The sequence below is a fragment of the Blastococcus sp. SYSU DS0828 genome (assembly GCF_054050975.1).
On the sequence record NZ_JBJHAK010000006.1, the window covers coordinates 1 to 211,486 of the forward strand.

General features: G+C 73.9%; 196 protein-coding genes, 5 tRNA genes, 8 pseudogenes and 1 riboswitch. Of the genes and pseudogenes, 88 read left to right on the forward strand and 121 right to left on the reverse strand.

Going from position 1 to position 211,486, the window contains the following annotated elements:
• Positions 1-182 precede the first annotated feature (182 nt).
• Positions 183-1,361, reverse strand: a complete 1,179-nt coding sequence (locus tag ACI79Q_RS06380; protein WP_456591228.1) for an ABC transporter substrate-binding protein — start codon at positions 1,359-1,361, stop codon at positions 183-185.
• Positions 1,362-1,693: 332 nt separating this feature from the next.
• Here ACI79Q_RS06380 and ACI79Q_RS06385 point away from each other — a divergent pair, with 332 nt between their 5' ends.
• The 3 genes from ACI79Q_RS06385 (at position 1,694) to ACI79Q_RS06395 (ending at position 5,012) form a co-directional block, all read left to right on the forward strand.
• A complete protein-coding gene (locus tag ACI79Q_RS06385; protein WP_456591229.1) occupies positions 1,694-2,653 on the forward strand; it encodes a putative selenate ABC transporter substrate-binding protein in 960 nt (319 codons plus the stop codon).
• A gap of 62 nt (positions 2,654-2,715) precedes the next feature.
• Positions 2,716-3,396 carry a phosphonate ABC transporter ATP-binding protein gene (locus ACI79Q_RS06390; RefSeq protein ID WP_456599124.1) on the forward strand — a complete coding sequence of 227 codons (681 nt, stop codon included), beginning with the start codon at positions 2,716-2,718 and terminating at the stop codon, positions 3,394-3,396.
• The gene (locus ACI79Q_RS06395; protein ID WP_456614404.1) at positions 3,393-5,012 is read left to right on the forward strand and encodes a PhnE/PtxC family ABC transporter permease; all 1,620 of its coding nucleotides are present in this window, start codon (positions 3,393-3,395) and stop codon (positions 5,010-5,012) included. Before ACI79Q_RS06390 ends, ACI79Q_RS06395 begins: the two co-directional genes overlap by 4 nt.
• Positions 5,013-5,128: 116 nt before the next feature.
• On the opposite strand, the gene ACI79Q_RS06400 is transcribed toward ACI79Q_RS06395, so the two are convergent.
• Genes ACI79Q_RS06400 through hrcA form a run of 3 tightly spaced genes read right to left on the reverse strand, consistent with a single transcriptional unit; the run spans position 5,129 to position 8,053 of the window.
• A complete protein-coding gene (locus ACI79Q_RS06400; protein WP_456612719.1) occupies positions 5,129-5,881 on the reverse strand; it encodes a 16S rRNA (uracil(1498)-N(3))-methyltransferase in 753 nt (250 codons plus the stop codon).
• Positions 5,882-5,884: 3 nt separating this feature from the next.
• Positions 5,885-7,015, reverse strand: a complete 1,131-nt coding sequence (gene dnaJ, locus ACI79Q_RS06405; RefSeq protein ID WP_456591233.1) for a molecular chaperone DnaJ — start codon at positions 7,013-7,015, stop codon at positions 5,885-5,887.
• 15 nt (positions 7,016-7,030) lie between these two features.
• Positions 7,031-8,053 (reverse strand): heat-inducible transcriptional repressor HrcA, encoded by a 1,023-nt coding sequence (gene hrcA, locus ACI79Q_RS06410; protein ID WP_456591234.1) that lies wholly within the window; start codon positions 8,051-8,053, stop codon positions 7,031-7,033.
• 266 nt (positions 8,054-8,319) lie between these two features.
• Between hrcA and ACI79Q_RS06415 the strand changes: the two genes are divergently transcribed.
• On the forward strand, positions 8,320-8,694 hold the full coding sequence (locus ACI79Q_RS06415) for a type II toxin-antitoxin system VapB family antitoxin (protein WP_456598217.1): 375 nt from the start codon (positions 8,320-8,322) through the stop codon (positions 8,692-8,694).
• A 1-nt stretch (position 8,695) separates the two neighbouring features.
• On the opposite strand, the gene ACI79Q_RS06420 is transcribed toward ACI79Q_RS06415, so the two are convergent.
• The 7 genes from ACI79Q_RS06420 to hemW form a co-directional block, all read right to left on the reverse strand.
• Positions 8,696-9,301 (reverse strand): response regulator, encoded by a 606-nt coding sequence (locus ACI79Q_RS06420; protein WP_456591235.1) that lies wholly within the window; start codon positions 9,299-9,301, stop codon positions 8,696-8,698.
• The gene (locus ACI79Q_RS06425) at positions 9,298-10,410 is read right to left on the reverse strand and encodes a sensor histidine kinase (protein ID WP_456614405.1); all 1,113 of its coding nucleotides are present in this window, start codon (positions 10,408-10,410) and stop codon (positions 9,298-9,300) included. Before ACI79Q_RS06425 ends, ACI79Q_RS06420 begins: the two co-directional genes overlap by 4 nt.
• Positions 10,411-10,432: 22 nt before the next feature.
• Complete coding sequence (locus ACI79Q_RS06430) at positions 10,433-11,179, reverse strand: ABC transporter permease (protein WP_456591237.1); 747 nt, start codon at positions 11,177-11,179, stop codon at positions 10,433-10,435.
• The gene (locus tag ACI79Q_RS06435) at positions 11,176-12,084 is read right to left on the reverse strand and encodes an ATP-binding cassette domain-containing protein (RefSeq protein ID WP_456614406.1); all 909 of its coding nucleotides are present in this window, start codon (positions 12,082-12,084) and stop codon (positions 11,176-11,178) included. The genes ACI79Q_RS06430 and ACI79Q_RS06435 overlap by 4 nt, the downstream gene beginning before the upstream one ends.
• Before the next feature lie 92 nt (positions 12,085-12,176).
• The gene (locus ACI79Q_RS06440; protein ID WP_456614407.1) at positions 12,177-12,491 is read right to left on the reverse strand and encodes a TraR/DksA family transcriptional regulator; all 315 of its coding nucleotides are present in this window, start codon (positions 12,489-12,491) and stop codon (positions 12,177-12,179) included.
• Between the two features lie 88 nt (positions 12,492-12,579).
• Positions 12,580-12,735 (reverse strand): hypothetical protein, encoded by a 156-nt coding sequence (locus ACI79Q_RS06445; RefSeq protein ID WP_456591240.1) that lies wholly within the window; start codon positions 12,733-12,735, stop codon positions 12,580-12,582.
• Positions 12,736-12,893: 158 nt separating this feature from the next.
• Positions 12,894-14,132: a radical SAM family heme chaperone HemW gene (hemW, locus tag ACI79Q_RS06450; protein ID WP_456614408.1), complete on the reverse strand. Its 1,239-nt coding sequence runs from the start codon at positions 14,130-14,132 to the stop codon at positions 12,894-12,896.
• Positions 14,133-14,172: 40 nt separating this feature from the next.
• Here hemW and ACI79Q_RS06455 point away from each other — a divergent pair, with 40 nt between their 5' ends.
• Complete coding sequence (locus tag ACI79Q_RS06455; RefSeq protein WP_456614409.1) at positions 14,173-14,952, forward strand: enoyl-CoA hydratase-related protein; 780 nt, start codon at positions 14,173-14,175, stop codon at positions 14,950-14,952.
• A gap of 72 nt (positions 14,953-15,024) precedes the next feature.
• On the opposite strand, the gene ACI79Q_RS06460 is transcribed toward ACI79Q_RS06455, so the two are convergent.
• From ACI79Q_RS06460 to ACI79Q_RS06475, 4 genes are all read right to left on the reverse strand, one after another.
• The gene (locus ACI79Q_RS06460; RefSeq protein WP_456591243.1) at positions 15,025-15,399 is read right to left on the reverse strand and encodes a PH domain-containing protein; all 375 of its coding nucleotides are present in this window, start codon (positions 15,397-15,399) and stop codon (positions 15,025-15,027) included.
• A gap of 64 nt (positions 15,400-15,463) precedes the next feature.
• Positions 15,464-17,209, reverse strand: a complete 1,746-nt coding sequence (selB, locus tag ACI79Q_RS06465; protein ID WP_456614410.1) for a selenocysteine-specific translation elongation factor — start codon at positions 17,207-17,209, stop codon at positions 15,464-15,466.
• Complete coding sequence (gene selA, locus ACI79Q_RS06470; protein WP_456599117.1) at positions 17,200-18,516, reverse strand: L-seryl-tRNA(Sec) selenium transferase; 1,317 nt, start codon at positions 18,514-18,516, stop codon at positions 17,200-17,202. The genes selB and selA overlap by 10 nt, the downstream gene beginning before the upstream one ends.
• A gap of 30 nt (positions 18,517-18,546) precedes the next feature.
• Positions 18,547-18,642 (reverse strand) — tRNA-OTHER (locus ACI79Q_RS06475).
• Positions 18,643-18,692: 50 nt separating this feature from the next.
• On the opposite strand from ACI79Q_RS06475, the gene ACI79Q_RS06480 reads away from it, so the two are divergent.
• From ACI79Q_RS06480 to ACI79Q_RS06490, 3 genes are all read left to right on the forward strand, one after another.
• Entirely contained in the window at positions 18,693-19,268 is a 576-nt protein-coding gene (locus ACI79Q_RS06480) for a helix-turn-helix transcriptional regulator (protein ID WP_456614411.1), read from the forward strand.
• A 10-nt stretch (positions 19,269-19,278) separates the two neighbouring features.
• Entirely contained in the window at positions 19,279-20,286 is a 1,008-nt protein-coding gene (gene selD / locus ACI79Q_RS06485; RefSeq protein ID WP_456599115.1) for a selenide, water dikinase SelD, read from the forward strand.
• A 325-nt stretch (positions 20,287-20,611) separates the two neighbouring features.
• Positions 20,612-21,199, forward strand: a complete 588-nt coding sequence (locus ACI79Q_RS06490) for a hypothetical protein (RefSeq protein ID WP_456587568.1) — start codon at positions 20,612-20,614, stop codon at positions 21,197-21,199.
• A gap of 61 nt (positions 21,200-21,260) precedes the next feature.
• On the opposite strand, the gene ACI79Q_RS06495 is transcribed toward ACI79Q_RS06490, so the two are convergent.
• The gene (locus ACI79Q_RS06495) at positions 21,261-22,250 is read right to left on the reverse strand and encodes a DMT family transporter (RefSeq protein WP_456614412.1); all 990 of its coding nucleotides are present in this window, start codon (positions 22,248-22,250) and stop codon (positions 21,261-21,263) included.
• Between the two features lie 61 nt (positions 22,251-22,311).
• Between ACI79Q_RS06495 and ACI79Q_RS06500 the strand changes: the two genes are divergently transcribed.
• From ACI79Q_RS06500 to ACI79Q_RS06510, 3 genes are read left to right on the forward strand one after another with little or no spacing between them, the layout of a single operon-like run.
• Positions 22,312-22,884 carry a TetR/AcrR family transcriptional regulator gene (locus ACI79Q_RS06500; protein WP_456599113.1) on the forward strand — a complete coding sequence of 191 codons (573 nt, stop codon included), beginning with the start codon at positions 22,312-22,314 and terminating at the stop codon, positions 22,882-22,884.
• 10 nt (positions 22,885-22,894) lie between these two features.
• The gene (locus tag ACI79Q_RS06505; protein ID WP_456598401.1) at positions 22,895-23,860 is read left to right on the forward strand and encodes a zinc-binding dehydrogenase; all 966 of its coding nucleotides are present in this window, start codon (positions 22,895-22,897) and stop codon (positions 23,858-23,860) included.
• 11 nt (positions 23,861-23,871) lie between these two features.
• A complete protein-coding gene (locus ACI79Q_RS06510) occupies positions 23,872-24,180 on the forward strand; it encodes a hypothetical protein (protein ID WP_456612711.1) in 309 nt (102 codons plus the stop codon).
• A 6-nt stretch (positions 24,181-24,186) separates the two neighbouring features.
• Here ACI79Q_RS06510 and ACI79Q_RS06515 read toward each other — a convergent pair whose 3' ends face one another.
• Entirely contained in the window at positions 24,187-24,501 is a 315-nt protein-coding gene (locus tag ACI79Q_RS06515) for a DMT family transporter (protein WP_456612710.1), read from the reverse strand.
• 11 nt (positions 24,502-24,512) lie between these two features.
• Positions 24,513-24,577, reverse strand: a riboswitch (guanidine-III (ykkC-III) riboswitch).
• 63 nt (positions 24,578-24,640) lie between these two features.
• Between ACI79Q_RS06515 and ACI79Q_RS06520 the strand changes: the two genes are divergently transcribed.
• Both ACI79Q_RS06520 and ACI79Q_RS06525 read left to right on the forward strand, forming a co-directional pair.
• The gene (locus ACI79Q_RS06520; protein ID WP_456598403.1) at positions 24,641-24,874 is read left to right on the forward strand and encodes a helix-turn-helix transcriptional regulator; all 234 of its coding nucleotides are present in this window, start codon (positions 24,641-24,643) and stop codon (positions 24,872-24,874) included.
• Between the two features lie 2 nt (positions 24,875-24,876).
• On the forward strand, positions 24,877-25,413 hold the full coding sequence (locus ACI79Q_RS06525) for a Clp protease N-terminal domain-containing protein (RefSeq protein WP_456612709.1): 537 nt from the start codon (positions 24,877-24,879) through the stop codon (positions 25,411-25,413).
• Here the strand turns inward: ACI79Q_RS06525 and ACI79Q_RS06530 are convergent.
• The 4 genes from ACI79Q_RS06530 to lepA all read right to left on the reverse strand — a co-directional run bounded on the left by ACI79Q_RS06530 (position 25,391) and on the right by lepA (position 30,385).
• Complete coding sequence (locus tag ACI79Q_RS06530) at positions 25,391-27,049, reverse strand: MFS transporter (RefSeq protein ID WP_456614413.1); 1,659 nt, start codon at positions 27,047-27,049, stop codon at positions 25,391-25,393. The genes ACI79Q_RS06525 and ACI79Q_RS06530 overlap by 23 nt on opposite strands.
• Before the next feature lie 64 nt (positions 27,050-27,113).
• Positions 27,114-27,818, reverse strand: a complete 705-nt coding sequence (locus ACI79Q_RS06535; protein ID WP_456614414.1) for an LppX_LprAFG lipoprotein — start codon at positions 27,816-27,818, stop codon at positions 27,114-27,116.
• Between the two features lie 63 nt (positions 27,819-27,881).
• Positions 27,882-28,511, reverse strand: a complete 630-nt coding sequence (locus ACI79Q_RS06540) for an MOSC domain-containing protein (protein WP_456612706.1) — start codon at positions 28,509-28,511, stop codon at positions 27,882-27,884.
• A gap of 23 nt (positions 28,512-28,534) precedes the next feature.
• Complete coding sequence (lepA, locus tag ACI79Q_RS06545) at positions 28,535-30,385, reverse strand: translation elongation factor 4 (RefSeq protein WP_456587579.1); 1,851 nt, start codon at positions 30,383-30,385, stop codon at positions 28,535-28,537.
• Between the two features lie 214 nt (positions 30,386-30,599).
• On the opposite strand from lepA, the gene rpsT reads away from it, so the two are divergent.
• Complete coding sequence (gene rpsT / locus ACI79Q_RS06550; protein ID WP_236826314.1) at positions 30,600-30,860, forward strand: 30S ribosomal protein S20; 261 nt, start codon at positions 30,600-30,602, stop codon at positions 30,858-30,860.
• 119 nt (positions 30,861-30,979) lie between these two features.
• A complete protein-coding gene (locus ACI79Q_RS06555; protein ID WP_456612705.1) occupies positions 30,980-31,744 on the forward strand; it encodes an RBBP9/YdeN family alpha/beta hydrolase in 765 nt (254 codons plus the stop codon).
• Here the strand turns inward: ACI79Q_RS06555 and ACI79Q_RS06560 are convergent.
• The 4 genes and pseudogenes from ACI79Q_RS06560 to ACI79Q_RS06575 form a co-directional block, all read right to left on the reverse strand.
• Positions 31,631-32,218: an RDD family protein gene (locus ACI79Q_RS06560; protein ID WP_456612704.1), complete on the reverse strand. Its 588-nt coding sequence runs from the start codon at positions 32,216-32,218 to the stop codon at positions 31,631-31,633. The genes ACI79Q_RS06555 and ACI79Q_RS06560 overlap by 114 nt on opposite strands.
• 62 nt (positions 32,219-32,280) lie before the next feature.
• The gene (gene holA, locus ACI79Q_RS06565) at positions 32,281-33,681 is read right to left on the reverse strand and encodes a DNA polymerase III subunit delta (protein ID WP_456614484.1); all 1,401 of its coding nucleotides are present in this window, start codon (positions 33,679-33,681) and stop codon (positions 32,281-32,283) included.
• A pseudogene (locus ACI79Q_RS06570) lies at positions 33,662-35,644 on the reverse strand (ComEC/Rec2 family competence protein); the annotation flags it as partial. The gene holA and the pseudogene ACI79Q_RS06570, both read right to left, overlap by 20 nt.
• A gap of 65 nt (positions 35,645-35,709) precedes the next feature.
• The gene (locus ACI79Q_RS06575) at positions 35,710-36,147 is read right to left on the reverse strand and encodes a helix-hairpin-helix domain-containing protein (RefSeq protein ID WP_456614415.1); all 438 of its coding nucleotides are present in this window, start codon (positions 36,145-36,147) and stop codon (positions 35,710-35,712) included.
• A gap of 886 nt (positions 36,148-37,033) precedes the next feature.
• Between ACI79Q_RS06575 and ACI79Q_RS06580 the strand changes: the two genes are divergently transcribed.
• Positions 37,034-37,360 carry a GNAT family N-acetyltransferase gene (locus ACI79Q_RS06580; protein ID WP_456587584.1) on the forward strand — a complete coding sequence of 109 codons (327 nt, stop codon included), beginning with the start codon at positions 37,034-37,036 and terminating at the stop codon, positions 37,358-37,360.
• 145 nt (positions 37,361-37,505) lie between these two features.
• Here ACI79Q_RS06580 and ACI79Q_RS06585 read toward each other — a convergent pair whose 3' ends face one another.
• From ACI79Q_RS06585 to ACI79Q_RS06615, 7 genes are all read right to left on the reverse strand, one after another.
• Entirely contained in the window at positions 37,506-38,390 is an 885-nt protein-coding gene (locus ACI79Q_RS06585) for a DegV family protein (protein ID WP_456599111.1), read from the reverse strand.
• A gap of 54 nt (positions 38,391-38,444) precedes the next feature.
• Positions 38,445-39,206, reverse strand: a complete 762-nt coding sequence (locus ACI79Q_RS06590; protein WP_456587586.1) for a histidine phosphatase family protein — start codon at positions 39,204-39,206, stop codon at positions 38,445-38,447.
• Entirely contained in the window at positions 39,203-39,634 is a 432-nt protein-coding gene (gene rsfS, locus ACI79Q_RS06595) for a ribosome silencing factor (RefSeq protein WP_456587587.1), read from the reverse strand. The genes ACI79Q_RS06590 and rsfS overlap by 4 nt, the downstream gene beginning before the upstream one ends.
• On the reverse strand, positions 39,631-40,437 hold the full coding sequence (gene nadD / locus ACI79Q_RS06600) for a nicotinate-nucleotide adenylyltransferase (protein WP_456614416.1): 807 nt from the start codon (positions 40,435-40,437) through the stop codon (positions 39,631-39,633). The genes rsfS and nadD overlap by 4 nt, the downstream gene beginning before the upstream one ends.
• Before the next feature lie 181 nt (positions 40,438-40,618).
• Positions 40,619-42,043 carry a vWA domain-containing protein gene (locus tag ACI79Q_RS06605; RefSeq protein WP_456614417.1) on the reverse strand — a complete coding sequence of 475 codons (1,425 nt, stop codon included), beginning with the start codon at positions 42,041-42,043 and terminating at the stop codon, positions 40,619-40,621.
• Positions 42,043-42,930 (reverse strand): AAA family ATPase, encoded by an 888-nt coding sequence (locus ACI79Q_RS06610; protein WP_456587590.1) that lies wholly within the window; start codon positions 42,928-42,930, stop codon positions 42,043-42,045. The genes ACI79Q_RS06605 and ACI79Q_RS06610 overlap by 1 nt, the downstream gene beginning before the upstream one ends.
• 24 nt (positions 42,931-42,954) lie before the next feature.
• Positions 42,955-44,208, reverse strand: a complete 1,254-nt coding sequence (locus ACI79Q_RS06615; protein WP_456587591.1) for a glutamate-5-semialdehyde dehydrogenase — start codon at positions 44,206-44,208, stop codon at positions 42,955-42,957.
• 89 nt (positions 44,209-44,297) lie between these two features.
• Between ACI79Q_RS06615 and ACI79Q_RS06620 the strand changes: the two genes are divergently transcribed.
• The 4 genes from ACI79Q_RS06620 to ACI79Q_RS06635 are packed head-to-tail and all read left to right on the forward strand — an operon-like array spanning position 44,298 to position 47,545.
• A complete protein-coding gene (locus ACI79Q_RS06620; protein ID WP_456614418.1) occupies positions 44,298-45,302 on the forward strand; it encodes a metal ABC transporter substrate-binding protein in 1,005 nt (334 codons plus the stop codon).
• The gene (locus tag ACI79Q_RS06625; protein WP_456599513.1) at positions 45,299-46,102 is read left to right on the forward strand and encodes a metal ABC transporter ATP-binding protein; all 804 of its coding nucleotides are present in this window, start codon (positions 45,299-45,301) and stop codon (positions 46,100-46,102) included. The genes ACI79Q_RS06620 and ACI79Q_RS06625 overlap by 4 nt, the downstream gene beginning before the upstream one ends.
• 1 nt (position 46,103) lies before the next feature.
• Positions 46,104-47,129: an iron chelate uptake ABC transporter family permease subunit gene (locus ACI79Q_RS06630; RefSeq protein WP_456612696.1), complete on the forward strand. Its 1,026-nt coding sequence runs from the start codon at positions 46,104-46,106 to the stop codon at positions 47,127-47,129.
• Positions 47,126-47,545 carry a Fur family transcriptional regulator gene (locus ACI79Q_RS06635; RefSeq protein WP_456587595.1) on the forward strand — a complete coding sequence of 140 codons (420 nt, stop codon included), beginning with the start codon at positions 47,126-47,128 and terminating at the stop codon, positions 47,543-47,545. Before ACI79Q_RS06630 ends, ACI79Q_RS06635 begins: the two co-directional genes overlap by 4 nt.
• A 34-nt stretch (positions 47,546-47,579) precedes the next feature.
• Here the strand turns inward: ACI79Q_RS06635 and ACI79Q_RS06640 are convergent, their stop codons facing one another.
• The 8 genes from ACI79Q_RS06640 to ACI79Q_RS06675 form a co-directional block, all read right to left on the reverse strand.
• Positions 47,580-48,062 (reverse strand): peptide deformylase, encoded by a 483-nt coding sequence (locus tag ACI79Q_RS06640; protein WP_456587596.1) that lies wholly within the window; start codon positions 48,060-48,062, stop codon positions 47,580-47,582.
• Positions 48,063-48,092: 30 nt separating this feature from the next.
• Complete coding sequence (gene proB, locus ACI79Q_RS06645) at positions 48,093-49,229, reverse strand: glutamate 5-kinase (protein ID WP_456587597.1); 1,137 nt, start codon at positions 49,227-49,229, stop codon at positions 48,093-48,095.
• Positions 49,226-50,737 (reverse strand): GTPase ObgE, encoded by a 1,512-nt coding sequence (obgE, locus tag ACI79Q_RS06650; protein ID WP_456587598.1) that lies wholly within the window; start codon positions 50,735-50,737, stop codon positions 49,226-49,228. Before obgE ends, proB begins: the two co-directional genes overlap by 4 nt.
• 136 nt (positions 50,738-50,873) lie before the next feature.
• On the reverse strand, positions 50,874-51,131 hold the full coding sequence (gene rpmA, locus ACI79Q_RS06655; protein WP_014375373.1) for a 50S ribosomal protein L27: 258 nt from the start codon (positions 51,129-51,131) through the stop codon (positions 50,874-50,876).
• Between the two features lie 7 nt (positions 51,132-51,138).
• On the reverse strand, positions 51,139-51,450 hold the full coding sequence (rplU, locus tag ACI79Q_RS06660; protein WP_092195728.1) for a 50S ribosomal protein L21: 312 nt from the start codon (positions 51,448-51,450) through the stop codon (positions 51,139-51,141).
• Between the two features lie 262 nt (positions 51,451-51,712).
• Entirely contained in the window at positions 51,713-54,886 is a 3,174-nt protein-coding gene (locus ACI79Q_RS06665) for an Rne/Rng family ribonuclease (RefSeq protein ID WP_456614419.1), read from the reverse strand.
• A gap of 317 nt (positions 54,887-55,203) precedes the next feature.
• Positions 55,204-55,971, reverse strand: coding sequence for a TIGR03936 family radical SAM-associated protein (locus ACI79Q_RS06670; protein WP_456587600.1), 768 nt, complete (start codon positions 55,969-55,971; stop codon positions 55,204-55,206).
• 14 nt (positions 55,972-55,985) lie between these two features.
• Positions 55,986-57,929, reverse strand: coding sequence for a TIGR03960 family B12-binding radical SAM protein (locus ACI79Q_RS06675; protein ID WP_456587601.1), 1,944 nt, complete (start codon positions 57,927-57,929; stop codon positions 55,986-55,988).
• 162 nt (positions 57,930-58,091) lie between these two features.
• On the opposite strand from ACI79Q_RS06675, the gene ACI79Q_RS06680 reads away from it, so the two are divergent.
• Entirely contained in the window at positions 58,092-58,358 is a 267-nt protein-coding gene (locus ACI79Q_RS06680; protein ID WP_456587602.1) for a helix-turn-helix transcriptional regulator, read from the forward strand.
• Positions 58,355-58,861, forward strand: coding sequence for a hypothetical protein (locus ACI79Q_RS06685; RefSeq protein WP_456599506.1), 507 nt, complete (start codon positions 58,355-58,357; stop codon positions 58,859-58,861). Before ACI79Q_RS06680 ends, ACI79Q_RS06685 begins: the two co-directional genes overlap by 4 nt.
• A 92-nt stretch (positions 58,862-58,953) precedes the next feature.
• Here the strand turns inward: ACI79Q_RS06685 and ndk are convergent, their stop codons facing one another.
• Genes ndk through ACI79Q_RS06700 form a run of 3 tightly spaced genes read right to left on the reverse strand, consistent with a single transcriptional unit; the run spans position 58,954 to position 61,135 of the window.
• Positions 58,954-59,364, reverse strand: a complete 411-nt coding sequence (gene ndk / locus ACI79Q_RS06690; RefSeq protein WP_456599505.1) for a nucleoside-diphosphate kinase — start codon at positions 59,362-59,364, stop codon at positions 58,954-58,956.
• An 11-nt stretch (positions 59,365-59,375) separates the two neighbouring features.
• Entirely contained in the window at positions 59,376-59,783 is a 408-nt protein-coding gene (locus tag ACI79Q_RS06695; protein ID WP_456587605.1) for a DUF4233 domain-containing protein, read from the reverse strand.
• Complete coding sequence (locus tag ACI79Q_RS06700) at positions 59,780-61,135, reverse strand: bifunctional folylpolyglutamate synthase/dihydrofolate synthase (protein ID WP_456614420.1); 1,356 nt, start codon at positions 61,133-61,135, stop codon at positions 59,780-59,782. The genes ACI79Q_RS06695 and ACI79Q_RS06700 overlap by 4 nt, the downstream gene beginning before the upstream one ends.
• Positions 61,136-61,177: 42 nt before the next feature.
• On the opposite strand from ACI79Q_RS06700, the gene valS reads away from it, so the two are divergent.
• A complete protein-coding gene (valS, locus tag ACI79Q_RS06705) occupies positions 61,178-63,763 on the forward strand; it encodes a valine--tRNA ligase (protein ID WP_456587607.1) in 2,586 nt (861 codons plus the stop codon).
• 82 nt (positions 63,764-63,845) lie between these two features.
• On the opposite strand, the gene ACI79Q_RS06710 is transcribed toward valS, so the two are convergent.
• On the reverse strand, positions 63,846-64,376 hold the full coding sequence (locus ACI79Q_RS06710) for a DUF1697 domain-containing protein (protein WP_456587608.1): 531 nt from the start codon (positions 64,374-64,376) through the stop codon (positions 63,846-63,848).
• Positions 64,377-64,575: 199 nt separating this feature from the next.
• On the opposite strand from ACI79Q_RS06710, the gene ACI79Q_RS06715 reads away from it, so the two are divergent.
• Complete coding sequence (locus ACI79Q_RS06715; protein WP_456596082.1) at positions 64,576-65,487, forward strand: DUF559 domain-containing protein; 912 nt, start codon at positions 64,576-64,578, stop codon at positions 65,485-65,487.
• Between the two features lie 208 nt (positions 65,488-65,695).
• On the opposite strand, the gene clpX is transcribed toward ACI79Q_RS06715, so the two are convergent.
• The 6 genes from clpX to ACI79Q_RS06745 form a co-directional block, all read right to left on the reverse strand.
• A complete protein-coding gene (clpX, locus tag ACI79Q_RS06720) occupies positions 65,696-66,970 on the reverse strand; it encodes an ATP-dependent Clp protease ATP-binding subunit ClpX (protein WP_456587610.1) in 1,275 nt (424 codons plus the stop codon).
• 295 nt (positions 66,971-67,265) lie between these two features.
• Positions 67,266-67,895: an ATP-dependent Clp protease proteolytic subunit gene (locus ACI79Q_RS06725; RefSeq protein WP_456587611.1), complete on the reverse strand. Its 630-nt coding sequence runs from the start codon at positions 67,893-67,895 to the stop codon at positions 67,266-67,268.
• Between the two features lie 19 nt (positions 67,896-67,914).
• Positions 67,915-68,553, reverse strand: a complete 639-nt coding sequence (locus ACI79Q_RS06730; protein ID WP_456587612.1) for an ATP-dependent Clp protease proteolytic subunit — start codon at positions 68,551-68,553, stop codon at positions 67,915-67,917.
• 299 nt (positions 68,554-68,852) lie between these two features.
• Positions 68,853-70,307 carry a trigger factor gene (tig, locus tag ACI79Q_RS06735; protein WP_456587613.1) on the reverse strand — a complete coding sequence of 485 codons (1,455 nt, stop codon included), beginning with the start codon at positions 70,305-70,307 and terminating at the stop codon, positions 68,853-68,855.
• 132 nt (positions 70,308-70,439) lie between these two features.
• Positions 70,440-70,513, reverse strand: a tRNA-Pro gene (locus tag ACI79Q_RS06740).
• Positions 70,514-70,562: 49 nt separating this feature from the next.
• Complete coding sequence (locus ACI79Q_RS06745) at positions 70,563-72,017, reverse strand: amidase (protein WP_456614421.1); 1,455 nt, start codon at positions 72,015-72,017, stop codon at positions 70,563-70,565.
• Positions 72,018-72,163: 146 nt separating this feature from the next.
• On the opposite strand from ACI79Q_RS06745, the gene ACI79Q_RS06750 reads away from it, so the two are divergent.
• The 3 genes from ACI79Q_RS06750 to ACI79Q_RS06760 all read left to right on the forward strand — a co-directional run bounded on the left by ACI79Q_RS06750 (position 72,164) and on the right by ACI79Q_RS06760 (position 75,264).
• Complete coding sequence (locus tag ACI79Q_RS06750; RefSeq protein ID WP_456614422.1) at positions 72,164-74,098, forward strand: alpha/beta hydrolase; 1,935 nt, start codon at positions 72,164-72,166, stop codon at positions 74,096-74,098.
• 336 nt (positions 74,099-74,434) lie between these two features.
• Positions 74,435-74,722 carry a helix-turn-helix transcriptional regulator gene (locus ACI79Q_RS06755; protein ID WP_456587616.1) on the forward strand — a complete coding sequence of 96 codons (288 nt, stop codon included), beginning with the start codon at positions 74,435-74,437 and terminating at the stop codon, positions 74,720-74,722.
• A complete protein-coding gene (locus tag ACI79Q_RS06760; RefSeq protein WP_456599499.1) occupies positions 74,719-75,264 on the forward strand; it encodes a hypothetical protein in 546 nt (181 codons plus the stop codon). The genes ACI79Q_RS06755 and ACI79Q_RS06760 overlap by 4 nt, the downstream gene beginning before the upstream one ends.
• A gap of 111 nt (positions 75,265-75,375) precedes the next feature.
• Here the strand turns inward: ACI79Q_RS06760 and ACI79Q_RS06765 are convergent, their stop codons facing one another.
• On the reverse strand, positions 75,376-75,525 hold the full coding sequence (locus ACI79Q_RS06765; protein ID WP_456587813.1) for a hypothetical protein: 150 nt from the start codon (positions 75,523-75,525) through the stop codon (positions 75,376-75,378).
• A gap of 106 nt (positions 75,526-75,631) precedes the next feature.
• Between ACI79Q_RS06765 and ACI79Q_RS06770 the strand changes: the two genes are divergently transcribed.
• Positions 75,632-76,018, forward strand: coding sequence for a hypothetical protein (locus ACI79Q_RS06770; RefSeq protein WP_456587618.1), 387 nt, complete (start codon positions 75,632-75,634; stop codon positions 76,016-76,018).
• Positions 76,019-76,027: 9 nt separating this feature from the next.
• On the opposite strand, the gene ACI79Q_RS06775 is transcribed toward ACI79Q_RS06770, so the two are convergent.
• Positions 76,028-76,723 carry a DUF2306 domain-containing protein gene (locus ACI79Q_RS06775; RefSeq protein ID WP_456599498.1) on the reverse strand — a complete coding sequence of 232 codons (696 nt, stop codon included), beginning with the start codon at positions 76,721-76,723 and terminating at the stop codon, positions 76,028-76,030.
• A 329-nt stretch (positions 76,724-77,052) separates the two neighbouring features.
• On the opposite strand from ACI79Q_RS06775, the gene ACI79Q_RS06780 reads away from it, so the two are divergent.
• Positions 77,053-77,922 (forward strand): alpha/beta fold hydrolase, encoded by an 870-nt coding sequence (locus tag ACI79Q_RS06780; protein ID WP_456599497.1) that lies wholly within the window; start codon positions 77,053-77,055, stop codon positions 77,920-77,922.
• 236 nt (positions 77,923-78,158) lie between these two features.
• Here ACI79Q_RS06780 and ACI79Q_RS06785 read toward each other — a convergent pair whose 3' ends face one another.
• Both ACI79Q_RS06785 and ACI79Q_RS06790 read right to left on the reverse strand, forming a co-directional pair.
• On the reverse strand, positions 78,159-78,818 hold the full coding sequence (locus ACI79Q_RS06785; RefSeq protein ID WP_456587621.1) for a response regulator: 660 nt from the start codon (positions 78,816-78,818) through the stop codon (positions 78,159-78,161).
• The gene (locus ACI79Q_RS06790; RefSeq protein ID WP_456614423.1) at positions 78,815-79,936 is read right to left on the reverse strand and encodes a sensor histidine kinase; all 1,122 of its coding nucleotides are present in this window, start codon (positions 79,934-79,936) and stop codon (positions 78,815-78,817) included. The genes ACI79Q_RS06785 and ACI79Q_RS06790 overlap by 4 nt, the downstream gene beginning before the upstream one ends.
• An 82-nt stretch (positions 79,937-80,018) precedes the next feature.
• Between ACI79Q_RS06790 and ACI79Q_RS06795 the strand changes: the two genes are divergently transcribed.
• The gene (locus tag ACI79Q_RS06795) at positions 80,019-80,999 is read left to right on the forward strand and encodes a patatin-like phospholipase family protein (protein ID WP_456614424.1); all 981 of its coding nucleotides are present in this window, start codon (positions 80,019-80,021) and stop codon (positions 80,997-80,999) included.
• Here the strand turns inward: ACI79Q_RS06795 and ACI79Q_RS06800 are convergent.
• Genes ACI79Q_RS06800 through ACI79Q_RS06810 form a run of 3 tightly spaced genes read right to left on the reverse strand, consistent with a single transcriptional unit; the run spans position 80,976 to position 83,931 of the window.
• Entirely contained in the window at positions 80,976-81,704 is a 729-nt protein-coding gene (locus tag ACI79Q_RS06800; RefSeq protein ID WP_456587624.1) for a GDSL-type esterase/lipase family protein, read from the reverse strand. The two genes, ACI79Q_RS06795 and ACI79Q_RS06800, sit on opposite strands and share 24 nt — an antisense overlap.
• The gene (locus ACI79Q_RS06805) at positions 81,701-82,807 is read right to left on the reverse strand and encodes a glycosyltransferase (RefSeq protein WP_456614425.1); all 1,107 of its coding nucleotides are present in this window, start codon (positions 82,805-82,807) and stop codon (positions 81,701-81,703) included. The genes ACI79Q_RS06800 and ACI79Q_RS06805 overlap by 4 nt, the downstream gene beginning before the upstream one ends.
• A complete protein-coding gene (locus ACI79Q_RS06810; protein WP_456614426.1) occupies positions 82,804-83,931 on the reverse strand; it encodes a glycosyltransferase family 4 protein in 1,128 nt (375 codons plus the stop codon). Before ACI79Q_RS06810 ends, ACI79Q_RS06805 begins: the two co-directional genes overlap by 4 nt.
• Positions 83,932-84,097: 166 nt before the next feature.
• Between ACI79Q_RS06810 and ACI79Q_RS06815 the strand changes: the two genes are divergently transcribed.
• Together ACI79Q_RS06815 and ACI79Q_RS06820 are read left to right on the forward strand one after the other, a co-directional pair.
• Positions 84,098-84,171, forward strand: a tRNA-Gly gene (locus ACI79Q_RS06815).
• Positions 84,172-84,463: 292 nt separating this feature from the next.
• Positions 84,464-84,796, forward strand: a pseudogene (locus tag ACI79Q_RS06820) (transposase); the annotation flags it as partial.
• A gap of 275 nt (positions 84,797-85,071) precedes the next feature.
• Here ACI79Q_RS06820 and ACI79Q_RS06825 read toward each other — a convergent pair.
• The 11 genes from ACI79Q_RS06825 to ACI79Q_RS06875 all read right to left on the reverse strand — a co-directional run bounded on the left by ACI79Q_RS06825 (position 85,072) and on the right by ACI79Q_RS06875 (position 97,518).
• Positions 85,072-85,491, reverse strand: a complete 420-nt coding sequence (locus ACI79Q_RS06825; RefSeq protein WP_456614427.1) for a UBP-type zinc finger domain-containing protein — start codon at positions 85,489-85,491, stop codon at positions 85,072-85,074.
• Entirely contained in the window at positions 85,409-86,827 is a 1,419-nt protein-coding gene (locus ACI79Q_RS06830; RefSeq protein ID WP_456612677.1) for an ATP-binding protein, read from the reverse strand. Before ACI79Q_RS06830 ends, ACI79Q_RS06825 begins: the two co-directional genes overlap by 83 nt.
• Positions 86,824-88,536, reverse strand: a complete 1,713-nt coding sequence (locus tag ACI79Q_RS06835) for an FAD-dependent oxidoreductase (RefSeq protein ID WP_456614428.1) — start codon at positions 88,534-88,536, stop codon at positions 86,824-86,826. Before ACI79Q_RS06835 ends, ACI79Q_RS06830 begins: the two co-directional genes overlap by 4 nt.
• On the reverse strand, positions 88,533-88,862 hold the full coding sequence (locus ACI79Q_RS06840; RefSeq protein WP_456587643.1) for a hypothetical protein: 330 nt from the start codon (positions 88,860-88,862) through the stop codon (positions 88,533-88,535). Before ACI79Q_RS06840 ends, ACI79Q_RS06835 begins: the two co-directional genes overlap by 4 nt.
• 367 nt (positions 88,863-89,229) lie before the next feature.
• A complete protein-coding gene (locus tag ACI79Q_RS06845) occupies positions 89,230-90,021 on the reverse strand; it encodes an SDR family oxidoreductase (RefSeq protein ID WP_456587644.1) in 792 nt (263 codons plus the stop codon).
• A gap of 567 nt (positions 90,022-90,588) precedes the next feature.
• Positions 90,589-91,272 carry an amidohydrolase family protein gene (locus ACI79Q_RS06850; protein WP_456587645.1) on the reverse strand — a complete coding sequence of 228 codons (684 nt, stop codon included), beginning with the start codon at positions 91,270-91,272 and terminating at the stop codon, positions 90,589-90,591.
• 171 nt (positions 91,273-91,443) lie between these two features.
• The gene (locus tag ACI79Q_RS06855) at positions 91,444-92,346 is read right to left on the reverse strand and encodes a helix-turn-helix domain-containing protein (RefSeq protein ID WP_456587646.1); all 903 of its coding nucleotides are present in this window, start codon (positions 92,344-92,346) and stop codon (positions 91,444-91,446) included.
• Between the two features lie 79 nt (positions 92,347-92,425).
• The gene (locus ACI79Q_RS06860) at positions 92,426-92,629 is read right to left on the reverse strand and encodes a hypothetical protein (RefSeq protein WP_456587647.1); all 204 of its coding nucleotides are present in this window, start codon (positions 92,627-92,629) and stop codon (positions 92,426-92,428) included.
• Positions 92,626-92,820, reverse strand: a complete 195-nt coding sequence (locus tag ACI79Q_RS06865; RefSeq protein WP_456614429.1) for a hypothetical protein — start codon at positions 92,818-92,820, stop codon at positions 92,626-92,628. Before ACI79Q_RS06865 ends, ACI79Q_RS06860 begins: the two co-directional genes overlap by 4 nt.
• A gap of 1,225 nt (positions 92,821-94,045) precedes the next feature.
• Positions 94,046-96,820, reverse strand: a complete 2,775-nt coding sequence (locus ACI79Q_RS06870) for an ATP-binding protein (protein WP_456614430.1) — start codon at positions 96,818-96,820, stop codon at positions 94,046-94,048.
• Between the two features lie 407 nt (positions 96,821-97,227).
• The gene (locus tag ACI79Q_RS06875; RefSeq protein ID WP_456587650.1) at positions 97,228-97,518 is read right to left on the reverse strand and encodes a hypothetical protein; all 291 of its coding nucleotides are present in this window, start codon (positions 97,516-97,518) and stop codon (positions 97,228-97,230) included.
• 432 nt (positions 97,519-97,950) lie between these two features.
• Between ACI79Q_RS06875 and ACI79Q_RS06880 the strand changes: the two genes are divergently transcribed.
• Both ACI79Q_RS06880 and ACI79Q_RS06885 read left to right on the forward strand, forming a co-directional pair.
• Entirely contained in the window at positions 97,951-98,730 is a 780-nt protein-coding gene (locus tag ACI79Q_RS06880; protein WP_456587651.1) for an ABC transporter ATP-binding protein, read from the forward strand.
• 10 nt (positions 98,731-98,740) lie between these two features.
• The gene (locus tag ACI79Q_RS06885; protein WP_456587652.1) at positions 98,741-100,639 is read left to right on the forward strand and encodes an ABC transporter permease; all 1,899 of its coding nucleotides are present in this window, start codon (positions 98,741-98,743) and stop codon (positions 100,637-100,639) included.
• Positions 100,640-100,768: 129 nt separating this feature from the next.
• Here ACI79Q_RS06885 and ACI79Q_RS06890 read toward each other — a convergent pair.
• Positions 100,769-100,969: pseudogene (locus ACI79Q_RS06890) on the reverse strand (GNAT family N-acetyltransferase); the annotation flags it as partial.
• 160 nt (positions 100,970-101,129) lie between these two features.
• On the opposite strand from ACI79Q_RS06890, the gene ACI79Q_RS06895 reads away from it, so the two are divergent.
• Positions 101,130-101,993, forward strand: a complete 864-nt coding sequence (locus ACI79Q_RS06895) for a helix-turn-helix transcriptional regulator (protein WP_456612667.1) — start codon at positions 101,130-101,132, stop codon at positions 101,991-101,993.
• Between the two features lie 51 nt (positions 101,994-102,044).
• Here ACI79Q_RS06895 and ACI79Q_RS06900 read toward each other — a convergent pair whose 3' ends face one another.
• The 5 genes from ACI79Q_RS06900 to ACI79Q_RS06920 form a co-directional block, all read right to left on the reverse strand.
• Entirely contained in the window at positions 102,045-102,815 is a 771-nt protein-coding gene (locus tag ACI79Q_RS06900; RefSeq protein WP_456614431.1) for an SDR family oxidoreductase, read from the reverse strand.
• Entirely contained in the window at positions 102,812-104,815 is a 2,004-nt protein-coding gene (nhaA, locus tag ACI79Q_RS06905) for a Na+/H+ antiporter NhaA (RefSeq protein ID WP_456587656.1), read from the reverse strand. Before nhaA ends, ACI79Q_RS06900 begins: the two co-directional genes overlap by 4 nt.
• Complete coding sequence (locus tag ACI79Q_RS06910; RefSeq protein ID WP_456587657.1) at positions 104,812-105,618, reverse strand: SDR family oxidoreductase; 807 nt, start codon at positions 105,616-105,618, stop codon at positions 104,812-104,814. Before ACI79Q_RS06910 ends, nhaA begins: the two co-directional genes overlap by 4 nt.
• Positions 105,619-105,683: 65 nt before the next feature.
• Positions 105,684-105,959, reverse strand: a complete 276-nt coding sequence (locus tag ACI79Q_RS06915; protein ID WP_456614432.1) for a sigma factor — start codon at positions 105,957-105,959, stop codon at positions 105,684-105,686.
• A gap of 120 nt (positions 105,960-106,079) precedes the next feature.
• The gene (locus ACI79Q_RS06920; protein ID WP_456614433.1) at positions 106,080-106,424 is read right to left on the reverse strand and encodes a hypothetical protein; all 345 of its coding nucleotides are present in this window, start codon (positions 106,422-106,424) and stop codon (positions 106,080-106,082) included.
• Positions 106,425-107,202: 778 nt separating this feature from the next.
• Here ACI79Q_RS06920 and ACI79Q_RS06925 point away from each other — a divergent pair.
• Positions 107,203-108,075: an NADP-dependent oxidoreductase gene (locus ACI79Q_RS06925; protein ID WP_456599474.1), complete on the forward strand. Its 873-nt coding sequence runs from the start codon at positions 107,203-107,205 to the stop codon at positions 108,073-108,075.
• A gap of 163 nt (positions 108,076-108,238) precedes the next feature.
• Here the strand turns inward: ACI79Q_RS06925 and ACI79Q_RS06930 are convergent, their stop codons facing one another.
• Complete coding sequence (locus ACI79Q_RS06930) at positions 108,239-108,841, reverse strand: ATP-dependent Clp protease proteolytic subunit (protein ID WP_456599473.1); 603 nt, start codon at positions 108,839-108,841, stop codon at positions 108,239-108,241.
• Positions 108,842-109,413: 572 nt separating this feature from the next.
• A complete protein-coding gene (locus tag ACI79Q_RS06935) occupies positions 109,414-110,382 on the reverse strand; it encodes a quinone oxidoreductase family protein (protein ID WP_456614434.1) in 969 nt (322 codons plus the stop codon).
• 44 nt (positions 110,383-110,426) lie between these two features.
• On the opposite strand from ACI79Q_RS06935, the pseudogene ACI79Q_RS06940 reads away from it, so the two are divergent.
• Both ACI79Q_RS06940 and ACI79Q_RS06945 read left to right on the forward strand, forming a co-directional pair.
• A pseudogene (locus ACI79Q_RS06940) lies at positions 110,427-110,492 on the forward strand (MerR family DNA-binding transcriptional regulator); the annotation flags it as partial.
• A gap of 4 nt (positions 110,493-110,496) precedes the next feature.
• Positions 110,497-110,919 (forward strand): annotated as a pseudogene (locus tag ACI79Q_RS06945) (MerR family transcriptional regulator); the annotation flags it as partial.
• Positions 110,920-111,056: 137 nt separating this feature from the next.
• On the opposite strand, the gene ACI79Q_RS06950 reads toward ACI79Q_RS06945, so the two are convergent.
• Positions 111,057-111,875: an aminotransferase class IV family protein gene (locus tag ACI79Q_RS06950; RefSeq protein ID WP_456599470.1), complete on the reverse strand. Its 819-nt coding sequence runs from the start codon at positions 111,873-111,875 to the stop codon at positions 111,057-111,059.
• Between the two features lie 113 nt (positions 111,876-111,988).
• On the opposite strand from ACI79Q_RS06950, the gene ACI79Q_RS06955 reads away from it, so the two are divergent.
• The 3 genes from ACI79Q_RS06955 (at position 111,989) to ACI79Q_RS06965 (ending at position 114,971) form a co-directional block, all read left to right on the forward strand.
• On the forward strand, positions 111,989-112,351 hold the full coding sequence (locus ACI79Q_RS06955; protein WP_456599469.1) for a MerR family transcriptional regulator: 363 nt from the start codon (positions 111,989-111,991) through the stop codon (positions 112,349-112,351).
• Positions 112,352-112,599: 248 nt separating this feature from the next.
• Positions 112,600-113,703 carry an SgcJ/EcaC family oxidoreductase gene (locus ACI79Q_RS06960; protein ID WP_456614485.1) on the forward strand — a complete coding sequence of 368 codons (1,104 nt, stop codon included), beginning with the start codon at positions 112,600-112,602 and terminating at the stop codon, positions 113,701-113,703.
• A gap of 626 nt (positions 113,704-114,329) precedes the next feature.
• A complete protein-coding gene (locus ACI79Q_RS06965; protein ID WP_456614435.1) occupies positions 114,330-114,971 on the forward strand; it encodes a LysE family translocator in 642 nt (213 codons plus the stop codon).
• Positions 114,972-115,669: 698 nt separating this feature from the next.
• Here the strand turns inward: ACI79Q_RS06965 and ACI79Q_RS06970 are convergent.
• Positions 115,670-117,058 carry an MFS transporter gene (locus tag ACI79Q_RS06970; RefSeq protein WP_456614436.1) on the reverse strand — a complete coding sequence of 463 codons (1,389 nt, stop codon included), beginning with the start codon at positions 117,056-117,058 and terminating at the stop codon, positions 115,670-115,672.
• 11 nt (positions 117,059-117,069) lie between these two features.
• Between ACI79Q_RS06970 and ACI79Q_RS06975 the strand changes: the two genes are divergently transcribed.
• Positions 117,070-117,510, forward strand: coding sequence for a MerR family transcriptional regulator (locus ACI79Q_RS06975; RefSeq protein WP_456599466.1), 441 nt, complete (start codon positions 117,070-117,072; stop codon positions 117,508-117,510).
• A gap of 3 nt (positions 117,511-117,513) precedes the next feature.
• On the opposite strand, the gene ACI79Q_RS06980 is transcribed toward ACI79Q_RS06975, so the two are convergent.
• From ACI79Q_RS06980 to ACI79Q_RS06990, 3 genes and pseudogenes are all read right to left on the reverse strand, one after another.
• Positions 117,514-117,915, reverse strand: a complete 402-nt coding sequence (locus ACI79Q_RS06980) for a hypothetical protein (RefSeq protein ID WP_456599465.1) — start codon at positions 117,913-117,915, stop codon at positions 117,514-117,516.
• A 62-nt stretch (positions 117,916-117,977) separates the two neighbouring features.
• Positions 117,978-118,217, reverse strand: a pseudogene (locus ACI79Q_RS06985) (winged helix-turn-helix transcriptional regulator); the annotation flags it as partial.
• Entirely contained in the window at positions 118,106-118,624 is a 519-nt protein-coding gene (locus ACI79Q_RS06990; RefSeq protein WP_456599464.1) for a hemerythrin domain-containing protein, read from the reverse strand. The pseudogene ACI79Q_RS06985 and the gene ACI79Q_RS06990, both read right to left, overlap by 112 nt.
• 206 nt (positions 118,625-118,830) lie before the next feature.
• Here ACI79Q_RS06990 and ACI79Q_RS06995 point away from each other — a divergent pair, with 206 nt between their 5' ends.
• Positions 118,831-119,727, forward strand: a complete 897-nt coding sequence (locus ACI79Q_RS06995; RefSeq protein ID WP_456599463.1) for a DUF4349 domain-containing protein — start codon at positions 118,831-118,833, stop codon at positions 119,725-119,727.
• 16 nt (positions 119,728-119,743) lie between these two features.
• On the opposite strand, the gene ACI79Q_RS07000 is transcribed toward ACI79Q_RS06995, so the two are convergent.
• Positions 119,744-121,789, reverse strand: coding sequence for a cation:proton antiporter domain-containing protein (locus tag ACI79Q_RS07000; RefSeq protein ID WP_456614437.1), 2,046 nt, complete (start codon positions 121,787-121,789; stop codon positions 119,744-119,746).
• Positions 121,790-121,908: 119 nt separating this feature from the next.
• Between ACI79Q_RS07000 and ACI79Q_RS07005 the strand changes: the two genes are divergently transcribed.
• The 3 genes from ACI79Q_RS07005 to ACI79Q_RS07015 all read left to right on the forward strand — a co-directional run bounded on the left by ACI79Q_RS07005 (position 121,909) and on the right by ACI79Q_RS07015 (position 126,648).
• On the forward strand, positions 121,909-123,384 hold the full coding sequence (locus ACI79Q_RS07005; protein ID WP_456614438.1) for an MFS transporter: 1,476 nt from the start codon (positions 121,909-121,911) through the stop codon (positions 123,382-123,384).
• A gap of 90 nt (positions 123,385-123,474) precedes the next feature.
• On the forward strand, positions 123,475-125,142 hold the full coding sequence (locus ACI79Q_RS07010) for a LuxR C-terminal-related transcriptional regulator (RefSeq protein WP_456614439.1): 1,668 nt from the start codon (positions 123,475-123,477) through the stop codon (positions 125,140-125,142).
• A gap of 123 nt (positions 125,143-125,265) precedes the next feature.
• Positions 125,266-126,648 (forward strand): FAD-dependent oxidoreductase, encoded by a 1,383-nt coding sequence (locus ACI79Q_RS07015; protein WP_456614440.1) that lies wholly within the window; start codon positions 125,266-125,268, stop codon positions 126,646-126,648.
• Between the two features lie 121 nt (positions 126,649-126,769).
• Here the strand turns inward: ACI79Q_RS07015 and ACI79Q_RS07020 are convergent, their stop codons facing one another.
• From ACI79Q_RS07020 to ACI79Q_RS07035, 4 genes are all read right to left on the reverse strand, one after another.
• Positions 126,770-127,114: a hypothetical protein gene (locus ACI79Q_RS07020; protein ID WP_456614441.1), complete on the reverse strand. Its 345-nt coding sequence runs from the start codon at positions 127,112-127,114 to the stop codon at positions 126,770-126,772.
• Between the two features lie 96 nt (positions 127,115-127,210).
• Positions 127,211-128,191, reverse strand: a complete 981-nt coding sequence (locus ACI79Q_RS07025; RefSeq protein ID WP_456614442.1) for a sigma-70 family RNA polymerase sigma factor — start codon at positions 128,189-128,191, stop codon at positions 127,211-127,213.
• Between the two features lie 136 nt (positions 128,192-128,327).
• Positions 128,328-130,112 (reverse strand): bifunctional metallophosphatase/5'-nucleotidase, encoded by a 1,785-nt coding sequence (locus ACI79Q_RS07030; RefSeq protein WP_456614443.1) that lies wholly within the window; start codon positions 130,110-130,112, stop codon positions 128,328-128,330.
• 101 nt (positions 130,113-130,213) lie between these two features.
• Positions 130,214-131,881: a hypothetical protein gene (locus ACI79Q_RS07035; protein WP_456587667.1), complete on the reverse strand. Its 1,668-nt coding sequence runs from the start codon at positions 131,879-131,881 to the stop codon at positions 130,214-130,216.
• Positions 131,882-132,112: 231 nt separating this feature from the next.
• Between ACI79Q_RS07035 and ACI79Q_RS07040 the strand changes: the two genes are divergently transcribed.
• The 3 genes from ACI79Q_RS07040 to ACI79Q_RS07050 are packed head-to-tail and all read left to right on the forward strand — an operon-like array spanning position 132,113 to position 135,348.
• Positions 132,113-133,423, forward strand: coding sequence for a sensor histidine kinase (locus ACI79Q_RS07040; RefSeq protein ID WP_456614444.1), 1,311 nt, complete (start codon positions 132,113-132,115; stop codon positions 133,421-133,423).
• Positions 133,414-134,058, forward strand: coding sequence for a response regulator (locus ACI79Q_RS07045; protein WP_456587669.1), 645 nt, complete (start codon positions 133,414-133,416; stop codon positions 134,056-134,058). The genes ACI79Q_RS07040 and ACI79Q_RS07045 overlap by 10 nt, the downstream gene beginning before the upstream one ends.
• A 48-nt stretch (positions 134,059-134,106) precedes the next feature.
• Entirely contained in the window at positions 134,107-135,348 is a 1,242-nt protein-coding gene (locus ACI79Q_RS07050) for a GNAT family N-acetyltransferase (protein ID WP_456614445.1), read from the forward strand.
• 148 nt (positions 135,349-135,496) lie between these two features.
• Here ACI79Q_RS07050 and argG read toward each other — a convergent pair whose 3' ends face one another.
• The gene (gene argG, locus ACI79Q_RS07055; RefSeq protein ID WP_456587671.1) at positions 135,497-136,948 is read right to left on the reverse strand and encodes an argininosuccinate synthase; all 1,452 of its coding nucleotides are present in this window, start codon (positions 136,946-136,948) and stop codon (positions 135,497-135,499) included.
• A gap of 92 nt (positions 136,949-137,040) precedes the next feature.
• Positions 137,041-137,532, reverse strand: a complete 492-nt coding sequence (locus ACI79Q_RS07060; protein WP_456587672.1) for a ribose-5-phosphate isomerase — start codon at positions 137,530-137,532, stop codon at positions 137,041-137,043.
• A 27-nt stretch (positions 137,533-137,559) separates the two neighbouring features.
• Between ACI79Q_RS07060 and ACI79Q_RS07065 the strand changes: the two genes are divergently transcribed.
• Positions 137,560-138,225 carry a DUF429 domain-containing protein gene (locus ACI79Q_RS07065; RefSeq protein ID WP_456614446.1) on the forward strand — a complete coding sequence of 222 codons (666 nt, stop codon included), beginning with the start codon at positions 137,560-137,562 and terminating at the stop codon, positions 138,223-138,225.
• Positions 138,226-138,228: 3 nt separating this feature from the next.
• On the opposite strand, the gene ACI79Q_RS07070 is transcribed toward ACI79Q_RS07065, so the two are convergent.
• Both ACI79Q_RS07070 and ACI79Q_RS07075 read right to left on the reverse strand, forming a co-directional pair.
• Positions 138,229-138,990 (reverse strand): SDR family oxidoreductase, encoded by a 762-nt coding sequence (locus ACI79Q_RS07070; protein ID WP_456587674.1) that lies wholly within the window; start codon positions 138,988-138,990, stop codon positions 138,229-138,231.
• 96 nt (positions 138,991-139,086) lie between these two features.
• On the reverse strand, positions 139,087-139,746 hold the full coding sequence (locus ACI79Q_RS07075) for a mycothiol-dependent nitroreductase Rv2466c family protein (protein WP_456614447.1): 660 nt from the start codon (positions 139,744-139,746) through the stop codon (positions 139,087-139,089).
• Between the two features lie 157 nt (positions 139,747-139,903).
• Here ACI79Q_RS07075 and pepN point away from each other — a divergent pair, with 157 nt between their 5' ends.
• Entirely contained in the window at positions 139,904-142,456 is a 2,553-nt protein-coding gene (gene pepN / locus ACI79Q_RS07080; protein WP_456614448.1) for an aminopeptidase N, read from the forward strand.
• 220 nt (positions 142,457-142,676) lie between these two features.
• On the opposite strand, the gene ACI79Q_RS07085 is transcribed toward pepN, so the two are convergent.
• The 5 genes from ACI79Q_RS07085 to ACI79Q_RS07105 are packed head-to-tail and all read right to left on the reverse strand — an operon-like array spanning position 142,677 to position 146,526.
• Positions 142,677-143,135 carry a DUF5130 family protein gene (locus ACI79Q_RS07085; protein ID WP_456587677.1) on the reverse strand — a complete coding sequence of 153 codons (459 nt, stop codon included), beginning with the start codon at positions 143,133-143,135 and terminating at the stop codon, positions 142,677-142,679.
• A 54-nt stretch (positions 143,136-143,189) separates the two neighbouring features.
• On the reverse strand, positions 143,190-143,591 hold the full coding sequence (gene ctaJ / locus ACI79Q_RS07090; protein ID WP_456614449.1) for an aa3-type cytochrome oxidase subunit CtaJ: 402 nt from the start codon (positions 143,589-143,591) through the stop codon (positions 143,190-143,192).
• 30 nt (positions 143,592-143,621) lie between these two features.
• Positions 143,622-145,055, reverse strand: coding sequence for an amidase (locus tag ACI79Q_RS07095; protein WP_456614450.1), 1,434 nt, complete (start codon positions 145,053-145,055; stop codon positions 143,622-143,624).
• 11 nt (positions 145,056-145,066) lie between these two features.
• Positions 145,067-145,924 (reverse strand): SCO6745 family protein, encoded by an 858-nt coding sequence (locus ACI79Q_RS07100; RefSeq protein ID WP_456614451.1) that lies wholly within the window; start codon positions 145,922-145,924, stop codon positions 145,067-145,069.
• Positions 145,921-146,526: an HNH endonuclease gene (locus ACI79Q_RS07105; RefSeq protein ID WP_456587681.1), complete on the reverse strand. Its 606-nt coding sequence runs from the start codon at positions 146,524-146,526 to the stop codon at positions 145,921-145,923. Before ACI79Q_RS07105 ends, ACI79Q_RS07100 begins: the two co-directional genes overlap by 4 nt.
• Before the next feature lie 141 nt (positions 146,527-146,667).
• On the opposite strand from ACI79Q_RS07105, the gene ACI79Q_RS07110 reads away from it, so the two are divergent.
• From ACI79Q_RS07110 to ACI79Q_RS07145, 8 genes are all read left to right on the forward strand, one after another.
• Positions 146,668-148,767 carry a prolyl oligopeptidase family serine peptidase gene (locus ACI79Q_RS07110; protein WP_456614452.1) on the forward strand — a complete coding sequence of 700 codons (2,100 nt, stop codon included), beginning with the start codon at positions 146,668-146,670 and terminating at the stop codon, positions 148,765-148,767.
• Positions 148,768-148,895: 128 nt separating this feature from the next.
• Entirely contained in the window at positions 148,896-150,230 is a 1,335-nt protein-coding gene (locus ACI79Q_RS07115; RefSeq protein WP_456612651.1) for an MFS transporter, read from the forward strand.
• Positions 150,227-150,646: a globin gene (locus ACI79Q_RS07120; RefSeq protein ID WP_456614453.1), complete on the forward strand. Its 420-nt coding sequence runs from the start codon at positions 150,227-150,229 to the stop codon at positions 150,644-150,646. Before ACI79Q_RS07115 ends, ACI79Q_RS07120 begins: the two co-directional genes overlap by 4 nt.
• Positions 150,647-150,722: 76 nt before the next feature.
• Positions 150,723-152,363, forward strand: a complete 1,641-nt coding sequence (locus tag ACI79Q_RS07125; protein WP_456614454.1) for a glycoside hydrolase family 13 protein — start codon at positions 150,723-150,725, stop codon at positions 152,361-152,363.
• A 102-nt stretch (positions 152,364-152,465) separates the two neighbouring features.
• Positions 152,466-153,029: a biotin transporter BioY gene (locus ACI79Q_RS07130; protein ID WP_456599451.1), complete on the forward strand. Its 564-nt coding sequence runs from the start codon at positions 152,466-152,468 to the stop codon at positions 153,027-153,029.
• A complete protein-coding gene (locus tag ACI79Q_RS07135; protein WP_456587687.1) occupies positions 153,026-153,760 on the forward strand; it encodes an energy-coupling factor ABC transporter ATP-binding protein in 735 nt (244 codons plus the stop codon). Before ACI79Q_RS07130 ends, ACI79Q_RS07135 begins: the two co-directional genes overlap by 4 nt.
• Entirely contained in the window at positions 153,757-154,413 is a 657-nt protein-coding gene (locus tag ACI79Q_RS07140; RefSeq protein WP_456614455.1) for an energy-coupling factor transporter transmembrane component T family protein, read from the forward strand. The genes ACI79Q_RS07135 and ACI79Q_RS07140 overlap by 4 nt, the downstream gene beginning before the upstream one ends.
• A gap of 16 nt (positions 154,414-154,429) precedes the next feature.
• Entirely contained in the window at positions 154,430-154,966 is a 537-nt protein-coding gene (locus ACI79Q_RS07145) for an MOSC domain-containing protein (protein ID WP_456614456.1), read from the forward strand.
• A gap of 111 nt (positions 154,967-155,077) precedes the next feature.
• Here ACI79Q_RS07145 and ACI79Q_RS07150 read toward each other — a convergent pair whose 3' ends face one another.
• Positions 155,078-155,494, reverse strand: coding sequence for an acyl-CoA thioesterase (locus tag ACI79Q_RS07150; protein ID WP_456587690.1), 417 nt, complete (start codon positions 155,492-155,494; stop codon positions 155,078-155,080).
• A gap of 163 nt (positions 155,495-155,657) precedes the next feature.
• Between ACI79Q_RS07150 and ACI79Q_RS07155 the strand changes: the two genes are divergently transcribed.
• Entirely contained in the window at positions 155,658-155,996 is a 339-nt protein-coding gene (locus ACI79Q_RS07155) for a protein-tyrosine phosphatase family protein (RefSeq protein ID WP_456612648.1), read from the forward strand.
• Between the two features lie 31 nt (positions 155,997-156,027).
• On the opposite strand, the gene ACI79Q_RS07160 is transcribed toward ACI79Q_RS07155, so the two are convergent.
• The 3 genes from ACI79Q_RS07160 to ACI79Q_RS07170 form a co-directional block, all read right to left on the reverse strand.
• The gene (locus ACI79Q_RS07160) at positions 156,028-156,651 is read right to left on the reverse strand and encodes a maleylpyruvate isomerase family mycothiol-dependent enzyme (RefSeq protein WP_456614457.1); all 624 of its coding nucleotides are present in this window, start codon (positions 156,649-156,651) and stop codon (positions 156,028-156,030) included.
• Positions 156,652-156,939: 288 nt separating this feature from the next.
• A complete protein-coding gene (ettA, locus tag ACI79Q_RS07165) occupies positions 156,940-158,610 on the reverse strand; it encodes an energy-dependent translational throttle protein EttA (protein ID WP_456587693.1) in 1,671 nt (556 codons plus the stop codon).
• A 100-nt stretch (positions 158,611-158,710) separates the two neighbouring features.
• The gene (locus ACI79Q_RS07170) at positions 158,711-159,256 is read right to left on the reverse strand and encodes a single-stranded DNA-binding protein (RefSeq protein ID WP_456599446.1); all 546 of its coding nucleotides are present in this window, start codon (positions 159,254-159,256) and stop codon (positions 158,711-158,713) included.
• Between the two features lie 188 nt (positions 159,257-159,444).
• Between ACI79Q_RS07170 and ACI79Q_RS07175 the strand changes: the two genes are divergently transcribed.
• A tRNA-Arg gene (locus ACI79Q_RS07175) sits at positions 159,445-159,517 on the forward strand.
• A gap of 67 nt (positions 159,518-159,584) precedes the next feature.
• On the opposite strand, the gene ACI79Q_RS07180 is transcribed toward ACI79Q_RS07175, so the two are convergent.
• The 3 genes from ACI79Q_RS07180 to ACI79Q_RS07190 form a co-directional block, all read right to left on the reverse strand.
• A complete protein-coding gene (locus tag ACI79Q_RS07180) occupies positions 159,585-160,568 on the reverse strand; it encodes a tyrosine-type recombinase/integrase (protein ID WP_456614458.1) in 984 nt (327 codons plus the stop codon).
• Positions 160,569-160,939: 371 nt separating this feature from the next.
• Entirely contained in the window at positions 160,940-161,191 is a 252-nt protein-coding gene (locus ACI79Q_RS07185) for a hypothetical protein (protein WP_456614459.1), read from the reverse strand.
• Positions 161,192-161,428: 237 nt separating this feature from the next.
• Entirely contained in the window at positions 161,429-161,620 is a 192-nt protein-coding gene (locus ACI79Q_RS07190; RefSeq protein ID WP_456614460.1) for a hypothetical protein, read from the reverse strand.
• A gap of 865 nt (positions 161,621-162,485) precedes the next feature.
• Here ACI79Q_RS07190 and ACI79Q_RS07195 point away from each other — a divergent pair.
• From ACI79Q_RS07195 to ACI79Q_RS07215, 5 genes and pseudogenes are all read left to right on the forward strand, one after another.
• Positions 162,486-164,078 (forward strand): DGQHR domain-containing protein, encoded by a 1,593-nt coding sequence (locus ACI79Q_RS07195; RefSeq protein WP_456614461.1) that lies wholly within the window; start codon positions 162,486-162,488, stop codon positions 164,076-164,078.
• Positions 164,075-165,028, forward strand: coding sequence for a hypothetical protein (locus ACI79Q_RS07200; RefSeq protein WP_456614462.1), 954 nt, complete (start codon positions 164,075-164,077; stop codon positions 165,026-165,028). Before ACI79Q_RS07195 ends, ACI79Q_RS07200 begins: the two co-directional genes overlap by 4 nt.
• Positions 165,029-165,258: 230 nt before the next feature.
• Positions 165,259-165,531, forward strand: a pseudogene (locus ACI79Q_RS07205) (YDG/SRA domain-containing protein); the annotation flags it as partial.
• Positions 165,532-165,550: 19 nt separating this feature from the next.
• Positions 165,551-165,733: a YDG/SRA domain-containing protein gene (locus ACI79Q_RS07210; RefSeq protein WP_456614463.1), complete on the forward strand. Its 183-nt coding sequence runs from the start codon at positions 165,551-165,553 to the stop codon at positions 165,731-165,733.
• Positions 165,734-165,923: 190 nt separating this feature from the next.
• Positions 165,924-166,289, forward strand: a pseudogene (locus ACI79Q_RS07215) (HNH endonuclease); the annotation flags it as partial.
• A gap of 225 nt (positions 166,290-166,514) precedes the next feature.
• Here the strand turns inward: ACI79Q_RS07215 and ACI79Q_RS07220 are convergent.
• The 4 genes from ACI79Q_RS07220 to ACI79Q_RS07235 all read right to left on the reverse strand — a co-directional run bounded on the left by ACI79Q_RS07220 (position 166,515) and on the right by ACI79Q_RS07235 (position 171,488).
• Positions 166,515-168,035, reverse strand: a complete 1,521-nt coding sequence (locus ACI79Q_RS07220) for a PIN-like domain-containing protein (RefSeq protein ID WP_456614464.1) — start codon at positions 168,033-168,035, stop codon at positions 166,515-166,517.
• Positions 168,036-168,533: 498 nt separating this feature from the next.
• On the reverse strand, positions 168,534-169,601 hold the full coding sequence (locus ACI79Q_RS07225) for a hypothetical protein (RefSeq protein WP_456614465.1): 1,068 nt from the start codon (positions 169,599-169,601) through the stop codon (positions 168,534-168,536).
• A 287-nt stretch (positions 169,602-169,888) separates the two neighbouring features.
• Positions 169,889-170,899 carry an AAA family ATPase gene (locus ACI79Q_RS07230; RefSeq protein ID WP_456614466.1) on the reverse strand — a complete coding sequence of 337 codons (1,011 nt, stop codon included), beginning with the start codon at positions 170,897-170,899 and terminating at the stop codon, positions 169,889-169,891.
• Between the two features lie 394 nt (positions 170,900-171,293).
• Positions 171,294-171,488, reverse strand: coding sequence for a helix-turn-helix transcriptional regulator (locus ACI79Q_RS07235; RefSeq protein ID WP_456614467.1), 195 nt, complete (start codon positions 171,486-171,488; stop codon positions 171,294-171,296).
• Positions 171,489-172,147: 659 nt separating this feature from the next.
• On the opposite strand from ACI79Q_RS07235, the gene ACI79Q_RS07240 reads away from it, so the two are divergent.
• Both ACI79Q_RS07240 and ACI79Q_RS07245 read left to right on the forward strand, forming a co-directional pair.
• The gene (locus tag ACI79Q_RS07240; RefSeq protein ID WP_456614468.1) at positions 172,148-172,696 is read left to right on the forward strand and encodes a DinB family protein; all 549 of its coding nucleotides are present in this window, start codon (positions 172,148-172,150) and stop codon (positions 172,694-172,696) included.
• 80 nt (positions 172,697-172,776) lie between these two features.
• A complete protein-coding gene (locus ACI79Q_RS07245; RefSeq protein WP_456596134.1) occupies positions 172,777-173,019 on the forward strand; it encodes a hypothetical protein in 243 nt (80 codons plus the stop codon).
• 9 nt (positions 173,020-173,028) lie between these two features.
• Here ACI79Q_RS07245 and ACI79Q_RS07250 read toward each other — a convergent pair whose 3' ends face one another.
• A complete protein-coding gene (locus ACI79Q_RS07250; protein WP_456614469.1) occupies positions 173,029-173,742 on the reverse strand; it encodes an NUDIX hydrolase in 714 nt (237 codons plus the stop codon).
• Between the two features lie 64 nt (positions 173,743-173,806).
• On the opposite strand from ACI79Q_RS07250, the gene nadA reads away from it, so the two are divergent.
• The 3 genes from nadA to nadC are packed head-to-tail and all read left to right on the forward strand — an operon-like array spanning position 173,807 to position 177,419.
• Entirely contained in the window at positions 173,807-174,820 is a 1,014-nt protein-coding gene (gene nadA, locus ACI79Q_RS07255) for a quinolinate synthase NadA (RefSeq protein WP_456614470.1), read from the forward strand.
• Positions 174,817-176,523 (forward strand): L-aspartate oxidase, encoded by a 1,707-nt coding sequence (locus ACI79Q_RS07260; RefSeq protein ID WP_456614471.1) that lies wholly within the window; start codon positions 174,817-174,819, stop codon positions 176,521-176,523. Before nadA ends, ACI79Q_RS07260 begins: the two co-directional genes overlap by 4 nt.
• Complete coding sequence (gene nadC / locus ACI79Q_RS07265; RefSeq protein ID WP_456614472.1) at positions 176,520-177,419, forward strand: carboxylating nicotinate-nucleotide diphosphorylase; 900 nt, start codon at positions 176,520-176,522, stop codon at positions 177,417-177,419. The genes ACI79Q_RS07260 and nadC overlap by 4 nt, the downstream gene beginning before the upstream one ends.
• A gap of 81 nt (positions 177,420-177,500) precedes the next feature.
• Here nadC and ACI79Q_RS07270 read toward each other — a convergent pair whose 3' ends face one another.
• Positions 177,501-178,133: a hypothetical protein gene (locus ACI79Q_RS07270; RefSeq protein ID WP_456599440.1), complete on the reverse strand. Its 633-nt coding sequence runs from the start codon at positions 178,131-178,133 to the stop codon at positions 177,501-177,503.
• A gap of 162 nt (positions 178,134-178,295) precedes the next feature.
• On the reverse strand, positions 178,296-179,330 hold the full coding sequence (locus ACI79Q_RS07275; RefSeq protein ID WP_456614473.1) for an LLM class flavin-dependent oxidoreductase: 1,035 nt from the start codon (positions 179,328-179,330) through the stop codon (positions 178,296-178,298).
• Positions 179,331-179,527: 197 nt separating this feature from the next.
• Here ACI79Q_RS07275 and ACI79Q_RS07280 point away from each other — a divergent pair, with 197 nt between their 5' ends.
• Positions 179,528-181,459, forward strand: a complete 1,932-nt coding sequence (locus ACI79Q_RS07280; RefSeq protein WP_456614474.1) for a putative bifunctional diguanylate cyclase/phosphodiesterase — start codon at positions 179,528-179,530, stop codon at positions 181,457-181,459.
• A gap of 4 nt (positions 181,460-181,463) precedes the next feature.
• Here the strand turns inward: ACI79Q_RS07280 and ACI79Q_RS07285 are convergent, their stop codons facing one another.
• From ACI79Q_RS07285 to ACI79Q_RS07300, 4 genes are all read right to left on the reverse strand, one after another.
• The gene (locus tag ACI79Q_RS07285) at positions 181,464-181,853 is read right to left on the reverse strand and encodes a VOC family protein (RefSeq protein WP_456614486.1); all 390 of its coding nucleotides are present in this window, start codon (positions 181,851-181,853) and stop codon (positions 181,464-181,466) included.
• Positions 181,853-182,149, reverse strand: a complete 297-nt coding sequence (locus ACI79Q_RS07290; protein ID WP_456614475.1) for an ArsR/SmtB family transcription factor — start codon at positions 182,147-182,149, stop codon at positions 181,853-181,855. Before ACI79Q_RS07290 ends, ACI79Q_RS07285 begins: the two co-directional genes overlap by 1 nt.
• Positions 182,150-182,216: 67 nt before the next feature.
• Positions 182,217-183,023, reverse strand: a complete 807-nt coding sequence (locus tag ACI79Q_RS07295) for an SGNH/GDSL hydrolase family protein (RefSeq protein WP_456599436.1) — start codon at positions 183,021-183,023, stop codon at positions 182,217-182,219.
• 136 nt (positions 183,024-183,159) lie between these two features.
• A complete protein-coding gene (locus tag ACI79Q_RS07300) occupies positions 183,160-184,584 on the reverse strand; it encodes a dihydrolipoyl dehydrogenase family protein (protein WP_456587712.1) in 1,425 nt (474 codons plus the stop codon).
• A 34-nt stretch (positions 184,585-184,618) separates the two neighbouring features.
• On the opposite strand from ACI79Q_RS07300, the gene ACI79Q_RS07305 reads away from it, so the two are divergent.
• The 6 genes from ACI79Q_RS07305 to ACI79Q_RS07330 all read left to right on the forward strand — a co-directional run bounded on the left by ACI79Q_RS07305 (position 184,619) and on the right by ACI79Q_RS07330 (position 191,470).
• Complete coding sequence (locus ACI79Q_RS07305; RefSeq protein WP_456614476.1) at positions 184,619-185,131, forward strand: flavin reductase family protein; 513 nt, start codon at positions 184,619-184,621, stop codon at positions 185,129-185,131.
• A gap of 151 nt (positions 185,132-185,282) precedes the next feature.
• On the forward strand, positions 185,283-185,804 hold the full coding sequence (locus ACI79Q_RS07310; protein ID WP_456599433.1) for a sigma-70 family RNA polymerase sigma factor: 522 nt from the start codon (positions 185,283-185,285) through the stop codon (positions 185,802-185,804).
• The gene (locus tag ACI79Q_RS07315) at positions 185,788-186,885 is read left to right on the forward strand and encodes a hypothetical protein (protein WP_456612637.1); all 1,098 of its coding nucleotides are present in this window, start codon (positions 185,788-185,790) and stop codon (positions 186,883-186,885) included. The genes ACI79Q_RS07310 and ACI79Q_RS07315 overlap by 17 nt, the downstream gene beginning before the upstream one ends.
• Before the next feature lie 19 nt (positions 186,886-186,904).
• Positions 186,905-187,879 (forward strand): ABC transporter ATP-binding protein, encoded by a 975-nt coding sequence (locus ACI79Q_RS07320; protein WP_456587716.1) that lies wholly within the window; start codon positions 186,905-186,907, stop codon positions 187,877-187,879.
• Entirely contained in the window at positions 187,876-188,721 is an 846-nt protein-coding gene (locus ACI79Q_RS07325) for an ABC transporter permease (RefSeq protein WP_456587717.1), read from the forward strand. Before ACI79Q_RS07320 ends, ACI79Q_RS07325 begins: the two co-directional genes overlap by 4 nt.
• A gap of 145 nt (positions 188,722-188,866) precedes the next feature.
• Entirely contained in the window at positions 188,867-191,470 is a 2,604-nt protein-coding gene (locus ACI79Q_RS07330; protein ID WP_456614477.1) for a bifunctional FO biosynthesis protein CofGH, read from the forward strand.
• Positions 191,471-191,512: 42 nt separating this feature from the next.
• On the opposite strand, the gene ACI79Q_RS07335 is transcribed toward ACI79Q_RS07330, so the two are convergent.
• Positions 191,513-192,160 carry a DUF981 family protein gene (locus ACI79Q_RS07335; RefSeq protein WP_456614478.1) on the reverse strand — a complete coding sequence of 216 codons (648 nt, stop codon included), beginning with the start codon at positions 192,158-192,160 and terminating at the stop codon, positions 191,513-191,515.
• A 188-nt stretch (positions 192,161-192,348) separates the two neighbouring features.
• Between ACI79Q_RS07335 and ACI79Q_RS07340 the strand changes: the two genes are divergently transcribed.
• Positions 192,349-193,086 carry a metallophosphoesterase family protein gene (locus ACI79Q_RS07340; RefSeq protein WP_456614479.1) on the forward strand — a complete coding sequence of 246 codons (738 nt, stop codon included), beginning with the start codon at positions 192,349-192,351 and terminating at the stop codon, positions 193,084-193,086.
• 126 nt (positions 193,087-193,212) lie between these two features.
• A complete protein-coding gene (locus ACI79Q_RS07345; protein ID WP_456599427.1) occupies positions 193,213-193,719 on the forward strand; it encodes a hypothetical protein in 507 nt (168 codons plus the stop codon).
• Between the two features lie 34 nt (positions 193,720-193,753).
• Here the strand turns inward: ACI79Q_RS07345 and ACI79Q_RS07350 are convergent, their stop codons facing one another.
• Positions 193,754-194,545 carry an SRPBCC family protein gene (locus ACI79Q_RS07350; RefSeq protein WP_456599426.1) on the reverse strand — a complete coding sequence of 264 codons (792 nt, stop codon included), beginning with the start codon at positions 194,543-194,545 and terminating at the stop codon, positions 193,754-193,756.
• Between the two features lie 115 nt (positions 194,546-194,660).
• On the opposite strand from ACI79Q_RS07350, the gene ACI79Q_RS07355 reads away from it, so the two are divergent.
• The 3 genes from ACI79Q_RS07355 to ACI79Q_RS07365 all read left to right on the forward strand — a co-directional run bounded on the left by ACI79Q_RS07355 (position 194,661) and on the right by ACI79Q_RS07365 (position 197,888).
• The gene (locus tag ACI79Q_RS07355; protein ID WP_456587723.1) at positions 194,661-195,077 is read left to right on the forward strand and encodes a hypothetical protein; all 417 of its coding nucleotides are present in this window, start codon (positions 194,661-194,663) and stop codon (positions 195,075-195,077) included.
• A gap of 64 nt (positions 195,078-195,141) precedes the next feature.
• On the forward strand, positions 195,142-196,155 hold the full coding sequence (locus ACI79Q_RS07360; RefSeq protein ID WP_456612632.1) for an NADPH:quinone reductase: 1,014 nt from the start codon (positions 195,142-195,144) through the stop codon (positions 196,153-196,155).
• A 44-nt stretch (positions 196,156-196,199) separates the two neighbouring features.
• A complete protein-coding gene (locus tag ACI79Q_RS07365) occupies positions 196,200-197,888 on the forward strand; it encodes a DUF885 domain-containing protein (RefSeq protein ID WP_456587725.1) in 1,689 nt (562 codons plus the stop codon).
• Between the two features lie 94 nt (positions 197,889-197,982).
• Here the strand turns inward: ACI79Q_RS07365 and ACI79Q_RS07370 are convergent, their stop codons facing one another.
• From ACI79Q_RS07370 to ACI79Q_RS07380, 3 genes are all read right to left on the reverse strand, one after another.
• Positions 197,983-199,137 carry an acyl-CoA dehydrogenase family protein gene (locus ACI79Q_RS07370; RefSeq protein ID WP_456587726.1) on the reverse strand — a complete coding sequence of 385 codons (1,155 nt, stop codon included), beginning with the start codon at positions 199,135-199,137 and terminating at the stop codon, positions 197,983-197,985.
• Positions 199,137-201,134: an ATP-binding protein gene (locus ACI79Q_RS07375; protein WP_456614480.1), complete on the reverse strand. Its 1,998-nt coding sequence runs from the start codon at positions 201,132-201,134 to the stop codon at positions 199,137-199,139. Before ACI79Q_RS07375 ends, ACI79Q_RS07370 begins: the two co-directional genes overlap by 1 nt.
• Positions 201,135-201,240: 106 nt before the next feature.
• Positions 201,241-202,854 carry a carboxyl transferase domain-containing protein gene (locus ACI79Q_RS07380; RefSeq protein ID WP_456614481.1) on the reverse strand — a complete coding sequence of 538 codons (1,614 nt, stop codon included), beginning with the start codon at positions 202,852-202,854 and terminating at the stop codon, positions 201,241-201,243.
• Positions 202,855-202,943: 89 nt separating this feature from the next.
• Between ACI79Q_RS07380 and ACI79Q_RS07385 the strand changes: the two genes are divergently transcribed.
• Positions 202,944-203,570, forward strand: a complete 627-nt coding sequence (locus ACI79Q_RS07385; protein ID WP_456587729.1) for an SACE_7040 family transcriptional regulator — start codon at positions 202,944-202,946, stop codon at positions 203,568-203,570.
• Between the two features lie 22 nt (positions 203,571-203,592).
• On the opposite strand, the gene ACI79Q_RS07390 is transcribed toward ACI79Q_RS07385, so the two are convergent.
• Positions 203,593-205,464 (reverse strand): hypothetical protein, encoded by a 1,872-nt coding sequence (locus ACI79Q_RS07390; RefSeq protein ID WP_456614482.1) that lies wholly within the window; start codon positions 205,462-205,464, stop codon positions 203,593-203,595.
• An 84-nt stretch (positions 205,465-205,548) separates the two neighbouring features.
• The gene (locus ACI79Q_RS07395) at positions 205,549-206,697 is read right to left on the reverse strand and encodes a hypothetical protein (protein ID WP_456587731.1); all 1,149 of its coding nucleotides are present in this window, start codon (positions 206,695-206,697) and stop codon (positions 205,549-205,551) included.
• A gap of 187 nt (positions 206,698-206,884) precedes the next feature.
• Here ACI79Q_RS07395 and orn point away from each other — a divergent pair, with 187 nt between their 5' ends.
• The gene (gene orn / locus ACI79Q_RS07400; protein WP_456587732.1) at positions 206,885-207,532 is read left to right on the forward strand and encodes an oligoribonuclease; all 648 of its coding nucleotides are present in this window, start codon (positions 206,885-206,887) and stop codon (positions 207,530-207,532) included.
• A gap of 87 nt (positions 207,533-207,619) precedes the next feature.
• Positions 207,620-207,695 (forward strand) — tRNA-His (locus ACI79Q_RS07405).
• Between the two features lie 139 nt (positions 207,696-207,834).
• On the opposite strand, the gene ACI79Q_RS07410 is transcribed toward ACI79Q_RS07405, so the two are convergent.
• Entirely contained in the window at positions 207,835-208,557 is a 723-nt protein-coding gene (locus ACI79Q_RS07410) for a Crp/Fnr family transcriptional regulator (protein ID WP_456614483.1), read from the reverse strand.
• Between the two features lie 393 nt (positions 208,558-208,950).
• Between ACI79Q_RS07410 and ACI79Q_RS07415 the strand changes: the two genes are divergently transcribed.
• Together ACI79Q_RS07415 and ACI79Q_RS07420 are read left to right on the forward strand one after the other, a co-directional pair.
• Positions 208,951-209,751 carry an ANTAR domain-containing protein gene (locus tag ACI79Q_RS07415; protein ID WP_456587562.1) on the forward strand — a complete coding sequence of 267 codons (801 nt, stop codon included), beginning with the start codon at positions 208,951-208,953 and terminating at the stop codon, positions 209,749-209,751.
• 302 nt (positions 209,752-210,053) lie between these two features.
• On the forward strand, positions 210,054-211,400 hold the full coding sequence (locus ACI79Q_RS07420) for an MFS transporter (RefSeq protein WP_456587561.1): 1,347 nt from the start codon (positions 210,054-210,056) through the stop codon (positions 211,398-211,400).
• Positions 211,401-211,486 lie beyond the last annotated feature (86 nt).

Below are 211,486 nucleotides of genomic sequence, written 5' to 3' on the forward strand. Positions count from 1 at the left end.
TTTATTTTTTAATGTTATATTTTTTAGATTTTACGCGTGCGCGGCCTGGCGGGGCGCGCCCCCCCGCCCCCCCCCCCCCCCCCCCCCCCCCCCCCCCCCCCCCCCCCCCCCCCCCCCCCCCCCCCCCCGCCGGGGTCGCAGCGCGGTGCCGGCCGATCAGGGGGCCGGCGCCGCGGAGCAGATCACTCCAGGACGGCGAACTGGCCGTTCTCGACGACCTGCACGACGGCCGGGTGGTCGGCGTCCCGGTTCTCGTCGATGGAGAACTCGCCGAGGACGGTGGGCACGTCCTCGATCTCGCCGAGCGCTTCCTGGATGCTGTCGCGCTCGCCGGAGCAGTTGGCGCGCACGGCCTGGTCGACCAGCTTCAGCCCGGCGTAGGCCTGCGCCGCGAACTGGTCGGGCTGGGCGTCGTACTCGGCCTCGTAGGCCTCGAGGAACGCCTGGTTCTCCGGGTTGTCGGACGAGGAGTTCCAGGCGGCGCCGACGACGACGCCCTCGGCCGCCTCGCCCGCGTCGGCCATGAGCCGCGGGTTGTTGAACCCGTTGCCGCCGATGATCGGCACGTCGATGCCGAGCTCACGGGCCTGGGTCACCAGCGGCACCGCTGCCTCGATCAGGGCGGAGACGACCAGCGCGTCGGGGTCGTTCTCCCGGGCCTGGGTGAGCAGGGCGCGGAAATCGGTGTCGGACTTGGAGAAGGTGATCGTCTCGCTGATGTTCACGCCCTCCTCCTCCAGCGCGGCGGCGAACGCCTCGTAGCCGGACTCGGTGAAGGCGTCGTCGTTGCTGTACATGACCACGACGTCCTGGAGCCCGAACTGCTCGGTCGCCTGGGCGATCGTCTGCGGGATCACCGCCTGCTCGGTGAGCGAGGCGCGGAAGATGTAGTCGCCGATCTCGGTGACGCCCTCGGCGGTGTTGGAGATCCCCAGCACGGGGACGCCTGCGTCCTGGGCGATCGGGTCGGCCTGGACGGCGGCGTTCGACAGCGTGGGGCCGATGATCAGGCTCACGCCGTCGGAGACGAACTCGTCGAACAGCGTGATGGCCTGGCGCGGATCGGTCTGGTCGTCCTCGATCGTGAGGTCGTAAGTGACGCCGCCCTGCTCGGCGAGCTCCGCGGCGGCCAGTTGCAGGCCGCGCTGCTGCGACTCGCCGTAGCTGGCCGCGGCGCCGGTGAGGCTGAGCACCGCGCCGAGGGGCACCTCGCCCTCGATGGTGCAGGATTCGCCGCTGCCCTCGCCGGTCAGCTCTCCGGAGGCAGCGGTTCCCCCGCCGTCGGACTCACCGGAGCCGCAGGAGGCGAGGAGGAGGGCCGCGGCGCCGGCCGCGGCGACGGTGTGGAGCTTGGTGCGCATGTCTCTCCCTTGTCGAGCACGACGACCGCGCACCGCCGAGGCGGCCGCGCGTTCCCCGGGTCGGACGGGCACTGCCCGTGTCACCCCGGCATCGTGGGCCGACCGAGGTCGGTCGGCCGGGTTACGGCCGTCACAGTAGGCAGCCGCGGCCGGGCTTCCCCTAGGGGCGTGGCAAGCGTGACCAGTACGTGACCGACCCGGTCCCCGGGGACGCGCGTCGGAGGCGCGGCGCGCCGCTCCCGGCACGCGGGGTAGAGGATGGGACGCCCCCCACCACCGACCACGGAGGTTCCCGTGCCCGTGCCCGTGCCCGTTCCCCGGGCGAGGACGTAGTGCGTCCCGCTCGCGCCGCCCGGTCGGGTGGCCCCGTCCCCGGTCCCGCTCTCCTCCCCCACCTCTCCCGCCGCGCCCTGCTGGCCGGCACCGGCGCCGCCCTCGCCGCCGCGCTCGCCGGCTGCGGCCGCACCTCGGACCCCGCACCGTCCTCCCCGGGGCCGCTGCGCATCGGCGCCATCCCCGACCAGGACCCCGAGGTCCTGCAGCGGCTCCACGGCACCGTGGCCGACTCCATGGCCCGGGCGCTCGACGTCGACGTCGAGTACCGGCCCGTCACCGACTACGCCGCCGCCGTCTCGCTGTTCCGCACCGGCGACCTGGACCTGGTCTGGTTCGGCGGTCTCACCGGCGTCCAGGCGCGGCTGCAGACCCCCGGCGCCGTCCCGATCGCGCAGCGCGACATCGACGAGGAGTTCCACTCCGTCTTCGTGGTGAACGCGAGCACCGGCCTGTCCCCGTCCGAGGACCTCACCCCGCTCGGCGACCTGCGCTTCACCTACGGCAGCGAGACCTCGACCTCGGGCCGGCTCATGCCCGCCTACTTCCTGCGCGAGGCCGGCGTCGACCCGGAGGGCTTCCCGGGCGGCCCGGGGTTCTCCGGCTCGCACGACGCGACGCTGTCCCTCGTCGCCTCCGGCAGCTACCAGGCCGGCGTGCTGAACGAGCAGGTCTACGAGTCCCGCGCGGCCGCCGGGGAGATCGACCCGGCGGTCGTCCGCTACGCACGGACCCCCGCCTACCACGACTACCACTGGCTGCTCGGCCCCGGCGCCGTCGAACGGTTCGGCGACGACCTGCCCGACCGGCTGACCGGGTACTTCACCGGCCTGTCCGCGCAGGATCCGCAGGACGCCGAGGTGCTCGGGCTGTTCGGCGCGGGGGCGTTCCTCCCCACCGAGGCGGCGAACTACGACCAGATCGAGCAGATCGGCCGGGACCTGGGGCTGGTCAACTGACCGAGATCGCGCGGCTCACCGGTATCGAGGTCCGCTTCGGCGGCACGCCTGCCCTCGCCGGGGTGGACCTCGCGGTGGCCGCCGGCGAGCGGGTCGCCGTCGTCGGCGCCTCGGGAGCGGGCAAGTCGACGCTGCTGAACGTGCTCAACGGCGCGGTGACCCCGACCGCGGGGCAGGTGCGGGTCCTCGGCGAGGACCCGACGGCGCTGCGCGGCCGGGACCTGCGCCGGCTGCGGGCCCGCACCGGCACCGTCCACCAGCACCTGGAGCTGACCGGCGCGCTGCGGGTGGTGCACAACGTCAACGCCGGGCGGCTGGGTCGGTGGCCGGCCGGCCGGGCGGCGTGGTCGCTGCTCCGCCCGCAGGACCCGTCGACGGTGCGGCAGGCCCTGGAGCGGGTGGGCCTCGCCGACCGGATGTACGAGCGCACCGACCGGCTGTCGGGAGGGCAGCGGCAACGGGTGGCGCTGGCCCGCCTGCTCGTGCAGCAGCCGGAGCTCGTGCTCGCCGACGAGCCGGCGTCGGCCCTCGACCCGGCGCTGGCCGACCTCGCCCTCGGCCTGCTCGGCGACCTCGCGACCGAGCGGGGTGGCGCGCTGCTGGCCTGCCTGCACGACCCGGCCCTGGCGCTGCGCCACTGCGACCGGGTCGTCGGCCTTGCCGCCGGCCGGATCGTCCTGGACGCCCCCGCCCGCGGCCTGACGGTGGCGGAGCTGGAGCGGTTCTACGGGGTCACCCGGTGACGACCGTCCTCGACCGGGCGGCACCTCCCGAGCTCCGGCTGCGCCGGGACCGGCGGCGGTGGGTCTGGGGGCTGGCCGGGCTCAGCCTGCTCGGCTGGGCGCTGGCCGGCAGCGGGCTGTTCTCCGGGCCGGTGCTCAACCCGGCCGGCACCGCCCAGGTCGGCCGCTTCCTCTCCGCCGCGCTGCGCCCGGAGCTGGGCGGCGAGTTCCTCCGCGTCGTCGCGGGCTCCACCCTGGTCACCGTCGCCTACGCCGTGCTCGGCGCCGGGCTGGCCGTGCTGCTCGGCGCGCTGGCCGCGGTCCCGGTCTCCCGGACCGCCTGGGGAGGACGGCGCACCGGCTGGCTGCTGACCCGCGGGGTGCTGGCGCTGCCCCGGGGGCTGCACGAGGCGGTGTGGGGCCTGCTGCTGGTCAACGTGCTCGGGCTCGACCCGTGGGTGGGCGTGCTGGCGATCGCCGTCCCGTACGGCGCGATCACCGCCAAGGTCTTCGCCGACCTGCTGGACGAGGTGCCCCGGGGCAGCTACGACGCCCTCCTCGCGGCAGGCGCCGGGCGGGGGACGGCGGCGCTGTACGGGCTGCTGCCCGCGGCCGCCGGCGGGCTGCTCTCGTACTCCTTCTACCGGCTGGAGTGCGCGGTCCGGGCAGCCGTCGTCCTGGGGCTGATCGGGGCCGGCGGGCTCGGTTACCAGCTGGCGCTCTCCTTCACCTCGCTGCGCTGGGCGCAGGTGTGGACGACGGTCTACGCGCTCGCGCTGCTGTGCCTGCTGGCCGACGTCGGCGGCCGGGCCGTGCGCCGCCGGGTCGCGGCACCCCGGCGCACGGGCACGGGGTCCCGGCGTGATCCGCTGCTGACCGGCGCGGTGCTCGCCGTCGTCGCCGCGGTCGCGTGGGCGGCCTGGTACCTGGCGCTCTCCCCCGCCGCGCTGGTCTCCGCACGCACCCGCGAGCAACTGGCCTACGTCGCCTCGGCCGCGTGGCCACCTGCCCTGGACGGCGATCTGCTCGGCGACGTCTGGTCCACCGCTCTGGAGGCCCTGCGCATGTCGGTCCTGGCGATCGCGTTCGCCGCCGCCGGCGTGGTGGCGCTGGCCGCCCTCGCCGCGCGCCCGCCCGGCCCGGCCGGGCCGGTGCGACGCACCGCCGGGGTGCTCACCCGGCTGGCCCTGCTCCTGCTGCGCGCCGTCCCGCCACCGGTGTGGGCGCTGGTCGCGTTGTTCGTCCTGCTGCCCGGCGTCCTGCCCGGAGCGCTGGCCCTCGGGGTCTACACCCTGGGCGTGCTCGGCCGGCTGGTCGGCGAGGCGGTCGAGGAAACCGACCGGCGCCCGGCCGAGGCGCTGCGCGCCATGGGGGCCTCTCCGGTCGGCCGGTGGCTCTACGGCTCCGCCCCGGCGCTCGCCGGCCCGGTGCTCGCGCTGTCGCTCTACCGCTGGGAGGTGGCGATCCGCGACACCGTCCTCGTCGGCCTGCTCGGCGCCGGCGGGATCGGGGTGCTGCTGTCGGCACGGATGTCGGCCTTCGACTGGGCAGGCGTCACCACCGTGCTGGCGGCGATCGTGCTGCTGACCTTCCTCGTCGACCTGGTCAGCGACCGCGCCCGCGCCGCAGTTCGATGAGGCGATGACACTGCGACCCTCCGGGCCGCACCACGGCCAGGTGCCGTTCCCCGGCTGCGACGAGTGCGTCCGCGTTCCCTGCCGGGAGCCCTCCGGGCCCCGCGGCGGGGAACGCCCTACCTCCAGCGTGCGGTGACGGACAGCGCCGCCAGGGCGGCGGCGCCCGCGGTGGAGGTGCGCAGCACCTCCGGGCCCAGCCGCACCGGTTCGGCCCCGGCCGCGTGGAACGCGACGACCTCGCCGTCGGAGAGCCCGCCCTCCGGGCCGACGACGATCACCACGGTGCCCGAGGTGGGCACGGCCAGCTCGGCCAGCGGCCGGCGGGCCTGCTCGTGCAGGATGACGGCGAGGTCGGCGTCGGCGAGCACCCCGGCGACCTCCCGGGTGCTCATCGGCGCGGTCACCTCGGGCAGCCGCGGCCGCCGGGACTGCTTGCTCGCCGCCCGGGCCGCGGCCCGCCACTTGGCCAGGCCCTTCTCCACCCGGTCGTCGCGCCAGCGGGTCACGCAGCGCGCGGCCTGCCACGGCACGATCCGGTCGACGCCGAGCTCGGTGGCCAGGTCGACGGCCAGCGGGCCCCGGTCCCCCTTGGGCAGGGCCTGCACCAGCACGAACTCCGGGTCCGGCGCGGGTACCTCGAACCGGTTCCGCACGGCGACGCGCAGACCCTCGCGGCCGGCGGCGACGACCTCGCCCTCGGCGACGGTGCCCGCGCCGTCACCCACGTGCACCCGCTCGCCCGGTTGCAGGCGCAGCACGTCGACGGCGTGCCGCCCCTCCTGCCCGGCGACGAGCAGCTCCGGGACCTCGGGCAGCTCCTCGACCAGGAACAGCGGGACGCCGTCGAGCTCGGGGGCCTCGGTGCTCATCGATCAGCGCCCGTGGAAGGCGTCGCGGACCCGGGAGAACAGGCCGCCCTGGGCCTCCCGGTTGGCACCGGGCTGGTCCTCCCCCCGGAGGGCGGCCAGCTCGCGCAGCAGCTTCTCCTGCTCGGCGTCGAGCTTCGTCGGCGTCTGCACCTCGACGTGCACCAGCAGGTCACCGCGCCCGGTGGCACGCAGCCGCGGTGCCCCGTGCGCGCGGAGGGTGAGCACGCTGCCCGACTGGGTGCCCGGGCGGATGTCGAGCTCCTCCTCGCCGTCGAGCGTCTTGAGGGTCAGCGTGGTGCCCAGCGCTGCGGAGGTCATCGGCAGCGTGACCCGGCAGTGCAGGTCCTCGCCATCGCGGGTGAACACCTCGTGCGGCCGCTCGTGCACCTCCACGTACAGGTCGCCGGCCGGCCCGCCGCCGGGGCCGACCTCGCCCTGGCCGGTGAGCCGGATGCGCATCCCGTCCTCCACGCCCGGCGGCACCTTCACCGACAGGGTGCGGCGGGCCCGCACCCGGCCGTCGCCCGCGCACTTCGGGCACGGCTGCGGGATGACCTGGCCGGTGCCCGAGCAGGTCGGGCAGATGCGGCTGGAGACGACCTGCCCGAGGAAACCGCGCTGCACGCTCTGCACCTCGCCGCGGCCCGAGCACGTGCCGCAGGTGGCCGGGTGGGTGCCGGGGGCGGTCCCGGCGCCGGCGCAGGTGTCGCAGAGCACGGCGGTGTCGACGGTGAGGTCCTTCGTGGTGCCGAAGACGGTCTCGTCCAGCTCCAGCTCCACCGGGATCAGCGCGTCCCGCCCGGCCCGCGTGCGGCTGCGCGGGCCACGGGTGGCCGCGCCGCCGAAGAAGGCGTCCATGATGTCGCCCAGGCCGCCGAACCCGGCACCGGCGAACCCACCGGCACCCCCGGCGCCGCTGTCGAAGGGGTCACCGCCCAGGTCCACGATCCGGCGCTTCTCCGGATCGGTCAGCGCCTCGTAGGCGCGGGTGACCTCCTGGAAGCGCTCCTTGGCCTCCGGATCGGGGTTGACGTCCGGGTGCAGGTCGCGCGCGAGCCGCCGGTAGGCGCGCTTGATGTCCTGATCGGTCGCTCCCTGGGCCAGGCCCAGCACGCCGTAGTAGTCGGTCGCCATCGAAAAGTCTCGTCCTCAGCTCTCGGCCAGCAGGTGGCCGACGTAGCGGGCCACGGCTCGCACCGCGGCCATGTTTCCTGGGTAGTCCATGCGGGTCGGTCCCACGACCCCGAGGCCGCCGAGCGCCCGGTCACCCGAGCCGTACCCGACGGTGACCAGCGAGGCCCCGGACAACGCCTCGTGGGCGTTCTCCTCACCGATGCGCACCAGCACGGTGCCGGCGTCGACCTCGCTCATCAGGCGCAGCACGACGACCTGTTCCTCGAGGGCCTCCAGCAGGGGCCGGAGCGTGCCGGGGAAGTCGGTGGCGGTGCCCCGTGCGAGGTTGGCCGTCCCACCGATGACCAGCCGGTCCTCGCTGGGCTCGACGAGGGTCTCCACCAGCGTGGCGCTGACCGCGGCGACCAGCCCCCGCAGGTGCGGCGGCGCGGTCTCCAGCAGCCCGGGCACCTTGTCCCCGGCCTCGCCCAGCTTCACCCCGGCGAAGGCGGAGTTGAGCAGGGCACGCAGCTCGGGCACCGCAGTCGGGTCGACGTCGGCCGGGCAGTCGACGACGCGCTGCTCGACCCGGCCGGTGTCGGTGATGAGCACCAGCAGCAGCCGGCCCACCGCCACCTGCACCACCTCGAGGTGCCGGACGGCGCTGCGCGACAGCGTCGGGTACTGGACGACCGCCACCTGGCGGGTCAGCTGCGCGAGCAGCCGCACCGTCCGGCCGAGGACGTCGTGCAGGTCGACGGCGCCGTCGAGGAAGCGCTCGATCGCCCGGCGCTCGGCGGCCGACAGCGGCTTCACCGCCGAGAGCCGGTCGACGAACAACCGGTAGCCCTTGTCGGTGGGTACCCGGCCGGCGCTGGTGTGCGGCTGGGTGATGTACCCCTGCTCCTCCAGCACCGCCATGTCGTTGCGGATGGTCGCCGGGGAGACGCCCAGGTCGTGCCGCTCGGCGAGGGCCTTGCTGCCCACCGGGTCGTTGGTGGAGACGAAGTCCTGGACGATGGCCCGGAGCACCTCCAGGCGCCGTTCGTCGTGCGCCACGGTGACACCTCCCCGTACCGGTCGACGCGCCGTGCCGCGCCCCGGGGGCGGGACCGACGCCGGCCCCGGTTCGCCCCGGCTGGCACTCGCACGGACAGAGTGCCAGGCCAGCATACGCGAAGCAGCCCGTCCTCCTCCCCCGCTCGCAGGCTCGCGGCGAGCCCCCGGACGGGGCCGCACGGGCGGGGGTACGGCGCCGTTCCGACGGCTAGGCTGGTAACGGTCGGTGCCCCGGGCGGGGGCGGAGAGCGGAGGTCGGTCCCCTGATCTTCAAAGGCGTGCGCAACGGGCGCCCCTATCCCGACCACGGCTTGTCCACCCGCGACTGGGCGATGATCCCGCCCCGCCAGGTCCGGCTGGACACGCTGACGACCACCAAGCGCGAGCTGGCCCTCGACGCGCTGCTCGCCGACGACTCCACCTTCTACGGCGACCTCTTCCCGCACGCGGTGCAGTGGCACGGGGAGCTGTACCTGGAGGACGGGCTGCACCGGGCGCTGCGCGCGGCGCTGCAGCAGCGCACGGTCATCCACGTGCGGGTGCTCGACCTCGACGCGCTCACCCCTGTGCAGACGCCGGACGGCCCGAGCACGGCATCGCTCCCGGCGCAGCCACCGGTGCCCGGGCCGCGGGACGGCTGACCTAGAGCCAGCCCTTCTCCTCCGCGACGCGGGCCGCCTCCACCCGGGTGCGGGCGCCGGTCTTCCCGATCGCCGACGACAGGTAGTTGCGCACGGTCCCCTCCGACAGGAAGAGCCGGCCGGCGATGTCCGCGACGGTCGCCCCGTCGGCCGCGGCGCGCAGCACGTCGGCCTCCCGGGTCGACAGCGGCGTGGCCCCGATGGCCAGGGCGGCGGCCGCCAGGTCGCGGTCGATGACCCGCTCGCCGGCCATCACCGCCCGGATGCCCTGCGCCAGCTCGCTCACGGGCGCGTCCTTGACCAGGAAGCCCGCGGCGCCGACCTCCATGGCGCGGCGCAGGAACCCCGGCCGGCCGAACGTCGTCAGGATGACCGCGCGGCACCCGGGCAGCGCCGTCGCCAGCTCCCGGGCGGCCGCGAGCCCGTCGGCGCCGGGCATCTCGATGTCCAGCAGGGCGACGTCGGGTCGGTGCTCCACGGCGGCCGCCGCCACGGCGTCGCCCCGGCCCACCTCCGCCACCACCTCGATGTCGTCCTCGAGCTCCAGCAGCGCGCGCAGCGCCCCGCGGACCATCGTCTGGTCCTCGGCGATGAGCACCCGGATCACGACGCCGCCACGGGCGAGGCGCGGACCGCGCTGCTGAGCGGCACCGAGGCGGTGAGCCGGAACCCGCGGCCGTCGACCGGCCCGTGCGTCAGCCGGCCCCCCACCGCGGCCACCCGCTCGGCCAGCCCGCACAGGCCGGCGCCGGCGGGCGCGTCCCCGCCCCGGCCGTCGTCGGTCACGCTCAGCTCCACGTCCTCGTCCGTCTCCGCGAGGCTCACCGTGACCGACCGGGCGGCGCTGTGCCGGAGCACGTTCGTGGTGGCCTCCCGCACCACCCAGCCGAGCACCGCGTCGACCGGCGCCGGCAGCGATCGGCCCGGAGCCGGTGCCCGCAGCGCGATGCCCGCGGCCGAGAGCGCCGAGCGGGCCTCGGCCAGCGCCTGGGCCAGGCTCACCTGGCGGTAGCCGCTGACCGCGTCGCGGACCTCGGCGAGCGCCCGGCGCGCGGCGGCCTCGACGTCGGCCATCTCCTGGCGGGCGCGCACCGGGTCGCGCTCGGCCAGCCGGCCGGCGAGCTCGCTCTTGAGCGCGATCAGCGACAGGCTGTGCCCGAGCAGGTCGTGCAGGTCGCGGGCGAACCGCAGCCGCTCCTCGGTGACGGCGTTGCGGGCCAGCTCCTCGCGCGCCTCCACCAGCTCGGCGTTGACGCTCATCAGCTGCCGCATCCCCCGCAGGGCGAACGCGGTGAGCAGGCAGATCACCGGCAGGATGAAGACGTCGCCGAGGACGCCGTGGGCGGTCAGCACCCCGGCGCACACCGCGGCCGCGCCGACGACCGCCGGCCACACCCACCGCGCGGGCAGGGCCACCGACGCCGCCGCCGAGACGTAGATCATCAACCCGGCCCACGCGGGGCCCAGCCAGACGGCCAGCCCGACCCCCAGGACGGCGACGACCACGAGCTGCACGCGGGGCCAGTCCCGGCGGCTCCCGAAGACCTCGCCGAAGACGCCGAGGTAGACGACGGTGAAGGCGACGAGGGCGACGGCCGCCACCACCTGCACCCCCACGGGCCGCGGCGTGCTGACCAGGTCCGCGATCGGGAAGGCCTGGAACAGCAGCCACGGCACGGCCCAGCCCAGGCGCTGCCAGCGGCTCGGGGCGTCCACGACGGGCACGGTAGCGGTCGGCTCAGCCCGCGACCGCGTGCAGCGGCCGGGCGCGGGCGACGGACACCGCGAGGGCTCCGAAGGCGGCGGTGTACCCGGCCATCGCCAGCACTGCGACCGCCGACGGCCACCCACCGGCGACCACGTCGCGGCCGAGCTCGGCGTACCAGTACGAGGGCAGGCTGTACGCCAGGCCGCGCATCGCCTCGGGCAGCATCTCCACCGGCCACCACAGCCCGCCCAGCGCCGCCAGCACCACACCCAGGATGCCGATGGCGCCACCGGCCGCCTTCTCGTCCAGCGACAGCCCGACCAGGATGCCGAGGGCCACGAACGCCGCCGACCCCGCCCACAGCACGGCGAGGAGCGCCAGCCACGTGCCGGCCGGCAGCTGCACCCCGTTGACGAACCGCCCGACCAGCGCGACGACCAGCAGGCTCGGCAGGGTCAGCAGCACCCCGACGGCGACGTCGACGGCGAACACCTGGGTCTGCGGCACGGGGGTCACCCGGAGCTGGCGGAGCCAGCCCGAGGCGCGGTCGAACGAGATGCGGATGGTCGCGCCCAGGGACGCCCCGATGGCCCCGTAGGCCATCATCGAGACCATGATCGCGGCGGCGGCCTCCTGCTGCGCCGCCGCACCGGTCATCTGCCCCCCGATGATCCTGGTCAGGAAGATCGTGAACAGCGCGGGCAGCAGCACGGTGAAGAAGAGGAACTGCTTGTTGCGCCCCACGCGGCGCAGCTGGAAGGCGAACAGCGGGCTCATCGGGCGGCTCCGATCGTGCTCGGCCGGCGGGTGGGGATCAGCGAGAGGACGGCGTCCTCGAGGGACGCGCCGCGCACCTCGAGGTCGGGCAGGCCGCCGTCGGCCAGCAGCGCCCGCAGGGTGGCGTCGACGTCGGTCGTCGCCAGCCGCACCGTGCTCCCCTGCCAGGTCACCGCGGTGACCCCCGGAACGGCGTCGAACCGCCGCTCCGGAGCGGCCGTGAAGGAGACGGTGCGCCCGCCGACCCCGGCCTTGACCTCCGCGGCGGTGCCGTCGGCGACCACCCGCCCGCCGGCGACCACGACCACCCGGTCGGCGACCGCGTCGGCCTCGTCGAGGTGGTGGGTGGCGAAGACGACGGTGTGCCCGCGGCCGGCCAGGCCGCGCATCGTCGTCCAGAACGCACGGCGCGCCTCGACGTCCATGGCGGAGGTGGGCTCGTCGAGCAGCAGCAGTGGCGGTGCGCCGGCGAGGGCCAGGGCCAGCAGGACGCGCTGGCGCTGACCACCGGAGAGCGCCTCCACCGGCCGGTCGAGCAGCCCGTCGATGCCCGCGGTGACCACGAGGTCGTCCAGCGGCCACGCCGTCGGGAAACTGCGGCGCACCAGGTGGAGCACCTCGCCGACCCGGGCCTCGCTGGGCAGCCCGCCGTGCTGCAGCATCGCGCCGACGCTGCCGGCCCGGACGGCGTCGCCCGGGCTGCAGCCGAGCACGCGCATCTCCCCGGCCGTCGGGGTCAGCAGGCCCAGCACGGCGTTGACGACGGTCGATTTGCCGGCGCCGTTGGGCCCGAGCAGGGCGACGGTCTGGCCGCACGGGATGGTGAGGTCGAGGTCGTCGACGGCGACCGCGTCGCCGTAGCGGACGGTCAGCCCGCGGATGTCGAGAGCGGGTGCGGGAGGCATGCGCCGAGCCTGCTCCCGCGGCGCCGGAGCGCACTAGTGCCGGACGTCGCCGGTCGCGCCTGACATCCGTCAGACGCGACCGGCGCACCAGGTCAGGCGGCGGGCGTGCAGGCCACGCAGGTGCGGGCGAACGGGCGCAGCTCGAGCCGCTCCTCGGGGATGGCGGTACCGCAGCCGGTGCAGCGGCCGTAGCTGCCGTCGACGAGGCGGGCGAGCGCGGCGTCGATCTCCTCGATGGTGCGCTGCAGGTCGGCGCTGCGGCGCTGGGCGACCGGGTCGGGCACCGAGGTCGCGCACTCGGCGAGCGCCTCCTCGCGCTGCTGCGCGCAGTCGGCGCGCTGCTCCTCCAGGAGGGTGCGGAAGCGGTTCGCCGAGGCGGCGGTCGTGCTGTCGATGCTGGCAGACATGCGGGGATCTCCTTCTCGGGGCAACGCGGGAAGACGCGGTCACCGGTCGGTGGCGCGTCGGGATTGGTGCGGGGACTCCGGGACGGAGTCAGGAGCGACGCGGCGGGGCCCGGTCCTGGCTGCGGCGGAGGACGTCGAGGCCACGCAGCCCGCGGGCACGGCGGTTCATCGCGAGGGCGAGCCGGGCACCGCCGGACAGGGCGAACGGTGGGGCCGCCGCTGGGCGCACTCCTGGCACGGTCACGACCGACCACCCCCTCCGAACACCCGGCCCCGTTGCCGGAACGGGGACCATAGCCCACGACGGCCGGACCAATCTCGCCCTTTCGGATGAACCGAGCCACCCTCGGTCGTGTTCCGAAGCTCGTCCCGAGCGTGTGAGGGACGGGGACGGGTCCTCCGTCAGTCGGTGAGGTCGCGGACCACCGCGTCGGCGAGCAGGCGGCCCCTGTCGGTGAGGACGGCCCGCCCGTTCGCGTGCGCCAGCGGGTCCAGGAGACCGCTTGCGACCGCCTCGGCCGCCCGCGCACGCCCGGTGCCGGTGAGCGCGGTCAGCGGCAGTCCGGCGCGCAGCCGCAACCCGAGCATCACCGCCTCCAGTGCGCGGTCGTCGTCGTCGAGCAGCTCGGCGTCCTGCGCCGGGCTCTCGCCGCGGGCCAGCCGGTCGGCGTAGGCCGCGGGGTGCTTCACGTTCCACCAGCGGACGCCGCCGACGTGGCTGTGCGCGCCCGGCCCGATCCCCCACCAGTTCGCATTGGCCCAGTACAGCTCGTTGTGCCGGCAGCGGGCGGCGTCGGCGGTGGCCCAGTTCGACACCTCGTACCACTCGAAGCCTGCCGTGCGCAGCGTCGCGTCGGCCTGCTCGTAGCGGTCGGCGAGGACGTCGTCGTCGGGCATGGGCAGCTCGCCCCGCTTGACCCGCCGGGCCAGCTTGGTGCCCTCCTCGACGATCAGCGCGTAGGCGCTGACGTGGTCGACCGGCGAGGCGAGGACCGCGTCGAGGGAGGCGGCCCAGTCGGCGTCGGTCTCCCCGGGCGTGCCGTAGATCAGGTCCAGGTTGACGTGCTCGAACCCCGCCGCGCGGGCCTCGTGCGCCGCCTCGACGGCGCGGCCGGGGGTGTGCCGGCGGTCCAGCGCGGCGAGCACGTGCGGCGCCGCCGACTGCATGCCGAGGCTGACCCGCGTGAAGCCGGCCTCGCGCAGCCGGGCCAGCGAGGCGGGCGAGACGGTCTCGGGGTTGGCCTCCGTGGTCACCTCGACGTCGTCGGCGAACGGGAAGAGCCCGCGGGCGGCCTCGAGCACGGCGGCGAGGTCGTCGGCCGGCAGCAGCGTCGGCGTGCCGCCGCCGACGAAGACCGTGGAGACGGTCGGCAGGTCCGGGCCCAGGGTCCGGACGGCGCGCTCCAGCTCGGCGATCGCGGTGCCCGCGTACTCGCTGCGGGTGGCGCCGGGGCCGAGCTCGTCGGAGGTGTAGGTGTTGAAGTCGCAGTAGCCGCAGCGGGTCGCGCAGAACGGGACGTGCACGTACAGGCCGAATGGCGTCGTCGTGAGCCCCTCGCGGGCGGTGCCGGGGAGCCGGTCGGGGCCGGGGGACCCGGGCGGCAGGCCGGCGTCGTCGATCAGCGGCAGGACGGTGTTCATCTGCTCCCAGTGTGCCGCGCCGGGCCACCGGGGCGGCAGGATGCCGGACGTGACCTCCGACCGAGTGCTGCAGGTGTCCGTCGCGCGCGGCGTCGCCACCCTGACGCTGGACTCCCCCACCAACCGCAACGCGCTGTCGCGGGCGATGCGGGCCGAGCTGCGCGCGGCGCTGGCCGATGCCCTGGCCGACGACGCGGTGCGGGTGGTCGTGCTCGACCACACCGGCCGGGTGTTCTGCTCGGGGATGGACCTCTCCGAGGCGGCCGGCGGTTCGTCGGAGAGCCAGGGCGTGCGCGAGTTCCCGGAGCTGTTGGAGCTGGTCTGGTCCTCGCCCAAGCCCGTGGTGGCGGTGGTGCGCGGTCCGGCCCGCGCCGGAGGGGTCGGGCTGCTGGCGGCCTGCGACGTCGTCGTCGCGGCGGAGTCGGCGACGTTCGCCTTCTCCGAGGTGCGCCTGGGCCTGGTGCCGGCGGTGATCTCCGCCGTCGTCCTCCCCCGGATGAGCACCCACGTGGCCCACCGGCTCATGCTCAGCGGCGAGGTCTTCGACGCCGCGACCGCCGCCGACGGAGGGCTGGTCGACCTGGTGGCCGGTGACGACGAGGTCGACGCCGTCCTCGCCGGGCAGCTCACCGCGCTGGCCGCCGGTGCGCCGGCCGCCCTGGCCGAGACCAAGCGACTGCTGCGGGCACGCCAGCCACGGCTCGAGTTCGAGCCCCTGCTCGACCTGTCGGCGCGCTTCTTCGCCGGCGAGGAGGGCCAGGAGGGCATCGCGGCGTTCCGGGAGAAGCGCCCCGCCCGCTGGGTCCCAGCCACGGACTGACCTGTTCCCGCCGCATGCTCGTGCCCTGCCCACAGGGGTGGGCAGGGCACGAGCGAGCGGGGACCAGGCTCGTCAGAGGACGTAGGTGGCGATCATCTGCCCGAGCTGACGGATGTCCGCGTTGCCCTTGAACTCCAGCCGGACCTTCCCGAGCCCGCTGAACCAGAGGTCCAACTCCGCGTCGAGGTCGAACGTCCCGGCGGTCTCGATCGAGAACGCCTGCACCTTGCTGTAGGGAAGGGACGTGAAGTCCCGCTTCTTGCCCGTCATGCCCTGCACGTTCACGGCGATGAGCCGCTTGTTCGTGAAGACGACGAAGTCACGCACCGCTTTGAAGCAGGCGACGATCTGCTCCCCCTGGATGAGCAGCGGCGCCACGGCGGGACCGATGTCCTGGGGATTCGCGGGGTTGAGCTTGAAGACGGAACCGTTGGAGAAGTCGATCACCCCCGCACGCTAGGTGCCGGAGCACGGGAGTCGTCCTCGACGCGCGGAGCCCGGGACAGGCTGCCTACCGCAGCCGGCGGGTGGTGTCGGGCAGCCGCTCGGTGACGCCCCGGGCGTCCAGCCACTCCATGAGGGGCACCGCGACCCGGCGGCTGGTCCCCCACGCCTGCCGTGCCTGGCTGAGGGTGAACGGCTGCGGGATCCGCGCGAGCCGCTCCCGGGCCACCGTGTCGACGCCGGGAGCCAGGTAGACGCCCTCCCCGACGCGCACGAGCTGCCCGCTGCGGACGGCCGCCGCGAGCTCCCGGGTGCCCAGCCCCGCGTCGGCGAGCTCGGGCGCCTCCGGAGCGGCGAACGGATCGGCCGCCAGCCGGGCACGAACGGCGTCGACCGCCCGCTGGACCTCCGGCGGCAGGTCCGCCGCGCCGTCGACGACGCGGCCCTCGCGCAGCACCAGCGGCTCGCGGACCAGCGCCGGCACCAGCTCGGCGTCGGGCAGCTCGAGCGCCCGGCGCACCACCTCCGCCGGCGGCCCCGGCTCCAGCGGCCGCAACCGCCGGTAGCGGGCGACGATCTCGGGCACCCGCGCGGCGAGCTCGTCGGCCAGCCCGTCGGCCAGCAGCCAGGGGCCGAGCCGGGTCGCCCCGGCAGGTACCGGCCAGCCCATCGCGGCGAAGTCGGCGGAGCGCACGATCCGGCGGCGGGCGAGGTCGGCCGAGGCGCCGTCGGAGCCGGCGGGCTGCGCCACGAGCTCGGCGGCCCGCTGCCGGGCGGCGCCGCGGCGGCGCAGCTCGGGCGGGTCGACGTCGCGCACGGCGGCGCCGAGCACCCGCCGGGCGCCGGGGTCGCGCAGCAGCAGCCGGTCACCGATCCGCAGCGGCAGCGGGAAGGCGAGGCGCAGCCGCACCGCCCGGCCGTCCAGCGGCCGCAGCCGCGCACCCACCGTCGCGGAGCCGACGTGCACCACCGGCTCGGCCGGCAGCCGCTCCTCCGGCGCCCCGGCCAGCGTCGCGTCGACGACGTCGGTCAGCCGGAACGCGCCCGGGGTGAGCAGCGCGTCACCGCGCGAGAGGTCCTCGACCGCGACACCGCGCAGGTTGAGCGCCACGCGCGCGGTGGCCGCGGCCCGCTCGACCGGCTCGCCGAGCGACTGCACGCCGCGCACCGTGACCTCGCGGTCCCCCAGCAGGAACCGGTCGCCGGGCGCGACCGCTCCGGCGGCGAGCGTCCCGGTGACCACCGTGCCGGCCCCCTTGATGCTGAAGGCCCGGTCGATCCAGAGGCGCACCGGCGCGTCGGGGTCCGGGGCCGGGAGCGCGCCGAGGAGCTCCTCCAGCCGAGCGGTCAGCTCGGCCAGCCCCTGCCCGGTGATCGAGCTGACCGCGACGCCGGGGACCTCGCCCATCGACGTCGCGGCCAGCCGCTCGCGCACGTCGGCGAGCACCGGCGCGGGGTCGGCGAGGTCGGCCTTGGTGACGGCGAGCAGGGCGTGCCGCACCCCGAGGGCGTCCAGGACGGCGACGTGCTCGGCGGTCTGCGCCGACCAGCCGTCGTCGGCCGCGACCACGACCAGCGCGGCCGGCACCGAGCCGACGCCGGCGAGCATGTTGCCCACGAACCGTTCGTGTCCGGGCACGTCCACGACGGCCAGCCGGCGCCCCGAGGGCAGGGTGGTCCAGGCGAAGCCGAGGTCGATGGTCAGCCCGCGGCGGCGCTCCTCGGCCCACCGGTCGGGCTCCATGCCGGTGAGCGCGCGCACGAGGGCCGACTTGCCGTGGTCCACGTGACCCGCGGTCGCGATCACGTCCACCGGCGGACCACCTCCAGGACGGCCGCGGCGAGGGCGCCGTCGTCGGAGGGATCGACGCTGCGCAGGTTGAGCAGCGTGCGACCGTCCTCGACGTAGCCGACCACCGGGGTGGCGCCCAGGCGCAGCGGCTCGGCGAACCGCTCGGGCAGCGCGACCGCGGCCCCGGGCAGCGGGTGCTCGGGCGCCCCTCCCCCGCCGACGCGGGAGTCGGCGTCCACCGCGAGCGCGTCCACGCCCCCGGCCGCCAGGCGCTCCGCCAGCGCCCGGGCCCGTGCCCGCAGCTCCTCGACGTCGGCGGCGAGCATCCGCTGCACGGGCGGCAGCGGGCCGCGCAGCGTCGCCTCCAGCGCGGCCAGCGTGGTCTTGTCGACCCGGAACGCCCGGTAGAGCGGGTGCCGGCGCAGGCGCTGCACCAGCTCCGCGCGGCCGAGGACGAGGCCGGCCTGGGGGCCGCCGAGCAGCTTGTCACCGCTGGCGAGCACGAGGTCCGCACCGGCGGCGAGCGCCGTCTGCAGGTCGGGTTCGTCGGGGAGCACCGGATGCGGCCGGAGCAGCCCCGAGCCGACGTCGACGACCAGCGGGACCCCGGTGCCCTCGAGCGCCGCCGCGAGCTCGTGCACCTCGACCGCCCGGGTGAAGCCGCGCACCACGAAGTTGGACGGGTGCACCTTCAGCACCGCGCCGGTGTCCGGGCCGAGCGCCCCGCGGTAGTCGGCCAGGGCGACGCGGTTGGTGGCGCCGACCTCGCGCAGCCGGGCGCCGGTGCTCTCCAGCAGCTCGGGGATGCGGAAGCCGTCGCCGATCTCGACCAGCTCGCCGCGGGCGAGCACCAGCTCCCGGCCCTGCCCCAGCGCGGTGGCCACCAGCGCCAGCGCGGACGCGCAGTTGTTCACCACGAGCGCGGCCTCCGCGGCCGGGACCGCCGCCAGCAGCGCCGCGATGGCCGCCTCCCCCCGCGGGCCCCGGCGACCGGTGCGCAGGTCGAGCTCGACGTCGGTGGTGCCGCTCGCCGCGGCCACCGCCGCGACGGCGGCCTCCGACAGGGGCGCGCGGCCGAGGTTGGTGTGCACGACGACGCCGGTGGCGTTGAGCACCGGGCGCAGGCTGCCGGCTGTGGGCGGGAGGTCGGCGAGGACGGCGTCGACGGCGGCGTCCGGCGCCACCTCGCCGGCCCGGATGCGCTGCTGCACGCGCTGGACGGCGCCCTTCACCAGGACGCGCCCCAGCCGCTCGCCGGCGCCGGCGAGGCGGGGGTCGGCGAGCAGCGTGTCCGTGCGGGGCACCTGGCGGCGCGGGTCGGTCGTCATCGCCCCGCAGCGTAGGTGCGGGGCGGGAGCTGGCGGAGGCGGACGGGAATCGAACCCGCCTGGCCGAGATGCTCGGCCACGTCGGCTTTAGAGGCCGCGGGGGCCACCAGACACCCTGACGCCTCCGCCCGGCAGCCTACGTGGAACTGTCGGTGGTCGCTGCCAGCATCGGCAGCGTGAACCGCACCGAGCCCCGCACCCCGGCCACGCTGCCGCCGGTCACCCTCACGCCCGAGGAGGCCGCCGCCGTCGCCGCCGCGCTGGCCGCCCCGGCCGCGGGGCCCTATGCCGAGGCGGGGCAGACGGCGCTGGAGAAGGTGTTGACGGCGCTGGAGCCCGATCCGGCCCAGCGGGCGCGGCTGCTGGCGAGCAGCCGCTGGCTGGCCGCCGAGGCCGCACGGGACGCCGAGGTGCGGCGGCGTCTGGAGCGTGGGCTGGCCGAGCGGCGCGTCGTGGTGCTGCACTACTGCGACGGCCAGAACCGCTGGTCGGAGCGGGCCGTGGAGCCGCAGCTGCTGGTCCACACCGGGGCGCACCGATTCCTGGTGGCCTGGTGCCGCGAGCGCCAGGCGCTGCGCTGGTTCCGGGAGGACCGCATCGGCGGCGCCGAGGTCACCGACGAGGCGGCACCACGTCGTGAACTGGCCGGGATCGGGGGGCCACCGTCCGCCGGGCACCCGGCCGGGCGGAAGCTCCCCCGCACCCCGCCCGAGCCACCCCGGCTGCGGGTACTGCCCGGCGGGCGGGCCTAGATTCGGGGGTGTGACCACCGCACCCGCGCGCATCCGGCTCACCCAGTACGCCCACGGCGGGGGGTGCGCCTGCAAGATCCCGCCCGGGGAGCTCGAGGCCGTCGTCGCCGGGCTCACCGCGCAGGGGCCGGTCGACCCGGCGGCCGAGCTCGTCGTCGGCCTGGACGACGGCGACGACGCGGCCGTCGTGCGCCTCGCCGGCGGGCAAGGGCTGGTGCTGACCACCGACTTCTTCACCCCCGTCGTGGACGACGCGTACACCTTCGGCCGGATCGCCGCCGCGAACGCGCTCTCCGACGTCTACGCCATGGGTGGCACGCCCGTCGTGGCGGTCAACCTGCTCGGCTGGCCGCGCGACGTGCTGCCCGCCGAGCTGGCGACGGAGGTGCTGCGGGGCGGGCTGGAGGTGGCGCAGGAGGCGGGCTGCCACGTCGGCGGCGGCCACTCCATCGACGACCCGGAGCCGAAATACGGGATGGCGGTCACCGGCGTGGTCGACGTCGACCGGATCATCACCAACGCCGGCGCGGTCGCCGGCACACCGCTGAGCCTCACCAAGCCGCTCGGCGTGGGCGTGCTCAACAGCCGGATGAAGGCCACGGGCGAGGTGTCGGAGGAGGCGGTCGCCTCGATGACCGCGCTCAACCGCGACGCCGGCCGGGCCGCAGTGGCCGCCGGCATCCGCGCGGGCACCGACGTCACCGGGTTCGGCCTGCTCGGGCACCTCTACAAGATGGCGCGGGCCAGCGGGGTCACCGCCGTCGTCGACGCCGCCGCCGTCCCCTACCTGGCCGGCGCGCGTGAGGCGCTGGCGGCGGGGTTCGTCTCCGGCGGCACCCGGCGCAACCTGGACTGGGTGCGCCCGCACGCCGACCTCTCCGCGGTCGGCGAGGACGAGGCGCTGCTGCTCGCCGACGCCCAGACCTCCGGCGGGCTCCTGCTCGGCGGCGAGGTCGCCGGCTCCCCGGTGATCGGCGAGTTCGTGCCGCGCCAGGAGCACGTGGTCATCGTCCGCTGACAGCCCCAGGAGCATCGCAGCGAGGAACGAGCGAGGAGCGGACTGGGGCGCGCAAGCGGACCAGAGCCATCGTCCGCTGACAGCCCCAGGAGCATCGCAGCGAGGAACGAGCGAGGAGCGGACTGGGGCGCGCAAGCGGACCAGAGCCATCGTCCGCTGACAGCCCCGGGAGCGGCCGTCCGCCGCCGGCCCGGCATGTTGCCGGGGACACGCCGGTCACCCGCTCCCCACGCGTGGGATGCCCTGGCCCACCGGCGCACGCCGCTGCCACGCTGCCGCCGCGACGGACCCGGAGGTCCCGTGGTCCGGCACCGAGGAGGTCGCGATGAGGACGAGGACGGTCCGGCGGGCTCTCGCCGTCGTGCTGCTGGCGCTCGTGTCCGGGGGGACGGCGACCGGGGCGGCCGCGGCCACCGAGGAGCGGATCGGGTTCGCCACCACGGGGCTCGACGGCGTGGACGCGCGGACCGGGTGGACGCTGCACAGCGCCCCCCAGGTGTTCGACCCGCCGGACGAGGAGCCGTTCGGCGTGACCGACTTCTTCGTCGCCGGCCCGTTGCCCGGCGGCGGGGAGGGCGTCCTCTACGAGTGCACCACCGAGGACCGGGTGCGGGCACGGCTGGACGGGGTGCGCTCCGCGGTCGCCAGCGGCGTCCTCCAGGTCGACTGCTCCTCCCCCGTCGGACTGCCGGACCGGCAGGGCTACGCCGTCGTGGACGTGGCCTGGCGCGGGACCGGGCCGGTGGAGCAGCACGTCTTCCAGCGTGGGGAGTGCACCGAGTACCTCGACGTCCGCGCCGCCCGGGTCGCCGGGGGCGCCCGACTGGTCGTGCGCGACGTGGCCGTGGGCCGGTTGGTCAACCTCGACCCCGCCGAGAACGACCTGCGCCAGCAGCGGATCGTCTGCGGCTGAGTCCTCGGGGCAGCTGGTCGAACGCCCGGACCGGTCTGCCGAGGCATCCGGGACGTCGGCCCTACTGCGGGTCGACGCCCGGATCCCCCGGGGTCCGCTGCCGGGCGGGGAGGCGCCCGCGGCCCGCCGGTCGGACGAGTGCGCCTCGCGTGGGGAGCTCGTCGTCCGGTCGCTCGCGGGGAACCGCCCGGGCGCTGCGCAGCACGAGCGCCACACCGACCGCGCAGACGAGGATGCCGGGCAGCGCCGTCGGGCCGGGGGGCTGCCCGAACATCGCCCACGCCCACAGCGCGGTCGCCGGCGGCGTCAGGTACAGCAGCGTGCTGGCAGTCGTGGCGCCCGACCGGCGCACCACGAACAGGTAGCTGCCGTAACCCCCCACGGTGGAGAGCAGGACCAGCCAGGCCATCGCCACCCAGAACGCCGGCTCGGCCGGCGGGGAGAGCTCCCCTCGCGCGCCGGCCACCGCACCGAAGACCAGCGCCGCCACGGCGGACTGCAGGGCGAGCGCGACGGCCAGCGACTCCGCCGGTGCCCACCGCCGCTCCAGCAGCGTGCCGGCGGAGAGACCGGCCAGGGCCACGACCGGGAGCAGGAAGGCCACGGGCGAGGCGCCGCCCGCACCGAGATCGCCCACGACCACGAGCGCGACGCCGCCCGCACCGACGAGCAGCCCCACCCGCTGGCGCGCCGTTGTCCGCTCCCCCAGCAAGGGTGCCGCGACGACGGCGACGACCAGCGGCTGGAGCGCCGTGACCAGCGCCGACGTGCCGGCCGGGACGCCCGCGCCCGCGGCGGCGAAGACGCCACCCAGGTAGACCGCCTGCACGAGGAGGCCGAGGCAGGCCTGGCGCAGCAGGGAGCCGGGCCGCAGGCGCTCGCCCTGCAGCAGCACCCAGCCGCCGAGGAGAGCCGCCGCGAGCCCGGTGCGCCAGGCGAGCACCGTCGCGACCGGAGCGTCCCGGGTGGCGAACTCCGCGCCGACGAAGCCGGACGACCAGCACACGACGAGGACGCCCGCGGCCACGGCGTCGGTACGGCGATCCCTCACCCGGCCGAGGTAACCACACCGGTCGGTATACTCGCAGTGCACCGATCGAGAGGAGCGGGACATGTCCGACGTGATCGCAGCACCGACCAGCCTGACCCCAGCCGCAGAGCGGCTGCTCGACGCCGCCTCGCGACTCTTCTACGCCCACGGCATCCGGGCCGTCGGGGTCGACGCCATCGCGGAGGCTGCGGGCACCACCAAGAAGACCCTCTACGACCGGTTCGGCTCGAAGGACGCGCTGGTCGCCCTGTACCTGGAGCGCCGGGCCTGGACGTGGCAGCAACTCCTCGAGGCCGAGATCGCGGCACGCGCCCCGGGCAGCGACCGGGTCCTCGCCGTCTTCGACGCGGCGCGCCGGTGGCGGGAGGAGCAGCAGCGGGGCTGCGCGTTCGTGAACGCCTACGCCGAGATCGGCGGCACGGACCACCCCGCGCTCCCGGTAATCCGCGCCGAGAAGGAGTGGATGCGGCGACGGTTCACCCAACTCGCCACCGAGGCCGGGATCGCGCACCCGGAGGCGATCGCGGCGACGCTCCACCTGCTCTACGAGGGCGCGCTCGTCGCCTCCACCGCGGGCGACGACCCCGAGGCGCTGACGACGGCACGTGAGGCAGCCGCGCGCCTGGTCGGTTAGGTTCGCGGCCATGCTGGCTGCCTTCGTCTCCACCCCGAACCCGAAGGACCCGCTCTCCGTGCTGGAGATCGGCGAGCGCCCCGAGCCGGAGGCTCCCGACGGCTGGACGACCATCCAGGTCAAGGCGGTCTCGCTGAACCACCACGACCTGTTCAGCCTCCAGGGCATCGGCCTGCCCGCCGAGCGGATGCCGATGATCCTCGGCACCGACGCCGCCGGCATCGACGCCGACGGCAACGAGGTCGTCGTCCACGGGGTCATCTCCACCCCTGACTGGATGGGCGACGAGACCCTCGACCCGAAGCGCTCGCTGCTGTCGGAGGTGCACCAGGGCTCGATGGCGGAGAAGGTCGCCGTCCCGAAGCGGAACCTGCTGCCCAAGCCCGCTGAGCTCTCCTTCGCCGAGGCCGCCTGCCTGCCCACCGCATGGCTGACCGCCTACCGGATGCTGTTCGTGAAGTCCGGCCTGCGCCCGGGGCAGACGGTGCTCGTGCAGGGCGCCAGCGGCGGCGTGGCGACGGCGCTCATCGTGCTCGGCCGCGCCGCCGGCTACCGGATCTGGGTGACCGGCCGCAGTGAGGAGAAGCGGGCCGCAGCCCTCGCGCTCGGCGCCGAGCAGGCGTTCGAGAGCGGCGCCCGGCTGCCCGAGCGGGTCGACGGCGTCATGGAGACCGTCGGCGAGGCCACCTGGAGCCACAGCATCAAGTCGCTGAAGCCCGGCGGCGTGCTCGTCACCTCCGGCGCGACCACCGGGTTCAACCCCGGCGCCGAGCTGAACCGGGTCTTCTTCACCCAGCTGTCGGTCATCGGCTCGACCATGGGCACGAAGGCCGAGCTGGAGGCGCTCATCCAGATGTGCGCCGTCACCGGCATCCGGCCGCAGATCGACGTCGAGCTGCCCCTGGCACAGGCCCGGGACGGCTTCGCCCGGATGCTCGAGGGGCGCACCAACGGGAAGATCGTCTTCACGCTCTGAAGGGGCCACCGGTGATCGCTCGCATGTGGCGCGGTCGGGTCCGCACCGCGGACCGCGACGCCTACGTCGACTACATCGAGGGCACCGGCATGGCCGAGTACCGGCAGACCCCGGGGAACCGGGGCGCGCACATGCTCACCCGCGATCTGGGCGACGGTCACACCGAGGTGGTCACGCTCAGCTTCTGGACCGACCGGGACGTCATCCGCGGCTTCGCCGGCGAAGACATCGAGCGGGCCGTCTTCTATCCCGAGGACGACCGCTACCTGGTGGAGCGCGAGGAGACGGTCACGCACTTCGAGGTCACCCCCGGCGGCTGACCGGGGTCAGTGCACGACCTTGAGCCCGATCACGCAGCCGACAATGCCCGCCAGCAGCAGGATCCGCACCAGTGACACCGGCTCGACGCCGGTCACCATCGCGTAGGCGACCGTGAGGACGGCGCCGATGCCCACCCACACCGCGTAGGCCGTGCCCAGCGGGAGCTCGCGCATGGCGTAGGCCAGCCCACCCATGCTCGCGACCAGGGCGACGCCGAACACCACCGAGGGCACCAGTCGGGTGAAGCCGTGCGAGCGGTCGAGCGCCGCCGCCCAGACGGCTTCCAGCATCCCGGACACGACCAGCACCACCCACGACATCGCGGCCTCCTCTGGCGCCGTCTTGTCGCACACCGGGTACGGCACCGCTCGTCCGGGAGCCGGGGAGCGGCTCCCCTCCAGCCTCGCACGTGTCAACGACAGTTGACACGGCGGCGGTACGCAACTTAAGTTGACAGCCATGGCGGACACGGCACAGGTGGCTTCGGCAGCCAGCAGCAAGGACCCGGCGGTGGGGCTCACGGCGGTCCGGTCGCTGCGCGTCCTCGTCGAACGGCTGGAGGCGCTCCAGGTCGACAACGCCCGCGACCAGGGCTGGACCTGGGAGCAGATCGCCCAGCAGCTCGGCGTCAGCCGGCAGGCGGTGCACAAGAAGTACTCACGCGGCCGCGGGCCGCTCCGACGGAGGGACTGAGGATGTTCGAGAGGTTCACGCAGGACGCCCGGGACGTCGTCACCGGCGCCCAGCACCACGCCCGCACCCTCCGCTCACCGCGGATCGGCACCGAGCACCTGCTGCTGGCCCTGCTGGCCCAGCGGACGCCGACGGCCGCGGTCCTCGCCCGTCATGGCCTCTCCACCGAGGTGGTCACCGCGGACGTCGTCCGGCTCACCGGCGGGGACGAGCTCGACGCCGACGCTCTCACGAGCGTGGGCATCGACCTGGACGCCGTTCGGAGCAGCGTGGAGGCGACCTTCGGCCCCGGCGCCCTGGACGACCCGGGACGCAAGCCGCCGAAGGCCGGGCACATCCCCTTCACGCCCCGGGCGAAGAAGGTGCTCGAACTGTCCCTGCGGGAGGCGCTGGCCATGAGGTCGCGCAGCATCACCGACGGGCACATCGCGCTCGGCCTGGTCCGGGAGGGCGAGGGGCTGGCGATGAAGGTGCTGCACGACCGCGGCGTCGACCTCCCGGCCCTCCGCGACGACCTCAGGCTCGGGCTGGACTCCTGACCGGCCCTCCGCGGAGCAGGACCAGCGCCGCCACCGCGGCCAGCGCGGACGCGATCGCCGCGCCGGCGAAGACCGTGTGCAGCTGCGTGAGCACCGCCGCCTCCGTGGCGGCGTCGTAGGCGGCACAGTCGGCGGGGGTGGCAGGGCACAGCTCCATGGGGGTGCCGATCGCCGCCACTTCGGCGGTGAAGCGGCGCAGGGCGACGGCGGTGAGCAGCGACAGCCCGGCCAGCATGCCGACGGTGCGCGCGACGACCGCCAGCGAGCTCGCGCTGCCGTGCACCCGGGGCGGGGTGACCGCCAGCAGGACCGCGTTCACCGGCGCGATGGCGAGGCCGAACCCGAGGCCCGCGGCGACCAGCACGACGGTGGAGCCGACACCGTCCAGCGACCGCTCGTCCCACCCGATCATCGCGGCGAACGCCGCCGCGGTCAGCGCCATCCCGGCACCGGCGACGGCACGCGGCGGCACCACCCGGCACAGCCAGCCCCCGGCCACCGCCCCCACCGGCACGGCGACCAGCAGCCGCAGCAACACCAGCGCCGCCGCCAGCTGGTTCCCGGGCGCGGTCGTGGCCCGGGCGAACAGCGGGACGTCGACGAGCGCGGCGACCAGCGCGGCGCCCACGAAGACGTTGACCACCAGCGCGCCCCAGGCACCGACCGGGCGCAGCGCGGCCAACGGCAGCACCGGCTCGGGCGCCCGCCGCTCGTGCAGCACGAACAGCAGGCCGGCGACCGCGGCCACCGGCAGCAGCAGCCGGCCGTGCGCCACGACCTCGCGGGCCGGGTCGGCGGCGGCGAAGGCCCAGACCAGTGCGCCCAGCGACACCACGGCCAGCGCCGAGCCGACGACGTCGACCTCCCGGGCCAGCCGGCCCAGCCCGCGCAGCGGCAGCACCGCACCGGCGGGCCGGGCGATACCGCGCGCCACCAGGGCGCCGGTGGCCAGCACGGTGAGCAGCAGCAGCGGCGCCGTCCACCCCCACCCGTCGGCCAGGGGGACGTAGAGCAGCCCGAGGGTGATGTCCTCGGCGAGCGCGGAGGGCTCGGCGAGCAGCAGCCCCAGGGCGGTGGCGGCGACGACGGCCAGCGCCACCCCGATCGGATCCGGTCGCCGCACCCGGCCGGTCACGACGACGCCGGCGGCCAGACCCACACCCAGGAGCAGGTTGAGCCAGAAGATCGCCCGCCAGTCGGCGACGGCCAGCACGGCGGCCCCCGCCAACGGCCCCAGGACGGCGCCCGCCTCCTGGACCGCGCCCACGATGCCGAGCGGGACCGCCCGGCGCTCGGGCGGCCACCGGTCGGCGACCAGCGCGAGCGTGGCCGGCACCAGGCCGCCGGCCCCGATGCCCTGCAGGCCGCGACCGGCCACGGCCGGGCCCAGCGTCTCCGCCGTCGCCGTCAGCAGCGAGCCCAGCGCGAACAGCAGCAGGCAGCCGATGAGCACGGGCGCCCGCCCGCGGAGGTCCGCCAGCCGGCCGAGCAGCGGCAGCGTGGCGGTGTAGCCGAGCAGGAAGCCCCCGACGATGGGGGTCGCCCGCTGCAGCTCGTCCAGCCCGACCCCGACCCCGGTGAGGATGTCGGGCAGCGCCAGGACGACGACGTAGGTGTCGGCGGCCGTGACCAGCACGGCGAGGGTGGCGAGGGCGATCGCGGCCGGCCCCGGGACCGGCCGGGACGGGGCGACCGCAGCCTCAGCCGGTGGCCGGCGCGGTGATCTCGACATCGGCCCCGAAGTCGCTGAGCTCGAGGAGGTAGGTGGCGTCGGTGCCGGCTTCGAAGAAGGGGCCGGTCAGCTCCGCCCGGCGCAGCTCACCGCTGTCGGTGGCGATCGAGAACCGGGCCTGCACCGGCTGGGACGGGTCCTCGCTGGCGAGCACCTGCTCCACCAGGTCGCCGGGCAGCTCGGCGGTCACCTCGCGGACGACCTCGCCGTCCACCCGCCGCTCCTCCCCCAGCTCGGCCGCCCCCGCCTGGACCAGCAACTGGGAGATGCCGGTCTCGGGGTCGAGCAGCGCGCCGGGGTCGCCGAAACCGAACTGGGCGGGGTCGATCACGCTGAACCCGCTGGTGAACGGCAGCTGCGCGTACACGGTCCCGTCGACGGAGACCACCTGCAGGTCCAGCGTGGAGCCCAGCGCCAGCACCTGGAGCGTGCCGTCGAAGGAGGCCGGGCGGGCGATGTCGCCCTCGCCGCCGACCAGCACCGTCCCGGTGGTCGGGGCACCCTCGCTGGCCAGGTCGAAGTGCGCGCTCTCCGCCTCGTCCAGCGTCTGCTTGGCCCGCTCGAGCAGGCCGTCCGCCGACACCTCGGGCTCGTCGGACCCGCAGGCGGCGAGCACCGGGCCGACGACGATCACCAGCGCGAGCAGCGGCACGCCGGATCGGCGCAGCAGCATGACGTCCTCCCGTCGCGGCAGGGCTCCCCCGCCGTCGCGGCGGACACTAGCGCGCCGTCACGACTAGAGGATGGGCGTGACCCGCCTGGCGACCTTGCCAGCAACCTTCGCGCGGACCCTGTCGGGCAGATGGGGCAGCGCCGGCTCCAGCTCGGCGATCCGGTACTTCTGGGTCGTCAACGCCCGGAAGGCCAGTCCGACGGTCACCTCGTGGTCGGGTCGGAACACGAGCTCGACGGCGTCGCCGGCACCGACGTCCCCGGTCTCGAGCACCCGCAAATAGGCGCCCGGCGCCCCGTGCGCGGTGAACCGCTTGACCAGCTGCGGCTCGTCCCAGAAGCGGGCGAAGTTGGCGCACGGGATCCGGGGCGCGGTCACCTCGAGCAGCGTCGTCCCGACCCGCCAGCGCTCGCCGAGGACGGCGTCGGTGAGGGCGAGCCCCGTCGTCCGCAGGTTCTCGCCGAACATGCCCGGCGGCAGCTCGCGGGCGAGTTCCGCGGTCCAGAAGTCGGCGTCCTCCTGGGCGTAGGCGTAGAGCTGCTGGCCGTCCCCACCGTGGTACTTCCGGTTGACCTGGACGTCGCCGTCCAGCCCCCGCTCCCCGACGGCCACCCGACCGAGCACCGGCCGCTTGGCGATCCCGCTGCGGTCGGGCCGACGACCGGGCAGCGGGAGGAGGTCGGTCCCGGACACGCAGACGGCGTCGACCCGCCCGGTCACTTGGGCTTGGCGGAGGCGGTCGACTCGTTGGTGGAGAGCGCGGCGACGAACGCCTCCTGGGGGACCTCGACGCGGCCGACCATCTTCATCCGCTTCTTGCCCTCCTTCTGCTTCTCCAGCAGCTTCCGCTTGCGGGTGATGTCACCGCCGTAGCACTTGGCGAGGACGTCCTTGCGGATGGCGCGGACCGTCTCGCGGGCGATCACCCGGGAGCCGACCGCGGCCTGGATCGGCACCTCGAACTGCTGCCGCGGGATGAGCTCGCGCAGCTTGCCGGCCATCATCACGCCGTAGCTGTAGGCCTTGTCCTTGTGCACGATCGCGCTGAACGCGTCGACCGCCTCGCCCTGCAGCAGGATGTCCACCTTCACCAGCGCGGACTCCTGCTCGCCGGCCTCCTGGTAGTCGAGCGAGGCGTAGCCGCGGGTGCGGGACTTCAGCGCGTCGAAGAAGTCGAAGATGATCTCCCCCAGCGGCAGGGTGTACCGCAGCTCGACGCGGGACTCGCTGAGGTAGTCCATGCCGCCGAGCTGGCCGCGCCGACCCTGGCAGAGCTCCATGATCGCGCCGGTGTAGTCGCTGGGCGCGATGACCGTGGCGTTGACGATCGGCTCGTAGACGCGGTCGATCTTGCCCTCGGGCCAGTCGCTGGGGTTGGTCACCGTGTGCTCGGTGCCGTCCTCCATGATCACCCGGTAGACGACGTTCGGGGCGGTGGAGATCAGGCTGATGCCGGCCTCGCGCTCCAGCCGCTCGCGGACGATCTCCAGGTGCAGCAGCCCCAGGAAACCGACGCGGAAGCCGAACCCGAGCGCCGCCGACGTCTCCGGCTCGTAGACCAGCGCCGCGTCGTTGAGCAGCAGCTTGTCCAGCGCCTCGCGCAGCAGCGGGTACTCGCTGCCGTCGATCGGGTAGAGGCCGGAGTAGACCATCGGGCGCGGGTCGCGGTACCCGCCGATGGACTCCGCCGCCGGCTTGTTCGCCAGCGTCACGGTGTCGCCGACGCGGGACTGGCGGACGTCCTTCACGCCGGTGATGAAGTAGCCGACCTCGCCGACGCCGAGGGAGTCCACGGGCTTGGGCTCGGGCGAGATGACGCCGATCTCGAGCAGCTCGTGGGTCGCGCCGGTCGACATCATCTTGATCTTCTCGCGGGCGGAGATGCGCCCGTCGACCACGCGCACGTAGGTGATGACGCCGCGGTAGATGTCGTAGACCGAGTCGAAGATCATCGCCCGCGCCGGCCCCTCGGCGACGCCGGTGGGCGCGGGGATCTCCTCGACGATGCGGTCGAGCAGCTCGGGCACGCCCTCGCCGGTCTTGCCGCTGACGCGGAGGACGTCGTCGGGGTCGCAGCCGATGATGTGCGCGATCTCCGCGGCGTACTTCTCCGGCTGGGCGGCCGGCAGGTCGATCTTGTTGAGCACCGGGATGATCGTGAGGTCGTTCTCCAGCGCCAGGTAGAGGTTCGCCAGCGTCTGCGCCTCGATCCCCTGCGCCGCGTCCACCAGCAGCACCGCGCCTTCGCAGGCGGCCAGCGACCGGGACACCTCGTAGGTGAAGTCGACGTGCCCGGGGGTGTCGATCATGTCGAGGACGAACTCACCGCCGGCGTGCTCACCGGAGCGCTGGGTCCACGGCAGGCGGACGTTCTGCGCCTTGATGGTGATGCCGCGCTCGCGCTCGATGTCCATGCGGTCGAGGTACTGGGCGCGCATCTGCCGGGCCTCGATGATCCCGGTGACCTCGAGCATCCGGTCGGCCAGCGTCGACTTGCCGTGGTCGATGTGGGCGATGATGCAGAAGTTCCGGATGCGGGCCGGATCGGTGGCAGCAGGAGTCGTCACAGTGCCGCCATCGTCCCACGTCCCGGCCCGAGGCCCTAGCCCGGCGCGGCGAGGGGCTCGCGCGGGGTGTGCGGGAGGTCGCCGGACGGCGGGTTGGGGTGGCCGGCCGGACGCTGGTATCTTTGCAGGCCGGTCCTGTGGCGCATGCCCGGACGCAGATCTTCAGCACCATTGTCAGAAGTACTCCCTCCTGTCGAGACACCGAGGCTCACGCGTGGCGAACATCAAGTCCCAGATGAAGCGGATCAAGACCAACGAGAAGGCGCGTCAGCGCAACGTTGCCGTCAAGTCCGCCCTGAAGACGGCCGTCCGGCGGGTGCGCACCGCCGCCGAGTCCGGGGACGCCGCGGCCGCGACCGCCGCCTACCAGGCCGCTGCCAAGCAGCTGGACAAGGCCGCCAGCAAGGGCGTCATCCACAAGAACCAGGCCGCCAACCGCAAGTCGGGTCTGGCGAAGCTCACCGCCGGTCTCTGATCGGCCCGCGTCCACCCGGACGCGCACGCTCGACGACGAGCCCCCTCCCCTCGCGGGGACGGGGGCTCGTCGCGTTCCCTGCTGCCGCAGCACCCTCCTACCGCCCTCAAGGACTGCCCGTGACCTCCCCCGGACGCCGCTTCCTCGTCCTGCACGGGTGGCAGAACCGCCGGCCCGCGCACCACTGGCAGTGGCAGCTCGTGGAGTCGCTGCGCGCCGCCGGCGAGCAGGTCCTCTATCCCCAGTTCCCGGACCCGGACCGGCCGGTGGTCGGCACCTGGACCGAGCTGCTGCGCGCCGAGCTGGCCCAGCTGGGCGCCGGCGAACGCGTCGTCGTGGCGCACTCCCTCGCCGTGCCGCTGTGGCAGCACGCGGCGTCCCTGCTGACGCCGGCGGAGCGCGTGGACCGGGTGCTGCTGGTCGCCCCGCCGGCGCCCGAGGTGCTGGCCGGGTACCCGGAGGTGGCCGCCTTCGCCGCCTTCGGCCCTGATGCGCACCAGCTGAGCCGTGGGGCCGGCTCGGTGCGCCTGGTGGCGAGCGACGACGACCCGTACTGGCCCGGCGGCGGTGCGGTGCCCGTGTACCGAGCGCTCGGTGTCGACGTCGACCTGCTGCCGGGTCAGGGGCACCTCGACCCGGAGGCCGGGTACGGCCGCTGGCCCGCCGTCGAGGCGTGGTGCCGCGACCCGTCGACCCGCCTGGCCCGCGCTGATCCGCCGCGTCGGGCCGGTCACGGCCCGCCCCGGCCGGGAGGTGGAGGTCGCGCGGCCTCAGATGCGCGGCACGAGAGCTGCCGGGACGACGACCGTGCGGGCGAGGCGGTCGTGCAGCGCCCGCCTCCGCGGATCGCGCCAGGCCATGCCGAGGCTGAGCAGCGGCAATAGCAGCGACAAGGCGTAGCTGACGCCCATGACCACCCACTCGTCGCTGCCGAGGATGGCTCGTGCGACGGCGAGGTGCGCCAGCTGCCAGGGCAGCCACTTCACCGCATTCCGCCAGGCCGCTCGCCCGATGCCGGGGCCGACCGGTTCCGCGGGCAGGTCGGCCTGCGGCGTCGTGTCGTCGACCGCCACCCGCAGGCCGGCGCGCTCCTTGCCCGGACCGGCATGCCGGGCACCGGCTTCGCGGAGCGTGAAGTACAGCCACACGGGCAGCACGGTGGCCGCGAAGACGCCCAGGTCGGCGATCACCAGGTCGACCGGGTCGCGCTGACCTCCCTCCGGGACGAGACCCGACAGTCGCGCCCCCGCCGCCACCGCCGCGAGCACGGCGAGCCACCCGAGGATGACGACGTAGTCCCACCCGGCCGCCCTCCAGCGCGCGACAGCCGACCACGTTCCGGGACCGTCGGGTTCCATGGGCGACAAGCTAGCGGTTCGTCCTCCGGAGCGGTCTCGACGCGCCCGCCTCGGCGCTGGGCTCAGCGGCCGGTGCGGGCCGGTCGGCCCCGACCCGTCTCCGCCCGGATGGTGACGATGCGGCGGATGGCCCGCTCGAGGGCGTAGTCCGCGCTGGCCGCGACACCCTTGACGTCGGCGTTGAGGTCGGCGGCCACGCCGAGGGCCAGCTGGAGGCCCTCGATGCTCCAGCCGCGCGCCTGCGCCTGCGCCTTCTTGACCTTCCAGGGCGGCATCTTCAGCGTGCGGGCGAGGTCGCCGGGGTTGCTGGAGCTCAGCGAGGCCACCCGGGCCGCGGTGCGCACGCCGTCGGCGATGGCGTCGGCGATCAGCACGTGGGCGACCCCGCGCTCGAGCGCCCAGCGCAGCATCTCGATCGAGCCCGCCCGGTCACCGGTCAGCACGCGCTCGGCCACGGTGAACCCGGTGACCTCGGCCTGCCCGCGGTGGAACCGGGCGACGTCGTCGGCATCGATGCTGCCGCCGAAGTCGGAGACCAGCTGACCGGCGGCCGCCGAGAGCGCGCGCAGGTCGGCGCCCACGGCGTCGACCAGTGCGGTGACCGCATCGGGGGTGATCCGGCCGCCGAGCCGGCGCACCTCGTTGCGCGCGAACGCGATGCGGTCGCCGACGGAGGAGACCTTGGGGCACTCGTCGACCGCCGCACCGGCGGCCTTGAACGCCTTGACCAGGGCCTCGTTCCGCTTGCCACCGGAGTGCACGATCACCAGCGTCAGGTCCGGGTCCGGTTCCTTCGCGTAGCCGGCCAGGGCATCGGCCAGCGCGCCGGCCGACTCCTGCACCCCGGTGACGACGACGAGCCGGTGCCCGCCGAACAGCGACGGCGCCAGCACGTCGGCCAGCTCCCCCACCGGCAGCCCCATGGCCGCCAGTTCGTGCACCTCGGCGTCGGGGTGGCGGGCGAGGATCGCCCGGCGCACGGCCCCGACGGCGCGGGAGCGCAGCAGCTCCTCCTCGCCGATCACCACGCGCAGGTGCGACGTGGGCTCGACGGGGGCGGCAGGCACCTCCGCATGGTGCCACGCGGGACCGACGCTCCGCGGTGGCCGCCCGGGAGCCCGGGACCGGGGCGTCGATGGCTCCGGGTCCGCCTGCCGCCGCCTGGCCGCCGGGGTCCGCGCCCCGGGCGGCGATCCCCCAGTTCCCGGCCCGGCCGACCACCGCGAGGTCGCCGTCCCGGTCGGTGCGGTGCACCCGCGTGCCGGCGTCGGCCAGCCACCCCAGCAGCCGCGGAGCGGGGTGCCCGTAGGTGTTGTCCGCCGCCACCGAGATGAGCGCGGCTCGCGCCCCGGTGGCGGCGAGGAACGCCGGGTCGGCGTCGCCGCTGCCGTGGTGGGGCACCTTGAGCACGTCGGCGCGGAGATCCGTGCCGTCGCGCAGCAGCGCGGCCTCCTCGTCGGCACCGATGTCGCCGGTGAGGAGCAGGCGCACCCCCGCGGCGGTGACCCGGACGACGAGCGACAGCCCGTTGGGATCGGCCGCCGCGGTGGCCCGGCGCGGATCGGGCGCGAGCACCTCGATCTCGACCCCGGCAACGCTGCGGCGGTCGCCCGGCACGAGGAGCTCGCGGGTGCCGCCGGCGCGCCGCACCAGGGCGTCGATGCCCGAGGCCCGGTCGTCGGCCGGCGAGAGGGTGCCGCTCGCGACGACGCCCACCGTGCGATCGCCCAGGGCGCCGGCGAGGCCGCCCACGTGGTCGGCGTCCAGGTGAGAGAGCAGCACGAGGGGCAGGTGGTCGATCCCGAGGCGGTCGAGGCAGCGGTCGATCGGGGCGACGTCCGGGCCGGCATCGACCAGGATCCCCCGGCCGTCGCCCACGGGGAGCACCAGGCCGTCGCCCTGCCCCACGTCGCAGGCCACCAGCAGCGCTCCGGCCGGCGGCCAGCCGTCCAGCTGCTGGCGCAGCGGCCAGCCCACCGCGACCACCCCGACGAGAGCCGCGAGCGCGAGCAGCCGCGCCCGGGGGAACCGCCACAGCAGGTACCCCAGGGTCAGCAGGAGGCCGGTGAGCAGCAGCGCCCCCACCGTCCCGGCCGGCCAGCCGGCGACGGCGTCCGGCGCGGCCGCCGCCCGCTCCGCCACGAGCACGATCCAGCGCACCGGCCACCCGGCGAGCCAGACCAGAGCGTCGCCGGCCCAGGGCCAGGGCACCCCGAGGGGCGCGGCCAGCAACCCGAGGACGGTCGCCGGCGGCACGGCCGGGGCCGCCAGGAGGTTGGCCGGCACCGAGACCAGGCTGACCGTGCCGGTGAGCCCGGCGATCACCGGAGCGGTCGCCAGCCCGGCGGCGACGCTCACCGCCACGGCGTCGGCCGGCCACCCGGGCCAGCCGTGCCCGCGCAGCCGGCGCGCCCACGGCGGGGCCAGGAGCACGATGGCCGCGGTGGCCGCGACGGACAGCGTGAAACCGGCGTCCCGCGCCAGCCCCGGCTGGACCAGGAGCAGCACGGTCACCGCGGCACCGAGCGCCGGCAGCGCGGCCCGCGACCGCCCGGAGGCGAGTGCGAGCAGGGTGACCGCGCCCATGGCGGCGGCCCGGAGCACGCTGGCGCTCGGCCGGGCCAGCACGACGAAACCGACGAGCGCCAGCCCGCCCACCAGCGCCTGGATCCGGCGGTCGACGGCCCGGCGCCGCAGCGGCCGGAGGATGCCGGCGATCACGATCGCCACGTTGGCCCCGGAGACGGCGGTCAGGTGCGCCAGCCCGGCCTGCTGGAACTCCTCGTCCAGCACCGGGTCCATCCGGCTGGTGTCACCCACCACCAGCCCCGGCAGCAACCCGCCGGCCCGGTCGTCCAGCACGCGGTCCGCGGCGGCGGCCAGGGCGTGCCGCAGCTCGCCCGCCACGCGCTGGACGGCCCCGGGGCCGCCGACCGGCTCCGGCGGACCGCGGGCCGACAGCACCGCCACCACGTCGTCGCCCCCTCCGGGGAGTGCCAGCCCGGCGCGCACCCGGAGCTGCTGCCCGGGCAGGAGCCCGGACCAGCCGTCGGCGGGTGCGAAGACGAGGACGGCCTCCTCCAGCCGGTGAACCGCGCCGCCGTCGGCGAGCACCGTGACGTCCGCCTCGAGGAGGACGCGCGACGCACCGCCGCCGCCCGCCAGCGCCCGGGGATCGGTCCGCACGGTCACGGTCACCTGCGCGGTCCCGCCCTCCGCGGCGGCTGCGCGCAGCGGGGACGCCTCGCGCGCCGCGCCGCGCACCGCGCCGGCGCCGGAGGCCACCGCGAGGCCGGCCAGGACGACGAGGGCGACGCTCGCCGCGGGACCGCGGGCACGCGCGAGGAGGACCGCCGCACCGAGCGCGGCCCCACCCAGGGCGGCCAGCACCGGCCACCGCACCAGCGGCGCCCCCAGCGTCACCATCCAGACCGCGCCGGCGAGCGGCCAGAGCCGCAGGTCGAGGAAGCGCCAGCGGTCGAGCGCCGCGCTCACACCGACACCAGCTCGGCGAGCTCGGCCGCCTTCGCCGGGCCGATGCCCGGCACGTCGTCGAGCTCCTCGACGCTGCGGAAACCGCCGCTGCGGGTGCGGTGCTCGACGATGCGCTGGGCGAGGACCGGGCCGATGCCCGGCAGCGCGTCCAGCTCCGCCACCCCGGCGGTGTTCAGGTCGACGCGGCCCCCGCCGCCCGGGGGGCCGCCCGCGGGCGGCCCCTCCGCGCCCGCACCGGGCACACCCACGGCGACCTGCTGCCCGTCGGAGAGGAGCGCGGCCAGGTTCACCGAGGCCGGGTCGGCCTCGGGCAGGAGCCCGCCGGCCGCCTCGACCGCGTCGGCGACCCGGGCGCCCGCGGTGAGCGTGACCAGACCCGGCCGCGCCACCTGCCCCACCACGGAGACGACCACGGTGCCGGCGGTCTCGGCCACCTCCCCACCGGGGGCTCGCCGGCTGCGGGGGTGGCCGGCGCGGTGGGCGAGGGCAGCGGCGCCGCCGCTGGCTCCACCCGGGGCCGCTGGGACCACGTCCAGACCAGCAGGAGCAGGACCGCCACCACCGCGGCGGCCCACACGGCGCGCCCACCGGCGCGGCCGGCGTCCCAGCGGGGCGTCGTGCCGGGTGCCCGGTGCCGCCCCACACCGGCGGGTGGGTCCGGGCGCCCCGCGACGTCGACCGGCACGGTGATCCGGTCGTCCGCCGGCCAGGGCGGGTCGTCGTCCTCGGGGACCCAGCCGTCGGCGGCGGGGCGCGGCTCGGCCAGGACGGCGCGCAGCCGGGCACGGATGACGTCGGCGTCGTCGTCACGGCGGGCAAGCAGGCCCACCCCGGATACGATAGGGCGCGGGCCCCCCCAACCCGGTAGACCGGACGCCGGGTGGGGTGGGCTGCGGGGGGTGTGGCCGGCGCGGGGGCCCGCGCGGACGCCGGCTCGGGGGGGCCGGGGGAGGTTCGGGGGGGGCGTGGCCTGCAGCTCCTGACGGCGACTGGGCCGCCGTCAGGAGCAGTTCCTCACGCTGCGCGGCGTCCAGGCAGACCCGAGAGGGAATGGGCGTGCGGGCCGGCTGCGGCGAAGGTGGCGGCGGTGACGACCAGCGGCAGGGTGCTCATCGGCAGCGTCCGCTGGTTGCCCCCGTGCCCGCAGGAACTTGCCCTGGGGCCGCTGCTCACGCGGTCAGAAGGTAGGGCCCGCCTCCGGTGTGCGCCAGTGGCTGCGCCGCGGCAGCGGAAAGGGGGAGCACCAGGGCCACCCAGGGGCCTTGGCGGAGGCCTCCGCACGCCGGAGACTGCGCTGGGACATCCAGGAGCGGAGGACAGATGCGGGTCGAGGTGACCGACGACACCGGGCAGCACCGGTACGAGGGGCGGATCAACGGGGAGCTGGCCGCGATCGCGGAGTACATCCGGACGGCACAGCTCGTGGTGTTCACGCACACGGAGGTGCTGCCCGGTCACGAGGGTCAGGGCGTCGCCTCGGACCTGGTGCGCCAGGCGCTGGACGACGTGCGCAGCCAGGGCCTTGCGGTTCTGCCGTTGTGCCCGTTCGTGGGCGCCTGGATCGGGCGCCACCGGGCGGAGTACGGCGACCTGGTCTACCACTCGCGCACCACGGTCACCCCGGAGGCCGACGCCGCAGCACGGTGACCGCGGAGCCCTCGCCGGCCGGGAGCCGGTGCCGAGGGCGTCGACGGCCGGGCGGTCATGGGCCGTATGGACAGCGACCGCTCTGCGGAGCGGCGGACGGGCCGTGGGACTGCCGCCCGGCACGCCGTCCGGTGAGCCCTGCCGCTCACCGCGGGGGCTGGTCCCCCACGTCCAGAGGCTCCCCGGCATGCCGGGACACGACCACGCCGACGGCTCCCGGGCCGACGTGCGCGCCGATGGCGGCACCGAGCTCGCTCACGTGCAGCTCCTGCACCCGGGGGACGCGGGCCCGCAGCTCGGTGACCAGCCGGTCGGCCCGCTCGGCGGCGGCGAGGTGGTGCACGGCGAGGGAGACCTCCCGGTCGCCGGCGTGCTCGACGACGTGCTGGACCAGGCGGGCGAGCGCGCGCGCCGAGGTCCGTACCTTCTCCAGCGGCACGACCCGGCCGTCGACCACGTGCAGCACCGGCTTGACGGCCAGCGCCGAGCCCAGGACCGCGGCCGCGGAGCCGATCCGCCCGCCCCGGCGCAGGTGCTCCAGCGTGTCGACGACGAACAGCGTGCGGGTGCGGGCGGCGGCGTCCCGGGCGACCTGCGCCACCGTGGCGCCGTCGGCCCCGCAGGCCGCTGCGCGGGCGGCCGCCAGGACGGCGAACCCGGTGCCCATCGCCGCCGAGCGGGAGTCGACGACGGAGACGATGTGCTCCCCCACCTGCGACGCGGCGACGCGGGCGGCGTCCCAGGTGCCGGAGAGCTCCGCGGACAGGTGGACCGAGACCAGCCGGTCGGCCCCCGCGTCCAGCGCGGCGCGGTAGGCGGCGACGAAGTCCCCGGGCGTGGGCCGCGACGTGGACACCCGCTGGCCGCGGGTGGAGAGCGCCTTCGCCACGTCCTCGGCGCTGATGTCCTCGCCCTCTCGCCCCGAGCGGCCGGCGAGGACGACGTAGAGCGGGACGACCCGGACGCCGTACTCGTCGGCGAGCGGGCGGGGCAGGTAGGCCGTCGAATCGGTGAGGACGGCGACGGGCACCCGGCGAGGCTAGCTGCCGACCGCGCGCCGTACGGAGCGTGGTGCTCGGGCCGGTCAGCCGACGGCGTCGGCGTCCTGGGCCGGGCCCGGGTCCGGCCGGTCACCGGCCGCTCCGGGAGCCCCCTGTTCGGGATCCGCGCGGAGCCGGTCCGCCGCGGGCGCGGCGAGCCCCTCCAGCAGCGGACCGGCCGACGCGTTGTGCCGGAGCAGCCGCCACCGGCCGCTCTGCCGGGCCAGCTCGCTCCACCCGCAGTTGTCCAGCGGCCCGAACACGCGCCGGTGGTCCGGCCCGAGCTCCAGCAGCGCCTCGATCAGCCGGCCGCTCGTGCCCCCGTGGGTCACCACCACGGCCACGTCCGCCGGTGGCAGGTCGGCGAGCCCTGCGACCACCCGCGAGACGACCGCCGGGGCCTCCTCCCCACCGCGGCCCCGCACCGGCCGCCCGGCCAGCCAGTCCGCGTACTGCTCGGGGTACCGGTCGGCCACCTCCTCGCGGGTGAGGCCTTCCCACGCGCCCATCCCGTGCTCGCGGAACCTCGGGTCCAGCCGCAGCGGCACGTCCAGCAGCGAGGTGAGTGCCCGCGCGGTGTCCGCGGCGCGGCCGAGGTCGCTGGCGACCACCGCCGTCGACCGGGGCGTCAGCCCGGCCGAGGCCACGAGGTGCGGTGCGGCGTGGACCGCCTGCGCCCGCCCGACCTCGTCGAGCGGTGGGTCGAGCTGCCCCTGGAACCGTCCGGCCGCGTTCCACCCGGTGCGCCCGTGCCGCCAGACCACCAGCCGGGTCACCGGCAGCTCGGGCACGGCCGGGGAGGTCACTGGCCGGCCGTCTCCGCGACCGACGGGGAGCCGGCGTCCGCCGGGGCGCCCGGGGCGGACCCGGGGTCGGCCGCGTCGGTGAAGGGGATGGACGGGCAGTCCTTCCAGAGGCGCTCGAGGGCGTAGTAGGCCCGCTCCTCGGCGTGCTGGACGTGCACCACGACGTCGATGAAGTCCAGCAGCACCCAGCGCGCCTCGGCCACGCCCTCGCGGCGCACCGGCTTCACGCCGTGCTCCCGCAGCCGCTCCTCGACCTCGTCGACGATGGCCTGGACCTGCCGCTCGTTGGGTGCGGACGCGAGGACGAAGGCGTCGGTGATGGCGAGCCGCTCGCTGACGTCGACGATGGTGACGTCGGTGGCCAGCTTGTCCGCGGCGGCCTGGGCGGCGAGCAGCGCGGTCTCCCGGGCCTCGGGCGAGGCGGTCATTCGGGCACCTCCTGGAGGTGGGACGTCGTGGGTGGGGTGCGAGCACCGTCGGGGCCGGTGGTGTTCCCGGGCCCGGTCGGGGGTGGGCGGTCGTAGGTGGGGCGGTCACCCGCCGGGCGCCCGTCGCGGGCCTGCCCGGGGGCAGGGCGCCGCGCGGGCTCGCGGTAGAGGCCGCGCTTCTCGATGTACTGGACCACGCCGTCGGGCACGAGGTACCAGACGGGCATGCCGCGGCCCACCCGGTCGCGGCAGTCGCTCGAGCTGATGGCAAGCGCGGGGATCTCCACCAGGCTGACCCCGCCCTCGGGCAGGTGGCTGTCGGCCAGCGTGTACCCGGGGCGCGTGACCCCGATGAAGTGCGCCAGCTCGAAGCACCGGGCACCGTCGCGCCAGGTCATGATCTGGGCCAGGGCGTCGGCGCCGGTGATGAAGAACAACTCGGCCCCCGGACGCTGGGCCTGCAGGTCGGTGAGCGTGTCGAAGGTGTAGGTGGGCCCGCCCCGGTCGATGTCGACCCGGCTCACGGAGAACCGCGGGTTCGACGCCGTCGCGATCACGGTCATGAGGTACCGGTCCTCGGCCGGGCTCACCACCTGGTCGCTCTTCTGCCACGGCTCACCGGTGGGCACGAACACCACCTCGTCGAGCCCGAACAGCCCGGCGACCTCGCTGGCGGCGACCAGGTGCCCGTGGTGGATGGGATCGAAGGTCCCACCCATCACACCAACTCGTCGTCCCGCCACCGGCCGAGCGTATCCGGGGGTGCCGACCCCGCGCCGCGAAGACCGGCCCGCGCACCCCACCGGGCCGACGGCGACGGCGACCGGCTCCCCCGTGCAGCCGGTCGCCGTCCGGCCGCGCCGGTGCGGCCGGCGGGTGACGACACGTCGGCACCGCGTTGTCCAACGGAGCCGGCAGCGTGCGGTTACGCACCGACCCGGAAGCACCTCGGGGCCGCCGGCGCACCGGCACGTCGGTCCCTTCTCACAGGGTGGTGACGAAGTCGGCGAGCTGAGCGGCGTTGCGGCACTCGACCATGTCGATGACCTCGCCGTACCGGTCGGCGGCGGAGTCACCGCTCCCCCAGAGCCGGCGCGGCTCGGGGTTCAGCCAGTGCGCCGAGCGGGCCTTCGACACCAGGCCGGCCAGCACCGGGACACCCGGCTGCCGGTAGTTGGTCCGCCCGTCGCCGAGCACGAGCAGCGACGTCTTGGGACCGATGGCCGAGGCCCAGCGGTCGGCGAACACGTCGAACGCGGTGCCGTAGTCGCTGTGCCCGTCGAAGCCCACGACCTGGGCCTCGCGGCCGATCCGGGCGATGGCGTCGGCGACGTCCACACCCGGCCGGAAGAACCGGGTGACCTCGTCGGTGGAGTCGACGAACGCGAACGCCCGCACACCGGTGAAGTGCTCCCGCAGCGCCTGGGTGAGCATCAGCGTGAAGTGGCTGAACCCGGCCACCGAGCCGCTGACGTCGCAGAGCACCACGAGCTCGGGCTTGTGCACCTTGCGCGGCCGGTGGTGGGTGACCACCGGGACCCCGCCAGTGCCGAGCGAGGCCCGCACGGTCTTGCGGAAGTCCAGCCGGCCCTGACGCCCGAGGCGCCGGCGGGCGGAGAGCCGGACGGCGAGCCGGCGGGCCAGCGGGGCCACCGCCCGGCGCAGCTCGGCGAGGTCGGCCGACTGGGCGCGGAGGAAGTCGACCTGGTCGGCGAGCGGCCGCACGGCGTTCTTCGCGACCCGGTCGCGGCCCTTCTCCGCCGCCGTCCGCCGGCGGACCTCTGCCTCGACCGCGGTCCGGAAGGCCGCCAGCCGGTCGCGCACCGTCTGCCGCGCCACCTGCTCGGCCAGGCCGCCACGGCCGGACTCCCCGAGCAGCCCGGCGAGCAGCTGGGCCACGAGCGTGTCCGGCGAGAGCGCCCGCATCACCCGGTAGCTGAAGTACGACTGCCCCGACGGGGTGGGCTGCCCCTGCCCCAGGAGGTCGACTGCTTCGCGGGCGAACCGGCGCAGGGCCTCGGGGTCGCCGTCCTGCAGCAGCTGGAGCAGCTCGTCCCGCATCTGCGCGGCGAGCGCGGCGTCGTCGGGGACGTCGAGGGTGGACTCCCCCGGCTCGCCCGGGCCGTCGCCGTCCCTCGCGTCGGGCGCCGGGCGGTCGCCGAGCGGCCACCACAGGTCGAACAGCACGTCGTAGGCATCGCGTTGCGCGGCGCGCTGCAGCAGCACGGCCGCGAGCCCGTGCCGAAGCTGCTCGCGGTCGAGCAGGTCGACGACGGTGAGGATCTCCGCGGCGTCGACCGCCTGGCTGATCCCGACCGGGATGCCGGCCTCGCGGACCGCCCGCACGAACCCGTCCAGGTGCCCGGCGAGCCCCCCGGGCTCCCGGACCGGCGCGACCGGCTGCCCCATCAGTTCAGCCGCAGCTCGGCCGCGGCCCGCGTCTGGTCGCTGGCGTGCTTGAGCACGACGCCGAGCGTCGCGGCCATCGCCGGCTCGTCGAGGGTGTCCAGCCCGAGCTCCAGCAGGGTCTGCGCCCAGTCGAGGGTCTCCGAGATCGACGGCGACTTCTTCAGCTCCAGCCCGCGCAGCGCCCGCACGGTGGCCACCAGCTGGTCGGCCAGCCCCGCGGCGAGGTCGGGCACGCGGGACAGCACGATCTCCCGCTCCCGCTCGGCCGACGGGTAGTCCAGCGCCAGGTACAGGCAGCGCCGCTTGAGGGCCTCGGAGAGCTCGCGGGTGGCGTTGGAGGTGAGGACGACGGTCGGCCGGCGGGTGGCCGCGATCGTGCCGAGCTCCGGGATGGTGACCTGGAAGTCGCTGAGCACCTCGAGCAGCAGCCCCTCGACCTCGACGTCGGCCTTGTCGGTCTCGTCGACGAGCAGCACGGTCGGCTCGGTGCGGCGGATCGCGGTCAGCAGCGGCCGGGAGAGCAGGAACTCCTCGCCGAAGATGTCGTCGTGCACGGTGTCCCAGTCGGCGCCGCCCTCGGCCTGGGACGCCTGGATGCGCAGCAGCTGCTTCTTGTAGTTCCACTCGTAGAGCGCGCGGGCCTCGTCCAGCCCCTCGTAGCACTGCAGACGGATCAGCTCCGACCCGGTGGCCGCCGCCAGCGCCTTGGCGAGCTCGGTCTTTCCGGTGCCCGCCGGCCCCTCCACCAGCAGCGGCTTGCCCAGCCGGTCGGCGAGGAAGACCGTCGTCGCGATCTGCGCGTCGGGCAGGTAGCCGGCGGTGGACAGCCGCTTGCTGACGTCCGCGACCGACGAGAAGTGGGGGGACTGCGACGGCGGGCGGGGCATGCGACTCCTCGAGAGGCGGCAGGGTCAGCGCGTGTGGCCGGACCCCGTGACGACGTACGTGGTGGAGGTCAGCTCGGGCAGGCCGAGCGGGCCCCGGGCGTGCAGCTTCTGGGTGGAGATGCCGATCTCGGCGCCGAAGCCGAACTCGCCGCCGTCGGTGAACCGGGTGGAGGCGTTGACCAGCACGGCGGCGGCGTCGACCCCGGCGGTGAAGTCGGCGATGGCGCGGGCCGAGTCGGCCACGATGGCCTCGGTGTGGCCGGTGCTCCACCGCGCGATGTGCTCCAGGGCCTGCGGCAGGTCGTCGACGATCCGCACCGCCATGTCCATCGAGAGGTACTCGGTGCCCCAGTCCTCGTCGGTGGCTGGGACGACGCCGTCGTGCGCGGACCGGGCGGCGTCGTCACCGTGCAGCGTGACGCCGGCGCCGGCGAGCGCGGCGAGCAACCGGGGCAGGAACGGGACGTCGCGGTGCACCAGCAGCGTCTCCGCGGAGTTGCAGACGCTCACCCGGTGGGTCTTGGAGTTGAGCACCACCGCCTCGGCGATCTCCGGGTCGGCGGAGGCGTCGACGTACACGTGGCAGTTGCCCTCCCCGGTCTCGATGACCGGCACCCGCGACTCGCGCACCACCCGCTGGATCAGCGAGGCGCCGCCGCGCGGGATCACCACGTCGACCAGACCGCGGGCGTTCAGCAGCTCCCCCACCGACGCGCGGTCGGCCGGGAGCAGCTCGACGAACCCGGCGGGCAGCCCGGCCTTCTCCCCGGCCTCGGTGAGGACGGCGAGCAGCGCGGCGTTGGTGCCGAACGCCGACGCCGACCCGCGCAGCAGCGCCGCGTTGCCGCTCTTGAGGCACAGGCCCGCGGCATCGACGGTGACGTTCGGGCGCGCCTCGTAGACGATCCCGACCACGCCGAGCGGGACGCGGACCTGCTTCAGCTCCAGCCCGTTGGGCAGCCGGGAGCCGCGCACCACGTCGCCCACCGGGTCGGGCAGCGCGACCAGCTGGCGCAGCGCGTCGGCGACGCCGGCGACGCGGCCGGCGTCCAGGCGCAGCCGGTCGACGATCGCCTCCGGCGTGCCGTCGGCCCGCGCGGCGGCGACATCGGCCGCGTTGGCGGTCAGGATCTCGTCGGTGCGCTCGACCAGCGCGTCGGCCATCGCCGTCAGCGCGGCGTCCTTGGTGTCGGTCGGCAGGGTGCGCAGCACGCGGGAGGCGGCCTTCGCGCGCAGCGCGGCGGCGCCGATCAAGGGCAGGCCGGAGACGTCGGACACGCCCGTGAGGGTACGCGGCGGGCGCCCCCGCCCCACCTCCGTCCGGGCCCCTGGACCGCCCACGGACCCGGCGTGCGAGAATGATTCTCATGCGCATCGCCGCCTCCCGGGCCGCCCTCACCGCTCTCGCCACCACCGGCGTGCTCCTCGCCGCCGGGTGCGCATCCGATGGCGGAGGCGGTGCGAGCGGCGACGAGGTCTCCGTGGTCGCGGGCTTCTACCCGCTGGAGTGGGCCGCGGCCCGCGTCGGCGGGGAGCGCGTCTCCGTCTCCTCGCTGACGCCGTCGGGAGCCGAGGCGCACGACCTCGAGCTGACCCCGCGTGACGTCGCCGCCGTCGGGGACGCCGACCTGCTCGTGTACCTGGAGGGCTTCCAGCCGGCGCTGGACGAGGCGGCTGCCTCCGAGGCCGGCGACGCTGCCTGGGACGCCGGCCAGGCCGCGGACCTCGTCGAGGGCGAGCACGAGGAGCACGCCGACGAAGCGCACGCCGAGGACGACCACGCGGACGAGCACGCGGACGAGCACGCGGACGAGGAGCACGCCGAGGAGGAGCACTCCCACGGCGACGAGTCGACCGACCCGCACTTCTGGCTGGACCCGACCCGGCTGGCCGCCGTGGGCGACGCCCTGGCCGAGCGCCTGACCGAGCTGGACCCCGACGGCGCGTCGACCTACGAGGAGAACGCCGCCGCCCTGCGGGCGGACCTGGAGTCCCTCGACGAGGAGATGCAAGCCGGGCTCGCCGACTGCGCCGTCGACACCCTGGTCACCAGCCACGACGCCTTCGGCTACCTCGGCGAGCGCTACGGTCTGGAGGTGGTCGGCATCAGCGGGCTGAGCCCGTCCCAGGAGCCCAGCCCTGCGCAGCAGGCCGAGATCGCGGACCTGGTCCGGGAGCACGGGATCACGACCGTCTACACCGAGACCCTGGTCGACCCCGCGGTCGCCGAGACGGTCGCGGAGGAGGCGGGTGCGCAGGTCGCCGTGCTCGACCCGATCGAGGGGCTCACCGACGAGTCCGCGGGCGAGGACTACCTGCAGGTGATGCGCGCCAACCTTGCCACGCTGCAGGAAGGCCAGTCCTGTTCATGACCGCACGCTCCGGCGCCGCCGTCCGGCTGAGCGGCGCCAGCATCGGCTACGACGACGTGCCGATCGTGGCCGGCGTCGAGCTGACGGTGCGGCACGGCGAGGCGGTGGCGATCCTCGGCTCGAACGGCTCGGGCAAGACGACCCTCGCCCGGGGCCTGCTGGGCCTGGCCACCGTGCTCGACGGAGAGGTCGAGGTCCTCGGCGCGCCGGTGGGCCGGCTGCGCGAACGCGGGCGGATCGGCTACGTGCCGCAGCGGCACACGGTCAGCGGAGCGGTACCCGCCACCGTCCGCGAGGTCGTGTCGGTCGGCCGGCTGGCCAGGCTGGGCCTGTTCCGGCGGCTCGGAGCGGCCGACCGCGTGGCGGTCGGCGAGGCCGTCGCCGCCGTCGGGCTCGCGGACCGCATGGAGGAGCCGGTCGCCTCCCTCTCCGGCGGCCAGCAGCGCCGCGTCCTGGTGGCCCGGGCGCTGGCCGCCCAGCCCGAGCTGCTGATCATGGACGAACCGACCGCCGGGGTGGATGCCGCCAGCCAGCACGCGCTGGCCGAGGTGCTCGGCCGCGTGTCGGCGACCGGCACCACCCTGCTCGTGGTCACCCACGAGACCGCGCCGCTGGCCGGCGTGCTCACCCGCGCGGTCGTGGTCGACCACGGGCGGATCGCCTACGACGGGCCGCTGACCGGCGCGGAGCCGGCCACGGGCCACGATCACCACTGCGGGGAAGCGGCGGAGCCGGAACGGCCGGGGTACCGGCTCGACCAGCCGACCGTGACGGCGCGGACGGCGAAGGGGAGCCGCTGACGTGGAGATCCTCGAGTACGGGTTCATGCAGCGCGCCCTGCTCGCCTCGCTGATGGTGGGGCTGGTCGCGCCGGCGGTGGGGGTCTTCCTCGTCCAGCGCCGGCTCTCGCTGCTCGGCGACGGTCTCGGGCACGTCGCCCTGACCGGGGTGGCGATCGGGGTGCTCACCTCCACCGCCCCGGTGGGCGCGGCCCTGGTCGCGGCCGTCCTGGGCGCGGTGCTCATCGAACTGGTCCGCGCCCGCGGCCGCACCAGCGGCGACGTCGCGCTCGCCGTCCTCTTCTACGGCGGCATCGCCGGTGGCGTGGTGCTGCTCAGCCTCGCGCCGAGGGGCCAGGCCACGAACCTCGACGCCTACCTCTTCGGCGCCATCACCACCACCGGCGCCGGCGACCTGGTCGTCTTCGCGGTCATCGCGCTCACCGTGCTCGCCGCCGTCGCCCTGCTGGGCCAGCGGCTCTACGCGGTGAGCGACGACGAGGAGTACGCCCGGGCCGTCGGCCTCCCGGTCCTCGCCCTGAACGTCGTCCTCGCCGCCCTGGTCGCCGCCACCGTGGTGCTCTCCATGCGCATCGTCGGCCTGCTCCTGATCAGCGCGCTGATGATCGTGCCCAGCGCGGTGGCGCAGCTGCTGGCGCGCAGCTTCCGGCAGGCGCTCTACCTGGCGTGCGGCATCGGCCTGGTGGTCAGCGTCTCCGGGACGACGGCGTCGTACTACACCGGCACCCCCTCGGGCGGGACGATCGTGCTGCTGGCGATCGCGGTCTTCCTCGTCGTGTCCAGCGCGGTGGCGCTGCGGGAGGCCACCGCGCGCCGTCGGCACCGGCGGCGCGGCCCGGTCCACGGCGCCCATCCGCACGAGCACGGCGAGGGGTGCGGCCACCGGCCGGTACCGCACGGCGACCACGTCGACTACGACCACGACGGCCACCTGCACGCCCCCCACCTGACCGGCGCGGGAGTCCACTACGACGAGCACGGCACGGCGACGGTCCCCGGCGGGCCCGGGACGGGAGGTGCACGGTGAGCACAGCCGACCAGACCGACGGCAGCGCCCGGCGGCCGAGCCGCCAGCGCAGCGCGGTCCTCGCGCTGCTGGAGGAGCTCGACGGCTTCCGCAGCGCCCAGGACCTGCACGCACTGCTGCGCGAGCGCGGTGACTCGGTCGGGCTGGCGACGGTCTACCGGGCACTGCAGGCCCTCGTGGACGACGGCCAGCTCGACGTGCTGCGCAGCCCCGACGGTGAGGCGGCCTACCGCCGCTGCTCCCCCAGCCACCACCACCACCTCGTGTGCCGCTCGTGCGGCATGACGGTGGAGGTCGCCGACCCCCCGGTCGAGCGCTGGGCCGCCCGCATCGCCGCGGAGCACGGCTTCGCCGACGTGCAGCACGATCTCGAGGTGTTCGGGACCTGCGCCGACTGCGCGTCGTCCCGCGGCTGAGCCCCCTGCGCTCGACCCGTCGGACCGCGCCGGATCAGCGGTCGCGCAGGGCCCGCAGCGCGGCCTTCCGGGCGTCGCCGGTGAGCCGGTCGAGGAACACCTTGCCGTCGAGGTGGTCCACCTCGTGCTGGAGGCAGCGGGCCATCAGCCCTTCGCCCTCCAGCCGCAGCGGCTTGCCGTCGACGTCGAACCCCTCGGCGACGCAGCGCATCGCGCGCACGGTCGGCGCCCAGATCCCCGGCACCGACAGGCAGCCCTCGTCGCCGTCCTGGATCTCCTCGGACCGCTCGACGATGACCGGGTTCACCATGTGCCCGATGACCCCGTCGATGTTGTAGGAGAACGCGCGGACACCTACGCCGATCTGGGGAGCCGCCACCCCGGCCCGGCCGGGGTGGTCGACGGTGTCCTCGAGGTCGCGGATCAACGCGGCCAGCCAGCCGTCGAAGGCCCGGACCGGGTCGGAGGGGGTGCGCAGCACCGGGTCACCGAGTTCGCGGATGGGGCGGATGGTCACCCGGGCAGTCTCTCAGCCGGGCTGCAGCCCTCAGCGCAGGCGTCCGACCAGGACCATCTCGTCGCGGTGCACGACCTCCCGGCGGTGCTCGGGCGGCAGGTCGCCGGTCTTGCGCCCGAGGAGCGACGGCAGCTCGCGGGCGTCGTAGGCGACCAGCCCGCGGGCGACGACCACGCCGTCCGGCCCGACCAGCTCCACCGGGTCGTCGGCGAGGAACTCCCCCACGACGCCGGTGATTCCCGCGGCCAGCAGCGAGGCGTGCCGCTCCCGGAGAGCGGCCACCGCGCCGTCGTCGAGGACCAGGCGGCCGCGGGGGCGGCTGGCGTAGCGCAGCCAGAACTGGCGGGCGCTGGGCCGCTTGCCCATGGGGGCGAACAGCGTGCCCACCCGGTTCCCACCGAGCGCGGGGGCGGCCTGGGGCGTGGAGGTCACGACGACCGGGACGCCGGCGTGCGCGGCGATGAAGGCCGCCTCCACCTTGGTCGCCATGCCGCCGGTGCCCACGCCGTTGCGGCTGGCCGAGCCGAGGGCGACGGCGGCGAGGTCCGCCGGGTGGCGCACGGTGTCGACCAGCTGCGCCGGGCCGATGCGCGGGTCGCCGTCGTAGACGCCGTCGACGTCGGAGAGCAGGACCAGCGCGTCGGCCCGCGCGACGTGGGCGACGAGCGCGGCCAGCCGGTCGTTGTCCCCGAAGCGGATCTCCTCGGTGGCCACGGTGTCGTTCTCGTTGACCACCGGGAGGACGCCGAGGCTGAGCAGCTTGTCGACCGTCTGCTGCGCGTTGCGGTAGTGGCTGCGCCGGGTCAGGTCGTCGGAGGTGAGCAGCACCTGGCCGACGGTGATCCCGTGCCGGGCGAACGCGTCGGCGTAGGTCTGCACCAGGCGCAGCTGCCCGACGCTCGCCGCCGCCTGCGCGGTGGCGAGGTCACGAGGGCGCCCGTCGAGGCCGAGCGGCGCCAGCCCCGCGGCGATCGCGCCCGAGGAGACCAGGACCACCTCCCGGCCCGACGCCCGGACGGCGGCGAGGGCGTCGACCAGCGCGGTGAGGCGTGCGACGTCCAGGCCCCCGGGCAGCGTGGTCAGCGAAGAGGAGCCGACCTTGACCACGACCCGGCCCGCGCCGGCGATCGAGGGCCGGGCCGCGGTCTCGGCGGCCGCGCGGGTCACCGGGGGTCCTTCCCGGGCAGGTCGTCGTCCATCCCCTCGAGGTCCTCGTCGGTCCAGCCGTCCTCGGTGACCTCGAAGGGCACCCGGCGGGCGCGCTTGGCCGCCAGTCGCTCGGCCGCCCCGATGCGCTCGGTGACCTCGAGCCGGTTGTCGGTCCCGCGGCCACCCAGGCCCGCGGACTCCTCGGCGGTGAGCGTGCCCGCCGGAAGCGTCGGCGCCCAGTCGAAGGTGACGTCGCCGATGGTCACGGCGTCGCCCTCGCGAGCGCCGGCACGGGCCAGCTGCTCCTCCACCCCGAGGCGGTTGAGCCGGTCGGCGAGGTAGCCGACGGCCTCGTCGTTGGTGAAGTCGGTCTGCCGGACCCACCGCTCGGGCTTGACGCCGCGGACGACGAACGCCTCCGGGTCGGCAGGGTCGCGCTCCACGGTGAAGCCGGAGTCGTCGACCGCGCGCGGGGTCAGCGTCACCCGCACCGGCTCGGGCGCCGGGAGCGAGGCACGGTGCTCCTCGACGGCCGCGGCCAGCGCGTACCCGAAGGCCGCCAGCCCCTCGCCGGTGACGGCGCTGATCGGGAACACCTGCAGGCCGCGCTCCTCGAGGGCGGGGCGGACCAGGTCGACCAGCTCGCGGCCGTCGGGGACGTCGATCTTGTTGAGCACGGCGATCCGGAGCCGGCCGACGAGGTCGAGCTCCTCCCCGCCGTACTCCGCGAGCTCGTGCTCCAGCGCGTCGATGTCGGTCTCGGGGTCGCGGCCGGACTCCATGGTCGCCATGTCGATGACGTGCACCAGGACGGCGCAGCGCTCGACGTGCCGGAGGAACTGCAGGCCCAGCCCCTTGCCGGCCGAGGCGCCCGGGATCAGGCCGGGCACGTCGGCCATCGTGTAGACGGTGTCGCCGGAGCGGACCACGCCGAGGTTGGGCACCAGCGTGGTGAACGGGTAGTCGGCGATCTTCGGCCGGGCCGCGGACATGGCGGCGACCAGCGAGGACTTGCCGGCCGACGGGTACCCGACGAGGCCGACGTCGGCGATGCTCTTGAGCTCCAGCACCGCGTCGAACGCCTCGCCCGGCTCACCGAGCAGCGCGAACCCCGGCGCCTTGCGGCGGGGGTTGGCCAGCGCGGCGTTGCCCAGCCCGCCCTTGCCGCCGTGGGCGAGCACCACGCGGGTGCCGGCGCCCACCAGGTCGGCGAGCACGCGGCCGTCGGGGGTGCTGACCACGGTGCCCTCGGGCACCCGCAGCACGCGGTCCTCGCCCCGGGCGCCGTGCCGGTTGCTGCCCGCACCGGGGCGGCCGTTGGCCGCCTTCTGGTGGGGTCGGTGGTGGAAGTCCAGCAGGGTGTGCACGTTCGGGTCGACCTCGAGGACGACGTCGCCGCCGTCCCCGCCGTTGCCCCCGTCGGGCCCACCGAGCGGCTTGAACTTCTCGCGGTGCACCGAGGAGACGCCGTGCCCGCCGTTGCCGGCAGCGACGTGGATGGTGACCCGATCGACGAAAGCGGCCATGGGTGTCGAGCGGACGAGTCCGCGCCGCCTCCTACCTACCTGTCAAGCGCGACGAGCGCACGGGCCGGTCGGCCCGTGCGCTCGTCGCGAAGCGAACTGCTTGTCGGCCCCGTCCAGAGGAGGACGGGGTCCTCTTTCAGGCCTCGACCGCAGTGATGGAGACGGTCTTGCGTCCCCGTCGCGTGCCGAAGGTGACCGAACCCGGCGCGAGCGCGAACAGCGTGTCGTCGCCGCCGCGGCCGACGCCGAGGCCCGGGTGGAAGTGGGTTCCGCGCTGGCGGACGATGATCTCGCCGGCCTTCACGACCTGGCCACCGAAACGCTTGACGCCGAGGCGCTGCGCGTTCGAGTCGCGGCCGTTGCGGGAGGACGAGGCGCCCTTCTTGTGTGCCATGTCGGCGTCAGCCCTTCGAGATGTCGCGGACCACGACGCTGGTCAGGGGCTGACGGTGCCCCTGCCGCTTGTGGTAGCCGGTCTTGTTCTTGAACTTGTGGATGTGGATCTTCGGGCCCTTGCCGTGCTCGAGGATCTCACCGGTCACGGTCACCTTCGCCAGGGCCGCCGCGTCGCTGGTGACGGTGTCGCCGTCGACCAGCAGGATGGCCGGGAGGGCGACGGTGTCGCCCGCCGCGCCCTGCAGGCGGTTGATCGTGAACGTGTCGCCCACGGCCACCTTGTGCTGGCTCCCGCCGGCCTTCACCACTGCGTACACCACTGACTCCTCGTTAGCTTCTTCACGTCGAGCTCTGTGTCCGGCGCGCACGACCGGGGGGCGCCGGGTGCTTGGACGGGCTGCGCACGCCGTCCCGGCGGCACCCGGAGGCGCCTGCGCGGTGGCGCAGCAACCCGACCAGCGTACCCGAGGCTGCCCGCACCGGTCGACACGCCCCGGCTGTGGCCCTGGCGACCCCGCTCCCCCGGGCCCGCGCCCCCGTCCGGGGCCGCCGGACGGGGCCGCGGGGCACTGCCAGGGACTAGGACACCGGCGGACCGGCCGGCCGGCTGGCCGCCCGGCGGCGGCGCGGCCGGGCAGCCGCGGCCGGCGCCTCGCCGTCGCCGGCGGCCGGCTCGGCCGGTGCTGCCGGGGTCTCGGCCCCGGCGTCGGCGGCGTGCGCCACCCCGCCGGGGACGACGTCGGCCGTCGTCGTCGCCGGGGTGATCGGCTGCGCGGACTCGGCCGGCGCCTCGACGGCGCCGACCTCACCGGCCGGGAGCACGTCCTCGGCCTCGGTCTCCGCGACCGGCACCGGGGCGGGCGCGGTCTCGGGCAGCGGCTGGACCGTCGTCACCCGCGCGTCGACCCGCTGTGCGGGCGGCACGACCACCGGCGCCTCCGGACCTGCCGGCGCGTCGTCCGGGCCGGTCCGCCCGGGCTCCGGCGAACCGGCGACCGGGGCCGGGACGACCGGATCGACGTCCTCGACCGTCTCGGCCGAGCCGTCGGCCACGGGCTCGCTCGACGGCGTCCCGTCGTCGGCGCGGGTGCCCGCGAGCACGGCGGCGTCCTCGGCCGCGCGCTCCTCCCCCGACTGCCCGCGGTTGCGCCGGCCGCGGCTGCGACGTCCGCCGCCGCGGCCGCCCTCGACGGCCTCGCCGTCACCGGCGGGCGCCTCCGCCGCGCCCGCGCCGGTCGCCTCGACCTCCTCGGCCTCCTTCGCGACGGCGTCCTTGCCGCCGCGGCTGCGCCCGGACTCCTTGCCACCGGCGTCCTTGCCGCCGGAGTCCTTGCCGCCGGAGTCCTTGCCGCCGCCGGAGTTGCTCCCGCCGCCGTTGCCACCGCCCCGGCGCTTCTCGTCCACCGGGTCGAGGTGCACGACGATGCCGCGCCCGCGGCAGTGCTCGCAGGACTCGGAGAAGACCTCCAGCAGGCCCTGGCCCACGCGCTTGCGGGTCATCTGCACCAGGCCCAGCGAGGTCACCTCGGCGACCTGGTGCTTGGTGCGGTCGCGGCCCAGGCACTCGGTGAGCCGGCGCAGCACGAGATCACGGTTGCTCTCGAGCACCATGTCGATGAAGTCGATGACGATGATGCCGCCGATGTCGCGCAGCCGGAGCTGGCGGACGATCTCCTCGGCCGCCTCCATGTTGTTGCGCGTCACGGTCTGCTCGAGGTTGCCGCCCGAGCCGGTGAACTTCCCGGTGTTGACGTCGACGACCGTCATCGCCTCGGTCCGGTCGATCACCAGCGAGCCGCCCGACGGCAGCCAGACCTTGCGGTCCAGCGCCTTCGTCAGCTGCTCGTCGATCCGCAGGTCGTGGAAGACGTCGCCCTGGCCGGTGTAGCGGGTCAGCCGCGCGGTGAGCTCGGGGCTCACGTGCGCGACGTAGGCCTCGACGGTGTCCCAGGCGTCGTCGCCCTGGACCACGAGCTCCTTGAAGTCCTCGTTGAAGACGTCGCGGATCACCCGGATCGCCAGGTCGGGCTCGCCGTAGAGCAGGGTCGGCGCGTTCGACGTCGACTCGGACTTCTGCTTGATGACGTCCCACTGCGCCTTCAGCCGGTTGACGTCGCGGGTGAGCTCCTCCTCCGAGGCGCCCTCCGCGGCGGTCCGGATGATCACGCCGGCGTCCTCGGGGACGATCCGCTTGAGGATGTCCTTGAGCCGCTGGCGCTCGGTGTCGGGCAGCTTGCGGCTGATCCCGGTCATCGAGCCGCCGGGCACGTAGACGAGGAAGCGACCGGGCAGGTTGATCTGCTGGGTCAGCCGGGCGCCCTTGTGGCCGATCGGGTCCTTGGTGACCTGCACCAGGATCTTGTCGCCGGACTTGAACGCCTGCTCGATCGAGCGCTGCTTGCCCGAGAGCCCGACGGCGTCCCAGTTCACCTCACCGGCGTAGACGACGGCGTTGCGGCCCTTGCCGATGTCGACGAACGCCGCCTCCATGCTGGGCAGCACGTTCTGCACCCGGCCCAGGTAGACGTTGCCCGCGAAGGAGGTCGCCGAGGCCTGGGTGACGTAGTGCTCGACGAGGATGTCGTCCTCGAGCACGGCGATCTGCGTCCGCTCGCCGCGCTGGCGGATCACCATCTTCCGGTCGACGGCCTCGCGGCGGGCGAGGAACTCCGACTCGGTCAGGATCGGCTGGCGACGGCGCCCGGTGTCCCGGCCGTCCCGGCGGCGCTGGCGCTTGGCCTCGAGCCGGGTGGAGCCGGCGATGCCGCGGACGTCGTCGTCGCTGGTGCTGCGGCCGTTGCGCCCGGCCCGCTCGGGACGGTCGTCGTCGTCGGTGTCGTCGGAGGACTCGTCCGCGCCGGAGCTCCCGCCACGGCGACGGCGGCGCCGCCGGCGGCGGGTGCCCGACCCGGTCGACCCCTCGTCCTCGCCCTCGTCCTCGTCGGTGTCGGTCGCAGCACCGGAGGTCTCGTCGTCCTCGGTGTCGTCGGCCTGCGGTCGCTCGTCGCCGCCGTCCTCGTCGGAGTCGGCGTCCGAGGAGTCCTCGCCGCTGCGGCCCCGCCCGCGGCCGCGCCGGCCCCGGCGGCGACGCCGGCTCGCCGACGAACCACCCTCGTCGCGGTCCTCGCCGGACTCGTCGCGGTCGTCGGTGTCCTCGGCCTGCTCGTCCTCGGTGTCGGCCTCCGCCCGCTCCGGCTGCTCCTCCGCGGGGCGGCGGCGGGACCGGCTGCGGCGGGAGCGGGGCGCCTCGTCGGCGGTCGCGTCCTCGCCGTCCTGGTCGCCCGCGGCGTCGTCGACGTCGGGTTCGGGGGACTCCGCCGGACGGCGGCTGCGCCGGCGGGGCGCGGGCGGTGCGTCGTCGGGCGGCGCCACGAAGCTCACGAACGCGGGGATCGGCGCGGCCGCGACGGGTCGGACGGCCTCGACGTGGTCGGGGTCGGCCGCGGCGGCCGGCCGGGTGGCCCGGCGGCGGGGGCGGGCCACGACGGCCGTGGGCTCCGGTGAGCTGAACTGGGCGCCGAACCGCGGTCCGGCCGGTTCGGGCTCGGGCGTCTCGGCCGCGGCGCCGTCCGGGGCGTCCGCGGTGTCGTCGGCGGCCGCCGTCCCGTCGGCGTCCTCGGCGTCCGGCGCCCCTTCGTCGGGGGTGGCCGGCGTGCCGGTGACCTCCGCCTCGGCGGGCTGCGGTGTGCCCGGCGGGACCGCGGTCTCCTGGGTGTCGTCGTTCTCGGTGGTCGGGTGGTCGGTGTCAGCCACGAGGGCTCTCGCCTCCTGTGCTGCTCCCGGGCGCCGATCGAGAGGACTGGCGGCCGCGCAGGAGCACGGGTTGGGCGGGGCGGGCCGCCGCGCGGGGTACGGCGGACTGGCTCGCCCTGCGAAGTCTGTGGGCGGCTCCCGCGCGACGGTTGCCGCGGCGGGGAGCCGGATGTGGTGGTGCGCACCTCCGGTGACGCCGGGGGTGGTGGTGCGGGTCCTGCGGTGGTCTGGGCATCCGGGCCGGGTGGCCTGGAACGGGCGCGTCACGTCTGGCAGCCGTGGCGCTCGACAGCGCGCGGTCTCCGGGCGTCCGCCGGTCAGACCGTCGCGTGCTCCCCCTGGCAGCGGGTGCGCGCCGCACGGTCAGGACCGAACGGATCGGCCACGGTCCCGGTGTCGTCGAGCCGGCCCTGCGCCTCACGCACGGCCCGGGGGGGCAACGGCGGGCGCAGGTCGGCGACGGCAGCCAGGGCGGCCAACACGTCGTCGGGTCGTACAGCGGGCGTCACCTGCCGGACGACCATGTGCAGTATGGCACAACCTGCCTCCTCCGACGCTGACGCGCTGGCCACGGCGGGGCGCGCGTCCACGTCCTTGAGGCCGTTCTTGGTCCGCTTGGCGACGGTGACGACGTCGGCCGCGAGGAACTTCTCGACCGCCGGGGCGAGCTCCTCCAGGCGCACGCCGGGCAGTTCCACGCGCCAGACGGAGGTGTCGATGCGGTCGGCCAGCGACCCGGTCCCCTCCTGCGCCTCGACGACCTCCAGGACGGCGATGTCCGGCGGCAGCGCGGTGTCGAGCGCGACCCGCACCGCCTCGGGGTCGCAGCGGATCGCCACCCCGATCTCCAGGTACTCCGCCTCGCTGGCCGACCCGGTCGGCGCGGCCCCGATGTAGGAGATCTTCGGGTGCGGGCTGAACCCGGCGGAGAACGCCATCGGCACCTGGGCCCGGCGCAGCGCCCGCTCCAGGGCCCGGGCGAGGTCGCGGTGGGAGGCGAAGCGGAGCCGGCCCCGCTTGGCGTAGCGGATCCGCAGCTTCTGGACGGTCGGCGGCGGCGGCGGGCCGTCGGGCTGGCGAGCCATGTGGTCTTCCCCGCTCAGACGACGGTGAGCGGCAGCAGGCTGCGCCCCGTCGGCCCGATCTGGATCTCGGTACCCATGGTGGGACAGACCCCGCAGTCGTAGCAGGGGGTCCACCGGCAGTCGGCGACCTCCTCCTCCGACAGGGCCTCCTGCCAGTCCTCCCAGAGCCACTCCTTGTCCAGGCCGGAGTCCAGGTGGTCCCAGGGCAGGATCTCGTGCTCGGTGCGCTCGCGGGTGGTGAACCAGTCGAGGTCGACCCCGAAGGCGGCCAGCTCCTCGGCGGCGGCCTGGGTCCAGCGCTCGTAGGAGAAGTGCTCGCTCCAGCCGTCGAACTTGCCGCCCTCGCGCCACACCCGCTCGATGACCCGGCCCACCCGGCGGTCGCCCCGGGAGAGCAGGCCTTCGATCACGCCGGGCTTGCCGTCGTGGTAGCGCAGGCCGATGGAGCGGCCGATGCGACGGTCGGCGTTGATGGCCTGGCGCAGCACCCGCAGCCGGTGGTCGATGGTCTCGGCGCTCGCCTGGGCCGCCCACTGGAACGGCGTGTGCGGCTTGGGCACGAAGCCACCGATGGAGACGGTGCAGCGGATGTCCTTGCGGCCGCTCGCCTCGCGGCCGGCGCGGATCACCTCGACCGCGAGCTCGGCGATCTCCAGCACGTCCTCGTCGGTCTCGGTCGGCAGCCCGCACATGAAGTAGAGCTTCACCTGCGTCCAGCCGTTGGCGTACGCCGTCGTCACCGTGCGGACGAGGTCCTCCTTGGACACCGTCTTGTTGATGACCCGGCGGATGCGCTCGCTGCCGCCCTCGGGGGCGAAGGTCAGCCCGCTCCGCCGGCCGTTGCGGGAGAGCTCGTTGGCCAGCGTGACGTTGAAGGCGTCCACGCGGGTGCTGGGCAGGCTGAGGCTGGTGTTGGTGCCCTCGTAGCGGTCGGCGAGCTGCTTGGCCACCTGGCCGATCTCGGAGTGGTCGGCGCTGGAGAGGCTGAGCAGGCCGACCTCCTCGTAGCCGGTGGCCTTCAGCCCCTGCTCGACCATGGAGCCGATGCCGGTGATCGTCCGCTCGCGCACCGGGCGGGTGATCATCCCGGCCTGGCAGAACCGGCAACCGCGGGTGCAGCCGCGGAAGATCTCCACGCTCATCCGCTCGTGCACGCTCTCGGCGAGCGGCACCAGCGGCTGCTTCGGGTAGGGCCACTCGTCGAGGTCCATGACGGTGCGCTTGCCGACCTTCGCCGGGACGTCGTCGCGCGTCGGGGTCACCGCGGCGATCGTGCCGTCGGGGCCGTAGGAGAACGCGTAGAAGCGCGGCACGTAGACGCCGTCGACGCGGGCCAGGCGGGCCAGCAGCTCCTCGCGGCCGCCCGGGCGCCCCTGCGCCTTCCACGCCTTGACGACGTCGGTGATGTCGCCGACGGCCTGCTCGCCGTCGCCCAGGACCGCGCAGTCGACGAAGTCGGCGACCGGCTCGGGGTTGAAGGCGGCGTGCCCGCCGGCGACGACGACCGGGTGGGTCTCGTCGCGGTCGACGGCGTGGAGCGGGACCCCGGCGAGGTCGAGGGCCTCGAGCAGGTTGGTGTAGCCCAGCTCGGTGGCGAAGCTGACGCCCAGGAGGTCGAAGTCGCGCACGGAGCGGTGGCCGTCGACGGTGAACTGCGGGACCCCGTGCTCGCGCATCAGCGCGGCGAGGTCGGGCCAGACGGCGTAGGTGCGCTCGGCCAGGGCGTCGGGGCGCTCGTTGAGCACCTCGTACAGGATCATCAGCCCCTGGTTGGGCAGCCCCACCTCGTAGGCGTCGGGGTACATGAGCGCCCAGTGCACGTCCGCGGACTCCCACGGCTTGGTCTGGGCGTTGAGCTCACCACCCACGTACTGGATGGGCTTCTGGATCTGGGCCAGCAGCGGCTCGAGTCGCGGGTACAGCGACTCGCCGGCGGTGGTGCGGAGCTCTGCAGTCATGACCGGTCCAGGGTAGCCGCCGCCCCGCCGGGCCCGTGTTGGTCAGGTGACCTGATCGTTAGGGGTCCTGGCTCAGCGTCGACCGTGAGCCAGGACCCCACACGGTGAGCCAGGGCAACGACCCTTGCGCCATCCCGTTGTATTTATGCTACGGTTTGTCGCATGGGAAGACAGCCAAAGGGTGAGGCGGACAAGGTCCACGACCGCATCGCCGTGCTCAGGGCCGACCGTGGCGTGAGCCGGAAGGAACTCGCGGACGCCGTCGGCGTCCATCCGCAGACGATCGGCTACGTGGAGCGCGGCGAGTACAGCCCGTCGCTGGCCCTGGCCCTGCGCATCGCCCGCTACTTCGACCTGCCGGTAGAGGCGATCTTCTCCCTCGACCCGCTGCCCTCGCTCAGCCAGGAACTCCTCAGGAGGACGTCGTGACCATCTCCCCCGAGCAGACCTACCTCGCCCGCACGTTCGAGGACGGGCGATACGCCTGGGCCCGTTCGCTGACGAACCGTCGCCGCGCCGTCGTCGCCGAGGCCGTCCTCCTGGTGGCGCTGATCGCGGCCACCCTCACCGCCGCGATCAGCGGCACCGGGTGGTCGACGTGGTTCTTCGCCGCGTGGACGGCCGGGATGCTGGTGTTCATCCCGCTGCACTCACTGCTCAACCTGGGCATCCGCGGCGTCTTCGACCGCAGCACCCGGTCGCTCGACGAGCACCAGCAGCGGGTGCGCGAGCGGTCGTACAGCGCGGTGGGCTGGCCGAGCACCGCCCTGCACTTCGCCGCCTGGTTCGGTGCCGTCACGCTCGTCGCGCTCACCGAGCACGTGGACCTCGCGCTGTGCCTGGGCTTCCTGCTCTGGTTCTCCGCCGGGTTGCTGTCCTACTGGCACCTGGCCTGGACCGCCCCCGAGGAGCCGGCCGACGCCGACTCCTGAACCGCCCCCTGATGTGCCGAGATCATGTGATCTCGGCACATCAGGCGCGTCCGAGCGCCGAGATCACGGGATCTCGGCGACGAGGAGAGATCTCAGCCCAGGTTCGGGAAGAAGAGCTTCACCTCGCGCTCGGCGGACTCGGGCGAGTCGGAGCCGTGCACGATGTTGTTCTGCACCTCGAGGGCGAAGTCGCCGCGGATGGTGCCGGGGCCGGCCTTCACCGGGTCGGTGGCACCGGCCAGGGCGCGGAACGCCTCGATGGCCCGCGGCCCCTCGACGACCAGCGCCATGAGCGGGCCGCTGGTGATGAACTGCACCAGGTCGGCGAAGAACGGCCGCTCGCGGTGCTCGGCGTAGTGGGTCTCCGCGGTCTCCCGGTCCAGGGTGCGCAGCTCGGCGGCGACCAGGCGCAGCCCCTTGCGCTCGAGCCGCGTGATCACCTCACCGACCAGGCCACGGGAGACGCCGTCGGGCTTGACGAGGACGAGAGTGCGTTCGGTCACGGGGCGGCAGCCTACGGGGTGGCCGCTCCACCGCCGTCGGCGTCGGTGCCCCGAGGCTCCTCGACCGGCCCGAACGGGGTGCCCACCAGCTCCTTGCGCACCTGCAGCAGGTAGGCCCAGATGAGCAGAAAGGCGCCCGCCACGAACCACATGACGCCGTTGAGCAGGCCGGTGAGCAGCAGCGGCACCTGCAGGACGGTGCCGATCAGCAGACCTCGCTCCCGGCGCTGCAGGCCGGACGCGAGGATCAGCACCACCGCCAGGACCAGCAGGACGGTCAACCGGACGGCGCCGAGCCCCTCCTCGGTCTGCGCGATGCCGCGGGGCACGAAGAGGACGGCGATGCCTTCCAGCACCAGGATCGCGGCCGCGGCCCCGCGCAGCGCCTTCGCCGCGCGCAGCGGGTCGGCCGCGGTCACCGCGAGCCCCGGGCCATCAGCGTGCGGGCCTCGCCGGCGGTGATCACGCTGCCGGTGACCAGCACGCCGGAGCCGCCCAAGGCGTCGTCCGGGCCGGCCTCGGCGAGCTCGATCGCCTCGGTGATCGCCTCACCCAGCTCTGGCTGGACGCTCACCCGGTCGGCGCCGAAGACGTCGACGGCCAACGCGCCGAGCTCGTCGGCGGGCATGGCGCGCGGCGAGCTGTTCTGGGTGACGACCAGCTCGGCGCAGACCTCCTCCAGGGCGGCCAGCATCCCGGCGACGTCCTTGCCGTGCACGCACCCGACCACGCCGACGAGCCGGGTGAAGTCGAAGGACTCCCGGAGCGCCTCGACGGTCGCGCGCATGCCGGCCGGGTTGTGCGCCGCGTCGACCAGCACCGTCGGGCTGGTGCGCACCCGCTCCAGCCGGCCGGGTGACCGGACGGCGGCGAAGGCGGCGCGCACCGTCTCCTGCTCGATCGGGCCGGTCGCCGCGCCCGCGCCGAGGAACGCCTCGACCGCGGCGAGCGCCGTCACCGCGTTCTGCGCCTGGTGCGCCCCGAAGAGCGGAAGGAAGACCTCCTCGTACTCCCCGCCGAGCCCCTGCAGGCGCACCTGCTGCCCGCCGACGGCGACCGTGCGCTCCAGCACGCCGAACTCGGTGCCCTCGCGGGCGACCACCGCCTCGACCTCCACGGCGCGACGGACCAGGGTGTCGAGCGCCCCGGGCTGCTGGTGGGCCAGCACCGCGATGGCGTCGGGCTTGATGATCCCCGCCTTCTCCCCCGCGATCGTGGCGACGTCCGGGCCGAGGTACTCGGCGTGGTCGAGGTCGACCGGGGTGACGACGGCGACGCGGGCATCGGCGACGTTCGTCGCGTCCCAGGTCCCGCCCATGCCGACCTCGATGACGGCGACGTCGACCGGCGCGTCGGCGAACAACGCGTAGGCCATGCCGACCATGACCTCGAAGAAGCTCAGCGGGACCTCGCCCGCGGCGTCGACCATCTGCACGTAGGGCGCGATGTCCTCGTAGGTCTCGACGAACCGCTCGGCGCTGACCGGCTCACCGTCGACGACGATCCGCTCGCGGATCGACTCCAGGTGCGGGCTGGTGAAGCGGCCCACGCGGAGGCCGAAGCCGCGCAGCAGCTCGTCGATCATCCGGGCCGTCGTCGTCTTGCCGTTGGTGCCCGCCACCTGGATGACCGGCATCGCCCGGTGCGGCGATCCCAGCAGGTCGACCAGGGCGTTGATGCGGGTGAGCGAGGGATCCAGGCGGCTCTCCGGCCAGCGGGCCAGCAGCTCCTTCTCCACCCGGGCCATGTCACCGGTGCTGCTGTTGCTCATCCTGCTCAGGATGCCAGTCGTGCAGTTCCTAGGATGAGTGACATGGTTCCCGACATCGCGCCCCCGGACACGACTGCCCCGGCTGCGACCGTCGGCGTACCCGACCGGCCGACCGTCGACGGGCTCGAGGACAAGTGGATCGCCCGCTGGACGGAGCAGGACACCTACGGCTTCGACCGCGCCGCCGCGCTGGCCGCGCCGCGCGAGCAGATCTGGTCGATCGACACCCCGCCGCCGACCGCCAGCGGCTCGCTGCACGTGGGCCACGTCTTCAGCTACACCCACACCGACATCGTCGCCCGCTACCAGCGGATGCGCGGCAAGCACGTCTACTACCCGATGGGCTGGGACGACAACGGCCTACCCACCGAGCGGCGGGTGCAGAACTACTACGGCGTGCGATGCGACCCGGCGCTGCCCTACGACCCGTCCTTCGAGCCGCCCGCGAAGCCCGGCAAGGACCAGGTGCCGATCTCGCGGCGCAACTTCGTCGAGCTGTGCATGCAGCTCACGGAGGAGGACGAGGCCGAGTTCGAGAAGCTGTGGCGCCGCGTGGGTCTGTCGGTGGACTGGACGAACGTCTACCGGACGATCTCGGAGTCCTCCCGGGCCACCGCCCAGCGGATGTTCCTGCGCAACCTCGCCCGCGGCGAGGCCTACGCCCAGGAGGCGCCGACCCTCTGGGACGTCACCTTCCGCACCGCCGTCGCCCAGGCCGAGCTCGAGGACCGGGAGCGCCCCGGCGCCTACCACCGGATCGCCTTCTCCGGCCCCGAGGGCCCGGTGTTCATCGAGACCACCCGCCCGGAGCTGCTGCCGGCCTGCGTCGCGCTGGTCGCCCACCCCGACGACGAGCGCTACCAGCCGCTGTTCGGCAAGACGGTCCGGACGCCGGTCTTCGGCGTCGAGGTGCCGGTCGTCGCCCACCGCCTCGCCGAGCCGGACAAGGGTTCGGGCATCGCGATGATCTGCACCTTCGGCGACCTCAACGACGTCACCTGGTGGCGCGAGCTGCAGCTGCCGACCCGCGCGATCGTCGGCTGGGACGGCCGGATCCTGGCCGAGCCGCCGGCCGACGTCCCCGCGGAGCCGTACGCGGAGCTCGCCGGGAAGACCGTCTTCAGCGCGCAGCAGCGCATCGTGGAGATGCTCCGGGAGTCCGGCGACCTGGAGGGCGACCCGAAGCCGATCACCCACCCGGTGAAGTTCTTCGAGAAGGGCGAGCGCCCGCTGGAGATCGTCACCACCCGCCAGTGGTACATCCGCAACGGCGGCCGCGACGGCGACCTGCGCGACGCCCTCGTCGCGCGCGGCCGGGAGATCCAGTGGGTGCCCGAGCACATGCGGCACCGCTACGACAACTGGGTCGAGGGCCTCAACGGCGACTGGCTGATCAGCCGCCAGCGCTTCTTCGGGGTGCCCTTCCCGGTCTGGTACCGGCTCGACGAGGCGGGTGAGCCCGACTTCGAGAACCCGATCCTCGCGGCCGAGGAGTCGCTGCCGGTCGACCCGTCCTCCGACGTGCCGCCCGGCTTCGACGAGGCGCAGCGCGGGCACCCCGGCGGCTTCATGGCCGACCCCGACGTCATGGACACCTGGGCGACCTCCTCGCTGTCGCCGCAGGTGGCGTCGGGCTGGGACACCGACCCGGAGCTGTTCGCCAAGGTCTTCCCCATGGACCAGCGGCCGCAGGCGCACGACATCATCCGCACCTGGCTGTTCTCCACCGTCGTCCGCGCGCACTTCGAGCACGGCACGGTGCCGTGGACGCACGCCACCATCTCCGGCTTCGTGGTCGACCCCGACCGCAAGAAGATGTCGAAGTCCAAGGGCAACGCGACGACGCCGATCGACGTGCTGGAGCGGTACGGCACCGACGCGGTGCGCTGGCGCGCGGCCGGGGCGCGCCCGGGTGCGGACTCGCCGTTCGACGAGGCGCAGATGAAGGTCGGCCGCCGGCTGGCCATGAAGATCCTCAACGTCGGCAAGTTCGTCCTGGGCCTGGGCGCCTCGGCGGCGCTGACTGCCGACGACGTCACCGAGCCGATCGACCGGGCGCTGCTCGCCGGGCTGGCCGGCGTCGTCGACGAGGCGACCGCGGCGATGGAGGCGTTCAACTACACCCGCGCCCTCGAGGTCGCAGAGGCGTTCTTCTGGTCGTTCTGCGACGACTACGTGGAGCTGGTGAAGTCCCGCGCCTACCGGTCGGATGCGGCCGCGACCTCCGCGCAGGCGGCGCTGGCGATCGCCCTGGACGTCCAGCTGCGGCTGTTCGCCCCGGTGCTGCCGTTCGTCACCGAGGAGGTCTGGTCGTGGTGGCAGACCGGCTCGGTGCACCGGGCGCTGTGGCCGACCGCGACCGAGCTGCCGACCGGGGGCGACCCCGCGGTGGTCTCGGTGGCCGCGGCCGCGCTGGCCGGGGTGCGCAAGGCGAAGTCCGACGCCAAGCAGTCGATGCGCGCCGAGGTGGAGACGGCGACCGTCACCGCCCCGGCCGCGCAGGTGCCCGCGCTCGAGGCGGCGCGCTCGGACCTGGTCGACGCCGGCCGGATCCAGACGCTGACCGTGCGCCCGGGCGAGGGTGAGCTCACCGTGGACGTCGTCCTCGCGCCGGCCCCGGAGGCCTGACCCCGCCGGCCGTCGTAGCGATGTGCGGCGGGGGCGCGTTCCGTCGGCTAGAACGCGCCCCCGGCGCACATCGGTAACCGCATCAGCGGGTCAGCTCGACCAGCTTCGTGACCGTGTTCCAGTTCCGGTTGGTGCCGACCTGGCCGAGGATGCGGTCCCACTTCCACCCGCCCATGGCGCTGCCCTGCATGCCTTCCGGCAGCCAGAGGTAGACCTCCCGGCCGCGGACCACGTACTCGCCCCCCTCGGCCGTCGGCGCCGCCGCCACGCGCTCGGGGTCCAGCGGCTCGGGGAAGAACGTGACCGAGTAGCGGGCGTGGTCGTCGGCGAGGTGGCCCAGCGGATCGACGGCCAGGACCTCGGCGAGCTCGTCCGCCGTCCGCACCACCACGGGGACGTCGAGGGCGAAGTGCTGGGCGATGGCCGCGGTCAGGTCGGCGGCGAGCTCGGCCTCGGGCAGCGCGCTGTCGAGGATGACGTTCCCACTGGCCAGGTGCGTGCGGACGGCGCCGTACCCGCGTTCGGTGAGGACCTCGCGCAACCGCGGCATCGAGACCCGGCGCGTGGCGCCCAGGTTGATCGCCCGCAGCAGCGCCCCGTAGCGGGTGGTCACACCGAGACGCTACCGCTACCGCCGCCGCGGTCCGACAGGCAGCGGGCGCCGCGTCCGCGGCGGCTGACTCCGCGGGCGTTGTCCCTCCGGCGGACATCCGGGCGGCCGCGATGCCCATCACGGGGCCAACGCTTCCGACGTCGTCCACAGGTTCGCCGGAGCTGCCCCGCGCCAGGAGCACGGCCAGCAGGCTGGGCCGGTGCACGACATCCTCCGGCTGCTCGACCCGATGCGGGTGGCCTCGACCGCGGCCCTCGCGCAGCACGTCGACCCGCGCACGATCAGCCGGTGGCTGGCCTCCGGCCGGCTCGTGCGGCTGCACCCCGGCTGGGTCACCGTCCCGCAGCTCGCCGATGACTGGGCGGTGCGCGCCCATGCCGCCACGTCCTACTGCGGCGGGCCGCTCAGCCACTGGAGCGCGCTCGCGGTCCACGGCCTCGGGGAGGAGTACACGCAGCTGGACGTCACGGTGCCGGCGGGATCGAGGGTCCGGACCACCCGGTGGGTGCGCGTCCACCGGAGCCGGACACCGCTCGGCCTGACCGCTGCGCGCGGCTTGGTGACGACCCCGGTCCCCCGGGCTCTGGTCGACACCTGGGGCGATGCCCATCGCGCGACGGCGATGCGGGCCTCCCCCCGACTCGCCAGAGCCGCGGTGCTCCGTGCGGTGCAGCGCCGGAGCGTGGATGCGGCCGAGGTGACGGGCGAGCTGGCCCGTCGCCCGAACCTACCCGGGCGGTCCGCACTGCACGAGCTGCTGGCGCTCGTCGCGGGCGGTAGCCACAGCGAGCTGGAGATCTTCGGCCTCCAGCACATCCTCACCGTTCCCGGTCTCCCGGAGTGCCGGCGCCAGCACCGGGTCCTCCTGCCGGAAGGGCCGGTTCTCCTGGACGCGGCCTGGCCCGAGGTCCGGCTGGCGGTCGAGCTGGACGGGGCGGCGTTCCACGGGTCGGAGGACGCGCGCGAACGGGACCTCCGCCGGGACGCTTCCCTCGCCGCGCTCGGGTGGCAGACGCTGCGGTTCAGCTACCGGCGGGCCACCTCGGAGCCGGCCAGCTGCCGCGCGCAGATCGCTCAGATCTACCGGCAGCGACTCGGCGTCGTCCCGTGACCGGACATCTGGTCGTCCGGAATGCCGCGTACCGGGACAACGCCCCTGCTCCGAGCGGGAGGGCGGCGGGGCGGCGGGGCGGCGGGGCGGCGGGGCGGCGGGGCGACGGGGCGGCGCGAGCAGACACCCGCGGCGAGGGCTGAACGGGGCGAGAACACCGCGAGCCCGCCCCCGATGTCGGGGACGGGCTCGCGGCGTCAGCTGCGGATCAGGCCGACTTCTCGCGGGGGGCGCGGGAGGGCTTGCGCGGGACGATCGTCGGGTTGACGTGCTCCAGCACGACCTCCTTGGTGATCACCACGGAGGCGACGTCCTCACGGCTGGGGATGTCGTACATCACCGACTGGAGCACCTCCTCCATGATCGCGCGGAGCCCGCGGGCGCCGGTGCCGCGGAGGATCGCCTGGTCGGCGACGGCCTCGAGCGCGTCGTCGGTGAACTCCAGCTCCACGCCGTCGAGCTCGAACAGCTTCCGGTACTGGCGCACCAGGGCGTTCTTCGGCTGGGTCAGGATGTTGATCAGCGCCTGACGGTCCAGCTTCCGCACGCTGGTGATGACCGGCAGCCGGCCGATGAACTCGGGGATCATGCCGAACTTCAGCAGGTCCTCGGGCATGACCTCGGCGAAGGCGTTGGCGTCCTCGATCTCCTGCTTGCCGCGGATCTCCCCGGCGAAGCCGATGCCCTGCTTGCCGGCGCGGGCCTCGATGACCTGCTCCAGGCCGGCGAAGGCACCGCCCACGATGAACAGCACGTTCGTCGTGTCGATCTGGATGAACTCCTGGTGCGGGTGCTTGCGGCCACCCTGCGGCGGCACCGACGCCGTCGTCCCCTCGAGGATCTTCAGCAGCGCCTGCTGCACGCCCTCGCCGGAGACGTCGCGGGTGATCGACGGGTTCTCGCTCTTGCGGGCGATCTTGTCGACCTCGTCGATGTAGATGATGCCGGTCTCGGCCCGCTTGACGTCGTAGTCGGCGGCCTGGATCAGCTTCAGCAGGATGTTCTCGACGTCCTCGCCGACGTAGCCGGCCTCGGTGAGGGCGGTGGCATCCGCGATGGCGAACGGCACGTTGAGCATCCGCGCCAGCGTCTGGGCGAGGTGCGTCTTGCCGCAGCCGGTGGGACCGATCAGCAGGATGTTGGACTTGGCCAGCTCGACGGCGTCCTCGCGGGAGGCGCGGTCACCGCCGGCCTGGATCCGCTTGTAGTGGTTGTAGACCGCGACCGAGAGCGTCTTCTTGGCCTTGTCCTGGCCGATGACGTACTGGTCGAGGAAGTCGTGGATCTCCTTGGGCTTCGGCAGCTCGTCGAACTTCAGGTCCGACGACTCCGAGAGCTCTTCCTCGATGATCTCGTTGCAGAGATCGATGCACTCGTCGCAGATGTAGACCCCGGGGCCAGCGATGAGCTTCTTGACCTGCTTCTGGCTCTTCCCGCAGAACGAGCACTTGAGCAGGTCACCGCTCTCACCGATTCGTGCCACCTGCTGACCTCCACCTCGACAGTCGCCGGTCCTGGTGCCAGGTACCCGCGGGTTGGACCCTGCTGAAGATTTCTGCCCCGTTCGACCTCGCTGACAGGCTGCCCCGCGAGGCTCTCCTCCCAGCGCTTCCGGCCGGGGATCGGGCGTTCGCCGAACGTACCTGCCGCCGCGGACGAGGTGAGGCAATGACTCACCCGGTTCGTCCGTGGCCGTCCCTCATCTGTCCCGTCGCGCCCTCCGACCTCCGACGGTACGGGCCGAACACGCGCCTCGCGCGTCCCCGGCCCGTACCGGATCAGGCGGTGGGGAGGGCGTTGAGCTTGCGGCTCTGGATCACCTGGTCGACGATCCCGTACTCCTTGGCCTCCTCGGCCGTGAGGATCTTGTCCCGGTCGATGTCCTTGCGGACCTGCTCCTGGCTGCGGCCGGTGTGCCGGGCGAGGATCTGCTCCATCTGGGTGCGCACCCGCTCGATCTCGGCGGCGTGGATCTCCAGGTCGGAGACCTGGCCGCCGGCCTCGCCGGAGGGCTGGTGGATCAGCACGCGGGAGTACGGCAGCGCCAGCCGCTTGCCCGGAGTGCCGGCCGCGAGCAGCACGGCGGCGGCCGAGGCGGCCTGGCCCATGCAGACGGTCTGGATGTCGGGCCGGACGAACATCATCGTGTCGTAGATGGCCATCAGCGAGGTGAAGGAGCCACCGGGCGAGTTGATGTAGATGGTGATGTCGCGGTCCGGGTCGGCCGACTCGAGGGTGATGAGCTGCGCCATCACGTCGTTGGCCGACGCGTCGTCGACCTGCACCCCGAGGAAGATGATGCGCTCCTCGAAGAGCTTGTTGTAGGGGTTGGACTCCTTCATGCCGTAGCTCGTGCGCTCCACGAAGGAGGGCAGGATGTAACGGCTGGAGGGCATCTGGAAGCTCATGGGGTTCTCCTCCGAACCGTCAGTTGTCCGAGACGGGGTTGGCCGAGTCGGTCATCGTCGCGCGGCTGACCACGTGGTCGACGAAGCCGTACTCGAGGGCCTCCTGCGCGGTGAACCAGCGGTCGCGGTCGGAGTCCTCGATGATCCGCTCGACGGTCTGCCCGGTGAGCTGCGCCTGCAGCTCCGACAGCTCCTGCTTGGTCCGCCGGAACAGGTCGGCCTGGATGGCGATGTCCGAGGCCGTGCCCCCGACGCCGGCCGAGGGCTGGTGCATCAGGATCCGCGCGTGCGGCAGGGCGTAGCGCTTGCCCTTGGTGCCGGCGGTCAGGAGGAACTGGCCCATCGAGGCGGCCAGGCCCATCCCGTAGGTGGCGACGTCGCAGTCGATGAACTGCATCGTGTCGTAGATGGCCATACCGGCGGTCACCGAGCCACCGGGCGAGTTGATGTAGAGGTGGATGTCGCTCTTGGGGTCCTCGGCGGAGAGCAGCAGCATCTGGGCGACGAGCTGGTTGGCGATGACGTCGTCGACCTGGGTGCCCAGGAAGATGATGCGCTCGCGGAGCAGGCGCTCGTAGACCGAGTCGTTGAGGTTCATCCCCCCGGCCGCGGCGCGCAGCATCGGCGCGCCGGCCAGGTTCGGGTCGGTGGTGCTCACGGGTGCGGTGACCTCCGTAGGACGCGTGTCGTGGCAAGTCGGTCTCGGTGCGGTGCGGGCCCGGTTCGGCCCTCCGGGGGGCGGTACCCCTCGGCGATCGCCTGAGTCCTCTCGACCCTAACGCGGACCTGCGACGGGACAGTCCCCGTGGCGGCGGTGTTCGCCGTCGGCGCAGCGACCGGCCCCGGAACGCCGCGACGCCGCCCCGCCCAGGTGGGCGGAACGGCGTCGTCGGTGCACCGGCCCCCTCCCGAGACTCACCGCGAGCGTGCTCGTGGTGACGAGGAGGGGGTCCTCTTTCAGGCCTTGGTGACGTCCTCGGTGTCCTCGGTCGCCCCTTCGGCGGCCTCGGTGGCGACGGCCTGGACGGCGATGTCGTCGTCCTCGGCCGGCTCCTCCTCGGCGGGGGTCTCCTCGGCGGGCGCCTGGACCGTCTTCGGCCGCAGGGCCTCCAGGTCGACGTTCCGGCCGGACTCGTCGGTGATCGTCGTCTGCTCGAGCAGCTGGGCCAGGGTCTTGGTGCGGCGGACGTCGGCGACGAACTCGGCGATGTTGCCGCTCTGCTGCAGCTGCTGCGCGAACTGCTCCGGGCTCATCCGGTTGCGCTGCGCCTGCGCCATGATCTGCGCCGAGAGGTCGTCGTTGTCGACGGTGACCTCACGGGCGTCGGCGATGGCGTCGAGGATGAACTGCGTCTTGACCGCCTGCTCGACGTTCTTCCGCTGGTCGGCCTCGTAGTCCTCGCGGCTCTCCACGCCCGACATCTGCAGGAAGGCGTCCCAGTCCATGCCGGCCTGCTGGAGCTCCCGCTCGAAGGCCTGGTTGCGCCACTGCACCTCGCGCTCGACCAGGTTCTCGGGGATGGGCACCTCGATGGTCTCGACCAGGTGCTCGACGAGCTTGTCGCGCGCCTGGGCGCCCTGCTGGATCACCTTGGAGCGGGCCAGCCGGGTGCGGACGTCCTCGCGCAGCTCCTCGAGGGTGTCGAACTCGCTGGCGGTCTGGGCGAACTCGTCGTCCAGCTCCGGGAGCTCCTTCTCCTTCACCGAGCGGACGGTGACGGTGACGTCGGCCTGCCGGCCGGCGTCGGGGCCCGACAGCAGGGCGGTCTGGAAGGTCGCCGACTCGTCGGCGGACAGCCCGCGGACGGCGTCGTCGAGGCCCTCCATGAGGTTGCCGGAGCCGACCTCGTAGGACATGCCGGTGGTGGAGCCGTCCTCCAGCACCTCGCCGTCGAGCTTGGCCTCCAGGTCGATGGAGACGAAGTCGCCGTCCTGCGCGGGGCGCTCGACGCCGGTGAGCATCGAGAAGCGCTCGCGCATGACGTCGACCTGCTGGTCGATCTCCTCGTCGGTGACCTCGACGTCGTCGACCGTCACGGCCAGGGAGTCGAGCTCCGGCAGTTCGAGCTGCGGGGCGACGTCGACCTCGGCGGTGAAGGCGAGGGTGTCGTTGTCGTCGAGGCGGGTGACCTCGATGTCGGGCTGGCCCAGGACGCGGACCTGGTTCTCGCGGATGACCTCGGAGTAGATCTCCGGAACGGCGTGCTGGACGACCTGCTCCAGGACGACGGGCCGGCCGAGCCGCTGGTCGAGCACGCGGTTGGGGACCTTGCCGGGGCGGAACCCGGGAACGCGGACCTGCTTGCCCAGCTCCTTGTAGACCTCACCGAAGGCGTGGTCCAGGTCCCCCCACGGCACCTCGATTGCCATCCGGACCCGCGTGGGGCCCAGTTCCTCGATGGTGCTCTTCACAGCGGCAGTGCTCCTCGGTGAGACAGTGGTGTGCAGGCGGCCACGACGACGGTGGCGCCGGGTCGACCCCCGAGTCTAGAGACGTCCGGGGCACGCGCGCGGTGGCGGGATGCGGGCATCGCGCTCGTCCGGTCGGGGTGACAGGATTTGAACCTGCGGCCCCCTGCTCCCAAAGCAGGTGCGCTACCAAGCTGCGCCACACCCCGTGGCCGCCCGAGTCTAGGCGTCGCCCGGCCGCCGGCCAGGGCTGGTCGGTCAGGCGGAGACCCGAGGACGGCGGTCGGCCCACGGCGCGGCCTGCTCGAGCGCGGCGGCCACCCGCACCAGCACGTCCTCCCGGCCGACGGCGGCGACCAGCTGGACGCCGACGGGCAGGCCCCCGTCGGTGCGGTGCAGGGGCAGGCTGATCGCCGGCTGACCGGTCACGTTGAACTGCGCGGTGCACGGCATGAGGCTGTTGGTCCGCCGGCCCTCCTGCTTCGGCCCGGCCGCGGTGAACCAGCCGAGCTCCGGCGGCGGGGCGGCGATGGTCGGCGTCACCAGGAGGTCGAAGCCCTCCCCGCCCAGCTCCTGCGGCGCCCACCACCGGGCCATGCGGCGGCTCCAGGCGCCGAGCCAGGTGCGGGCGCCGAGGTAGTCCTCGGCGGAGAGCTTCCGGGCCACGGCGCGGTACATGACGTTGCGCGGCTCGAGCTCGTCGTCCTGGATCGGCCGGCGCAGCGCCGAGCGTTCGAGCGCGGAGAGGGTGAGCGCGACGTCGGCGGCGATGGTGGTGGTGAAGAAGCGCGGGAACTGCGGGTCGAACATCGCCCCCGGCGTGCCGGGCCCGACGTCGCAGCCGAGGTCCGCGAGCAGCCGGCCGGCGTGCTCCACCGCGGCCCGGCACGCGGGGTCGTCGAGGTACTGCTCCCCCGGGTCGGCGTCGAGCAGCCCCACCCGCAGCCGGCCCACCGGCGCGCCCACCTCGTCGGCCAGCGGCCGGGGCAGCGGCGGGGCGGCGTACGGATCGCCGGGCATGGGCCCGGCGATCGTGTCGAGGACGGCGGCGGTGTCCCGCACCGTGCGGGTGACGACGCCGTCGATGGTGGCGCCGGCCCAGCTCTCCCCCACCTCCGGCCCCTGGCTGACCCGGGCCCGCGTGGGCTTGAGCCCGACCAGCCCGCACTCCGATGCCGGGATGCGGATCGAGCCGCCGCCGTCGTTGGCGTGGGCGACCGGCACCAGTCCGGCGGCGACCGCCGCGGCCGACCCGCCGCTGGAGCCGCCGGTCGACCGGCTGGGGTCCCACGGGTTGCGGGCCGGTGGGTTGGCGGCCGGCTCGGTGGTGATCGTCGTCCCGAACTCGGGCACGTTGGTGCGGCCGAGGACGACGAAGCCCGCCGCGCGAAAGCGTTGCGCGAGGTGGCTGTCGACGCGCCAGCGCACGTCGGCGTCCCGCAGGAACGACGTCCCGTAGTGCGTGGCCTCGCCGGCGACGTGGCAGCCGAGGTCCTTGAGCAGCAGCGGCACACCGCGGAACGGGCCGTCCGGGAGCTCGCCGCGCGCCTCGGCGCGGGCGGCGTCGAACCGGTCGCGGATCACGGCGTCCAGCTGCGGGTTCACCCGCTCGATCCGCTCGATCGCGGCGTCGACGAGCTCGGCAGGGGTGGCCTGTCCGGTGCGGACCAGCTCGGCCTGCGCGGTGGCGTCCAGCCACGTGGTGTCGGTCACCCGGCGCACGCTAGCCGGACTGACCACGGACGTTGTAGCGACGGTCGAGCAGGAGTCATGGAACCGGCCTGTGCTGCACCGCCTCGCGCAGTCGATGATGGGGTGCGCGTCCGGCGCGACCACCCCGGTGCACACGGAGAGGGCGAATGACGAGTCGTCGAGCAGCACTGCTGTTGGTTCCACTGCTGGCCGTCGGTGCCTGCACGAGCAGCGGCGACGACGACGCCGCGGGAGGTGACACGAGCCCCACCACGGCCGCCGAGGTCGAGATGGGCGCCTGCGAGTTCGACGTGCCTGCGGGGGTGGAGATCGACTGCGGCACGCTGCCCGTCCCGGCCGACCGCGACGACCCCGGCTCCGGGGAGATCCAGCTCGCCTTCGGCATCGTCCGCAGCGACTCCGCCAGCCCGGCGGACGACCCCGTCGTCTACCTGTCGGGCGGGCCTGGCCAGAGCACGCTGGAGCTCGTGCCGCAGGGGTTCGGCCAGCTCTACGAGCCGCTCACCGCGAACCGGGACCTCGTGCTCGTCGACCAGCGCGGCACCGGGCTGACCGAACCGTCGCTGGCCTGCGACGAGTACAGCTCGTGGGTCCAGGAGTCACTCGGCTCCGACCTGCCCCCGGAGGAGCTGGAGGCCCAGGCCGTCGAGTCCCTGGAGGAGTGCCGCCAGCGCCTGGTCGACGACGGCATCGACTTCGCCGACTACAACAGCGCCGCCTCGGCCGCCGACCTCGAGGACCTGCGCGTCGCTCTCGGCTACGACGAGTGGAACCTCTACGGGATCTCCTACGGCACGCGGCTGGCCCAGACCGTGATGCGCGACCACCCCGACGGCATCCGGTCGGTGGTGCTGGACGCCGCCTACCCGATCGACGCCGACCTCTACGAGGAGACCCCCGGCAACGCCGTCCGGGCGATGGAGGCCCTGTTCGCCACGTGCGCCGACGACGCCGGGTGCGCCGCGCAGTACCCCGAGCTCGAGCAGACGTTCCAGGGCCTGGTCGACGAGCTGAACGCCGCGCCGGCCCCGATCACCGTGGTCGACCCGACGAACGGGCAGCGCATCGAGGACGAGCTCGACGGGGACTCGCTGGTCGGCTTCCTCTTCCAGACCCTCTACTCCACGGAGCTGGTGCCGCACCTGCCGGAGATCATCGCCGCGGCGGACGACGGCGAGTTCGGGACGATCGGCCTGCTGCTCGGCGCGCTCTCCCAGCAGCTCGAGCTGGTCAGCATCGGGCAGCAGCTGGCCGTCCAGTGCCAGGAGGAGGTCGCCTTCGCCGCTGAGGAGGAGGTCGCCGCGGCTGCCGCCGAGCACCCGCTGGTGGAGGGCTTCTTCGAGGGCGCGCCGACGCTGGGCCCCGGCGTCTTCGACGTCTGCGCCTCGTGGGACGCCGGCGAGCCGGGCGCCGGCGCGAACGAGTCCGTGGCCAGCGACATCCCGGCGCTGGTGCTCGCCGGCGACCTGGACCCGATCACGCCGCCGCGGTGGGGCGAGGAGATCGCCGCGGAGCTGTCGAACAGCGTCTTCGTCCGGTTCCCCTTCACCGGGCACGGCGCGGTGCCCAGCCACGACTGCGCGGTGCAGATCGCCGAGGAGTTCCTGGACGATCCCCGGAGCGAGCCGGCGACCGACTGCGTCGACGACATCGAGCCACCGGCCTTCACCGCGGATGACGTCCAGATCGAGATGACGTCGTTCGAGAGCGAGGAGCTGGGCCTCACCGGGCAGCGGCCGAGCGGCTGGACCGAGGTGATCCCCGGGGTGTGGCAGGACTCGGTGCTGGTCTCCCTGACCCAGCAGGTCGTCCCCGGGGCGACCGCCGACCAGCTTCTCCAGCAGTTGGCGGCTCAGCTCGGCACCGACCAGCCACCCCAGCCGGTCGAGCAGCTGTCGACGGAGGCCGCCACCTGGGACCTCTACCAGCTGGAGGACCTCGGGCAGCGCGTCGAACTGGCGCTCGCCGACACCTCGGACGGCCTGCTGGTGGTCCAGCTGACGACCAGTCCGGCTCGGGCTGACGTCCATCGCGAGCAGGTCTTCCTGCCGGCCGTCGAAGCGCTGGCCCCGCAGTCCTGAGCCGGGCGCCCGGTCCCCCACCTGTCGGTCGGTGACGCCCGCGCTCCGCTCGTCGCGGACCTGAGGCAGGTCTCGCACGACGGGCGGAGATTCGGCCAGGCAGAGAGCCCGTTCGCCCCTCCGGCTGGATCCCGGTGACCACGACTGATCACGCGGAGGGCCCGAGATCGTGCCGGCGGCGATCCGCCGGCGCCTCCGCGACCGTCGACGACGTCGGCCAGGCGAGCGTCTACTGGGGCGCGCACCGGCCGCCAGCGGCGGTAGTTGGCGCGTCACAGCCCGAGACCCCACGTTGGCACGCTTGTCGATTCGTTGCGTATCCGCAACACTTCGTGCATGCCAAGCAAGAACGCGGTCGGTGAGGGTGGCAAGGGGCTGCACAACCGCCTCGCGGTGCTCCGCGCCGAGCGAGGCCTCAGCCGTCGGGAGCTCGCCGAGGCCGTGGGCATCAACTCTCAGACAGTCGGCTTCCTCGAGCGCGGCGACTACGGACCCTCGGTGGAGCTCGCCCTGCGCTTGGCCGGCTACTTCGACCTGCCGGTCGAGGCGATCTTCTCCCTCACCCCGTTCCCCGCCATGTCCGCGCAGCTCTACTCACCTCGCACGACAGGAGCGAACCCATGAGCACCTCCCGCCCCACCACGGCCCAGCGCAGCGCCGAGCTGCGCGCCGCGGCTCAGGCCCGCATGCAGCAGAAGCGCCAGCGCCCTCTACCCGGCTGGCTGGCCGCCCCCGGCCGGCGCCGCGCTCTGGCCCTGGTGCCTGCGATCATCTTCACCGTCGGGGTGGTCGCCGCCGTCCTCGCCGACACCCTCGGCCTCCTGCTCATGATGCTCGTAGCCGTCCTCGGCATGGCCGGCGTCCTCGTGCTGCGCCGGGCGACGCAGATGCTCGATGCCGCGCCCGAGGTCCTGCTCGACGAGCGTGAGATCAGCCAGCGCGACCGCGGGTACCGAGACGCCTTCCATCTGACGCTGGCCTTCTTGTTCGTGCTGTGGGTGCTGGCCATCGCGGACGGGGTCGCCACCAAGACCGGGACCACCGGCCTGTTCGACGGGGACGGTTGGATCTACCTCACCCTCGCGTCCTTCTTCACGATCTCCACGCTCCCCGCCGCGGCCCTGACCTGGCGCTGGCAGGCACCCCTGGACGACCAGGACGACTGACCGACACCGCACCCCGACCACAACCCATGGCCCGCTCCGCACGCGGGTTCTGGCCGAAGACCACGGCCGCCGACTGCTTCCCGCGTCTCCGCGCGATCGAAGGCGACACCGCTATCCGAAGGCAGGGTCGTCGGCGTGGATGTCGACCGCGGCGTTGATCAGGTGCGCGTCGTCCCAGTCGAGCTCGCCCTGCGCTTGGCCTGCCACCAGCTCTGCCTGCGCGGTGGCGCCCATCCAGGTGCCCGCGGTCGCACCGGGCACCGTAGCGGCGGCCTCCGGATCCGATCCGCGGGAGGCGTCGCCGGCCGTTAGCCTGCCGGGGAGCGCACGGGCGGTCGGAGCGCGCCCCAGGGACGGAGGCCTCGCGGTGGAGATCGACGACGACGGCCTCGGCCCGGCCACTCCCCCGCCGCCGCCGGAGTTCGGCGTGCTGCCCGCGGCCGCGGCGCTGGTGCGTCTCCCGTTCGACCTGGTGGTGCTGGTCGGCTACGCCGTGCGCGAGCTCCCGCTGCTGGTGCAGGACGTGCGCAGCACGGTCAACGACGTCGCCCGGCTGGTGCACCACGGCGAGCGGGGCGGCGCGCTGCAGGAGCTGCTCGACAGCCTCGCGCGCGCGGCCCGGGCGGACAGCGCGGGAGCGCTCACGCACCTGCTGCGGTCGGCCGGCGACCTGGCCGCGGTGCGGGCCGAGGTCGAGCGGCAGCGCCTCGTGCTCGGGGACGTCGATCCCGCCCAGGACCGCGGAGACGGCTGACGCCGCCGGTCACCCGAACTGCTCGACCGGCGCCGTCTGCAGGCCGGTCGCGGTGGGCAGCCGCCGGCCGGCCGGGCGACGGCGGATCAGCCACTCGGCGACCGCCAGGTTGATCAGCCAGCCGGCGCCCATGGTGAGGGCCTCGGCCGTCGGGCCCGGTGCGCCGGCCACGACCAGCCAGAAGCCGGCGGTGAACACCTGCGTGCCGGCGCCGAGCCCGAGGGCGTAGCCGCGCAGCATCCAGGCCCGGTGCCGGCGGATGTCGCGGCGCAGGACGGCGGTGACACCGAGAACGATGGCCACGGCCATCCCGGCCCCGGCGGCCGCACGGAAGACCGTGAGCAGCCCGCTGTCGGCGCCGGTGATCACGGCGGTGAGCCAGAGCCCGCTGAGTGCGGCGACGAGGCCGACCGGGGCGACGATCCGCCCGGTCACCCGATGCCAGCGGGGTCGGCGTCCCCGCGTGCCCGGCACGAACTGGAAGGCGCCGACCACGGTGAACACCAGCGCGCTCACGATGTGCACCACGAGCGGCACCGGCGCGGCCGCCGAGCGCGGCGGTTCGGGGAGCGCTGCCGCACCTCCGGAGAGCTCGATGAGCCGGGCGGCACCGGCGAGGAGTGGCACGAGGGCCAGGGCGATCAGGGCGGCGGGCACCAGCCACCGCCGCCGGGGGCGGGGCGTTGTCCGGAGTGCTGCGGTCATGCACCCGATCCTCGGGACGGCGCCGCCGCAGGTCATCGCCGGAAAGACCGGTTCCCGGGTCCTCCTTTGGTCGGAGCCTGTCGGCGAGCGTCAGGTTTGCGGCGTGCGAGCAACCAACTTGCGGCGGCGTCCGTGCGTGAGAACGCGGTGGCGAGCGTCCTCGATGGGCTTCGCGCCGTCCGGGTTCCCACCGGGGTGGCGCTGGTTTCATCCGAGGACCGCCAGAAGCGCACCCCGGGTCATCGACTGAACGTGCCGGTGCAGCTGGCACCCTGACTGGGCTCGTGGCGGTCGCCCCGAGCCACCGCCGTCGAAGGAACGCCACATCCATGCCCCGCCCCCTGTACCGCAGCGACACCGCCCACCAGGAGATCCGGGCGTGGTGCATCCGGCGCCTGACCGACTGGGACACCGCACACCAGCGGACCGCCGTGGACACCACACTGGGCCAGACCCATCTGCTCAGCGCCGGGAGCGGCGACACCACGGTGCTGTACCTGCCCGGAACCAACTTCAACGCAGCGACCAGCCTGCCGCTGCTGGCCGCGCTCGCCTCCGAGCACCGGGTCGTCGCCGCCGATGTGCCCGGGCAGCCCGGGCTCTCCGCCGGCGCCCGGCCCGGGGGTGACCGGATGGCCGCCTACGGCGCCTGGGTCGGCGAACTGGTCGAGCACCTGCGCACCGATCGCGCGGTGCTGATGGGCCACTCGCTGGGCGCTGCGATCGCCCTGGCTGCCCAGCCGGCCGGCGTCGCCGGACTGGTGCTGGTGGACCCTGCGGGGCTGGTCCGGCTGCGGGTGGGATCGGCGGTCCTCGCGGCTACGGTGCCCTGGCTGCTGCGGCCGACCCCGGCGCGCAGCGCCCGTCTGCTGCAGCACCTGCACGCTCCCACCCGGCGTCCTGCGGATGACGCCGTGGAGTGGATGACCCTGGTCGCCCGGGGCACACGCACGGCCGGTGCACCAGGGCCCCTGCCGGCGGCGACGGTGCGGCGCTGGCGAGCAGTCCCCCGTCGGGTGCTCTCCGGAGAGAAGGACTGCTTCCTGCCGGTGCCGCGCCTGCGGGCCTCCGTACGCACCCAGCTCGACACCGAGGTCCAGCTGCTGCCCGACGCCGGGCACCTCGCCCCTGATGAGCAGCCGGAGCAGATCGTCGCAGCAGTGACGAGCCTCGTTCGGCGGGACGCCGGAGGCTGCTGACCGACCCACAGGGCGCAGGAAGCCGTTCTCCCGCACCGGCTCGCAGACCGGCCCGGGTCACCGAGGTGGCGCCATGCGGCGGGCTCCTGCCGGGGCGGAGACGGCAGCCGATGCCATCTGGCGCCGCCCCGAGGCAGCGTTCTCACGCACGCGGTCACAGCTCGATGCACGCGAAGACTGCGGTCGCGCTTGCGCAAACGCGCAAGTGACGCTCGCCGACAGAGCCGCCGGCCGGTCTACCGGCGCGGCACGCGCCGCGTCTCGTACGCCCAGATCGCGATCTCCACCCGGTTCCGGACGCCGAGCTTCGCCATGAGGCTGCCGACGTGCGTCTTCACCGTGCTCAGCGTGATGTGCAGCTCGCGGGCGATCTCGTCGTTCGACCGGCCGCGCGCGACGGCGGAGAGGACCTCCTCCTCCCGGTCGGTGAGCGGGTCGATCGGCTGGGCGGGCGAGGCGGCGGGGCCGGCGCCGGCGAAGGCGTCGAGCAGCCGGGCGGTGACGCTCGGGGCGATCAGCGCGTCCCCGCGGGCGGCGGCGTGCACGGCCTGGGACAGCAGGTCGGGCCCGGCGTCCTTGAGCAGGAAACCCCGGGCGCCGGCGCGCAGCGCGGCGTAGACGTACTCGTCGAGGTCGAAGGTCGTGATGACGACGACGGGGATCGGATCGGGAACGTCCGGGCCGGCGAGCCGACGGGTGGCCTCGAGGCCGTCGGTGCCGGGCATGCGGATGTCGAGCAGGCAGACGTCGGGGCGCAGCCGGCGGGCCAGGTCGACGGCCGCCGCGCCGTCCGCGGCCTCGCCGACGACCTCGATGCCGGGCTGGGCGTCGAGGATCATCCGCAGGCCGGTGCGCACGATCTCCTGGTCGTCGGCGACGAGCACCCGCACGGTCACGCGGGCCCCCGCCGGGGCAGCTCGGCGCGGACGGTCCAGCCGCCGTCGGGCCTTGGGCCGGCGTCGAAGGTGCCGCCGAGCAGGGAGACGCGCTCGGCCATGCCGCGCAGCCCGAACCCGGGGGCGCCCGGCGCGGGCGCGCCGTCGCCGTCGTCGCTGACCAGCAGGTTCACCCGGGCATCGTCGACGATCACCCGGACGTCGACGCGGGTGGCGCGCCGGGCGTGCCGGCGCGCGTTGGTGACCGACTCCTGGGTCAGGCGGTAGACGGCGGCCGCCACGGACGGGGCGACGGCGTCCGCGTAGCCGGTCACCTGGACGTCGACGGGCAGGCCGTTCCCGTCGGCAAGGGCGGCCAGGTCGGCGAGCCCCGGGGTGGGCGCGAGCTCGGCGGGCCCGTCGCGGCGGAGCGCGCGGACCATGCCGCGCATCTCGGCGAGGGTGGTGGCCGCCTCCTTCTCGATGAGCTCGAGCGCGTCGACCGCGGCCTCCGGGCGCGTGGCCGCGGTGGCCAGCCCGGCCTGCGCGCGGACGGCGATCGCCGAGACGTGGTGGGCGACGGTGTCGTGCAGGTCGCGGGCGAGGTGCTCCCGCTCGCGCGAGGCGACCTGGTCGAGCTCGCGGGCCCGGGCACGCGCCCGGAAGCGGGCGGCCGCGCCGAGAGCCAACGAGGAGAGCAGGACGGCGGCGCCGCCGATGGCGTCGCCAGGTGTGGCCGAGCCGAGGATCAGCGAGACGACGGCGCCGGCCAGCAGGACGGCGAGCCCGGCCAGCGCCTGGGCGCCCGAGCCCCAGCGCACGACCGCGTACGGCAGCAGCAGCCCGAACGCGGCGGTGTACATGCCGTCGGGGTCGCCGGTGCCGGCGGCGAGCACGGCCAGCACGCCGAACCAGGCGATGAGCACGGGCACCGGCTGCGTGCGGCGCCAGAGCAGGAGCGGGGCGAGCGCGCAGAGGACGGCGACCTGCAGCCAGCGGGAGGGCAGGTCGGGCCGGAGCAGCCCCTCGAGCACGGCGGCGACCGGGACGAGGGCGGCCAGCAGCCAGTCCCGCCAGCTCCGGGCGGGGGCGTCCGGCGGCCTCGGCTCGCGCCAGACCGAGCGCAGCAGGGCGTTCACGCCGGTCACCGTACGAGCCCGGACGCCCCCCGTGATCACCCGGAAGTACGAGAGGACGGCGCCGATGGGGCACCATGGTCCGATGCTTCCCCGCACCCACGTCGTCCTCGGTGGCGGCGCCGCGATGGGAGCCTTCCAGGCCGGCAGCCTCCTGGCCCTGTTCGACGCCGGCATCCGGCCGGACGAGTTGCACGGCAGCTCCGTCGGCGCGCTCAACGCCGTCTTCCTCGCCGCCCGACCGGACGCCCCCCGGGCGCGCGAGCTGGCCGAGTGGTGGACCGGGCCTGTGGCCGCGCAGCTGCTCCGGCCCACCTGGCCGGCACGGGTCCGCGGCGTCGCCCGGTCGGTCCGCCGCGAGGGCGCGCTGCTGGACGCCCGCCCGCTGCGCCGGCTCCTCGCCGGAGCGGTGCCCGTTCGCGACGTCGCCGATCTGGCCGTCCCGGTCACCGTGACCACGACGTGCCTGGACTGCGCGGCCGCCCGCCGGCACGACGCGGGGGCCGTCGAGGACGTGGTGGTCGCGAGCTGCGCGCTCCCCGGGTTGTTCCGCCCGGTCCGGCTGGGCGACGGCCACCGGCACGTCGACGCCGGCATCCTCGACGGGGTTCCCGTGGGGGCGGCGCTGGAGCGGGCCCGCCCCGGCGACCGGGTGCTCGTCCTCGACTGCGGGCTGTCCCCGGTGACCGGCCGCACGGACGTGTGCGCCGCCACCTCGGAGGTGCTCGCCGGGCAGGCGTGCGGCGTTCCCGTGGACCCGGACCTGGCGCCGTACGTCCCGCCGGTCGAGGGGGCCATCGGCGCCCTGGGCACCGTCCTGGAGGCGTTCACCGTGGCGCGGACCGTGGCCAACCGGGCCGCGGTCCGCGAGGCGCTGGACGACCCACGCGTGCACGTGGTCCCGCACATCGCCGACGCGTGGGCGGCCGGGCTGCTCCCGGTGCTGCCGGAGGGCCCGCGCGACGCCACCCGGTCCGCCGAGCTGCTCCAGGCCGGCCGCGCTGTCACGCACCGGTGGCTGGCCGCGCAGACCTGGGCCGGGTCAGCCGCGGCGGAGCATCGCTGAGGCCAGCGGCCTGCCGATGTCGCCCAGGTGCGTGGCGGCGTAGGGCACCCCGTGCCGGGCCGCCCACCAGGCCCGGGCACGACGCGAGGCCCCGCGGGGCGTCTCCCCCTCGCCGATCGGGCCCACGGGGAGCCCGGCGCCCCGGAGGGCCTCCGCGGCGGCCATCGCCATGCCGCGGTGCCCGGCGGGGCTCGGGTGGATGCGGTCGACCGACCAGCCGCCGGGGTCGGCCAGCACCGGCACCGCACCGAGGTCCACCACGTGCACCCCGTCCAGCGCGGCCGCCCGGTCGACGGCACCGTTCACGGCCGCGAGCCGCAGCCGGCACGCGGCCGCGATCCGCGCCGGGAGCGGCAGCAGCGAGACGGCGTCGTGCAGCCGGCCGACGACGACGGTGCCCGCCCGCTCCCGCAGCGCGGCGACCACGGTGAGCAGGTCGGCCGCGGCGCGCCCGGCGTCGAAGCCGGACCGGCCGACGTCGTTGAGGCCGACCAGGACGGTGGCGACGTCGACCCGGCCCGGGACCAGCGGCAGCTGGCGGTCGCGGACGTCGGCGACCCGCGCTCCCGGCTCGGCCAGCCGGACCAGCCGGCCGTCGGGGAACGCCCCGGCCAGCAGCGCCACCCACGTGGCGTCGGGGTCCACCCGGACGCCGACGCCCTCGCCGCAGGTGAAGCTGTCGCCCAGCGCGGTCACCACGGTCACGGCACACCGACCCGCGTGCCGTCGTGGACGGCGAGGAAGCCGCGGACCGTCCGCTCCCAGGAGAACTCCTCCGCCCGGGCACGGGCCGCCGTCCGCCGGACGTCCTCGGGAACGGCGAGCAGCTCCTGGACGGCGCCGGCGAGGGCCGCGGGACCCACCCCGGCGCGTCCCGGCCCGCCCACCACGCCGGGCAGCGCGGAGCGACCGTCCGCCACGACCGGTGTGCCGCAGGCGAGCGCCTCGAGGGCCGCCAGCCCGAAGGTCTCGATCGGCCCGGGGGCGAGCGCGACATCGGCGTCCGCCAGCAGACCGGCGAGCCGGGCCCGGTCGGGCACGAAGCCGAGCCACTCGACCGGCAGGTCCCGCGTCGCCGCCTCGAGGTCGCGCCGCATCGGCCCGTCCCCCGCGACGGTGAGCCGCGCCGGGACTCCCCGCGCGAGCAGCTCGCGCAGGGTCGCGACCGCCACCTCGGGGTGCTTCTCGCGGGAGAGCCGGCTGGCAAGGACGAGCGCGACCGGGTCGTGCGGCCGGCGACCGGGTCGCGGTGACGTGCGGGCGGGGAAGGTCGCGTGGTCGACGGCGAGCGGGATGACCTCCAGCCGCGGGGCGCGGAGGCGGACGAACTCCTCGGCCGCCCACTCCGTCGTGCAGACGACCGTGTCGAAGGTCCGCACCAGCCGGGCGTTGGAGCGATCGGCCAGGGCGTCCAGCCGCAGCGGGGCGGGCAGCCACTGGCCGAGCCAGCGGTCCAGCCGCTCGTGGCTGACGACGAGCGAGGGCACGCCCCGGGCGCGGGCCCAGCGGCCGAGGCCGCGCAGCGTCGTCCGGTCGTGCACCTCCACCGCGTCGGGCGCCACCCGCTCGAGCACCCGGCGGACGGCGGCCAGGTCGACCAGCAGACGGTAGCCCGTGCCCCCGACCAGCGGTGCCCGCAACGTCAGCCGGCGGCCCCACGGGGTGGCCGTCTCGGCGGCGGCGTCGCCGGGCACGACCTGCACCACCTCGTGCCCGTGGTCCGCGTAGCCCTCGGCCAGGTGGCGCAGGGTGGTGCGGAGCCCGCCGGAGGTGGGGGTGACGAAGTTGGCGACCTGGACGATCCTCACGCGGCGTCCCGCTGCTCGGCGCCGCGGACTCCGTCGATCACGTCGCGGTAGTGCCGGAGGAGCTCTCCGGTCACCGCCTCCCAGGTGCGCCCCTGCACCGACCGCCGGGCCTGACGGCCCATCCGGTCGCGGAGGTCCGGGTCGTCCCGCAGGGCCAGGACGCGGTCGGCGAGGCCGACCGCGTCCCCGGGGTCGAAGAGCAGCCCGTTCTCACCCGGCTGCACGAGGTCGAGCAGCCCGCCGGCGGCCGGGGCCACGATCGGCAGCCCGCTGGCCAGGGCCTCCTGGGCGGCCTGGCAGAAGGTCTCGTGGGAGCCGGTGTGGACGAAGACGTCGAGGGAGGCGAAGGCGGCCGCCAGGTCGCCGCCCGACAGCAGGCCGGTGAAGACAGCCCTGCCGAGCCGGCGCTCCAGCTGCCGCCGCTGCGGCCCGTCGCCGACCACGACCAGGCGGATGCCGGGAAGGCCCTGGAGCGCATCCAGCAGGCCGACCTCCTTCTCGTGTGCCAGCCGGCCGACGTAGCCGACGACGAGCTCGCCCTCCGGCGCCCAGGCGCGGTGCAGCTCCGGGTCGCGACGGGACGGTGCGAAGCGCTCGAGGTCGACACCGCGCGCCCACCGCGCGACGCGGGGAACACCGTGCTCCTCGAGCTGGCGCACCGCGGCCCGGCTCGGCGCCAGGGTCCGGGAGGCGGATGCGTGCACCCTGGCGAGCCGCCGCCAGACAGCCGGCTCGGCGACCCCGAGCCGGTAACGGCCGGCGTACGCGGCCAGGTCGGTCTGGTAGACGGCGATGGAGGGGATGCCCAGCTGCACAGCCGCGCTCGCCCCCTGCGCCCCCAGCACCGCCGGGGAGGCGAGATGGACGACGTCCGGCCGGAAGGCCCGGAAGGTGGCGGCCATCGCGGGGAAGGGCAGTGCGACCCGGAAGCCGCGATAGCCGGGAACGGAGCAGGACGGCGTCCTGACGACCGGGAACCCGGCCCACTCCGTCGGGCCGGGGCCCGGCGCGACGACCAGCGCCTGCTGCCCACCCCGGCGGAGCTGCTCGCACACCCGCACGACCGAGTTCGTGACGCCGTTGACCTGCGGGAGGAAGGACTCCGTCACGATCGCTATGCGCATACCCGGCAGCGTGCTGGAAGCCGAGCACCCATTCGGCGGCCTGCGGGGAGAGGTCTGCTGAACCCATCGGGAAGTCTCAGCAACGGGGCGGTGCCGGACGCCGCGGTGGCGGCGGGTGCGGTCACCAGGCGGGTCTCCGGGGGAGCTACGCTGTCCTGGCACCTCCGCGGGTGTAGCTCAATGGTAGAGCCCCAGCCTTCCAAGCTGGCCATGCCGGTTCGATCCCGGTCACCCGCTCCAGGCACTGACCAGCTCGTACACCCGTCTGTCCAGCTCAACTCGGCATCGGCGCCACTTTTGCGCCTCAGTGATCCGCCCCTTGTTGACCGCTGACGTCCGCTCTTGGCCGTTGCCTGAGGCACGCCTTAGGCGCCGAGGCATGGCGCCAGTAGCGAGGACGACGACTAGGACGCACCTGCCGCGGCTGAACCATCAGCCGGTCGGACCGATGCGAGCATCTCAACGATGTGGGCGACGGCAGCGTCTCCGGCAGCGGCGACGGAGACCTCGGCGATCTTTGACGGCGCATACGCTGCCCAAGGTCGCCGAGCACCTCGAGGCCGCCCGAGCCGACGTGCTCGCCTTCACCGCCTTCCCCATGGAGGTCTGGCGGCAGATCTGGAGCAACAACCCCTCCGAGCGGCTCAACCGGGAGATCCGCCGGCGCACCGACGTGGTCGGCATCTTCCCCGACCGCGACTCGGTGATCCGCCTGGCCGGCGCCGTCCTCGCCGAGCAGCACGACGAATGGGCCGAAGGCCGCCGCTACCTCGGCCTCGACGTCCTCGCCCGCTGCCGAGTGCGCCCCGTCCCTGACAGAGACGACAGCACCGAGGAGATGACCATGCCGGCGCTCAGCGCCTGACCAACATGAAGATGACGCGGTCGCCGTCACACACCACGCCACCGGGCTTGACCGCCTGGGCTTTCCCGGGGCTTGCCGCAGGACGCCGACCCCGCTAGGCGTTGAAGTGGATCGAACGATCGGTTCGCCCATTCGCGTGCGATCAGCGTCGGCGGAAAGCGGAGTTCGGTCGTCGCGCCGGTCACAGCCCTCGTACGGTGCATCTCGGCGTTGTCGGTCACGGTAATGCCCGGTCGGCTCCGTCCTGTGCGGGTTGCCTTCCGGGTGTGCGGTCCCTACGGGTGTGAGGGCGCCGGGGGTGCCCCGCGCAGCTCGAAGGCGATCCGGTCCGGATAGCACCAGAACCACTCCTCGCCCGGTTCGAACGACCGCACGAGGGGGTGGCCGGTACCGTCGGCGTGCGCGGTCGCGTGCCGGTTCGGGGAGGAATCGCAGCATCCGATGTGCCCACAACTGGCGCACATCCGCAGGTGCACCCACCGCCCACCGGAGCGCAGGCAGTCCTCGCAGCCCGGCGCGCTGGGGGTCACCCCCAGGTCGATGTCGTCCAGGTGAGGGCACCCACCGCCGGTCCCGCTCATCCGTCCTCCCCGCTCTCGTCGGTCCTGCGGGTCATGGCAGCCGCCGGTCGACCGGCAGGGTGACGGTGAACGTCGTGCCCTGTGGTCCGCTGCTGACGAGCAGCGTTCCGTCATGGTGGTCCTCGACGATCCGCCGTGCGCTGTCGAGCCCGAGCCCGCTGCCGGCCCCGGGCGGCTTGGTGGTGTAGAAGGCGTCGAACAGCCGAGGGACGACGTCCTCCGGGATCCCCGGTCCGTCGTCGGTCACCTGCACCTGCACCTCGCCATCCGCAGCGCGGGTGCGCAGCAGCACGGAGCCGCTGCCAGCGAGGGCGTCGGCGGCGTTGTCGAGGAGGTTCGTCCACACCTGGTTCAGCTCGGCCCCGTACGCGGTCACCCTCGGCAGCTCGGCGTCGTAGTCGCGCCGCACGGAGATGCCGGCGAGCTTGTGACCCAGCATCGTGACGGTGTTCTCCAGACCCTCGTGCACGTCGACCTCGTGGGCCGTCGGACCGCCGGGGTGGGCGTACCGCTTCACCGACGCGACGAGCGCCGAGATCGCCCCCGTGGACGAGGCGATGTCGTCCAGCAGCGACTCCGCCGCCAGCGCGTCCACCAGCCAGTCCAGTGCGCGCGCGCCGGGACCGCCATCGAGCTCCTCGACGATGCCGTGGACGCGCCGAGCGTCCAGCCCGGCCGCGACGAGTACGCCGGCGGCCTCGTCGGGCTCCGTGGCCCCGGCGGCAGCGAGGAGATCGCGCGCCGCGTCCTCCTCGTCGGCCCGCCCGAGGGCGCCCGTGCTGGCCCTCCCCCCGGTGGCCCGGACCGCCTCGTGCAGCTCGTGCAGCCGCTGGAGGCTCGTAGTGTCGGCTCCGGCCCTAACCAGCAGGAGGGGGTGGCGGCGCAGCGCGTCGACGTGCCGACGCAACTGGTCCGCGGCGCGCACGGCGGCGGTGGCGGGGTTGTTCAACTCGTGTGCTAGTCCCGCGGACAGGGCGCCGAGGCTCGCCAGGTGCTCGCGGCGCCGTACGGTCGCCTCGCTGGCGCGCACACCGGCGAACAGGCCGTCCAGCAGGTGCACCGCCATGGGCATGTGCGCGCGCACGAACGCGGCGAAGTCCGCTGCGGGCAACCGGAAGAAGCTGCTCGCCACCGTGGTGCGCATGGTCTGCACGTACGTCCGCTCGGCCCCGGGGACGAACGCGCGCATGGCCCCGCCGTAGGCGCCGCGCTGGGTGGTCGCGCTGATCGTCACCTCCTGGCCCGCGGCTCGCTGCGACAGGCGCACCCCGCCGTCGAGGAGCACGTGCAGGTGGTCGGCGGGGTCGCCCTCGCAGAAGACCAGCGCGCCGGTCGGGTACGTCCGGCGGTCACCGCGCCGGGCCAGCCAGCGCAGCTGGTCCTCGGCGAGTTCCTCGAACAGGAACAGCGTCCGCAGCTCCTCCACCGCGACGGTGGAGTGGCCGCTCACAGGTCCCCCAGGTACCGGTGGACGAGGTTCACGGCGAGGGCGCCCTCGCCGACGGCGGAGGCCACCCGTTTCACGGACGCCGCCCGTGCGTCGCCGGCGACGAAAACCCCCGGCACGCTCGACTCCAGCAGGTACGGCTGCCGGTCCGGCGTCCAGCCCGCCGGCGGACGTCCCTGTGCGCCCAGCAGCTCCGGACCCGTCAGGAGGAACCCCTTCGGGTCGCGCGCGAAGGCCTCCCCCAGCCACTCCGTGCGGGGAGCGGCGCCGATGTACACGAACAGCCACGAGGCGGGGACGGCCTCCACCACACCGGTCGCGTTGCAGCGCAGGTGCAGCCGCTCCAGGTGCTCGCCGCCCTCGGCTCGGGTGATCTCCGTACCGGTGCGCACCTCGATGCGCTCCGACACCTCGATCCGCTGCACGAGGTACTCGCTCATGCTCCTGCGCAGTGAGCTGCCACGGACGAGGAGCACCACGCGCCCGGCGTGCCGGGCGAAGTGCAGCGCCGCCTGCCCGGCGGAGTTCGCCCCGCCCACCACGTACACCGTCTCCCCGGCACAGTCCGCCGCCTGGTGTGCGGCGGCGCCCTGGTGGACGCCCCTGCCGAGGAACGTCTCCATCCCGGGCGCCGGCAACGACGTGTAGGACACCCCGGTGGCCAGCACCACGGCGTGGCAGGCAACGGTGGAACCGTCGGCGAACTGCACGGTACGGCCCTCGCCGTGGGCCTCGACACCGGTGCACTCCACCGTCGTCAGGATCTCCACCCCGAACCTCAGCGCCTGGTGACGGGCACGTTCGGCGAGGTCCGCACCGGAGACGCCTTGCGGGAACCCGAGGTAGTTCTCGATCCGGCTGCTCTGCCCCGCCTGCCCGCCAGTGGCGGACCGCTCCACCAGGAGGGTCCGCAGTCCCTCGCTGGCCGCGTACACCGCTGCGCCGAGCCCGGCGGGGCCACCACCGACGACGACGACGTCGTAGAAGGGCAGGCCCGCCGTCGTCGAGAGCCCGACCCGGCGCGCCAGGTCGGCGGGCCGGCACGCCGGGACCACCTCGCCGTCCGGCAGTAACGCCACCGGGAGCTGCTCTGCACGTGGGTCGATGCAGGCGATGCGCAGGAGCCTCCCGGCCTCCGCGCCGTGCACGTCGTGGTACCGGTACGGGACTCCATTGCGCGTCAGGAACTCGCGGAGCTGCTGCGTCGGGGCCGACCACCGGTGGCCCACCACGGTGACCGCGACGGGGACACCCGGACGGACCTCGGCGGTCCACTGCGCGAGCAATTCGTCCAGCGGCGGGTACAGCCGTTCCTCCGGGGGGTCCCAGGGCTTGAGGAGGTAGCGGTCGAGGTCCACGTCGTTGATCGCCCGGATCGCGGCGTCGGTCTCCGCGTATGCCGTCAGCAGGACCCGCTTGGCGTCGGGGGCCAGGTCGAGGGATCTCTCGAGGAAGTCCACTCCCGTCATGCCCGGCATGCGGTGGTCGGCGAGCAGGAGCGCAACCCGGTCCCCGCGCAGCGTGAGCTTCTCGAGCACATCGAGGGCCTCCGCGCCCGAGCCGGTGCGCAGGACGCGGTAGGTCCCGGAGTAGCGCCGACGCAGGTCCCGGGTGATGGCGCGGCCCACCGCCGGGTCGTCGTCCACGCTGACGAGCACCGGGCGCGCGTCCGGTGCCGCACCGGTGGGCGGGGGCGCGGGCAGGGCGGTCATCCGCCCACCTGCGGGCGCAGAGTGAGGACCTGGATCTCCCCGCCCTGCAGTTGCGCCGTCAGGCGGCCGCGGCCGTTGCGGCCTCCACCACCGATCTCCACGTCGGCTGCCGCGCCACCGGGCACCTCGGTGATCCCCAGCACGTGGAAGCGGGCGCGCACACCGATGACGGTGCGCAGGTTCCACTCCGCGATCTGCAGCAGCCCCTGGAAGAGGCGGCCGTCGTCGTCCACGACGGCGTCGGCGGCGAAGGAACCCAGGAACCCCTCGGTGTCCTCGGCGTTCGCTGCGTCGAGCAGGAGCCGGAGGCTGTCGAGGGCGGTCATGCGGCGAGCTTGCCCGGACCGGTGTGCGGGAGGGAGGCCCCCACAATCCCACCCTAGGCGTACTGGCGTTGCTCGAAGTTGAGGTCCAGGCGCGTGCGAACGCATCGAGGAGCTGCGGCGAAGGGGGCCGCTCGCGGCCCTGTTCCAGCCGTGTGCAGTAGTCGGTGCTGACGCCGGTGAGGCCGGCGACCCCGTCACGGCACAGCCCGGGAACCCGGCGCGTCCCCTAGGAAGAGATGCCCCGGGCCGCTGCCGAGGCAGCGGCCCGCCTGGCCCGCAGGAGGTTCGCCAGTTCGTCGTCCCTGGCCATCGACGGAGGTCAGGCAGCGGCGCAGGTGTCGGCAACGGTGGGCATCCCGTGTCATCCTCAGATGACCTGCTCGGTGGGCAGGATGGTGATCTCGGTGAGGTTGACGTGCCGGGGTGCGGCGGCGATGAACGCCACGGTCTCGGCCACGTCCTGCGCGGAGAGCACGTCGATGTTCTTCAGAAGGCCGGCCATGAGGTCGCTGGCCTCGGGGTCGGTGACGTGGTCGGGCAGTTCTGTGTCGACCATGCCGGGCTCGACGGTGGAGACGCGCACCTTCTTGCGGCCCAGCTCGGTGCGCAGCAGGCGGCTGAGCTGGGTCACGTAGGCCTTGGTGCCGGAGTACACCTGGAACCGCTCCAGGACGCGGACGGCTGCGATGGAGGACGTCGTGATGAGGTCGGCGGGACGGCCGTCCACGGCGGCCTGCTCCAGGTCGCGCACGAATGCGGCGATGGTGTTCATCAGGCCCTTGACGTTCAGGTCGATCTGGTCGTCCCAGTCCTCCACGCGCAGGTCCGTGATGGAGGAGATGCGCTGTCGCCCGGCGTTGGCGAACACCAGGTCCACCCGGCCGAACTCGTCGTGGATGCGTTGGGTCGTAGCGAGGAGGGCTTCCCGGTCGGTGACGTCCACGGGCAGCGGCAGGGCGGTCCCGCCGCCCGCGCGGATGCTGCCGGCCAGGTCCTCGAGGCGCTCGGCGCGGCGGGCGAGGAGCGCGACCCGCGCACCGAGGGCCGCCAGGCGCGCCGCGGTGGCGGCACCGATTCCGCTGGAGGCGCCGGTCACGACGGCGACACGGCCCGCGAGCGGGCTACCGGAGATCAGCGTGGTCTGCGTCAGCTCGGTCATGGTCCCACGGTGCCTCGCAGACGCGGGAAGAACATGGCCCTCTCGCACCCACCCACCACGGTGGCGACCGTGGTGGGGTCCTGGCGCACCCGCGCAGCGTCCCGCTCGCGCACGGCGGCCCGCGCACCGCCCTCGGCGGCGCGAGTCGGAGTTCCGCAGCACCGCGACGACACCGACCACAGCCCGGGTTGCGGTTCCCCGGGTACCCCGCCTCCCGGCCGGGGTGCGCGCTCGCCGCGGCGGCCGCGCTGGGGGTGACCGGCCTCGCCCCCGGACCGGCCGCGGCGGCACGGCCGACTAGAGCCGCGACACCGCTGCGGGCGGTGCAGGAGGGCCTGGAGGGCCTGGTCCGCGAGGAGGTTTCCCCGCCCTGGACGTGACGGGCGCCGCTGACTGGACGCTTCGGTCGCGCTCGCCACCGATCAACCCGAGGACGTGGAGATCGGTGACCTGGCCATCCGGCCAGCGCGTCGGGGTTGACCCACTGCAGGTTCAGCTACGACCGCGGAGAGCCACTACCGTCGACACGTCGTCCCACGCCGTCCGTGGACGTCGTGGGACGAGTCGTCAGACCGCGACGCCCGACCGGCGTACCCGGTGCAGCACCGCATCCCGCGAGGCCCGCACTTCCTCCCTCAGCGCGTCGAGGTCGACGTCCAGGACCCGGCCACCCCACTTGCGCACCTGCCCGGCGACGAACACCGGCGTGATGTTCCGGGCGTCCGCACCGAGCACCAGGGTCCCGACGCGGTCGTTGAGGGGCATGGTGTTGAGGTCCTCGGCGTCGACGACAAGCAGGTCCGCCTGCTTGCCGGGCGTCAGCGACCCCGTGACGTCCCCCAGGCCATTGGTCCGCGCACCCTGCAGGGTCGCCATGTCCAGCACGTCGTGCACGCCGATGCGCCGGGGGGCCCGGTCCGTGCCGTAGGCGGAACTCACCGCACGCATCCGCTGGATCGCGAGCAACGCGCGCATCTGCGTGAACATGTCGCTGGACAGCGCCACCTCCACGTCGATGCTCAGCCCGGGGCGGACACCCGCTTCGAGGGCCTCGTCGACGGCCGGGACCGCCGTCTCCAGGCCGATCTGCGCATCCGACGTGGGGGCCAGCGCAACCGTGGTCCCCGTGCGTCCGATCGCCTCCCACGCCGCGCCGGTCAGTCCGGTGCAGTGGATGAGCGTGACGTCAGGGGACAGCAGACCGGCGCGCTCCCACCCCAGGACCGCCTCGGAGCCGGATGCGCCGAACACCGCGGGCGACGACGACGAATGCCCCGCCGCCACGTCGAGGCGAGCGGGGCCGACCGGCCGGGCCGTGGCGCCGGTACACCACCACGCCCAGGCCCACGGCGACCGGCGCGTGCTCGCCCGTGCCATGCCGCAGGAGGACCCGGCACGTCCCGCCCGGCCTCCACCCGCACCTCACCTCCCGCAGCCGGCACACGGGAGCCCCTGACGTCCCCGTTCCCGGGACAAGCCCGCCGGCGGCCCGTTCCAGGCGCGCAGCAGCCGGTCCAGCACGGCCTCCGAGCCTGTTCCAGGCACGGGGGTGTGCAGGGCCAGGAACACGCCCTCACCGGGGAGCGGCAGCGCCTGGTAGTCCAGCAGGCAGGTCCCGGCCCACGGGTGCTCGACGGTCCACCGCCCGTGGAAGGTGCCGGTCACCTCCGGCACCGCCCACATCCGCGAGAACTCGGCGCTGCGGCCCGACAGCTCGGTGATCAGCGCGTCGAGCAGCGGGTCGTCCGGGTTTCGGGCCCGGTTCAGCCGCAGGCCCGCGACCGCCGCGGCGGCGCTGTCCCGCCACCCCGGCAGCAGGTCGCGTGCCCCGGGGTCCAAGAAGTGCCACCGCACGAGGTTCCCCACCGCCTCCGGGCGCCCACCCGGCCGCGCCAGGAGGAGCCGGAACGGCAGGTTGTCCGCCAGGACGTCCATCCGGTGGTTCACCACGGCCGCCGGGACGGTAAGCCACGCCAGCATCCCCGTGGTCCCGGGCCGCAGCCGTCCCTCCGAACGCGGCCTCGGCACCGAACGGGACGGGGCCCCCAGGCGGTGCAGCAACGCGGTTTCGTCCGCGCTTAGCCGCAACGCCTTCGCCAGGGCGTTGAGGACGGCCCCGGAGACCTCCCCGACCCGCCCCTGCTCGATGCGGGTGTAGTAGTCCAGGCTCACACCGGCAAGCTCCGCCACCTCCTGCCGGCGCAACCCCGGGACCCGGCGGTGGCCCAGCGAGGCCGGCAGGCCCACTTCCTGCGGGCGCAGCCGGCTGCGCATCGCCCGCAGGAAGTCGCCCAGCGGTGGCGGTGTGACCGCACCCGGCAGCACGTCGGTGGCGGTGCCTGCACGGGACCGCGACGGCGGCCCTGTCCGCAGCCCTCCTGCTCCACCCCTCAGCACGGGGACCTCACCGCAGCCGTTCGCCGGCCCCGCCGGGGCCGCTGCCACCCGGCGCGGGGTCGCCGTGCTCGGTGGCACGGGCCATCTCCGTCGCGATCTGCTCCGGCCCACGGTCCGCCAGGAGCGTGAACTCCGCCCAGCAGGCGCTCTCCCGGGCCCGCGCGGTGACGTGGTCGGTGGGGCGTCGGCCCGGCAGGTGCGGGCGGTTCACGGGTCGATCCGCTCGCCGCTGCCGACCGAGAACAGGCACTGCTCACCGTCGCGGATGCACAGGAAGCTGCGCTCGCCCTTCTCTGAGGCCCGGGCCGGTGCGCCCCGGGCCACCACGTCACCGGACGCCACCAAGCTGTCCGCTGCGGCGGAACCGGCGTAGACGAATGCCTTGGCACCCGGTTCTCTCACGACCTGCACCACAACGGGAACGGCCCAGGGGCCTCCGCACCGGCCTTCTCGCCCGCCTCAGCGACCCGCCGGGCCATCGCGTGGATGGTTCCCGTCGGGGAGTAGTAGATGACTGCGAGTGTCACGTCGGTCACTGGTCTCCTCGGGGCTTTTCGGGCCTGTCGGCGGGGGCCACCGGAGCGCCGCCCCCTGATGTGAGAACGCTCCCAAGCAGGGCGGCCGCTTCGCCTCGGTGGTCATCACCTACATGGCCGCCCACGGTGCTCAGGGACCGTCGCGGTCGACGTACATGTCGATCCCCCTGGCGCAGGAGGTCGGCGGACTCCGCGCGCCTGCGGGTGGCCAGGACGAAAAGCCCGTCGAGCAGGAGGTCCGCGGCCAGGCGCAGTCTCTCCGCGACGGGAGGGACCGAGCGCGGCCGCGATCCCGGCGACGACGTCCGGACCGGCGAAGCGCCCGGCGTACGTGGCCACGCCGAACGCCTCAAGCAGGGCCTCGCGGGCGGCCTTCGGGTCCGTCCCGGCGACGACGTGCGCGGCGTCCCGCGGGAGGCCGACTGCTCCGGCGTCCCGGCGCTGGTCCAGGGCCCCCCGTGCGGGCGTGCAACGCCACCGCCAACGCGCCCTGCTCAGGGTCCAGGCCGGCGTCCTCCGTCGGTGACAGCAACTGCAGCGCCGTCGCCGGTGCTCCCGCGGCGCGCTCGGCGGCCGTCGCCTCCAGCAGGCACCGGGTGCGGCTGACCGGGTGGGCCCGGCCCCGCCGACCGCTCGAGCTCGTCGGCTACCACCTCGTCGGGGCCCGCGCCCGCGCGCAGACCCGTACCGGGTGCGGCCGGCCCCGCGTCGAGCCCCAGGGCGCACCTGGGGGCGGCGGCCTGGGGCGCCGGCAGATGCTCAAGGTGCTGCAGCAGCGGTCGGCAGAGCTGGTGCAGCCCGGCGGACAGCAGCTCCAACTCGAACTCCATGCCGTTGGCCTCGAGGACCCTCAGCCCGGGCTCCGCGGCCGTGGTGGCCTCGGCGACGAGCACCGCCTTGCCGATCCCGGCAGGCCCCGCACGACGAGGACGCCACCGCGACCAGTCCCCGCCGCCTGCAGCAGGTCCCCGACCACCCTCAGCTCCGCCGCCCGTCCGCGCAGCGTCATCGGGTAGCCCTGCCTCCCCTCCACACGGGACGTGCGCCGTCGGGGACCGAACAGGGTGACCGGCGCCGACAGCAGGGCGGGGTCAGACGAGCTCCTCCACGCTGCCGTGCGCGTCCAGCAGCCCGGGCAGACCACGCAGCTGCCGGCGGGAGACGATCCCGAGCTTGGCGAAGATGCCGCGCAGGTGGGCGTCGACCGTGCGTGGGCTGAGGAACAACTCCGCGGCGACCTCCTTGCTGGTCGCGCCGCCCGCCACGAGCCGCGCCACGTGCAGCTCCTGCGGTGTCAGGCCCGCCGGTCCCGCAGCGGCGCGGACCCGGGCCCGCCCTCCCGCCGCGGCCAGCTCCCGTGTCGCGCGCGCGGCGAAGGCGGTGGCGCCCATGGACGAGAACCCGTCCAGGGCCACCTGCAGCTGCCCGCGCGCCTCGCGCGCGCGGCCCTCGCGGCGCAGCCACTCCCCGTACAGCAGGTGCGTCCGCGCCCGTTGCGACGCGGTCCCCGTACGCCGGAGGCGCTCCAGCGCCTCGAGGTAGTGCTCCTCGGCCGGTGGGCCGCCGCTGAGCAGGGCCGCGTTGCGGGCGGCCATCCCCAGACCCCAGTCGCTCCCGGCGGCGTCCGCGGCAGCGCGCAGCCGTTCATGCACGGGTACGGCCTCCTCGGGCCGGCCCGAGCGGACTGCCGCCTCGATGAACTCGGGTCCGATCCAGACCCCGAAGCTCTGCTCATCGAGCTCGACGGCCCGCCGACAGGCCTCGCGGGCCTCGGCGTAGCGCCCCTGCGCGTTGAGCAGCACCGCGGGGGCGTACTCCATCGCGGTCAGCATGCGGCCCTCCTGCCGCGCGAGGGCGTCGGCGGTGCCGGCGCGCACGAGCTCGGCCGTGCGGAGTTCGTCGCCCCGCCATGCGGCGATCGTGACGGCCACGGACTGCAGCGGCGGCGCCTCCAGCTCCGCGGCGACTCGCATCGCCTCGTCGACGAGGACCTGCGCCCCGCGGAGATCCCCCTCGTGGACGTGGACGAGCGCGCGGTAGTTCAGCGCCACCGGCAGGGACGCCACCGCCCCCGAGCGCCGGACCCGTTGCAGTTGCTGCTCGGCGATGGCTCGGAAGGACTCCTCGTCCCACAGCTCCTGTGCCGCGCTGCACGCCATCCACAGGCACCCCGAGTGGAAGAGCTCGTCCGCGGCCGTGCGACAGGCGTCGACCCCGCTGCGCAACAGCGGCGCAGCGGCGGCGCGGCCCCGGGTGACCTGCGTGAGCAGACCCGCGAACAAGTCCTCTCCGGGACGCCGTGGGCCCGGGGAGGCAGGCAGCGCCCGCTCCGCCGCCGCGAGCCCCCGCATCAGGTCCGGGTCGGCGAACCGGCCGGCGAAGACGGCGGCGGCAAACGCCTCGAAGAGCACCTCCTTCGCTGCGACGGGTCCCACCGCGGTTGCCGAACGTCCCGCCTCGAGCAACATCCGCACCGCGCCGGAATCGCGGCGCTGGTCGAAGGCGGCGCGGGCCCGGAGCACCTCCACGAGCGCCCGCTGCCGCCCGTCCAGCGCCCCGCCCTCCGCGACCGCGAGCAGCCCCAGCGCAGCCTCCGGCGCCCCGGCCGCTCTCTTGGCGTCGGCGGCTGCCAGGAGCCGGTCGGACCGGCGGGCCGGATCGGGTGTCAGGACGGCGGCGCGTTCGAGGAAGGCACCCGTTGCGGCCAGACCGCCCCGGGCCTGGGCACGGTCCGCGGAGCGCTCCAGCTCCACGGCGACGGCCTCATCCGGTCCGTCGGCGGCCAGCGCCAGGTGCCAAGCCCGCCGGTCGGGGTCGGTGACCGCGTCGGTGGCCTGCGCCAGCGCCCGGTGGGCCGCACGCCGCTGACCCAGGCCGGCGGCGTGGTACACCGCCGAGCGGACCAGCGGGTGGCGGAAGCGCACGCGCGTCCCCAGGGACAGCAGCCCGGTGGCCTCCACCGGCAGGCCGGCCTCTGGCCCCAACCCGCAAATCTCCGCCGCCCGCCACAGCAGCGCCGGGTCCCCGGTCGGCTCGGCGGCGGCCAGAGTGGTGAACGTTCGTGACGGCGCGGGCAGCAGGGCCAAGCGGTGCTGGAAGCTGTCCTCCAGCACGCTGGACACCGACTCGTCGCCCGGCAGCGCGTAGCCACCGGCCAGTTCGGCCGGGCCGAAGGTCCGGGGCAGCTCCACCAGGGCCAGCGGGTTGCCGCGCGCCTCGGCGATCACCCGGTCGCGCACCCGCGGGTCGAGCGGGGCTCGCATTTCCGCGGCCAGCAGCGCACGAGCCTCCCGCTCGGGTAGGCCAGCCAGGTCCAGCGACGGAAGACGGTCGAGGGCGCTCGGGGTCCCGGGGCCGCCGGCGCCGTCGCGCACCACCAGCAGCAGCGCCACGGCCAATCCGTCGAGGCGCCGCGCGGTGAAGGCCAGGGCCTTGGTGCTGGCCGGGTCCAGCCACTGCAGGTCGTCGACCACGCACACCACCGGCTGCCGCCGTGCTGCCGCACCCAGCAGCGCCAGCAGACCGGCGCCGATCAGCAGCGCGGCCTCCGGCGCGGTCGGCTGCCCGGCCAGCCCGAGGGCGCTGCGCAGCGCGTCGGCCTGCAGGGTGGGCAGCTCACCGAGGTGCTCCAGCAGCGGCGAGCACAGCTCGTGGAGGCCGGCGAAGGGCAGGTCGGCCTCGAACTGGGTGCCGGTGGCGCGAAGTACCCGCACCCCGCCGGCTGCCCCGACGGCCTCTGCGACGAGCGCCGACTTGCCGATCCCGGCTGCCCCGCTCACGACGAGCGCGCCGCCGCGGCCCTCACCGGCCGAACGCAGCAGGTGATGCACGACTGCCAGTTCCTGCTCCCGCCCGTACAGCGCCACGCTCCCCCCTCCGATCAGCCGGTCCGCGCCCCCTACAGCTCGGCCCGCCGGGCACCGGACATGACGCTGAGCACACGTTCTCCGCACGTGTCGCGTCGCGAGGTCACGCTACGCGGCCCGTACCTGCTCCAGGGGAGAAATTGCGAGGACGAGGACGCGACGTCCCCGCGACGACCAGCCGCGCGAGCGCCTCCCACGCCTCCGGGGTGTCGGCCTGCTCCGGCCCGTCGGAGTGCACGCGTGCCCCGCAGCCTCCGGGGTCTCACGCCGGCGTGGGGGCCCTACCGCTCCTACCGTCCGGCCGACTGCATACGGGCTCACCCTCGCCACCCCGGCACGGGGACCGGCACCGCCGCCGACACGAGGTCAACGGTGCTCGTCAGCGCGTGCCGGTGCCGGACGTCCGCTCAGGGGCAGGTGAGGACCCGGCGACCGCCGGCGTCGGTCTCCTCCTGCACCCCGAACCGCCTGAGGTCGCGCACGAACCGCGCACGATCGACCGCTTCGCCGGCGTACTCGACCAGGTATTGGGCGTAGACGTCGCGCGTCAAGCGTGGTTCGTCCCAGCTCTGCTCGGTCATCCAGACCCGCACGGACGGCGCGACCGGGGAAGTGTCCTGATCCGTGTGGGTTCTCGGCAGCTGAGTGCCGCAGGAAGGGCACACGAGAGGACCATCGATGTTCTCGATATCACGCATGCCTGCACGCTAGCCATGCGAGCACGGTCTCTCGTCCCCTGACGGGAGGATCCGTGGCTGGTACCACGGGTGGACTCGCGCACACGGGCTCCGACGGCCCCCACGGCGGTCAGCACGCCCGGCACCGCTGGCAGCGCCCGGCGGATGCGCGCCTCCGGGGGCCGCCGGGTGGGTGCGGTGGCTGGAGTGCCTGCTGGGGCGTCATGGCGGCGCCTTCCTCGACGGAGGTCATGAGGGACGACCGCCCCCTCCCGGCTGCCCTTCCGGCGGGAGGCCCTGCCATTCCACCCGGCGGCCGCTCGGGAGCGCCCAGGGTGGGAGTCCCGGGACCTGGCTCGGCCGCGGCACCCACGCGACGCTGCCGGTCGATGGCAGTACTGCGCCGGCCTCGGTACCCACCCCGGCCGGCAGCTGCCCGCGACAGGAGGCCCTATGAGTACCGGCACGACCGGTCGGCCCGGAGCGGCCCAACTGCTGGAGCCGCGCCCGGGCACTTCCGCCGTGGAGTTGCGCGGCGTCAGCCGGACCTACGGCAGCGGAGCCGCCGCGGTGCGCGCCGTCTACGACGTCAGCGTCGCGTTCCCCCGCGGCAGCTGGACGGCGGTCATGGGCCCCTCGGGTTCGGGCAAGTCGACCCTGCTGCATTGCGCGGCGGGCCTGGAGCGGGTGGATTCCGGCCAGGTGCTCCTGGGCGACACCGACATCACCACCGCGGACGACGACGCGCTCACCGACCTGCGCCGCGACCGCATCGGGTTCGTCTTCCAGAGCTTCAACCTTGTCGCCTCCCTCACCGCCGAGCAGAACGTGGCGCTGCCGCTGCAGCTGGCTGGACGCCGCCCCGCGGGCTCGCAGGTCCGCGACGTCCTGGCCGCCGTCGGGCTGGGTGATCGCGCCGGGCACCGCCCCCGCGAGCTGTCCGGCGGCCAGCAGCAGCGGGTTGCGATCGCGCGGGCGATGGTCACCCGGCCCGACGTGCTCTTCGCCGACGAGCCGACCGGCGCGCTGGACTCCCGGGCCGCGCGCACGGTGCTCGAGCTGCTGCGGGAGGTGGTGGACCGCGGCCAGAGCATCGTCATGGTCACCCACGACCCGGCCGCGGCCGCCCGCGCCGACGCCACGGTGTTCCTGCGCGACGGCCGCATCGCCGACCGGCTCGTCGGCGCCAGCGCCGCTGCCGTGGCCGACCGCCTCGTCTCCCTGGAGGGCTGAGGTGCTGCGGTTGAGCTGGGCGGGACTGGCCGAGCGCTGGACGCTCTTCGTGGGAGCGGCCCTGACGGTGTGCCTGGGCGTGGCCCTCGTGCAGTCGTCCCTGCTGCTGCTGATATCCGCCGCCACCCTCGACGCCCCGGCTGGGCTGTCGCCGGTGGAGCAGATGCGGTTCGACGCGGCGAACGTGGTGGCGGTGACGGTGATCGCCGTGACGCTGGCGCTGTCGGCGTTCCTGGCCGTCTTCATCATCAGCACGACGTTCGCCTTCGCCGTCGCCCAGCGCCGCCGCGATCTCGCGCTGCTGCGCCTGGTCGGCGGCGGCCGCCACCAAGTCCGGCGACTGCTGCTCGGCGAGGCCGTGCTCCTCGGCGGCGTCGGCGCCGTCACCGGGGTACCGGTGGGCCTGGCGGTGATGGCCTTCCAGTCCTGGTCGCTGGCCGCGCTGGACTTCGTGCCCGACGGCTTCACCGGCGAGTGGCGCACCTGGGCACTGGGTGTCTCGGCCGCGGTAGGGGTCGGCCTCGCCGTCGCGGGAGTGCTCGTGGCCGCGCGCCGCGCCGCACGGGTGCAGCCCTTGGAGGCTCTGCGCGACACCGGTGAGGCAGCGGAAGTGATGACACGCGGGCGCTGGGTGAGCGGCCTGCTCCTGACCGCCGGGGCCACGGCCCTGGTCGTCCTGGCCCCGCTCGGCGGTCCCGCCGGGGGCCAGGCGATGGCGATGTGCGTGTCGGTCCTGGCCGCCCTCGCCCTGACCGCGCTCGCGCCGCTCGTGGTTCCCGCCGCGGCGAAGCTGCTGCCGGTGCGCTCGTCCGGCGTGCTCGCTCGGCTGGTCCGGGCGAACCTCCGCGACGACGTGCGCCGCAGCGCCTCCACCGCGGCGCCGCTGGTCGTGCTGGTCGGCCTCGTCCTGGGCCAGTCCGGCGCGCTCACCTCCTTCGCCGTCGCCGGCCAGGCCGAGCAGCGCAGGACCACCGCAGCCGACCTGGTGCTGGAGACGACCGGGGCAGAAGGCTCTCGGGCGGTAGCCCTCGACGGGGTGGCGACCGCCTCCACCGAGGTCGACGTCCCCGTGGCCCTGACCACGGGCACCGGCGAGACGGCCTTCACCGAGATCACTCGCGGCCTGGTCGTCGACCCGGCCGGCTACGAGGCCGTGCATCGCGGCAGCGGCTCGCTGGCCGCGCTGGAGGGTCGCGCCGTGGCCGCGGGCCCCGGAGCGCTCGGCGTCTCGCCCGGGGACACCGTCGGGGTGCGGGTCGGGGACGTGGACCTGGGGCGGCTGCCCGTCGTCGCCGCGGTGCCCGCAGCGATGGGCGGCGGCGCGAGCCTGCTGCTGCCTGCCGGCCTGGTGCCCGAGCAGGTGCTGGACAGCGCACCCTCGCGCATCCTCATCGCCCTCGAGGACGGCGCCGATGCGCAGCGCGTGAGCGCGTCCCTGGCCGCCCTCGGCACGGTCAGCGCTCTGGAGGCCTGGCTGGAGCGCAGCGCCGAGCGCGGCAGCGAGACGAACACCGCCATCCTGCTCGTGGTCACGGGACTCGGCGGGCTCTACGCCGTGATCGGCGTCGTCAACGCCGTGGTCATCGCCGGGAGCGCGCGCCGCCGGGAGTTCGCCGTCGCGCGGGCCACCGGGCTGCGGCGGGCACAGGTGCTGCGGATGGCCCTCGCCGAGTCCTGGGTCGTCACCGCGATCGGTCTCCTGCTCGGCGTCCTGGCCGCCGCCGGGACCCTGGCCGCGGTGGCCGCCACCACCGCCACGGTCACCGGGACGGTGACCGTGGCCCTGCCGTGGGCACTGGTGGCCGCGGTCGGCGTCGGTGCGTTCGTCGTCACCGGCATCACGAGCGCGCTCACCGCCTGGTCGGCCACGCGTCCCGCGCCGGTCTCCCTCCTGGCCGCCCGCGAGTAGCCACGCGGCGCCGCGGTCACCGCCCCGCGGCGTCGACCTCGACGGTGAGCGTGGTGCGCGAACGGTAGACCAGGTCGCCGTACTCCTCCCGGTGGCGCCCGATCCATGCGGCCACGAAGGGCACAGCGGCAGCACTTCCAGGCCCTGGCTGCGCACGTCGTCCAGGGCCTGGCGCACCAGGTCCGAGGCGGCGCCCTGGCCCTCGTAACCGGGCAGCACCTCCGTGTGCCTGAACACCTCGAGCTGCGCCGTCCGGATGTACTCCGCGATCACGGCCAGCCCCCCGTCGGCCCGGCCCTCGTACCGGTGCTGCCTGCTGTCGTCGGTCATCTCGACCTGCCTGTGCCCTCCGCTCCTCGACGATCCCGCGAGGTCTCAAGCGTGCAGGGCGGTCTGCCAAGGCCCCGGGGTGGCCCTGGCGTTCCTCCCTTTCACCGTCGGGGGTGCAGCCCTGGCGCTCGCCGGAGGTCTAGCTCTACCTTCTCAGGCTGTGAGCAGCAGCCTCCTGGGAGAGTTCCTGAGGGCGCGACGCGCCGCCGTGCGCCCCGACGACATCGGGGTGTTCTCCTACGGGCGGCGCCGGGTCCCGGGCCTACGGCGCGAGGAGGTCGCCACCGCCGCGGGCGTCAGCGTGGACTACTACGTCCGGCTCGAGCAGGGCCGTGAGGGCCGACCGTCGGACCAGGTGCTCGACGCGGTCGCCACCGCGCTCCAGCTGGACCACGAGGCCCGCGCGCACCTGTACCGCCTGGCGCGCCCGGTGTCCCGGCAACGCCCCTCCGGCAGCGCCGCCGCCGAGCCGGTGGCCGCCGAGCTGGTGGCCCCCGAGCTGGTGCAGCTGCTGGAGCGCTGGAGCGAGACCCCCGCGTTCGTGCTCGGCCGTGCCCTGGACCTCTTGGCCCGCAACGCTCTGGCGGACGCGCTGTTCAGCTCCTTCACCCGCAGCGACAACCTGCTGGAGATGGTCTTCCTCGACCCGGCGGCCACGGAGTTCTACCGCGACCCGCGCAGGGAGGAGGTGGCCGTGGCCCACCTGCGCCAGGCCGCCGGGACATGGCCGGGCGATCCCCGGATCGCCGCGCTGGTGGAGGACCTGAGCGCCCGCAGCCCCGGCTTCCGCGAGCTGTGGGCGCGTCACGACGTGCGCGGCAAGACCAGCACGGTCAAGCTCCTGCACCACGACCAGGTCGGCGATCTGGACCTGCACTACTCCTCGTTCACGGTCAACGGGGCGCCCGGCCAGCAGCTGGTGGTCTACCAGGCCGCTCCCGGCAGCCCCTCGGCTTCCGCGCTGGCGCTGCTGGGCTCCCTGCACGCCGAGCGCGCCGGCGCCACCGGCGACCGTCCCGGCTGAGCCCACCACCGAGACGGACGGTCAGACCCGGCCCGTGGCGGACGGGCCGGCTCAGGCGTGCAGGGTGGGCACCACCACCACCTCGGCGAGGTTCGTGCCCGGCGGGAGGGTCGTGCTGTAGACCACCGCCCGCGCCACGTCCTCGGCCGTCAGGGGCTGGGCCGCGGCGCGCAGGGAGGCGAGCCGCTGGCGGGCCACCGGGTCCGTGATGCCCGCACCCAGGTCGGTGAGGGTCACCCCTGGCTCCACGTGCCGCACCCGGACCCCGCGCTCGCCGAGCTCGGCGCGCAGGGTACGGGAGAGCTGCGCGGTCGCCGCCGCGGCGGCCGAGTACACGCTGAACGCGGGGAACAGCCCGCGGGCGGCGACCGACCCCATCAGGACCAAGTCGGTGGCGCGCCCCCGCGCGGCGGCGGCCAGCAGGTCCTCGACGAAGGCCCGCGCGGTGCTGAGTGCGCCGCCGACGTTCACGTCCACCACGGCCGCCCACTCCTGCGCACTCGATCGCTCGAAGGGGCCACCGAGCAGGACGCCGGCGTTGGCCACCACCAGGTCCACCGGGCCGCTACGAGTGTGGACCTCCTCCCTGGCGCGCTCGAGCTGGGCCTGGTCGGTCACGTCGGCGACCAGGCCGAGCGTGAGGGCTCCGGGGGCGACCGGGTGGTCGGCCGCAGCGTGCACCTCCTCGCGGCGGTCCAGGAAGGCCACCGAGGCGCCGGCGTCCAACAGGCCGCGGCCGATTGCCCGTCCGATGCCCGCGGCCGCGCCGGTGACGACGGCGCGGCGGCCGAGCAGCGGCCACGTCGAGGGCTGCGCGGTCACGGCGCCGCCGCCCTCAGGTCATCCAGCGGCTCCACCAGCTCCGGCTCACCGCGCCGACCCTGCTGCCCGTCCTGCCCGCTGTTCGGCCGGATGCCCTCGCGGTCCCGCTCGCCCGGGACGCGCGGCTCCTCGTCCGGCGGCTCCTCGTCCCGAGGATCCCGTCCCGGCGTCCCGGTCCGGTGAGCCGACTGCAGCAGCGCCGCTCGCAGCGGCTCGGTCTCGAGCGGCCCGCCGTAGAGCTGCCCGTTGACGAAGAAGACCGGCGGGCCCTCCAGGCCCATCGCCTCCGCGTCGCGCTCGTCTTCCCGCACCCGGTCCTCGTAACGACCGCGGCGCAGGTCGTCGTCGAGACGAGCCAGGTTGAGCCCGGCCTGCACCGCGCACTCGCGCACCGTGCGGACGTCCACGCGGCCCCGCCGAGCCGCCATCGCGTCGTGCATCGGCCAGAACCGGCGCTGGGCCGCAGCGGCCTCACTGGCCTGGGCCGCCTCGTGGGCTCCGGGCTGCGCCGTCGGCAGGTGGCGGAAGGCGAAGACGAGGTCCTCGCCCAGCTGCTCGTGCAGCTCGTCGACGACCTCCACCGCACGCCCCGCCGTGGTGAAGGTGAAGGAGGCGTACACCACCAGCTCCAGCGGTGCACCCACTGACCCGCGCACGTGGTCCCGCCCGGGCGTGACGGCCCGCACGAGCCGCTGACCGTCCCTCCCGCGCGTCCGGTCGACGACCCTGACGACGGCGAAGGCCGCCAGGGCCAGCACCGCCGCGAGCATCGAGGCGGTCAGCACGCCAATACGGGCACGGGACTGCTGCGTGGGGTCGGCCAAGGCCAGGTCGACGATGAACAGGGAGATCGTGAAGCCGACGCCGGAGAGCAGGCCGGCGGTGACCAGGTGCCGCCCGAACAGGCCCGGCGGCAGGTGGCCCAGGCCGGTCCGCACCGCCACGGCGGCGGACCCGGCGATGCCCACCGTCTTGCCCAGCACGAGCCCAGCGACGACCGCCCACGTCAAGGCGGAACTGAACGCGTCGGTCAGCGCGGGCACGTCGACCCGCACCCCCGCATTGGCCAGGGCGAAGACCGGGACGACGAGGAAGGAGACCCAGGGCCGCATGAGCCGCTGGAGCCGCTCGTTCACCGACACGGCGCGGGTCAGGCTCAGCACCGCGGTGCGGGCGCGCTCCGGCGTGGGCGACTGGCCGTAGGCGCGGGCCCGGCGCTCTGCTTCCTCCACCTCCGCCACGCTCGGCGGGTGGACCGGCATGAGGAGGCCGATGAGGACACCGGCCACGGTGGCGTGCACCCCCGAGGCCAGCACGCCGCCCCAGACGAGCACGGCCGCGAGCAGGTAGACCGGGCCCCTCCACACGCGCAGCCGCCGGAGCGCGGCGATGGCGACGAGGCCCGCGGTGGCCGTGAGCGCAGGCGCGAGGCGGATCTGGTCGGTGTAGACGACCGCGATGACCCCCAGCGCCCCGACGTCGTCGATGATCGCGAGCGTCAGGACGAAGACCCTCAGGTTGACCGGCGCGGCCCGTCCCGCCAGGGCGATCAGGCCGAGCACGAAGGCGGTGTCGGTGGAGATGACCACGCCCCACGCCCCGGTGACTGCGGAGGACTCGGAGGCGGCCGTGGTGATCGCCCAGAAGACGACGGCGGGCACCAGCAGGCCCAGCACCGCGGCGACGGCCGGCACGCGCACCCGCTGGTGGTCGCGCAGCTCGCCCAGGACGAGTTCCCGCTTGACCTCCAGGCTCACCAGGAAGAAGAACAGGGCCATCAGCGCGTCGTTGACCCAGTGCCTCAGGTCGAGCTCCAGGGCGTCCCCCCCGACTGCGAGGCTCACCGGGGTGTGCCAGAACGACTCGTAGCCGTCTCCGGGCAGGTTCGCCCACACCAGCGCCACCACCGTCGCGGCGAGCAGCATCGCCGCGGCGCCGGTGTCCGAGCCGCTGAGCCGCCGGACTCCGGCCGCCAGCGCCGTCTGCGTCGCGGCCGTCACGCCAGCGCCCCGTCCTTGCGGGTGGGCAGGTACCGGTCCTGCAGCGTGGGCAGCACGACCACGTCGGCGACGTTGACGTGGGCCGGCATCGCGGCGCCGAAGACGACCGCGCTGGCGACGTCGGCGGCGTCGATCGGCGGCACCCGTGTCTTGAGCTCCTCCCAGGCGCGCGCGGTCACCTCGTCGCTGATGTCGCTGCCGAGCTCGCTGTCGGTCAGGCCCGGCTGGACGGTGCGCACCCGCACCCCCCGCGGGGCGTACTCCGCGCGCAGCGTCCTGGCGAGCTGCGCCACGGCCGCCTCCACCGCCGAAAACACCGCGTAGCCGGGGAAGGTGATGTCGCCGGCGATGGCGCCGACGAGGACGAGATCGGCGCTGCCCCCGGCCGCGGCAGCGGCGAACAGGTCACGGCTGAAGGTCTGGGCGGTGTGCAGCAGCCCGCGCAGGTTGACGTCGATCATCGCGCCCCACTCGGCCGGGACGCCGTCCTCGAACGGCGAGCCGGTCATGACGCCGGCGCCCACCACCACCAGATCCACGCCGCCGAAGCAGCCGTGGACGACGTCGAGGGCGTCGGCCAGCTGGAGCGGGTCGGCGACGTCGGTGGGCACGGCCACGACGCGCTGTGGTGCACCGACCTGCTGGGCGGTCGCGGCCAGCCGGGCGGCGCGCCGGCCGAGCAGGGCGACGTGCGCTCCGGCGTCCAGGAGCGCTCGCGCCGTGGCCGCGCCGATGCCACTGCTGGCACCGGTCACCACGGCAACGCGCCCGGAGAGGGCGGGGGTCTGGTCGATCGTGGCCACGTCCAGGACGCTAGGGGTGGTGCCGCAGGCCGTGCCTGGGTGTGCTGCACCCAGGAACGGGGCGGTCACCGTCCCAGCCGGCGACGGCGCGCGCTCCGGTGGTGGTCCGCGCTCACGCCGCGGGCCATCGCCAGGAGCCACGGCAGCGGGAAGGCCGGGACTTCCACGATCCGCCGCCGGGCGCGGGCGAACGTCTCGACCACCACCGCCTCGACCTCCACCGGCGGCACGCGGCGTTGGGCGTAGCGGGTCACGGCCGGCCCGTGCTGGGCGCGCAGCACGTCCAGGCTCCAGGGCGCGCGCTCGTGGGGTGGTGAGGTGGAGGCGCAGGTGGCTGACACGGTGGTGCTCCTCGGGGCGCGGACGGTCGCGAGATCGGGGGGGCTGGACGCCGGTGCGGCGGGGCGCTGGTCGCACCCATGCTGGCGCGCTTTCCCCTCGCGAGGCAGGCACTCTGGGTCCTAGGTGTCGTGCCCAGGCAGGTTGTTCACGCGGCGAGTCGGCTGACCGGCGGGTGGCCTCCGAGGGGCGGAGTGGCTGCGGGCAGCGTTGTAGTGCTCCAGCCAGCTGTCCAGGGTGACGGTGCGCTGGTCGTTGCTGGTCCAGCCGGTGGCGTCTGCCCGTTCGGTCGGCAGGGTGCGGTCACCACTCGGCCTTGCCGTTGCTCCACGGCCGTCCGGGTTGGATGAACCCGCGGCCGATGCCGAGATCCGTGCAGACGACGATCCGAGCGCGCCGTGGCGGTAGCTCATCGCGTTGTCGATCAGCACGGACGACGGTGACGCAACGGCGGCGAACCAGGTCACCGCGCGATTCGGGAAGCCGGCGCAGGTGTTCACCCGCTCGTCGGGCGGGACCTCGACATGTGGGCACCGCCCTGTGCCGGGTGGTCGACAGTGGCCGCTCGGTCGTGCACCCGCCAACCCCCGCCGTCCGGTATCGGCCCGTGTTCCATGACGTCGACGTGCAACAGGTCGTCGGGTTGTTCGCGTTCCTAGCGAGGTCGCTGTGCCGCCGGCCGCGCAGCAGCTCGCAGGTGAGCGGTCGACCTCGGCCAGCCGAGGCATGCCGGTGCGGGTCAGCACCGCGGACGGTGGAGGCGGCGACGCCCACGATCGCGGCCAGCCGCACCGGTCCGGCATGGTGCTCGGTCCGGGCGGCGACGATCACCGAGGCCGTCTCCGGCGACGTACTCCGCGGCATCCGGTGCGGCCGGGACACACGGTCAGCCAGGACTCGGTCGACGATCAGCTTGCGGGCATACAGGGTCGTGTCGGCATGAGCGTGGGCCGCAGAGACCTCCGGTTGGGACGGCGACGTCCTGCACCGCCACTCCTCCCGGAGGCCTCCCTCGTGCCCAAGCCGCCGCGCCGCCTGTCGACAACGTCTCTGGTCGTGACACCTAGGACCGTCAGGGCCTGGCTCGCCAGCGCAGGCGGCGCAAGGCTGGGCGCCGGCGCGCGACCCCCGCTCGCCGGGACGGAGTCACCAGTGGCAGGGCACGAACACGCTGAGACCGGCGCGGCGGCACCGGCGCGGGCGGTGAGGTTCCGCCAGTACGGCGGACCCGAGGTTCTAGAGGTCGTGGAGATCGAACGCCCCCGGCCGGGTGCCGGGCAGGTCCTGGTGCAGGTGGTGGCCGCCGCGCTCAACCCCGGGGAGATCGGCATCCGCGAGGGCGTTTTCGCGCAGGTCTGGCCGGCGACCTTCCCTGAGGGGCAGGGCAACGACTTCGCTGGCCACGTAGCCGAGCTCGGCCCGGGGGTGAGGGGCTTCACCGTGGGGCAGGAGGTACTCGGGTTCGCCCCACGGGCCGCGCAGGCGACGTTCGTGGTGGTCGGCACGGGTGCCCTGGCGCCCAAGCCGCCCGAGCTGGACTGGGAGGCGGCCGCGTCCATCGCCGGCGCCGGAGCGACGGCGTGGGCGGCGGTAGAGGCGGTCTCGCCCCGGGCCGGCGAGACGGTCGTGGTCTCCGGGGCGGCCGGAGGCGTCGGGGTATTCGCCATCCAGCTGGCCCTACTCCGGGGGGCGCGCGTCCTTGGCACCGCGAGCGACGCCAACGCCGACTTCCTGCGCTCCCTGAGCGTGGTCCCGGTCCGATACGGAGCGGGGCTGGCCGAGCGGCTGCGGGACCTGGCCCCCTCGGGCGTGGACGCGTGGGTGGACACCTTCGGCGCGGGGAACGTCGATGTCGCGATCGGCCTGGGAGTCAGCCCGGCGCGGATCAACACCACCGCGGACGGGGCGGCGGTGCGCCGGTACGGCGTGCGCTCGGACGCGCAGGAGGAGGCGGACGACCCCGCGGTGTGGGCAGAGCTGGCGCAGATGGTCGCCGACGGCCGCATCAGCGTCCCCATCGCAGGCGTCTACCCGCTGGAGCGCGTGCAGGAGGCCTACCGCGACGTCGCCGCGCGCCACACCCGCGGCAAGCGGGTGCTCCGCCTCACCGGCACCTAGGCACCTAGGCGCCTACGGAACTGATGACGTGATCAGTCGGGGCGCCCCTGCCGAGCTGGCCCCTGAGCCAGGGGTGATGACCTCCCGATGCACCGGTCGAGCCGGTCCCGCCGTCCAGGACGAGGGCCGACGACTCGGCTCGCGGCGACCGCCGCGCACGCGCCTACATCGGCACCGCCGCGACGTCCGCGGGCTGCAGCACGTGGTCCACGAGGCCGTAGTCCCGAGCCTCCTCGGCCGTGAACCACCGATCCCGGTCGGCGTCGGCCGTGATCTGTTCCACCGTCTGTCCGGTGTGCAGCGCCGTCAGCTCGGCGATGCGTCGCTTCATCGCGCTGAACGCCCGTGCCTGGACGGCGATGTCGGACTGGACCCCGGTGACTCCGGCCGACGGCTGGTGCATGAGGATGCGGGCGTTGGGAAGGGCGTAGCGCTTGCCGGATGCTCCGGCCGACAGCAGGAACTGACCCATGGACGCCGCGAACCCCAGTCCCCACGTGGACACGTCGGGTCGGATGAGCTGCATGGTGTCGTAGATGGCCATCCCGGCGGTGACGGAGCCGCCGGGCGAGTTCACGTAGAACGTGATGTCCCGAGTCGGGTCCTCCGCTGCGAGCAGGAGCAGCTCGGAGATGATCCGGTTGGCCACCTCGTCGTCGACCGGCTGGCCGAGAAAGATGATCCGCTCCTGGAGCAGGCGGTCGCGGACGGGCTGATCGGTGCCGGAACGCCCGTCGGCGCGTCCGTCGAGCAGCGTCAACATCATGGATTGCTTCTCCTTCGTCGCAGGTGTGAGGTCCCTCGACGCTCGTCGATCAGTCGGGGGGTGCCAAGGCTCTTCAGCTCACAGCGCACACGGTGCGCTGACAGCGCAATGTCCCCGAGGTGTCGTGGGTGGGCACGGGCATCACAGGCCGGCTCACCGCTCGAACACGTGCCGGGCACGTGCCCCGTGGAGTGCCCCCGGTTCTCCGGACACCGTGGTACGCCCCCTGTTCTCCTGAGCCGGGCCACTGCGCCCGCAACGACCTCCGCGCGAGCACGCGGGTCCTCTACGCAGGGCTGTGGCGTCACCACCTCGCCGAGGCATGGGGCGATGTGCTCGTCGACGAGGTGACCCCGGCCGCCGTCCGTTCGCGGCACGTCCAGGCCGACCGGACGACAGGCCCGACGGCCCTGGCGCAGTAGTACCGGCTCCCGCGCGCCATCCTCGACGTCGCAGTAGCCGACGAGGTCATCGCGTCCACGGGCCGGCTTCTCCTGCCCGTGCCGCCGGTCCGGTTTCACACCGAGGATCCCGGACAGCGGGACGGGACTGCGGGCGCCGCCGGAGCCGATTCACGACATCCGCAGGGCGAGCTTTCCGACGTAGTGGCTGGTCAGGGCGCGATGCGCGACCACCACCTCCTCGAAGTCGAAGACTCGGTCGACGTGCACCTGCAGCGCCCCGGCTTCTACGAGCGCGTTGAGCCGCGCTGTCGCGTCCTGGTCGCGCGCGCCGTCGTACCGAAGCAGACGGACGTCGGGCCGGACGTGCGGTTCCGGCAGGACCCCGTTCGGGAAGGCGACCGCGCCGCCGGTCCGGACTGCCGACGCGGCCCTTTCCGCGGTCTCCCCGCCGGCCAGGAGCAACGCGGCGTCCAGGCCGTCCGGTGAGAACTCTCGAGCGGCCTCTCCGACGTCCTCCTGGCGCCCGTTCACAGCCGACTCGGCGCCGAGTCGTGACACGAGCGCCACGCCATCGTCGCCGGACGCGACCGCCAGGACCCGGACGCCCTGATAGACAGCGAGCTGTACGGCCAGGTGTCCGATCCCGCCGCTGGCGCCGAAGATCACCAATGACTGCCCTTGCTCGAGCCTGAGCGCGTCGAGCCCGCTGAGAGCGGTCAACGCGTCCCACGGCATCGCCGCTACCTGCTCGATCGTCAAGCCGCTCGGAACAGGTGCAACGTGGTCCTGGTCCACGGCGGCGTACTCGGCGTAGAACCCGCCGCGGGGCAGCGGCATCGTTGCCGCGTACACCGAATCGCCCGCGGCGAAGCGGGTGACCAGTGCACCGACTGCGGCGACCGTCCCGGCACCGTCCCAGCCGAGCACGTACGGGAAGGTCGACGGCATGCCGAACGCGCCGTCATAGGCGCCTTCCCGCTCAACGGCGTCCCAGGACCCGACTCCCGCCGCCTCCACCCGTATGAGGACGTCCAGGGGGCCGAGCGCAGGCACAGGGAGCTCCTGCATACGTAGTGCGTCAGCGCCGCCGAAGCGGTCGAGTGCCGCGGCCTTCATGGTCCTTGGTGTCTGCGTCATGTGAGCATGGTCAGCATTGACACCAGTGCGAAGGTCAAGGGCGGATGGGGATCGGCGAGCTCTCTGCGGCGACCGGGGTGCCGGCTCGGATGCTCCGCTACTACGAAGCTACGAAGCTACGAAGCGCAGGGGCTGGTCCGCCCCGTTCGAACTGCCAACGGCTACCCGCGGTACGACGACTGCGCGGCAAGGACAGTCCGCCCGATCCGCGGCCTGCTGACGGCCGGCCTCTCCACTGACGGGATCCGCCACCTGCTGCCGTGCGCGAACAGCGAGGCCCCGGACTTGGAGCCGTGCCAGGAGGTGCTCACCCCTCTGCGAGGCCGATCGACCGCGCTTGACGAGCGAAACGGCACACTCGCCGGAGCGCCCAATCCCTCGGGAAACGGTGGCCGACGTCGGAGGCGCAGAACCAGCAGCTGCGTGTGCGCGCCGGGCAGGCGAGCTCGGCGGCGATCGGCTCCGCCGAGCAAGCAACGACGGTCGAGGCGACGACGAGAAGCGGCGCGTCCACCGTCGAGCCGCGGGCGCCCGTGAGGGTGAGCCGGCCAGCCACCTCCGGCGTCTGGTCCGGCGGCGTGCGGGCCGAGGGATGTGGCGGTGCTGTCATCGGATGGCCTCCCGCATCGCGGTGACCGCGCGGTCGTGGGTCGGCACCGCCGCCCACCGAAGGGTCACGGTGAAACGGGCGCCTCCTCACTGAACACGGAGTGCAGGAGTTCGACGAACGCGGGCGCATCGGGTACCGACGCATCACCGATCCGATGAACAGGCACCGCCGGTGTCCACGAGTTCATGACGACTGCTCCCGACAGTGTCGCGACGTCGGACCGTCGGATGGGGTCCTCGCGCTGCGGGATGCCACGATGCGCAAGCTGACGCCGGAGAGCCTGCATGGTCGTGCCGGGCAGCATGCCGGCAACCGGCCAGATCACCGTCGTCCCGTCCCAGAACGCCAGGTTCCAGATGGTCGCCTCGCTGAGCCGACCCTGCCGGTCGACGAAGGCGGCGTCGTCGTAGCCCCGACCGACGGCTCGTCGCAGGAACCATGTCTTGGCGACCTCACCGACATGCTTGACGTGCGGCAGGACTCGTTCGTGCTCGACGACATCCAGCGCCAACGGCCCCACCGGCCCCAATGCCGGAGGCCCCGTGCGCACGAGCAGGTCCACGCCGCCGTCGTCGCCCCCGACCGTGAACTCGCCGTCGCTCGTGAAGGCCGTCGCAGTGAGCGACACGTCCCCCGGGCCGGCGAGTACCGCCGCACGCACGAGTGCTCGGACGTGCTCCACGTCGAGTGCCCGCCCGAACATCAGGGCGGTCGCCGCACGCAGTCGCTCCAGGTGCAGGTCGAGCGCACGGATGCGCCCGTCGCGCACCTGCATGGCCGTGAAGTGCGCATACCCGGAGAACGCGACTGGCGCGAGCTCATCCACGGTCGCCGGCTTCCCGTTGAGGTGGCACACGTAGGTCGCGCTGTCCTGCTCGGGCACCAACGCCCCGGCTCCGCCGGTCGCAGTGGGTACGGGCGATTTGCTAGCTTCCATGACGCCCAGCGAAGACGTTGACATCGTGTGAGAGTCAAGCCGCGACCGGGGAGAAGCGGGTGCGCATCGGCGAGCTGGCTCGGCGCAGCGGGGTGCCGCCGAGGCTTCTGCGGTACTACGAGGAGCAAGGGCTCCTGCCAGCCGGGCGGAGCTCGAACGGCTACCGCGAGTACGACGAGCAGGCCGTGACGACCGTGCGCCGGATCAGGGCGCTGCTGGACGCCGGCCTCTCCACAGCGGTGATCCGCCAGGTGCTGCCATGCACCCGCGGCGACGGCTCGACGTTCGACTGGTGCGCCGACCTGCGGGAGGCGCTGCAGCACGAGCTCGACGACCTCGACGCCCGGGTCCAGGACCTGCGGCGCCGTCGGGGCCTCCTCGCCACCTACATCCAGGGTTCTACCCCCGAGTCCGTTCCGTGACCGGTTGAGCGAGCCTGTCCCCGGCCACCACCCGCGACCGAGCAGGACGGCGACACGAGGGGTCTTCGGAGGTCTGGGCGTCACGGCGGGCACGAAGCCGACCCCGGAGATCGGCTCGGGCCCGGAGCGGCGAACCGGGGGTCACGAACCGCGCTGAAGCCGCTCTCGGGTTCGCGCCGGCGCGTAGTCCGGGGAACGACAACACCGTCCAGTACGGCCCGCACGACGAAGAGTCAGAGCTAGAGGCCATTCGGAACGTGGTCGCCACCGTCCAGCGCCTTCAGGAACAGGAACTCGTCGACGAGTTCGTCTCACTTTTCCGAGCCGACGCGATCTGGACCACCGGGCATGGCAAGCGCCTGTTCGGTCGGGACGCGATTGCCCAGTTCACCGCCACCGTGCTGCCGGGCTCGAGCGCGCACGGCCGAGCGACATACGACGTCGAGCATGTCTTGTTCATCCGACCGGACGTCGCGGCAGTCAAGGTTCACCAGCGCTACTTCGACCGCAACGGCGATCTCGACACCGAGGGGACACCGATGTACGTGATGGCCAAGGAAAGTGGGCGCTGGCTTCTCACGGCCAACCAAAACACGCCGGTCGTCAAGGCAGCTTTTGCCTCGCCAGTCCAGGCGAGTAGCGGGCAGGGCTTATCGGGCAGGGCGCCTCTGCGTCGGGCCGAGGGGTGCAGCGCGGTGTTCGGGCCGGTCGGTGGAGCCAGATCCGGCATGGAGACGACTCGCGTCCCTGGACAGCCTGAGCCTGGGCTTCCAGCCCGAGCAGTGGTCCCGACGGGCCGACCGGAGCACGTACTCCCCCGGAGTTTCGGGAGCAGGCCGTGGAGCCGGTCCGTGCGACCAAGAAGACGGTCGCCGAAGTCGCTCGTGACCGGCAACCAGGTCGAGGCTGACCGGGCGGAGCGGGGCGAGCCCGCGCCGGTGGCGACGTTCGGCTGTCGCTGGTCGTCGGCGTCCTCCGGCTGCGCCGCCACCCCGCCGCCCTCCGGCCGGGGTACGCCCGCAGCCTCCGTCGGTCGTCGCTGCACCGGCCCCGGCGCTGTGCTCCCGCACTATCGGCGGATCCGGTGCGACCACACGGGCGTCAGCCGACAGTGCGCCTGTGGCGGCCGCGGGCCTTCGCCGCACCGTCGACAGCACCGGCGCAATGAGCGGGTCGACGGTGCGCCGCCGACCGGGCCGGACTCACCGCCGCGTCGGTCACGACGACACGGGCACGGCCGTCGAATCGATGCCGACCCAGCTCCTCGCTGGCGGCGCGGGGCGCTGGCGGGGTGGGAACCCGAAGCCGGCGGGGTCCGACCGTCGCCGTGGGTGACCGGCCCAGGTTGGTAGGGGCGAGACAAAGCGCATCGCCGTGCGCGCTGCCACAAATCGCAAGCCGATCGCCAAGCACGGGTCCTCGCCGTTTCGAGGGAACAGCCATTCCCGCATCCCGTTGGCGTGGACAGCCCCGCCCCTCGAGGAGTGCGACATGGTTCGAGTGCCTTGGACGACCGCCAACGCCGCGAACGGTCCAGCCGTCGTCACGGCGTCGGAGTTCCGCCTGAGCACGGTGAGGCACGCCCTATCTTCCTGCTCGATGCCCTGCGGCTCCGGCGGCGAGCGTTGGCTGGGGACGGCGTGCTCGGAATGGCACTGGAGGTCCGCCCCTCCAAGCGAACGTCCCGGACGCTGTCGGCGTGGCGGGACCGCCCTGCGCTGGATGCGTTCGTCCGGACCCCGCCCCACCGAGCGTCGATGGTTTCGTCATCGCAAGGCGATGGCGGGTCTCACGTCACCTTCTGGACTGCCGACGAACTGCCGGTCAGCTGGTCGGACTCAACCGAGCGGCTGGCCGCAGTCAGGTCTGGTTGAGCCGCTTCGACGAGGCGCTTCCAGGGATCGACGTCCGATGCGTTTCGTCGCTCCCAGCAGCGTCGCCCGGTTCGAGCGGTGATGGACAAGAGAACGAGGTCGTCATGAATTCCGCGGCGGTTGCCGGCATCGCACTGATCGCACTGGGCCTGGTACTCACGCCCGGGCCGAACATGATCTACCTGGTGTCGCGTTCGATCACCCAGGGCCGCCGCGCGGGACTGGTCTCCCTCCTCGGTGTGGGAGCCGGTTTCCTGGTCTATCTGGGTGCCGCGACCGCGGGACTGACCACCGTCTTCATCGCCGTCCCGGCCGCGTACACCGCTCTCAAGTTCGCCGGTGCCGCGTATCTGCTGTACCTGGCCTGGCAAGCGATCCGCCCGGGCGGGGTGAATGCGTTCGCGCCGCGGCAGCTGGCACCCGACCGACCACGACGCCTCTTCGCGATGGGGCTGGTCACCAATCTCCTCAACCCCAAGATCGCGGTGCTCTACGTGTCACTGCTGCCGCAATTCATCGAGCCCGAACGTGGTTCGGTCGCTCTGCAGAGCCTCGCTCTGGGCGCCACGCAGATCGGCGTGGCACTGACCGTCAACGCGCTCATCGTCGTCTCCGCCGGAACGCTGGCTGCCTTCCTGGCCGCCCGCCCCGCCTGGCTACGCATCCAGCGGTACCTCATGGGCGGCGTCCTCGGTGCACTGGCGATTCATCTCATGGCCGAGCGCCGGCCGGCGACGGTGGGCTGAGTGCATGGACTGCGGAAGGGAGGTTGCTGGCGGCGTCCGCGAGCGGCAGGCCTCGGTGAGCCGGGCAGCCACAGCCGTGCCGGCCGGCCCGCCCTGGAGGAGCGCGCTGAGCGCTCGACGTTGCCCGCGCAGGGTGTATGTGTGCCGGAAAGGATGGTGGCGTCTTCAGGGGATCTGCCGGCACCGATCGAGTTGGGGCAGCTCCTGGGCAGACCGGGACGATCAGCTGCGCGGCAGCACTCCGCCTTCGACCCCATGCCCATGGTGCCCCGCCGGCCATGCGCTCCGTGTTGACCGCTGACCTCCGGACCCGACCGGTGCTCCTCGCACGGTGGAGGCGCGAGTGCGCCTTCTCGTCTCCCCGACGCCCGGCGGCGGCGCGGCCCGGCCGTCTCCCACGTCAACGCGCATCGGCCGCGGGGCCGTACCGACTGCGCACTGCGGACAAACGATGACGTCGTCTCCTCACGGAGACCCATACGGACACGGGATCCGGGGGACGGTCCCGGGGCCACACCGGCCGACCGACCCGGGTGCGGACCTGCCCGACGCGAGCGCCCCCTCCGTCGAGTGGTGGCTCACCGAGCGCGGCGCCGATCACGCCGGCATGGGCAGCTTCTCGAATGAATCCAGCTATCCATGGCCGTCGTGGGAGAGAGCGGTCGTAGCTCCCCCTGCGCGTCACGGTCGAGGCGGACCTACCTCGCGCCCTGGCCAGGACCGCGGTCGGGGCAAGCCACGCCACCCGAGCAGGCCACCCGGTGGAGCGCCGGTTCCCCCGGGACGGGACCCCGCCGACGACCCCTGACGCGAAGCATCTCCCCGCCCGGCGGGAGGTTTCCAGCACGTGCAGACGCAGGTGCGGGGGCGACTGGCCGGCGATCGACCCGGCCGGTGCGCCCCGCCAGCAGAAGTCCGACGGCAGCCATGGCAGCCAGCGCAGTGGCAGCCAGCGGCAGAGTCGCGACCGAGGAGGCCGCCACCAGCGCACTTCCCAGGGCCGCACCGGCGGCGATCCCGAGATTGAAGGTGATGGGAAGGACAGCGCCGGCAGTGTCCCGGTGCTGGACGTCTGCGGCACGCATGATCGCGGTCTGCACCGCCGGCCCGACGGCCCCGACGGCAGTCCCCCAGACGATCATGATGGCCACGTCGGCGGCCGGATGGTTCCCGAGCTTCGCGGTGAACGCCAGCGATGCGGCGAGGAGTGCGGCCACCGCGACGAGAGTTCCGTCGGGGAACCTCTCACCCATCCGGGCGACCAGCGCAACACCCCCGGCGCCGGCCAGGCCGAACATCAGCAGGAGTGCCGCGGTGGACACCTCGCTCCCCCGGGCGGCCAGGGTGGCCGTCACGAAGGTGAAGGCTACGAAGTGTGCGGCGAGCACCAGACCACCCAGCCCGCCGAGCGCGAAGACTGGCCACAGCGGCCGCCCCGACCCCGCGCCGGCATGGTCCGCCCGGTCCCGGGTCGAGCGAGGAGCAGCGGGTAGCAGCATGGCGACCGCAGCCATGACGAGGAGGGTCAGCACGAAGAGTGCGAGGAAGGCGGCCCGCCAACCCCACCAGTCGGCCGCGGCGTTGCCCGCCGGGACCGCGAGGATCGTTCCGGCAGTCGCGCCGGCGAGGACGATGGCCGTCGCGCGGGCCAGGCGGGTCGCCGGCACAAGGTCGGCCGACTGTGCGTTGACCGTCGCCCAGAGCAGCCCGGTCGCCGCTGCGCCGACCACGCGAGCCGCGGCGGCCATGTGGAAGGCCGTGCTCAGCGCCGTCATGAGATGGGCCAGGCTGACGACCCCGAGCGCCGCGACGATCACCCGCCGGCGGTCGAACCGGACGGCCAGGCGGGCGAGAGGCAAGGTCGTGACGACGACGACCGCCGCCCAGAGGGATACCAGCAGCCCGACCTGTGAGACCGGCACGTCCAACGCGGTCGCCATGTGCGGCAGAACGGCGGTGGGCAGCATCTCGCCAGTGACGACGACGAAAGTCGTGGCAGAGAGCGTCAGCAGCGCTCCCCAGGGCATCCGTGGGCTCGGCTGAGTCACAGCCGGGACGATAGACTTTGACATCAATGTCAATGTCAAGGACCGGGGACATGAAGATCGGTGAGCTCTCGCGGCGGACGGGCGTTGCCCCGCGACTGTTGCGCTACTACGAGCAACAGGGGATCGTCCAGGCGGCCCGGTCCGATAACGGGTATCGCAACTACACCGAAGAGGACGTAGCTCGCGTCCAGCGGGTGGCCTTGCTGGTGCGGTCGGGCGTCCCCACCCGCCTCGTTCGGGCCATCCTCGACCTCGAAGGCCCGGAAGCAGCGGAGCTGGCCGGAACCTGCACGGCAGAGGCAGCCAGAACCCTGGCAGCGGAGCTCCAGGAGCTCGACGCGCGCATCGGCTGCCTGCAGCGCAGCCGGGAGACGATCCGCGGCTTCCTCGCTAGAGCCGGACACGGTGCGGTGCTGCCGCCATCGCTAGCCGGGGATGAAGCCGACCGGCAGGACGGGTCCAGGGGCGACGCACTGGGATCTGCCGTGTGACCGCTACCGACCGCTGGGCAGGAGAGAGCCCTGCTCACGATGGCCCGGACGTGGCGGGGTCGGCCTTCCGGTCGTTGAGGAGCAGGGCGAGGCACAGGCCGTGGGACAACGCGAGGAATGCCTCGATCGCATGGCGGGCGTCTGTGTCCGGGCCAGTTCGGCGACCCTGTCGCGCCAGCGCCGCGCAACGGGTCGCAGGGCGGGTCGGCGTGCGGCGAGGGTCGACAGTTGCCGCTCAGCGAGGGCCCGCTCACGTCCGGGGCCGACGGATTCGGCGATGATCGACCCCGTGGGAACGGCGACGTGCCCACGGGTCGGCCGCCGGCCGCCGGCCGCCGACGACGACGTGTCGAGGCTCCCCGCCGACTCTCGCGTCGTGGCAGGTGCCCAGCGGTTCTCGTCCATGCGCAACTGTCGGTTGCGCGTCCCCCGTCGTCGGAGGGCGGCCCTGCGGACGCCAGCGCGCGGATCAGCTCCTCCCCCACGTCCGTGAGGGGGTGGACGACCTCGGGAGGCACGTCGGGGAAGACCTCCCGGTGGACGACGCCGTCCCGCTCCAGGGGGCCGGCCCCGCGCAGCCACGAGGGCGGCGTCCCTAGACCGTCGGGTCGCCTTCCGGCACCTCGGTCGCGATGACCTCGGCCACCTCCGCGTCGTCGCCGGACAGCCCCTCGGCCTCCTCGTGCCTGTCGTGGAATGCCAGCCACTGCATACCGAGAGCCTCGCGCTGCTCCTCGTCCACGGCCTCTTTGAAGGGAGGGAAGAAGTCCGTCTCCTCCTCGGCCATGTGGTCGGCGTTGACCTGTCGCGCGTTCCGCACCGCCTCCCACCAACCGTCGCTGCCGACCTCGTGCTCCCCGACTGCGGCCGCGGCGTGCCGGATCTCGTTGTGGTCGTGCACGCCCTCCGCCGTCTCCTGCTCGCCGTCCGCCTCCTGCGCGAGCAGCGGGTAGAACAGCTGCTCCTCGGCCACGGCGTGCACCTCGAGCTTGGCGTGCAGCGCCTCCCAGGCGGCGGCGAGCTCCTCGGCGGGCAGGTCGTCGAGCGCGGTGAACTCCCGCCGGAAGACCTCGTGCTCGGCCAGGACGAGGGCAGTGATCTCGAAGTCGGACATGGCGGACCTCTTACCCGCATCAAGGGCATGCACGCTGTGCGCGCCACCGCGGCGTGCAGGCCTGCCGGGCGGGACGGAACCGATCTTGCTCCCCGTGCCGTCCTCCGGTCATGGACACCGTTCCCGCCCGGATCCAGCCGCAGCACCGACCGGCCGCATCGCACATCGACGCTGGTCGGCCGGAGAGGCGATTTGCGGTCCCCCTCGTGCGGCGCTTCCTCGCTCCTGCCTCGCTGGCCCTCGCGCTCCTCGTCGGCTGCACGGGCCCGTCCGGCGGGGAGGCGCAGAGCGCCGCGGACGGCGCCGGCGGGGAGGTCGTTCCCGTACCGGCGGCCCCGGGCACCGGCGAGAGCGCGCCGGACCAGGACGACCGGCAGGTGGTCACGACCGCCACCGCCGCGCTGGCCGTCGACGACCCGGCCGAGGGTGCCCAGCAGATCAGCGAGCTGGCCGAATCCGCCGGCGGCCGCGTCGAGGAGCGCAGCGTGCAGGCCACCTCCGGCGAGGACGGCGTCGACGGGGTCGTCGCCGATCTCGTCCTCCGGGTGCCGGCCGCGGAACTGACCGGGCTGCTGGCCGACCTGGAGGACCTCGGGGACGTGGCCAGCGTGTCGGTGTCCCGATCCGACGTGACCGCCACCGTGGTCGACCTGGACGCCCGCATCTCGGCGCTGCAGACGTCGGTGGCGCGACTGCTGGCCCTGATGGACGACGCGGCCACCACCGAGGCCCTCCTGGAGGCTGAGCAGGCGCTCTCCGAGCGGCAGCAGGAGCTGGAGGCGCTGCAGTCCCGGCGGGCGGCGCTGGCCGACCAGGTGGAGCTGTCGACGCTCCGCGTCCACCTGGAGCCCTACGGCGTGGCGCCGGCCGGCGGGCCGGACGGCTTCCTCGACGGGCTGGGCACCGGATGGCGGTCGCTGGTCGCGGCCCTGGGCGGAACCGTCGTCGTGCTCGGCGTCCTGCTGCCCTGGCTGGCCGTCACGGCGGTGGTGGCCGGCGGCATCCTGGTAGCGATCCGGCGCGTGCGGCGGCGGGCCGCGACCCCGGCACCGGCAGGACCCGCGTCCGAGGCGCCGGCACCGGCGGCCCCGCCGCAGGAGTGAGCGGTCGGCGCCGCCGTCACTGCGGCGCGGCCGAGGCCTCCGCCTCCGGGGCGGCACCGGCGGGGGCGGGCACGGTCACCTCGTCGACGAAGCAGTAGCCCCAGCTCTCCCCCGGTTCGGCCGAGGCGATCAGCGGGTGGTCGTCGGCGGTGGCGTGCGCGCGGGCGTGGCGGCGCGGCGAGGAGTCGCAGCAGCCCACGTAGCCGCAGCTCAGGCAGGTGCGCAGGTGCACCCACTCGGTGCCCTCCTGCAGGCAGCCGACGCAGCCGGACGCCTGGGGCAGCACCGGCACCGACGCCGCACCGTGCCCGCAGCCGCTGCCCTCCGGCCACGCGTACCGGACCACCCGGCCGGTGTCGACGACGGTCCGCCCGCGGCTCGGGTGCTCGACCGGGTGCCCCAGCTCGGTGAGCACCGAGCGCAGCAGCGCCTGACCCGAGAGCCGGTCCCGGTCGAGGATGTGGTCGGCGCCGGCGTCGGCCAGCTCGGCGACGTCGACCGCACCCAGCGGGCGCGTCATGATCGGCGCGGTGGTGGCCGCGCGGGCCGCAGCGACCACCCGCACCGCCTGCTCGGGGTCGTCCTCGGCGACGACGGCGAGGCGCGCCGCGGGGACCCCGGCCACCCGCAGCACCTCCCCCTTCGTCGGGTCGCCGCGCACCACGGTGTGCCCGGCGGCCTCCGCCTCGGCCGCCCCGTCGGGGTTGAGCGTCGTCATCACCACGCCCACCTCCCGGTCGCGCAGCGTGGCCGCGAGCTCCAGCGCCGTGGGGCCCCACCCGATGATCGCCACGTGGTCCCGCGGGCCGTCGCCGTCGGGCGCCGCCTCCTCCGCTGAGGCGGGCGCGGCGCCGCGCGAGCGGTCCAGCCGCGCCGCCGCCGCGGCCAGCTGCGGGGTGACCAGCATGAGCAGCACCGTCGCGGCGACGGCGACCTGCGCGCCGTCGTCGGCCAGCCCGAGCGGCGCCAGCCCTGCAGCCGTGCCCACGGTGAGCAGCACGAAGGAGAACTCCCCGACCTGCGCCAGCAGCAGCCCGGTCGCGCCCGCGGTGCGCAGCCGGATGCCGACGGCGGTGGCGGCGACGGTGGTGGTCAGCGTCTTCAGCACCAGCGCCCCCGCGGCCACCCCCAGCACGAGGGACAGGTTGGCGAGCATGAAGCGCAGGTCGAGCAGCATGCCCACCGAGACGAAGAAGACCGCGCTGAACACGATCTGCAGCGGCAGCACCTCGGCGAGGGCCTGCGTGCTGGCCCGGCTCTCGCTGACCACCAGACCGGCGAGGAACGCCCCTAGCGACACGCTCACCCCGGCCAGCGCGGTCAGGTAGGCGGTGCCGAAGCAGATGGCGACGATCGCGAGCAGGAACACCTCCGGCGAGCAGGTGCGGGCCACCACGTCCAGCAGCGCGGGCATCACCCGGCGGGCCAGCACCAGTACCGCGACGATGACCCCGACCGCGGTGAGCACCGCCCACACCAGCGAGCCGCCCGCGGAGCCGCCGCCGTCCGCGGTCGGGCCGAGCAGCGGCACGACCAGCACCATGGCCACGACCGCGAGGTCCTGGGCGATGAGCACCGCCAGCGCCAGGCGGCCGCGGACGGCGGAGCTCTCCCGCCGCTCCCCCAGCAGCTTGAGCACGATGGCCGTGGACGACAGTGCCAGCAGGAACCCGGTGAACAGTCCGTCGCGCCATCCGCCGCCCAGCGCCAGGGTCAAGCCCAGCCCGGCTCCGGTGGCGAGCACCAGCTGCAGCCCGCCGGCGACGGCGATCCACGTCCAGACCCGGGCCAGGCGCTCCAGCGAGAACTCGATCCCGATGGTGAACAGCAGCAGGATGACGCCGATGTCCGCGGCGGCCTCCACGGCCTCGCTGCTGTCCACCACGCCCAGCTGGGCCGGGCCGATCAGCACGCCCGCCACCAGGAACCCGACGATCGGGACGACGCGGGCCCGGGCCGACAGGTACCCGATCACCGCGGCGGCGACCACCAGCGCCGCGGTCGGACCCAGGTAGCCCGGCACCTCGCCGGCCGCGATGACGAGGTCTGTCTCGGGCGCCATGCCCGACATCATGCGCGCCGCCGCGGCATCTTCCCAGGCCGGCCGGTCGGCGGGAATCCGTGGTCGGCGGCGGCGTTGCACAGCGGCGGACAGCAGGCAGCCGGCGGAGGGAGTCGCCCGTGACGTCACCTGCCGCGGCGGCGACCGGCCTGCGCATGGGCACGGCCCAGGGGCGCTGGGTCCTGCTCGCGACCGTCCTCGGCTCGGGCGTGGCGATGCTGGACGCCACGGTCGTCAACGTGGCCCTCGAGCGGATCGGCGCCGACCTGGGCGCGGACTTCGCCGGGCTGCAGTGGACGGTCAACGCCTACACGCTCACCCTCGCCGCGCTGATCCTGCTGGGCGGATCGCTCAGCGACCGGTACGGGCGGCGCCGAATCTTCGTCGTCGGCGTCTGCTGGTTCGCCCTCGCCTCGCTGCTGTGCGGCCTGGCCCCGGACGTCGGCACGCTCGTCGCCGCCCGCGCCCTGCAAGGAGTCGGCGGGGCTTTGCTGACGCCGGGCAGCCTGGCGATCATCTCGGCGTCGTTCTCGGGGCCCGACCGCGCCGCCGCCGTCGGCGCCTGGTCGGGGTTCTCCGGGATCGCCGCGGCGGTCGGGCCGTTCGTCGGCGGCTGGCTGGTCGAGTGGAGCTGGCGGGCCGTCTTCCTCGTCAACCTGCCGGTGACGGCCGTGGTCATCGCCGTCGTCGTGCGGCACGTCCCCGAGTCCCGCGACTCGGCAGCCGCCCCGCGGCTGGACTGGGGCGGGACGGCGCTGGTCGTCACGGGGCTCGGCGCCCTGACCTACGCCCTCACCGCCGCCGGGGACGCGGGGGCGAGCGCGGGCACCTGGCTGTGGGCCGCGGTCGGGGCCCTCGCCCTGGCGGCGTTCGTCGGGGTCGAGCGCCGTTCACGGCACCCGCTGGTCCCCCCGGCGCTCTTCGCCGACCGGCAGTTCACGGCCGCCAACGCCGTGACCTTCTTCGTCTACGCGGCGCTCGGTGCGCTGTTCGTGCTGCTCGTCCTGCAGCTGCAGGTGGTCTCCGGGTTCAGCCCGCTGCTGGCCGGCACCGCGCTCCTGCCGGTCACCGTCCTGATGCTGCTGTTCTCCGCCCGTGCCGGGGCGCTGGCCCAGCGGATCGGGCCGCGCGCCCTGCTCACCGGCGGACCGGCCGTGGCGGCGGCCGGAGTCCTGCTGATGCTCCGGATCGGTGAGGACGCCTCCTACCTGCGCGACGTGCTCCCGGCCGTGGCGCTCTTCGGCGCGGGCCTCACGCTGCTGGTGGCCCCGCTGACCGCCACCGTGCTCGCCTCCGCCGCCGACCGCCACGCCGGCGTGGCGTCGGGGGTCAACAACGCGGTGGCCCGCGCCGCCGGCCTGCTCGCCGTCGCGGTCGTCCCCGTCGCCGCCGGGCTCGGCGGCGCCGACTACGCCGATCCGCTCGTGTTCGCCGACGGCTTCCGCACCGCGATGCTCATCCTGGCCGGGCTGCTGGCCGCCGGCGCGCTCGTCGCGGCCGCGTACGTCCGGCGACCGCTGAGCGCTCCAGGGGCGGTCGGTGCACCGGAGGGGGCCGACCCGCCGGCACCGACCGGAGGCGCCGCCCCGTCCTGATTCCCTCGGCCAGCCGCCGCCGAGCATCCGCCCGCACCGCCGCGCGGACGACTCTGTCCCGAACCACCGGCCGGGGTGTAGCCAGGAGTCATGGACGACGCAGCCGACCGGCTCGTGCTGGGGCGCGCGGCCGTCGATCGCCGCTCCTGGGAGGAGGCCTGCACCCTGCTGCTCGCCGTGGACGCGCAGGGCGGGCTCCAGGACGCGGAGGATCTCCAGCGGCTGGCGCTCAGCGCCCAGCTGACCCGCCGCGACCAGGTCGCCGAAGCCGCGTGGGAGCGGGCGTACCAGGCGTTCGCCGACCGCGGCGACGTGCTGCCTGCGGCCCGGTGCGCGTTCTGGCTCGGCCTGGTGCTGATCTCGGCCCGCGGCGCGGAGGCGCGCGGCAGCGGCTGGCTCGCCCGGGCCCACCGGGTGGTCGAGGAGGGCGCGCCACGTGACTGCGCCGAGCGGGGCTACCTGCTGCTCCCCGAGGGGCTGCGCGAGCTGGACCACGGGCATCCGGCGGCGGCGCACCGGGTGTTCGCACGGGCCACCTCGATCGGCCGGCGGTTCGGGGACGTCGATCTGGCGGCGCTCGGTTGCCTCGGGCAGGGCCAGGCGCTGATCCGGGACGGCGACGCTGCCCGCGGGCTGGCACAGCTCGACGAGGCGATGGTGGCAGTCCAGGCCGGACGCGTCTCGCCGGTCGCAGCCGGGGTCGTCTACTGCGCCGTGATCCTGGCCTGCCAGCAGCTCCTCGACCTGCGGCGGGCCCAGCAGTGGACGGCCGCGCTGGACGGGTGGTGCGAGGCGCAGGGAGGTCTCGTCCCCTTCCGGGGGCAGTGCCTCGTGCACCGGTCGGAGCTGGCCCAGTGGCGGGGCGACTGGGCCAAGGCCGTCGTGGAGGCCCACCGGGCCTGCCGCTGGCTGTCGGACCCACCGGACCCCGCGGCCGGGATGGCGCACTACCAGCGCGCCGAACTGCACCGGTTGCGCGGCGACCACGCCGCCGCCGAGGCCGACTTCCTGCAGGCGGTGGCCCTGGGCTCCGACCCGCACCCGGGGCTGGCGCTGCTGCGGCTGGCCCAGGGACGCACGCGGACGGCGGTGGCCGCCATCCGCTGCGCCGTCGACCGGGGGCCCCCCGGCCCTCGGGGCGTCGTCGACGAGGTGCGCGCGCCGCGGCCGCGGGCGGAGCTGCTGGCTGCCGCCGTCGAGATCATGCTGGCGGCGGGGGACGTCGAGGCGGCGCGGACCGCCTGCGTCGAGCTGGACGGCATCGCGGACGCCGTCGGCACGAGCGTCCTCCTGGCGACCGCCGCGCGCGCCCGGGGAGCGGTGTCGCTCGCCGAGGGCGGGTACCGGCCGGCGCTGGACGACCTGTCGGACGCCCTGTCGACCTGGACAATGCTCCCCGCCCCCTACGAGGCCGCCCGGACCCGCATCCTGATCGCCCGGGCCCTGCGGGCGCTCGGTGACGAGGACACGGCCGCCGTGGAGGTGGCCGCGGCGCTGCGCGTCTTCGCGGCGGTCGGCGCCACGCCCGACCTCGGGCGCCCGGAACCCGCTCCGCCGGACGCGGCGGCAGGGCTGACACCCCGCGAGCTCGACGTGATCCGCCTCGTGGCAGCAGGGCGCACCAACCGGGAGATCGCCGAACAGCTGGTCATCAGCGACAAGACCGTGGCCCGGCACCTGCACAACGTCTTCACCAAGCTGGCACTCCCCAACCGGTCCGCGGCGACGGCGTACGCGTACGAGCACGACCTGGTGTAGGCGCCTGCACCGAACGGTGCAGGCGCGCACCCCCGCCCAGTTGCACCATCTGGTCGATGCCGGGCCGGTGCCGCCGTTCCTAGCGTGAGCAGACGCCACCGCAGCTGCCGCAAGGAGGAGTCCGTGACCCACCTCGGAGAACACGCCGTCGTGCTCGGTGCCGGCATGGCCGGGCTGGTGCACGCAGTGCCGCTGGCCCGGCGCTTCGACCGCGTCACGCTGGTCGACCGGGACGTGCTGCCCGAAGGTCCCGCGGACCGCCGCGGGGTACCCCAGGGGCAGCACATCCACCTGCTCGTCCCGGGCGGGCTGACCCGGCTGGAGCAACTGCTGCCCGGGATCGTCGACGACCTCGCCGCCGGCGGAGCCCACGTCATCCCGGCGCCGGAGTGGCGCTTCCACATGGGCGGCGGCCAGCTGGACCTGACCGGGTCGGAGCTCTGCATCACCGGAGCGACCCGGCCGCTGATCGAGGGCGTCGTCCGCGACCGCGTCCGGGCGCTCGACGGGGTCGAGGTGCTCGACGGCTGGGCCGCCCGCGGCCTGCGGACGACCGCGGACCGGACGCGTGTCACGGGAGTGCGGCTGCGGTCGGAGGCGGACACCGGGGAGGAGCGGACGCTGGACGCCGACCTGGTGGTCGACACCACGGGCCGCGGCTCGCGGTCGCCGCACTGGCTCGCCGAGCTGGGCTACGAGCTCCCCGCCGAGGAGCGGCTGAAGGTCGACGTGCACTACACCACGCGGCTGTTCCGCCGGGACCCCGCCGACCTGGGCGGTGGCCGCAACGTACTGATCGACGTCCCCCCAGGCGGTCGCAGGGGCGCGGCAGCGCTCGCCGTCGAGGAGGGCCGGTGGCTGGTCACCCTCATCGGGATGCTCGGGGAGCGTCCCCCGGCGGACCTGGCCGGCTTCACCGACTACGCGGCCAGCCTGTGGAGCTCCGACCTGCACGACGTCGTCGCCGGCGCCGAGCCGGTGGGGGACGCCGTGCGAACGGCCTTCCCCGCCTTCTCCCGGCGGCGGTACGACCGGCTGCGCCGCCTGCCCGAGCGCTACCTCGTCGCCGGCGACGCGGTCTGCTCCTTCGACCCCCGGTTCGGACAGGGCATGACCGTGGCGATCATCGAGGCCCTGGAACTGGCGCGCGTCCTGGACGCGCACGGCCTGGACCACGTCGGCCTCCGGACGCTGTCGGCCGCGCGGTGGGCGGTTCAGGACGCGTGGGACCTCGCCACCGGCTCCGACCTGGCGCACCCGGACGTCGACGGACCACGGCCGGTGTCCTGGCGGCTCACCACCGCCTACCTGCAGCGTCTGCTCCCGGCGGCTCATCACGATCCGCAGGTGGCCGAGGCGTTCATCCGGGTCGTCGGGATGCTTTCTCGACCGCAGGCGCTCACGCACCCGCGGCTGCTCGGGCGGGTCCTGCTCGACTCTCGGCGCACCCGGCGGGGAACTGACCGGCGGCGCCGGCGCAGGATGCCCGCTCCGGTCGATGCCTGACGTCCTCCGCTCCGGACAGTGGTGCTGCCGGCGCCTGACCGTCTCGGCGGCGGCCAACCCGTTGCCGGGAGGGCCGTGACCGGTGCTTCACGCGGCCTCCCCCGCAGCGCGCCCCGGAGGATCAGCGCGGCCGGCGCGCGGCCTGCCGCACCGCCCAGCCGCCGGCCGCGTCGGCGGCCCGGCGCCACAGCGGCGCCCGCTGCTGCTCCAGGCGCGCCAGCCGGGCCTCCAGCTCGACGACCCGTGTCGCGTCCGCGCCGACGACCCGGGGGCGCGCGGCCAGCGTGGTCAGCCCCTCGACGAGCCCGGTGACCAGCTGGTTGACGTCCTCCGGCCCTAGCCGGGCCGTCCCGACGCAGGTCTCCCCGCGCCAGAGGCTCAGGTTGACCAGGCCGTTCTCGGTGTGCGTCGAGACCCGGACCGCCCGGCCCTCACCGCGCGCATCCCACGCCCATCGCCCGTTCACGGGTGGCACCGCCGTCATCGCCCCAGGGTGGGCACCGGGCAGGACCGGGTCAAGCGGACGCTGAACGTGTCGGCCCCGGTGCGGCAGCCCCGGCGGCTACAGCTTCGTCGGCAGCCCGAGCGCGGCGAACAGCTCGCAGTCGAGGTTCAGGAAGCTGGAGATGTGGGCGATCCGGCCGTCCTCGATCTCCAGCACGTGCAGGCCCCACGGCACGTGCCCACCGCCCTCGGCCGGGCGGTACTGGGCGACCGCCGGCGTGGCGTTCGCCGAGGTCTCGATCAGCCGGGAGCCCTTGCACCCCGCCCCGGGCCCCAGCATCCAGGTGCCGATGTCGTCGCGCCCGCGCAGCCACATCTCGAACGGCGGCATGTGCTGGGTGGCGTCCTCGTGCAGCAGCTGCACGAACGCGTCGATGTCGTAGCGCTCGAAGGCGTCGAGGTAGCGGGCCAGCAGCGCGCGGTCCTCGTCGTCGAGGGTGCGCGGCGCGGGGCGCCCACCCACGTCGGCGAGCGTCGCCCGGGCGCGCTGCAGCGCGCTGTTCACCGAGGCCACGGTGGTGTCGAGCAGCTCGGCCACCTCGTCGGCCTTCCAGCGCAGCACCTCGCGCAGGATCAGCACCGCCCGCTGCCTGGGCGGCAGGTGCTGCAGGGCGGCGACGAAGGCCAGCCGCACCGACTCGCGGGCCACGGCCTGCTCGGCCGGGTCGCCGTCCTCGGGGAGCACCTGGCGGTCGAGCACCGGCTCGATCCACGCCGACGCCGGCTTGCGGCCGGCCAGCGACGCCGGGACCGGCGGATAGGGCGACCCCGCGAGGTCCATCGGCAGGGCGCGGCGCGACCGGCCGTTGAGCGCGTCGAGGCAGACGTTCGTCGCGATCCGGTACAGCCACGAGCGGACCGCCGAGCGGCCCTCGAAGTCTCCGAGCCCGCGCCAGGCGCGGACCATCGTCTCCTGCACCGCGTCCTCGGCGTCGAACACCGAGCCGAGCATCCGGTAGCAGTAACCGGTGAGCTCACGGCGGTGCTCGAGCAGCCTGGGGTCGAGCTGGTCGGCGGGGCCGATGACGGCACTGGTCACAGGAGGTCACTCCTCGCGGGGTCGATGTGTGCGTCAGCACACCACAGGCCCCCGACAGAACGGGAGCCCCGGCGCGACGAGCGCTCCGGGGCTCCCGCCCGCTCCCACCCGGGTCGGGCGGGTCGGTGTCAGGGCGTCACGGGATCAGCGGCTCACCGTCGCGGACGAGCTGCCAGTTCTCGACGAAGAACTCCGCCGGGTCGATCACGCCCTCCTGCTGGGCGCGCTCGATGAGCAGCTGCCGGATCTCCAGCTGCTCGTTGTAGACCACCGGCGCGGTGCTGATCGCGGGGAAGTTGCCGCCCCCGCTGCGGCGGTAGTTGTTGACCGCCACGACGAACCGGTCGTCGTCGCCCACCGGCGCCCCTTCGTAGGAGAGCCCGACGATGCGGGAGCCGGCCGGCTGGGACACGTCGATGTCGTAGTCGACGCCGGAGAGGACGTCGTAGTTGTAGTCGGGGATCCCGTTCGGGAAGCCGTCCACGACCGCGTTGGTGATCGTCTCCGGGTCGACGTCCCCGGTGGCCGGCACCTGCTGGAAGTACCGGGCGGAGAACTTCAGGTACTCCTTCAACTGGGCCCCGGTGAGCTCCACGGCCTCGAGGGTGTTGTCGTAGATGTAGAGCCCGGCGATGTCGCGGACGGTGACGTCACCGGCCGGGAACACGGCCTCCCGGCTGAACGGCGCCGCGATCGACAGCACCGGAAGGTCGGCCCGGTCGGTGCCCTCCAGGGCGGCGGCCACGGTGTCGGTCTGCACGTCCTGGATGAAGTCCAGGATCGCGGTGTCCTCGTACCGGCTGGTCGCCGCGGAGAGCTCTTCCGCCGAGGTGGCCACCACCTGGTTGACGTACTCCACCGTCTTCTGGTGCGCCTCCGCCGTGGCGGCCAGCACCTCGGCCGACTCCTCGACCCCCGCGGTGCTCAGCGCCTGTGCGGACGTGCCGACGACGTCCCACTTCCCGCGGACCTGCTGCAGCTCGATGTCGACCTGCGAGACGGTGGCGCCCCAGCGGTAGGGCTGGGTGAGCAGCACGTCCTCGCCGGTGACCTCGTTCGTCACGACCTGGGAGGGGGCGTTCTGGTGCGTGTGGCCGACCACCATGGCGTCGATGCCCGGCACGGTCCGGGCGATGACGTCCGAGGGGTTCTCGGTCGGCACCTCGGGGCCGTAGGACGACGTCCCACCGACCCCGGCGTGCGACAGGACGACGACGACGTCGGCCTTCCGGTCGACGACCGGGACCCAGCGCTGCGCCGCCTCCACCATGTCCTGGAACGCCACGCGACCCTCGACGTTGTTCTTGTCCCAGATCGCCGAGCCGGGGGTGGTCAGGCCGATGATGCCGACCTTGACCGGCTTGTGGCCGGGCACGCGCATCTGCTTGATCGTGTACGGCGGCAGGTAGGGCTGCCGCGACGGCTCGTGCAGCACGTTGGCCCCGAGCACCGGGTGGTCGACGTCGCGGACGTAGCGCCGCAGCAGGTCCAGGCCGTAGTTGAACTCGTGGTTGCCGACGACCTGGGCGTCGTAGCCGATCACGTCGAAGGCGGCCGCCATCGGGTGCTCGACGCGGGTCCGGGTGACCGGCTCCTGCTTGGCGTAGTAGTAGGTCAGCGGCGTGCCCTGCAGGAAGTCGCCGTTGTCGACCACGAAGACGCTGTCCTCGCCGCGCTCGGCGCGCACCGAGTCGACGACCGTGGCCACCTTCGCCAGCCCGGTCTCGAAGCCGGCCCGCTCCGAGTAGGGCCGGTCGGCGAAGTAGTCCCAGTTCTGCACGCGCCCGTGCAGGTCGGTGGTGGCCAGCATGGTCAGCGTCAGGTCGTCCGCCGTGCCGGGCGCCGCCGCGGCGGGGCTCATGGTCGCCATGGTCAGCGCCGCCGCGGCAGCCGCCACGGACAGCGTGGTCCGCCGTCTCATCCGGTCGTTCCTCTCCATCGGTGGTCCCCGTGACCGTGCGCAGGGGATCCGGGAGGGGACGCTAAGGACCGGTGCTGACAGCCGAGCGAACGGTCTGCGGCCTACTGGTAACTGATCAGCTGCGGATCGGGCTCCACCTGCTCGATCGTCTGCTCCGGCGTGAGCATCGGGATGTCCTCGTCGTAGAAGTTCTTCCAGCCCCACCACAGGCCCTCGGGGGCGTCCCGCCGCAGCGTCGCCCACGTGCTCTGCTTGGCGCCCTGCCCGCCCTGGCCGTCGGCGTGCACCATCACGGCCAGCTCGTCGCGGCTGAGGTCCACCCGCTCACGGCCCGGGATCATGTCGAGCCGGAACTGGTGCAGCACCAGCAGCTTCTGCGGCAGCTGGTTGTCGCGGGTGAGGTCGGCCAGCCAGTGCACCACCCGGTTGACCTCCTCGACGTCCACCGACCCGATCTGCCGCAGGTGCACCTCGTTCGGGCCCAGCCGCCACTCCGGGTCCAGGGCCAGGCCGACGTGCGGCTCCTCCAGCAGCGACCGGTAGAGCTCGGCCTGGGTCACGAAGTCGGTACGCCCCGGCTGCAGGTCGAGGACGACGTACAGCCCGGCCTCACCGGCCGCGTCCACCCACGGCCGCAGGAACTCCGGATCGGCCTCCGCGGAGTAGTCGCCGTCGGGCCCGGCCGAGGCCGAGGCGATGGTCGCGATGATCTCGAAGGCCGGCACCACCGTCTCCTCGACCAGCGGCTCGTAGGGCGCCGCGTGCGCCCGCGCCCGCTCGACGGCGGCGTCGACCGGCTGCTCGCCCATGAGACCGAGCGCCGCGGTGCCGGGGTGCCCGTAGAGGGCCACGAGGAGCTTGCCGGGGAAGAGCGTCTGGCCGCCGCCGGGGAGCTCCACCCCGGTGGCGGCGGTCTCCACCTTCCAGTCCAGGCCGTCCTCGGCGGCGAACCCCGCGCCGAGGGCGACGACCGCCTCGGGCTGCGCCTCGCCGAGGGCGCCTACGACGTCGGCCGAGGCCCGGGGGTCGGTGCTGCCCCCGGTCAGCAGCACCTGGGCACCGGCCGCGCGGGCCGTCGCGATGCCGGCCACCGAACCGGGCTCGCCCGAGGCGAGCACGACCGTGTCCTCGAGCGGTTCGGGGCGGGCCGTCTCGGGGAGCTCCGCGTCGGAGCCCTCCTCACCGGTCTCCTCCGCGGTCTGCCCCGCCGACCCGCCGCTGCCGCCCTCCGGCTGCAGCGCGGCGGGTTGCTCGGGGTCCAGCCCCGCCACGGCCGCGGCCTCGCCGTCGGCCGGGACGGGATCGCCCTCGGCGAGGTCGACGCCGGTCGCGGCGGCGACCGCCTCGGCGTCCGCCTGGACCGTCACCACTTCCGGCCCCGCACCCTCCGGCAGGGCGACGTCCCCGACGGCCAGCACGGTGCCCGTGCCCAGCCGCTCCAGCTCGCCGGTCACCGGCTCCGGCGCCTCGGCGCCGCCGGTGACCAGCAGCGGGACACCCAGCGCTACCGCGGCCGACGCGCCCAGCAGCAGGCCCGCCGAGTCGTCCTCGTCCGCGAGCACCGCGACGTCGGAGGAGTCGAACAGCGCGCGGCTCGCGCTCACCGCCGTCCCCACCGGATCGGCGTCCGCGACGACCGTCAGCCGTTCGTCGGGTGCCGAGGTGACGGCCTCGGCAACCTGGGCCTCCTCGGCCTCCTCGTCGCCGGACGAGGTGCAGCCGGCCAGCAGGACCGCGCTGAGTGCGAGCGGAACGGCGCGAGAGCGCACGAGGAGCCTCCGTCGGTCGGGGCGCCGGCGACCGGGACGCACGTCGACGCCGGCGTGACGCCCCGACCCTAGTGGGGGACCCACCTCGGCCGCGGCGCTGGACACCGCGGCGGCGGGCGGAGGAGCATCTCGCGCCGAGATGACCGCAGCACCGCAGTCGGGACGGCCCGACCACGAACCGGCCAGCCAGCGGGATGGGGCCGGGCACCTCGTCGCAGCAGGCTCGACGGCATGACCGCAGACACCCTCGTGCTCCCGCCCGCGAGCGACCGGCTCCCGGTGACGCGCCGCCCCGGCCGTGTGCGGCAGCTGGGCATCGACACCGGGTACTCGCTGGCCGGTTTCCCGGTCGGCGTGGCTGCGTTCGTCGTCGTGATCACCGGCCTGGCACTCGGCGCCGGACTGCTCGTCGTCTGGGTCGGGGTGGCGGTGCTGGCCGGCACGCTGCTGGCCGCCCGCGGTTTCGCCACCGTCGAGCGGGCGTGGCTGCCCGCGGTGCTCGGCCGGCCGGTGCAGCGGCCCGCCTACCGCCGCGCCGAGGGTCGCCCGGTCCGGCGGATGATCACGCCGCTGCGCGATCCGCAGACCTGGCTGGACGCGCTGCACGCGCTGGTCCGTCTGCCCGTCGCGACCCTGTCGTTCGTCATCACGGTGACGTTCTGGGCGATCACCCTCGGCGGCCTGACCTACGCGGCCTGGGACTGGGCCCTGCCGGACGCCACCCTCGACCCCGACAACCACGACCTGCTCGAGACCCTCGGCTTCGAGACCAGCCCGCTGCGCCGGATCGCCCTCTACACCACGATCGGGCTGGTCTTCGGCCTCCTGCTCCCGTTCGCCGTGCGCGGCAGCGCGCTGCTGCAGGCTCTCCTCGGAAAGGCGATGCTGACCTCCCGCGCGGCGGCACAGGCCGAGATCGACCGGCTCGCCGGCGGCCGGGACGCGGCTGTCGCCGCCGAGGCGGTGGCGCTGCGCCGACTGGAGCGCGACATCCACGACGGCCCGCAGCAGCGACTGGTGCGGCTGGGCATGGACCTCGCCCGCGCCCAGCGGCAGCTCGACCGGGACCCGGGCGCCGCCCGCGAGACGCTCGGCGAAGCCGCCGGGCTGGCGCGGGAGACGCTGGAGGAGCTGCGCGCACTCTCCCGCGGGATCGCCCCGCCGGTGCTCGCCGACCGAGGGTTGGCCGCTGCGCTGACCGCCCTCGCCGCCCGCTCCCCCGTGCCCGTCGACCTCGCCGTCGACCTGCCGAGCGAGCGGCTGGCCCCGGTCACCGAGAACACCGCCTACTTCGTCGTCAGCGAGGCGCTGGCCAACGTGGCCAAGCACAGCAGCGCGACCACCTGCCGGGTCGAGGTGAGCTGCACCGGCGACCGGCTGCGCGTGGTGGTCGAGGACGACGGCACCGGCGGCGCGGTGGCGGCACCGGGGCACGGTCTGGCCGGGCTGGCCGACCGGCTGCAGGCCGTCGACGGCGTGCTCGTCGTCGACAGCCCCCGGGGTGGGCCGACCCGGCTGACCGGGGACCTGCCGTGCGGGTAGTGCTCGCCGAGGACTCGGTGCTGCTGCGCGAGGGCCTGGTCCGGCTGCTGGAGGAGGCGGACGCCGAGGTGGTGGCCGCGGTCGCCGACGGGCCGTCCCTGGTCCGCGCGGTCGGCGAGCACCGGCCCGACGTCGCCGTCGTCGACGTACGGATGCCGCCGACGCACACCGACGAGGGCCTCCGCGCCGCCGTCGAGGCCAGGTCCGCGGTGCCGGGCACCGCCGTCCTGGTGCTGTCCCAGTACGTGGAGGTGGCCTACGCCGACGAGCTGCTGGCCGACGGCGCCGGCGGCGTGGGCTACCTGCTCAAGGACCGGGTGGCCGACGTCGACACGTTCCTGACCGCGCTCGAGGACGTGCGGGGCGGGGGCACGGTGCTCGACCCGCAGGTGGTCGCCCAGCTGTTCGCCCGCCGCCGGGCCGACGACCCGGTCCGCCGGCTCACCCCGCGGGAGCGCGAGGTGCTCGGGCTGATCGCCGAGGGGCACTCGAACACCGCGATCGCCCGGGCGCTCGTGGTCACCCCGGGGGCGGTGGAGAAGCACACCCAGCACATCTTCGCCAAGCTCGGGCTCACCCAGGACGAGGACCAGCACCGACGTGTGCTCGCCACCCTGGCCTACCTGCGCGCCTGAGCCGAACTCGCTGGCGGCCTGTCGGAGCCGCCCGGTAGACACAGCGCTGTGAGCGACCTCGACGCCCGGTTCCGTCCGGTGACCCCCGACGAGTGGCCGGTCTTCAGCCGGGCCATGCACGACGTCTTCGCCGACGAGGCGCCGGCCGACTTCGCCGAGCGGCCGTCGTCGGTGGCGGAGCTGGACCGGTCGCTGGCCCTGTGGGATGGCGACCGCGTCGTCGCCACCGCCGGCATCTACAGCCGGACCCTCGCCGTCCCCGGCGCGCTGGTGCCCTGCGCCGGCGTCACCTGGGTGACCGTCGCCCCGACCCACCGCCGGCGCGGCCTGCTCACCGCGATCATGCGCCGCCAGCTCACCGAGCTGCACGAGCAGCAGCGCGAGCCGGTGGCCGCGCTGTGGGCGGCCGAGTACCCGATCTACGGCCGGTTCGGCTACGCGCCCGCGACGGTGGAGGCGCGGTTCTCCGGTCGCACCGAGCGCCTGCGGCTGCGCCCGGACGTCGACCTCGGCACCGGTCGGGTGGAGCAGGTGCCGGTCGAGCAGTACCGCCCCGCCGCCGTGGACGTGCACCGGGCGGTGCACCGCTGGGTGCCCGGGAACATGGTGCGCGACGACCGCTGGTGGGACCGGCAGCTGCGCGACGACCCGTCCCGGCGGCACGGGGCCACCGAGCGCCGCTACCTGCTGCACCGCGAGGCCGACGGCACGGTCACCGGGTACGCCGCCTACCGGGTGAAGGGCGCCTGGAGCGACACCGGCGAGCCCGACGGCACCCTGACCGTCGAGGAGGTGCGGGCGACCGGCACCCCGGCCTACGCCGCGCTGTGGCAGGTGCTGTTGTCGGTCGACCTGGTCCGCACGGTGAAGTACCCGGCGGCCTCGCCCGACGACCCGCTGCGCTGGCTGGTCACCGATGCCCGGGCGCTGCACAGCACGCCGGTCGACGGCCTGTGGGTGCGGCTGGTCGACGTCGACCGGGCGCTGGCGGCCCGCCGCTACCCCGCCCCCATCGACCTCGTGCTGGAGGTGCGGGACGCGTTCTGCCCGTGGAACGAGGGGCGCTGGCGGCTCTCCGGGCACCCGGCCGGTGGCTACTGCGGCCGTACCGATCGCGACCCCGACATCGTGCTGGGCATCGAGGAGCTCTCGGCCGCCTACCTGGGCGGCGTCTCGCTCGCGTCCCTGCAGGGCGCCGGCCGGGTGACCGAGATCAGCCCGGGCGCGGTCACGCTCGCGTCCACGGCGTTCGGCTGGCCGGTCACGCCGTGGTGCCCCGACGGCTTCTGAGCTGACCGTCCTCCCCGCGCGGGCGGGGAGGACGGTCGGGCCTCGTCCCGGGACCCGCCGCGAGCGTGCGAGCGGTGGGGAGGACGGTCGGGCCTCGTCCCGGGACCCGCCGCGAGCGTGCGAGCGGTGGGGAGGACGAGGTCCTTCTTCAGTCGGTGCCGGACTCCATCGCGGCCCGGTCCAGCAGCTCGTCGTGCGCCGACACCTTGCCGCGGGAGGCGATCGCCTCGGCGCCGCCCTCCTGGGAGGCGTCGATCAGCCCGGTCGCCGCGGCCTGCGCCGCACCGACGGCCACCGGGGTCGGCCCGCCCCCGACCATGCCGATCCGCGCGTACTGCTCCAGCCGGGCGCGCGAGTCGGCGATGTCCAGGTTCCGCATGGTGAGCTGGCCGATCCGGTCCACCGGGCCGAACGCGGAGTCCGACGTGCGCTCCATCGACAGCTTGTCCGGGTGGTAGCTGAAGGACGGGCCGGCGGTGTCGAGGATCGAGTAGTCCTCCCCGCGCCGCAGCCGCAGCCGGACCTCGCCGGTGACCGCCATGCCGACCCACCGCTGCAGCGACTCCCGGAGCATGAGCGCCTGGGGGTCCAGCCAGCGGCCCTCGTACATCAGCCGGCCCAGGCGGCGGCCCTCGGAGTGGTAGGTGGCGAGGGTGTCCTCGTTGTGGATGGCGTTGACCAGCCGCTCGTAGGCGATGTGCAGCAGCGCCATGCCCGGCGCCTCGTAGATGCCGCGGCTCTTCGCCTCGATGATCCGGTTCTCGATCTGGTCGGACATGCCGAGGCCGTGCCGGCCGCCGATCGCGTTGGCCTCGTTCACCAGGTCGACGGCGGAGTCGAACTCCCGCCCGTTGATCGTGACCGGCCGGCCCTGCTCGAAGCCGACCGTGACCGTCTCCGGCGCGATCTCGACGGCCGGGTCCCAGAACCGCACGCCCATGATCGGCTCGACGGTCTCGATGCCGGTGTCCAGGTGCTCCAGCGTCTTGGCCTCGTGGGTGGCGCCCCAGATGTTGGCGTCGGTGGAGTAGGCCTTCTCTGCGCTGTCGCGGTAGGGCAGGCCGTGGGCGACCAGCCACTCCGACATCTCCTTGCGGCCACCGAGCTCGGCGACGAAGTCGGCGTCCAGCCACGGCTTGTAGATCCGCAGCCCTGGATTGGCCAGCAGGCCGTAGCGGTAGAACCGCTCGATGTCGTTGCCCTTGTAGGTCGAGCCGTCGCCCCAGATCTGGACGTCGTCCTCGAGCATCGCCCGCACGAGCAGGGTGCCGGTGACCGCGCGGCCCAGCGGGGTGGTGTTGAAGTAGCTGCGCCCACCGGAGCGGATGTGGAAGGCACCGCAGGTGAGCGCGGCCAGGCCCTCCTCGACCAGCGCGGCGCGGCAGTCGACCAGCCGGGCGAGCTCGGCGCCGTAGGCCGTCGCGCGGCCCGGGACCGAGGCGATGTCCGGCTCGTCGTACTGCCCGATGTCGGCGGTGTAGGTGCAGGGGACGGCGCCCTTGTCGCGCATCCACGCGACCGCTACGGAGGTGTCGAGACCACCGGAGAAGGCGATGCCGACGCGTTCGCCGACGGGCAGGGAGGTGAGCACCTTGGACACGAGGGCAAGTATGCACGACGCTGCATAGTCATGCAGAGCCGCCCTCGCGAGACGGGATCAGCCGGGCGGCGTCGCCGTTCCGGCCGGCCGCGTCACGGGTGCTGGGTGCGCGTGGGCAGCCCGCCCGCGGGACGGTGCCGGTCTCGCTCGTAGTCGCTGATCAGCCCGATCCGGCGCACGTGCCGCTCGTCGCCGCTGAACTCCGTCCCGAGGAACTCCAGCACCAGCGCCGTGGCCTCGTCGTCGCTGTGCTGGCGGGCGCCGATGGAGACGACGTTGGCGTTGTTGTGCTGGCGGGCCAGCTGGGCGGTCGCGGTGTTCCACACCAGAGCGGCCCGGACGCCGGGAACCTTGTTCGCCGCGATCTGCTCGCCGTTGCCGGAGCCGCCGATGACCACGCCGAGCGACCCCGGCTCGGCCACCGTCCGCTCCCCCACCTCGAAGCAGAACGGTGGGTAGTCGTCCTGCGCGTCGTACTCGAACGCGCCGCAGTCGACCGGCTCGTGGCCGGCCTCCGCCAGCGCCCGCTTGAGGTGCTCCTTGAACTCCAGGCCCGCGTGGTCGGTGCCGATGAAGACGCGCATGCCGGGGAGTCTGACAGGCTCGCCGGCGTGGCTGTGCTCGGGCTGGACGGCTGGCGCGGCGCCTGGGCCGGGGCGCTGCTGGACGACGGCGTGGTGACCCTGCTGGCCCTCCCCGACGCCCCGGCCGCCCTCGCCCTGCCCGGGGTGGACGTCGTCGCGGTCGACATGCCGATCGGGCTGGCGGAGAACCGGCCACGCGTGTGCGACGTCGCCGCCCGGCGGCTGCTCGGCCGGGCCGGCAGCTCGGTCTTCCCGGCACCGCTGCGGCCGGTGCTGGGCGCCGCCGACTACGCCGACGCCTGCCGGATCTCGGTGGCGGTGTCCGGGAAGGCGCTGTCGAAGCAGGCCTGGCTCCTCGTTCCGTCGATCCGCTCGCTGGACGAGGTCCTCGGCGACCCGCCCGACCCGCGGGTGCACGAGGTCCACCCCGAGCTGGCGTTCCGGGCGCTCGACGACCGGGTGCGCGACCCGAAGGCCACCGCCCGGGGGCTGGCGCAGCGGCTGGCCGCCCTGCGCCCGGTGATGGACGTCGACCGCGCGCTGGCCGAGGCACCGCCGCGACTGCCCGCCGTCGACGCCCTGGACGCCTGCGCCGCGGCCTGGTCGGCCCGGCGGATCGCGGCGGGGAGTGCGGAAACCGTCGGCGGTGACGAGCCCGACGCCCGGGGCCGGCCGATGGAGATCAGCTGGTGAGGCTCACGAGCCGGTGACGCGGCGGACCACCGACAGCGGCAGCACCCGCAGCAGCCGTGCGACCGCCGTCCAGGGCCAGCCCGGCACGTAGGCCGTGACCGGCTCCCGTTCCACCGCTGCGGTCAGCGCGTCGACGCCCTTGTCCAGGCCAACGGTGAGCGGGCCGCGGCGGCCGACGTTGATGTCGGTGGCGATGTAGCCGGGCAGGATCGTGGAGACGACGATCCGCGAGCCGTACACGTCGGAGCGGATGCCCTCGGCGAGCGAGTTGAGCGCCGCCTTGCTGGCCCCGTAGGCGGTGCGGCTGCCCGGCATGCCGCGCACGGAGGCGACCGAGGAGATGAGCACCAGGTGGCCCATGCCCTGGCGGCGGAACAGCTCCATCGCCGCCTCGCACTGCGCATGCGAGCCGAGCACGTTGGTGTGCAGGACGGCGCGGTTCTGCGCCGCCCCGCCGGTGCCCACGGACACGCCCTTGCCGATGCCGGCGTTGACGATCACGCGGTCGAAGCCGCCCAGCCGCTCGGCCAGCTCCGCGAAGACGGTCGGCACCGAGGCGGCGTCGTCGACGTCCATCGCGGCGACCTCGACCCGGATGCCCGGGTGCGCCGCCCGCAGCTCGGCCTGCAGCGCCTCCAGCCGCTCGACGCGGCGGGCGCACAGGGCGAGGTCGCGCCCCATGGCGGCGAACCGGCGGGCCATGCCCTCGCCGAGGCCGGAGCTGGCGCCGGAGATGAAGATGCGCTGGCGGGTGGGGTGCGGCATCCCGACAGCATGCCGCACCCCCACCCGGAACTCATCGGAACGGCCCCCGTCCAGAGGCTCGTCCCGAGCGTGCAAGGACGAGGGGGACGGGGGTCCTTACCGGGTGAGCTTCAGGGCGTCGGCCGGCACGGAGTCCATGTCCGGGCCCGAGGTGCGGGTGCGCTTGAGCTCCCAGAAGTCGGGCAGGTTCGCCAGCAGGACGGCCCCGTCGAAGGCCTTGCCGGCGTCCTCACCGGTCGGCACCTTGCTGATCACCGGCCCGAAGAACGCCACGCCGTCGATGTGCATGACCGGCGTGCCGACGTCGTCGCCGACCGGGTCCATGCCCGCGTGGTGGCTCTTCTCCAGGGCCTCGTCGTACTCGGTGGAGCCGGCGGCTTCGGCCAGCGACGCCGGCAGCCCGACCCGCTCCAGGGCCGGCGCGATGAGCTCGTCGAGCTCGAGCTCCTCGTGGTGCCGCAGGGTCCCCATCGCGGTGTAGAGGTCGCCGAGCACCTCGTCACCGTGCTGCTGCGCCGCGGCCATCGCCACCCGCACCGGACCCCAGGCCTTGGCCATCATCTCCTGGTACTCCTCCGGCAGGTCGCGCCCGCGGTTGAGCACCGCCAGCGACATGACGTGCCAGTGCAGGTCGATGTCGCGCACCTTGGCCGCCTCCAGCACCCAGCGGCTGGTCAGCCAGGCCCACGGGCACAGCGGGTCGAACCAGAAGTCGACGCGGGCCTTCGTGGGGGGGCTCTGCACTGCCTCGGTCATCCTTGCTCCTTGCTCCTCGCTCCGGTGCCCGGGTCGCCGAGCGCCCGGGCCGTCTCCCGGCAGGCAAGCCCCGCCGAGGGGTGGTTGTTCCCTGCCGCGGGCCGCCGACCGGCAGACGGCGGGCGCACCGTCGTCCCCGCATGACAAGCTCTCCGGCGTGGCCGTACCCAACCTGACCCGCACTGATGCCGCCGCCCGCGCGGAGCTCCTCGCCGTCCAGAGCTACGACATCGCCCTCGACGTCACCGACGGCGCCGGGCACCCCGGCGAGCGCACGTTCCGCTCGACGACGACCGTCGAGTTCGCCTGCCGCCGGCCGGGCGCGGACACCTTCATCGACCTGGTCGCGGAGACGGTGCACTCCGCGACGCTGAACGGCACCGAGCTCGACGTGAGCTCCTACACCGAGGAGGGCGGGCTGCCGCTGCCCGGCCTCGCCGAGTCGAACACGCTGGTGGTGACGGCGGACTGCCGGTACTCCAACACCGGCGAGGGACTGCACCGCTTCCTCGACCCCGAGGACGGGCAGGTCTACCTCTACACCCAGTTCGAGCCGGCCGACGCGAAGCGGATGTTCACCTGCTTCGACCAGCCCGACCTCAAGGCCACGTTCACGATGCACGTGACCGCGCCCTTCGACTGGCAGGTCGTCTCCAACACCGGCGACCGCACGATCGAGGCGGGCGAGGGCGGCTCGCAGCTGGCCCACTTCGCGCCCACCAAGCGCATCTCCACCTACCTGGTGGCGCTCATCGCCGGCCCCTACGCCAAGGTCACCGACCTGCACGAGGGCATCCCGCTGGGGCTGTACTGCCGGGCGTCGCTGGCCCAGTACCTCGACCCGGAGGAGATCTTCCGGGTGACCAAGCAGGGCTTCGACTTCTACCACCGGGTGTTCGACTACCCGTACCCGTTCGACAAGTACGACCAGCTGTTCGTGCCGGAGTTCAACGCCGGCGCGATGGAGAACGCCGGGGCGGTCACGTTCCTGGAGGACTACGTCTTCCGGTCGAAGGTCAGCCGGGCCCGCTACGAGCGGCGCGCGGAGACGATCCTGCACGAGCTCGGGCACATGTGGTTCGGCGACCTCGTGACCATGCGCTGGTGGGACGACCTGTGGCTCAACGAGTCCTTCGCCACCTACATCAGCACCCTGTGCCAGGCCGAGGCCACCGAGTACCGGACGGCGTGGACGACGTTCGCCAACACCGAGAAGGCGTGGGCCTACGCGCAGGACCAGCTGCCCTCGACCCACCCGATCGCCGCCGACATCCCCGACGTCGCAGCGGTCGAGGTCAACTTCGACGGCATCACCTACGCCAAGGGCGCCTCGGTGCTCAAGCAGCTGGTCGCCTACGTGGGCCGCGACGAGTTCCTCGCCGGCGTGCAGCGCTACTTCCGCCGGCACGAGTACGGCAACACCACGCTCGCCGACCTGCTGGGGCCGCTGTCGGAGAGCTCCGGCCGCGACCTGTCGGAGTGGGCCGACCAGTGGCTGCGCACCAGCCAGGTCAACACGCTGCGGCCGGTGCTCGAGCTCAGCGACGACGGCCGGTACACCAGCTTCGCCATCGAGCAGACGGCGGTGACCGAGCACCCGGTGCTGCGCAACCACCGGCTGGCCGTGGGCCTCTACAGCGAGGGCCCCGAGGGGCTCACCCGCACCCACCGGGTGGAGCTGGACGTCGCCGGCGCCCGCACCGAGGTGCCCGAGCTCGTCGGCCACCCGGCCGCGGACCTGGTGCTGGTCAACGACGACGACCTCACCTACGCCAAGCTGCGCCTCGACGAGCGCTCGCTGGCCACCCTGCGCACGCGGATCGGCGCGATCCCCGACCCGCTGCCGCGCGCACTGTGCTGGTCGGCGGCCTGGGACATGACCCGCGACGCCGAGCTGCCGGCCCGCGAGTGGGTGCAGCTGGTGCTGGCCGGCATCGGCGCCGAGACCGAGAGCAGCGTCATCCAGTCGCTGCTGGCGCGGGTGCAGAGCGCCCTGTCCTCCTACGCCGACCCGGCGTGGGCGCCGACCGGCTGGGCCCAGCTGGCCGACCACGCGCTCGCCGCGCTGGAGGCCGCGCCGGCCGGGAGCGACCAGCAGCTGCTGTGGTCGCGCACGCTGGCCAGCGCCGCGCGCACCGAGGAGCACGCGGCGGCGCTGCGCGGCCTGCTCGACGGCTCGCGCAGCTACGAGGGGCTGGTCGTCGACGCCGACGCGCGCTGGGCGTTCCTGCACGGGCTGGTCGCCATCGGCGCGGCCGGCGACGCGGAGATCGACGCCGAGGCCGAGCGGGACGCCACCGCGACCGGCATCCGGCGCACCGCGACGGCGCGGGCGCTGCGCCCGACGGCGGTGTCGAAGGAGCAGACCTGGCAGCAGGCGTTCACCGACGAGTCGGTGCCCAACGCCGTCCACGAGGCGATGCTGCAGGGCTTCTGGCACCCGGCCCAGCGGGAGCTGACCGCCGGCTACGTCGGCCGCTACTTCGCCGACATCCGGCCGCTGTGGGACCGCCGGCCCGGCGAGATCGCCAAGAACGCCGTGCAGTACCTGTTCCCGCCGGTGGTGGAGCCGCGCACCATCGCGGCGGCCGATGCCTGGCTCGCCGACGCCGAGCAGCCGCCGGCGCTGCGCCGGCTGGTGTTCGAGGGCCGCGACGGCATCGCCCGGGCACTGCGTGCCCGCGAGCGGGACGCCGACGCCGGGCACTGACCCGCGGACGACGAGGCCGGCGGTCACCAGTGGTGGCCGCCGGCCTCGTCGTTGCTGCCCCGCCGCCGCTTGATGATCAGGTCACCTGATCGTTAGGGGTCCTGGCTCAGCATCGGCCGTGAGCCAGGACCCCTAGTGATCAGGTCACCTGATCAACAGGGAGCCGTGGACATGACGAAGGCGCCGCACTCCCGAGGGGGTGCGGCGCCTTCGTCGTCGTTCAGCGGGGGCGGAGCCCCGAGGGGTGCCCGGCCTGGTCGGAGAGCTGGCGCAGCCCGTTGACGATGCCGCCGACCAGGTCGCCGTTGGCGAACGCGCTGGTCATGGAGAGCACCGCCAGGGCGCAGGCGCGGTCGGGCAGCCGGCGCGCGGCCCCGGCACCGGTGACCACCTCCACCACGCGCTGCCCCGGCGAGACGGCGATCAGCACCGCGTCGGAGGGGTTCTCGCCCGAGCGGGCGTGCAGCTCCTCGGCGTGCGCGCGGGTCGGCGTGCGCAGCTCACCCACGTAGAGGGTGAAGCGCAGCCCGGTCTCGCGGGAGGACATGGTGAGCGCCTCGTCGAGGCGGGCCAGCTCCCGGAAGCTGAACACCTCGTCGAGCCGGCCTTCGTCGGTGCGCGCCGGGAGGGTCGCCTCGGTGGCGGTGTCGTGAGAATCGACTTCGAACACGCTGGTCATGGCCGGCCTCCGGGGCAGGTCGTCGGAACGTCGGGAACAGTCACCGGGGGTCCGTCACCAGGTCCCGCGGGCGCCGCCCAGCGGGCCGGCCGGCTTCGGGCTGTGGGTGGGGTTCGTGCCGGCGGCGTGCGCGCCACCGGTGCCGACGCCCACCTCGGGGCCCGCCCCCGCCTTCGCGTCGAGGGCGCGCTCGCCCGGCTGCTCCGGGTACATCGACGAGCCCAGGGCGGCGGTGCCGCTGCCCGGGACGGCGGCCGGGCCGTGCGCCGGCGCGGGGCCGTGGCCACCGACGTGCGCGGGGTGCGGCTCGTACCAGACGGGCGCGTGGTTCCAGGGCTGGCCCGGCTTGTACCGGGTACGCCGGCCGCTGCCGGGCTTCAGGGTCAGCAACGCCAGCACCAGCACGACGGCGAGCGGGATGGCGGCGTAGACGAGGAGGGTCTCGGCGACGGTCACACCCGACAACTTACCGGGAGGCGGTCGTCCTCATCGGCTGTCGGCCCAGACGGCGGGGCGCCGGTGGTGCCACGGGCGGGCTGCCTCCAGCTGGGCGGAGAGCGCGACGAGGGTGGCCTCGTCAGCGGGGCGGCCGACGAGCATGGTGCCGATCGGCAGGTCGTCGGCCGTCCAGTGCAGCGGGACGCTGACCGCGGGCTGCCCGGTGACGTTGAACAGCGCGGTGAACGCGGCGTAGCGCTTCTGCCGCTCGAAGTCCGGCCCACCCTCGCCGTCCTCCCCGAACCAGCCGATGGGTCGGGGGGTCATCGTGAGCACCGGGGCGAGCAGCACATCGTAGCCGGCGGTCGCGCGCAGGAACTGCCGGGAGAAGGCGCGGAGGGCGAACATCGCCTCCATCGCGTCCCGGGCCGACAGCGCGAGGCCCCGGTCCTGCATCCAGCGGGTCAGCGGCTTCAGCAGCTCCTCGCGCCCGGGTGGGACCGGCAGGGTGGTCGCGCTCAGCGCCCAGACCCGCTCGAAGGACGGCAGCACCGCGGCGTCGAGCAGGCCGGTGGGCACGTCCTCGACGTCGTGGCCCAGGTCCGCCAGCAGCCGCGCGGCGTCGTCGAAGGCCCCGGCCACCTCCGGTTCCAGCTCTGCCCCGGGCATGGCCGACTCGGTGTATCGCCCGATGCGCAGCCGGCCCGGCTCCCGGTCGGCCCAGCCGAGGAAGGTCTCACCGGCCGGCAGCGGCGGGGCCCAGAACGGATCACCGATCTCGGGCCCGGCCATCGCGTCGAGCATCGCGGCCGCATCGCGCACGGTGCGGGCCAGCGGACCGCTGGTGCCCAGCCCGGTCACCTCGCTGCCGTAGGGGGCGTTGCTGATCCGGCCGCGGGTCGGCTTGATGCCGACCAGGCCGTTGATGCTGGCGGGGATGCGGATGGAACCACCGCCGTCGCTGCCCTGCGCGAAGGGCAGGAAGCCGGCGGCGACGGCGACCGCCGCTCCCCCGCTGGAGCCGCCGGCGAGCCGGGAGGTGTCCCAGGGGCACCGGGCCGGCCCAACCAGGTCGTTGTCGGTGTAGCAGGGGAAGCCGAACTCGGGCGTGTTCGTCTTGCCCAAGCTGATGGCACCCGCGGCGGCCAGCCGGGTGACCACCGCGTCGTCGACGGCGGGCACGAAGTCGGCCAGCGCCGCGGAGCCGAACGTCGTCCGGACACCCGCGGTGTTGTTCAGGTCCTTGATCGCGGTGGGCACCCCCAGCAGCGGAGGCAGGTCGCCGCCCTCCCGCAACCGGGCCTCGGCCGCGGCCGCGGCGGCGTGGGCCCGCTCCGGCGTGACGGTGACGAAGGCGCCCAGGCCGGCATCGTGGGCGTCGATCCGCGACAGCGCGTGAGCTACGAGCTCGGTGGGGCTCACCTCCCCCGACCGGACGGCGGCGGCCTGCTCCAGTGCGGTGAGGTCGTGCAGCTGGGTCACGCTCCAGGACGCTAGTCCCCCGGTTCGGGGACGCCGATCGGGTTGCCCGCCGGCCAGTCCCCGGCGTCCACGACGGCACGGCGCAGCGGGTCGAGCAGCTCGGCCAGTCGCCGGCACCCGGACTCCCCGAGCGCCCGCCAGGGACCGGCGGCCAGGCGGTCGGTGTCGGCCTCGATCCCGGCGACCGCGTCCTGCCCGGCAGCGGTGAGCCGGTCGCCGGCCAGCCACCCGCGGTCGGCCAGCGCTGCCGCCACTCCCTCCCACGCCGGGTCGTCCCAGCCGCGCGCCTTCTGCAGCCACGCCCGGTCGGCGCGGCCGGCCGCGGCGGCCAGCACGTGGCTGCCCAGGCCGTCGACCTCGTGGGCCAGCAGGACGGCGGTGTGGCCGTCCCCGCGGTGCTCCCGCAGCGTGGTGAGCGCCTGCCAGAGCACCAGGTGCGGCTCCGGGGGGACGGCCAGCCCGGCGTTCGCCGCGGCGAGCGGACGCCCGGGCGGGTCGACGGCGGCGGCCGCGGTGGCGGCCAGCTCCATCGCCTCGATCGCCGCGGACGAACCGACCCACTCCTGCCCCAGCACGCGGCGGACGGCGGCGTCGACCCCGCTCAGCCGCGCCGCCAGTGCGGCGGCCGGGGTGACCGTCGTCCACACGCCGGGGACCCGGCGGGCGACGAAGGACGGCTCGAAGTTGACGAACGTCGCCGTCACCACCTCGGCGCCGACCGGGCCCAGGGGCGCCGCGCGGAAGGCGAAGTAGCCGTTCCAGAACCCGCGCAGGCCGACCTCGGCCGCCGCGGCCTGCGACTCCGGGGCGAAGTACGTGAGCGCGTGCAGCGGCTCGGCGAGCGCCCACAGCCGGCGAGCGTCGTTCACGCGCTGACGCTCTCCGGGACGCCGAGCCACTCCCGCCACCGGGGGTCGACGGTGCGGTGCCCGAGCAGCCGCCAGGCCGCGCCGCTCGGCGTGCTGGGCGGGCGCGGCAGCTTCCAGCCGAGCTCGGCCAGCGAGCGATCGGCCTTGGTGTGGTTGCACCGGCGGCAGGCGGCCACCACGTTGTCCCACGTGTGAGTGCCGCCGCGGCTGCGCGGCACCACGTGGTCGATGCTGGTGGCCGAGCCGCCGCAGTACACGCAGGTCTGCCCGTCGCGGGTGAACACGGCCCGGCGCGACAGCGGGACCGACGCGGGATAGGGCACCCGGACGTAGCGGGTGAGCCGCACGACCACGGGCACGGGCAGGCTCAGGCGCTCGGCGTGGACGACGTCGGCGGTGACGTCGACCGGCTCGGCCTTCCCGGTGAGCACCAGCACGATCGCCCGCCGGCTGGAGACGACGCACAACGGCTCGTAGGTCGCGTTCAGCAGCAGAGTGGCCCCCGTGGTGGCGGGCGCGGGCAGGGGGACGAGCGGCGGGACGGGGTCGCGACGCGGGCCTGGGTGACCCGCCGACGTCGACCCGGGCGCGGAACGCGGCACGGATCACCTCCGGACGCCCCGGACCGTCGGGTGCTGCGCGACCCGCGGGCAGCCCCATTCTGACCCGAGGACCGCCGCTCGGCGCACTGGAAATCCCCGCGGCCCCGGCGGATGTCGGTGCCCGCCACTAGCGTTCCGGCCATGCGTTACCCGGAGGCCCCGCGCCTGGACCTGGTCGAGGAGCTGCACGGCCACCGCATCGCCGACCCCTACCGCTGGCTCGAGGACCCCGCCGACCCGCGCACGCGGGAGTGGTCGGCGGCGCAGGACGGGCTGGCCGCCGAGGTGCTCGGTGCGCTCCCGGCCCGTGATCGGTTCGCCGCGCGGCTCGGGGAGCTGGTGCGGGCGGGCGCCGTCGGCGTGCCGGTGTGGCGCGGCGGGCGGGCCTTCTCGACCCGCCGCGACCCGGGCCAGGAGCACGCCGTGCTCCGGGTGCGGGAGGCCGACGGCACCGTGCGCGTGCTCGTCGACCCGATGGAGCTCGACCCGGACGGGACGACGACGCTCGACGCGTGGTCGCCCTCGTGGGAGGGCGACCGGCTGGCCTACCAGCTCTCCACCGGTGGCGACGAGGAGTCGCGGCTGTACGTGCTCGACGTGAACACCGGTGAGCTGCTGGACGGCCCGATCGACCGGTGCCGCTACTCCCCCGTCGGCTGGCTGCCCGGTGGCGAGGAGCTGTTCTACGTCCGCCGGCTCCCGCCGGACCAGGTGCCGGCGGGCGAGGAGCAGTACCACCGCCGGGTGTGGCGCCACCGCGTCGGCGCCGACCCGTCCGGCGACCTGCTCGTGCACGGCGACACCTTCGACCCACCCACCCTGGACCCCACCAACTACTACGGGGTCCGCACCAGCGCGGACGGGCGCTGGCTGGTCGTCTCGGCGTCGGCGGGCACCGCCCCGCGCGACGACGTCTGGCTGGCCGACCTGCGCGGGTCCGGCGACCTACGCGAGCTGCAGCGCGGCGTCGACGCCCAGACCGCCGCGTGGGTCGCGCGCGACGGCCGGCTGTACCTGCTCTCCGACCGCGACGCCCCGCGCTGGCGGCTCGCGGTCGCCGACCCCGAGGACCCGGCCACCTGGGCGCCGGCGGCGTGGACCGACGTCGTCCCGCAGCAGGAGGGCGCGGTGCTCTCCGACGCCGCGCTCGTCGATGCGCCCGACGGCGACCTGCAGGTGCTGGCGGTGCACGCCGTGGACGCCACCGACCGGCTCTCGCTCTGGGCGGGGGACGGCGGCGGCCGGATCACCGAGGTGGCGCCGCCGGGCCCCGGCAGCATCTCGGGGCTGAGTGCACCGCCCGAGGGCGGCACCACCGCGTGGGTCGGCTACACCGACTACGCGACGCCGCCGTCGGTGCTGCGCTGGGACGCCACCGCCCCCGGTGGGCTCGAGGCCTGGGAGCAGGCGGATGTCGCCGGCGACGTGCCACCGCTGACCGTCGTCGAGACGCACGCGCGGTCGAAGGACGGCACGCCCGTGCACCTGTTCGTGCTCTCGGGCACCGGTGCACCCGACCGCCCCCGCCCCACGGTCCTCTACGGCTACGGCGGGTTCAACGTCTCGCTCACCCCGGCCTACACGGCACAGGCCCTCGCCTGGGTCGCCGCGGGCGGCGTCTGGGTGGTGGCCAACCTGCGCGGCGGGTCGGAGCACGGCGAGGAGTGGCACCGCGCCGGGATGCGGGAGCGCAAGCAGAACGTGTTCGACGACTTCGCCGCCGCCGCGGAGCACCTGGTGGCCGAGGGGTGGACGACGCACCCGCAGCTGGCGGTCATGGGCGGGTCGAACGGCGGCCTGCTCGTGGGCGCCACGCTGACCCAGCGGCCCGAGCTCGCCGCCGCCGTCGTCTGCAGCGCCCCCCTGCTGGACATGGTGCGGTACGAGCGCTTCGGCCTCGGCCGCACCTGGAACGACGAGTACGGCACCGCCGACGACCCGGTGCAGCTGGGGTGGTTGCTGAGCTACTCCCCGTACCACGCGGTGCGCCCGGGCACGGCGTACCCGGCGGTGCTCGTGACGACGTTCGAGTCCGACACCCGCGTCGACCCGCTGCACGGCCGGAAGCTGGCCGCTGCGCTGCAGCACGCCACCTCGGCGGACGCCCCGATCGTGCTGCGGCGGGAGACCTCCGTCGGCCACGGCGCGCGTGCGGTCAGCCGGACCGTGGGGCTCGCGGCCGACCAGCTGGCGTTCCTGGCGGCGCACACGGGACTTCCCGGATCACCAGGCGATCGGTAACGGGATCGACACGCCCATTCGACGATGCTGACGGCACGCGTTGCGCCTGAAATGATTCCGGTAATGACCGGATCACCGACCGTGCTCGGCGCTGACGCCGGACCGGCCGCCGCCGACCGCGGCGGCTCGTGGGCTGCGGGAACGGGGCTCCGCTGAGCGCCGAGGCACCGGACGACCCCGGCGACGACGCCACCGTCCGGCAGGCCACGTTCCGCGAGGTCTTCGCCGTCCGCGAGTTCCGGCCGTTGTTCGGAACCTACCTGCTGTCCGCGGCCGGCGACGAGCTGGCCCGGGTGGCGCTGACCGTACTGGTCTACGCGCGCACCGACTCCCCGCTGCTGGCCGCCCTCACCTTCGCCATCAGCCACCTGCCCTGGCTGCTCGGCGGGCCGCTGCTGTCGGCGTTCGCCGACCGGCTGCCCCGCCACCGGGTGCTCATCGCCACGGACCTCGCCCGAGCCGGGCTGGTGGCCCTGATGGCGATCCCGGGCATGCCGCTGCCGCTCCTGCTCGGCCTCCTGTTCGTGGTCGGCCTGTGCGCGCCCCCGTTCGAGTCGGCGCGGTCGGCGCTCATGGCCGACGTGCTCGACGGCGACCGGTACGCCGTCGCCACCTCGCTCACCGGGATCACGCTGCAGCTGGCCCAGGTGGCCGGCTTCCTCGCCGGCGGCGCCCTCGTGGCGGTGCTCAACCCCTCCGCCGCGCTGCTGATCGACGCGGCCACGTTCGTCGTCTCCGCCGTCTGGTTGTGGGCCCGGCTGAAGCCCCGGCCGGCGCCGGCGACCGACGGCGCCGGCGCGCCCGGATCGCTGTGGCGCGACGCCTCGGACGGCCTGCGGTTCATCCGGCGCAGCCCCCGCCTGCTGGCGATCGTCGCCGTCCTCTGGGTCACCACGGGCTTCGTCTACGCCTCCGAGGGGATCGCCGCGCCGCTGGTGGACTCGCTCGGCCAGGGCGCGACGGCGGTCGGCATCCTGCTCGCGGCCAACCCGCTGGGGGTCACCATCGGCGGGCTGGTCATCGCGCGCCTGGTCCCGCCGGCGCGACGGGAGCGGCTCGTCGCCCCGCTGGTACTGGTCTCCCTCGCCCCGGTGCTGGTCGGCGGCGTGGTCGCGGCGGTGGCCGGCCCGGGGGCGGTGCCGTTCTGGATCCTGGTCGGGATGCTCTTCCTCTCGGGGCTCGGCGCCGCCTGGTCCATCCCGCTCAACGTCGCCTTCGTGCAGGCGGTGCCCAGCGCCTACCGCGGGCGCGCGTTCGGGGTCGCGGCCAGCGGGCTGGCCGGGGTGCAGGGCATCGGCGCGCTCGCCGCCGGCCTGGCCGCCGAGGGGCTCAGCCCGGCTGTCGTCGTGGCCCTCTCGGGCGCCCTCGGAATGATCGCGGTCGCCCCGGCGCTGAGGGCCTATCGGCGGACGCGGAACCGGGCGGACGTCGTGGTCGAGGCCGAGGGGGCTACCGGAGCATGAGCGAGTCGAGGCGGTCCCTGCCGTCGGGGCGGACCTTCTACGACGAGGTCGGGGGCGAGGAGACCTTCCGCCGGCTGGTGCAGCGCTTCTACGCCGCCGTCCGCACCGACCCCGTGCTGCAGCCGCTGTACCCCCAGAACGACTGGGAGGGCGCCGAGACGCGGCTGCGTGGCTTCCTCGAGCAGTACTGGGGCGGGCCGACGACCTACTCCGAGCAGCGCGGGCACCCGCGGCTGCGGATGCGGCACGCGCCCTTCGCCATCGGCCCGGTGGAGCGGGACGCCTGGCTCACCCACATGCGCGACGCCGTCGACTCCCTCGGGCTCCCGCCCGAGCAGGACGCGACGCTGTGGGGTTACCTGGAGATGGCCGCCCGCAGCATGCAGAACCGCTTCCCCGCCGACGCCGAGGGCTGATCCCCGGCTCCCGCCGGTCCCCGTCCGGGGACGTGAGCGCGCACCGACACTGCACGTACCGACATCGAGGAGCCCGGTGAGCCCGGCTGAAGGACCCCCTGCCCCCCACCACTCGCCCGCTCGCGGCGGGCCCCTGCAGGGGACCGTACGCACCCTGCGCCCCGGCGCCGACTGGTGGCGCGACGCGGTGTTCTACCAGGTCTACATCCGCAGCTTCGCCGACGGGAACGGCGACGGCGTCGGCGACCTGGCCGGCCTGCGGTCGCGCCTGCCGTACCTGCGCGACCTGGGCGTCGACGCCCTGTGGATCACGCCGTTCTTCCCCTCGCCGATGGCCGACCACGGCTACGACGTCGCCCACCCCCGGGACGTCGAGCCGGTCTTCGGGGACCTGCCGGAGTTCGACGCGATGCTCGGCGAGGCCCACGCCCTCGGCCTGCGGGTCACCATCGACCTGGTGCCCAACCACAGCTCCCACGAGCGCGAGTGGTTCCAGGCGGCGCTGGCCGCCGGCCCCGGGTCCCCGGAGCGGGCGCGCTACCTGTTCCGCGACGGGCGCGGGCCCGACGGCAGCGAGCCGCCGAACAACTGGCCGTCGGTGTTCGGTGGCCCGGCGTGGACCCGGGTGCCCGACGGGGAGTGGTACCTGCACATCTTCGCCCCCGAGCAGCCGGACCTGAACTTCGCGAACCCCGAGGTCGTGGCCGACCTCGAGGAGACGATGCGCTTCTGGCTCGACCGCGGGGTCGACGGCTTCCGGATCGACGTCGCCCACGGCATGGCCAAGCCGGACGGGCTGCCCGACATGGTCCCCATGGACGACACCGGGCTGCTCGACGACCACGGCCCCGGCGACCACCGGTTCGACCAGGACGGCGTGCACGTGGTGCACCGCCGCATCCGGGCGGTGCTCGACCAGTACCCGGGCACCATGGCCGTCGGTGAGGTGTGGGTCTCCGACGACGACCGGCTGGCCCAGTACCTGCGCGAGGACGAGCTGCAGCTGGCGTTCAACTTCAAGCTGCTCACCGCCGAGTGGACGCCGGACGGGCTGCGCGACGCGATCACCCACTCCCTCGCCGCGGTCGAGGGCACACCGGCGCCCGCGTGCTGGGTGCTGTCCAACCACGACCGCCCGCGGCACGTGACCCGGTACGGCGGCGGGGAGCTCGGCACCCGGCGAGCCCGCGCGGCCGCGCTGCTGCAGCTGGCCCTGCCGGGAGCGGCCTACCTGTACAACGGCGACGAGCTCGGCATGCCCGACGTCGACCTGCCCGACGAGGTGCTGCAGGACCCCATGTGGTTCCGCTCGGGCGGCACCGAGCGCGGGCGCGACGCCTGCCGCATCCCGGTGCCGTGGTCGGGTACCGAGCCGCCCTACGGCTTCTCGTCCGCGGCCGACACCTGGCTGCCCATGCCCGACGGCTGGGCGTCCCTGACGGCCGAGGCCCAGCGCACGGACGACCGTTCGATGCTGTCGCTGTACCGAAGCGCGCTCGCCCTGCGCGCCTCGTCCCCGCTGTTCCACGGCGAGGATCTGCAGTGGTTGCAGTCACCCGAGCGTTGTGTCGCCTTCCGGCGTCCCGGCGGGCTGGTCTGCCTGGTCAACCTGTCCGGCGCCCCCGTGCCGCTGCCCGAGGGCCGGGTGCTGCTGAGCAGCGCGCCGGTCGACGACGGCAAGCTGCCCGACGACGCCGCGGTGTGGCTGCAGCCCTGAGCCGACCGGCCGGTGCCCGGGCGCCCCGCGGCGCTCGGGTACCTTGCCGCAGGCGACGCCGGGCCGGCGGCGCCCACCTACCGGTCCGATGCAGGAGCTGACATGAAGACCCGGGACCTGGCCTACATCGCTCTCTTCGCGGCCATCATCGCCGTGCTGGGCACCCTGCCCGCCGTGAACATCGGCCCGGTCCCGATCACCGCGCAGACGCTCGGCGTGATGCTCGCCGGCAGCGTGCTCGGTGCCCGCCGCGGCTTCCTGGCCGTGCTGCTGTTCCTGGTGCTGGTCGCGATCGGCCTGCCGCTGCTGGCCAGCGGCAGCGGCGGCCTCGGCGTCTTCGCCGGCCCGACCGCCGGCTACCTGATCAGCTGGCCGTTCGCCGCGTTCGCCACCGGCTGGCTGACCGAGCGGTTCTGGGCCCGCTACAACGTCGCCTGGGGCGTGCTGTTCAACATCCTCGGCGGCATGGTCGTCATCTACCTGATCGGCGTGCCGGTGCTCGCCGCCGTCGGCAACCTCTCGCTGGGCGCGGCGATCGTCTCCGGCGCCCTGCCGTTCCTGCCCGGCGACGCGGCCAAGGCGTTCATCGCCGCGGCGATCGCCGTCCAGGTGCGCCGCAGCTACCCGGTGATCGACCGACCGCAGCGGGCGCTCGCCGGCCGGTGAGGTTCCGCAGGTCGGAGCCGCGGGCCGACGCCGTCGCCGACCCGGCCCGCGGGATCGAGCTACGGGGCGTCTCGCACCGCTACGGCGACCGCGCCGTGCTGAGCGACGTCGACTTGCACCTGACCGAGGCGCGCATCGGCGTCGTCGGCGCCAACGGCTCGGGCAAGAGCACCTTCGCCCGGTTGCTCAACGGGCTGGTCGTGCCGACGTCCGGGCAGGTGCTGGTCGACGGCCTGGACACCCGCAGCTCCGTGCGCGAGGTCCGCCGCCGCGTGGGCTTCGTCTTCCAGGACCCCGACGCGCAGATCGTCCATCCCACCGTCGCCGAGGACGCCGCCTACGGGCTGGAGAACCAGGGCGTGCCGGCCGCCGAGCGGGCGGCGCGGGTCGCCGAGGTGCTGGCGCGGTACGGGCTGGCCGGGCACGCCGACCACCCCGCGCACCTGCTCTCCGGCGGGCAGAAGCAGCTGCTGGCGATCGCCGGAGTGCTGGTCATGCGGCCCGCCCGCGTGGTGTTCGACGAGCCGACGACGCTGCTGGACCTGGTCAACGCCCGGCGCGTCGCCCGCGTGATCGACGAGCTGGAGCAGCAGGTGGTCGTGGTCACCCACCAGCTGGACCTGCTCGACGGCTTCGACCGGGTGCTCGTCGTCGACGGCGGCCGGATCGTGGAGGACGCCGCCCCGCGGGTGGCGATCGCGGCCTACCGGGCGCTGATGGAGCACCGATGACCCTCGCCCTGTACGTGCCCCGCCGCAGCCCCGTGCACCGGCTGCCCGCGGGCGCGAAGCTGCTGACGCTGGCGGCCCTCGCGGTCGCCCTGTTCGTCGTGCCGACGGTGCCCGTGGTCGCCGGCGCCCTGCTGGGCGTGCTCGCCGTCGGCATCGGGCTCGCGCGCGTGCCGGCGGCGGCGCTGGCCCGGCAGGCGCGCACGGTGCTGTGGTGGCTGGTCGGCCTGCTGGTCTTCCACACCGTGTTCAGCGACCCGACCACCGCCGCAGTCACAGTCCTCCGGTTGCTGGCCCTGGTGCTGGCCGCCGGCGTGGTGACGGCGACGACGCGGGTGACCGAGATGGTGGCCGTGATCGAGCGGCTGTGCGCCCCGCTGCGGGTGGTCGGCGTGCGTCCCGCGCGGATCGGGCTGGTCGTGTCGATGGCGCTGCGGTTCATCCCGGTGCTGGCCGAGCGCGCCGCACGCATCCGGGAGGCGCAGGCCGCACGCGGCGGGTCGGCGCGCGGGATCCGGGGCGTGCGGACGACGGTGGCCCCGCTGCTGGTACAGCTGCTGCAGATGGCGCACACCGTGAGCGAGGCGCTGGACGCCCGCGGCGCGGACGACGTCCCCCCGGCCCGGGGACGCCGCTCCCCCGCTGCCGCCGCCTGACCCCGTGGAGGCCCCCGTGCACACCGGTTCGCTGCTGGAGATCTGGACGACGCCCGCGGCCGCGGGACCCATGAGCCGGAGGCCGTCGGCGCGGCTGGTGCCGGGGGTGGGGCTGGACGGCGACCGCTACGCCCTGGGCGGCGGCACGTGGGCGCAGTACCCGGACCTGGAGAAGCAGCTGACGCTGATCGACCGGGACGACGTCGCCGCCGTGGCCGCCGAGATGGGCGGCGCGTTCTCGACCGCGGACACCCGGCGGAACCTGGTGACCACCGGCGTGGACCTGTCCTCGCTGGTGGGCCGGTGGTTCGCGGTGGGCGACGCACTGCTGTTCGGGATGAAGCGCTGCCCGCCGTGCACGCACCTGGAGCGGCTGACCGGGCTCAAGCTGGTGAAGGCGATGGTGCACCGCGGCGGCATCAACGCGGCCGTGTTCGGGGGCGCGGTGATCGCCGAGGGCGCCGTCGTGCGGCCGGTCCCGGAGGAGGAGGCCGCCCGCCGCGGTGCGCCGACAGGTGCCGACCGCCCCGTGCCCCGGGTCGTCAACGGCTGACCCGCCGACCGCCACGGGTCTTCGCGTGCGCTCTGCCTCTGAGTGCCACGGGGAGCAGAGGCAGAGCGTCCGTCGACCTGCTCCTCGCCGAGCTCCCGGGTGCGTGGGAGCTCAGGTGCCGGCGGGCTCGTCGGTCCAGCGGGCGAGGAACTCCTTCTCCTCCGCGGTGATCCGGCGGGGCCGGTTCAGGGCGAAGTCGAACGGCACGAGCAGCGTGCTGCCCGTGACGGCGAGCGCCCCGTGGTCGAAGAGCTCGTAGTGGCAGGTGAACGCTGCGGCGCGGATGCCGGACACCCAGACCTGCACCTCGAGGGGCTCGGCGTCGTAGACGACCGACCGCTTGTAGGCGATCTCGTGCGATGCGACGACGAGCCCGCGGCGCATGCCGGTGCTCTCGTCGTGCGTCGGTTGCTCGAAGAAGAGGTTGACCCGCGCCATCTCGAAGTAGCCGAGGAAGGCGACGTTGTTGATGTGCTGGTAGGCGTCCATGTCCGACCAGCGCATGGGGACGTGCACCGTGTGCCTCACGCCGCCACCCTGCCCTACGCCGACGGGCGAGCCGTGCCGGGGCGGCTGCATCGGGGGGCACCGGGGATCTAGCGTCGTCGATGTGGAGCCGTGGGCGGCGGATGCGCCGGGCGTGCTGACGCTCCCCTCGGGGCGGCGCGTCCGCGGGAGGTCGCTCCGGCGGGTGGCAGCGGGGCCGCAGCCGACGTTCGGGGTCTACCTGGGCGGTCGCCGGCCCCGCGTCCCGTGGGAGAGCCGCTGGGTGCGCTGGCGCGACTTCTCGCTGCCGGCCGACCCGGCGGCGCTGCGGGAGGCACTGCGGGCCGCGCTGGAACGCACCGTCGATGGTCGGGTCGAGGTCGCCTGCCGGGGCGGGACCGGGCGCACCGGTACGGCGCTGGCCTGTCTCGCGGTGCTGGACGGCGTCCCGTCCGACCGGGCCGTGGCGTTCGTCCGTCGCGGCTACCGACGTCGCGCGGTGGAGACGCCGTGGCAGCGCCGCTTCGTCGAGCGGTTCGGCTGACACGCCGGTGGCCGGCAACCGATGCCGGGGGTCATCCGCGGAGGCGCCGGGCCAGCCGCTCCTGGCCGGGTCCGGACAGTTCCCCGACCACACCGCGGCGCCCGGCCACGGTCATGAGGAGCGCCTCAGCCGTGCCCGTGACCTCGGGGCCGCGCCCGAACGTCCAGTCGACGTCCGTGGCCACCAGCCGCACGCCGCGCACGCGGAGCACCCCCAGCAGCGTCGGGGCGAACAGCGCGGTCCGCAGCGCCGGCACCACCCGCTCGGCCGGGATGGACCGGGGCACACCGAGGGGACGGCGGATGTCCTGCTGGTGGATCATCTCGTCGGTCAGCGCGATGGCTCCCCCCATCCCGGCGGTCAGCCCGGAGGGCGTGAGGTGGTCGTCCAGGAGCCGGACCAGCTCAGCAGGTGTCCGGGTGCCGTACTCGCGCAGCCCCACGGCGTTCGTGCGGTCCACCGTGAAGCGGCCGCGGAGGAACCGCTCGGCCAGCTGCCGTGTGCCGAGCTCCTCGTAGCTCAGCACGTGCGCCACCACGTCGCGGACCGACCAGCCCTCGCACAACGACGGGGCAGCCCACTGCTCGGGGGCGAGACCCACCAGGAGCGCGCGGAGGTCCTCGCGTTCGGCCCGGGCCAGGTCCAACAAGTCCATGCGCACCCCGCGGATCGCGGTCGTGCCGGTGCACGACGAGGACGACGCGAGGCTAGGAGGCCGGAGCGCGGTGGACCAGGGGGCACGGAGCGGGACGTCCCCGGTCCCCTCCCCGGAACGCCGACGGCCGGTCCAGAGCAGATGCTCCGGACCGGCCGAGGGTGCGGCGATGGAACGGCCCCGCTGCGGGGACCCGCACCGAACGTGCGAGGCGTGGGGGGCAGCGGGCGGAAGGACCCTCTTCCCCCTCGGCCCTCGCAAGCTCGGGCCGAGCCTCCGAAGAGGGCCTTAGTCGCGGGTGAGCTTGCGGTAGGTGGCGCGGTGCGGACGGGCCGCGTCCGGGCCGAGCCGCTCGACCTTGTTCTTCTCGTAGTCGGCGAAGTTGCCCTCGAACCAGAACCACTTCGAGTCGCCCTCGTAGGCGAGGATGTGCGTCGCCACGCGGTCGAGGAACCACCGGTCGTGGCTGACGACGACGGCGCAGCCGGGGAACTCCAGCAGCGCGCCCTCGAGGCTGGTCAGCGTCTCCGTGTCGAGGTCGTTGGTGGGCTCGTCGAGCAGCAGCAGGTTGCCGCCCTGCTTGAGGGTCAGCGCCAGGTTCAGCCGGTTGCGCTCACCGCCGGAGAGCACCCCGGCCGGCTTCTGCTGGTCCGGGCCCTTGAACCCGAACGCGGCGACGTAGGCGCGCGAGGGCATCTCGACGTTGCCGACCTTGATGTGGTCGAGGCCGTCGGAGACGACCTCCCACAGGGTCTTCTTCGGGTCGATGCCGCTGCGGTTCTGCTCCACGTAGGAGAGCTGCACCGTCTCGCCGACCTTGATCTCGCCGTCGTCCGGCTTCTCCTCGCCGACCAGCATCTTGAACAGCGTGGTCTTGCCGACGCCGTTCGGGCCGACGACACCGACGATGCCGTTGCGCGGGAGGGTGAAGGTCAGGTCGTCGATGAGGACGCGGTCGCCGAAGCCCTTGGTGAGGTTCTTCGTCTCGACCACGACGCTGCCCAGCCGCGGGCCCGGCGGGATCTGGATCTCCTCGAAGTCCAGCTTGCGGAACTTCTCGGCCTCGGCGGCCATCTCCTCGTAGCGGGCCAGACGCGCCTTGCTCTTGGCCTGGCGGGCCTTGGCGCCGGAGCGGACCCACTCCAGCTCCTCCTTGAGGCGCTTCTGCCGCTTGGCGTCCTTGGCTCCTTCGACCTGCAGGCGCGCGGCCTTGGTCTCCAGGTAGGTGGAGTAGTTGCCCTCGTAGGGGTACGCCCGGCCCCGGTCGAGCTCGAGGATCCACTGGGCCACGTTGTCCAGGAAGTACCGGTCGTGGGTGACCGCGACGACGGTGCCGGCGTACTTCTCCAGGTGCTGCTCCAGCCAGGCCACGCTCTCGGCGTCGAGGTGGTTGGTCGGCTCGTCCAGCAGCAGCAGGTCGGGCGCCTCGAGCAGCAGCTTGCACAGCGCGACGCGGCGGCGCTCACCACCGGAGAGCACGGTGACGTCGGCGTCGCCCGGCGGGCAGCGCAGCGCGTCCATCGCCTGCTCGATGCGGGCGTCGAGCTCCCAACCGTCGGAGTTCTCGATGACCTCCATGAGCTCGCCCTGCTCGGCCATCAGCGCGTCGAAGTCGGCGTCGGGCTCGCCCATCGCCGCGCTGACCTCCTCGAAGCGGCGCAGGGCGTCGCGGAGCGGCTTGACCGCCTCCTCGACGTTGCCGCGGACGTCGAGCTCCTCGTTCAGCGGCGGCTCCTGCAGCAGGATGCCGACGGTGGCGTCGGGGGCGAGCGTCGCGTCACCGTTGGAGGGCTGCTGCAGGCCGGCCATGATCTGGAGCACGGTCGACTTGCCGGCCCCGTTGGGACCGACCACGCCGATCTTCGCGCCGGGCAGGAAGGACAGGGTGACGTTGTCGAGGATCACCTTGTCGCCGTGCGCCTTGCGCGCGCGGACCATCGTGTAGATGTACTGAGCCACTGGCTTGCCGAGCCTTCCGTCGTCTCGCGAGCGGGGGCGGGGCCGCGGGTCGCGACCCCACCCCGTACGTTCTCGCCTCCGATCCTCCCAGCCCGGGCAACTAGATGTGCGCGGGCTCCTCCGAGGGATCGAGGTCGTCCACCGAGGACAACGTCTCGTCGTCCCCCACGTAGTCCCGTCCCGCCCGCAACTCCTCGGTCGTCGGGTACGCCTCGGCCGGTTCGTCGGCCTCCGGGTGCAGCTCACCGGTCGCGGTGTCGACGCCATCCCTGCCCTCCAGGGCTCGCTCCGACCGGTCGCGCCGGAACACGGCCCTGCCCCGGGTGAGGTCGTGGCCGACCTCGAAGGCCTTGATCTGCGGCTTGCTCCGGCGACCCGTGTCGGAGTCCCAGCTGTGCGTGGTGATCGCGCCCCGGACGATGACCGGGTCGCCCTTGCTCACCGAGGCGGACACGTTGCCGCTCAGCGTGTTCCAGCACTCCACGTCGATCCAGAACGTGCCGGAGTCGACGTACTGCCCGCTGCCGGAGTCGTAGCGGCGGGCGGTGGAGGCCATGCGGAAGTTGGTTACCGCGCCGTTCTGCGTGGTCTTGCGGCGCGGGTCGTCGGCGACGTTGCCGACGACGGTGACGATGGTGTCGTTCACGGTGCTCCTCGGAGGGTGCTGCGCCGGGTGGCGCGACCGGCGCGGTGCCGGTGTGCCGTCGACCCTCACCGCCCGCCGGGGACCGGAGCAGGCCTTTCCCGGAACTGTGGACACGCCTGCCCCTTGTGGACGACCCCGCACCCGGGCGCGGTCCCCCGCGAGCGGGGCGGTGCGATGATCGGTCGCGAGCGCCCGTAGCTCAGCGGATAGAGCAGGTGCCTTCTAAGCACTTGGTCGCAGGTTCGATCCCTGCCGGGCGCGCCTTTACTCCATTGACCTGCGGTTTTGCGCAGAGGAACGACGACATGGCGGCCGGTTACCGAGATAATTACCCGTCAAGCGCGTCGGCGACCGACTGCCGGTCCCCCATCAGGTCACGCCCGAGGTACACCCGAGCGGTCATAGCTGGATCGGCGTGCCCGAGCTGATCCGCGATCTGCACCAGCGGCACCCTCCGTTCGTGAAGCAGGCTGGCCACGGTGCGACGGAACGTATGCGGAACCGCCCACGAGAGTCCGGCTTCGAGGAACAGATGAGCCAGCGCCTTCGCACAGTTCGACTGATCCCACGCCTGCTCTGTGTCTGCCAGATGAGGGGACGCGAACACGTAGCCAGTCCCACCGGTCTGCTCCCGCCGCCTGCGTAGCCTGGCAGCCAGGGTGCTGGGCAGGGGTAGGCGGCGCCGGGAGGACTTGGACTTCGTCCCCCTGATCAGGACGCTCGGCTGGCCCGGCCCGTCCGGCTCGAGGTCCACGTCTTCCCACCGGAGGGAACGAGCCTCGGTGATGCGGACGCCGGTGTAGGCCATGAACGCCGCGAGGTCCGCGACGGCCTGACGCTTTCGGGCCGTCTGCGGGAGCACATCCTCCGCGAGGGCGAGCTTGTCACCGTGGGCGATGAGCGCGTCCCGTTCTCCGCGGGTGAAGGCGCGGGTCATGTCGCGAGGCTCGCGGCCTTCCCGTCGCGGGTGAACCTTCTGCGACTTCACGAGGCGCACCTGGCGCATGGCGTTGGTGAGCAGTGTGCCGTTGTCAACGGCAAGGTTCAAAATGCCCATTAGCACGGACCGCGCGGCGGCGGCGGCCCCAGTGCCGTGGTTGTCGGCGACGGTCTGCAGAAAGGTGCGGAGTCGCTGGGGGTTGTTGGCCTCGGTGAGGGTCAGCCCCCGCACCGAGGAACCGGCTCTGTCGACGTACCGGACGAAGGTGCGCCCGTAGTCCTCGACGGTGCGAGGACTGAGACCGGAGTCGGTGCGCCGGATGCCGGCGAGCCACACCTGCCCGGCCGCCACGAGGGTCATCGTCGCGCTCATCGGTACTTCTCCGACGCTGTTCAACCGCTCGGTGATGCCCGCGTCCAGGGCTGCCAGTGCCCTGGTTTTCGTGGCGGCGACACGGGAAAGATCACGCTATACGCCGTCGTACCCCCGGTAATAGCAGCGCGCACGCCACCGCTCCGCACTACGACCGTTCGGGGCCTTCTTCCACTTGCCGCCTTCGTCGCGCCGTTGCGGGGTGACCTCCACCTCGCCGCGCTCCCCCAGGTTGAGCGCCTTTCTGCCCATGGCAGCCGACGCTACTTGGGTAACGAGTAGGCAGGTAGCGCCACGTGCCATCACGCGACGTGTCCCGTGTCAACCCGGTCGGCAGTCAGCAGAAGGTCGAAGGCTCGGGCGGTAGTCGCTCACACATCAGGAACCGTCCACTTCGCCATGCCGCGGCCCTTCCAGAGGAAGCGAAGGAGCCGAAGCGGGGCACCGTTGGCCGTCCAGATGGACTTGCCGAGCGTCGCGCTCGGGCTAGGGATGCCGAGGTGCGATCCCCACCCGATCGTGAGTGTGACCCCGTGCTCCTTGGCGAGCGCGAACAGGCGGGCGATCTCCACCTCCGAGAGCGGGCGCCTGATCTCCACGAGGGCCTCAGCGACCCGCTTCATCAGTCCACCTCCCGCTCGCACAGCAAGCAGCGCATCCCGGCCTCATTCGGCACGGCCCGCCTCTGGCGCGCAAGGCTAGTCGCCGAAGTGAAGTCACGGCGGTCACAACGTCAAACTGCATGATGCCGGTCGCGAGACCCGCGGGGCGGAGCACAGAACGTGGTCTTCCGCCTGCTGCGCTGCACGTCGCCTCCGCTTCGCGAGCTGCAGGAAAATCCTTGGCGGCCCACCGCTGCGTCAGGTCCCCGAAGGGGCGTCGGCGTGTTCAGGCCACAGTGTCTTCGACGCGAGGATCACAAGAATGAAGGCGTCACCCTCACAGCTCCCCGACATGGACGTTTGGTCCGTGGCATCGAGCAACGAGCCGCCGCTGTCGACGACGGCGCACGCCCGTTCGCCACGACGCAACAGCTGCTCGGCGCTCAGCACGCCTTCAGGCTCGTGTGATCGACTACGAAGTCCAGGAAGGCTCTGTCGACGAGGGGCTGCGGATCCGTCGTCGGGGTGGGTGGTGAGCTGCTCGGCGATCGGACGAGCGGCGTCGGCGAACGATCGGCCAACGACTGCGTGGTCGCTTGGAAGTCTTCGTCGCCCTCCGTGCTGCACCTAATCAGGGCCAGGACCGAACCGGCGATTGCAACTCCGGCGGCGGCTCGATTCACTTCCGCGTCGGCGGCTCAGCCGGAAGTCATGACTGGCTCTCTGTCACACCGGGGACCTGTCGTCCGCGCACCTCCTAGCATCTCTCGCGTTGTCCGGACCGCTTACGACCCGTCACAGCGCGCCCCGCAGGGTCCCTCGCCTGGTCACCGAAGGTCCGGCGTAGTGGTTTTTAAAAACCTTGCGTCCAGCGGCATGGTCGTGCAGACTGTAGCCATGCCCGGCGTCGCGGTTTCAGAAAACCTTCGATGGGTGCGCTGTCGCAGCGTTGGGGCGGCTGCAGCCTCTGCCCCTGTGCACTCGGGCATCTATGCGTACTGCGACGTGGTAGAGCTGCATGGTCTTCCGATCGATGTCTCGTGGGTCTACGTCGGCCAAGCCAAGCGACTGGAATCTCGACTCCAGCAGCACAGCGTTGGCCGCGAAAAGAACCCGGGCCTTCGTGACTGGTTGCACAGGGCTGGATGTCGCGAGGTGTGGTTCGCCGCTGTACCGGAGCTTGACCTGGACAAGGTCGAGCGTGACTTGATCGTTCGGTTGCAGCCGAGACTGAACCGAGTTCTTTACGCCAAGCATGCGTCACCAATTCCAGGGGCGATCCCCCTCCGAGGATCCAACTTGAAGGAGCAAGCGAATGCCTGATCTGAACCTTGATGCCGTCGTCGACGACGCGCTCAACGCAGAGGCCAGGAAGCGGTCCGCGCTGGCCATGCTCTTGGACGACGTGCTCCGCCAGGAGGGCCGGTTGCTCGTCGGCAGGTCGCAGATGGGTGGAACCGAGTCCTACGTCGGCACCGTCAACCTCAGCTGGGTAGGAGCGAACTTGCGTCTGGCAAGCAGTTTGCCCCTGCTGAAAAACAAGATCGATGATGACGGCCGCCTAGTCGTCGACGCGGAGAGTATCGAATTGTTCACCCAGCGGGAGATCGACTGGTCGCGACAGTCGGAACTGGCGCACTACCTCGTTACCCACCCGGTGCACAAGTTCCCGCCTCTGCTCGTCGTCATCACCGCGTCATGGGTAGACGAGCAGGAAAGCGACGCATGGGGAGCCGACGGCAAGGCTGTCCGATCTGTTGCGGGCTTCGAAAGTCTCGATAACCGCCGGGAGGTAGGACTGCTCGACATCTCCCAGGCGTTCACCCTGTACGCGCTCGACGGCCAGCACAGAAAGATTGGCATCGACGGGGCCCTGACCCTGGTCTCTTCGGGCCGCCTCCAGGTACTGAAGGAGGACGGTAACCCTGTCAAGGATGATGCTCTCGTCCTCGGTGACCTGATCGACGAGTTCGAACTGAATCCCAGCCAGGTCCAGAAGCTGGGTGCTGAGCGCATCGGTATTGAGTTTATCCCGGCCGTGGTCGCGGGGGAGACTCGGGAAGAGGCGCGGCGTCGCGTGCGGTCGGTCTTCACTCACGTCAACAAGCAGGCTGCCCCTCTCACTGGTGGGCAGATCGCTCAGCTTGACGAGGATAGCGGCTTCGCGATTGTCGCTCGCCAGGTGTCCGTAAGCCACGAACTGTTGCGCAAGAAGAGTGGGCGGCAGGACCGGGTCAACTTCAAGAACGCCACCATTGCCCTGAAGAGTGCGAGCTTCACCACCCTCCAGACCGTGAAGGAGATGGCGCAGCGGTATCTGGGTGCGATGCCGGAGTATCAGGCCTGGAAGAGTAAAGGCCGACTCCTGCCCATGCGACCCAGTCCTGAGCAGCTTGACGCCGGACGACAGGAGCTGGCTGGGCTTATGTCCGCGATGGAGGAGCTCCCCAACGTCAGCCGAATTCAGCGTGGCACTGCCACCGGGGAGCTGCGTCGCTTCGCGCACGAGCAGCCACCCGGCGAAGGTCACATGCTCTTTCGACCTATTGGTCAGATCGCGCTGGCACAGGCGTGTGGCGCTATGCGTGTCGCTGGGCTCGAACTTCCGGCCGTGTTCGCGAAGCTCAACGAGCTCGATGCGGCTGGCGGTTTCCGGCTCGATACCCCGGAGAACCCTTGGTACGGAGTCTTGTACGACCCGGCCGGTCAGCGCATGCGCGTACGGGGGCGCGACACTGCGGCCCGGGTGCTGGTGTACTTGGTGACCGGTTTGGAGACTGAGGAGGCCAGGGCGGCACTGACTGAAGAACTGCGTGAGAGCCGTCGGCTGGGCGAAGAGGACCAGTACCGCGACTATGACGGAAGTATCGTGAGTCGGGACAAAATCAAGCTGCCTCCAATGCTGTGACCGCCGACCGGCAGCAGGACGCCGAAGCCTCGACCGCTTATCAATTCCTAACGACCAAGCGGTCCATCAGGGACGTCGGCAAGCGCCTTCGCGATGAGCAAGAGCGCCCATCGGACCGGGACGCCCTGACGGAATACAGGGGGTTCAACGCGCAGAACTTGTCCGCGGTTCACGGCGAAGTACGTGACGCGCTGAACGAGGTCCCGTTTCTACTAGCTTGCCGAGTCAAGCGGTTGGACAGCATCGTGCGGAAGCTGCGGCGTGAGCGTTCGATGACGCTAGAGCGCATGGACGACATCTGCGGTCTCCGAGTCATCGTTCCCTCGCGGGCCGCGCAGGCCGCAGCAGTCGACGCCATCAGCAGCCGGCTGGGGCCATCGCGCACACGCAACTACGTGGAGGCGCCGCCGAACAGCGGTTACAGGGCCGTGCACCTTATCGTCGACAACGCCTTGTCACTCCCAGAGGGCGAAGGACCAAGCGTATTCCGGTACGAGATCCAAGTTCGGACGTATTTCCAACACTTATGGTCAAGCACGAGTGAGAGCTTCGGGGAACGAGTAAAAGAGGGAGGGGGTAGCCGACCTGTTCGGAGCTACTTGGACGAACTGTCGCGCCGTATCGACTCGTTGGAGTCTGAAGACCCGTCGCGATCACAGATGGTGGTCGAGCCCCAAACGGGCGCTCTAAACTACTTTGCCGTCCAATTCGATCATTCCGGCGAGCAATTGGTCAGGCTGGATTCTCTGGGGGAGAACCTGCGTCAGACGCTTCGGCGCTTCAGCTACCTCGAAGGGCTATCCAGGGACACCCTGACGCGGGAGGTGGTCCTCTTGGGAAGTGCTAGCTCTGAGGAGCAACTTCGAGTAACGCACATCCGCTATTTTGCCCCGCGTGGTATCCCCGATCTGCCGCCAGAGCTGCGGCCGCCTGAGTTGCGCCCGGGCTGAGTCATGCTGCTAGGTGGCGGTGGGAAGCCACGACAGTGAGTCCGCGGCCGACCTGGCGCTGACTCTCATGGGGCACGCGAAGTTGGAACGGTCTCCCCGGGTGCCTGGCTCGCGGCTGGACGAACACCAAGAGTCGTCGGAGCGAGCGGCGGCCTCAACCCGTCGACGGAGCGTAAGCCGCGGGCGTCCTTGCACGAAGACAGTGGCTCACTCGGCTGCGTTTCGTGGCTGTGGCTGAACACAGCGTCTTCGGCGGGATCGATGGCTACCCGGAGGGGTTGTCCTTCGGCTCTCGGGAGGAGCTTCGAACTGCGGGGTTGTATCGACACCTGCGGGCGGGCATCAGTGATGCCCCGGAAGATGGGGCCGACGCCATCATCGTCTCGGGTGGTTACCCCAACGATCGTGATGAAGGTGACCGCATAATGTACACCGGTCAGGGCGGCCAAGACCTCATGGGTCGCCAAGTCGAAGACCAGGAATTGGCTCGGAGAAACCTGACGCTCGTTCGCGCCGAGGGACATGGTCTACCCCGTTCGCGTCATCCGAAGGGCGCGCCGAAAGTCCCCACCGCATTTCCCGGTGACGGGTTATTGCTACGACGGCCTTTACATCGTCGTACAACACTGGGTGGCGCCGAGCGAGCTGGACGGGCCGTTGGTGTTCCGCTTTGTGCTCGAAGAGTCGGACGGCGGAACGCGTTGAGAATGTACCGAGTCGACTGACCGGTCGACGGCGCCGGTCGGCCATCGGTCGCCAAGTCGAGCCATCAGCGTGACGCGAAGACTAACACGGGATAGTGCCGTGACGTAGTGGGTCAAGACACGGCACGACCACCCCTGTCAGGTGTGCGGAACGCGGCTAGAGGGTTGACGGTGGCGCCTATGCCGAAGGTGCTCACATCGGGCCCCTTGGACGACCACACGACGGACCAACTGTCGTTGAAAACGTCCTCTGCCTTTACCCTAATCACCATGTCCTTTTCGATAAGGGCGCCATCTTCATCGAAGGAGAATGGGTCCGTACCTCCGCGGACGGCTCCGTGGTCGCCAAGCTGCGCATCGATGCAGAACATGCTCTCACCTGGAGGCTATTAGGTACCACCGTCGACATTTCGCTCAGGTCGCGACGGTCGACGGTCGACGGTCTAGGCATAGGACTGCAAGGTCCCCATACAGCGCCCTTGCAACGGGTCCGGAGTGCTGACGCGAGGGGCTCCTATGCCGAGGCGCTGGAGAGTGTAAGTCCAGCGACCGACTGAGTGATTCAACTCTGAGGGTCGACTCGGGTGTGGTCCCGCCCCATACAATCCGCTCCTGCTTGACTGTCGTGTGCACGGCAATCTCCGAGCGGGATCGGTTCAATCAATGCAGGAGCGGCGACGATGCATCCCGGGTAGCTCGTCGGTGAAGATTCGCATCCGAACCCCGGCGCCTTCGCGGGGCGTGTTGTAATCGCGGACCGTGCCCGTCTCGCGCTCCGTGCTCTACGCGCCGTCATCGCTTGTCGAGGACTGCTCTGCAACTTCGTCGTCATTCAGAAGATGAAGCTGAGTCAACCACCGCAAGACATGCGAAAGCTGCGTTGCGCTGATTCCGGCTGGGGGCTCCTCTCTGAGAGACGCGAGCGGCGTTGATCCGCGTACTGCGGCGAGAACCTCCTCTGCGCCAAGTACTCGATCCAAGAAGAGCCTCTGGAGCAGGCTCACGTCACGCGACTTCAGCAGCTCTTGACCGGACGCAGTGACGGTGACGGCATCGCCGTCCAATTTCACAAGGCCCAAGGTGAACAAATTGTCGACCCGTCGGCGCGCCTCGCTGTCGAGCGTGATGCGGGGGAATTCGGTGCGGTAAGCGCCGATCAAACCTTCATAAGTGGGATCGCCCTCGGCGAGTTGTAGCATCCGGAGCACCACAGAAAGGTAGCTGTCCCCGGTCCGTGAGCCGCCGAGCTTGTCGATGGGCCGCTTCCCCGTGTCGTCGGAGCGCCTGGCTCGCCGCCCTACGCGGGCGAGATCTGTAATTGAAGCTTCGTTGACTTTCAGACGGAAGACCTTCGACCCCAGGCTCAGAAAGTGGGACGTCTGAAGCATGTATAGGCGTCTGCCAGTCGCCGCGCTAAACTCCGCCTGAAGTTCTCGGCGCGGCAGCGGCGGACCTCCAGCGCCTCTGTGCCACCAATCCTCTTTCAAGTCGTTGGTGACAAGCAGCGTGTCGCGTTGGCGTCCTTTGGCTTCGGCGATGACTTGTGCCCATAGTAGGTAGTCGCCGACCGCAAGCTCCTCCGACTTGCCCTTGTCCATGTATCCCGGCGGGATCGACTCTTTTTGACGACGAGCACCCTCTGTTCGAAGGGCCTTCTCTTCTCCAATCGAAGGAGGTTGACCCACGCGCTCTGAAAGCAGTGTGGTTAGCTGCTGTAGTACTTCGTCTTTATTGGTGTCGAAAGATGTTGCCGGCCGGTGCTGTTCGCCAAGTCGCGCAAGCCGCAGCACCAGGCGGTCGACGGTCTGTGTCCAGCTGGCCACTACGTGGCTTTTCTCCTGCTCGGGTAGTGACGTCATCTTGGCCCATTGATTGAGGGCGTCTTCGCCCTGCTTGCGCAGTGACTGAAGCTTGTTTTGCACGCCAGTCAAAGAGGTCGCATAAGCTTGCAGTGTCGTGTCTCTGTTGTACCAGAACTCGGCCGCAGCCTGATGGCTAACGTGCAGCCGGTCATCCAAGCGTGCCAATAGTCGACTCAGGTCCGTACGGGCAACCTTCGTGATCCTGTAGAAATCCAGCAGGACGTTCGCGTCTAAAGTAACCAGTCCGCTTCGAAGGACTTCCTCGAAGGCGTGGTCAGGTGGAGTTAGGTATCGCTCGAAGCCGTCCGCCAGCGATCCCCCACGCGGAGAGCGTGATTCCTTGACTCCGACGTCATGCTCATCGGCGCCTTTGACGCCGTCGCCAGTGTTCCTATCGCCTGGGCCGGCGTCACGAGCCTGCTCGTCCGTTGCGCGAGTCACGGCTCGCCACGTTAGTCGGCAATACCGGCGCAGTTGCTCATTAGGGCATGCCAACGCGTCGGGCGTTGAGTCCGGCGCGAGCCTTGGGGCTCAGGCTGTGAGTACGAGCGCTGACGATGTCCGGTAGGCGAAGCCCGTGTAGCTAGGCGTGCGGACGTCGCAGAAGTAGACCTCGCGCGGCACGTCTGCGGGGTGGGGGATAGACCCCGTGGACGCGTCTGCAGCACCGTCTCGTCATAGCAGCTCGGGTCCTGCCCCAGTTGGAAAGTCGATGGAACGCATCCCTCAGGGGCCAAACGGGGGTCTCACGTGGACGTTTGTCTGGCTGCAGGCGGACCTGCAGCCAGACAAACGACCCGAAACGCCAGCCCGTGAAAGCGTCGGGTCCAGACCCTGTCCGGACGGCTTGGCTCACGGCGGGCGGAGAGCGACCCCACCCAGACCCCCATGGGCTTTCGGCACGTCGCACGTTCTCCGTCCTGGCGTGCCGGTCACATGTCAGGCAAGCCGGTGCTCCAGCACGAACCGAGTGGTCACGTCCCAGGGCATCCGCGCGGCGTCTGGGCGAGCGGGGTTGCCCATGTCGATCCCCACCACCTCAGCGGCGACCACGCGGCCGGCACCGTCAGCGACCCGACCGTTCAGCGCAGCGACGGCGTCACGCAACCGCAGGTTCGCGTAGTGCTCCGGCAGGCCCGCGCTGCGCGTGACCTCGTGCACGGTGGTCACAGTGACCCGCACCGTGCCGCCCTCGCCGGGCACCGTGGATGCCACGCGTGCATCCCGCAGGAGGCTGGAAGCCCGTCCGGGAACGGGCTGGCCCGTGTACGTCGGTCGTGGGCTGGCCGTCGTAACCGAGGCCAAGAGATTGCCGTTCACGGAGAGCGCGAACTCGCGCACCGTCTCGTCCGTCGGCTCGGCTGACAGCACGGGCACGGGGTGGAACGCGCGGTTGACGGTCAGCCGCAGGTTGTCCCGGTGTAGCTCACCACTGGTGCTCGTGCTGATCTGATCCGTTTGGACGGCGAAACCGAGCGCCCTGCAGGACTCGTAGACCCGGTCGGCGTCCAGCGGCGCGTACATGAACGGTCGGTACAGGACGAAGTCCAGCCGTCCGGAAGGCACGCCACCTGCCGTAGTAGTGGGCTTGGGCTGGACGATGTACAGCACCGGCTGACCGGTCGGGTCGGCCGTGGCTTCAGCGGGAACGCCGGTCACGACGATGGAGACAGCCTCGCCGTAGAGGTCCGCCACAACGCCGCCCAGTAGCTCGGCCAGCTGGGTGTCGTCGTTAATCTGTGCGCCCTCTGCGTGCTTGACCTTGACCTCGGCGGCCTGGACCAGCAGACCGGCGCGCTTGACCTCGTACTCAGCCTGAGAGAGGTCCACAGCAGTCGGGGTCTCGTCACCCCCGGCGAGACGAGCGACCAGCTTTTCGGCTGCCTCCTCGGCCTGCTGGCTCGCCTCCCGACGCATCGCGTACAGCTCCCGTGCCTCCGTGATCGCCAGGCGAGACAGTTCAGCGGCGGTCGGGGTGGAACGGGTCTTGCGGTTGGTGTTGCTCACGGGTTGATCTCCTTTGGTAGTGGCTTCGCCTTGATGACGAAGGCCGGTTCGCGGGCATGACTGATGGCGGACCCTCACGGGTCCGATCTCTGGTCAGCCGTTGGTGTTGACCGGATGGGGCGGACGGGGTCCGCCCGGGTCAAGTCGTGTCAGCTGCGCCGATGCACCGGCCCCGCAGGGGCCGACCTCGGGGAGCCGCCTTGCTGTGTTGCTGTAGTGCTGTGCAGGTGTTGATGGAGGGGGTTCTAAGGGGGAACCATCAACATCAACGCCGACCCTGGTCGTCGCTAGGGAGTCCGCTCCCAGCGGTTTCCGGAGAACCGCACGCGCCCCTTCAGGGAGGTCCGCACGGTGACCGGCGAACGGTTCACCAACGCGGCGTAGTGATCACCCAGGGCTGACAAAGACGTCGCGGGCGGCTGTTCAAGCACCACCCGGTCAGCGAGCGCATCCCACATGCCAGCCGGTGAAGTCCTCGACTCCTTTCGCTGCTCCTGCTCGCCGTTGCCAGTCCACAGAGTCCAGACCGGCGCATCTCCCACAACATCCAGCGAGGCGTTCAAGGCCACCGGCTCACCGTCGTTGCTGCGCACGGCCAGTTGCCTGCGCTGGTCCTTCTCCCGGCTGGTCAGAACCGCCTTCACCCGAGCCGCAACGCTCCACGTTCGTGCTCCGATGGGGGCGTTCACACCATGAGCCGGCCCGGTGGGTCCGGGCTTGCCCGTGTGGGTAAGCAGTAAGACAGCTGTGCCCTGCTGAGTCAGCCGCAGGAGGGGCCCGATCACCCGCTTGGCTTGGCCGTTGTCGTTGACGTCGTCCACGATCCCCAGGACGTTGTCCACGACCAGCAGACCCGGTGCTAGTCCGGTCACCGCGTCCATGAGTGCGTTCCACTCGGCGTCCCCCGTTGCGGAGTAGTCGACCACCCGTACCCGCTTGCGGTTAGGCGCGGCGACCAGTGGCGCGATGCGGCGGCGCACCGATGCCGCTCCGTCTGCGTCGGTGCAGACGAACGCCACGGCATCCAGCTCCCCGGACAGGTCGCATCCCAGGAACTCGCGCTCCCCGTTGAGCAACGCCGCAGCCATACCAACCGCCAGGTGCGTCTTCCCGGCAGTCGGCGCACCGGACAGCACGGTCAGTGTGGTGGACAGCACTCCGGCGATGAGGTGGGGCTCCCGCTCCTGTTCTGGCCAGTCTGCCGGGTCGAAGACGTCCCGGAACCGCAGTCCGCCCCTGGTACAGGCGGCCTCGGCGGTGGTTATCTCCGTCTGCGGTCGGTTCGTCGGGGCTGTCATCGGGACACCTCGGCCCGCGCGCGGGTCGACGTCGACACGGCACCGAACACGCGCCGCGCGGTTAGGGCGCCCGTGAACGTGGTCGCCACTTCGGTGGACCCGGCAGCACCCCCGGACGCTGTGGACCGCGCTGACGCCGTTTCTGCCCGGCCTCGCGGGTGCTTCCGCCAGGACCCGTGGGCCGTGTCTTGGGGGAAGGTGGCGACGATGGGCGCACAGGCGACGCACGGTGCGTGCGTAAGGCGCGTCCAGCCCTCGGCGTGGCCCCATGCGGCAGCGGCGGCGTCGGCGTTGCACAGCCCGGCGGTGACGTAGGCGTTGCGGATGCGATCCCACGTGCGAGCGGACTCGATGGTTTCCGGCAGGTGCCTGCGAGGTAGAGCATCGGTGCGGGTCACGCTGCGCTCGCCATCTCGACCCGCCCGGCCATGACGAAGCGGTGCAGCTCTGCGCGGTCGTAGAGCACGGTGCGACCGACCCGGTGGAACGCGGGGCCTCGGCCGTGGTGCCGCCACTGGCGCAGCGTGCCGGGCGCGAAGCCGGTGACCTGCGCTGCTTCACGCTCACGCACCCAGCGGGTGGGCGTCACGGCTACGGACCGCGTAGTGGTGTTGCTGGACACTGAGTGAACCTCCTTGTGGGCAGGACTCATGGCCGGACGTGCCGCCAAGCGGGCAGCCCGGTGAGACCCCTGCGGGGTGGGTTGTTGTTTGCCGTCGCGCCCCTGCTGAGCAGGCACTCAGGGGGCGGCGTGTGAGCCGTCGGATGCGCTGTCCGTCGGCCGGGAGCGGTGGGTGCGGCCCCGCTGGCTGTCAGGGCGCCCTCCGGCAGAACAACTCTGACATGCTGTCGCGGTTGGTACGAGCGTGTGACAGAACGTGTGTTTCCCCAGTTCCGGACCACTCAGCCACAGTTGGGCGTTCCGCGCCCGGCACCGGCTCACGCCGTCGTCAACGACTCCTCCAACGACGCACCGGGTTGAGGACAAGGCTGCCGCTCGTTACCGGAAAAGTTTCCGATGACGGAGGTAACGACGGTTCACCGAAACTAACGTGCAGTGATCTACGGGTGCCCGGTCCGGCGATGAACGTGCAGGTCAGCTGACGACGAGGCACACGACGCGATCACGAGTAACAAGGCGATCTGCTAAGCACTTGGTCGCAGGTTCGATCCCTGCCGGGCGCGCCGCCGGTCGGCCTTCTCGTCACTCCCCTGCTGCAGGATGCGCGCTGCCGGCACCCCCACCGGGTGCCCGACCCGCAGGAGATGGTGACCATGGCGCCTCCCGACCACCGCACCGAACCGCCGCTGACGGGCGGGGAGGCGACGCTGCTGACCGGCTTCCTGGAGTTCCACCGGCAGACGCTGGAGTGGAAGTGCGCCGGCCTGACCCCCGAGCAGCTGGCCACGCGGGCCGTCCCGACCTCCGAGCTCACGCTGCTGGGCATGGTGCGCCACCTCGCGGCGGTGGAGACCGGCTGGCTCGTCGGCTTCGGCGGCCTCCCCCACGACCTGTGGCCCGACGTCGTCCGCGACCGCGACGAGCAGTGGCGGGTCGACCCCGGCACCGTCACCGCGGACGACGTGACCGCGGCCTGGACGACCTGGCGGGCGGCGGCCGACGCGGTCGGCGAGGTGGCCCGCCGGCTGCCGCTGGACACCGAGGACCGGCCGTGGGGCCGCGAGGACGCGTTCTCGCTCCGCTGGATCCTTCTCCACCTGATCGAGGAGTACGCCCGGCACAACGGCCACGCCGACCTGATCCGCGAGGCCCTGGACGGCGCCACCGGCGAGTGACCCGACCGCGGGGCTCCGAGGAACGGGCACCCCGTGCGGCGGGCTGTTGGAGCGCCGGGCGGCCGGGTAGGGGGGCGGGCATGGCGACGAACGGGACGACGACGCTGGAGGTCCACGAGGCCGGGTTCGACGGGACCGTGACCATCGAGCACGGCACCGTCCGGGTGACCGGGACCCGCCCGCAGGACGGGGCCGCCGTGGTCAAGGACGTGCCCGCCGACCGGGACCCCGAGCTGACCCGGCTGGTCGAGCGCGCCATCGGCGGGGACACCGGGGTGGCCGGACAGCTGCTGGCCCACGTCGGCGTGACCGACCCGGCCTGAGCCGGCCGGTCAGCGGGGCGCGGGCGGCTTCAGGACGGCGAACGGATCGGTGACCTCCAGCCCCGACGTGACGAAGCGGTAGAGCGCCGCGGGGCGGCCCCCCGCCCGGCCGGGCGCCGCGAGCTCGCCGGTCGGCTCCAGCACGCCGCGGCGCAGCAGCACCCGCTGCAGGTTGGTCGCGGTCACCTCGTAGCCGAGCGCGGCGACGTAGATCTCGCGCAGCTCGGCGATGGTGAACGTCGGCGGGGCGAGGGCGAAACCGACGTTGGTGTACGAGAGCTTCGCCCGCAGCCGCTCCAGGGCCGACACGACGATCGAGCCGTGGTCGAAGGCCGTCCCCGGCAGCGCGTCGACCGGGTGCCAGGCGGTGTCCTCGGGCAGCACCGGGTCCAGGTCGCCCGGGATCAGGCCGAGGTAGGCGGTCGCCACGGTGCGGCTGCGCGGGTCGCGGTGCGGGTCGCTGCGGGTCTCCAGCTGTTCCAGGTGCGCGAGCTGGGCCACCTCCACCTTCGACGCGAGCTGTCGACCGACCGATGCGCCGAGCGTCTCCTCCGGCAGCAGCGGCCCGCCTGGCAGCGCCCAGGAACGGGCGAACGGCTCCTTGGCCCGGTGCCAGAGCATCACGTGCAGGCGCGCGCTCCGGACCTGCAGCACCACCGCGAGCGCCTGGTGCGGATAGGCCGGCCGCTCGGGCGAGGACCAGACGGACGTCACGGATTCCATGCTAGGTTTCTCGGCAGAGGTTTTCGCCTGATAGTCCGAAACCCCCACTCCTCCGGAGGTCCCGGTGACCGCAACGCTCCCCGCTCCCACCACCGCGCAGTGGACGCCGGAGCAGTGGCAGGACTGGCGCGACGAGGTCCGCCGGCTGGCCGCCGAGCGCGACGCCGTCGTCCTCGCGCACAACTACCAGGCCGCCCCGATCCAGGACGTCGCCGACCACGTCGGCGACTCCCTCGCCCTGTCCCGCATCGCGGCGGCCAGCACCGCGAGCACGATCGTCTTCGCCGGCGTCCACTTCATGGCCGAGACGGCGAAGATCCTCAGCCCCGAGAAGACCGTGCTGGTGCCCGACGCCGCCGCCGGCTGCTCGCTGGCCGACACGATCACCGCCGACCAGCTCCGCGCGTGGAAGGCCGAGCACCCGGGCGCCGCCGTCGTCTCGTACGTGAACACCACCGCCGAGGTGAAGGCGGAGACCGACATCTGCTGCACCTCCTCCAACGCCGTCGAGGTCGTGGACTCGATCCCCGCCGACCGCGACGTGCTCTTCCTCCCCGACCAGTTCCTCGGCGCGCACGTCCAGCGGGTCACCGGCCGGCAGAACATGCGCATCTGGATGGGCGAGTGCCACGTGCACGCCGGCATCTCCCCCACCGACCTGCGGCAGAGCATCGAGGACGCGCCCGACGCCGAGGTGCTCGTGCACCCCGAGTGCGGCTGCGCCACGAGCGCGCTCTGGATGGTCGGCCAGGGCGACCTGCCGTCGGACCGGGTGCACGTCCTCTCCACCGGCGCGATGCTCGACCAGGCGAAGCGGACGACGGCGAAGCGCGTGCTGGTCGCCACCGAGATCGGCATGCTCCACCAGCTGCGCCAGGCCAACCCGGCCGCCGCCTTCGAGGCGGTCAACCCGCGCGCCGAGTGCCCCTACATGAAGATGTCGACGCCGGAGAAGCTGCTGCGCGCGCTGCGCGAGGGCCGCGACGAGGTCACCGTCGACCCGGAGATCGCCGCCCGCGCGCGGTCGGCCGTCGAGGCGATGATCGCCCTCGGCACCCCGTCGCTGGTCGGCGAGTGACGGTGGGGCCCCGCCGCACCGCGCCGGTCGCCCCCGCCGTCGTCCCGGCCCTCGCCCTGCCGGCACCGGGCTGGTCCCGCACCACGGAGGTCACGGTGGTCGGCAGCGGCGCCGCCGGGCTGATGACCGCGCTCGCCCTGGCCGAGGCAGGACGCCGGGTCGCCGTCGTCACCAAGGGCCCGCTCGGCGCCGGCAGCACCCGCTGGGCGCAGGGCGGCCTGGCGGCGGTGCTCGGTGCCGACGACGACGCCGCACTGCACGTGCAGGACACGCTCACCGCCGGGGCGGGGCTGTGCGACGAGGCGGCGGTGGCCGCGCTCGTCGCCGAGGCCCCGGCCGCGGTCCGGCTGCTGCAGCACCTCGGGGCGCGGCTCGACGTGGATGCGCACGGCGCCCCGGCGCTGACCCGGGAGGGCGGGCACAGCCGTGACCGGATCGTGCACGCCGGTGGTGACGCCAGCGGCGCCGAGGTCACCCGCACGCTCGTCGAGGCGCTGGGCGCGGCGGGCGTGGAGGTGCTCGAGCACACGGTCGCGCTCGACGCGCTGCGCGCCGCCGACGGCACGGTGGTCGGACTGCGGGTCGCCCGGGTCGCCGCCGACGGCACCCTCGCCGACGCCGGGGACCTGCGCTCGCACGCCGTCGTCCTCGCGACCGGCGGCTACGGGCAGGCCTACGCCGCCGCCACCAGCCCCGCGGGCACGACCGGCGACGGGCTGGCGCTCGCGCTGCGCGCCGGCGCCGAGGTCGCCGACGTCGAGATGGTGCAGTTCCACCCGACCGTGCTCTGGCAGGGGCCGGGCGCCGCCGGGCAGCAGGTGCTGATCTCCGAGGCGGTCCGCGGCGAGGGCGCGGTACTCGTCGACGGCGACGGACGGCGGATCATGGCCGGCGCGCACCCGCTGGCCGACCTCGCGCCCCGCGACGTCGTCTCGGCCACCATCGCCGCCCACCTGGCCGCCACTGGCGAGGACTGCGTCTTCCTCGACGCGACGGACCTGGGGGCCGGCTTCCTGGAGCGCCGGTTCCCCGGCATCCTCCGCGCCTGCCGCGCGGCCGGGTTCGACCCGGCCACCGAGCCGGTGCCGGTGGCCCCGGGCGCCCACTACACCTGCGGCGGCGTGCTCGCCGACCTCGACGGCCGCACCAGCGTCCCGGGGCTCTTCGCCGTGGGCGAGGTCGCCTGCACCGGTGTGCACGGTGCGAACCGGCTGGCGTCGAACTCGATCACCGAGGGGCTGGTCGCCGCCCGCCGCTGCGCCGACCTGCTGGACGCCACGCTCCCCGCGGGCACACCCGCCACCCCCGCCTCCCCCCGCGCCCTGGCGACCGGTGCGGTGGACCCCGCGTCGCGTGCGGCCATCGGTGCGGCCACCAGCCGGCACGCCGGGGTCGTCCGCACCGCCGACGGCCTGACCGAGCTCACCGGCACGCTGGCCGCCGCGCCCCGCCTGCCCGCCGGCCGGCCGCTCGACCTGGCCGCCGTCGAGGCGACCGCGGTGCACACGGTCGCCACCCTGCTGGCCACCGCGGCACTCGCCCGCCCGGAGAGCCGCGGCTGCCATCGGCGCGCCGACGCCCCCGGCACCCGGCCCGAGTGGCAGCTGCGGCTCGCCCACCGCATCGACGCCTCCGGCCACCTGCACACCCGCACCGTGCCGCTGAGCGCGCGCGGCACCCGGCAGACCCAGGGAGTGGCATGACCGGCACCGAGTGGCACCCGCTGCGACCGGAGCTGGCCGATGTCCTCCGCGACGGCGGCCTGGACCCGGCGGGCGTCGAGCGGGTGATCCGCCGGGCGCTGGACGAGGACCTGGCGCTCGGCCCCGACGTCACCACGGCCGCCACGGTGCCGGCCGACGCCCGCGCCTCCGGTGACGTGGTGCCGCGTTCGCCCGGCGTGCTGGCCGGTGTCCCGGTCGCCGCGGCGGTGTTCGCCATCGTCGGCGGGGACGACGTCGCCGTGACGGTGCAGGCCGCCGACGGGATGGCGGCCCGCACGAACGCCCCCGTGCTCACCGCGACGGGGCCGACGCGGTCCCTGCTGACGGCGGAGCGCACCGCGCTCAACCTGGTCGGTCACCTCTCCGGCATCGCCACGTTGACCCGGCGCTGGGTCGACGCCGTCGAGGGCACCGGCGCCGCCATCCGCGACACCCGCAAGACGCTGCCCGGGCTGCGCGTGCTCGAGAAGTACGCCGTCCGCTGCGGCGGCGGGGTCAACCACCGCATGACCCTGGGCGACGCGGCCCTGGTCAAGGACAACCACGTGGCGGCAGCAGGCGGCATCGCAGCGGCGGTGGAGGCGGTGCGAGCGCACTCCCCGCAGATCCCGCTCGAGGTGGAGTGCGACACCCTCGACCAGGTGCGCGAGGCGATCGACGCCGGCGTGCAGCTGGTGCTGCTCGACAACTTCTCGCTCGCCGACACCCGCGCGGCGGTGGAGCTGGTGGGCGGCACCGGCGTTCGGCTGGAGGCCAGCGGCGGGCTGTCGCTGGAGCGGGCCGCCGAGGTGGCGGCGACCGGCGTCGACTACCTGGCCGTCGGCGCGCTCACGCACAGCGCCCCGGTACTCGACCTCGGCTTCGACCTGCGCTGACCCGCTGCCCCGGCCGCCGCTCTGGTCGTGTTCCTCGCGCCTCGGGAGTCCTGCACGACCCCGAGAGCGCGGGCAGCACCCCTAGAGCGGCTCGCGGGCGGGGTGCTCAACGAGGAATCGGCGGGCCCGCCGCTCGTTGCGGAGCACCAGCGGGAGGAGCACGGCCATGCCGAGGGCCATCACCACGACCAGGCCCAGGCGCCAGGGCGACGGCGAGCCGACGAACTGCCCGACGAACATGAGCAGCAGGCCGAGCTGGAGGATCAGCAGCCACCGCTGAGCGGTCAGCCGCTCGGCCAGGTGGCGTACCAGGGGCACGTGCGTCGGATCGACCGGCACGCTGCCGCGCAACTCCTGCAGGAGCAGCTTCTGCTGTCGACGGTCCAGCACCGTCAGGGGGCTGCGCAGGCCGCCGAGCCGACGGGTGGCACGCCACTGCCCGATCGCGCCGACCGCCACGAGCACCCACGCGGACGTGGCGGCGACGACCGCTGCGATCTCCTGCCCGAGCGGTTCGTCTTCCGTCGCGGACGGCTCGTCGCCCGCCCACGCAGCCACCGCGAAGGCGATGGCCACGCACAGCACGAGCAGGCCCGCCACCAGCAGGACGACGAGCCGGCGTCCCCGGCGGACGCGCGCCTCGAGCGCCTCGGACGGCAGCCCGTCGAGAATCCGCCGGGCTTCAGCCCAGCGCTCGGCATCGGTGGTGGGCACCCGCAGAGTCTGATGTGGAACCGGCACCGACGCGCCCGCCTCCAGCGGATTCCACCGGGCGGGTGACGCCGCCCGACGTCAGCCGTTGTCGACACGTGGTGGTGTCGCCGGACCGGAAGACGACGGAGTCGACACGGAGGCCGTCGGGGCGGGCCCGCGGCGCTACCGCGAGTCCGGGTGCACCCAGCCGATCGCGGGCGCGACGTGCTCGACGATGGTCCGCAGCAGGTGGGCGTTGTACTCGACGCCCAGCATGTTCGGCACGGTGAGCAGAAGGCTGTCGGCCTCGCGGACGGCGGCGTCCTTGGCCAGCTCCTCGGCGAGCACGTCGGGCTCGCCGGTGTAGCTCTTGCCGAAGCGGGCCCGCACGCCTTCGAGGATGCCGACCTGGTCCTCACCCTCGCGGCCGCCGCCGAAGTACTGCCGGTCCAGGTCGCTGGTGATCGGCAGCACGCTGCGGCTCACCGAGACCCGCGGCTCGCGCTGCCACCCCGCCTCCGCCCAGGCGGCGCGGTAGCGGGCGATCTGCTCGGCCTGCAGCTCGTCGAAGGGGACGCCGGTGTCCTCGACCAGCAGGGTGGAGCTCATCAGGTTCAACCCCTGCCGCGCCGTCCACTCCGCCGTCGCGCGGGTGCCCGAACCCCACCAGATGCGGTCGGCCAGCCCCGGCGACTGCGGCTGGATCGCGAGCTTCCCCGTCGCGCCACCGGTCATCCGCGGGTCGGCGTCCACCACCGGCTGCCCGTTGATCGCCGCGAGGAAGAGGGCGGTCTTCTGCCGGGCCAGCTCGGCGTCGGTGCTGCCCTCGTCGGGCACGTACCCGAACGCCTCGGACCCGCGCAGCGCCGTCTCCGGTGATCCCCGGCTGACGCCCAGCTGCAGCCGGCCGTCGGCGAGCAGGTCGGTCGCCGCCGCCTCCTCGGCCATGTAGAGCGGGTTCTCGTAGCGCATGTCGATGACGCCGGTGCCGAGCTCGATCCGGCTGGTGCGGGCCGCCATCGCGGCCAGCAGCGGGAAGGGGGAGGCGAGCTGGCGGGCGAAGTGGTGCACCCGCACGTAGGCGCCGTCGAGCCCCAGCTCCTCGGCGGCCACCGCGAGCTCCACGCTCTGCACGAGGGCGTCCCGCCCGGTGCGCACCTGCGAGCCCGGGATGGGCTGCCAGTGCCCGAAGGACAGGAAGCCGATCCGCTTGTCCACGACTGGTCCTTTCGTCGATGTCTGCTCCAGCAGCACCCGGGGACCGGCCCGGATTCCCGTGCCCTGTGGCAGATCACCGCAGCGGACGCGATGGGTGGGACGGGTGAGGTCTCCTGCGACGGAGTGTGACGGGACGATCACGACTCTCCGTGAACCGGTTCCGTCACTTCTCGCCTGCGATGCGTGACGCTGTCCGGGTGAGCCTCCCCGCACCCGAGATGCCCCGTTCCCCGGGCACGCCCGGCGGTGGCGCCGGGCAGCGCTTGCGGGCGATCGACACGCTGCTCGCCGACCGGGGCCAGCTGTTCCAGGCCCTGTTCCTCGGCGCTCCGATCGCCAAGGCCCTCGTCGACCTCGACGGGCACGTGCTGGTCGCCAACCCGCGGATGTGCGCCCTCACCGGCCGCACAGCCGAGAACCTGGCCGGCCGGCACATCGACCTGCTGGCCCACCCCGACGACCCGCCGGTGGGCGACCTCGGCCTGGAGCCCGGCCCGGGTGAGCCCGCGCTCGACCCGAACCTGCTGCTCGACGGCGAGCGCCGGCTGCGCCGCTCCGACGGCACGGAGCTGTGGGTGGTCCAGTCCCACGAGGTGGTGCGGCAGAACAACGGCACGGCGCAGTTCGTCGTCCTCTCGCTGGTCGACGTCACCGACCGCCGCCGCGCGGAGGAGGACGCCGTCCGCCGCGCGTTCATGGACCCGCTCACCGGCCTGCCCAACCGCCGCGCCCTCACCGACCGGCTGCGGCACGCCGTGGCGCTCTCCCGGCGCCGGGGCCTGCAGGTCGGCCTGGTGCACCTCAACATCGACCGGTTCCAGGCGGTCAACGACGCCCTCGGCCACGAGGCCGGCGACCTGCTGCTCAGCCAGTTCGCCGACCGGCTGCGGTGGAGTACCCGCGTCGAGGACACCGCCGTGCGCCTGGGCGCCGACGAGTTCCTGGTGGTCGCCGAGGACGTCGAGGACCTCGACGGGCTGCGCGCCCTGGCCGACCGCCTGCTGAGCGTGCTCGACGAGCCGTTCGTGGTGAGCGGCCGGGAGATCACCCTCTCGGCCAGCGTGGGCCTCACCCTCGGCGCCGACATGACCCCCGACGACCTGCTGCGCCAGGCGCAGAGCGCGCTGACGAAGGCCAAGGCCGACGGCCAGCGTGCCCGCATCGAGGTGCACGAGGGGGCGCTCAGCCGCAGCGACGTCGACGCGCTGCAGCTGGAGACCGAGCTGCGGCACGCCCTCGACAACGACGAGCTGCGGCTGTTCTACCAGCCGATCGTGCACCTGGCCGACGAGACGCTGCTCGGCTACGAGGCGCTGATCCGCTGGCAGCACCCCACCCGCGGCCTGCTGCCGCCCGGCGTCTTCCTGGACGTCGCGGAGAACAACCGGCTGACCTCGAAGCTCGGCGCGTGGGTGCTGCGCCGCGCCTGCCTGGACGCCGCCACCTGGGCCGACGACCTGCGGGTGCACGTCAACATCTCCGCCCGCCACCTCGCCGAGGACGGTTTCAGCGAACTCGTCGCCGCGGCCCTCGAGGAGTCGGGGCTGTCACCGCAGCGGCTGGAGCTGGAGATCACCGAGTCGACGGCGCTCTTCGCCGCGGAGGCCACGCTGCACTCCGTCGCCGTCGTCACCGACCAGGGCGTGACGCTCGCCCTGGACGACTTCGGCACCGGGTACTCGGCGATCACCGCCCTGCACCGGCTGCCCATCCACACGGTGAAGATCGACCGGTCGTTCGTGGCCGACGTCGTCACCGAGCCCTCGACGGCGGCGCTCGTGCACGGGCTGCTGCAGCTCGGCCGCGGCATGGGCCTGCAGGTCATCGCCGAGGGCATCGAGGACCTCGACCAGGCAGCCTGGCTGCTCGACCACGGCTGCGCCATGGCCCAGGGCTACGCCTTCGGCCGCCCCGCCCCGCTGCCCAGCCCGGCGGAGGTGCTCATCGGCGAGGTCACCGAGGCCCCCGCCGAGGACGTCGCCGGCGAGCTGCTGCCCGAGGCGCCGGCGCCGCTCCCGCTCCCCCGGCAACGGCCGCCCTCGACCCCGCAGGGGCACGACGTCACCGACACCGGCCGGTTGTCGGCCCGCACGCTCTTCGACGAGCTCGCCGACCCCGACGAGGACTAGGTCCTCACTGCTTCATGGCGGCGAGCTGGATCAGGTTGCCGCAGGTGTCGTCGAGGACGGCGGTGACCACCGGCCCGAGGTCGGTGGCGTCCTGGGTGAACTCCACACCCAGGCCCTTCAGCCGCTCGACCTCGGCGTGGACGTCGTCGACGGCGAACTGGGTGAACGGGATGCCGTCGGCGACCAGCGCCTCCTTGAGCGGGCGCGCCGCGGGGTGGCCGTCGGGCTCCAGCAGCAGCTCGACGCCGTCCGGGTCGGCGGGCGAGACCACGGTGAGCCAGCGCGCCTCGCCGGCGGGCACGTCGGTCTTCTTCACGAATCCCAGCTTCTCCGTGTAGAAGGCGAGCGCCTTCGCCTGGTCGTCGACCCACACGCTGGTGAGGTGGATGCGCATCACGGTGTCGGTTCCTCTCGCTGGATCGGCCACCGCTCGACGATCGAGCGCAACGGGCTCGTGTCGAGGTGGTGGAACTTGTACCGGCCCTGCCGCCGGGCGCGCACCAGACCGGCCTGCTCCAGCACCGCGAGGTGCTGGGAGATGGCCTGGCGCGAGGAGGCCAGCCCGTGCTTCATGGCCAGCCGGCCGCAGATCTCGAACAGCGTCTGACCGTCCCGGTCGTGCAGCTCGTCGAGGATCGTGCGTCGGGTCGCGTCACCGAGCGCCTTGAACAGCTCGGGGTCCGTGTCCACGGCTCAGTATCAGGCAAGTGCGCACTTGCCTGTCAAGATGCTTCGTCGTCCGTGCCGGTACGAGGCGTCAGGGACGCGGGAGCGCCAGGGGCACGGGACGCTTGGGCGCCCGGCCGTCACCGGAGGACCGGCCGCGCAGCCGCCGGCCGATCCAGGGGGCCACGAAGCCGCGCACCCAAGCCGCCTCCTCGGCCAGGGCCGCCCGCAGCTCGCGCGGCGGCTGCGGCGGGAGCGGGGTGCGCCAGTCCTCGCCGTCGGCCCCGGGAAGGCCCAGCGCCGCAGCGGCGGCCAGCGCCATCCGGCGGTGCCCCTCGTCCGTCAGGTGGATGCGGTCGGTGTCCCAGAGCCGGAAGTCCTGGAGCCACTGCGCCCCCCACTGGTCCAGGACGACGGCGCCCTGGCGGGTGGCGATCGACCAGATGTTGGCGTTGAAGACGGCGATCTTGCCGCGGACCCGCCGCAGGATCGGGGTGTTGCGGGTGTCGACCGCGGTGGCCAGCAGCACGTCGGCGCCCGCGGCGCGGAGGCGGACGACGGCCGCCTCCAGCGTGGCGGCGAGCTGGTCCGGGTCGGCGCCGGGACGCATCAGGTCGTTCCCGCCGGCGACCAGGCTGACCAGGTCCGGCTCGGCCTCGAGCGCCACCGGCACCTGCTCGTCGACGACCTGGTGCAGCAGCCGGCCCCGGATCGCCAGGTTCGCGTACTCGACGTCGGCGTGCGGCGCCGCGGCCACGAGGTGCTCGGCCAGCCGGTCGGCCCAGCCGCGGAACTCTCCCGGGCGCTCGGGGTCGGGATCGCTCAACCCCTCGGTGAACGAGTCGCCGAGAGCGATGTAGCGGTGCCACGGGGAACGCGACGAACGGTCGAACTGCACGACGCAACTCCAGCACGGGCGCCGGCGCCGCCGTCGCGGGGGTGCGGCCGCCGCGACCTCCCGCCCCTGCACCGCGGTCGCGAGCCCAGCCGTACGCGCACGGGGCGGTGGCCACGGGGCTGGGGTGACGGGCCGCTCAGCCGCGGTAGGTCTCCAGCAGCCGCAGCCAGATCTCGCTGATCGTCGGGTAGGCCGGAACGGCGTGCCAGAGCCGGGCGATCGGCACCTCGCCGACGACGGCGATCGTCGCCGCGTGCAGCAGCTCGGCGACCGCCGGGCCGACGAAGGTCACGCCCAGCAGCACCTCACGCTCGGTGTCGACGACCGCTATCGCCGTCCCGGTGTAGCCGTCGGCGAACACCGAGGCGCCCGCGACGCTGCCGATCGGGTACTCGACGACGCGGTGCGGCAGGCCGGCGTCCCGCGCCTCGGCCGCGGTGCGCCCGACGCTGGCGACCTGCGGCGAGGTGAACACCACCGACGGCGTCGCGACGTCGTCGGCGGTGGCCACGAACGGCGACCACGGTGCGGTGTCCACCTGCTCGCCGCGGGCCCGTGCGACGATCGCCGCCCCTGCCTGGCGGGCCTGGTACTTGCCCATGTGGGTGAGCAGCTGCCGGCCGTTGACGTCGCCGATGCCGTAGAGCCAGGGCACCCCCTCGACCTGCAGCGTGGCGTCGACGGGCAGGTACTCCCCCGGCTCCAGCCCGACGGTCTCCACCCCGAGGTCGGTGGTGCGCGCGGCCCGGCCGATCGCGACCAGCACCTCGTCCCCGCGGACCTCGCCGTCCGCCGTCGTCAGCACGACCTCGGTGCCGTCGCGGCGGGCGGCGGTGACCTCCGTGCCCAGCCGCACGTCCACGCCGGCTTCCCGCAGCGCGCCGGCGACGGCGTCCCCGGCCTGCGGCTCCAGCCGCGGCAGCAGGCGGTCGCCGCGCTGCAGGACGGTGACCTGCGAGCCCAGCGCCTGCCAGGCCGTGGCCATCTCGCAGCCGACGTAGCCGCCACCGAGCACGAGCAGCCGGCCCGGCGCCTCCTTGGCGCTGGTGGCCTCGCGCGGGCCCCACGGGTCGACGTCGGCCAGCCCCTCGATCGGCGGGGTCGCCGCCGCCGACCCGGTGCACACGGCGACCGCGTGGCGGGCCGTCAGTCGGATCGCGGTCCCGTCCTCGGCGGTGACGACGACAGTCCGCTCGCCGTCGAGCCGGCCGGCGCCCCGCAGCAGGTCGATGCCGGCGCCCTGCACCCACTCGACCTGGCCCGAGTCGTCCCAGTGCGAGGTGAAGGAGTCGCGGCGGGCGAGGGTGGCCGCCACGTCCTGGTCACCGGTGACCGCCTGGCGGGCGCCGTCGACGGCGCGCGCCTCGGCCAGCACCTCGGTGCCGCGCAGCAGCGCCTTGCTCGGCATGCACGCCCAGTACGAGCACTCGCCGCCCACCAGCTCCGGTTCCACCAGGACGGCCGACAGGCCGCCCCGGACGACGATGTCGGCGACGTTCTCCCCGGTGGACCCGGCCCCCAGGACGACGACGTCGTAGGTCCGCTCCGCTGCATCGCTCACCGGCTCATCCTGGTCATGTGGTCGACTGGCCGCCATGCCGGTCGACGCCCGCGAGTTCACCGCCGCCCTGGCCCAGTACGCCGCCGGGGTGTGCCTGCTGACCGTGCAGGACGACATCGACGACGTCGGGACGACGGTCAGCTCGGTCATGAGCGTCTCGGCCGCACCCCCGCTGGTCGCCGTCGGCCTGACCGCGGGCGGCTACCCCGCCGAGGTGCTGGAGGCGGTCGGCCGCTGCGCGCTGACCGTGCTGGCCGCGCCGCACGCCATCGTGGCCTCCCGGTTCGCCTCGGCGGGGCGGCCCAGCGCGCGGCACCTGCTGGAGACCGTGCCCTGGACCCGGGCCGCCGGCAGCGGCGCCATCATCCTGAGCGAGGCGCCGGCCGCCCTGGACTGCCGCCTGGAACGGCTGGTCGAGGCCGGCGACCACGTGCTGGCGCTGCTGACCGTGGACGACGTGCCGGTGCTCAACCCTGACGCCCGCCCGCTGCTGCGACTGCGCGGGCGGTTCGTCGACGAGACGGGGGCCGCCGCCGGGCGCAGTTGAGCGACTGGTCGGAGGTCTCCGGGGCCGGTTGTCACATCCGCGGGCCCGGCGGTGCTATCCGTACATGGACCTCGTACGGCACGGACGGCCGGCACCGGCAGCCGTCCTGACTTTTCCCGGCGCGCTCGGCCGGGTCGGAGGGGCGGGCAGCGTGCCGGCAGCAGCGACCCGCGGTGCGGTGCGGCCCGACCTCGAGGAGGTCTTCCGTCGCGACTACCAGCGGGTCGTCGGGGTCGCCGCGAGGGTGCTCGGTTCCCGCGACCAGGCGGAGGACGTGGCGCAGGAGGTGTTCCTGTCCTTCGGCCGCTCGTCCGTGCCCGCGGCCGAGGCCGCCGGCTGGCTGTCGGTCGCCGCCGCGCACACCGCGCTGAACCTGATCCGCTCGGGTCGCCGCCGCGCCGCCCGGGAGGAGACGGTGGCCTCGGCCGCCGACCCCACCACCCCCGACGTGGCCGACGCGGTCCTCACCCTCGAGGACCGCAGCCGCGTCCGGGCGGCCCTCGCCCGGCTCCCCCGCACGCAGGCGACCGCGCTCGTGCTGCGCCACAGCGGCCTGAGCTACGCCGAGGTCGCCACCGCACTCGATCTGTCCCCCGGCAGCGTCGGCACCACCGTCCGCCGCGCCGAAGCCGCACTTCGCAAGGAGCTGAACCGCCATGCGTCATCCGAATGAGGGCGTCCTCCGCCGGCTGATCGACGAGCCGGCCGGGGTCTCCGACGCCGACCGCGCGCACGTCGCCGGCTGCCCGGTCTGCCTGCGCGCCCTCGACGACGCCCGCGCGGACGCGCAGCTGGTCGGTGCGGCGCTCGGCGGGTCCGATACCGCCTCCGGCGCCGTCGACACCGACGCCGCGTGGGCCCGGTTCTCGGCCGCCTCGGCCCCGTCGACCGTGACCGCCTTCCGCCCGGCGCGCACCGCCGGCCGCAACCGCTGGGGCACGGCCGTCCGCCGTCCCGCCGTGGCGGCGCTCGGCGCGGTGGTCCTGCTGACCGGCGCCGGGGTCGCGGCCGCGAACGACTGGCTGCCGATCTTCCAGACCGAGCGCGTCGACCCGGTCGAGGTGAGCGCCACCGACCTGGTGCAGATCCCGGACCTCTCCGCCTACGGCGACCTCGAGTTCGCCGAGGAGCCCGCGCCGGAGCCGGTGACCGACGCCGAGGCGGCGCGGGAGCGCACCGGCCTCACCGTCCCGGAGGTCGCCGAGCTGCCCGCGGGCGTGACCGGCGAGCCGGCCTACCTGGCGGCCGACGTGGCCCGCGCGACGTTCACCTTCTCCGCCGCCAAGGCCGCGCAGGCCGCGGCCGCCGAGGGCGAGGTCCTGCCTCCCCCGCCGCCCGGGCTCGACGGCGCCCAGCTGCGGCTGGAGGCCGGCCCCGGGGTCGCGGCGGTGTGGTCGCAGCCGACCGGCGTGCCCAGCCTCGTCGTCGCCCGGGCGAACGCGCCGACGGTGCTCTCCTCGGGGGTGCCGTTCGAGACGGTCCGCGACTACCTGCTGTCGCTGCCCGGCCTCCCCGACGGCCTGGCCGACCAGCTGCGCGACCTCTCCACCGACGCCGCGACGCTGCCGCTGCCGGTTCCCGCGGAGATGGTGACCAGCTCGACGGCCGACGTCGACGGGGCGGAGGCGACGGTGCTCACCTCCCGCAACGGGCTCTTCGCCGGCGTGGTCTGGGTGGAGGACGGCGTGATGACCGGCGTCGCCGGAACGCTCAGCGCCGACGAGCTCCTCGACGTCGCCCGTGACCTCCGCTGACGCCGCTACCGTCCGCGGGGTGACCTCGAACGCTCCCGCGGCGGGCGGGCTCGACGGCCTGCCGCCGTCGCCGGCGGTCTGGTGCTCCGGGCTGCGCAAGCGGTACGGACGCCGGACCGCCGTCGACGACGTCTCCTTCACCGTCGGCCGCGGCGAGGTCGTCGGCCTGCTCGGCCCCAACGGCGCCGGGAAGACCAGCGTCATCAAGATGCTGCTCGGCCTCGTGCGACCGGACGCCGGTGAGGTGCTGCTGCTCGGCCGGCCCGCGTCGGACCCGCGCAGCCGCAGCGCCGTCGGGTACCTCCCCGAGCTGTTCCGCTACCAGCCGTGGCTGACCGCGGCGGAGGTGCTCGACCTGCACGTGAAGCTGGCCCGCCTCGACGTCCCCGCCGAGGAGCGCCGCGCGTGCCTGGCGGCGGTCGGGCTGGCCGAGCGGAGCGGCGACCGCGTGGGGAGCTTCTCCAAGGGCATGCAGCAGCGGCTGGGGCTGGCGGTCGCCCTGGTCGCCCGGCCGCAGCTGGTCGTCCTCGACGAGCCCACCAGCGCGCTGGACCCGCTGGGCCGGGTGGACGTCCGCGACCTCGTGCTGGCGCTGAAGTCCCGCGGCGTCGCCGTCCTGCTCAACTCGCACCTGATCGGCGAGGTGGAGCGGGTGTGCGACCGGGTGGTGATCCTCGACAAGGGCCAGGTGGCGGCGTCGGGCACGCTCGCCGAGCTGCTCGGCCAGCGCGAGGTCCGGCTGCGGCTGGCCGACGTCGACGAGCGGGTCGAGCAGCGGCTCCGGGCGGCCGGCTCGCTGACCCGCAGCGGTGACTGGTTCACCGTCGCCCTGGCGTCCGAGGACGACGGCGTCACCGTGCCCGACCTGGTGCGCGACCTCGTCGGGCTCGGGGTCCGGGTGCACGCGGTCGAACCGGTGCGGATCAGCCTCGAGGAGCGGCTGCTCGCCGTCCTCCGGCACGACGAACCCATGCACCAGGAGCCGGCCCCGTGACCGTGCTGACGATCGCCGGCCTCACCCTGCGCGAGGCGTTCCGGCGCAAGGTCGTCTGGGCGCTGCTGATCCTGACCGTGGCGCTGCTCGCGCTCAGCGGCTGGGGCTTCTCCAGGCTCATCGGCCTGGACACCGAGCTCGGCACGCTCACCAGCGGCGAGGCCCGACTGGTCGCCTCCATGCTGATCAACCTGATCATGTTCGGCTTCAGCCTGATCGCGGCGATCGGCACCGCGTTCCTCGCCGGGCCCACGCTCGCCGGCGAGGTCGAGTCGGGCCAGGCGCTGGCGATGCTCGCCCGGCCGGTCCGCCGCTCGTCGATCCTGCTCGGGAAGTGGCTCGGCCTGCTCACCTTCGGCTGCGGGTACGTGGTGCTGGCCGGCCTGGCGCAGCTGCTCATCGTGCGCGGGGTGGTCGGCTACTGGCCGCCGTCACCCGCGGCAGGGCTCGCGCTGCTGGCGGCCGAGACGATCGTGCTGCTGACGCTGGCGCTGCTGCTCTCCAGCGTCGTCTCGCCGATGGCCTCCGGCATCATCGCCGTCGGGCTCTTCGGCGCCACCTGGGTCGCGGGCGTCGTCGGCGGCATCGGCGGCGCGCTGGGCAACGAGGGTGTGGAGCGGGTCGGCAGCGTCTCGCGGGTGCTGCTGCCCACCGACGGCCTGTGGCGCGGCGCCATGAATGCCTTCCAGGACCCGTCGGCGCTCGTCCAGCTGGGCCCCGAGGGCGGTTTCCCGTTCCTGGCCGATGCGCCCCTCACGCCGGTCTACCTGGCGTGGGCCGCGGTGTGGACCGCGGTGATCCTCGGGCTGACCGCGATGTCCTTCCAGCGCCGCGACGTCTGAGCAGTCCCACGACGGGACCACCGGATCACCCGCGCAAGCCAGTGCCTTGCCCACGCCTGTGGGCAGGGCACTAGCTCGCGCGGAAGGCCCCCCGGCCGGGGCGGCCCGACACCTCGTGGCCGGCGGGGCTAGCGTCGGACGCGCTATGAGCGCTGTGCCTGCACCCACCGAGTCCGCCGTCCGCCGCGCCCTGGTTCGCGCCGAGCGGGGCGTGACCCTGGACGCGACCGAGGCGGAGACCCTCCTGCACGCCCGCGGCCTGGGCGAGGGCGAGCCGCTGGATCGGCTGCTCACCGCCGCCGGCCGGGTGCGCGACGCGGGGCTGACCAGCGCCGGGCGGCCCGGCGTCGTCACGTACAGCCGCAAGGTGTTCATCCCGCTCACCCACCTGTGCCGCGACCGCTGCCACTACTGCACGTTCGTCACCACGCCGGGGCAGCTGCGCGCCGAGGGCAAGGCCCCCTACCTCTCCCCCGACGAGGTGCTCGACATCGCCCGCGCCGGCGCCGCACTGGGCTGCAAGGAGGCGCTGTTCACCCTCGGTGACCGCCCGGAGGACCGCTGGCCGGTCGCGCGCGAGTGGCTGGAGGCGCACGGCTTCGACTCGACGCTGGGCTACCTGCGCGCCATGGCGATCCGGGTGCTCGAGGAGACCGGGCTGCTCCCCCACCTCAACCCCGGCGTGCTGTCGTGGGAGGAGATCCAGCGACTCAAGCCCGTGTCGGCGTCGATGGGCATGATGCTGGAGACGACGGCGACCCGGCTCTGGTCCGAGAAGGGCGGCCCGCACTACGGCAGCCCCGACAAGGAGCCCGCCGTCCGGCTGCGGGTGCTGGAGGACGCCGGGCGCTCCGCCGTCCCCTTCACCACCGGCGTGCTGCTGGGCATCGGCGAGGACTACGCCGAGCGGGTCGACGCCATCGGCGCGATCCGGGCCGCGGCGGCGCGGCACGGGCACGTGCAGGAGGTGATCGTCCAGAACTTCCGCGCCAAGCCGCGCACCGCGATGGCCGCGCACGACGACCTGGAGCTGCAGGAGTACGTCGCCGCGGTCGCCGTCACCCGGCTGCTGCTCGGCCCGAAGGCCCGCGTGCAGGCACCGCCGAACCTCAGCGACTCCACCGAGCTCGGCCTGCTGCTGCGCGCCGGCGTCGACGACTGGGGCGGCGTCTCCCCGCTGACCCCGGACCACGTGAACCCCGAGCGGCCGTGGCCGAACATCGACAAGCTGGCGGCGCTCACCGCCGAGGCGGGGTTCGAGCTGCGCGAGCGGCTGGCCGCCCAGCCGGGCTACGTGCTGCAGCCCGAGCCGTGGCTGGACCCGCGGGTGCGCCCGCACGTCGCCGCGCTGGCCGGGCCGGACGGGCTGGCCGTCGAGGGGCGCCTGCCGGCGGGCCTGCCGTGGCAGGAGCCCGACGAGTCGTGGACCTCCTCCGGCCGGGTGGACCTGCACGTCGAGGTGGACACCGTCGGGCGGACGACGGACCGGCGCAGCGACTTCGACGCCGTCTACGGCGACTGGTCGGAGCTGCGCGACCGCACGACGGCCGCACGGGACGGCCGCTCCACCGCGCTGGCCGCGGGCGACCGGGAGGTGCTCGCCGCGCTGCTGCAGGCCGAGCAGGACCCGGCCGGACTCACCGACGCCGAGTACCTGGCGCTGCTGGGCGCCGACGGCACCGACCTCGAGAACCTCTGCGCGCTCGCCGACGCCGTCCGCGCCGACGTCAACGGCGACGACGTCACCTACGTCGTGAACCGGAACATCAACTTCACCAACGTCTGCTACACCGGCTGCCGCTTCTGCGCCTTCGCCCAGCGGCGCACCGACGCCGACGCCTACACGCTGTCGATGGAGCAGGTCGGCGACCGGGTGGACGAGGCGTGGGCCGCCGGCGCGACCGAGATCTGCATGCAGGGCGGCATCCACCCCGACCTGCCGGGCACCGCCTACTTCGACCTGGCGCGCGAGGTGAAGCGACGGCAGCCGGGCATCCACCTGCACGCGTTCAGCCCCATGGAGATCGTCAACGGGGCGGCCCGCACCGGGCTGTCGTTCCGCGAGTTCCTCACCGGGCTGAAGGAGGCCGGGCTGGACTCGATCCCCGGCACGGCGGCGGAGATCCTCGACGACGACGTCCGCTGGGTGCTGACCAAGGGCAAGCTGCCGACGGCGAGCTGGCTGGAGATCATCGGGACGGCCCACGAGGTCGGCATCCCCACGACGTCGACGATGATGTACGGCCACGTCGACACCCCGGCGCACTGGGTCGGGCACCTGCGCACGCTGTCCGCGCTCCAGGACCGCACCGGCGGGTTCACCGAGTTCGTGCTGCTGCCCTTCGTCCACCACAACTCGCCGATCTACCTGGCCGGCGTCGCCCGCCCCGGCCCGACGGTGCGCGAGAACCGGGCGGTGCACGCCGTCGCCCGGCTGCTGCTGCACGGCCGGATCGGCAACATCCAGACCTCGTGGGTGAAGCTCGGCGACACCGGCACCCAGGCGGTGCTGCAGGGCGGGGCGAACGACCTCGGCGGCACGCTGATGGAGGAGACGATCAGCCGGATGGCCGGCAGCGAGAACGGCTCGCTGAAGACCATCGCCGAGCTGGAGGCCATGGCCGCCGCGATCGGCCGGCCCGCCCGCCAGCGCACCACCGAGTACGGCACGCCCTCGGCCGAGCGGATCGCCACCGCCCGCTCCGAGGAAGGCCGCGCCCGGCTCACCCTGTCGATCAGCCCGAGCTGAGCGGCGGGCGGCGGGGTTCCCCGCCACCCGCCTGCTCCGGGGCTACATCGTGTTGACGATCAGCCCGATGTGGGTGAAGTAGTTGAGCGCGCCGAAGAGCAGGAAGGCCAGGCCAGCGAGGCCCCACGCGGCGCTGACGACGGTCGCCACCGCCCCGACGCGGCGGGCGCGGAGCGCGAGCGGGAAGAGCACCGCACCCACCCCCACGAGGACGTAGAGCCCGGAGATGAAGACCGCCTCGACCATCGGGTGGTCGGCGAACTGACCGGAGATGGGCTCCTCCGGCGGCGCGGCGAACAGCGTGTAGCGGACCCCGGCGGCGGCGATGCCGAAGGAGGCCAGGCCCATGCCGACCACGAAGACCGACACGGGCAGGTAGGCCCGGCTGAAGGCCGCGAGCGCGTCCGGCGCCTCGCGGAGCGCCGTCCCCCGGCGCCACAGGTGCACCGCAGCGACCAGCATGAGGACCCCGAACGCGAGGGCCGGCTCCCCGAAGATGATGTTGTCGAAGGGGAAGTCGGGCGCCAGCGGCCAGGTCAGCGTCATGTGGGCGCCGGTGAGCGTGAGGATCAGCCCCGGCACCGCGAAGGCGAGCGCGTACCCCTCGGTGGGGGCCTCGCGCGGGTCCTTGAGCAGCTGGCGGCCGAGCAGCACCACCAGCAGCAGCCCTGCTCCCGCCGCCACGGACATGATCGTGTTGTAGGTGGGCAGCTGTTCCCAGTCGATGGTCAGCGTTCTTCCTCCCGGTCGGGGAGGCCGGCCCCGGCTGCTGGGGGCCGGCCGTGGGCGATGGGTGCACCAGGCAACCGTCCACCTCCCTAACCAGCGAGGACACCGGGAAACGATCTCCGCTGAACAAGATCGCTAGGGTCTCGCCCGTGCGCCTCGCCGCGGTCTCGGATATCCACGGCAACCTCCTTGCGCTGGAGGCGGTGCTCGCCGACCTCGCGCAGCGATCGGTGGACGTCGTGGTCAACCTCGGCGACCTGCTGTCGGGCGCCGTGCAGCCACGCGAGACCGCCGACCGGCTGGTGGAGCTCGGCCTGCCCACCGTCCGCGGGAACCACGAGCGCCAGCTGCTGACGTTCCCCCGTGCCCGCATGGGCGCCTCCGACCGGCTGGCGCACGACACCATCACCGACGACCACCGGCGGTGGATGGCCGGTCTGCCGCTCACCCTCGCTCCGGCGCCGGGTGTCCTGGCCTTCCACGGCTCCCCCACCGACGACCTGGTCTACCTGCTGGACACCGTGACCCCGGACGGGGCGTGCCCGGCCACGGTGGCCGAGGTCCTCGACCGGCTCGGCGGCTCCGCCACGACCCCGCTGCTGCTGTGCGGGCACACCCACCTGCAGCGGGTGGTGCGGCTGCCGACCGGTGCCGTCGTCGTCAACCCGGGCAGCGTCGGCTGGCCCGCCTACGCCGACGACCACCCCTACCCGCATGTCATGGAGTCCGGGACCCCGCACGCCCGGTACGCCATCGCCGACGACTCGGGCGGGCAGTGGTCGGCCGAGTTCCACGCCGTCGAGTACGACTGGGATCAGGCAGCGGCGCTCGCCGCGGCCAACGGCCGACCGGACGTCGCCAGGCAGCTGCGCACCGGCCGCGGCTGAGGGCCGGCGGACCCGGGGGGCGCCGGCGCCCGCAGCACCGAGCACCTCGACTTTGGTCTTCGGTCGGTGGCCCGATCGACCTATGGCCGATGCGCCGGCGGTCCCTGCGGCGGTTGGCTGTCCGGCGTGAGCAGCACCGACCGCCCCCGCGCCCGCTGGCGCCCCGTCCTGTCCTGGCTCGTCGGGTTCCTGACGCTCTACCAGGGCGTGGTGCCGCTGATCGTGCGGCCGCTGTTCGAGGCCGACCAGCGCTTCGCCGTCGCGCTCGCCCTGCCGTCGCCGTGGTGGTGGCTGGCCTGCGTGGGGATCATCGTCCTCGGGGTGGGTCTGCTGGCCCTGCTGCACCGGGGCGAGGAGCCCCCGCCGGCGGCCGCGCAGCCGGAGGAGCCTCGGGAGGAGACGGGCACCGAGGGCTACGACGCCCTGAGCGCTCTGGTGCTGCTCGCCGGCATCTACAACGGCCTCGCGCCGTTCGTCAGCCGCCTGCTCTTCGACGGCGAGCTGTTCCTCGCCTTCACCCTCCGCCTGCCGGCGCCGTGGTGGTGGATCGCCTCGCTCGCCGTCCTGGTGCTGACCGTCGTGCTGCTCGCGGCGATCGACCGGGCGAAGGAGCGGGCCACCGGCAGCCGGTAGCCGGTGGCCTCACCCCTCCCCGCATCGCCTGGGGTCAGCGCCTGGCACCACCGGTGGTCGGGTCGTCGTCCCGGCGTCCGGCGGCCGTGGCGCCCTGGGTGGTGTCCCCGACCTCGGATCCCTCGAGCCGCGCGTCGGCCGCCGGCACCTCCTCGACGACGGTCACCGGCGGCGAGGCAGGCACCTGGCGCGACTGCTCGGTCTCCGAATCGCTCGTCGAGGTCCTCGAACCGGCCACGGCCGCACCGGCAGCGGCGACCCCGGCCACCGCGGCTGCGCCGGCGGCGACGCCCTTCGCCGAGAGCCCGGCCTTGCCGCTGTCGCCGCGCGAGAGAGCCGCGTCCTCGACGCCGGGGGTGCCGGCGCGGACGCCGTGCTCGATCGACCCGCGCCACGCACCGCTCGCGTAGCCCTCGTCCTCGATGAGGGACTTGAACCGCTGCAGGTCCGACTTCACCTGGTGGCCCACGATGCCGAGCTTGTCGCCGGCCTGCTCCACCAGCCCCTCCGGCTCGTACTCCAGGCTCAGGTGGACGATCGTGGAGCCGGGACCGGCGGGTTCGAACCGGACGGCGCCGGCGTTGGTCGCGCCGTCCGTCGCCGCCCAGGCGATCTTCTGGTCGGGGACCTGCTCGAGGATCGCCGCATCCCACTCCCGCCGCACCCCGGCGATCTCGGCCACCCAGTGCAGCCGCCGGTCACCGCGCTGCTGGACCTCCTTGACGCCACTCATGAAGTGCGGGAAGTCCTCGAACTGCGTCCACTGGTCGTACGCCGTGCGTACTGGGACGTCGACCTGGATCGACTGCTCGACCTTGGTGCTCATCGTCGGTTGCTCCTCCGTCGTGGGACCTGCTCCGGCCCACCACCTACCCCGTCACGTGGTCGATGCACCTGTCGCCGCCCCCGGCGGACCCGGCGCCGACGGCTAGCCTCGGGCCATGGGCTACTTCGGCACGCTGGTGTACAGCGAGGGGCGCTGGCGCACGGGACGGCCGACCGCGGTGCCGTTCCTGATGGTCGACGTGCACGACAGCGACATCGCGACCGTCGACTACCGGGCGGCCGACGCGACCGGTGGCCGCTTCTTCCTCGGCTACGAGCCGCGCGTGTACTTCGACGAGCCGGATGCCTCCGCCCCCGTGGACGTCGACGCCGAGGCCGAGGGCTTCGCCCGGTGGGTGCGCGACGCCGTCGGCACCGAGGTCGAGCCGGCCGAGGTGCGTCGGCTGATGGCCTCCCCCGGCGGCGTGCCCCCGACAGACGAGGTGGTCGAGCAGACCGTCGAGCGGCTGCTGGCCGTCTCGGGCCTGCCGATCCCCGAGTGGCCCACCGACGACGACGCGCCGCCCGGCTGAGCCCGCGCACCACCTCCCGGCGCCGTGCCGAGTGAGCCGCCCCTCGTCGGGTAGGAGCCGCGGCGTGCGAGCGATCTCCTACAGCGAACCCGGTGGCCCCGACGTCCTCCAGTTGATCGACCGGCCGGTGCCCGACCCCGGCCCGGGCGAGGTGCGCGTCCGCGTCGCGTTCTCCGGCGTCAACCCCACCGACTGGAAGTCCCGCAGCGCGGCGCAGCCCGGCCCGGACGGCCAGGTGCCGAACCAGGACGGCTCGGGCACCGTCGACGCCGTCGGCCAGGGCGTGGACCCGGCCATGCTCGGCCAGCGGGTGTGGATCTGGGAGGCGGCGTGGCAGCGGCCGTGGGGCACCGCCGCCGAGTTCACCGTCGTCCCGGCCCGGCACGTCGTCCTGCTCGGCGCGGACCCGTCCTTCGAGCTGGGTGCGGCCCTGGGCATCCCCTTCCTCACCGCCCACCGCTGCCTGACCGTCGCCGAGTCGCTGCCCGACCGGCTGGGCCCCGGCTCGCTCACCGGGCACACCGTGCTGGTGCAGGGCGGCGCGGGCGCCGTCGGCAACGCGGCGATCCAGCTGGCCCGCTGGTCCGACGCCACCGTGATCGCCACGGTCAGCAGCCCCCGCAAGGCGCAGCTGGCCGCGGCCGCCGGCGCCGACCACGTCGTGAACTACAAGGACCAGGACGTCGTCGCCGAGGTGCGGAAGATCGCGCCGAAGGGCGTCGACGCGATCGTGGAGGTGTCGGCCGCGGTGAACGCGCCGGTCGACGCCCAGGTGATCGGGATGCACGGCGCGGTCGCCATGTACGCCGACGACGGAGGCGCGGAGGTGACCGTGCCGGTGCGCGCGCAGATGGGACCGAACGCCCGCTGGCAGTTCGTGCTCGTCTACACCGAACCCGAGCGGGCCAAGGTGCTCGGCATCGAGGATGTCTCCACCGCCGTCGCCGACGGCGCCATCCGGGTCGGGGACGACGCCGGGCTGCCGCTGCACCTCTTCCCGCTGGCCGAGACCGCAGGCGCCCACCAGGCGGTGCAGGACGGCGCCGTCGGCAAGGTGCTGATCGACGTCACGGCGTGAGCGGGTGGCGGGCGGCGGGCGGGCGCCCGGATAGCGTGACCCCGGTGACCGACTCCCCCGCGCGCCCGCCGTCCCCGCTGGACCAGCTCGCCGACGGCTTCGTCGAGAGCTACGCCGCGGCGCAGCCGGTGGTCGCCACCTACATCGGGGTGCCCGGCCACGACGACCGGTGGCCGGACCTGAGCACCGACGGGCACGCCGCCCACGCCGAGCTGCTGCGGCGCACGCGCGCGCAGGCCGACGCGCTGGAACCGGTCGACCGGCGCGACGAGATCGCCCGCAGCGCCATGCTGGAGCGGCTCGGCGCCGAACTGGACCGCTACGACGCCGGCTACGCGCAGGCCGACCTGAACACGGTGGACAGCCCTCTGCAGGGCTTCCGCGAGGTCTTCGACCTGATGCCCACCGCGACCGACGAGGACTGGTCCGCGGTCGCGGTGCGGCTCGCCGCGATGCCCAAGGCCCTGCTGGGGTACGCGCGGGGGCTGGACGACGCCGCCGACCGGGGCCGGGTCTCGGCCGCTCGCCAGGTCCGGCTGGCGGCGGAGCGGGCGCGGCAGTGGGCCGGGACGCCGGAGCGCCCCGGCTTCTTCACCCGGCTGGCGCGCGAGGCCCCGGCCGACCCCCGCAGCGCGCTGGGCCGCGACCTGGCCGACGGCGCCGAGCGGGCGTCGGGCGCCCTGCTCGGGTTCGCCGGGCACCTCGAGCGGGTGCTGCTGCCGCTGGCGCCGGACGCCGACGGCGTGGGCCGTGACCGGTACCTGGTCGAGTCCCGCTACCACACCGGCGCGCGGCTGGACCTCGACGAGACCTACGACTGGGGCTGGGCGGAGCTGGCCCGCATCGTCGCCGAGAAGGAGCGCCTCGCCGAGGAGATCGCCCCCGGGCAGGGGGTGGCCGGCGCGATGGCGGTGCTCGACGCCGACCCGGCGCGGATCCTCCGCGGTCGGGAGGCGCTCCAGGCCTGGCTGCAGGAGACCGCCGACCGCGCGGTGGCCGCGCTGGACGGGGTCCACTTCGACATCCCCGAGCCGGTGCGCCGCATCGAGGGCCGGCTCACCCCCACCGCCGGCGAGGGCGTGTACTACACCGCGCCCAGCGAGGACTTCAGCCGGCCGGGCCGGATGTGGTGGTCCCTGCCCGAGGGCGTCGAGGACATGACGACCTGGCGGGAGGCCACGACGGTCTACCACGAGGGCGTGCCCGGCCACCACCTGCAGATCGGGCAGACGGTCCACGACGCCCAGCGGCTCAACCGCTGGCAGCGACTGCTCTGCTCCTGCTCGGGGAACGCCGAGGGGTGGGCCCTCTACGCCGAGCGGCTGATGGGCGAGCTCGGGTTCCTCGAGGACCCGGGCGACCGGCTCGGGATGCTCGACGCCCAGGAGCTGCGGGCGGCGCGGGTCGTGCTGGACATCGGGCTGCACCTCGACCTGCCGATCCCCGCCGGGGCGGCCGCCGGCTCGCGGTGGGACTACGACGTCGCGCTGGCGTTCCTCCGCCGGCACGTCAGCATGGAGGACGCGATGCGGGTCGACGAGCTGCACCGCTACCTCGGGTGGCCCGGGCAGGCGCCGGTCTACAAGGTGGGCGAGCGGGTGTTCCTCACCTGCCGCGAGGAGGCCCGACGGCGAGCCGGGGACGCCTTCGACCTGGCGCAGTGGCACCGCGACGTGCTGGCGCTCGGCCAGCTCGGGCTCGACCCGCTGGCCGCCGAGCTCGCCCGCCGCTGAGTCCGGCGGGTCGACTCCCGCGGGTGTGCGCTCGTCGGGGCTACGGGCACCTCGATCACCCCGGGAAGCGCACACCCGCGCGTCCGGCGTCGGATCAGCCGACGCCGAGGTCTCGGGCGATCAGCATCCGCTGCACCTCGCTGGTGCCCTCGCCGATCTCCAGGATCTTCGCGTCGCGGTAGAACCGGCCCACCGGGAACTCGTTCATGAAGCCGTACCCGCCGTGCACCTGGGTCGCGTAGCGGGCGTTGTCCATCGCCACCTCGGAGCTGTACAGCTTCGCGATCGAGGCCTCGCGCTTGAACGGCTCGCCGCGCAGCATCTTCTCCGCCGCCCGGTAGTAGGCCAGCCGCGCGGTGGAGGCTCGCACCTCCATGTCGGCGATCATGAACTGGACCGCCTGGTTGCGGCCGATCGGCTGCCCGAACGCCTCCCGCTCCCCCGCGTACTTCACCGACTCGTCCACGCACCCCTGGGCCAGCCCGACCGAGAGCGCGGAGATCGCGATCCGGCCCTCGTCGAGGATGGAGAGGAACTGGGCGTAGCCGCGGCCGCGCTGCCCGACGAGGTTCTCCTCGGGCACCCGGCAGTCGTCGAAGGAGAGCTCCCGGGTGTCTGAGGCGTTCCAGCCGACCTTCGAGTACCGCTGCCCGACGGTGAACCCCGGCGTGCCCGAGGGCACGATGATCGCCGAGATCTCCTTCTTGCCGTCGGGCTTCGTGCCGGTCACCGCGGTCACCGTCACCAGCGACGTCAGGTCGGTGCCGGAGTTGGTGATGAAGGCCTTCGAGCCGTTGATCACCCAGTGCCCGTCCTCCAGGCGAGCCGTCGTGCGGGTGGCCCCGGCGTCCGAGCCGCCGCCGGGCTCGGTGAGGCCGAACGCACCCAGCGCCTCCCCGGTGCAGAGCCGGGGCAGCCACTCGCGCTTCTGCTCCTCGGTGCCGAACCGGTAGATCGGCATGGCGCCCAGCGAGACGCCCGCCTCCACGGTGATCGCCATGGAGCTGTCCACCCGGGCCAGCTCCTCCAGCGCCACGCAGAGGTCGAAGTAGGTGCCGCCCGCGCCGCCGTACTCCTCGGGGAACGGCAGGCCGAACAGCCCGAGCTCCCCCATCTGCCGCACGATGTCGGTCGGGAACTCGTCCCGCTCGTAGAACTCCCCGATCTGCGGGGCGATGACCTCGCGGGCGAACTCCCGCACGGTCGTCCGCAGGGCTTCGGTCTCGTCGCTGAGCCGGTAGTCCAACATCAGTTCTCCTGCTGCTCGGGCCCGGCCACCGGGGTCACCAGCGCCAGCCGCTCGTCCAGCGCGACCGTCTGGCCCGCCGTCACTCCGAGCTCGGCCACCGTCCCCGCGATGGGGGCGGTGAGCACGTGCTCCATCTTCATCGCCTCGACGACGAGCAGCGGGGTGCCCGCCTCCACCTCGTCGCCGACCGCGGCCCGCACCACCGTCACCGTGCCCGGCATGGGCGAGGTGACGACGCCGTCGCCCCCGGCCGACCCGGCCGACGACGACAGCCGCTCGTGCTCCCGCAGTGCCGTCACGTGCCCGTCGGCGGCCAGCCACACCGTCCCGCCGGAGTGCACGACGGCGTAGCCGGCGGTCTGGTCGCCCACGGTCACGGTCAGCCGATCCCCGTCCCGGATCGCCCGGGCCGGCACCACACCCCCCGCCACCTGGATCTCGGCGGCCGACGAACGGCCGCGCAGCCGCACCTCGACCGGCTCACCGCCGGCGGCCTGCAGACGGCGCACGGTCCACGCGGGCTCGCCCAGCCGCCAGCCGTCGGGTACGTCCCACCGGTCGACGACGGGGCCGGTCGGCTCGCTCTCGACGAGCAGCGCCAGGGCTGCCGCCGCGTAGGCGATGAACGGCACCGGGTCGGGGGTGGTCAGCGCGTCACCCCGCCGCTCGATCAGCCCGGTGTCGAGCGTCCCGGCGACGACGTCGTCATCGGTGAGCAGCGCCCGCAGGAAGGCGGCGTTGGTCGTCACCCCGAGGACGGCGGTGCGGCCGAGCGCGCCGACGAGCCGGGCCCGGGCGGTCTCCCGGTCCGGGCCCCAGGCGACGACCTTGGCCAGCATCGGGTCGTAGTCGGTGCCGACGACCGTGCCCACGGCCAGCGAGCTGTCCACCCGGATGCCGGCGCCGTCGGGCTCCACCAGCCCCAGCACCGTGCCGGCCTGCGGGAGGAAGCCGCGCGCCGGGTCCTCGGCGTAGAGCCGCCCCTCGATCGCGTGCCCGTCGAGGGAGACGTCGTCCTGGTCCACGGGCAACCGCTCGCCCGCCGCCACCCGCACCTGCAGCTCGACGAGGTCCAGGCCGGTGACGCACTCGGTGACGGGGTGCTCGACCTGCAGCCGGGTGTTCATCTCGAGGAAGAAGAAATCGCGCGGCCGGTCGGCGTCGACGATGAACTCGACCGTGCCGGCGCCGGTGTACCCGACGGCCTTCGCCGCCTCGACCGCCGCCCGGCCCATGGTGGCGCGCATGCCGGTGTCCAGCAGCGGCGACGGCGCCTCCTCGATCACCTTCTGGTGCCGGCGCTGGAGCGAGCACTCGCGCTCGCCGAGGTGGATGACGTTCCCGTGGGCGTCCCCCAGCACCTGCACCTCGATGTGCCGCGAGTTGCCGACGTAGCGCTCCACGAGCAGGGTGTCGTCGCCGAAGGAGCTCCTCGCCTCGCGGCGCGCCCCGGCGATCGCGTCGGACAGCTCGTCGGCGGAGCGGACGACCCGCATGCCCTTGCCGCCACCGCCCGCGCTCGGCTTGAGCAGCACCGGGAAGCCGACGGCGACGGCGGCGTCGGCGACCTCGGCGTCGGTCATCCCGGGCTCCGTGCGGCCCGGCACGACCGGGACCCCGGCGGCCATGACCGTCTGCTTGGCGCGGATCTTGTCGCCCATGGCCTCGATCGCGGCTACCGGCGGGCCGATGAAGACGATCCCCGCCTTCTCGCACGCGCGGGCGAACTCCACGTTCTCCGACAGGAAGCCGTAACCGGGGTGGATCGCCTGGGCGCCGGTGGCGGCCGCGGCCTGCAGCACCCGCTCGACCGACAGGTAGCTCTGCGCCGCAGGAGCCGGCCCGATGTGCACGGCGACGTCGGCCACGCGGGTGTGCAGCGCCCCGGCATCGGCGTCGCTGTAGACGGCGACCGACCGGATGCCCATCTCCCGCAGGGTGCGGATGACCCGGACGGCGATCTCGCCGCGGTTCGCGACCAGGACGGTGTCGAACATGCCTCGCCTCACTGCTCCCTCGCCGACGCTCTGACAGTGAGTGCGTGTGCACTCAGCGGACGAGCGCCGCCGAACCAGGGGAACTCGGTGCCGGGGTTCACGCCGGTCACATCCGGAAGACGCCGTAGCCGACGTCCTCGAGCGGCGCGTTGGCGCAGGCGGACAGGGCGAGGCCGAGCACGGTGCGGGTCTGGGCGGGGTCGATGACGCCGTCGTCCCAGAGCCGCGCCGTGGCGTAGTAGGGGTGGCCCTGGGACTCGTACTGGTCGCGGATCGGCGCCTTGAACGCCTCCTCCTCCTCGGCCGGCCACTCCTCCCCGCGGGCCTCGATGCCGTCCCGGCGGACCGTCGCCAGCACCGACGCCGCCTGCTCCCCGCCCATCACCGAGATGCGGGCGTTGGGCCAGGTGAACAGGAAGCGGGGCGAGTACGCCCGGCCGCACATCGAGTAGTTGCCGGCTCCGAACGAGCCGCCGATGACCACGGTCAGCTTCGGCACCCGGGCGCAGGCGACGGCGGTGACCATCTTGGCGCCGTGCTTGGCGATGCCGCCGGCCTCGTAGTCGCGGCCGACCATGAAGCCGGTGATGTTCTGCAGGAACAGCAGCGGGATCTTCCGGCGGTCGCACAGCTCGATGAAGTGCGCGCCCTTGAGTGCCGACTCGGCGAAGAGCACGCCGTTGTTGGCGACGATCCCGACGGGGTGCCCGTGCAGCCGGGCGAAGCCGGTGACCAGCGTCTGCCCGTAGAGCGGCTTGAACTCGGCGAACCGGCTGCCGTCGACCAGCCGGGCGATGACCTCGCGGACGTCGTAGGGGGTGCGCGGATCCGGCGGCACCACCTCGTAGATCGACTCCGGCGGGTGCTGCGGCTCCTCGACCGGCTCCAGGTCCCACGGCCGGGGCTCCCGCGGCCCGAGGGTGGACACGATCTGCCGGACGATCTGCAGGGCGTGCGCGTCGTCGTCGGCCAGGTGGTCGGTGACCCCGCTGACCCGGCTGTGCAGGTCTCCCCCGCCGAGCTCCTCGGCGGTGACCACCTCGCCGGTCGCGGCCTTCACCAGCGGCGGGCCGCCCAGGAAGATCGTGCCCTGCTCGCGGACGATCACCGCCTCGTCGCTCATCGCGGGCACGTACGCGCCCCCGGCGGTGCAGGAGCCCATCACCGCCGCGATCTGGGCGATGCCGGCCTTGGAGAGGTTCGCCTGGTTGTAGAAGATCCGGCCGAAGTGCTCGCGGTCGGGGAAGACCTCGTCCTGCATCGGGAGGAAGGCGCCGCCGGAGTCGACCAGGTAGATGCACGGCAGCCGGTTGTGCAGCGCCACCTCCTGGGCGCGCAGGTGCTTCTTCACCGTCATCGGGTAGTAGGTGCCGCCCTTGACGGTGGCGTCGTTGGCGACGACGACGCACTCGCGGCCGGAGACGCGGCCGATACCCGTGATGATCCCCGCCGCCGGCGCCTCGCCGCCGTAGAGGCCGTGCGCGGCCAGCGGCGACAGCTCGAGGAAGGGGCTACCCGGGTCGAGCAGCGCGTCGACCCGCTCGCGGGGCAGCAGCTTCCCGCGAGCGGTGTGCCGCTCGCGGGCCCGCTCGCCGCCGCCGAGAGCCACCGCGCGCAGCTGGCCGGCCAGATCGGCGACGAGCTCCGCGTGCGCCGCGGCGTTGCGGGCAGCGCCCGCCGGGTCGGCCGACAGGGCGTGGGAGAGCACCGGTGCGTCCACGGGGCAGAGGTTAACCATCGTTCACGGTGCGGTCCAGCCCACTCGTCGTGGGGTTAACCGGAGTTCACCGGCGGGCTAGCATCCGTCGCATGACGTCGGCCGGCACGGATCTGGGCGCGGGCGCCCCCGCGCAGGACGCCGCCATGCACGCCGATGCCGCCCGCCCGTCCCGGCGGGAGCAGATCCTGCAGGCGGCCGCCCGGCTGTTCGCCGAACGCGGGTCCCGCGCGGTGGGGGTGGACGACGTCGGCGCGGCCGTCGGGGTGACCGGGCCGGCGATCTACCGGCACTTCGCCAGCAAGGACGCGATGCTCGCCGAGATGCTGCTGCGCATCAGCGCGCGACTCGCCGACGGCGGCCGCGACCGGGTGGCGGCCGCGGGCAGCGACCCCGCCGCCCAGCTGCGTGCGCTCATCGACTTCCAGGTCGACTTCGCGCTGGACAACCCGGCGCTGATCGTCGTGCACGACCGGGACCTCGGCTCCCTGCCCGAAGCCGAGGCCGCGCAGGTGCGCCGGCTGCAGCGCCGGTACGTCGAGGTGTGGGTGGCCGTGCTGGCGCGGGTGCACCCGGGCGCCGAGGCGGCCGCCTGCCGGGCCCGCGCGCACGCCGTCTTCGGGCTGATCAACTCCACCCCGCACAGCGCCGGCCGGCTGACCCGCCCCGCGATGGCCGAACTCCTCAACGCGATGGCCTGGGCGGCGGCCACCACCTGAGGTGCGGGCGCCGGGAAGGACCTCAGCCCTCCGGGAGAGGTGGCACCGGCAGCGCGAGCCCGTCCGAGGCGACCTTGTCCACCGCCGCCGCACCACCCGGCCCCGGCGCACCGGCCCACGCGCTCTCGACCACGGTGACGGTCGACCCCGACACCGCGCTGGCGTACTCCGCCGACCGCAGCCCTGCCGGGCCGCCGTCGTAGGTGACCCCCTCGCGCAGCAGGTCGTTGACGTTGCCGCTGCCGTCGCGGTCGGTGAGAGCACGCAGCTCCCGGGCCGCGGCGGGGTCGGACATGGCGACCCGCGACACCGAGACCACCACCGGGGCGCCGCCGACCTCGGCCGAGTAGAGCGCCCGGGAGAGCCCGGTGCAGTCGGTCGCGGCGAAGAGGCCGGCCACCTCCCCGTAGGCGTGCCCGGCGCAGGTGTCGTCCACCTGCACGGCCTCCACCGTGTAGGCGGTGCCGTTCACCTCCCGCACCTCGCCGATCGTGGGACCCGCCGCGACGGCGTCGGACGGCGACCCGTCGTCGCCCGCGGCGCCCTCGCCCCCGGAGCCGTCGCCGCCGAGCAGCAGGGCGGCGATCGCGCAGACGGCCACCAGGGCCACCACCGCCGCGATCAGCGCAGCGGCCCGCCGGCGGTCGCCCGGCGCCCGCGCCTCGCCCCGACCGGATGCGGTGGCACCCCACGCCGGGGACAGCGGCGGGCGCCCGGGCGGCTCCGCGGCCCGGGGCACTGGCGGCTCCGCGGCCCGGGGCGCGGCCGGGAGCACCGCCGTGCGGGGCCCGGGCGGGGTGGCCGCGTCGTCGTCCTCGGGCACGGTGCGTCCCGCGACGTCGTCCTCGCGCTCGGTGCGTCCCGCGTCGCCGTCCGCGGCGCCGACGAGCCCGGCGGCACGCGGCGGTGCCGGCGCGCCCCCCACCTCGACGGTGTCCCGCTGCACGGCGACGCCCGGCGCGGAGCCCGTGGGCGCCGCCGCCGCCACTGCGGCGGCGTGCGCGGAGGCCACCGAAGCGGCGACCGCGCGGGCCACGGCGGTGGCGCTCAGCGGATCGCCGTCGTACGCCGCGCCGGCGGCGCCGTCGCGCGGCTCCCTGTCGGGCGTGCCCGGCGGGGTGATCGCCGGGGAGGCGGCCATCGCGGCCGGGGTCAGCAGCTCGGGGCGGCGGAGGACGTACGGCGAGTACGGGAAGGCCTCGCCGTTGAGCTCCTCGACCGTGGGCCCCCGGCCGGGCAGCTCCAGCGCCGCGAGGGCCGCCCGCACGTCGGCGGTGGTCCACAGCCGGGGGTTGTCGACCCCGGCGTGCCGTGCGGCGCGGGCGAACGCGAGCAGGAGGGAGCGGGGGTCCAGCGTGGCCACCAGGTCGCCCTCGCCCAGGTCGCCGTCGGCCGGGACCAGCCCGGTGATCTCGCCGACCAGGACGGTGAGACGCGCGATCCGCCCGGGCTGCAGGCCGGCGCGCCGCAGCTTCACCGCGGTGTCCATGCCCGCTCGCATGAGCCCGTCGAGCGGCGTCGAGCCGCCCCCGGCCTGGTGCAGCACCTGCTCGGGCCCGTCCCCCGGGGCGGCGATCGTCCACGGGCCTTCGGGCTTCGCCGTCACCACACCGGACTGCCGGGGGACCTCGACCACGCGGATGACGGCGAGACCCTCGGGCACCAGCAGCACCGCGTCGGACTGCCGGCGGCCCAGCGGCTCGTCCACCAGCGGGAGGGAGGCCACCACGGCCGCCCGCACGGAACCACCGGTGCCCCACCGCTCGAGCTCCCCGAAGAACGCGCGCTCGCCCGCCGTCTCCAGCGGCGCCGGGGTCAGGACCAGCACGTCGTCCTCCGGGCGGTCGGGTTCTGCGGTCAGGAGATCCGTCGGCTGGGTCCCGGCGCGGGGCACCGACGGCGACCCCGCGGGGCAGCCGCCACCGACGCTACGTCATCGCCGCGCCCTCTCCGTCGCGCTCGGCGTGGCCCGGCGGGTTCAGGCGGGGACGGGTTCGGCGGCCGCCGGCTCGTCCGGGACGCGCCACCGCGCCAGCCAGGTGCTGGCGGCCAGCACGTCGACCGCCGCCCACAACGCGCCGAACGCGACGGCCACCGGCAGCGCCGACCACCAGTTCCAGGGCGGGAGCAGGCCCAGCGACTCCAGCGGGAAGGCGACGGCGTAGACCGCCGCGGCGACCGCCGGACCCGCCACCCAGCCGGGGACCCGGCGATCGGCGGCGACGTCGACGAGCAGCGCGCCCACGACGAGCACCACCGGGAGCACCGACGGCGGGAAGCCCGTCGCCACCAGCCCGAGCCACATGACGCCGCGGTAGCCGAGGTAGACGACGGCGATCACCGTCGCCGTCCAGCGCAGCGCGACGACCCGGCGGGCCACCACGAGCGCCAGCAGGCCGGCGCAGATCAGCCACGCCGGGTGCACCCACGACGGCACCGGGAGCATGAACATGGCCGGCGACTGGCCCTGCGAGGCGGCGAAGTCCAGCAGCTGCGGCTCGGCCGTCGTCCGGCCGGCGTCGTAGGCCTCCAGCGACAGCACCCCGTACTCCTGGTGCTGGTTGGGGAAGACCACGTTCTCGACGAAGAACAGCCACAGGCCCAGCGAGACGAGGTCGCGGGTGCGCCCCGGCGCCGCGTACAGCCACCACCCGCGCAGCGCGCCGGCCAGCATGATCGCCGTCCCCAGGTACAGGAGCGCGTGGCTGGGGCTCCAGCTGGTGATGTCCAGCCCGTTGATCCGGTGGTTGACGATGTCGACCGGGACCGCGACGAGGAACGTGGCGGTGCCCACCTGCATCAGCCGCAGCGCACGCCGGTCCACGCCGTACCCGCTGTAGCTGTGGAACAGCACCAGCACGACGACGACGACGGTGCCCACCGTGTTGAGCAGGTGCGGCGGAGCCAGGTCGTCACGCAGCCACATGAAGTGCCAGGAGACGTCCCAGGACGACCCCAGCATCTTCAGCAGGAAGGCCGCCAGCCACGCGGTGTAGACCCAGCGCAGCTCGGTCTGGGTGGTGGGCCGCCCGGGCCGACCGGGGGTCACGTACGCCGTCCACAACCACCGGAGCAGGGCGATCGGGTGGGCCAGGCCGGCGCGGAACGTGCCCGGCGCCTGTGGCACGGGCGTGGCGACGGGAGCGGGTGCAGAGGACACGGGGATCTTTCTGACGGCGGGCGTTCGGGCGACCCTAACGGTGATCAGCGCCGTTTCCGAGCCTTCCGATCGCGCGTCCGCGGCGGCTGGGATGCGCGTGGACACGAGGGGTGATCGGGGCGGCCGGGGCGCGCGGTGCGTACTGTCGGACGACGTGGCGGAGAACGGCGGGCACCTGGTCTGGATCGACTGCGAGATGACCGGGCTGGACCTCACCAAGGACAAGCTGATCGAGGTCGCGGTGCTGATCACCGACTCCGAGCTGAACGTCCTCGACCCGGGCCTGGACCTCATCATCGCCGCCGACGACGCCGACCTCGACGGCATGACCGACTTCGTGGCCGAGATGCACGCGAAGTCGGGGCTGACCGACGCCGTCCGCGCCGCCACGCTCACCCTGGCCGAGGCCGAGCAGCAGATCCTGGCCTACGTGAAGCGGTTCGTCCCCGACCGGCGCACCGCCCCGCTGTGCGGCAACTCGATCGGGACCGACCGTGGTTTCCTCGCCCGGGACATGCCCGAGCTCGACGACCACCTGCACTACCGGATGGTCGACGTCTCCTCGGTGAAGGAGCTGGCCCGCCGCTGGTTCCCCCGCGTCTACTTCGCGCAGCCGCCCAAAGGGCTGGCCCACCGGGCACTGGCCGACATCATCGAGTCGGTACGGGAGCTGGCGTACTACCGGCGGACGCTGTTCGTGGCCGCACCCGGGCCCAGCGGCGAGCAAGCCAAGCAGGCCGCCGACGAGGTCATCGGCTCGTTCGCCGAGCTGCTGTCGGCGGGAGACGCCGGCGCCGCCTGACGACGGCGACTCCCCCGGCGGGCCGCCGCGGGGGCTCCGGTATCGTTGGCGCGTTCCCCCGGGCCGTCGCGCCCGGACGGATGCACGGTGGGTGTAGCTCAGCTGGTAGAGCACCAGGTTGTGATCCTGGGTGTCGCGGGTTCGAGCCCCGTCACTCACCCCAGCGGTGGAGGCCCTGGTCAGGCGACTGACCGGGGCCTCCGCCCGTTCCGGCTCGTGCGGGCCACCCCTCCGGTACCGGCGCGACAGGGGGTCTTCCTGCGTGCGTGGCGCGGCGCCAGGGCCCGCTGGAGCCTTCCGCCTCACCGCCCCGCCAGCGCCACGTCGGTGGCGCGGCGGATGGCCCCGTAGCAGTCGCAGGCGTGGGCACGCAGCCGCGGCCGGTCGACGATGGTGATCGCGCCGCGGGTGTAGGTGATGCAGCCGTCCTCGGCCAGTGACCGCGCCGCCTCGCTGACCGAGGTCCGCCGCACCGCGAGCATCTGGGCGAGGAAGTGCTGGGTGAGTTCGAAGGTGGGTCGGTCCATCCGGTCGGCGGTCATCAGCAGCCACCGGGCGGCCCGCTGGCGCACTGTGTGCACCCGGTTGCAGGCGGCGTTGCGGGCGAGCTGGGTGAACATCGCCTGCGTGACGCGGCGGAGTCGGGCCGCCAGCGGGCCGTCGACGTCGGCGGTGTGCCGGTGGAGGTCCTCGGCGCTCATGGTCAGCGCATCCCCGGCCACCTGCACCAGGGCGCGCTCGGTCGGGGCGCCGCCGTCGGCGCCGAGGAACGCCGACAGGCCGACCATGCCCTCCTGGCCGATGGTGGCGGTCTCCACCAGCTCGTCGTCGCCGACGTCCGCGACGACGGAGACGACACCCACGAGCGGGAAGTAGACGGCGGTGACCGGCTCGCCGGGCTGGTGCAGCACCTGCCCCAGCGTCAGCGGGGTCCGGTGCAGATCGGGCAGCAGGGGGGCGAGCGCCTGTTCGTCCATGCCGCCCAGGACCGCGTTGCGGCGTGCGGCGGCGGGGTCGATGGCCACGAGCGGGCTCCTCCGTGCGGTGCTGCCTGGGCCGGACCTTCGACGGGATGAGGTGATCCCACGTCCAGGTCTGCGTACTCAGGCGGAGGCTGCTCCTACGTGCGGGGCGTCCTCATCCTGGCACACGAGAGCCCGTCAGCGGATCGGCGCCGATCGGCTGCTCCTCCGCGGCAATGTCCGATAGCGTGCATTCAGCCACCGGACCTGCCCGGCCACCGACGAGTGCGCCCAGTGGTGACAGCTGGATCGCTCGAGACCCACCGCGGCTCCGGGCGGCCGTCGGGTGGGCCCGGGCGACCACCGTCGGAGCCCACCGGGCTGACAGCGGCTCCGGTGTGCCGTCGGCCGTTCGTGCAACTCGTCCGCGGCGACCAGAGCAGGGGGACGACGCCGGTGACCGATCCCGTGGCCAGGCCCATCCCGCCGGGGCCCCGGAAGGCGGTGGACGAGCTCGCTCGGCTGGTGCTGGCGGAGGAGGACCGCCAGTCGGTGCTGGAGCGCGCCGTCGGACTGGTGACGAGCCTGATGCCGGCCGGTGCGCAGGCCTCGATCACGGTGGTGCGCAACCGGCGGCCCACGACCGCGGCCTTCACCGGGGAGCTGGCGCTGCGGCTGGACGAGACGCAGTACGGGCAGGGGTACGGCCCCTGCATGGACGCCGCCCTGAGCGGCCAGTTCATCGAGATCACCGACGGCCGCACCGAGGACCGGTGGCCGGACTACGTGGCGACCTTCCTCCGCCACGGCGCCCTGAGCTCCCTCTCGGTACCGGCGCCCGCCACGCAGCTGGCCGCGTGCGTGAACGTGTACTCCCCGGCCGCCGGCGCCTTCACCGGAGAGCACCGGCAGGCCCTGGCTGAGTTCGCTGCCTACGCCGGCGTGGTGCTGACCAACATCGAGGCCCTGCAGGACGCCCGCGACCAGGCGGAGAACATGCGGGCGGCGCTGGAGTCCCGGGCGGCCATCGAGCAGGCCAAGGGCATCTTGATGGAGCGGCACAAGCTCACCCCGGACCAGGCCTTCCGACTGCTGGCCGACGCCTCGATGCACACCAACCGCAAGGTCCGCGACCTGGCCGAGCAGCTCGTGCTCACCGGCGAGCTCACCCCTGATCCCACCCCAGCCGGCCGGCACGTCGCCCACCGCCTGCCGCACGCAGCCCCGACATCCACCGCCGGACGGGAACACCGATGACCGATCCCACCGCACCGGGGAACGTCACCGCTGGCGGCATGGCGAGGACCGTGCCGAGCAGGTGCCCGGCCGTGGCCACCCACGACCGCCGGCGACTCGGCCGGTGGTCGCCTGGCCGCCGCGCAACCTCCCCCACCTGACCGAACGGTCGAGAACGAGGACGACCCCATTGTGGCCCAGAGCACATTGAGCTACCGTCCCGCACCGGACTGACCGTCCGGTCAGTAAATGCACACCCACCGAGCGACGGCGGAGCTGCCATGCCCCTCTCCACAGATGCCCCCTCTCGCGAGCGCCACCGGATGACCACCGAGGAGCGCAAGGTCCTCGCGGGCACCCTCGCCGGCACCACGATCGAGTGGTACGACTTCTTCATCTACGCCCAGGCGGCGAGCCTGGTGCTGGCCCCGCTCTTCCTCTCCCCGCTCAGCGAGGACTCCCCCGGGCTGGCCACCGTGCTGTCGCTGGCCACCATCGGCATCAGCTTCCTGTTCCGCCCGCTCGGGGCCATCGTGGCCGGGCGCTTCGGCGACCGGCTCGGCCGCAAGCGGATGCTGGTCTTCACCCTGCTGCTGATGGGGACGGCCACCGCACTCATCGGGCTGCTGCCGACGTACGAGCAGATCGGGTTCGCCGCGCCGGCCATCCTGATCCTGCTGCGAATCCTGCAGGGCTTCTCCGCAGGCGGCGAGTGGGGCGGCGCGGCGCTCATGTCGGTGGAGCACGCCCCGGTGGCGCGGCGCGGCCTGTTCGGCGCCTACCCGCAGGTAGGCGTGCCGGTCGGCATGATCCTCGCGACGGGCGTGCTGTGGCTGCTGTCGACGCTGACCACGCCCGAGCAGTTCCAGTCCTGGGGCTGGCGCATCCCCTTCCTGCTGTCGGTCGTGCTGATCGTCATCGGCTACCTGATCCGCCGCGCCGTGGAGGAGAGCCCGGTCTTCAAGGAGATGCAGCTGCGGAAGAAGGAGTCGTCCGCCCCGCTGCGCGACCTCTTCCGCCGCAACACCCGGCAGGTGGTGCTCAGCGCACTGATCTTCATCGCCAACAACGCCGCCGGTTACCTGCTCATCGCCTTCTTCATCGCCTACGCCAGCACCACCTTGGACATGCCGCGCGAATCCGTCCTGCTGGCCACCACCCTGGCGTCCTTCGGCTGGCTCGCCTTCACGATGTACGGCGGCATCCTGTCCGACCGGATCGGCCGGGTGCGCACGTTCCAGATCGGCTACGCCCTGGTCTTCCTCTGGATGATCCCGATGTTCCTGCTCATCGACACGGGGAACATCTGGCTCTACGGCGTCGCGCTGTTCCTGCTGACCATCGGGCTCGGGCTGTCGTACGGGCCGATGTCGGCGATGTACGCCGAGATGTTCCCGGTCGCGGTCCGCTACTCCGGTGTCTCGATCGGCTACGCCCTGGGAGCGATCCTCGGAGGCGCCTTCGCCCCGATGATCGCCGAGCTGCTCCTGCAGTCGACCGGGTGGTCGGGCTCGGTCGGCATCTACATCATGGTGCTCTGCGTCATCTCCTTCACCGCGGTGACGGTCGCCGGGGAGACGAAGGGCGCGAGCCTGCGGGTGGCCGAGGCCCACGAGGAGTACCTGCGCGCGCACCCCGAGGAGGCCGAGGCCCTCGGCTTCCGGCCCTGACCGGCGAGCGGGGGCACCTCCGGGCCTGACGGAGCGGGACCGGCGGCGCCGGGTGGGGGGGGGGGGGGCCGCGCGGGGGCGCCCCC

Coding starts and splice junctions, on each gene's coding strand:
- ACI79Q_RS06380 (WP_456591228.1), bottom strand. CDS start 1,361: ATGCGCACCAAGCTCCACACCGTCGCCGCGGCCGGCGCCGCGGCCCTC.
- ACI79Q_RS06400 (WP_456612719.1), bottom strand. CDS start 5,881: ATGAGCACCGAGGCCCCCGAGCTCGACGGCGTCCCGCTGTTCCTGGTC.
- dnaJ (WP_456591233.1), bottom strand. CDS start 7,015: ATGGCGACCGACTACTACGGCGTGCTGGGCCTGGCCCAGGGAGCGACC.
- ACI79Q_RS06430 (WP_456591237.1), bottom strand. CDS start 11,179: ATGAGCCCGCTGTTCGCCTTCCAGCTGCGCCGCGTGGGGCGCAACAAG.
- ACI79Q_RS06435 (WP_456614406.1), bottom strand. CDS start 12,084: ATGCCTCCCGCACCCGCTCTCGACATCCGCGGGCTGACCGTCCGCTAC.
- ACI79Q_RS06440 (WP_456614407.1), bottom strand. CDS start 12,491: ATGTCTGCCAGCATCGACAGCACGACCGCCGCCTCGGCGAACCGCTTC.
- hemW (WP_456614408.1), bottom strand. CDS start 14,132: ATGAACACCGTCCTGCCGCTGATCGACGACGCCGGCCTGCCGCCCGGG.
- ACI79Q_RS06455 (WP_456614409.1), top strand. CDS start 14,173: ATGCCGGACGTGACCTCCGACCGAGTGCTGCAGGTGTCCGTCGCGCGC.
- selA (WP_456599117.1), bottom strand. CDS start 18,516: ATGACGACCGACCCGCGCCGCCAGGTGCCCCGCACGGACACGCTGCTC.
- ACI79Q_RS06490 (WP_456587568.1), top strand. CDS start 20,612: ATGAGGACGAGGACGGTCCGGCGGGCTCTCGCCGTCGTGCTGCTGGCG.
- ACI79Q_RS06500 (WP_456599113.1), top strand. CDS start 22,312: ATGTCCGACGTGATCGCAGCACCGACCAGCCTGACCCCAGCCGCAGAG.
- ACI79Q_RS06505 (WP_456598401.1), top strand. CDS start 22,895: ATGCTGGCTGCCTTCGTCTCCACCCCGAACCCGAAGGACCCGCTCTCC.
- ACI79Q_RS06515 (WP_456612710.1), bottom strand. CDS start 24,501: ATGTCGTGGGTGGTGCTGGTCGTGTCCGGGATGCTGGAAGCCGTCTGG.
- ACI79Q_RS06520 (WP_456598403.1), top strand. CDS start 24,641: ATGGCGGACACGGCACAGGTGGCTTCGGCAGCCAGCAGCAAGGACCCG.
- ACI79Q_RS06525 (WP_456612709.1), top strand. CDS start 24,877: ATGTTCGAGAGGTTCACGCAGGACGCCCGGGACGTCGTCACCGGCGCC.
- ACI79Q_RS06535 (WP_456614414.1), bottom strand. CDS start 27,818: ATGCTGCTGCGCCGATCCGGCGTGCCGCTGCTCGCGCTGGTGATCGTC.
- ACI79Q_RS06560 (WP_456612704.1), bottom strand. CDS start 32,218: ATGGAACCCGACGGTCCCGGAACGTGGTCGGCTGTCGCGCGCTGGAGG.
- ACI79Q_RS06580 (WP_456587584.1), top strand. CDS start 37,034: ATGCGGGTCGAGGTGACCGACGACACCGGGCAGCACCGGTACGAGGGG.
- rsfS (WP_456587587.1), bottom strand. CDS start 39,634: ATGACCGCCTCGCCCGAGGCCCGGGAGACCGCGCTGCTCGCCGCCCAG.
- ACI79Q_RS06605 (WP_456614417.1), bottom strand. CDS start 42,043: ATGGGGCAGCCGGTCGCGCCGGTCCGGGAGCCCGGGGGGCTCGCCGGG.
- ACI79Q_RS06610 (WP_456587590.1), bottom strand. CDS start 42,930: ATGCCCCGCCCGCCGTCGCAGTCCCCCCACTTCTCGTCGGTCGCGGAC.
- ACI79Q_RS06620 (WP_456614418.1), top strand. CDS start 44,298: ATGCGCATCGCCGCCTCCCGGGCCGCCCTCACCGCTCTCGCCACCACC.
- ACI79Q_RS06625 (WP_456599513.1), top strand. CDS start 45,299: ATGACCGCACGCTCCGGCGCCGCCGTCCGGCTGAGCGGCGCCAGCATC.
- obgE (WP_456587598.1), bottom strand. CDS start 50,737: ATGGCCGCTTTCGTCGATCGGGTCACCATCCACGTCGCTGCCGGCAAC.
- rpmA (WP_014375373.1), bottom strand. CDS start 51,131: ATGGCACACAAGAAGGGCGCCTCGTCCTCCCGCAACGGCCGCGACTCG.
- ACI79Q_RS06670 (WP_456587600.1), bottom strand. CDS start 55,971: ATGGCTCGCCAGCCCGACGGCCCGCCGCCGCCGCCGACCGTCCAGAAG.
- ACI79Q_RS06675 (WP_456587601.1), bottom strand. CDS start 57,929: ATGACTGCAGAGCTCCGCACCACCGCCGGCGAGTCGCTGTACCCGCGA.
- ACI79Q_RS06680 (WP_456587602.1), top strand. CDS start 58,092: ATGGGAAGACAGCCAAAGGGTGAGGCGGACAAGGTCCACGACCGCATC.
- ACI79Q_RS06700 (WP_456614420.1), bottom strand. CDS start 61,135: ATGAGCAACAGCAGCACCGGTGACATGGCCCGGGTGGAGAAGGAGCTG.
- valS (WP_456587607.1), top strand. CDS start 61,178: ATGGTTCCCGACATCGCGCCCCCGGACACGACTGCCCCGGCTGCGACC.
- ACI79Q_RS06725 (WP_456587611.1), bottom strand. CDS start 67,895: ATGAGCTTCCAGATGCCCTCCAGCCGTTACATCCTGCCCTCCTTCGTG.
- ACI79Q_RS06750 (WP_456614422.1), top strand. CDS start 72,164: ATGACGAGTCGTCGAGCAGCACTGCTGTTGGTTCCACTGCTGGCCGTC.
- ACI79Q_RS06755 (WP_456587616.1), top strand. CDS start 74,435: ATGCCAAGCAAGAACGCGGTCGGTGAGGGTGGCAAGGGGCTGCACAAC.
- ACI79Q_RS06760 (WP_456599499.1), top strand. CDS start 74,719: ATGAGCACCTCCCGCCCCACCACGGCCCAGCGCAGCGCCGAGCTGCGC.
- ACI79Q_RS06775 (WP_456599498.1), bottom strand. CDS start 76,723: ATGACCGCAGCACTCCGGACAACGCCCCGCCCCCGGCGGCGGTGGCTG.
- ACI79Q_RS06780 (WP_456599497.1), top strand. CDS start 77,053: ATGCCCCGCCCCCTGTACCGCAGCGACACCGCCCACCAGGAGATCCGG.
- ACI79Q_RS06795 (WP_456614424.1), top strand. CDS start 80,019: ATGCTTCCCCGCACCCACGTCGTCCTCGGTGGCGGCGCCGCGATGGGA.
- ACI79Q_RS06810 (WP_456614426.1), bottom strand. CDS start 83,931: ATGCGCATAGCGATCGTGACGGAGTCCTTCCTCCCGCAGGTCAACGGC.
- ACI79Q_RS06825 (WP_456614427.1), bottom strand. CDS start 85,491: ATGACGGAACGCTGCTCGTCAGCAGCGGACCACAGGGCACGACGTTCA.
- ACI79Q_RS06835 (WP_456614428.1), bottom strand. CDS start 88,536: ATGACCGCCCTGCCCGCGCCCCCGCCCACCGGTGCGGCACCGGACGCG.
- ACI79Q_RS06840 (WP_456587643.1), bottom strand. CDS start 88,862: ATGACCGCCCTCGACAGCCTCCGGCTCCTGCTCGACGCAGCGAACGCC.
- ACI79Q_RS06845 (WP_456587644.1), bottom strand. CDS start 90,021: ATGACCGAGCTGACGCAGACCACGCTGATCTCCGGTAGCCCGCTCGCG.
- ACI79Q_RS06875 (WP_456587650.1), bottom strand. CDS start 97,518: ATGCGTGATATCGAGAACATCGATGGTCCTCTCGTGTGCCCTTCCTGC.
- ACI79Q_RS06880 (WP_456587651.1), top strand. CDS start 97,951: ATGAGTACCGGCACGACCGGTCGGCCCGGAGCGGCCCAACTGCTGGAG.
- ACI79Q_RS06930 (WP_456599473.1), bottom strand. CDS start 108,841: ATGATGTTGACGCTGCTCGACGGACGCGCCGACGGGCGTTCCGGCACC.
- ACI79Q_RS06935 (WP_456614434.1), bottom strand. CDS start 110,382: ATGACGCAGACACCAAGGACCATGAAGGCCGCGGCACTCGACCGCTTC.
- ACI79Q_RS06965 (WP_456614435.1), top strand. CDS start 114,330: ATGAATTCCGCGGCGGTTGCCGGCATCGCACTGATCGCACTGGGCCTG.
- ACI79Q_RS06975 (WP_456599466.1), top strand. CDS start 117,070: ATGAAGATCGGTGAGCTCTCGCGGCGGACGGGCGTTGCCCCGCGACTG.
- ACI79Q_RS06980 (WP_456599465.1), bottom strand. CDS start 117,915: ATGGACGAGAACCGCTGGGCACCTGCCACGACGCGAGAGTCGGCGGGG.
- ACI79Q_RS06990 (WP_456599464.1), bottom strand. CDS start 118,624: ATGTCCGACTTCGAGATCACTGCCCTCGTCCTGGCCGAGCACGAGGTC.
- ACI79Q_RS07000 (WP_456614437.1), bottom strand. CDS start 121,789: ATGGCGCCCGAGACAGACCTCGTCATCGCGGCCGGCGAGGTGCCGGGC.
- ACI79Q_RS07010 (WP_456614439.1), top strand. CDS start 123,475: ATGGACGACGCAGCCGACCGGCTCGTGCTGGGGCGCGCGGCCGTCGAT.
- ACI79Q_RS07030 (WP_456614443.1), bottom strand. CDS start 130,112: ATGAGACGGCGGACCACGCTGTCCGTGGCGGCTGCCGCGGCGGCGCTG.
- ACI79Q_RS07040 (WP_456614444.1), top strand. CDS start 132,113: ATGACCGCAGACACCCTCGTGCTCCCGCCCGCGAGCGACCGGCTCCCG.
- ACI79Q_RS07060 (WP_456587672.1), bottom strand. CDS start 137,532: ATGCGCGTCTTCATCGGCACCGACCACGCGGGCCTGGAGTTCAAGGAG.
- ACI79Q_RS07070 (WP_456587674.1), bottom strand. CDS start 138,990: ATGCCGCACCCCACCCGCCAGCGCATCTTCATCTCCGGCGCCAGCTCC.
- ACI79Q_RS07075 (WP_456614447.1), bottom strand. CDS start 139,746: ATGACCGAGGCAGTGCAGAGCCCCCCCACGAAGGCCCGCGTCGACTTC.
- ACI79Q_RS07085 (WP_456587677.1), bottom strand. CDS start 143,135: ATGACCAGCGTGTTCGAAGTCGATTCTCACGACACCGCCACCGAGGCG.
- ACI79Q_RS07110 (WP_456614452.1), top strand. CDS start 146,668: ATGCGTTACCCGGAGGCCCCGCGCCTGGACCTGGTCGAGGAGCTGCAC.
- ACI79Q_RS07120 (WP_456614453.1), top strand. CDS start 150,227: ATGAGCGAGTCGAGGCGGTCCCTGCCGTCGGGGCGGACCTTCTACGAC.
- ACI79Q_RS07130 (WP_456599451.1), top strand. CDS start 152,466: ATGAAGACCCGGGACCTGGCCTACATCGCTCTCTTCGCGGCCATCATC.
- ACI79Q_RS07140 (WP_456614455.1), top strand. CDS start 153,757: ATGACCCTCGCCCTGTACGTGCCCCGCCGCAGCCCCGTGCACCGGCTG.
- ACI79Q_RS07160 (WP_456614457.1), bottom strand. CDS start 156,651: ATGGACTTGTTGGACCTGGCCCGGGCCGAACGCGAGGACCTCCGCGCG.
- ACI79Q_RS07180 (WP_456614458.1), bottom strand. CDS start 160,568: ATGAGCGCGACGATGACCCTCGTGGCGGCCGGGCAGGTGTGGCTCGCC.
- ACI79Q_RS07185 (WP_456614459.1), bottom strand. CDS start 161,191: ATGAAGCGGGTCGCTGAGGCCCTCGTGGAGATCAGGCGCCCGCTCTCG.
- ACI79Q_RS07195 (WP_456614461.1), top strand. CDS start 162,486: ATGCCTGATCTGAACCTTGATGCCGTCGTCGACGACGCGCTCAACGCA.
- ACI79Q_RS07210 (WP_456614463.1), top strand. CDS start 165,551: ATGGTCTACCCCGTTCGCGTCATCCGAAGGGCGCGCCGAAAGTCCCCA.
- ACI79Q_RS07230 (WP_456614466.1), bottom strand. CDS start 170,899: ATGACAGCCCCGACGAACCGACCGCAGACGGAGATAACCACCGCCGAG.
- ACI79Q_RS07245 (WP_456596134.1), top strand. CDS start 172,777: ATGGCGACGAACGGGACGACGACGCTGGAGGTCCACGAGGCCGGGTTC.
- ACI79Q_RS07250 (WP_456614469.1), bottom strand. CDS start 173,742: ATGGAATCCGTGACGTCCGTCTGGTCCTCGCCCGAGCGGCCGGCCTAT.
- nadC (WP_456614472.1), top strand. CDS start 176,520: ATGACCGGCACCGAGTGGCACCCGCTGCGACCGGAGCTGGCCGATGTC.
- ACI79Q_RS07285 (WP_456614486.1), bottom strand. CDS start 181,853: ATGCGCATCCACCTCACCAGCGTGTGGGTCGACGACCAGGCGAAGGCG.
- ACI79Q_RS07305 (WP_456614476.1), top strand. CDS start 184,619: ATGCCGGTCGACGCCCGCGAGTTCACCGCCGCCCTGGCCCAGTACGCC.
- ACI79Q_RS07315 (WP_456612637.1), top strand. CDS start 185,788: ATGCGTCATCCGAATGAGGGCGTCCTCCGCCGGCTGATCGACGAGCCG.
- ACI79Q_RS07330 (WP_456614477.1), top strand. CDS start 188,867: ATGAGCGCTGTGCCTGCACCCACCGAGTCCGCCGTCCGCCGCGCCCTG.
- ACI79Q_RS07335 (WP_456614478.1), bottom strand. CDS start 192,160: ATGTCCGTGGCGGCGGGAGCAGGGCTGCTGCTGGTGGTGCTGCTCGGC.
- ACI79Q_RS07350 (WP_456599426.1), bottom strand. CDS start 194,545: ATGAGCACCAAGGTCGAGCAGTCGATCCAGGTCGACGTCCCAGTACGC.
- ACI79Q_RS07355 (WP_456587723.1), top strand. CDS start 194,661: ATGGGCTACTTCGGCACGCTGGTGTACAGCGAGGGGCGCTGGCGCACG.
- ACI79Q_RS07370 (WP_456587726.1), bottom strand. CDS start 199,137: ATGTTGGACTACCGGCTCAGCGACGAGACCGAAGCCCTGCGGACGACC.
- ACI79Q_RS07375 (WP_456614480.1), bottom strand. CDS start 201,134: ATGTTCGACACCGTCCTGGTCGCGAACCGCGGCGAGATCGCCGTCCGG.
- ACI79Q_RS07385 (WP_456587729.1), top strand. CDS start 202,944: ATGACGTCGGCCGGCACGGATCTGGGCGCGGGCGCCCCCGCGCAGGAC.
- ACI79Q_RS07420 (WP_456587561.1), top strand. CDS start 210,054: ATGACCACCGAGGAGCGCAAGGTCCTCGCGGGCACCCTCGCCGGCACC.